At 64.9% G+C, this 223,344-nt stretch carries 231 protein-coding genes and 3 tRNA genes (2 of these 234 running past the window's edge); 98 read left to right on the top strand and 136 right to left on the bottom strand.

Annotated features, from left to right (window positions below):
• The 5 genes from M8312_RS01405 to radA all read right to left on the bottom strand — a co-directional run.
• A protein-coding gene (locus M8312_RS01405; RefSeq protein WP_250119811.1) for a cation:proton antiporter domain-containing protein crosses the window boundary here: on the bottom strand, positions 1–1,181 show its 5' portion. The gene continues 556 nt to the left of window position 1, outside the view; only the first 1,181 of its 1,737 coding nucleotides appear in the window; it begins with the start codon at positions 1,179–1,181; its stop codon lies beyond the left edge, outside the window.
• Between the two features lie 26 nt (positions 1,182–1,207).
• Positions 1,208–1,633, bottom strand: coding sequence for an iron-sulfur cluster assembly scaffold protein (locus tag M8312_RS01400; RefSeq protein WP_250118612.1), 426 nt, complete (start codon positions 1,631–1,633; stop codon positions 1,208–1,210).
• Positions 1,630–3,000, bottom strand: coding sequence for a cysteine--tRNA ligase (cysS, locus tag M8312_RS01395; RefSeq protein ID WP_250118611.1), 1,371 nt, complete (start codon positions 2,998–3,000; stop codon positions 1,630–1,632). Before cysS ends, M8312_RS01400 begins: the two co-directional genes overlap by 4 nt.
• On the bottom strand, positions 2,997–3,509 hold the full coding sequence (locus M8312_RS01390) for a CvpA family protein (protein ID WP_250118610.1): 513 nt from the start codon (positions 3,507–3,509) through the stop codon (positions 2,997–2,999). The genes cysS and M8312_RS01390 overlap by 4 nt, the downstream gene beginning before the upstream one ends.
• A gap of 67 nt (positions 3,510–3,576) precedes the next feature.
• On the bottom strand, positions 3,577–4,941 hold the full coding sequence (gene radA / locus M8312_RS01385) for a DNA repair protein RadA (RefSeq protein ID WP_250118609.1): 1,365 nt from the start codon (positions 4,939–4,941) through the stop codon (positions 3,577–3,579).
• An 88-nt stretch (positions 4,942–5,029) separates the two neighbouring features.
• On the opposite strand from radA, the gene M8312_RS01380 reads away from it, so the two are divergent.
• A complete protein-coding gene (locus tag M8312_RS01380; RefSeq protein ID WP_250118608.1) occupies positions 5,030–5,914 on the top strand; it encodes an alpha/beta fold hydrolase in 885 nt (294 codons plus the stop codon).
• Positions 5,915–5,957: 43 nt separating this feature from the next.
• Here M8312_RS01380 and M8312_RS01375 read toward each other — a convergent pair whose 3' ends face one another.
• The 3 genes from M8312_RS01375 to M8312_RS01365 all read right to left on the bottom strand — a co-directional run bounded on the left by M8312_RS01375 (position 5,958) and on the right by M8312_RS01365 (position 7,716).
• Positions 5,958–6,188, bottom strand: coding sequence for a hypothetical protein (locus tag M8312_RS01375; protein ID WP_250118607.1), 231 nt, complete (start codon positions 6,186–6,188; stop codon positions 5,958–5,960).
• Between the two features lie 56 nt (positions 6,189–6,244).
• Entirely contained in the window at positions 6,245–7,066 is an 822-nt protein-coding gene (locus M8312_RS01370) for a phytanoyl-CoA dioxygenase family protein (RefSeq protein ID WP_250118606.1), read from the bottom strand.
• Between the two features lie 128 nt (positions 7,067–7,194).
• Positions 7,195–7,716: a hypothetical protein gene (locus tag M8312_RS01365; protein WP_250118605.1), complete on the bottom strand. Its 522-nt coding sequence runs from the start codon at positions 7,714–7,716 to the stop codon at positions 7,195–7,197.
• Between the two features lie 456 nt (positions 7,717–8,172).
• Here M8312_RS01365 and M8312_RS01360 point away from each other — a divergent pair, with 456 nt between their 5' ends.
• The 3 genes from M8312_RS01360 to M8312_RS01350 all read left to right on the top strand — a co-directional run bounded on the left by M8312_RS01360 (position 8,173) and on the right by M8312_RS01350 (position 13,137).
• A complete protein-coding gene (locus M8312_RS01360; RefSeq protein WP_250118604.1) occupies positions 8,173–9,453 on the top strand; it encodes an MFS transporter in 1,281 nt (426 codons plus the stop codon).
• Entirely contained in the window at positions 9,450–10,373 is a 924-nt protein-coding gene (gene cysK / locus M8312_RS01355) for a cysteine synthase A (RefSeq protein ID WP_250118603.1), read from the top strand. The genes M8312_RS01360 and cysK overlap by 4 nt, the downstream gene beginning before the upstream one ends.
• Before the next feature lie 112 nt (positions 10,374–10,485).
• Positions 10,486–13,137, top strand: a complete 2,652-nt coding sequence (locus M8312_RS01350) for an EAL domain-containing protein (protein ID WP_250118602.1) — start codon at positions 10,486–10,488, stop codon at positions 13,135–13,137.
• A gap of 7 nt (positions 13,138–13,144) precedes the next feature.
• Here M8312_RS01350 and purF read toward each other — a convergent pair whose 3' ends face one another.
• Positions 13,145–14,596, bottom strand: coding sequence for an amidophosphoribosyltransferase (gene purF / locus M8312_RS01345; RefSeq protein ID WP_250118601.1), 1,452 nt, complete (start codon positions 14,594–14,596; stop codon positions 13,145–13,147).
• Positions 14,597–14,871: 275 nt separating this feature from the next.
• Here purF and M8312_RS01340 point away from each other — a divergent pair, with 275 nt between their 5' ends.
• The 3 genes from M8312_RS01340 to M8312_RS01330 all read left to right on the top strand — a co-directional run bounded on the left by M8312_RS01340 (position 14,872) and on the right by M8312_RS01330 (position 17,716).
• On the top strand, positions 14,872–15,135 hold the full coding sequence (locus M8312_RS01340; protein WP_250118600.1) for a hypothetical protein: 264 nt from the start codon (positions 14,872–14,874) through the stop codon (positions 15,133–15,135).
• A gap of 68 nt (positions 15,136–15,203) precedes the next feature.
• Positions 15,204–17,000, top strand: a complete 1,797-nt coding sequence (locus tag M8312_RS01335; protein ID WP_250118599.1) for an acyl-CoA dehydrogenase C-terminal domain-containing protein — start codon at positions 15,204–15,206, stop codon at positions 16,998–17,000.
• A gap of 11 nt (positions 17,001–17,011) precedes the next feature.
• Complete coding sequence (locus tag M8312_RS01330; protein ID WP_250118598.1) at positions 17,012–17,716, top strand: SDR family NAD(P)-dependent oxidoreductase; 705 nt, start codon at positions 17,012–17,014, stop codon at positions 17,714–17,716.
• On the opposite strand, the gene M8312_RS01325 is transcribed toward M8312_RS01330, so the two are convergent.
• From M8312_RS01325 to M8312_RS01300, 6 genes are all read right to left on the bottom strand, one after another.
• Positions 17,713–18,867, bottom strand: coding sequence for a serine hydrolase domain-containing protein (locus M8312_RS01325; RefSeq protein ID WP_250118597.1), 1,155 nt, complete (start codon positions 18,865–18,867; stop codon positions 17,713–17,715). The two genes, M8312_RS01330 and M8312_RS01325, sit on opposite strands and share 4 nt — an antisense overlap.
• 4 nt (positions 18,868–18,871) lie before the next feature.
• A complete protein-coding gene (locus tag M8312_RS01320) occupies positions 18,872–20,122 on the bottom strand; it encodes an SAM-dependent methyltransferase (RefSeq protein ID WP_250118596.1) in 1,251 nt (416 codons plus the stop codon).
• Positions 20,123–20,131: 9 nt separating this feature from the next.
• On the bottom strand, positions 20,132–21,493 hold the full coding sequence (locus M8312_RS01315; RefSeq protein WP_250118595.1) for a cryptochrome/photolyase family protein: 1,362 nt from the start codon (positions 21,491–21,493) through the stop codon (positions 20,132–20,134).
• 64 nt (positions 21,494–21,557) lie between these two features.
• On the bottom strand, positions 21,558–22,223 hold the full coding sequence (locus tag M8312_RS01310; protein ID WP_250118594.1) for a spermidine synthase family protein: 666 nt from the start codon (positions 22,221–22,223) through the stop codon (positions 21,558–21,560).
• A 24-nt stretch (positions 22,224–22,247) separates the two neighbouring features.
• Positions 22,248–23,267 carry a 2-oxoacid:ferredoxin oxidoreductase subunit beta gene (locus tag M8312_RS01305; RefSeq protein WP_250118593.1) on the bottom strand — a complete coding sequence of 340 codons (1,020 nt, stop codon included), beginning with the start codon at positions 23,265–23,267 and terminating at the stop codon, positions 22,248–22,250.
• Between the two features lie 72 nt (positions 23,268–23,339).
• Positions 23,340–25,325 carry a 2-oxoacid:acceptor oxidoreductase subunit alpha gene (locus M8312_RS01300; RefSeq protein WP_250119810.1) on the bottom strand — a complete coding sequence of 662 codons (1,986 nt, stop codon included), beginning with the start codon at positions 25,323–25,325 and terminating at the stop codon, positions 23,340–23,342.
• A gap of 85 nt (positions 25,326–25,410) precedes the next feature.
• Here M8312_RS01300 and M8312_RS01295 point away from each other — a divergent pair, with 85 nt between their 5' ends.
• Positions 25,411–26,334: an alpha/beta hydrolase gene (locus M8312_RS01295; protein WP_250118592.1), complete on the top strand. Its 924-nt coding sequence runs from the start codon at positions 25,411–25,413 to the stop codon at positions 26,332–26,334.
• Here M8312_RS01295 and M8312_RS01290 read toward each other — a convergent pair.
• The gene (locus tag M8312_RS01290; protein ID WP_250118591.1) at positions 26,331–27,065 is read right to left on the bottom strand and encodes a hypothetical protein; all 735 of its coding nucleotides are present in this window, start codon (positions 27,063–27,065) and stop codon (positions 26,331–26,333) included. The genes M8312_RS01295 and M8312_RS01290 overlap by 4 nt on opposite strands.
• Before the next feature lie 156 nt (positions 27,066–27,221).
• Here M8312_RS01290 and M8312_RS01285 point away from each other — a divergent pair, with 156 nt between their 5' ends.
• The 4 genes from M8312_RS01285 to M8312_RS01270 all read left to right on the top strand — a co-directional run bounded on the left by M8312_RS01285 (position 27,222) and on the right by M8312_RS01270 (position 31,295).
• On the top strand, positions 27,222–27,692 hold the full coding sequence (locus M8312_RS01285; protein WP_250118590.1) for an RNA pyrophosphohydrolase: 471 nt from the start codon (positions 27,222–27,224) through the stop codon (positions 27,690–27,692).
• A gap of 128 nt (positions 27,693–27,820) precedes the next feature.
• Positions 27,821–29,029, top strand: coding sequence for a hydrolase (locus tag M8312_RS01280; protein ID WP_250118589.1), 1,209 nt, complete (start codon positions 27,821–27,823; stop codon positions 29,027–29,029).
• Positions 29,026–30,042: an arginine N-succinyltransferase gene (locus M8312_RS01275; RefSeq protein WP_250118588.1), complete on the top strand. Its 1,017-nt coding sequence runs from the start codon at positions 29,026–29,028 to the stop codon at positions 30,040–30,042. Before M8312_RS01280 ends, M8312_RS01275 begins: the two co-directional genes overlap by 4 nt.
• The gene (locus M8312_RS01270; RefSeq protein WP_250118587.1) at positions 30,042–31,295 is read left to right on the top strand and encodes an N-succinylarginine dihydrolase; all 1,254 of its coding nucleotides are present in this window, start codon (positions 30,042–30,044) and stop codon (positions 31,293–31,295) included. Before M8312_RS01275 ends, M8312_RS01270 begins: the two co-directional genes overlap by 1 nt.
• A gap of 356 nt (positions 31,296–31,651) precedes the next feature.
• Here the strand turns inward: M8312_RS01270 and M8312_RS01260 are convergent, their stop codons facing one another.
• Both M8312_RS01260 and M8312_RS01255 read right to left on the bottom strand, forming a co-directional pair.
• Entirely contained in the window at positions 31,652–31,987 is a 336-nt protein-coding gene (locus M8312_RS01260; RefSeq protein ID WP_250118586.1) for a hypothetical protein, read from the bottom strand.
• 39 nt (positions 31,988–32,026) lie between these two features.
• A complete protein-coding gene (locus M8312_RS01255; RefSeq protein ID WP_250118585.1) occupies positions 32,027–32,269 on the bottom strand; it encodes a hypothetical protein in 243 nt (80 codons plus the stop codon).
• 231 nt (positions 32,270–32,500) lie between these two features.
• Between M8312_RS01255 and M8312_RS01250 the strand changes: the two genes are divergently transcribed.
• On the top strand, positions 32,501–32,656 hold the full coding sequence (locus M8312_RS01250) for a hypothetical protein (RefSeq protein ID WP_250118584.1): 156 nt from the start codon (positions 32,501–32,503) through the stop codon (positions 32,654–32,656).
• A 106-nt stretch (positions 32,657–32,762) separates the two neighbouring features.
• Entirely contained in the window at positions 32,763–33,173 is a 411-nt protein-coding gene (locus M8312_RS01245; RefSeq protein WP_250118583.1) for an OmpA family protein, read from the top strand.
• A gap of 19 nt (positions 33,174–33,192) precedes the next feature.
• On the opposite strand, the gene M8312_RS01240 is transcribed toward M8312_RS01245, so the two are convergent.
• Positions 33,193–33,269 (bottom strand) — tRNA-Arg (locus M8312_RS01240).
• 81 nt (positions 33,270–33,350) lie between these two features.
• Here M8312_RS01240 and M8312_RS01235 point away from each other — a divergent pair.
• A complete protein-coding gene (locus M8312_RS01235; RefSeq protein ID WP_250118582.1) occupies positions 33,351–33,839 on the top strand; it encodes a hypothetical protein in 489 nt (162 codons plus the stop codon).
• On the opposite strand, the gene M8312_RS01230 is transcribed toward M8312_RS01235, so the two are convergent.
• Positions 33,836–34,417, bottom strand: coding sequence for a GNAT family N-acetyltransferase (locus tag M8312_RS01230; protein ID WP_250118581.1), 582 nt, complete (start codon positions 34,415–34,417; stop codon positions 33,836–33,838). The two genes, M8312_RS01235 and M8312_RS01230, sit on opposite strands and share 4 nt — an antisense overlap.
• The gene (gene hemB / locus M8312_RS01225; protein WP_250118580.1) at positions 34,410–35,402 is read right to left on the bottom strand and encodes a porphobilinogen synthase; all 993 of its coding nucleotides are present in this window, start codon (positions 35,400–35,402) and stop codon (positions 34,410–34,412) included. The genes M8312_RS01230 and hemB overlap by 8 nt, the downstream gene beginning before the upstream one ends.
• Before the next feature lie 53 nt (positions 35,403–35,455).
• On the opposite strand from hemB, the gene M8312_RS01220 reads away from it, so the two are divergent.
• The gene (locus M8312_RS01220) at positions 35,456–36,349 is read left to right on the top strand and encodes a diacylglycerol/lipid kinase family protein (protein WP_250118579.1); all 894 of its coding nucleotides are present in this window, start codon (positions 35,456–35,458) and stop codon (positions 36,347–36,349) included.
• Here M8312_RS01220 and M8312_RS01215 read toward each other — a convergent pair.
• The 7 genes from M8312_RS01215 to M8312_RS01185 form a co-directional block, all read right to left on the bottom strand.
• The gene (locus tag M8312_RS01215; protein ID WP_250118578.1) at positions 36,346–37,818 is read right to left on the bottom strand and encodes an MATE family efflux transporter; all 1,473 of its coding nucleotides are present in this window, start codon (positions 37,816–37,818) and stop codon (positions 36,346–36,348) included. The genes M8312_RS01220 and M8312_RS01215 overlap by 4 nt on opposite strands.
• Positions 37,819–37,837: 19 nt before the next feature.
• Complete coding sequence (locus tag M8312_RS01210) at positions 37,838–40,459, bottom strand: valine--tRNA ligase (RefSeq protein ID WP_250118577.1); 2,622 nt, start codon at positions 40,457–40,459, stop codon at positions 37,838–37,840.
• A 63-nt stretch (positions 40,460–40,522) separates the two neighbouring features.
• Positions 40,523–42,589 carry an alpha/beta hydrolase family protein gene (locus M8312_RS01205; RefSeq protein ID WP_250118576.1) on the bottom strand — a complete coding sequence of 689 codons (2,067 nt, stop codon included), beginning with the start codon at positions 42,587–42,589 and terminating at the stop codon, positions 40,523–40,525.
• 43 nt (positions 42,590–42,632) lie between these two features.
• Complete coding sequence (locus M8312_RS01200; protein WP_250118575.1) at positions 42,633–43,160, bottom strand: DUF2497 domain-containing protein; 528 nt, start codon at positions 43,158–43,160, stop codon at positions 42,633–42,635.
• Between the two features lie 15 nt (positions 43,161–43,175).
• Entirely contained in the window at positions 43,176–44,654 is a 1,479-nt protein-coding gene (locus M8312_RS01195; protein ID WP_250118574.1) for a TolC family outer membrane protein, read from the bottom strand.
• 12 nt (positions 44,655–44,666) lie between these two features.
• Positions 44,667–45,245, bottom strand: a complete 579-nt coding sequence (locus M8312_RS01190; RefSeq protein ID WP_250118573.1) for a protein-L-isoaspartate O-methyltransferase family protein — start codon at positions 45,243–45,245, stop codon at positions 44,667–44,669.
• Between the two features lie 135 nt (positions 45,246–45,380).
• Positions 45,381–45,986, bottom strand: coding sequence for a TetR/AcrR family transcriptional regulator (locus tag M8312_RS01185; protein ID WP_250118572.1), 606 nt, complete (start codon positions 45,984–45,986; stop codon positions 45,381–45,383).
• A gap of 105 nt (positions 45,987–46,091) precedes the next feature.
• Between M8312_RS01185 and M8312_RS01180 the strand changes: the two genes are divergently transcribed.
• The 6 genes from M8312_RS01180 (at position 46,092) to M8312_RS01155 (ending at position 51,764) form a co-directional block, all read left to right on the top strand.
• On the top strand, positions 46,092–46,976 hold the full coding sequence (locus M8312_RS01180; RefSeq protein WP_502957434.1) for a cytochrome b/b6 domain-containing protein: 885 nt from the start codon (positions 46,092–46,094) through the stop codon (positions 46,974–46,976).
• Between the two features lie 5 nt (positions 46,977–46,981).
• Positions 46,982–47,740, top strand: coding sequence for a molybdopterin-dependent oxidoreductase (locus tag M8312_RS01175; protein ID WP_502957465.1), 759 nt, complete (start codon positions 46,982–46,984; stop codon positions 47,738–47,740).
• 1 nt (position 47,741) lies between these two features.
• On the top strand, positions 47,742–48,479 hold the full coding sequence (locus M8312_RS01170; RefSeq protein ID WP_250118570.1) for a DUF1223 domain-containing protein: 738 nt from the start codon (positions 47,742–47,744) through the stop codon (positions 48,477–48,479).
• 52 nt (positions 48,480–48,531) lie between these two features.
• Positions 48,532–48,605 (top strand) — tRNA-Cys (locus tag M8312_RS01165).
• Positions 48,606–48,664: 59 nt separating this feature from the next.
• Positions 48,665–49,990, top strand: a complete 1,326-nt coding sequence (locus tag M8312_RS01160) for an amidase (RefSeq protein WP_250118569.1) — start codon at positions 48,665–48,667, stop codon at positions 49,988–49,990.
• Positions 49,991–50,117: 127 nt separating this feature from the next.
• A complete protein-coding gene (locus tag M8312_RS01155) occupies positions 50,118–51,764 on the top strand; it encodes an MBL fold metallo-hydrolase (RefSeq protein WP_250118568.1) in 1,647 nt (548 codons plus the stop codon).
• Between the two features lie 63 nt (positions 51,765–51,827).
• On the opposite strand, the gene M8312_RS14405 is transcribed toward M8312_RS01155, so the two are convergent.
• From M8312_RS14405 to M8312_RS01145, 3 genes are all read right to left on the bottom strand, one after another.
• Entirely contained in the window at positions 51,828–51,956 is a 129-nt protein-coding gene (locus tag M8312_RS14405) for a hypothetical protein (protein ID WP_284070191.1), read from the bottom strand.
• 87 nt (positions 51,957–52,043) lie between these two features.
• On the bottom strand, positions 52,044–52,286 hold the full coding sequence (locus M8312_RS01150; RefSeq protein WP_250118567.1) for a MoaD/ThiS family protein: 243 nt from the start codon (positions 52,284–52,286) through the stop codon (positions 52,044–52,046).
• 117 nt (positions 52,287–52,403) lie between these two features.
• Positions 52,404–52,979: a hypothetical protein gene (locus M8312_RS01145; protein WP_250118566.1), complete on the bottom strand. Its 576-nt coding sequence runs from the start codon at positions 52,977–52,979 to the stop codon at positions 52,404–52,406.
• Between the two features lie 128 nt (positions 52,980–53,107).
• On the opposite strand from M8312_RS01145, the gene M8312_RS01140 reads away from it, so the two are divergent.
• The 9 genes from M8312_RS01140 (at position 53,108) to M8312_RS01095 (ending at position 60,765) form a co-directional block, all read left to right on the top strand.
• Positions 53,108–53,653: a TetR/AcrR family transcriptional regulator gene (locus M8312_RS01140; RefSeq protein WP_250118565.1), complete on the top strand. Its 546-nt coding sequence runs from the start codon at positions 53,108–53,110 to the stop codon at positions 53,651–53,653.
• A gap of 120 nt (positions 53,654–53,773) precedes the next feature.
• Positions 53,774–54,250, top strand: a complete 477-nt coding sequence (locus M8312_RS01135; protein WP_250118564.1) for a RidA family protein — start codon at positions 53,774–53,776, stop codon at positions 54,248–54,250.
• 12 nt (positions 54,251–54,262) lie between these two features.
• Complete coding sequence (locus M8312_RS01130; RefSeq protein WP_284070190.1) at positions 54,263–55,843, top strand: flavin monoamine oxidase family protein; 1,581 nt, start codon at positions 54,263–54,265, stop codon at positions 55,841–55,843.
• Positions 55,844–55,877: 34 nt separating this feature from the next.
• Positions 55,878–56,312, top strand: coding sequence for a phospholipase effector Tle1 domain-containing protein (locus M8312_RS14490; protein ID WP_502957433.1), 435 nt, complete (start codon positions 55,878–55,880; stop codon positions 56,310–56,312).
• A 755-nt stretch (positions 56,313–57,067) separates the two neighbouring features.
• Positions 57,068–58,042: a quinone oxidoreductase family protein gene (locus M8312_RS01115; protein WP_250118561.1), complete on the top strand. Its 975-nt coding sequence runs from the start codon at positions 57,068–57,070 to the stop codon at positions 58,040–58,042.
• A 77-nt stretch (positions 58,043–58,119) separates the two neighbouring features.
• On the top strand, positions 58,120–59,295 hold the full coding sequence (locus tag M8312_RS01110; protein ID WP_250118560.1) for an acetyl-CoA C-acetyltransferase: 1,176 nt from the start codon (positions 58,120–58,122) through the stop codon (positions 59,293–59,295).
• Between the two features lie 15 nt (positions 59,296–59,310).
• Positions 59,311–59,631: a 2Fe-2S iron-sulfur cluster-binding protein gene (locus tag M8312_RS01105; RefSeq protein WP_349773289.1), complete on the top strand. Its 321-nt coding sequence runs from the start codon at positions 59,311–59,313 to the stop codon at positions 59,629–59,631.
• 44 nt (positions 59,632–59,675) lie between these two features.
• The gene (locus M8312_RS01100; protein WP_250118559.1) at positions 59,676–60,125 is read left to right on the top strand and encodes a copper chaperone PCu(A)C; all 450 of its coding nucleotides are present in this window, start codon (positions 59,676–59,678) and stop codon (positions 60,123–60,125) included.
• Positions 60,103–60,765, top strand: coding sequence for an SCO family protein (locus tag M8312_RS01095; protein ID WP_250118558.1), 663 nt, complete (start codon positions 60,103–60,105; stop codon positions 60,763–60,765). The genes M8312_RS01100 and M8312_RS01095 overlap by 23 nt, the downstream gene beginning before the upstream one ends.
• Here M8312_RS01095 and M8312_RS01090 read toward each other — a convergent pair.
• On the bottom strand, positions 60,762–61,625 hold the full coding sequence (locus M8312_RS01090) for an alpha/beta fold hydrolase (protein ID WP_250118557.1): 864 nt from the start codon (positions 61,623–61,625) through the stop codon (positions 60,762–60,764). The two genes, M8312_RS01095 and M8312_RS01090, sit on opposite strands and share 4 nt — an antisense overlap.
• Before the next feature lie 41 nt (positions 61,626–61,666).
• On the opposite strand from M8312_RS01090, the gene M8312_RS01085 reads away from it, so the two are divergent.
• Positions 61,667–63,013, top strand: coding sequence for a protein adenylyltransferase SelO family protein (locus M8312_RS01085; protein ID WP_250118556.1), 1,347 nt, complete (start codon positions 61,667–61,669; stop codon positions 63,011–63,013).
• A gap of 33 nt (positions 63,014–63,046) precedes the next feature.
• Complete coding sequence (astD, locus tag M8312_RS01080; RefSeq protein WP_250118555.1) at positions 63,047–64,471, top strand: succinylglutamate-semialdehyde dehydrogenase; 1,425 nt, start codon at positions 63,047–63,049, stop codon at positions 64,469–64,471.
• Positions 64,472–64,527: 56 nt separating this feature from the next.
• Here astD and M8312_RS01075 read toward each other — a convergent pair whose 3' ends face one another.
• Complete coding sequence (locus M8312_RS01075) at positions 64,528–66,045, bottom strand: replicative DNA helicase (RefSeq protein WP_250118554.1); 1,518 nt, start codon at positions 66,043–66,045, stop codon at positions 64,528–64,530.
• Between the two features lie 145 nt (positions 66,046–66,190).
• Between M8312_RS01075 and dcd the strand changes: the two genes are divergently transcribed.
• Positions 66,191–66,745, top strand: a complete 555-nt coding sequence (gene dcd / locus M8312_RS01070) for a dCTP deaminase (RefSeq protein ID WP_250118553.1) — start codon at positions 66,191–66,193, stop codon at positions 66,743–66,745.
• On the opposite strand, the gene M8312_RS01065 is transcribed toward dcd, so the two are convergent.
• Positions 66,746–67,456, bottom strand: coding sequence for an NADPH-dependent FMN reductase (locus M8312_RS01065; RefSeq protein ID WP_250118552.1), 711 nt, complete (start codon positions 67,454–67,456; stop codon positions 66,746–66,748).
• 134 nt (positions 67,457–67,590) lie between these two features.
• Between M8312_RS01065 and M8312_RS01060 the strand changes: the two genes are divergently transcribed.
• Positions 67,591–67,917 carry a glycine zipper 2TM domain-containing protein gene (locus M8312_RS01060; RefSeq protein ID WP_250118551.1) on the top strand — a complete coding sequence of 109 codons (327 nt, stop codon included), beginning with the start codon at positions 67,591–67,593 and terminating at the stop codon, positions 67,915–67,917.
• A 113-nt stretch (positions 67,918–68,030) separates the two neighbouring features.
• Positions 68,031–69,137: a hypothetical protein gene (locus M8312_RS01055; protein ID WP_250118550.1), complete on the top strand. Its 1,107-nt coding sequence runs from the start codon at positions 68,031–68,033 to the stop codon at positions 69,135–69,137.
• Here M8312_RS01055 and M8312_RS01050 read toward each other — a convergent pair.
• Positions 69,118–69,462, bottom strand: coding sequence for a DUF2794 domain-containing protein (locus M8312_RS01050; RefSeq protein WP_250118549.1), 345 nt, complete (start codon positions 69,460–69,462; stop codon positions 69,118–69,120). The two genes, M8312_RS01055 and M8312_RS01050, sit on opposite strands and share 20 nt — an antisense overlap.
• Positions 69,459–70,145: a serine O-acetyltransferase EpsC gene (gene epsC / locus M8312_RS01045; protein ID WP_250118548.1), complete on the bottom strand. Its 687-nt coding sequence runs from the start codon at positions 70,143–70,145 to the stop codon at positions 69,459–69,461. The genes M8312_RS01050 and epsC overlap by 4 nt, the downstream gene beginning before the upstream one ends.
• Before the next feature lie 200 nt (positions 70,146–70,345).
• On the opposite strand from epsC, the gene M8312_RS01040 reads away from it, so the two are divergent.
• From M8312_RS01040 to M8312_RS01030, 3 genes are read left to right on the top strand one after another with little or no spacing between them, the layout of a single operon-like run.
• The gene (locus tag M8312_RS01040; RefSeq protein WP_250119806.1) at positions 70,346–71,107 is read left to right on the top strand and encodes a sulfite exporter TauE/SafE family protein; all 762 of its coding nucleotides are present in this window, start codon (positions 70,346–70,348) and stop codon (positions 71,105–71,107) included.
• A gap of 37 nt (positions 71,108–71,144) precedes the next feature.
• Positions 71,145–72,200 carry a GTPase ObgE gene (gene obgE, locus M8312_RS01035; protein ID WP_250118547.1) on the top strand — a complete coding sequence of 352 codons (1,056 nt, stop codon included), beginning with the start codon at positions 71,145–71,147 and terminating at the stop codon, positions 72,198–72,200.
• Positions 72,197–73,102, top strand: coding sequence for an NAD-dependent epimerase/dehydratase family protein (locus M8312_RS01030; RefSeq protein ID WP_250118546.1), 906 nt, complete (start codon positions 72,197–72,199; stop codon positions 73,100–73,102). Before obgE ends, M8312_RS01030 begins: the two co-directional genes overlap by 4 nt.
• On the opposite strand, the gene M8312_RS01025 is transcribed toward M8312_RS01030, so the two are convergent.
• Positions 73,099–73,650: a Pycsar system effector family protein gene (locus M8312_RS01025; RefSeq protein ID WP_250118545.1), complete on the bottom strand. Its 552-nt coding sequence runs from the start codon at positions 73,648–73,650 to the stop codon at positions 73,099–73,101. The genes M8312_RS01030 and M8312_RS01025 overlap by 4 nt on opposite strands.
• Positions 73,651–73,786: 136 nt before the next feature.
• Here M8312_RS01025 and purS point away from each other — a divergent pair, with 136 nt between their 5' ends.
• The 5 genes from purS (at position 73,787) to M8312_RS01000 (ending at position 76,731) form a co-directional block, all read left to right on the top strand.
• Positions 73,787–74,032 carry a phosphoribosylformylglycinamidine synthase subunit PurS gene (purS, locus tag M8312_RS01020; RefSeq protein WP_250118544.1) on the top strand — a complete coding sequence of 82 codons (246 nt, stop codon included), beginning with the start codon at positions 73,787–73,789 and terminating at the stop codon, positions 74,030–74,032.
• Positions 74,025–74,693 (top strand): phosphoribosylformylglycinamidine synthase subunit PurQ, encoded by a 669-nt coding sequence (gene purQ / locus M8312_RS01015; RefSeq protein ID WP_250118543.1) that lies wholly within the window; start codon positions 74,025–74,027, stop codon positions 74,691–74,693. The genes purS and purQ overlap by 8 nt, the downstream gene beginning before the upstream one ends.
• 35 nt (positions 74,694–74,728) lie before the next feature.
• Positions 74,729–74,805, top strand: a tRNA-Arg gene (locus M8312_RS01010).
• 331 nt (positions 74,806–75,136) lie between these two features.
• The gene (locus tag M8312_RS01005; protein WP_250118542.1) at positions 75,137–75,709 is read left to right on the top strand and encodes a DUF6088 family protein; all 573 of its coding nucleotides are present in this window, start codon (positions 75,137–75,139) and stop codon (positions 75,707–75,709) included.
• Positions 75,706–76,731 (top strand): nucleotidyl transferase AbiEii/AbiGii toxin family protein, encoded by a 1,026-nt coding sequence (locus M8312_RS01000; RefSeq protein ID WP_250118541.1) that lies wholly within the window; start codon positions 75,706–75,708, stop codon positions 76,729–76,731. The genes M8312_RS01005 and M8312_RS01000 overlap by 4 nt, the downstream gene beginning before the upstream one ends.
• A 371-nt stretch (positions 76,732–77,102) precedes the next feature.
• On the opposite strand, the gene M8312_RS00995 is transcribed toward M8312_RS01000, so the two are convergent.
• From M8312_RS00995 to M8312_RS00960, 8 genes are all read right to left on the bottom strand, one after another.
• Positions 77,103–77,660 carry a DUF305 domain-containing protein gene (locus tag M8312_RS00995; protein ID WP_250118540.1) on the bottom strand — a complete coding sequence of 186 codons (558 nt, stop codon included), beginning with the start codon at positions 77,658–77,660 and terminating at the stop codon, positions 77,103–77,105.
• A 127-nt stretch (positions 77,661–77,787) separates the two neighbouring features.
• The gene (locus M8312_RS00990; RefSeq protein ID WP_250118539.1) at positions 77,788–78,579 is read right to left on the bottom strand and encodes a DUF305 domain-containing protein; all 792 of its coding nucleotides are present in this window, start codon (positions 78,577–78,579) and stop codon (positions 77,788–77,790) included.
• A 45-nt stretch (positions 78,580–78,624) separates the two neighbouring features.
• Positions 78,625–79,329 (bottom strand): DUF2231 domain-containing protein, encoded by a 705-nt coding sequence (locus tag M8312_RS00985; protein ID WP_250118538.1) that lies wholly within the window; start codon positions 79,327–79,329, stop codon positions 78,625–78,627.
• The gene (locus tag M8312_RS00980; RefSeq protein ID WP_250118537.1) at positions 79,329–80,633 is read right to left on the bottom strand and encodes a copper resistance protein B; all 1,305 of its coding nucleotides are present in this window, start codon (positions 80,631–80,633) and stop codon (positions 79,329–79,331) included. The genes M8312_RS00985 and M8312_RS00980 overlap by 1 nt, the downstream gene beginning before the upstream one ends.
• 5 nt (positions 80,634–80,638) lie before the next feature.
• Positions 80,639–82,744, bottom strand: coding sequence for a copper resistance system multicopper oxidase (locus M8312_RS00975; RefSeq protein WP_250118536.1), 2,106 nt, complete (start codon positions 82,742–82,744; stop codon positions 80,639–80,641).
• 72 nt (positions 82,745–82,816) lie between these two features.
• A complete protein-coding gene (locus M8312_RS00970; RefSeq protein WP_250118535.1) occupies positions 82,817–83,101 on the bottom strand; it encodes a hypothetical protein in 285 nt (94 codons plus the stop codon).
• A gap of 491 nt (positions 83,102–83,592) precedes the next feature.
• Positions 83,593–84,009 carry a Cu(I)-responsive transcriptional regulator gene (cueR, locus tag M8312_RS00965; RefSeq protein ID WP_250118534.1) on the bottom strand — a complete coding sequence of 139 codons (417 nt, stop codon included), beginning with the start codon at positions 84,007–84,009 and terminating at the stop codon, positions 83,593–83,595.
• Between the two features lie 128 nt (positions 84,010–84,137).
• Positions 84,138–86,504: a heavy metal translocating P-type ATPase gene (locus tag M8312_RS00960; protein ID WP_502957432.1), complete on the bottom strand. Its 2,367-nt coding sequence runs from the start codon at positions 86,502–86,504 to the stop codon at positions 84,138–84,140.
• 305 nt (positions 86,505–86,809) lie between these two features.
• On the opposite strand from M8312_RS00960, the gene M8312_RS00955 reads away from it, so the two are divergent.
• Positions 86,810–87,442, top strand: a complete 633-nt coding sequence (locus M8312_RS00955; protein WP_250118533.1) for a tyrosine-type recombinase/integrase — start codon at positions 86,810–86,812, stop codon at positions 87,440–87,442.
• Positions 87,443–87,589: 147 nt separating this feature from the next.
• Here M8312_RS00955 and M8312_RS00950 read toward each other — a convergent pair whose 3' ends face one another.
• The 14 genes from M8312_RS00950 to M8312_RS00885 all read right to left on the bottom strand — a co-directional run bounded on the left by M8312_RS00950 (position 87,590) and on the right by M8312_RS00885 (position 99,198).
• The gene (locus tag M8312_RS00950) at positions 87,590–88,210 is read right to left on the bottom strand and encodes a class I SAM-dependent methyltransferase (RefSeq protein WP_250118532.1); all 621 of its coding nucleotides are present in this window, start codon (positions 88,208–88,210) and stop codon (positions 87,590–87,592) included.
• Positions 88,211–88,234: 24 nt separating this feature from the next.
• On the bottom strand, positions 88,235–88,357 hold the full coding sequence (locus M8312_RS00945) for a DUF2474 family protein (protein WP_250118531.1): 123 nt from the start codon (positions 88,355–88,357) through the stop codon (positions 88,235–88,237).
• Positions 88,357–89,364: a cytochrome d ubiquinol oxidase subunit II gene (gene cydB / locus M8312_RS00940; RefSeq protein ID WP_250118530.1), complete on the bottom strand. Its 1,008-nt coding sequence runs from the start codon at positions 89,362–89,364 to the stop codon at positions 88,357–88,359. The genes M8312_RS00945 and cydB overlap by 1 nt, the downstream gene beginning before the upstream one ends.
• 4 nt (positions 89,365–89,368) lie before the next feature.
• A complete protein-coding gene (locus M8312_RS00935) occupies positions 89,369–90,826 on the bottom strand; it encodes a cytochrome ubiquinol oxidase subunit I (RefSeq protein ID WP_284070188.1) in 1,458 nt (485 codons plus the stop codon).
• An 89-nt stretch (positions 90,827–90,915) separates the two neighbouring features.
• Positions 90,916–91,728, bottom strand: coding sequence for a TlpA disulfide reductase family protein (locus M8312_RS00930; RefSeq protein ID WP_250118529.1), 813 nt, complete (start codon positions 91,726–91,728; stop codon positions 90,916–90,918).
• Between the two features lie 3 nt (positions 91,729–91,731).
• The gene (locus tag M8312_RS00925; RefSeq protein WP_250118528.1) at positions 91,732–92,511 is read right to left on the bottom strand and encodes a sulfite exporter TauE/SafE family protein; all 780 of its coding nucleotides are present in this window, start codon (positions 92,509–92,511) and stop codon (positions 91,732–91,734) included.
• Positions 92,511–93,734 (bottom strand): NAD(P)/FAD-dependent oxidoreductase, encoded by a 1,224-nt coding sequence (locus M8312_RS00920; RefSeq protein ID WP_250118527.1) that lies wholly within the window; start codon positions 93,732–93,734, stop codon positions 92,511–92,513. The genes M8312_RS00925 and M8312_RS00920 overlap by 1 nt, the downstream gene beginning before the upstream one ends.
• Positions 93,721–94,155, bottom strand: coding sequence for a protein tyrosine phosphatase family protein (locus M8312_RS00915; protein ID WP_250118526.1), 435 nt, complete (start codon positions 94,153–94,155; stop codon positions 93,721–93,723). Before M8312_RS00915 ends, M8312_RS00920 begins: the two co-directional genes overlap by 14 nt.
• A gap of 12 nt (positions 94,156–94,167) precedes the next feature.
• Entirely contained in the window at positions 94,168–94,608 is a 441-nt protein-coding gene (locus M8312_RS00910) for a DUF6691 family protein (RefSeq protein WP_250118525.1), read from the bottom strand.
• The gene (locus M8312_RS00905; protein WP_114228599.1) at positions 94,608–95,045 is read right to left on the bottom strand and encodes a YeeE/YedE family protein; all 438 of its coding nucleotides are present in this window, start codon (positions 95,043–95,045) and stop codon (positions 94,608–94,610) included. The genes M8312_RS00910 and M8312_RS00905 overlap by 1 nt, the downstream gene beginning before the upstream one ends.
• Positions 95,042–95,983: an MBL fold metallo-hydrolase gene (locus tag M8312_RS00900; protein WP_250118524.1), complete on the bottom strand. Its 942-nt coding sequence runs from the start codon at positions 95,981–95,983 to the stop codon at positions 95,042–95,044. The genes M8312_RS00905 and M8312_RS00900 overlap by 4 nt, the downstream gene beginning before the upstream one ends.
• Before the next feature lie 4 nt (positions 95,984–95,987).
• Positions 95,988–96,323 (bottom strand): ArsR/SmtB family transcription factor, encoded by a 336-nt coding sequence (locus tag M8312_RS00895; RefSeq protein ID WP_250118523.1) that lies wholly within the window; start codon positions 96,321–96,323, stop codon positions 95,988–95,990.
• Between the two features lie 36 nt (positions 96,324–96,359).
• A complete protein-coding gene (locus M8312_RS00890; protein WP_250118522.1) occupies positions 96,360–98,489 on the bottom strand; it encodes a protein-disulfide reductase DsbD family protein in 2,130 nt (709 codons plus the stop codon).
• Between the two features lie 7 nt (positions 98,490–98,496).
• On the bottom strand, positions 98,497–99,198 hold the full coding sequence (locus M8312_RS00885) for a DsbA family protein (protein ID WP_250118521.1): 702 nt from the start codon (positions 99,196–99,198) through the stop codon (positions 98,497–98,499).
• 121 nt (positions 99,199–99,319) lie between these two features.
• Here M8312_RS00885 and M8312_RS00880 point away from each other — a divergent pair, with 121 nt between their 5' ends.
• The 7 genes from M8312_RS00880 (at position 99,320) to M8312_RS00850 (ending at position 105,550) form a co-directional block, all read left to right on the top strand.
• The gene (locus M8312_RS00880) at positions 99,320–99,979 is read left to right on the top strand and encodes a winged helix-turn-helix domain-containing protein (protein ID WP_250118520.1); all 660 of its coding nucleotides are present in this window, start codon (positions 99,320–99,322) and stop codon (positions 99,977–99,979) included.
• 5 nt (positions 99,980–99,984) lie between these two features.
• Positions 99,985–101,334, top strand: a complete 1,350-nt coding sequence (locus M8312_RS00875; RefSeq protein WP_250118519.1) for an ATP-binding protein — start codon at positions 99,985–99,987, stop codon at positions 101,332–101,334.
• 140 nt (positions 101,335–101,474) lie between these two features.
• Positions 101,475–102,665, top strand: a complete 1,191-nt coding sequence (locus M8312_RS00870; protein WP_250118518.1) for a L,D-transpeptidase family protein — start codon at positions 101,475–101,477, stop codon at positions 102,663–102,665.
• A 2-nt stretch (positions 102,666–102,667) separates the two neighbouring features.
• Positions 102,668–103,201 (top strand): DsrE family protein, encoded by a 534-nt coding sequence (locus tag M8312_RS00865; protein WP_250118517.1) that lies wholly within the window; start codon positions 102,668–102,670, stop codon positions 103,199–103,201.
• A 62-nt stretch (positions 103,202–103,263) separates the two neighbouring features.
• Positions 103,264–103,908, top strand: coding sequence for a DsbA family protein (locus M8312_RS00860; RefSeq protein ID WP_250118516.1), 645 nt, complete (start codon positions 103,264–103,266; stop codon positions 103,906–103,908).
• A gap of 442 nt (positions 103,909–104,350) precedes the next feature.
• Positions 104,351–104,767 (top strand): hypothetical protein, encoded by a 417-nt coding sequence (locus tag M8312_RS00855; protein ID WP_250118515.1) that lies wholly within the window; start codon positions 104,351–104,353, stop codon positions 104,765–104,767.
• A 186-nt stretch (positions 104,768–104,953) separates the two neighbouring features.
• Complete coding sequence (locus tag M8312_RS00850; RefSeq protein ID WP_250118514.1) at positions 104,954–105,550, top strand: hypothetical protein; 597 nt, start codon at positions 104,954–104,956, stop codon at positions 105,548–105,550.
• A gap of 658 nt (positions 105,551–106,208) precedes the next feature.
• Here the strand turns inward: M8312_RS00850 and M8312_RS00845 are convergent.
• The 11 genes from M8312_RS00845 to M8312_RS00795 form a co-directional block, all read right to left on the bottom strand.
• Positions 106,209–106,364, bottom strand: a complete 156-nt coding sequence (locus tag M8312_RS00845) for a hypothetical protein (RefSeq protein ID WP_250118513.1) — start codon at positions 106,362–106,364, stop codon at positions 106,209–106,211.
• A 323-nt stretch (positions 106,365–106,687) separates the two neighbouring features.
• Positions 106,688–107,536, bottom strand: coding sequence for a cation diffusion facilitator family transporter (locus tag M8312_RS00840; protein WP_250118512.1), 849 nt, complete (start codon positions 107,534–107,536; stop codon positions 106,688–106,690).
• Positions 107,537–107,622: 86 nt separating this feature from the next.
• Positions 107,623–108,006, bottom strand: a complete 384-nt coding sequence (gene copM, locus M8312_RS00835; protein ID WP_250118511.1) for a CopM family metallochaperone — start codon at positions 108,004–108,006, stop codon at positions 107,623–107,625.
• Between the two features lie 70 nt (positions 108,007–108,076).
• Positions 108,077–108,763: a ZIP family metal transporter gene (locus tag M8312_RS00830; RefSeq protein ID WP_250119803.1), complete on the bottom strand. Its 687-nt coding sequence runs from the start codon at positions 108,761–108,763 to the stop codon at positions 108,077–108,079.
• Positions 108,764–109,404: 641 nt separating this feature from the next.
• A complete protein-coding gene (locus tag M8312_RS00825; protein ID WP_250118510.1) occupies positions 109,405–109,728 on the bottom strand; it encodes a DUF190 domain-containing protein in 324 nt (107 codons plus the stop codon).
• A complete protein-coding gene (locus M8312_RS00820) occupies positions 109,725–112,967 on the bottom strand; it encodes an efflux RND transporter permease subunit (RefSeq protein ID WP_250118509.1) in 3,243 nt (1,080 codons plus the stop codon). Before M8312_RS00820 ends, M8312_RS00825 begins: the two co-directional genes overlap by 4 nt.
• A gap of 4 nt (positions 112,968–112,971) precedes the next feature.
• Positions 112,972–114,156 carry an efflux RND transporter periplasmic adaptor subunit gene (locus M8312_RS00815; RefSeq protein WP_250118508.1) on the bottom strand — a complete coding sequence of 395 codons (1,185 nt, stop codon included), beginning with the start codon at positions 114,154–114,156 and terminating at the stop codon, positions 112,972–112,974.
• A complete protein-coding gene (locus tag M8312_RS00810; protein WP_250118507.1) occupies positions 114,153–115,514 on the bottom strand; it encodes a TolC family protein in 1,362 nt (453 codons plus the stop codon). The genes M8312_RS00815 and M8312_RS00810 overlap by 4 nt, the downstream gene beginning before the upstream one ends.
• Before the next feature lie 64 nt (positions 115,515–115,578).
• Positions 115,579–115,929, bottom strand: coding sequence for a hypothetical protein (locus tag M8312_RS00805; protein ID WP_250118506.1), 351 nt, complete (start codon positions 115,927–115,929; stop codon positions 115,579–115,581).
• An 81-nt stretch (positions 115,930–116,010) separates the two neighbouring features.
• Positions 116,011–116,673, bottom strand: a complete 663-nt coding sequence (locus M8312_RS00800) for a hypothetical protein (RefSeq protein WP_250118505.1) — start codon at positions 116,671–116,673, stop codon at positions 116,011–116,013.
• Positions 116,673–117,377, bottom strand: a complete 705-nt coding sequence (locus M8312_RS00795) for a hypothetical protein (RefSeq protein WP_250118504.1) — start codon at positions 117,375–117,377, stop codon at positions 116,673–116,675. Before M8312_RS00795 ends, M8312_RS00800 begins: the two co-directional genes overlap by 1 nt.
• Before the next feature lie 181 nt (positions 117,378–117,558).
• On the opposite strand from M8312_RS00795, the gene M8312_RS00790 reads away from it, so the two are divergent.
• Both M8312_RS00790 and M8312_RS00785 read left to right on the top strand, forming a co-directional pair.
• On the top strand, positions 117,559–117,855 hold the full coding sequence (locus tag M8312_RS00790) for an ArsR/SmtB family transcription factor (RefSeq protein WP_250118503.1): 297 nt from the start codon (positions 117,559–117,561) through the stop codon (positions 117,853–117,855).
• An 82-nt stretch (positions 117,856–117,937) separates the two neighbouring features.
• Positions 117,938–118,798, top strand: coding sequence for a hypothetical protein (locus M8312_RS00785; RefSeq protein ID WP_250118502.1), 861 nt, complete (start codon positions 117,938–117,940; stop codon positions 118,796–118,798).
• On the opposite strand, the gene M8312_RS00780 is transcribed toward M8312_RS00785, so the two are convergent.
• Positions 118,795–119,970 (bottom strand): hypothetical protein, encoded by a 1,176-nt coding sequence (locus M8312_RS00780; protein WP_250118501.1) that lies wholly within the window; start codon positions 119,968–119,970, stop codon positions 118,795–118,797. The two genes, M8312_RS00785 and M8312_RS00780, sit on opposite strands and share 4 nt — an antisense overlap.
• Positions 119,971–120,106: 136 nt before the next feature.
• Here M8312_RS00780 and M8312_RS14400 point away from each other — a divergent pair, with 136 nt between their 5' ends.
• The 5 genes from M8312_RS14400 to M8312_RS00760 all read left to right on the top strand — a co-directional run bounded on the left by M8312_RS14400 (position 120,107) and on the right by M8312_RS00760 (position 126,301).
• A complete protein-coding gene (locus M8312_RS14400) occupies positions 120,107–120,235 on the top strand; it encodes a hypothetical protein (RefSeq protein WP_284070187.1) in 129 nt (42 codons plus the stop codon).
• Positions 120,232–121,107: a hypothetical protein gene (locus M8312_RS00775; protein WP_250118500.1), complete on the top strand. Its 876-nt coding sequence runs from the start codon at positions 120,232–120,234 to the stop codon at positions 121,105–121,107. The genes M8312_RS14400 and M8312_RS00775 overlap by 4 nt, the downstream gene beginning before the upstream one ends.
• 252 nt (positions 121,108–121,359) lie before the next feature.
• Positions 121,360–123,558, top strand: a complete 2,199-nt coding sequence (locus M8312_RS00770) for an integrase catalytic domain-containing protein (protein ID WP_250118499.1) — start codon at positions 121,360–121,362, stop codon at positions 123,556–123,558.
• Entirely contained in the window at positions 123,555–124,484 is a 930-nt protein-coding gene (locus M8312_RS00765; RefSeq protein ID WP_250118498.1) for an ATP-binding protein, read from the top strand. The genes M8312_RS00770 and M8312_RS00765 overlap by 4 nt, the downstream gene beginning before the upstream one ends.
• Positions 124,481–126,301, top strand: a complete 1,821-nt coding sequence (locus M8312_RS00760) for a TniQ family protein (protein WP_250118497.1) — start codon at positions 124,481–124,483, stop codon at positions 126,299–126,301. Before M8312_RS00765 ends, M8312_RS00760 begins: the two co-directional genes overlap by 4 nt.
• Positions 126,302–126,497: 196 nt before the next feature.
• Here the strand turns inward: M8312_RS00760 and M8312_RS00755 are convergent, their stop codons facing one another.
• Positions 126,498–129,674, bottom strand: a complete 3,177-nt coding sequence (locus M8312_RS00755; RefSeq protein WP_250118496.1) for a helicase-related protein — start codon at positions 129,672–129,674, stop codon at positions 126,498–126,500.
• Positions 129,675–129,772: 98 nt separating this feature from the next.
• On the opposite strand from M8312_RS00755, the gene M8312_RS00750 reads away from it, so the two are divergent.
• Together M8312_RS00750 and M8312_RS00745 are read left to right on the top strand one after the other, a co-directional pair.
• A complete protein-coding gene (locus M8312_RS00750) occupies positions 129,773–130,840 on the top strand; it encodes a metallophosphoesterase (RefSeq protein ID WP_250118495.1) in 1,068 nt (355 codons plus the stop codon).
• Positions 130,840–131,868 (top strand): hypothetical protein, encoded by a 1,029-nt coding sequence (locus M8312_RS00745; protein WP_250118494.1) that lies wholly within the window; start codon positions 130,840–130,842, stop codon positions 131,866–131,868. Before M8312_RS00750 ends, M8312_RS00745 begins: the two co-directional genes overlap by 1 nt.
• Here the strand turns inward: M8312_RS00745 and M8312_RS00740 are convergent.
• The 3 genes from M8312_RS00740 to M8312_RS00730 form a co-directional block, all read right to left on the bottom strand.
• The gene (locus M8312_RS00740) at positions 131,865–132,557 is read right to left on the bottom strand and encodes a DUF4956 domain-containing protein (RefSeq protein WP_250118493.1); all 693 of its coding nucleotides are present in this window, start codon (positions 132,555–132,557) and stop codon (positions 131,865–131,867) included. The genes M8312_RS00745 and M8312_RS00740 overlap by 4 nt on opposite strands.
• 66 nt (positions 132,558–132,623) lie before the next feature.
• Positions 132,624–133,430, bottom strand: a complete 807-nt coding sequence (gene ppk2 / locus M8312_RS00735; RefSeq protein WP_250118492.1) for a polyphosphate kinase 2 — start codon at positions 133,428–133,430, stop codon at positions 132,624–132,626.
• A gap of 39 nt (positions 133,431–133,469) precedes the next feature.
• The gene (locus M8312_RS00730; protein ID WP_250118491.1) at positions 133,470–134,882 is read right to left on the bottom strand and encodes an FAD-binding oxidoreductase; all 1,413 of its coding nucleotides are present in this window, start codon (positions 134,880–134,882) and stop codon (positions 133,470–133,472) included.
• Between the two features lie 53 nt (positions 134,883–134,935).
• On the opposite strand from M8312_RS00730, the gene M8312_RS00725 reads away from it, so the two are divergent.
• Positions 134,936–135,439: a dihydrofolate reductase gene (locus M8312_RS00725; RefSeq protein ID WP_250118490.1), complete on the top strand. Its 504-nt coding sequence runs from the start codon at positions 134,936–134,938 to the stop codon at positions 135,437–135,439.
• Here M8312_RS00725 and M8312_RS00720 read toward each other — a convergent pair.
• The 32 genes from M8312_RS00720 to M8312_RS00565 all read right to left on the bottom strand — a co-directional run bounded on the left by M8312_RS00720 (position 135,436) and on the right by M8312_RS00565 (position 157,006).
• The gene (locus tag M8312_RS00720; protein WP_250118489.1) at positions 135,436–136,089 is read right to left on the bottom strand and encodes an adenylate kinase; all 654 of its coding nucleotides are present in this window, start codon (positions 136,087–136,089) and stop codon (positions 135,436–135,438) included. The two genes, M8312_RS00725 and M8312_RS00720, sit on opposite strands and share 4 nt — an antisense overlap.
• Positions 136,090–136,150: 61 nt before the next feature.
• On the bottom strand, positions 136,151–137,521 hold the full coding sequence (secY, locus tag M8312_RS00715; RefSeq protein ID WP_250118488.1) for a preprotein translocase subunit SecY: 1,371 nt from the start codon (positions 137,519–137,521) through the stop codon (positions 136,151–136,153).
• Between the two features lie 101 nt (positions 137,522–137,622).
• Positions 137,623–138,168 carry a 50S ribosomal protein L15 gene (rplO, locus tag M8312_RS00710; protein WP_250118487.1) on the bottom strand — a complete coding sequence of 182 codons (546 nt, stop codon included), beginning with the start codon at positions 138,166–138,168 and terminating at the stop codon, positions 137,623–137,625.
• A gap of 60 nt (positions 138,169–138,228) precedes the next feature.
• Positions 138,229–138,405, bottom strand: a complete 177-nt coding sequence (gene rpmD / locus M8312_RS00705) for a 50S ribosomal protein L30 (protein WP_250118486.1) — start codon at positions 138,403–138,405, stop codon at positions 138,229–138,231.
• A 6-nt stretch (positions 138,406–138,411) separates the two neighbouring features.
• Entirely contained in the window at positions 138,412–139,164 is a 753-nt protein-coding gene (gene rpsE / locus M8312_RS00700; RefSeq protein ID WP_250118485.1) for a 30S ribosomal protein S5, read from the bottom strand.
• Between the two features lie 3 nt (positions 139,165–139,167).
• A complete protein-coding gene (gene rplR / locus M8312_RS00695) occupies positions 139,168–139,521 on the bottom strand; it encodes a 50S ribosomal protein L18 (protein ID WP_250118484.1) in 354 nt (117 codons plus the stop codon).
• Entirely contained in the window at positions 139,521–140,057 is a 537-nt protein-coding gene (rplF, locus tag M8312_RS00690; protein ID WP_250118483.1) for a 50S ribosomal protein L6, read from the bottom strand. Before rplF ends, rplR begins: the two co-directional genes overlap by 1 nt.
• Before the next feature lies 1 nt (position 140,058).
• Positions 140,059–140,454 (bottom strand): 30S ribosomal protein S8, encoded by a 396-nt coding sequence (gene rpsH, locus M8312_RS00685; RefSeq protein ID WP_250118482.1) that lies wholly within the window; start codon positions 140,452–140,454, stop codon positions 140,059–140,061.
• Positions 140,455–140,466: 12 nt separating this feature from the next.
• Positions 140,467–140,772, bottom strand: a complete 306-nt coding sequence (rpsN, locus tag M8312_RS00680; protein ID WP_250118481.1) for a 30S ribosomal protein S14 — start codon at positions 140,770–140,772, stop codon at positions 140,467–140,469.
• 25 nt (positions 140,773–140,797) lie between these two features.
• Positions 140,798–141,376: a 50S ribosomal protein L5 gene (gene rplE, locus M8312_RS00675; protein WP_250118480.1), complete on the bottom strand. Its 579-nt coding sequence runs from the start codon at positions 141,374–141,376 to the stop codon at positions 140,798–140,800.
• Positions 141,369–141,716 carry a 50S ribosomal protein L24 gene (gene rplX / locus M8312_RS00670; protein WP_502957431.1) on the bottom strand — a complete coding sequence of 116 codons (348 nt, stop codon included), beginning with the start codon at positions 141,714–141,716 and terminating at the stop codon, positions 141,369–141,371. The genes rplE and rplX overlap by 8 nt, the downstream gene beginning before the upstream one ends.
• Positions 141,716–142,084, bottom strand: coding sequence for a 50S ribosomal protein L14 (gene rplN, locus M8312_RS00665; RefSeq protein ID WP_250118479.1), 369 nt, complete (start codon positions 142,082–142,084; stop codon positions 141,716–141,718). Before rplN ends, rplX begins: the two co-directional genes overlap by 1 nt.
• A 31-nt stretch (positions 142,085–142,115) precedes the next feature.
• Positions 142,116–142,391 (bottom strand): 30S ribosomal protein S17, encoded by a 276-nt coding sequence (gene rpsQ, locus M8312_RS00660; protein WP_250118478.1) that lies wholly within the window; start codon positions 142,389–142,391, stop codon positions 142,116–142,118.
• A gap of 11 nt (positions 142,392–142,402) precedes the next feature.
• Positions 142,403–142,615 (bottom strand): 50S ribosomal protein L29, encoded by a 213-nt coding sequence (gene rpmC / locus M8312_RS00655; RefSeq protein WP_114226639.1) that lies wholly within the window; start codon positions 142,613–142,615, stop codon positions 142,403–142,405.
• Between the two features lie 2 nt (positions 142,616–142,617).
• On the bottom strand, positions 142,618–143,049 hold the full coding sequence (rplP, locus tag M8312_RS00650) for a 50S ribosomal protein L16 (protein WP_250118477.1): 432 nt from the start codon (positions 143,047–143,049) through the stop codon (positions 142,618–142,620).
• A gap of 12 nt (positions 143,050–143,061) precedes the next feature.
• A complete protein-coding gene (gene rpsC, locus M8312_RS00645; protein ID WP_250118476.1) occupies positions 143,062–143,775 on the bottom strand; it encodes a 30S ribosomal protein S3 in 714 nt (237 codons plus the stop codon).
• The gene (rplV, locus tag M8312_RS00640) at positions 143,775–144,152 is read right to left on the bottom strand and encodes a 50S ribosomal protein L22 (protein ID WP_114226642.1); all 378 of its coding nucleotides are present in this window, start codon (positions 144,150–144,152) and stop codon (positions 143,775–143,777) included. Before rplV ends, rpsC begins: the two co-directional genes overlap by 1 nt.
• Complete coding sequence (gene rpsS, locus M8312_RS00635) at positions 144,152–144,427, bottom strand: 30S ribosomal protein S19 (RefSeq protein ID WP_250118475.1); 276 nt, start codon at positions 144,425–144,427, stop codon at positions 144,152–144,154. The genes rplV and rpsS overlap by 1 nt, the downstream gene beginning before the upstream one ends.
• A 6-nt stretch (positions 144,428–144,433) precedes the next feature.
• Positions 144,434–145,270 carry a 50S ribosomal protein L2 gene (gene rplB, locus M8312_RS00630; RefSeq protein WP_250118474.1) on the bottom strand — a complete coding sequence of 279 codons (837 nt, stop codon included), beginning with the start codon at positions 145,268–145,270 and terminating at the stop codon, positions 144,434–144,436.
• A complete protein-coding gene (locus M8312_RS00625; protein ID WP_114226645.1) occupies positions 145,270–145,593 on the bottom strand; it encodes a 50S ribosomal protein L23 in 324 nt (107 codons plus the stop codon). The genes rplB and M8312_RS00625 overlap by 1 nt, the downstream gene beginning before the upstream one ends.
• The gene (rplD, locus tag M8312_RS00620) at positions 145,586–146,212 is read right to left on the bottom strand and encodes a 50S ribosomal protein L4 (RefSeq protein ID WP_250118473.1); all 627 of its coding nucleotides are present in this window, start codon (positions 146,210–146,212) and stop codon (positions 145,586–145,588) included. Before rplD ends, M8312_RS00625 begins: the two co-directional genes overlap by 8 nt.
• Before the next feature lie 3 nt (positions 146,213–146,215).
• A complete protein-coding gene (gene rplC, locus M8312_RS00615; RefSeq protein ID WP_250118472.1) occupies positions 146,216–146,962 on the bottom strand; it encodes a 50S ribosomal protein L3 in 747 nt (248 codons plus the stop codon).
• Between the two features lie 213 nt (positions 146,963–147,175).
• Entirely contained in the window at positions 147,176–147,487 is a 312-nt protein-coding gene (gene rpsJ / locus M8312_RS00610; RefSeq protein ID WP_028969184.1) for a 30S ribosomal protein S10, read from the bottom strand.
• Positions 147,488–148,015: 528 nt separating this feature from the next.
• Positions 148,016–149,206 (bottom strand): elongation factor Tu, encoded by a 1,191-nt coding sequence (tuf, locus tag M8312_RS00605; protein WP_250118471.1) that lies wholly within the window; start codon positions 149,204–149,206, stop codon positions 148,016–148,018.
• Positions 149,207–149,278: 72 nt separating this feature from the next.
• Entirely contained in the window at positions 149,279–151,372 is a 2,094-nt protein-coding gene (gene fusA, locus M8312_RS00600) for an elongation factor G (protein ID WP_250118470.1), read from the bottom strand.
• A 70-nt stretch (positions 151,373–151,442) separates the two neighbouring features.
• On the bottom strand, positions 151,443–151,913 hold the full coding sequence (rpsG, locus tag M8312_RS00595) for a 30S ribosomal protein S7 (RefSeq protein ID WP_250118469.1): 471 nt from the start codon (positions 151,911–151,913) through the stop codon (positions 151,443–151,445).
• A 60-nt stretch (positions 151,914–151,973) separates the two neighbouring features.
• Positions 151,974–152,345, bottom strand: a complete 372-nt coding sequence (gene rpsL, locus M8312_RS00590; protein ID WP_114227738.1) for a 30S ribosomal protein S12 — start codon at positions 152,343–152,345, stop codon at positions 151,974–151,976.
• A 249-nt stretch (positions 152,346–152,594) separates the two neighbouring features.
• Positions 152,595–153,365 carry a MerR family transcriptional regulator gene (locus tag M8312_RS00585; RefSeq protein WP_250118468.1) on the bottom strand — a complete coding sequence of 257 codons (771 nt, stop codon included), beginning with the start codon at positions 153,363–153,365 and terminating at the stop codon, positions 152,595–152,597.
• A gap of 56 nt (positions 153,366–153,421) precedes the next feature.
• Positions 153,422–153,826, bottom strand: a complete 405-nt coding sequence (locus M8312_RS00580) for a cupin domain-containing protein (protein ID WP_250118467.1) — start codon at positions 153,824–153,826, stop codon at positions 153,422–153,424.
• 59 nt (positions 153,827–153,885) lie between these two features.
• The gene (lpdA, locus tag M8312_RS00575) at positions 153,886–155,301 is read right to left on the bottom strand and encodes a dihydrolipoyl dehydrogenase (RefSeq protein ID WP_250118466.1); all 1,416 of its coding nucleotides are present in this window, start codon (positions 155,299–155,301) and stop codon (positions 153,886–153,888) included.
• The gene (locus M8312_RS00570) at positions 155,294–155,683 is read right to left on the bottom strand and encodes an acyl-CoA thioesterase (RefSeq protein WP_250118465.1); all 390 of its coding nucleotides are present in this window, start codon (positions 155,681–155,683) and stop codon (positions 155,294–155,296) included. The genes lpdA (M8312_RS00575) and M8312_RS00570 overlap by 8 nt, the downstream gene beginning before the upstream one ends.
• Positions 155,684–157,006, bottom strand: a complete 1,323-nt coding sequence (locus M8312_RS00565) for a pyruvate dehydrogenase complex dihydrolipoamide acetyltransferase (RefSeq protein WP_250119801.1) — start codon at positions 157,004–157,006, stop codon at positions 155,684–155,686. It lies immediately after the preceding gene.
• A 92-nt stretch (positions 157,007–157,098) separates the two neighbouring features.
• Between M8312_RS00565 and M8312_RS00560 the strand changes: the two genes are divergently transcribed.
• Positions 157,099–157,566, top strand: coding sequence for a universal stress protein (locus M8312_RS00560; RefSeq protein ID WP_250118464.1), 468 nt, complete (start codon positions 157,099–157,101; stop codon positions 157,564–157,566).
• Positions 157,567–157,584: 18 nt separating this feature from the next.
• Here the strand turns inward: M8312_RS00560 and M8312_RS00555 are convergent, their stop codons facing one another.
• The 5 genes from M8312_RS00555 to M8312_RS00535 all read right to left on the bottom strand — a co-directional run bounded on the left by M8312_RS00555 (position 157,585) and on the right by M8312_RS00535 (position 160,234).
• The gene (locus tag M8312_RS00555) at positions 157,585–158,142 is read right to left on the bottom strand and encodes a hypothetical protein (protein ID WP_250118463.1); all 558 of its coding nucleotides are present in this window, start codon (positions 158,140–158,142) and stop codon (positions 157,585–157,587) included.
• Positions 158,143–158,152: 10 nt separating this feature from the next.
• The gene (locus M8312_RS00550) at positions 158,153–158,587 is read right to left on the bottom strand and encodes a hypothetical protein (RefSeq protein WP_250118462.1); all 435 of its coding nucleotides are present in this window, start codon (positions 158,585–158,587) and stop codon (positions 158,153–158,155) included.
• 77 nt (positions 158,588–158,664) lie between these two features.
• Positions 158,665–159,144, bottom strand: a complete 480-nt coding sequence (gene msrC, locus M8312_RS00545; protein ID WP_250118461.1) for a free L-methionine (R)-S-oxide reductase MsrC — start codon at positions 159,142–159,144, stop codon at positions 158,665–158,667.
• Positions 159,144–159,554 carry an alternative ribosome rescue aminoacyl-tRNA hydrolase ArfB gene (arfB, locus tag M8312_RS00540; protein ID WP_250118460.1) on the bottom strand — a complete coding sequence of 137 codons (411 nt, stop codon included), beginning with the start codon at positions 159,552–159,554 and terminating at the stop codon, positions 159,144–159,146. Before arfB ends, msrC begins: the two co-directional genes overlap by 1 nt.
• Positions 159,554–160,234 (bottom strand): RluA family pseudouridine synthase, encoded by a 681-nt coding sequence (locus tag M8312_RS00535; RefSeq protein WP_250118459.1) that lies wholly within the window; start codon positions 160,232–160,234, stop codon positions 159,554–159,556. The genes arfB and M8312_RS00535 overlap by 1 nt, the downstream gene beginning before the upstream one ends.
• Positions 160,235–160,477: 243 nt before the next feature.
• Between M8312_RS00535 and ctrA the strand changes: the two genes are divergently transcribed.
• Positions 160,478–161,185 carry a response regulator transcription factor CtrA gene (ctrA, locus tag M8312_RS00530; protein ID WP_250118458.1) on the top strand — a complete coding sequence of 236 codons (708 nt, stop codon included), beginning with the start codon at positions 160,478–160,480 and terminating at the stop codon, positions 161,183–161,185.
• 3 nt (positions 161,186–161,188) lie between these two features.
• Here ctrA and M8312_RS00525 read toward each other — a convergent pair whose 3' ends face one another.
• The 3 genes from M8312_RS00525 to M8312_RS00515 form a co-directional block, all read right to left on the bottom strand.
• Positions 161,189–162,628: a hypothetical protein gene (locus tag M8312_RS00525; protein WP_250118457.1), complete on the bottom strand. Its 1,440-nt coding sequence runs from the start codon at positions 162,626–162,628 to the stop codon at positions 161,189–161,191.
• 167 nt (positions 162,629–162,795) lie between these two features.
• The gene (locus M8312_RS00520) at positions 162,796–163,590 is read right to left on the bottom strand and encodes an arginyltransferase (protein ID WP_250118456.1); all 795 of its coding nucleotides are present in this window, start codon (positions 163,588–163,590) and stop codon (positions 162,796–162,798) included.
• A gap of 225 nt (positions 163,591–163,815) precedes the next feature.
• Positions 163,816–165,030 carry a threonine ammonia-lyase gene (locus tag M8312_RS00515; RefSeq protein WP_250118455.1) on the bottom strand — a complete coding sequence of 405 codons (1,215 nt, stop codon included), beginning with the start codon at positions 165,028–165,030 and terminating at the stop codon, positions 163,816–163,818.
• A gap of 52 nt (positions 165,031–165,082) precedes the next feature.
• On the opposite strand from M8312_RS00515, the gene M8312_RS00510 reads away from it, so the two are divergent.
• Entirely contained in the window at positions 165,083–166,738 is a 1,656-nt protein-coding gene (locus tag M8312_RS00510) for an amidohydrolase (RefSeq protein ID WP_250118454.1), read from the top strand.
• Here the strand turns inward: M8312_RS00510 and M8312_RS00505 are convergent.
• The 5 genes from M8312_RS00505 to M8312_RS00485 are packed head-to-tail and all read right to left on the bottom strand — an operon-like array spanning position 166,713 to position 174,240.
• Positions 166,713–168,725: a protein-disulfide reductase DsbD family protein gene (locus tag M8312_RS00505; protein ID WP_502957464.1), complete on the bottom strand. Its 2,013-nt coding sequence runs from the start codon at positions 168,723–168,725 to the stop codon at positions 166,713–166,715. The genes M8312_RS00510 and M8312_RS00505 overlap by 26 nt on opposite strands.
• Entirely contained in the window at positions 168,725–171,343 is a 2,619-nt protein-coding gene (metH, locus tag M8312_RS00500) for a methionine synthase (protein ID WP_250118452.1), read from the bottom strand. The genes M8312_RS00505 and metH overlap by 1 nt, the downstream gene beginning before the upstream one ends.
• A gap of 1 nt (position 171,344) precedes the next feature.
• Positions 171,345–172,373 (bottom strand): homocysteine S-methyltransferase family protein, encoded by a 1,029-nt coding sequence (locus M8312_RS00495; protein ID WP_250118451.1) that lies wholly within the window; start codon positions 172,371–172,373, stop codon positions 171,345–171,347.
• Positions 172,370–173,296 (bottom strand): methylenetetrahydrofolate reductase [NAD(P)H], encoded by a 927-nt coding sequence (gene metF / locus M8312_RS00490; protein ID WP_250118450.1) that lies wholly within the window; start codon positions 173,294–173,296, stop codon positions 172,370–172,372. Before metF ends, M8312_RS00495 begins: the two co-directional genes overlap by 4 nt.
• Positions 173,293–174,240, bottom strand: coding sequence for an ArsR/SmtB family transcription factor (locus tag M8312_RS00485; RefSeq protein WP_250119800.1), 948 nt, complete (start codon positions 174,238–174,240; stop codon positions 173,293–173,295). The genes metF and M8312_RS00485 overlap by 4 nt, the downstream gene beginning before the upstream one ends.
• Before the next feature lie 203 nt (positions 174,241–174,443).
• Between M8312_RS00485 and M8312_RS00480 the strand changes: the two genes are divergently transcribed.
• On the top strand, positions 174,444–174,707 hold the full coding sequence (locus M8312_RS00480; RefSeq protein ID WP_250118449.1) for a circumsporozoite protein: 264 nt from the start codon (positions 174,444–174,446) through the stop codon (positions 174,705–174,707).
• A gap of 404 nt (positions 174,708–175,111) precedes the next feature.
• On the opposite strand, the gene groL is transcribed toward M8312_RS00480, so the two are convergent.
• The 3 genes from groL to M8312_RS00465 form a co-directional block, all read right to left on the bottom strand.
• On the bottom strand, positions 175,112–176,761 hold the full coding sequence (groL, locus tag M8312_RS00475; protein ID WP_250118448.1) for a chaperonin GroEL: 1,650 nt from the start codon (positions 176,759–176,761) through the stop codon (positions 175,112–175,114).
• Positions 176,762–176,832: 71 nt separating this feature from the next.
• Complete coding sequence (gene groES, locus M8312_RS00470; RefSeq protein WP_250118447.1) at positions 176,833–177,120, bottom strand: co-chaperone GroES; 288 nt, start codon at positions 177,118–177,120, stop codon at positions 176,833–176,835.
• Positions 177,121–177,249: 129 nt separating this feature from the next.
• On the bottom strand, positions 177,250–178,641 hold the full coding sequence (locus tag M8312_RS00465; protein WP_250118446.1) for an MATE family efflux transporter: 1,392 nt from the start codon (positions 178,639–178,641) through the stop codon (positions 177,250–177,252).
• A 93-nt stretch (positions 178,642–178,734) separates the two neighbouring features.
• On the opposite strand from M8312_RS00465, the gene sppA reads away from it, so the two are divergent.
• Positions 178,735–180,609: a signal peptide peptidase SppA gene (gene sppA / locus M8312_RS00460; RefSeq protein WP_250118445.1), complete on the top strand. Its 1,875-nt coding sequence runs from the start codon at positions 178,735–178,737 to the stop codon at positions 180,607–180,609.
• 15 nt (positions 180,610–180,624) lie between these two features.
• Here sppA and M8312_RS00455 read toward each other — a convergent pair whose 3' ends face one another.
• Positions 180,625–181,263, bottom strand: coding sequence for an energy transducer TonB (locus M8312_RS00455; protein WP_250118444.1), 639 nt, complete (start codon positions 181,261–181,263; stop codon positions 180,625–180,627).
• Here M8312_RS00455 and M8312_RS00450 point away from each other — a divergent pair.
• The gene (locus M8312_RS00450) at positions 181,250–181,456 is read left to right on the top strand and encodes a hypothetical protein (RefSeq protein WP_250118443.1); all 207 of its coding nucleotides are present in this window, start codon (positions 181,250–181,252) and stop codon (positions 181,454–181,456) included. The genes M8312_RS00455 and M8312_RS00450 overlap by 14 nt on opposite strands.
• A 33-nt stretch (positions 181,457–181,489) precedes the next feature.
• Here the strand turns inward: M8312_RS00450 and lpdA (M8312_RS00445) are convergent, their stop codons facing one another.
• The 6 genes from lpdA (M8312_RS00445) to mdh all read right to left on the bottom strand — a co-directional run bounded on the left by lpdA (M8312_RS00445) (position 181,490) and on the right by mdh (position 189,400).
• Positions 181,490–182,881: a dihydrolipoyl dehydrogenase gene (gene lpdA / locus M8312_RS00445; RefSeq protein ID WP_250118442.1), complete on the bottom strand. Its 1,392-nt coding sequence runs from the start codon at positions 182,879–182,881 to the stop codon at positions 181,490–181,492.
• Between the two features lie 71 nt (positions 182,882–182,952).
• The gene (gene odhB, locus M8312_RS00440; RefSeq protein ID WP_250118441.1) at positions 182,953–184,224 is read right to left on the bottom strand and encodes a 2-oxoglutarate dehydrogenase complex dihydrolipoyllysine-residue succinyltransferase; all 1,272 of its coding nucleotides are present in this window, start codon (positions 184,222–184,224) and stop codon (positions 182,953–182,955) included.
• Positions 184,225–184,233: 9 nt separating this feature from the next.
• Positions 184,234–187,053: a 2-oxoglutarate dehydrogenase E1 component gene (locus tag M8312_RS00435; RefSeq protein ID WP_250118440.1), complete on the bottom strand. Its 2,820-nt coding sequence runs from the start codon at positions 187,051–187,053 to the stop codon at positions 184,234–184,236.
• Between the two features lie 97 nt (positions 187,054–187,150).
• A complete protein-coding gene (sucD, locus tag M8312_RS00430) occupies positions 187,151–188,035 on the bottom strand; it encodes a succinate--CoA ligase subunit alpha (protein WP_250118439.1) in 885 nt (294 codons plus the stop codon).
• Between the two features lie 45 nt (positions 188,036–188,080).
• Positions 188,081–188,368 (bottom strand): GIY-YIG nuclease family protein, encoded by a 288-nt coding sequence (locus M8312_RS00425; RefSeq protein ID WP_284070186.1) that lies wholly within the window; start codon positions 188,366–188,368, stop codon positions 188,081–188,083.
• Between the two features lie 69 nt (positions 188,369–188,437).
• On the bottom strand, positions 188,438–189,400 hold the full coding sequence (mdh, locus tag M8312_RS00420) for a malate dehydrogenase (protein WP_250118438.1): 963 nt from the start codon (positions 189,398–189,400) through the stop codon (positions 188,438–188,440).
• 169 nt (positions 189,401–189,569) lie between these two features.
• Between mdh and M8312_RS00415 the strand changes: the two genes are divergently transcribed.
• Positions 189,570–190,004, top strand: coding sequence for a hypothetical protein (locus tag M8312_RS00415; protein ID WP_250118437.1), 435 nt, complete (start codon positions 189,570–189,572; stop codon positions 190,002–190,004).
• Here M8312_RS00415 and M8312_RS00410 read toward each other — a convergent pair.
• Positions 190,001–190,660: a TMEM175 family protein gene (locus tag M8312_RS00410; RefSeq protein WP_250118436.1), complete on the bottom strand. Its 660-nt coding sequence runs from the start codon at positions 190,658–190,660 to the stop codon at positions 190,001–190,003. The two genes, M8312_RS00415 and M8312_RS00410, sit on opposite strands and share 4 nt — an antisense overlap.
• A 28-nt stretch (positions 190,661–190,688) precedes the next feature.
• Positions 190,689–192,122 carry a M20/M25/M40 family metallo-hydrolase gene (locus M8312_RS00405; RefSeq protein ID WP_250118435.1) on the bottom strand — a complete coding sequence of 478 codons (1,434 nt, stop codon included), beginning with the start codon at positions 192,120–192,122 and terminating at the stop codon, positions 190,689–190,691.
• Between M8312_RS00405 and M8312_RS00400 the strand changes: the two genes are divergently transcribed.
• Complete coding sequence (locus M8312_RS00400; RefSeq protein WP_250118434.1) at positions 192,121–192,723, top strand: phosphatase PAP2 family protein; 603 nt, start codon at positions 192,121–192,123, stop codon at positions 192,721–192,723. The genes M8312_RS00405 and M8312_RS00400 overlap by 2 nt on opposite strands.
• Positions 192,724–192,778: 55 nt before the next feature.
• On the opposite strand, the gene M8312_RS00395 is transcribed toward M8312_RS00400, so the two are convergent.
• The 3 genes from M8312_RS00395 to M8312_RS00385 all read right to left on the bottom strand — a co-directional run bounded on the left by M8312_RS00395 (position 192,779) and on the right by M8312_RS00385 (position 196,223).
• Positions 192,779–194,332 carry a winged helix-turn-helix domain-containing protein gene (locus M8312_RS00395; RefSeq protein ID WP_250118433.1) on the bottom strand — a complete coding sequence of 518 codons (1,554 nt, stop codon included), beginning with the start codon at positions 194,330–194,332 and terminating at the stop codon, positions 192,779–192,781.
• Positions 194,333–194,391: 59 nt separating this feature from the next.
• Positions 194,392–194,685, bottom strand: coding sequence for a UrcA family protein (locus tag M8312_RS00390; RefSeq protein ID WP_250118432.1), 294 nt, complete (start codon positions 194,683–194,685; stop codon positions 194,392–194,394).
• Between the two features lie 122 nt (positions 194,686–194,807).
• Positions 194,808–196,223: a M28 family peptidase gene (locus M8312_RS00385; RefSeq protein WP_250118431.1), complete on the bottom strand. Its 1,416-nt coding sequence runs from the start codon at positions 196,221–196,223 to the stop codon at positions 194,808–194,810.
• A gap of 78 nt (positions 196,224–196,301) precedes the next feature.
• Between M8312_RS00385 and M8312_RS00380 the strand changes: the two genes are divergently transcribed.
• The 22 genes from M8312_RS00380 to M8312_RS00275 all read left to right on the top strand — a co-directional run bounded on the left by M8312_RS00380 (position 196,302) and on the right by M8312_RS00275 (position 214,950).
• Entirely contained in the window at positions 196,302–197,801 is a 1,500-nt protein-coding gene (locus tag M8312_RS00380) for a CoA-acylating methylmalonate-semialdehyde dehydrogenase (RefSeq protein WP_250118430.1), read from the top strand.
• Between the two features lie 62 nt (positions 197,802–197,863).
• Positions 197,864–198,319, top strand: coding sequence for a RidA family protein (locus M8312_RS00375; protein ID WP_250118429.1), 456 nt, complete (start codon positions 197,864–197,866; stop codon positions 198,317–198,319).
• A 101-nt stretch (positions 198,320–198,420) separates the two neighbouring features.
• A complete protein-coding gene (locus tag M8312_RS00370; protein WP_250118428.1) occupies positions 198,421–199,563 on the top strand; it encodes an acyl-CoA dehydrogenase family protein in 1,143 nt (380 codons plus the stop codon).
• The gene (locus M8312_RS00365; RefSeq protein WP_250118427.1) at positions 199,560–200,612 is read left to right on the top strand and encodes an enoyl-CoA hydratase/isomerase family protein; all 1,053 of its coding nucleotides are present in this window, start codon (positions 199,560–199,562) and stop codon (positions 200,610–200,612) included. Before M8312_RS00370 ends, M8312_RS00365 begins: the two co-directional genes overlap by 4 nt.
• Positions 200,613–200,619: 7 nt before the next feature.
• A complete protein-coding gene (locus M8312_RS00360; protein ID WP_250118426.1) occupies positions 200,620–201,396 on the top strand; it encodes an enoyl-CoA hydratase-related protein in 777 nt (258 codons plus the stop codon).
• An 11-nt stretch (positions 201,397–201,407) separates the two neighbouring features.
• Positions 201,408–202,316, top strand: a complete 909-nt coding sequence (gene mmsB / locus M8312_RS00355) for a 3-hydroxyisobutyrate dehydrogenase (RefSeq protein WP_250118425.1) — start codon at positions 201,408–201,410, stop codon at positions 202,314–202,316.
• 38 nt (positions 202,317–202,354) lie between these two features.
• Positions 202,355–202,801 (top strand): c-type cytochrome, encoded by a 447-nt coding sequence (locus tag M8312_RS00350; RefSeq protein ID WP_250118424.1) that lies wholly within the window; start codon positions 202,355–202,357, stop codon positions 202,799–202,801.
• Complete coding sequence (locus M8312_RS00345; protein ID WP_250118423.1) at positions 202,794–203,492, top strand: cytochrome b/b6 domain-containing protein; 699 nt, start codon at positions 202,794–202,796, stop codon at positions 203,490–203,492. Before M8312_RS00350 ends, M8312_RS00345 begins: the two co-directional genes overlap by 8 nt.
• Before the next feature lie 31 nt (positions 203,493–203,523).
• Complete coding sequence (locus M8312_RS00340) at positions 203,524–204,099, top strand: NifU family protein (protein ID WP_250118422.1); 576 nt, start codon at positions 203,524–203,526, stop codon at positions 204,097–204,099.
• 43 nt (positions 204,100–204,142) lie between these two features.
• Positions 204,143–204,754, top strand: a complete 612-nt coding sequence (tsaB, locus tag M8312_RS00335; protein ID WP_250118421.1) for a tRNA (adenosine(37)-N6)-threonylcarbamoyltransferase complex dimerization subunit type 1 TsaB — start codon at positions 204,143–204,145, stop codon at positions 204,752–204,754.
• Complete coding sequence (locus M8312_RS00330) at positions 204,751–205,227, top strand: GNAT family N-acetyltransferase (RefSeq protein ID WP_250118420.1); 477 nt, start codon at positions 204,751–204,753, stop codon at positions 205,225–205,227. The genes tsaB and M8312_RS00330 overlap by 4 nt, the downstream gene beginning before the upstream one ends.
• Before the next feature lie 120 nt (positions 205,228–205,347).
• Positions 205,348–205,773 carry a Ros/MucR family transcriptional regulator gene (locus M8312_RS00325; protein ID WP_250118419.1) on the top strand — a complete coding sequence of 142 codons (426 nt, stop codon included), beginning with the start codon at positions 205,348–205,350 and terminating at the stop codon, positions 205,771–205,773.
• A gap of 81 nt (positions 205,774–205,854) precedes the next feature.
• On the top strand, positions 205,855–206,277 hold the full coding sequence (locus M8312_RS00320; protein WP_250118418.1) for a Fur family transcriptional regulator: 423 nt from the start codon (positions 205,855–205,857) through the stop codon (positions 206,275–206,277).
• 40 nt (positions 206,278–206,317) lie between these two features.
• A complete protein-coding gene (locus M8312_RS00315; RefSeq protein ID WP_250119798.1) occupies positions 206,318–207,019 on the top strand; it encodes a lysophospholipid acyltransferase family protein in 702 nt (233 codons plus the stop codon).
• A 10-nt stretch (positions 207,020–207,029) separates the two neighbouring features.
• Positions 207,030–208,340 (top strand): tRNA (N6-isopentenyl adenosine(37)-C2)-methylthiotransferase MiaB, encoded by a 1,311-nt coding sequence (gene miaB / locus M8312_RS00310; protein WP_250118417.1) that lies wholly within the window; start codon positions 207,030–207,032, stop codon positions 208,338–208,340.
• The gene (locus M8312_RS00305; RefSeq protein WP_250118416.1) at positions 208,340–209,344 is read left to right on the top strand and encodes a PhoH family protein; all 1,005 of its coding nucleotides are present in this window, start codon (positions 208,340–208,342) and stop codon (positions 209,342–209,344) included. Before miaB ends, M8312_RS00305 begins: the two co-directional genes overlap by 1 nt.
• Positions 209,341–209,859: an rRNA maturation RNase YbeY gene (gene ybeY / locus M8312_RS00300; RefSeq protein ID WP_250118415.1), complete on the top strand. Its 519-nt coding sequence runs from the start codon at positions 209,341–209,343 to the stop codon at positions 209,857–209,859. The genes M8312_RS00305 and ybeY overlap by 4 nt, the downstream gene beginning before the upstream one ends.
• Complete coding sequence (locus M8312_RS00295) at positions 209,859–210,740, top strand: hemolysin family protein (RefSeq protein WP_250118414.1); 882 nt, start codon at positions 209,859–209,861, stop codon at positions 210,738–210,740. The genes ybeY and M8312_RS00295 overlap by 1 nt, the downstream gene beginning before the upstream one ends.
• 16 nt (positions 210,741–210,756) lie before the next feature.
• A complete protein-coding gene (gene lnt / locus M8312_RS00290) occupies positions 210,757–212,313 on the top strand; it encodes an apolipoprotein N-acyltransferase (RefSeq protein ID WP_250118413.1) in 1,557 nt (518 codons plus the stop codon).
• A gap of 48 nt (positions 212,314–212,361) precedes the next feature.
• The gene (gene metK, locus M8312_RS00285; RefSeq protein ID WP_250118412.1) at positions 212,362–213,573 is read left to right on the top strand and encodes a methionine adenosyltransferase; all 1,212 of its coding nucleotides are present in this window, start codon (positions 212,362–212,364) and stop codon (positions 213,571–213,573) included.
• Between the two features lie 19 nt (positions 213,574–213,592).
• Entirely contained in the window at positions 213,593–214,297 is a 705-nt protein-coding gene (gene trmB / locus M8312_RS00280) for a tRNA (guanine(46)-N(7))-methyltransferase TrmB (protein ID WP_250118411.1), read from the top strand.
• A 98-nt stretch (positions 214,298–214,395) separates the two neighbouring features.
• On the top strand, positions 214,396–214,950 hold the full coding sequence (locus tag M8312_RS00275) for a hypothetical protein (RefSeq protein ID WP_250118410.1): 555 nt from the start codon (positions 214,396–214,398) through the stop codon (positions 214,948–214,950).
• A 4-nt stretch (positions 214,951–214,954) separates the two neighbouring features.
• Here M8312_RS00275 and M8312_RS00270 read toward each other — a convergent pair whose 3' ends face one another.
• Complete coding sequence (locus M8312_RS00270; RefSeq protein WP_250118409.1) at positions 214,955–216,190, bottom strand: PQQ-dependent sugar dehydrogenase; 1,236 nt, start codon at positions 216,188–216,190, stop codon at positions 214,955–214,957.
• A gap of 85 nt (positions 216,191–216,275) precedes the next feature.
• On the opposite strand from M8312_RS00270, the gene M8312_RS00265 reads away from it, so the two are divergent.
• From M8312_RS00265 to infB, 6 genes are all read left to right on the top strand, one after another.
• Positions 216,276–217,307 carry a type III polyketide synthase gene (locus M8312_RS00265; RefSeq protein WP_250118408.1) on the top strand — a complete coding sequence of 344 codons (1,032 nt, stop codon included), beginning with the start codon at positions 216,276–216,278 and terminating at the stop codon, positions 217,305–217,307.
• On the top strand, positions 217,304–217,834 hold the full coding sequence (locus M8312_RS00260; RefSeq protein ID WP_250118407.1) for an isoprenylcysteine carboxyl methyltransferase family protein: 531 nt from the start codon (positions 217,304–217,306) through the stop codon (positions 217,832–217,834). Before M8312_RS00265 ends, M8312_RS00260 begins: the two co-directional genes overlap by 4 nt.
• 104 nt (positions 217,835–217,938) lie before the next feature.
• Complete coding sequence (gene rimP, locus M8312_RS00255) at positions 217,939–218,475, top strand: ribosome maturation protein RimP (protein WP_250118406.1); 537 nt, start codon at positions 217,939–217,941, stop codon at positions 218,473–218,475.
• A 7-nt stretch (positions 218,476–218,482) separates the two neighbouring features.
• Positions 218,483–220,117 carry a transcription termination factor NusA gene (gene nusA, locus M8312_RS00250; protein ID WP_250118405.1) on the top strand — a complete coding sequence of 545 codons (1,635 nt, stop codon included), beginning with the start codon at positions 218,483–218,485 and terminating at the stop codon, positions 220,115–220,117.
• Entirely contained in the window at positions 220,098–220,790 is a 693-nt protein-coding gene (locus tag M8312_RS00245; protein ID WP_250118404.1) for a DUF448 domain-containing protein, read from the top strand. The genes nusA and M8312_RS00245 overlap by 20 nt, the downstream gene beginning before the upstream one ends.
• A 13-nt stretch (positions 220,791–220,803) precedes the next feature.
• On the top strand, positions 220,804–223,344 hold the 5' portion of the coding sequence (gene infB / locus M8312_RS00240; protein WP_250118403.1) for a translation initiation factor IF-2. 3 nt of this gene lie beyond the right edge of the window; only the first 2,541 of its 2,544 coding nucleotides appear in the window; it begins with the start codon at positions 220,804–220,806; its stop codon lies off the right edge, out of view.

Here is a 223,344-nt window from a genome sequence, read left to right as displayed (position 1 = left end):
ACGATGGCGTTGGTCTCGGGCGAGAATTCGGGCCCCTCGAGGTCGGGCTCAGGGTCCTTCACGCGCTGCTGAAGCCAGCCGATCAGCCGCATCAGGAACGGTGTCGTGACCATCGACAGCGTGACCACCGCGCCGAACAGGCTGGCGGTTTCCGGCGCGATCAGCTGTGCGTTCTTGGCCTGCGCGAACAGCACAAAGCCGAACTCGCCCGCCTGGCTGAGCAGCAGCGCCAGGCTGATTGAGCGTCCCTTGCTCATCTTGAACCCGCGCGCGAGCGGATAAAGCACCGCCGCCTTGATCAGGATGATCGCCGCCGCCAGCCCCAGCACCATCAGCGGCCTGGTGGCGATGACGCCAAGGTCCAGCAGCATTCCGACCGACATGAAGAACAGGCCAAGCAGGATCGAACGGAATGGCTCGACGTCGCTCTCCAGCTCGTGGCGATAAGGGCTCTCCGCCAGCATCACGCCCGCGACGAACGCGCCCAGCGCCACCGACAGGTGCAGCTGGTGCATCAGCGCCGCGGCCGCGATCACCGTGAACAGCCCGGCGACCACGAACAGCTCGCGCTCGCTCAGCCGCCCGATCAACCGGAACGCCGGATTGAGCAGGAACCGCCCGATCAGCACCAGCCCGATCACCGCGCCGACCGTGTACAGGCCGAGCGTCAGACCCGACGGTGCACTCGGATCCGGCACCCGGCTCAACGCCGCCACCGCGGTGATCAGCGGGATGATCGCCAGGTCCTGCAGCAGCAGGATGGAAAAAGCGCGCTCGCCATAAGGCGTGTTCATGTCGCCGGTGGAGCGCAGCATCGGCAGCACCTGCGCGGTCGATGACAGCGCCAGCGGCATCCCCACCGCGAAGCTCGCCCCCCACGACAGGCCGACCGCGAAGCGCATCAGGAGCGACAGCGCGAGGCCCGCGAGCACCACCTGCGCCAGCCCAAGTCCAAAGATGTCCTTGCGCAGACGCCACAATCGGCTCGGCTGCAGTTCCAGCCCGACCAGGAACAGCAGGAAGGCGATGCCCACCTCGCTAACCTGCATGATGGCGTCGCCGCTGCCGACCAGCCCCAGTAGCTGCGGCCCGATCACCGCTCCGGCGACGATATAACCAAGGGTCGCGCCCAGCCCGAGCCGCCGGAAGATGCCGACGAACAGCAAGGCCACGCCCAGCATCACCGCGAGGCCGGTCAGCAACTCGGTCACGTCGCCCGCTCCTGCAGCGCGTCGTCGAGCGCCGCGATCAGGGCGTCGAACGGCAGCAGGATGGCTCCATGCCGCCCCGTCTTGGTCCTCGCCGGCTCCAGCACCTCATAGCCCGCCGGTGGTTGCCCCGATCCGGCCAGCCACCCACGCAGCGCCACCCGCGCCGCCGCCAGCTCCAGCGGGGTCCGCCCCACCGCGAACCGGTTGAGCAAGGCGGCGCTGGCCTGCCCGAAGGCGCACGCCTGCACTCCTTGGGCGACCTCGGCCACCCGCCCGTCGGTCAGGCGCACCTCGGTCGCGATCCGGCTCCCGCACGTCGCCGACCGCCGCTCAGCCCGTCCATCCGCCTGCTCCAGAGTTGGGGCCAGCGGCAAGGATGTCGCCAGCCGCAGGATGTCGAGCGTGTAGACCGGGTCGCTCACGCCCGCCGCCAGCTGGTCCCGCCCGCCCCGTCCTCGAGCAGGATGCCCTCGGCCTTCAGCTCATCGCGGATTCGGTCGGCGGTGGCGAAGTCACGCGCCTGCTTGGCGGCCGTGCGCTCGGCAACCCGCGCGTCGATCCCCGCGTCACCGGCACCGCGGAACCATTCGTCGGGAGATAGCGTCATCAACCCGAGGAGCTTAGCGCCATTTATGGCCTGCCAGATCTGGTCACCGAGGCGTATCCCGTCTTCATCGTCGGAAGAGATGACGGCAGAGATTTCGGCTACGGCTTGAGGAGTGTTCAGGTCGTCGGAGAGGGCATCGACGACAGCCTGAAGGGGCACGCCTCGGTCAGACCGCTTGAACTCCGGATTTCGGCTGAAGCGCTGCAGAAAGCCGTACCAACGATCAAGACGCGCCTTGCTCTGCGCCACCAGCGCCTCGGTCCACGGCAGCGGCGAGCGGTAATGCGCGCTCAAGAGCGCCAGCCGAAGCACCTCACCCTTGTGCCCGGCGTCCAGCAGCTCCCGCGGGGTCACCACATTGCCGAGGCTCTTCGACATCTTCTCGCTGCCGAAATCGACAAAGCCGTTGTGCACCCAGTAACGCGCCAGCGGCTTGCCGCCGTGGGCGCAGCGGCTCTGCGCCGCCTCATTCTCATGGTGCGGGAAGACAAGGTCGATCCCGCCGCCGTGAATGTCGATGGTTTCGCCCAGGTGCGCGCGGATCATGGCCGAGCATTCAATGTGCCAGCCCGGCCGCCCGCGACCCCACGGGCTGTCCCAGCCGATCACGTCCGGCGCGCTCGGCTTCCACAGCACGAAGTCGCCGGGCGAGCGCTTGTAGGGCGCCACCTCGACCCGAGCGCCCGCCAGCATCGCCTCGCGATCTCGCCGGCTGAGCGCGCCATAGTCGGGGTCCGACCCCACATCGAACAGCACATGGCCTTGTGCCGCATAAGCGTGACCGCGCTCGATCAGGTCGGCGATCATCGCCACCATCGGCCCGATCTCCTGCGTCGCATGCGGGGCGATGGTCGGGTCGCGTACGCCCAGTGCGCGCATGTCGTCCAGATAGGCCTGCTCGAACCGCTCCGTGATCACGCCCGGTTCAACGCCCTCGGCGGTCGCCGACGCGATGATCTTGTCGTCCACGTCGGTGATGTTCCGCGCGAAAACGACCTCGTGCTTCGGATACTCATGCTCCAGCAGCCGCCGGAGCACGTCGAACACCACCGGCGGCCGGGCATTGCCGATGTGCGCGCGGCCATAAACGGTCGGCCCGCAGACATAGAGGGTGATCCGGTCGGGCTCGCCGGGGGTGAAGTCGCGCTTCTCCCGCTCCTGGGTGTCGTACAGTCTGATCATCGCTTGGTCGGCGCCGAATGGCGGTAGCTGTCGACCATGTCCACGATCGCGTGGGCGCTGGCGTTCAGCAGGGGAAAGGTGCGGCTCCTGGTCATCCACTCGGGCCGCTCACTCGTCGGGCCATAGCGCATGTCGGTGGCGAAGTTGGCGAGCAGAAAGACCAGCGTCGCCCCGACCAGCCCCTTGAGCATCCCGAACCCGCCACCGAGGAAGCGGTCGACCGGCCCAAGCACCGACCGCCGGCTGGCATGGCCGGCCCGCGTCGCGATCACCCGCACGATGAAATAAGGCGCGAGGAACAGGATGGCGTAGGCGATGATCGCCGCCGATGCGGGCCCCCGCCCGAAGCCCATGACATATCCGGTGACCGGTGCATGGAACAGCTTCAGCGCGACGACCGCCGCCAGCCACGCGGCGAGGCTCAGCACCTCATGCACGAACCCGCGCACGAAGCCGACCAGGGCTCCGCCGCCGAGCAACACCAGCACGAAGATGTCGAGCGCCGTCATGGAAGAAGCGCTAGCCAAGAGCGGCGCGCCAAGCCAGCCCTTCGCTTATCCTTCGCCCAGAATGGCGCTACCGCCCCAGGATCCGCTCGACGAGCTGCCGAAGCTGTCCGAAATTGGCGGTGCGGATGCCGTTCGTGCCCTCGACCCCGCCCGGCACCCACGCCTGCTCGAACCCCAGCTTGGCCGCTTCCTTCATTCGGAGCGTGCCGTGCGCGACCGGCCGGATCTCGCCCGACAAGGCTACCTCGCCCAGCACCACCGCCTCCGCCGGAACCGGCCGCTCGCTCAGCGCGGACACCAGCGCCGCCGCCACCGCCAGGTCCGCCGCCGGGTCCTGCAGCCGGTACCCGCCCGCCACGTTGAGATAGACTTCGGACGTGGCGAAGCTCACCCCGGAGCGCGCTTCCAGCACCGCCAGCAGCATTGCCAGCCGCCCGCTGTCCCAGCCCACCGCCGAGCGCCGGGGCGTGGCGCCGCTGGCCAGCCGCACCACCAGCGCCTGAATTTCGACCAGCACCGGCCGCGTGCCCTCCAGCGCGGGAAAGATCGCCGTCCCGCTGACCGGATCGTCGCGCTTGGTCAGGAACAGCGAACTCGGATTCCCGACTTCGTTCAGCCCGGCGCCCTCCATCGCGAACACGCCAATCTCGTCCGTCCCGCCGAAGCGGTTCTTGACGGCCCGCAGGATGCGATACTGGTGGCTCCGCTCCCCTTCGAAGTTCAATACCGCGTCGACCATATGCTCGAGCACGCGCGGTCCCGCGATGCTGCCATCCTTGGTGACATGCCCGACCAGGATCAGCGCGGTGCCGCGGTCCTTGGCGAAGCGGATCAGCTCCTGTGCGCTGGCCCGCACCTGGCTGACGGTTCCCGGCGCACCCTCGATCAGGTCCGAGTGCATGGTCTGGATGGAATCGATCACCAGCAGCGCGGGCGCCGGCCCTTGCCCAAGTGTCGTCAGAATGTCGCGAACCGAGGTGACCGACGCCAGCTGCACTGGCGCTCCGGCGGCCCCCAGCCGGAGGGCGCGCAGCCGCACCTGGTCGACCGCTTCCTCGCCTGAGATATAGACCGCGCCGCGCCCGCTGCGCGCGATGGCCGCCGCCGCCTGCAGCAGCAGGGTCGACTTGCCGATGCCCGGATCACCCGCCAGCAGCATGGCCGAGCCCGGGACCAACCCGCCGCCGACCGCCCGGTCGAACTCCGCAATTCCGCTCGGCACCCGCTCGGGCAGCGCCACTGCTGCGTCCAGTCCGACCAGCTCGACCGCCCGTCCGCCGGTGTGAAGATCGTGCTTGGCGGAGAAGACCGTCACGTTGGCCGCCTCCTGCGCCAGCGTGTTCCACTCCGCGCAGTCCGGACATTGCCCCTGCCAGCGCGACTGCGCCGATCCGCAGGCCTGGCAGACGTATCGGGCCTTCAACTTCGCCATAAAAAAGACCTAGAACAAAGGACGAACGCATGCAACGGACCGGTAAGCGGTCCGTTGTCGAAGCTCCCCCCTGAAGGAGTTTCTTTCCATGCCCTATGCCAAGGCAAAAGACGGCACCATGCTCTATTACAAGGACTGGGGCCGCGGTGATCCCGTCGTCCTGATGCATGGCTGGCCGCTGACCGGCGACACGTTCGACGACCTTGGCATCAAGCTGGTCGAGGCCGGCAAGCGCTGCATCATCCCCGACCGGCGCGGGTTCGGCCGCTCGGACCAGCCGTGGGACGGCTACGACTATGACACCTTCGCCGACGACGTGATCGCCATCCTCGAGGATGCCGGGATCAACCAGCCGGTCGCGCTCGTCGGCTTCTCGATGGGCGGCGGCGAGGTCGCGCGGCTCGTCTCGAAGCAGGGCAAGGGCCGGATCAGCGCCGCCGTGCTGGCCAGCTCGGTCGTGCCGATGGTCCAGCAGACCGACGATTATCCCGACGGCGTCCCGCAGTCCCAGCTGCAGGAAATCACTCAGCAGATGACGACCGATCGCGCCGGCTTCCTCAAGACCTTCATCAAGCAATTCTACGGGGTCGGCTTCGTCTCGCAGCCGGTCAGCGATGGCGTGCTCGACCAGGCCTTCCTCCAGGCCAACATGGCCGGCGCGCGCTCCACCTATGCGGCCGCACAGGCGTGGGCGACCACCGACTTCCGCCCTGACCTCAAGGCGTTCGACGGCATTCCGACCCTCATCCTCCATGGCACCAGCGACAAGAACGTGCCGTTCGAAGGCACCGGCAAGAAGGTGGCGGAGGCCCTGCCCCACGCTCAGCTCATCACCTACGAAGGGAGCCCGCACGGCATCTTCGAGACCGACAAGAAGCGGTTCTGCCAGGACGTGGTGAATTTCCTGACCCAGGACAGCCGCGGCACCACCGCCGACCAGAGCGCCAGCGCCATCCCGTTGAGCGCGCGATAAGCTCAGGCGGCGCCTTCCGGGTCAGGAAGGCGCCGCCTCCGCTTCAGGCCGTCCGCGGTCGGCCATTCTCCGCCGGATCGTTCCCGGTCAGCGCCTGCCAGCCCTTGGCCACCCCATATTGCACGGCCCAGCCAAGCGCGTAGGTCGCCACCACCGGCGCGAGCAGCCGAATGGCGCTTTCCGCCACCGTGCCCATGATTGCGCCCTTGATCCCGCTGTCGCCATCGCCGCGGTCGATCGCCGCGCCGATCAGCGCGCCCAACATGTTCGCCATTGTTCGTCTCCTTGTGTGCGCGGCTAAGCGCCCACGAGCGGAGCCGGGTTCCGTTCTCAATAGGTCGGCTGCAGCAGGCCCTCGATGACATGGTGCTGCTCGATCATGGTCACGCGCTCGACCACCCGGCAGGTCAGGTGATCGCGGACCCGCGCCGGCAGTGTTTCCAGATACTCCGGCGTGACCTGCAGGTCGTGATGATGCGCGTTGATGCCGTCGGGCGCGTCCACTCCGACCACCACCACCGGTCGCGGCTCATCCGAGCGGTTGGCGGTCCCGCGGTGGATGGTCAGCGCCGAACGGGCCGAGATATCACCGCGCCTGGGCAGCTTCTGGACCGCCCGCGCCTCATACCTGCCCCACAGCGAGCGGTCGGGGAACATGTCGTCCTTCGCTCCGGCGATATCGTCCCACTGCGTCCCCGGCGCGATCTCGAACGGTCCATGCTCCGGCCGGGTGTCGACCGTGGTCAGATTGAACGCCAGGCTGTTCAGCCGCCGTCCTTCCAGCGTTTCGGGCGGAGACTTGAAGTCGCGGTGCCACGGCTGGTCCTCGGCGCCCGGGAACGGAATGTCGAACCCCACTTCGACGATCCGGTAATCCCGCCCCAGCACCGCCTCGCACACCGCCACGAACCAGGGGTGGGTGGCGATATCGACGAAGCCGCCGATGTCCTCGGGCGACACCTCGACATAGAAACGGTGCGGTCCCCGCGGCAGCGCGCCGCCGGGTTTGTCCTTGACCCGCTCCCACACCCGCCAGACATCCGCCGCCAGTCGGTCGGCCCACTCAGGACTGAAGGCGCCCTGGCAGCCGATGATCCCATCGCCATAGAGCCCGCCCATGATCGCGGCGGCGTCAATCTCTTGCTCGGCCATGACCTACGCGACTCCTTGCTGGTGCGGCAACTCTCGCCGCCTCCGGCAAGGCTGTCCAGCGCCGCGCGACCTCGGCTCGGCCCGCCGCCGGTCGTTGACCTTGGCGACGGGCCTTTACGGAAGCTTGCTCAACTCGTGGGTATCTTCGGCTGCCCGCCGGCGGAACTCCCGCCGCAGTCCCCGGAAAGGTTCGTGACGACCTGCGGCGGCTTGCCCGCGCCGCGTGAAGTCACCTCTGTCCGCCGGGTGCAGGTCTGGGTGCCATCACTGGTCGAGACCACGGTGACGCTGGTGGTTCCGGCCGGAGCATTGCCGTAGGCGGCGACATTCATCACCGGCGTGCCGGCCTGAGCCTGTCGGGCAAGCTGGGCAGTCTGGCGCATCAGCTCGCCCATTTGCCGGTCCATGTCGAACAGGCTCCGGTCGAAGAAGGCGCGATCGAACAAGCGCAGCGGGCCCATCAGCCCATCGGCGCTCGGCGGCGCAACCGTCACCTTGGGCGCCACGTCCCCGACATATTCGACCCGAGCGGTCGAACCATCGGGCAGCGGCACGGTAAGGGTGTGAGTGCCCGGGCTCGCAGCGGCGGCAGCTCCCGCGAGGGTCAGCGCGCCAAGACCGGCCAGGGCGAACGCATGTGCTTTACGCATCAGTGTCCTCCACAGTTGGTCATGTGAGAGCGTGCGATTTACCCCACTAATCTGAACGGCAGCTTTCAGTGTCCCAGGCTTGCGAAGAGTTAATCTGGCTTCCTTCGAAGGACCGGGACTCTCCGGGCATTTCTGAGCTCCGTCGTCCCCCCATTGCGGCCATTCACACGATCATTGCACTATAGGAATTCGGCTGCTTGGCTCTGCCTGCGGGCAACCGCATCTTTGACAATCGAACAGGCTGCACTGTAGTCGACAATGGCCTTTTTCGCGGCCGGGGTCACACCAGGGAAACTTCGCCACCTTCAGTCAGAGGCTCGCCAGTGGCGGATATCCGGCGAAGCTTCCCTCGCATGAGGATCCCGCAGGGGTGCCTGCCAGGGAAACTTCGTGACCCTTGCAGCGGGGCGGCCCAAGCCGATTGCCCCACCCTTTCACCCCCGCTAACGCCGCCTCGTGCCCACCTCTCCCTTCGCGATCCGCGACTTTCGGCTCTACTGGCTCGCCCGTTTCTGCGCGACGCTGGCGACCATGGGGATGGTCGTCATCCTCGGCTACCAGGTCTACGACGTCGCCCGCGCGGACTACGGCATGTCGATCCGCGAGGCCTCGTTCATGCTCGGCTTGCTGGGCGCGGTGCAGTTCGTCCCGCTGGCCATCCTCACTCCCGTCGCCGGCTGGGTCGCCGACCGTTATGAGCGGCGGACCGTCGCCCGCCTCGCCAACGGGATCGACGCCAGCATCGCGCTGATCCTGGCGCTCTCGACGCTCAACAGCTGGCTCAGCCTGCCGCTGCTGTTCACGCTGGCCGCCCTGCATGGCGTGGCCCGCGTGTTCACCGGCCCGTCCATGTCGGCGATCGCGCCCAACATCGTCCCGCCGGAGCTGCTGCCCAAGGCCATCGCCCTCTCCTCCATCGCCTGGCAGGCGGCTACCGTTGGCGGCCCCGCGGTCGGCGGCTTCCTTTATGCCGCCCATCCCAGCGCGCCTTACTGGACCGCCGCCGCGCTGATGGGCTTGGCCATCCTCCTGCTCACGCCGATCCGGCGGATCGTCCCGCCGAAGATCGAGGGACACCCCCACCCCATTCGCCAGATGGTGGACGGCCTGACCTATGTGCGCGGTCATCGCTTCCTGCTCGGCGCCATCACCCTCGACCTGTTCGCAGTCCTGCTGGGCGGCGCCACCGCCATGCTGCCGGTCTATGCTCGCGACATCCTGATGGTCGGCACGCAAGGCCTCGGCCTGCTCCGCGCGGCCCCGGCGGTGGGCGCCGCCCTCGTCGCCGCCGTCTTCGCGGTCCGGCCCTTGCACCGCAATGTCGGGGTCAAGATGCTGTGGGCCGTCGCCGCTTTCGGCCTCGCCACCGTGATCTTCGGCCTGTCCACGAATTTCGCCCTCAGCCTCGTCGTGCTCGCAGGCCTCGGAGCAGCCGACATGCTGAGCGTCTATGTCCGATCCAGCCTCGTGCAGCTGCACACGCCCGACACCATGCGCGGTCGCGTGTCGGCGGTGTCGGGGCTCGCCATCTCCGCCTCGAATGAACTGGGCGAGCTTCAGTCCGGGCTGTTCGCGGCCCTGCTTGGCCCGGTCGGCGCGGTTGTCTTCGGCGGCGGCGCGGCCATTGTCATTGCGGGGGCGTGGTCCCAACTGTTTCCTGAACTTCGGCGGGCGCGAACCTTCGACCCGCCGCCAGAGGTGCTCGCCAGGGCCGTAGCTGAGGAGAAACCCGCGTGAAGGCCAATAATATTCTCGAAACGATCGGACGCACACCGCACGTCCGTATCAACCGGCTGTTCGGCGACCAGGCCGAAGTCTGGATCAAGTCCGAACGCTCCAACCCCGGCGGCTCGATCAAGGACCGCATCGCACTCGCGATGGTCGAGGACGCCGAACGCAGCGGCAAGCTGAAGCCCGGCGGCACAATTGTCGAGCCGACCAGCGGCAACACCGGCATCGGCCTGGCGATGGTCGCCGCGGTGAAGGGCTACAGGATCATCCTGGTCATGCCCGAAAGCATGAGCGTGGAGCGCCGTCGCCTGATGCTGGCCTATGGCGCCACCTTCGACCTCACGCCCAAGGAGAAGGGCATGAAGGGCTCGATCGCCCGCGCCGAGGAGATCGTCGCCGCTACCGATGGCGCCTGGATGCCGCAGCAGTTCGACAACCCGGCCAATATCGAGATCCACCGCAAGGAAACGGTGAACGAGATTCTCGCCGACTTCCCGGATGGCTTCGACGCGTTGATCACCGGTGTCGGCACCGGTGGGCATATCACCGGCGTCGCCGAGGTGCTGAAGGCCAAGTTCCCGAACCTCAAGGTGTTCGCGGTGGAGCCGACGTTGTCCCCGGTCATCTCGGGCGGCCAACCCGGCCCGCACCCCATTCAGGGCATCGGCGCCGGTTTCATTCCATCGAACCTCCACACTGACCTGCTCGACGGCACCATCCAGGTCGATCCCGCCGATGCCAAGGAAATGGCCCGCCGAAGCGCCAGTGAGGAAGGGATGCTGGTCGGCATTTCGTCGGGCGCGACGCTGCAGGCCATTAAACAGAAGCTGCCCGAACTTGGTGAACGGCCGCGCGTGCTCGGCTTCAATTACGACACCGGGGAGCGATATCTATCCGTTCCGGACTTTCTTCCCGAACAGAGTTGAGGGTTCCTTAACCTCAACGGTTGCTAGGCTCGTTAACGCCTCGGCCGGTATCTGATCCCGCTCGAGAAAGTGGGGATCAATGCGTCGACAGCGGCTTGAAGGCGGAGTGGGCTTGAGCGGGTTACCCTCGCGCACGTCCGTTCGCGAAGCCCTGTTCTTCGACGTGGGTCCATCGGACTCGCCCGGAGATCGAATCCTCGCGGGCCGGCGGATCCGCACGTTCAGCAATGGCCCCCTGTTGCTGGCGGCAAGCCACGCCGTGGTGGGGATCACCGTGATCTGCTATGGGCTCTCAGGCTCGTCGTGGCGCGGCATCTTCACCGCGGTGCTGCCGCTGCTGCTCGCCATGCTGCTCGATGGCGTCATGGGCCTGTTCCTCAGCCAGTACCGCCGGTTTAACCTTGCTCCCCACAGCATCGGCCGGGTCACCATGGCCTATCTTGCTGGGTCAGGCGTGCTGTGGATGCTGTTCGCCGCTGCTGCCGCGCGGTTCGGCGGCATCGACCAGACGAGCTTCCTGCCCCTGGTGCTGGGCGCGGGTGTCACCATGCGCTCACTGGTCAGCTTCGGCTCCCCGCCGCTGGCGATCATTAACGCGCTGGTCGCCACTGTCGGAGCCTTCCTCTTCTCCGGCAGCACCGAGGTGACGGCGACTATCGGCGTGCTCAGCCTGCTGACCGTCGGCTACAGCGTCACAGTCACACGGCTAATGCTCGCCAACGCGCGCCGCCGCCTGCAGCTCGACCACCTGGCGCAAAAGGCGCTGCACTTCGTCGAGGAGTTTGAAGCGTCCGGACGCGGCTGGTTCTGGGAAACCAATTCGGCAGGCACCCTCTCCTACGTCTCGCAGCAGCTCGCCGACGACTTCAAGACCACCCCGTCAGCCCTGCTCGGCCGCCAGTTCACCGACCTCCTGTCAGTTGACATGGAAAAGGGCGAGGACCTGCGGGAAGAGCGGACGCTCGGCTTCCACCTGTCGGCCCGCTTTCCTTTCTCCGACGTGGTGGTCCGCCCGGCCAGCGACCAGGACGTCCACTGGTCGCTCACCGGCAATCCGATCTTCGACGATCATGGCCGCTTCCTCGGCTTCCGCGGTATCGGCACCGACCTCACCGAGCAGCGCCGCTCGGAGCAGGAGATCAGCAGGCTCGCGCGGTATGACAGCCTGACCGGGCTGCCGAACCGGCCCATGATGCGCCAGACGCTGGACGAAGCCTTGCGCAATGCCGCCAGTCGCCAGCGTGCCTGCTCGCTCTTCCTGATCGACCTCGACCGCTTCAAGAACGTCAACGATACGCTCGGCCATCCCGCCGGCGATGCCCTGCTGAAGCAGGTCGCACAGCGCCTGACCACCGTCCTTGGCGACCACGGCAAGGTCGGGCGTCTCGGCGGCGACGAGTTCAAGGCGGTGCTGCCCGGCGCTGCCGAAGTCGGCCTGATCGAGAGCCTCGCCCGGGCCCTGATCAGCGAAGTATCGCGCCCTTACGAGATCGACGGACACCGTGTGACCATCGGCGCCAGCGTGGGCATCGCGATCGGCGATCCCGGCCGGGCCTGCGCAGATTCCATGATCCGCAATGCGGACCTTGCGCTCTACGCGGCGAAAGCCGCTGGGCGCGGAAAGCACTGCTTCTACGAGCCGTCGATGCACTCGGAGGCGAGCGACCGCCAGATGCTCGAGAATGAGCTTCGGCTGGCGCTCGACCGCAACGAACTGAGTGTTGCCTACCAGCCGATCATCCGGGTCGCCGGTGAGGAAGTCGCCGGTTTCGAGGCGTTGGTCCGCTGGCATCACCCCATTCGCGGTCCGGTGTCGCCCGCCAAGTTCATCCCGCTCGCCGAGGAATGCGGGATGATCGGCAAGATCGGTGCCTGGGTATTGCGCACCGCGATCGAAGAAGCCTGCAAGTGGCCTGAGAAGATCCGGATTGCGATCAACCTTTCGCCGATCCAGTTCAACGACCCGCAGATCGTTGAGACGGTCGCGGAAGCTCTGCAGGAGACAGGGCTCACCCCTAACCGGGTCGAGCTGGAGATCACCGAAGGCGTGTTCCTCGCCGACAGCGATGCGACCGAAGACACCTTTGCCCGGCTGAAGAAGCTGGGCGTCCGCCTGGTCCTGGACGACTTCGGCACCGGCTACTCCTCTCTCGGCTATCTCCGCCACGCCCCGTTCGACAAGATCAAGATCGATCAAAGCTTCGTCCGCGGCGCGGCGAGCGTCTCGAGCCGTAATGCGGCCCTGATCCGCGCCATCGTCACGCTGGCGGAAAGCCTTCAGATGGATACGGTCGCAGAGGGCGTGGAGACCCACGACGACCTGGCGCTCATCCGTGAGCTCGGCGTTTCGCAGGTACAGGGCTTTATTTTCGGGCGCCCGACGGACGGGGAAGGCGCCGGCCGTCTGGCCATGGCCTCGGCCGTCGAAGCCGATGGACACCAATTCGTTCGCCAGCCCCGCCAACGACTCATGCGGCGGGCGATCACCGCCATTCACGGCCAGGTCCGCGAAGTACGCTTGCGCAACATCTCCTCGACCGGAGCACTTGTGGAATGCCCGATCCCGGTCACCCCCGGCGCTCAGGTCACACTCGACATCGTCGGCGTCGGACCGGTTGCCGGCATCGTCCGCTGGTCACAGAAGGACCGATTCGGGCTCCAATTCGACGGCGACTTCGACCTTGCCAGGCTTGCCCCCAAGCCCATCAAGCGCAACGAAGTCTCAATCCTCCGCCCGTGGTACGTCGAACAGGCGGCGAGCTAGAGGCAGCTCAGCGAGAGGCGACTACCCGCAGGTTGGCGGCGCCGGTTTCCTTCTCGGTCAGGTCGGTCAGCCGGGTCGGATAATCACCGGTGAAGCAGGCATCGCAGCGCTGCGGCTGCGCGGGATCCCGCCCTTCCCCCAGGGCCCGGTAAAGGCCGTCGATGCTGATGAACGCCAGGCTGTCGGCGTTAATGTACTTAGTCATCCCGGCGACATCCATCTGGGCGGCCAGCAGCTTGGCCCGCTCGGGCGTGTCGACGCCATAGAAGCAGCTGTGCCGGGTCGGGGGCGAGGCGATGCGCATGTGCACTTCGGCCGCGCCTGCATCGCGCATCATCTGCACGATCTTCACGCTGGTGGTCCCGCGCACGATGGAATCGTCGATCAGCACGATCCTCTTGCCCTTGATCAGAGCGCTATTGGCGTTGTGCTTGAGCTTGACGCCGAGGTGACGAACCTCCTGGCTCGGCTGAATGAACGTACGGCCGACATAGTGGGAGCGGATGATGCCGAGTTCGAATGGCACGCCCGACGCCTGGCTGTAGCCAATCGCCGCCGGCACACCGCTGTCCGGTACGGGAACGACGATGTCGGCTTCGACCGGCGCTTCCCTCGACAGCTCAGCGCCGATGTTCTTGCGCGCCTCGTAGACGGAGACCCCATCGGCGACGCTGTCGGGCCGGCTGAAATAGACATGCTCGAAGATGCACGGGCGCGGGTTCATCACCGGGAATGGGCGGAAGCTGCGTACGCCTTCCTCGTTCACCAGCACCATCTCGCCTGGCTGCACGTCACGCTCGTAATGCGCGCCGATGACGTCGAGTGCGACCGTCTCGCTGGCGAAGATCACCGAGTCGCCGATCCGCCCCATGACGAGCGGCCGAATGCCGAGCGGATCGCGAACGGCGATCAGACCCTGCTCGGTCAGCATCAGCAGCGAATAAGCGCCCTCGACCTGGTGCAGCGCGTCGACGATTCGATCGAGCGACTGCTCCTCCTTGGAGGTCGCCACGAGGTGGATGATGACTTCCGTGTCCGAGGTCGACTGGAAGATCGAACCGCGGCGGTTGAGCGTCCGACGCAGCTTCATGGCGTTCGAGATGTTGCCGTTGTGCGCGACTGCGAAGCCGCCCTCGGCCAATTCGGCGAACAATGGCTGCACATTGCGCATCGCCGAGCTGCCGGTGGTCGAGTAGCGCACGTGGCCGATTGCGGTGCGGCCCGGCAGGCTACGAATCACCTCGTCACGGTCGAAATTGCCAGCGACGTGCCCGGCCGCGCGATGCGAATGGAAGCCGACCCCGTCCATGCTGCTGATGCCGGCGGCTTCCTGCCCCCGGTGCTGCAGCGCATGGAGGCCCAGCGCGACGAAGCTCGCCGCCGCATCGGCATTCCAGATGCCGAAGATGCCGCACTCTTCCTTGAGCTTGTCGTCGTCAAAGGGATTGGTCGTCAGCATCTGCCCGCCCGTCGCCGTGAACCGCGCCTATAGGAGAAGGCGGCGCCTTTGTCGCCTGTTGCCTGAATGGGGGTTGAAGCGGGCGGCGGAAGCGTGATGAAGGACCCATGCGTGGCCGTTTCATCGCCCTCCCATGCCTCATGCTGTTGGCAAGCTGCAGCAAGTCGGTGCCGCAGGACAATGAGGTAGCAGCGGAGCCCGACGCCAAGAGCGCTGCGGTCAGCTTCGCCGGCCCCGCTCGCGATCGGCTTTGCTTCGACCCTCGGTCAAGGCGCATGAGCTTCATCACCTATGCGCCGGATGGGAAGAACTGCTTCTTGCGAGGAAGCCTTGATCAGGGGGGCAACCTGCGACCCGACGGCGATCAGAAGTGCTGGATTCCGGTGAACATCGCCGGTGAGAAGATCCTGCTCATCGACCGTGGCAACGATGCCTGTGCCTACTACTGCGCCGCACCCGCCACCTTCGCGGGCAAGACCTTCGTCCGGATGGCCAAGCCGCAGCCGGTCACCGATATCGCAGGTGATCCGCTTTGCTGACATTATTGTTGATTAGCCCCGTCCCAACCACTTAGAGCCCACGCCAGACCTTCATCGGAGACGCGAACATGCCCGTCTACACCGCCCCCGTCCGCGACACGCGCTACATCCTCGACCACATCGTCGAGATGCAGAACTACGGCAACCTGCCCGGCTTCGCCGACGCGACCCCCGACATGGTCGAAGCGATTCTCGGCGAGGGCGCCCGCTTCTGCGAGGAAGTGCTGACCCCGCTCAATCGCGTCGGCGACGAAGAAGGCTGCAAGCGCAACGACGACGGCAGCGTCACCACTCCGACCGGCTTCAAGGATGCCTACAAGCAGTTCTGCGAGCTTGGTTTCACCTCCCTGTCCGCCCCGGCGGAGTTCGGCGGCCAGGGCCTGCCACACGTGCTCGCCACGGCGATGAGCGAGTATATCCTCTCGGCCAACCAGAGCTTCGAGATGTACAACGGCCTGACCCAGGGCGCGATCGCCGCCCTGCTGGTCAAGGGCAGCCCGGAGCAGCAGCAGACCTACCTGCCCAAGATGGTGGCCGGTACCTGGACGGGCACCATGAACCTGACCGAGCCGCATTGCGGGACGGACCTCGGCCTCATCAAGACGAAGGCCGAGCCGCAGGCGGACGGCAGCTACAAGATCAGCGGCACGAAGATCTTCATTTCGTCCGGCGAGCACGACATGGCGGACAACATCATCCACCTGGTACTGGCCAAGATCACCGGCGCCCCGGACAATGTGAAGGGCATCTCGCTCTTCATCGTCCCAAAGCACCTGGTCAACGAGGATGGTTCGGTCGGCGAGCGCAATGCGCTCTCCTGCGGCTCGATCGAGCACAAGATGGGCATTCACGGCAATTCGACCTGCGTGATGAACTATGACGGGGCGACCGGCTGGCTTGTGGGTGAGCCAGAGAAGGGCCTCGCCGCCATGTTCATCATGATGAACGCCGCCCGCCTGGGCGTCGGCCTCCAGGGGCTCGCCCAAGGCGAAGTCGCCTACCAGAACGCCGTCGCCTACGCGAAGGACCGCCGCCAGGGTCGGGCCCTGCGCCCCGACCAGCGGGATCCCGATGCCAAGGCGGACACCCTGTTCGTCCACCCGGACGTCCGCCGCATGTTGCTCGAAGCCAAGGCCTTCAACGAGGCGGCGCGCGCGCTTGTCCTGTGGGGCAGCCTCCAAGTCGACCTCAGCCGCAAGGCCCCGACCGAAGAGGACCGGCAGACGGCCGATGACCTGATCAGCCTGCTCACCCCCGTCATCAAGGGCTATCTGACCGACAAGGGCTTCGAGGCCGCGGTCAACATGCAGCAGGTATTCGGCGGCCACGGCTATGTACGCGAATGGGGCATGGAGCAGTTCGTTCGCGATGCCCGCATCGCCCAGATCTACGAGGGTACCAACGGCGTCCAGGCGATGGACCTCGTCGGCCGCAAGCTGGCCAAGGACGGCGGCCGCGGCGTCCGCGCCTTCTTCGACGTGGTCAGCCGGGACATCGCCGACGCGCGCGCCAAGGGCGATCCGGCTGGCATCGCTGCCCCGCTGGAGCAGGCAATGGGACACCTTCAGGCCTCCACCATGTGGCTTGCGCAGAACGGCATGGCCGATCCCAACAACGCGGGCGCGGGCGCGGTGCCCTACATGCACTTGATGGGCCTGGTGACGCTCGGCTGGATGTGGCTCAAGATGGCGCAGGTCAGCGCCCGACTCGAGAATGAGCCGGGCGAGGACGCGACCTTCCACCAGACCAAGCTCGCCACCGCTCGCTTCTACGCGCAGCGCGAATTGCCTAAGGCGAGCGCCTATCGCGGTCAGATCGAGGCGGGTGCGGAAACCATCATGGCGTTGCCGGTCGAGGCGTTCTAAGCGCCTCGCCCATGATTGATCTGAAGGACAAGCTCGCGCTGGTGACCGGCGCGTCGCGGGGAATCGGCGCGGCGTCGGCCGAAGCGCTCGCCCGCGCCGGCGCCCACGTCATCCTCGTCGCCCGTAACGGCAAGGCGATGGAGGAAGTCGAGGAGCGGATTCACGCCGCCGGCGGTTCGGCCACCATCGCGCCACTCGACCTCACCGACGGCGAAGCAATCGTGAAGCTGTCGTCGGCAGTCGCCGAGCGCTGGGGCAAGCTCGATATCCTGATGCTCAACGCCGGCATGCTCGGCAGCCTGACGCCGGTTCAGGACATCGAGCTCAAGGAATATGGCCGCATCCTCAACCTCAACCTCGTCGCGAACCTTGCGCTGATCAGTGCGTTCGATCCGTTGCTGCGGCGGTCGGACAAGGCTGAGGTGATTGGCGTGACCAGCTCGGTCGGGGCCAAGCCCCGCGCGTTCTGGGGTGCCTACGCGTCGAGCAAGGCCGCGCTTGAGAGCCTACTCGGCAGCTACGCCGACGAGACCGCCTATGCGAACAAGCTGCGGGTCACGATACTCGACCCTGGCGCCACACGCACGCGTATGCGCTCCCTCGCCTTCCCGGGCGAGGAGCCGGAAGAGGTGAAGCCGCCCGAAGTGGTCGCGGAGCGTATTTTGGTTCTGCTCGGGGAAGAGCGGGAAACGGGCGCCAAGGTACGGGTGGACTAGCGCGCCGTGGCCTCGGCCAGGCGATGGAAGAACGCCTGCCGGTCCGCCGCCATCTTGTCGTCGACCGCCTTCGGCCACGCTGCCACGGTAGCGATCACTACGTGCCGGGCCGGATCCATCCAGATCTGCTGTCCGAAAATGCCGCTAGCGCGATAGCCGCCCGGCTGCACCCACCAGAAGTATCCGTACCCCCAGCCCGGCTGCTGCGGGAAAGGCACATGGATCGATGTTGCGTCCTTGACCCAGCCAGGTGTCAGCAACCCCCGCCCATTCTCCAGCGTCAGCTGCCCGATGCGCGCATAGTCGCGCAGCCGCATGGACACGCAACATCCAGCGATCTCGCGCCCATGCTCGTCGACCTGCCAGTAGGCGTCGGCCTCCATCCCATACGGCCGCCAGACCTTCAGCGAGGCATAACGACTGATCGGCATTCCGACCGCTCGCCGCAAGATCGTGCCCGCCAGGTTCGTCTCGCCGGTATTGTAGTTGAACTTGGTCCCCGGCGCCGCCGCCCGGCCAAGCGTTTTCATGTAGGCGACGATCACGTCCTCGTTCGCAGCGACCGGCCTTGAGAACATCTGCGCCACATCGCTCTTCGGGTCGGCATAATTCTCGTTCCAGGCGGCTCCCGAAGACATGGTGAGAACCTGCTGCACCGTGACTCCGTCATAGGCGCTGCCCTTCATCTCCGGGATGAAGCGGGTCACGGGGTCGGAGAGCTTGAGCTTGCCATCCTTCACCGCCGCGCCGAACAGGGTCGACGTCAGCGATTTTGCGACGGAGAAGCTGGTCCAGCGCCCCATGGGCCCGAAGCCGCGTGCATAGCGCTCCAGCCGCACCTTGCCGTCCTGCAGCACGATCAGCCCGGCGATGTTCTGGTCGGCGATATACTTGTCGACATCGGCCGCGGGCACCGAAAGCGGCGTTCCGGCGGGCAGCGGGCGCACCTTGCCGCCGGCCTTGATGGTGACGGTCGGAAACAGCTTTTCCATCCGCCGAAAACTCGCGTCCCGCTGCGCCTGGCTCCAGAACAGCACCTCGGCGCCGGCGCGCCTGATCTGCTCACGCGAGGCCTGGTCGACGGGCATGGAGTGCTGCGCGGCAGCAGGCGCCGCCAGCAGCACCGCGGCTGCGGTCAGGATCACGCGCATTACTTCACTCCCCCTTTGTCATGGTGACTTGCGCCACATCGATTCCGCGACCGCGAAAGCCGCCCTCGCAATACATCAGATAGTAGCGCCATAAGCGGTGAAAACGCTCGTCGAAGCCGACCAGCCGGCCGTCCTGCACCGCCGCGTTGTAACGCTCCCGCCACAGCCGCAACGTCTCGGCATAGTCGAGACCGAAGCCGTCGCGGTCGTCCCAGCTCAGCCCACGCTCCTTGGCGAGGATGGCGAAGCGAGGCTCGTTCAGAAGCATACCGCCCGGGAAGATGTAGGTCTGGATGAAATCCGCGCTTGCTGCATAGCGGTCGAACAACTCGCGACGGATGGCGATGAACTGCAAGGCTGCGCGTCCACCTGGCCGAAGCGCGCCTGCGATGGCGTCGAGATACGCCGGCCACCAGCGCTGGCCGACCGCCTCAACCATTTCGACCGAGGCGACGGCGTCATAGCTCGCGCGATGCTCGCGATAATCCTCAAGCCGGATCGTAATGCGGCCTAACAAGCCTTCTTCCGCGATCCGCCGCTCCGCCCAAGCCTTCTGCTCCGTCGACAGGGTAAGCCCCGTCACGACCGCCCCGCGCTTGGCGGCGGCGATGGCCAGCGCACCCCAGCCGCAGCCGATCTCCAGCAAGCGGTCGCCGGGCTTCAGCGCCAGCCGGTCGAGCAACAATTCGACTTTCCGGTGCTGAGCTTCCTCCAGCCCGTTCACGTCCGCCGAAAAGCGCCCCGAAGAGTAAGTCATGCTCGGGTCAAGCCAGGCGGCGTAGAAGTCGTTGCCCAGGTCGTAATGCGCGGCGATGTTCTCGCGCGCCTGGCCGAGCGCGTTATCCCGCCACTGGTGCGCCAGCCAGTTGAGCAGTCGAAACGGCCCCTTCGCCCGCGCCGCTCCGCCCAGGCTCTCGGCATTGAGCATGAACAGCTCGAACAGCGGCACCGGGTCGGGCGACGACCACTCGCCCCGCTCCCAGGCCTTGTACCAGCCGACGCTGCCGGAAGTCGCCAGCCGTACCATCGCCAGCCAGCTGTGCAGGCGCACCAGTGCTTCGGGCCCCGGCGCGTGGAAGCCGACCTTCCGCTCTTCCCCACTCGGCAGAACCCCGTGAATGCCGCCATGAGACAGGCGGGCGTGCAGCTGGTCGACCACCTTGCGGAACGCAGGCGCCGCCAGTCGTCCAATCAGTCCGCCGCCCGTTGCGAACGTCCGGTCCGCCTTCAGGAGATGCGCGCCACGCGAAGCCATCCAGCTCCCTTAGTCCGGTACTCGCCTCTCGCGAAAGGCCTGCAGCGCGCGTTCCCGCGCTTCCTTATGCCCAATCAGCGGCTCGGGATATCCCGCAGGCGCCGCTCCCCGCCCCCAGGGATCGTGGATGTCGGCGTCGGGCAGGTGCGCCAGCTCCGGTACCCACCGCCTGATATAATCCGCTGCGCCAAACTTCTCGGATTGCGTGAGCGGCGCCATGATTCGGTAGAAGGGCTGGCTGTCGAAGCCCGTTCCCGCAATCCACTGCCAGTTCTGGCCGTTATTGCCGTAATCGGCATCCACCAGCGTGTCCCAGAACCAGGCTTCGCCCCGCCACCAGGGGATGAGAAGATGCTTGACCAGGAAACTGGCGGTTACCAGCCGGGCCCGGTTGTGCATCCAGCCCGTTGCCCACAGCTGGCGCATGCCGGCGTCCACGAAAGGGTAGCCGGTGCGTCCCTTCTTCCACGCCCGGAAGTCCGCGTCCGCCGCCTTGCCCTCACGGTAACGAATGCCGATCGGCCGCTGCTCGCGTGAGCCGACTTGGGGGTCCGCCAGTTCGACCGAGCGGGAGAAGTCACGCCACGCCAGCTCGCGCCGAAACTTGTCGCCAGCGCCTTCATCTACACCGTGCCAAACCTCGCGTGGGCTGATTTCGCCCCAATGCAGATGATGCGACAGGCTTGAGGTTCCCTCCTCCGCCGGTCGGTCCCGCTCCGCTGCGTAGCGTGGTGCGCGTCGGGAAAAACTCTCAAGCTGCCTGGCCGCGCCCGCCTCGCCCGGGTTCCAGATGTTGAACCCGCCCGCCCAGTTCGGCTTGCTTGGAAGCAATTCCCAGCTGTCCAGCGTGTCGCTCTGAGGCAGCTTGGTCGGAGCAACGATCCGTCGAGGGGCTGGTCGCGGCTCGGCCGGGGGGCCCTTGGCCTCCAATGCGCGATAATAGGGTCCATATATCTTGAACGCGCCGCCCGAGCCGGAGCGGATCCGCGATGGTTCATGAAGGACGTCACCTTCGTGCAGCGTCAAGCGGTCACCAAGCTCAGCCTCCACCTTTCTCCACCACGGTTCGTAATGGCGCACCGCATGGATGGCTGCCGCACCAATCTCGTCGGCCACCCTGGACACCACCTCGGCCGCGCGCCCGCGTCGAAGGATCAGCGCCCCGCCCTTCTCCGCAAGCGCAGCACCCAAACGCGCAAGGCTATGATGCAACCACCAGCGCTGGGCTCCACCGATCGCCCATTGAGCGGGTGTCTCGTCGTCGAGGACGTAAAGGGCGACCGTCGGCCCCGCCTGCGCAGCGGCGGCAAAGGCCGGTTGATCCGCCAGCCGAAGATCCTGGCGCAGCCAGACGAGTTGAGGTTCGCTCATCGACGCGTTCAACGACGAAGAGCGCGCCGGGAGCCATTAGGCCGTTGGTCCGTGTTGCCGCCGCTCAGAGTGGCTTGGCGAACCAGATGTGGTGCCTCGGACCTTTGCCGTTGGACCGCGCCCGGACGACCTTCTCCTCGATGGAGAAGCCCGCAGCCGCCAGCGTCTTGCTGAAGCGGGCATCCGACGAAGCGGACCAGATCGCCAGCAGCCCCTTCGGGTTGAGCGCGCGGCGGGTCACGGACAGACCACCGGGCTCGTACAGCCATTGGTTCTGGGCGCGGACCAGCGCGTCGGGGCCGTTGTCGACGTCGAGCAGGATGGCGTCCCAGCCCCCTACCGCGATCTCGTCGGTGACATCGCGCAAGGCTACCCGCACCCGCGGGTCATCGAGCCCCCCGGCGGTCAGTGCCGCCATCGGCCCGCGAGCCCAGTCGATGATCTCAGGCACCAATTCGGCCACGGTGACCTCCGCATCTTGCGGCAGCTTCGACAGCGCGGCACGCAAGGTGAAGCCCATTCCATAGCCGCCGATCAGCCAGCGTTGTTTAGGCCGGGAACCGAGCCGATCAGCCGTCAGGGTGGCAAGCGCCACCTCTGACCCCGACTGCCTGCTGCTCATCAGCTCCTCGCGCTCGAGCAGGATCATGTGATCCTCACCGCGCCTATAAAGCCGCATTTCAGGGCCGTTCGGGATCTGCGCCGACGCGACGAGCGTGCGGGGGATCACAGCAACTGCCCCCGCCACTGGAGACTACTCAGCGCGCGGTTCCTTCTCCACCATCCAGCTCTGGCCCTTGCTGACCAGGCCTTGAAGGTCCGGCTTCTTTCCGGCGCTCACCGCGCGGTTCTGCTCGAGCACGGCTTCCGCGAAGGTCGGCGCGGGGTCCTCATAGATAACGCCAAGCGCCACCGGGAAGCCCTGCCCCGGCATCTCGACGAGCATGTGGGCGAGGGTCCGGTTCTTCGGATCGTGAACCAGCACCGCGGGATCGTCTTCAGCCACCACCTTGAGCGTCAGCGTGTCGTGATCCAGCGCGATACCCTTGCCGCCGCCTGCGAACAGCATCTTTTCGCCTGCCTTCAGCCAGAGCTGCATCTCGCTCGCGACCTCACGCGCGGTGAAGGGCGCGAACACGTCGTCGTTGTAGACCACGCAGTTCTGGAAGATTTCCACGAACGCCGCGCCGCGATGGGCGTGAGCGGCCTTGAGCACGTCCGGGAGGTTCTTGTTCACGTCGATCCCGCGGGCCACGAACCGCGCCCCGGCACCCAGCGCAAAGGCGCACGGCCTTGCCGGGCGATCAACTGAGCCGAACGGCGTCGAAGGAGAGCGCGTGCCGATCCGGCTGGTCGGCGAATATTGCCCCTTCGTGAGGCCGTAGATCTCATTGTTGAACAACAGGATCTGGCAGTCGAGATTGCGGCGCAGCACGTGCATCGTGTGATTGCCGCCGATGCTGAGCGCATCGCCGTCACCCGTGATGATCCACACGTCCAGCTCGGGATTGGCGAGCTTGATCCCCGTCGCCACCGCCGGCGCGCGGCCGTGGATCGTGTGGAAGCCGTACGTCTCCATGTAGTAGGGAAAGCGGCTCGAGCAGCCGATACCCGAGACGAACACCGTCTTCTCCCGGGCGACGCCGAGGTCCGGCATCGTCCGCTGCACGGCCTTCAACACCGCGTAGTCGCCGCAGCCGGGGCACCAACGGACCTCCTGGTCCGAGGCCCAGTCCTTGGCAGTGGTCTTCTCGATGGGGGAAAGGTCGTTCATGTCAAAGCAGCCAATAGAGGAGCGCCACGACCGCGATCAGCATCACGATCAGCGGAAAGGGGTTGATGGGCTTCACCGATCATTGTCCTCGCGGACGATGCGGCCGTCGTCGTGCCCGCTGTCCGCAGTTGGAAGCTGGCCAGCGTCGGGACGAAGGTTACCCGGCGTGGTGCCGCCAAGCGCTTCGGCGATAGCCGCCTCGATCTCGACGATCTGGAACGGCTGACCGGACACCTTGGTCAGCGAACGCGCATCGACCAAATACTGGTCCCGCAGCACGGTCTTGAGCTGCCCGGCGTTCATCTCGGGCACAATCACCCGGCCGAACCCGTGCAGCAGCTCGCCAAGATTGGTGGGCAGCGGCCATATGTGGCGGATATGGACATGAGCCACGTCGTGCCCGCGCGCGCGCATCCTCCGCACCGCCTGGTGGATCGGCCCGAAGGTCGAGCCCCAGCCGACAACCGCCAGCTTGGCCCCAGGCTGACCCAGGCAAACGTCCTGCGCCGGAATGTCGTCGGCGATGTTCAGCACCTTCTGGTGCCGCTGCCGGGTCATTTCGGCGTGAGCGCCCGGCGAGTAGTCGAGGTCGCCCGTTCCCGGGTTCTTCTCGATGCCGCCAATGCGGTGGGTCAGGCCCGGCGTGCCCGGCTTTATCCACGGCCGCGCCAGCTTCTCGTCACGGGCGTAGGGCAACAGCTTGCCGCTTCCGTCACGCGGCGTGTCTGATCCGGCGAACGTCACCGGAAAAGGCGCGAAGCCGCTCATGTCGGGCACCTTCCACGGCTCGGCCGCATTAGCGATATAGCCGTCCGTCAGCAGCATCACCGGCGTCATGTAGCGGACGGCGATCCGGCACGCCTCGATCGCGCATTCGAACGCATCGGCTGGGGAGCGGGCAGCAATCACGGGCAGCGGGGCATCGCCGTTGCGGCCATAAACCGCTTGATAAAGGTCCGACTGCTCCGTCTTGGTCGGCAGGCCGGTCGAAGGACCGCCACGCTGGGAATTGACGATGACCAACGGAAGCTCGGTCATGAACGCCAGCCCCATTGCCTCGGTCTTGAGCGCGATGCCCGGGCCCGACGACGAGGTCACCCCCAGGCTCCCGGCATAGGATGCGCCGATCGCCGCGCAGATTGCCGCGATCTCATCCTCCGCCTGGAAGGTGGTGATGTCATATTCCTTGAGCCGGCTGAGGTGATGCAGCAGCGGCGAGGCTGGCGTGATCGGATAGGAGCCGAAGAACATCGGCAGCTCGGCCAGCTGCGCTCCGGCGACCAGTCCAAGGCCCAGCGCCTCGGCGCCGGTCACCGTGCGGTAAAGGCCCGGCTCGGCGGGGGCGGCAGCGATGTGCCGCGGCTTGACCGCCGCGCCCATCTCGACCGTCTCGCCATAGGCGTGACCAGCATTGAGCGCGGCGATGTTGGCCTCGGCCAGCTGCGGCGCTTTGGCGAACTTGGTCTTGAGCCAGTCGATGATAGGGTCGCGGCTGCGGTCGAACATCCACAGCGCGAGGCCCAGCGTCCACATGTTCTTGCAGCGCAGCGCCTCCTTGTTGCCAAGGCCGAACGGCTTCACGGCATCCAAGGTCAGCTGGCTGATATTGAACTTGACCAGCTGCCACTTGGCGAGGCTGTCGTCGTCCAGCGGGTTCTGCTCGTAACCCGCCTTGGCGAGGTTTCGAGCGTTGAACTCGCCCTCGTCGGCGATGATCAGGCCGCCTTCGCGAAGCGCGCCGACGTTCACCTTGAGGGCCGCCGGGTTCATGGCCACCAGCACGTCCGGCTGGTCGCCGGCCGTGTCGATCTCCGTTGAGCCGAAGTTGATCTGGAAGGCGCTGACGCCGAAGGTCGTGCCCTGCGGAGCTCGGATCTCGGCCGGGAAGTCGGGGAAGGTCGCCAGGTCGTTGCCGGCCAGCGCGGTGGACAGCGTGAACTGCCCACCCGTCAGCTGCATGCCGTCACCGCTGTCGCCGGCAAAACGGACAACAACCGCTTCCTGCGGCACGTCGGCATGGGATTCGTCTGGGGTGAGCAAGTGGGTGGCCGTGGCCATCATCGGTCCTGATGCTTTGGAGTTGTTGCTCATCTAGCGCCTGCAACAGGCTTTTGCGAGCTTATCGTCATGCTAAGGTGACAAGATGACCCAGCCCTTCGTTCGCCCCGACGTTCGCGCCTTCCTCGACATGCTTAATGGCCTGAACGGCCCCAAAAGCCACGAGGTGGGTCCCGAACAGGCGCGCGGGATGATGCATGCATCACGCAAGCTGTTCGACCAAGAGGTGGGCGAACTTGCTGTCATTCGCGACCTTGCCGGTGGCCCTTGCCCGATGCGCTTGTTCGACGCCCGCTGCGAACGCGGACCTGGTCCTGTTCTGGTCTTCTATCATGGTGGCGGTTTTGTGCTGGGCGACCTGGACACGCATGCCTCCGCCTGCGCCGAGATCGCGCGGCTGATCGACTTTCCGGTGGTCAGCGTCGACTACCGCCTCGCCCCGGAACACCCTTTCCCCGCCGGCGTCGAGGACTCGATCGCGGCCACTCGGTGGGTCGCGGACAGCCCGGCCGAGCTCGGTCGCAAGGTGACCGGCCTCATCCCCTGCGGCGACAGCGCCGGCGGCAATTTCGCGATCGTCGCCACCCTGGCGCTACGCGACGAGCCGGCCGCCGTCCCGGTGGTCGCGCAATGGCCGATCTACCCCGCCGCCAACCCAACCGAGGGCTATCCGAGCTTCACCGATTTCGGTGAGGGCTATCTCCTCACCCGCGAGGGGATGGACTGGTTCGACCAATGCTACGCGCCCGATCGCAAGGATTGGCGTTATGACCCGCTCCACCAGGATCAGCGCGGAATGCCGCCGACGCTCGTCGTCACCGCCAGCCTCGACCCGATCCGGGATCAGGGCCGGGCCTATGCCGCCGCTTGCGCACAGGCCGGGGTGTCCGTGATCTACCTCGAGGCCGAGGGCACCATTCACGGCTTCCTCAACCTGCGTAAAGCCCTGCCGAGTGCCCAGGCTGACCTCGAACGCTGCATCGCGCACCTGAAGCTGCTGGTCGCCTAGGCCGCAGCCCGCTTCGGACCACAGTCCGCTCGACGCGCGCGCAGCCGGGCGAGCGCATAGTCGTAGAGTGCGAGGTCGAACGGGTTGATGGCGAGGATGGCATCGCTCATCCCGGCCGTGTCGCCCGAACTCTCCTGAGGCGGCGTGACGTTCTCACGCGGGATGTCGGCCAACCCGAACTGCTCGCCGAACCAGGCCAATGAGCGCTCCGGCTCCTCGCAGACGTAGAAGCATGGCATCCTGTCGATCAGCGCCACCGCCGCCGGCAAGTCGATCTCTGCCGGGAGTTGCCAGGGCGATTGGGTCAGCTGCCGTGCGTGGTGGTTCTCGGTGTACACCCGCACCCGTGGATCGTCAGTGAGCACAAACTCCTCGAAAGTGCGGTCGCGTGCAAAACGAACGGCGAAGAACCGCGGGTGAACCAGATCCTTTTCCGGGATCGGAACTGAGCGGAAGAACCGGTAGAGTGACCCGACGCGGGAGACCGGATGACGGAAGTTGGTGACCACCTGATGGCCGTCGTCCACGGCTCGGAAGATGTCCGCGCCGAAGTGGCCGGCATAGAAGCGAAAGCCTCGGGCGAATTGGTAATTTCCAGCATTGCGGATGTGGTCGACCGTGTCGTTCTCGATGACCGGAGCACATTCCTCGGGCGCAAAGCGTCGGTGTAGGGCGGTCCGGAGCGAAACGCCGCCCGCTTTGGCCAGGTGGAAAAAGAACAGGCCGTCCAACGCAAACCTCAAGCCAGTGCCGTGCCAAGCCATCTCGTGAAGACCGAAAAGGAATGGTTAAAGCCGCGTGGTGCCGGTCTGCCAAGCCGGAACGGGACTGCGGGCAAGCGACTTCCTCGCTTGCGTCCGAATGGACCGCCCTCCATCTCCTGCCGCATGGCCAAGGACGAGAATTACCGCCGCGGTGTCGGCATCATGCTGCTCAATGCGGACAAGCAGGTCTGGGTCGGCAAGCGGATCGATAACACGGACGAAGCCTGGCAGATGCCACAAGGCGGCATCGACCCGGGCGAGCAGCCATGGGAGACAGCGCTTCGGGAACTGGAAGAAGAAACCGGAATCCCGCAGTACCTCGTCGAGCGGATCGCCGATCATCCAGAGCGGTTGCGCTACGACCTGCCCGAGGAGCTTCGTCACAAGCTGTGGGGCGGCAAATGGAAGGGACAGGAGCAGGACTGGTTCCTGTGCCGCTTCCTTGGCCGGCAGTCGGACGTGAACATCGCCACCAAGCACCCGGAGTTCGACAGCTGGAAGTGGGTGCCGGCCCACACGCTCCCGGACCTCATCGTCCCGTTCAAGCGCGACCTTTACCGCCGCCTGATCGAGCATTGGGACGAGTATCTGTAGTTCTCCCGTTCGCGCGCGGCGTGCGAAGCAAGCCGCCCGTCAAAGATGGCCGCATTTCTCCGCCCGCTGCGCTGATTGAGCATCGGCCCGGTGTGGCCTTCCGGGCTCCGGCTCGCTAGGACGCACTCATGGGGGAATTGACCGCAGCTGAGCAGTTTCTGGTGGAGTACGCCGCCTCCGCGCCGATGCTCGACCAGGTACAGAACTGGGCCGCAATCAACAGCGGTTCCGGCAATCTTGACGGCCTGAACGCGATGGCCCGCCTGCTCGCCGATGCCTTCGCCGGCCTTCCCGGGCAACCGCAGCTGGTGGAGCCTGCGCCGGTAACGGCGATCGATCGCGAGGGCGCCGAGCGCGCCGTCGGTAATGGCCGGCATCTTCACCTCGCCGTTCGCCCGAGCGCACCGCTCCAGCTGCTTTTCACCGGCCACATGGATACGGTCTATCCGGCTGATCACCCGTTCCAGCAGCTTGCCTGGCGCGAGGACGACATCCTCAATGGCCCTGGAGTTGCGGACATGAAGGGGGGCATCGCGGTGATGCTCGCCGCCCTCCGCGCGCTGGAGGCGAGCCCGTTGTCCGCCCGCGTCGGCTATGAAGTCGTCATCAACAGCGACGAAGAGGTCGGCTCCCCCGCCTCGGCCGGATTGCTGGCGCAGGCTGCGCGGGGCAAGCGCGCCGCGCTTACCTACGAACCCTCGGCTCTGCCGGACGGCACACTTGCCGGCGCTCGCCCAGGAAGCGGGAACTTCAGCTTCATCGTCAGCGGCCGTTCGGCGCACGCCGGCCGGAACCCGCAGGACGGACGCAATGCGGTGGTGGCGGCCGCCGATCTCGCGCTTCGCCTGACCGCACTGATCGAGCCGGGCCTGACCGTGAACGTCGCGCGGATGGATGGGGGTGGCCCCAACAATGTCGTGCCGGACCACGCCGTTCTGCGCGTGAACCTGCGCCCAGCCACGCCGGAGCTTCAGGCAAAGGCAGACAGCGCCATCACCGATGCGGTCACCTCCGTCGCCACTTCACATGACGTTGCTATCCACCGGCACGGCGCGTTCGGCCGACCACCCAAGCCTATGACTCCGTCGCTGGAACAGCTGTTCGGCCTTGTCGCCCGTGCCGGTGCGGACCTCGGCCAGCCGATTAGCTGGCAACCGTCGGGAGGCGTGTGCGACGGCAATAACATCGCCGCCTGTGGCGTACCGGTGGTCGACACCATGGGCGTTCGCGGCGGCGCCATCCACTCCGCGGAGGAATATCTGATCGTCTCGTCTCTCGCCGAACGTGCCGCCCTGTCGGCGCTGACCATCGCTCGGCTGGCGCAGGAGGCGGCATGAGCTTCCGGGTCCGCCCCGCCACGCCCGACGACTTCGATGCCATTTACGAGATGGCGAAGCTGACGGGCGGCGGGTTCACCAACCTTCCGGCCGACAAGGGCACTCTTGTCCAGAAACTCGCCCGCTCGGAGGACGCCTTCGAACGCGTCGGCGATGAACAGGGCGACGACTGCTACATCTTCGTGCTGGAAGACCCCAAGGCCAAGCTGATCCGCGGCACTTGCCAGGTGTTCGGCAAGGTCGGCTCGACCGAAGCCTTCTACAGCTATCACCTGTCGACGCTCACCCAATGGTCGCCCGAGCTCGGCAAGACCTTCCGCAACCAGCTGCTGACCCTCACCACCGACCTCGAGGGGTCGAGCGAGGTGGGCGGCCTCTTCCTTCATCCCGGCATGCGCGCCGGCGGACTTGGCCTGCTGCTCGCCCGCAGCCGTTATCTGTTCATCAAGCAGCACCGGGCACGGTTCGGCGACCGCGTTCTGGCGGAACTTCGCGGGGTCATGGACGAGGGCGGCAATTCGCCCTTCTGGGATGCGCTCGCCGGCCGGTTCTTCGACATGAGCTTTCCCGAGGCCGACGCCTTCAACGCGGTCAACGGCACTCGCTTCATCGCCGAGCTGATGCCCAAGTCGCCCATCTACGTCTCACTCCTTCCTGACAGCGCCAAGGCCGTCATGGGGCAGCCGCACCCCACCGGCCGCGCTGCGCTTCGCATGCTCGAGGGCGAGGGTTTCGAGTTCGAGCGCTACATCGACATCTTCGACGGCGGTCCGACCGTCACCTGCCGCACGGACCAGATCCGTACCGTCCGGGAGTCGGTGGAGGAGAAAGTCGTGGCGATCGGCGAAGGGGGGACGATCAGGATGCTGCTCGCAACCGGTCACCTCAAGGGCTTCCGCTCTTGCCTGGGCCAGGTGCGCCGGACCGAGGACGGAGGCCTGCAACTCAGCACGGAAACCGCGAAACTGCTCGAAGTCTCCGAGGGCGACACCGTACTGTCGGTGAGCCGCTGATGTCGCTTACTGAGATCAACTTTGACGGGATCGTCGGCCCCAGCCACAATTACGCCGGGCTGAGCTTCGGCAACCTCGCAGCCATGCGCAACATGGGCGCATCCAGCCGGCCGCGAGCCGCCGCGCTGCAGGGTCTCGACAAGATGCGCGCCAATCTGGCGCTCGGCCTGACGCAAGGCCTGTTCGTGCCGCAGCCGCGACCTGCGCGCGGGTGGCTGGCGGAATTGGGCGTCGAGGCTGAGCAAGCGGATACCGCACTGCTCGCCAATGCCATGTCCGCCAGTTCGATGTGGGCTGCCAATGCCGCGACTGTGTCGCCGGGTCCGGACACGGCCGACGGTCGAACGCACCTCACCGTCGCCAACCTCAAGTCGATGCCGCACCGCAGCCATGAATGGCCCGCGACGCTGGCGCAGCTTCGTCTCGCTTTCGCGGACGACCGCTACTTCCGGATCCACGCGCCCGTCCCCTCTGCCTTCGGCGACGAGGGCGCGGCCAATCACATGCGGTTGACCGAACGGCACGGCGCACCTGGGCTCGAGCTGTTCGTTTACGGGGTAAGCGGGGGTGCCTTCCCTGCCCGGCAGCATCTCGAGGCCAGCCGCGCGGTCGCCCGGCTCCACGGCCTTGATCCGGAACGCACCTTGTTCGTGGAACAGTCGGAGGAAGCGATCGCCGCGGGTGCCTTCCACAATGACGTGGTCGCGGTCGCCAATGAACGCGTGCTGTTCGCGCACGAGCAGGCCTTTGCTGATCGGGACGGCCTGCTCGACCAGCTGAACACCCGCTTCCCTGCGTTCGAATATGTCGAGGTCGCAGCCGCGGACGTCGGCCTCGACGACGCGATCCGATCCTACCTGTTCAACGCCCAACTGGTGACCCCGCCGGACGGGCAACCGACGCTGATCATTCCCGAAGAAGCGCGTGAGACGACCAGCGTGTGGAACTGGCTCCAGCGCCACCTCGCCGGCAACGGAGCGATCCGACGTGTTGAAGTGGTCAACGTGCGAGAATCCATGGCCAACGGCGGCGGCCCCGCCTGCCTGCGCCTTCGGGTGGTCGCCGACCCGGCCGCCATCGACCCGCGCTTCCTGGTCGACGAGCCGAAGCTGGATCGCCTCTCTTCCGTCATCAGCCGCACCTGGCCCGAAGAGATTGCGCCAGCAGACCTCGGCTCGCCGCAGCTGCTTGCTCAGGTCGAGCAGGCGCGCGCGGCCCTGCTCGACACCCTCGACCTCTCCCAACTCCTCTAAGCTGCTCGCGCCTGTTCGACTGTCGGGATAACTGACAGTGTCTCAATATGGTTAATGCAAAAAGCCCGGAACTGCGCCAGTGGCACGGGGGTTGCTTAACCATATGTCGATGTTGAAGCGCCTTGGCCGCCTGTTCGTAATCCGCACCCGTTGGGAAGCGTGGGCTGTCACATGGGCCATCGCATTAGGCGCAGTGGAACGCGGGAAGCACTATCTGAACCTCTACCCCGGCTGGCTCGGATGGCTGTTCTTCGGTGTCTGCCTGCTGGTAGTCTTCATCGCCGGACCCAGGCTTCTCGACAGCGTGCGTCCTGCCTCAGCGGCGGCAGCCCGGGTCCGGGTGGCGCCGCGCCGCGTCAGTCGTAGTCGACCCAGAGTGTCCCATCGGCCCGCCGGTTCAGCGTCACCGAGCTGGTCTCGCAGAGGTTGACCCCACGCCAGGTGAGAGTGGCCCCGGCCGCCGTCGCCTTCACTTCGTAAGCGCAAAGGTCGGGATCGACAGAAACACCGGTCTTCGCACCCGGGCTCAGCCCAGGTGTCAGCGAATCCCAGCTGCCGCCTTTTTCCGGCTTTGCAGCCACATCGCGCAGCGGCGCGCCGGTCCCATTGATGATGGTGATGGAGTGCGGTGCACCCGCCGCCGATGAGCTCAGCGCAGCAAGCAGCGCCATTGCCGAAATCGCCCTGACCATCCCCGTTCCATAGCCGAAACGGGGCAGCCCGGGGAGTCGTCAGGCGGCGAGCTTGGTACCGCGCGGACCGTGGCTCTTGAACAATACAGTGCCGCTCCCCTGACTTTCGCTCAGTGGCAACGCCGTGCCGCAGAATCCGCATTCGGCCAGCATCCGGCCGATCAGCCAATGACTGCGGCCGCAGCCCGGACAGCGGTTCACTGCATTCTCGCGGTAGACAACGTGATAGCCACGCACGGCCGGATCGAACGCACGGCGCTGATTATCGGTCTGCTGGAGCATGGTAGGCACCCTCTCGCCCAAGAAATTCAGTTCGCTTGCTCAACGGTCGATGAACCGTTGGGTTTCGTCGGTAAGTCGAGAAGGTGAGGATGTCACCGCCAGAGCACAGTGCTGTCCCGGGGTGAGACGAGCCATGCGCGCGGCGACCGCCCTGTGGATATTTACCACTCGGTAGGACTCTTCACTCATGCTCTGCTAGCAAATTGACGTGGATTCAGCCGGGGACGGGCAGTGGAATCAAATCAGCGTTATTACTTCCGCCGTGCAGCGGAAGAACGGATGGCGGCGCAACGGGCGATGACCGATAATGCTCGCCAGTGGCATGCAAAGCTGGCGCAGCAGTTCGCCGCGCGCGCTGCCGAAGCCGAGGGGCTGTCGGCCGCCTGAAGGCAAGTGACGCCCGTGGCGTGAGCTGCCGGCTTGTCCCTTTACATCTTCGACTTCTGCGGCGCATGACGGGCGAGCTCGGGTCTCGCCTGCCAAAAGGCCGCTGATGCTTCTTTCCTTGCTTGTCATTGCCCTCCAGGGCGCCGCTCTTTCACCCTCTATAGAGTGCTCGAGGGCGAACGCGGCCCCGTGCGCGACATCAATCTTCTTCGACAGTGGTGAAGGATCGGCGATCCGGCCCGACTGGACCGGAAATCTCGACCTCGTCGCCGAGCGGCTGCGGGGCGGTGGCCACGCGCGCATCGACGCGTTCACCGATCGCTCGGGATCGTCCGCTGCCAATCGCCGAATTGCGGAGCGCCGTGCCGCCAGCGTTCGCTCGGCGCTGCTCCAGCGCGGCGTGCAACCGCAGGCGCTGGCAATCGTCGCGCACGGCGAGGCCGACCCGCTGGTCCCCACTGCAGATGGCGTGCGCGAGCCGCAGAACCGGCGCGTCGACCTGACGGTGATTCCTTAGTTCAACGCTGATCGGAAAATGGCGCGCCCGGAACGATTCGAACGTCCGACCCTCAGATTCGTAGTCTGATGCTCTATCCAGCTGAGCTACGGGCGCTTGCCGTGGGGGGCATCTAGGAGGATGATCGCAGGGGCGCAACCCCTTGTTGCGCAGGCTGCCGCTCCGTAAGGACCAGTCATGCGTCGCCGCGGTCTACTCCTGATCATCGTCGGTCTTGCCGCCTGCAGCACGCCCGGCGATGAACCGAGCCTTGCTCCTCGCGCCGCCGAGCGGATCGACCCGCGCGTACCCATCGCCGACACCAGCGGCAGCCTGCCCGCCAGCTCCGCGATCGCTGCCCAACTGGAGCGGCTGGTCGCCACCGCCCGCGGAGCGCAGGGCGATGCCGAGCGGGCGATCACCGCCGCCGAAGCCAGCGCTGCTCGCGCCGGCCCGCGCCAGAGTGAAAGCTGGATCGCCGCCGAACAGCTGGTGTCAGCTGCGATCGCCGCCCGCTATCCCGTCACCAAGGCGCTCGGCGACATCGATGCATTGACGTCTCGGTCGGTGAACCAGCTCGTCCCCGCCGACCTCGCCAACGTCACGCGGGCCGCGAACGAGGTCAGCGCCATCGACCGCCGCCACGCAGAGCGCCTCCACGCGGTCCAGCAGCGCCTCGGCGCCTAGGCCAGAGCCGCCTCACGGGCCGCAGGCCACTCGGCTGCATCGATCCGGTAGACGATCGCGGGATTGATATCGCTCGGGTTCGGAAAGCGACGATCGACAAAGTCGAGGTCTTCGCGGCGGTGCATGCCAAGCCGTTTCATCAACCCTTGGCTGGCGGCGTTTCCGGCTACGGTCATGGCGAGCACATGCGGCGCTCCATAGCGGCCGAACGCCAGGTCCAGCGATGCCATTGCCGCCTCCTTGGCATAGCCCTGCCCCCACGCATCCTCGCGCAGGCGCCAGCCGATCTCGAACTGCCCATGAAGCGGTTCACCGCCCGGCGCATTGACGCGCTTCAACCCGCAAAAGCCGAGCAGCGCGCCATCTTTCGTGCGCTCGACGATCCAGAAAGTGTGGCCGTAGTCACGCTGAAAGCCGTCAATGCGGTCGAACGCGGCGTCACGGGTCGCTTCGTTGGAAACCCCGCCCAGCCAGCGCATCACCGCGGGCGTGTTCGTCACCCGAGTGAACTCCTCCCGGTCATCTGGCCCCCAAGTCCGCAGCCGCAGTCGCTCGGTCTCGGCCAACACCTCAGCCATGGATCAGCCGCGCCGCGTCCACGGCATGATAGGTCAGGATGCCGGTCGCTCCGGCGCGCTTGAACGCCAGCAGCGTCTCCAAAATCAGTGCATCCCGCTCACCCGCACCGGCCGCCGCCGCATGCTCGATCATCGCATATTCGCCGCTCACCTGGTAAGCGAACACCGGGAGCAGGAACTCCCGCTTCACCGCCGCGACGATGTCCAGATACGGCAGCCCCGGCTTGACCATCACCATGTCGGCGCCCTCCGCGACGTCCAGCGCCACTTCCCGCAGCGCCTCGATGGAATTTGCGGGGTCCATCTGGTAACCGCGCTTGTCGCCCTTGAGCAGACCGCGCGAGCCGACTGCGTCGCGGAACGGCCCGTAGAAGGCCGAGGCATATTTAGCGGCATAGGCCATGATTGCCGTATCCTGCCGGCCTGCATCTTCCAGCGCGGAGCGGATGGCGCCGATCCGCCCGTCCATCATGTCGGATGGCGCGACGATGTCCGCACCCGCTTCGGCCTGCACCAGCGCCTGCTCGACCAGCACCTTGCTGGTCTCGTCGTTCATCACCCGACCCGCCGCGTCGATCAGGCCGTCGTGACCGTGCGCCGTGTAGGGGTCCAGTGCCACGTCGGTCAGCACGCCAACCCCGGGGCAGGCATCCTTTACCGCCTTGACCGCGCGGCAAATGAGATTGTCAGGGTTGAGCGCTTCTTCCGCCCGTTCCGATCGCAGACCTGCCGGCGTATTGGGGAACAGCGCGACGCATGGGATTCCCAGCGATGCGGCGAGCTTCGCCTGCTCACCGATCCGATCGACCGACCAGCGGCTCACTCCCGGAAGACTGGCGATCGGCTCTTCGCACCCGCTGCCGGCGCAGATGAACAAGGGCCAGATGAAGTCGCTTGGCGACAGTCGTTGCTCGGCGAGCATCGCGCGCATCCAGGGAGTGGAGCGGCCGCGCCGCATTCGCATGGCAGGGAAGGAAGCCGTCATGCCCCGCGTCCTAGCGGGAAAGAAGCGCGCTCCCAAGCATTCGAGAGCGAACAATGATCAAACCTCTCCCCAAACAAGCCGTGCTGATCGTCAATGCGATGAGCCGCAAGGGCGCTGATGCCTTCGAGCAGGCGCGCGACCTGCTGGTGGAGAGTGGAGTCGAACTACTCGCAACCCACGCCATCAAGGATCCGGACGCGCTTCGGCCAGCGGTCTGCCAAGCGCTGGCGGAGAAGGCACCGATGATCATCGTCGGCGGCGGCGACGGTTCGCTGTCATCAACGATCGACGATTTTCTGGGTACGGACACAGTTTTCGCCCTCCTCCCCCTCGGGACCGCCAACAGCTTCTCGCGAACGCTGGGTATCCCGCAGGACCTCGAAGGAGCAGTGCGGGTCATCGCCGAAGGCCGGAAACTCCGCATCGACCTTGGGTCGATCGACGGCGACTACTTCGCCAATGCGGCCGCCATGGGGCTGTCCCCAATGATCGCCGAAACGGTCCCGCACAAGCTGAAGCGCACCCTTGGAATGATCGGCTATCTGATCTGGGCGGCACGGGTCGCTATCCAGTTCAAACCCTTTCGGCTGACGATCGACGATGGCAGTACGATCCACCGCACCTGGGCGACCGAAGTTCGCATCTTCAACGGGCGCTTCCACGGCGGGATCGAACTAACGGACAATGCCTGCGTGCAGAGCGGACAGATCATGGTCCAGGCTGTCACTGGTCGAAGCCTGTTCGGCCTTGCCTGGAGTTGGTTCGCGACGCTCTTCAAACTGCGCTCGCGCGAGCAGACCGTCACCGAATACAAGGGCACCAGCCTGAAGCTTTCGGCCCGTCCGCAGCAGAAGATCTCAGTTGATGGCGAACTGTGCGCCTCGACCCCGTGCGAGGTCAGCGTGGCGCGCGCCGCGGTGTGGGTCGCAGCGCCCGTACCCGCCTAGCCGGTCGGGCTCATCCGGCCATCGGCCTCGCCGGCGGTCTCGGACAGCTCCACGCATTCGTCGGTAGCCGGTGGGACTTGCAGGCGGATCTTCCGCCAGTTGCCCTTAAGGTAATAGGCGGCCGCCAGCACCAGGTTGGACAAGGAACTGACCGGGAAGCTGAGCCACAGAGCGTCGGCACCAAGGTAGGGCCTGGCAAGGAAGATGAAGCCAAGTCGCACCGGGATCAGCCCGATGCAGAGGATGACCAGTGGCCCGACTACCGCGCCGTTGGCGCGGACCGTTCCGAACAGGACAAGGGTCACGCCGAACAGCAGGAAGCTCCAGGTCGCCATCCATTGGATGTGCCGGGCGATCGGCATGGCCGGGCTGTTCGGCCCCAGGAAGAGCGACAGTGCGGTTCGATCCGCGGCCGCAAGCAGGATCACGAGCACGCCTGTCAGGGCAAGGGTGGTGAACACGCCGGAGCGCGTGATCCGGCCAACCCGCTCCCACCGGCCCGCGCCGATATTCTGCGCCGCCATCGCGCTTACCGCCGCGCCTACCGCCATCGCGGGCATTTGCAGATAGGTCCACAGCTGCATCGCCACGCCGAACGCCGCTGTCGTATCGACGCCCTCGTGGTTCACCAGCCCGAGCAGTGCCAGCCCCGAAGCCGAAATGACGATCATCTGCAGGCCCATTGGCAGGCCCTTCTTCAGAATGATTTTGAGCAGCTCCGGGTCAGGCCGAAGATAGCGCAACTCCGCCCCGCGCAAACGCAGCGGCAGGTCGCGGGCGTAGATGTAGATGACCAGCCCGACCAGGGCGGCAGTGTTGGCGATGACCGTCGCGGTGGCCGATCCGGCGATCCCAAGCTTCGGAAATGGCCCGATCCCGGCAATGAAGAAGGGGTTGAGACCGCTGTCGAGGAGCACCGATAAGATCATGAACCAGAGTGGCGTCAGGCTGTCCCCGCCCCCGCGCAACGCCATCATCAGCAGGACCAGCATCAGCCCGCCGGGCATCGAAAGGAAAATGACCCGCAGATAGGCCAGCGCCAGCGGCCGCGCCGCCTCCGGCGTTGCGAGCAGGCTGAGCAGTTGCGGCGCGAAGATCCAGCCGAGCACCGCTACGGCGATCGCCACTAGGCTGAAGGCGCCGATGGCGGTCCCGATCACCCGCCGGGCCTGGTCGACCTCACGCCGCCCGAACGCCTGTCCGATCAGGATGGTCGAGGCCATGCCGAAGCCGAACACGAACGACATCAGCAGGAACATGGTCATGTTCGCATTGCTGGTCGCCGCCAGCGCGCCTTCTCCAAGAAAGCGGCCGACCCACACCGTGTTGATCGAGCCGTTCAGCGACTGCAGCACCGAGGAGCCGAGCGTCGGCAGCGCAAAGGCGATCAGCGTCCGGGTGATCGGCCCCTGCGTCAGGTCGCGGCGCCCACGCGGGGCGGATCGTGCTGCGGGGTCGCCGTCGGCCATCAGGTCCTCACTTGGACAATCAACCCAGCCGCGCCAACGCTGCCGCCAGCCGTTCGGCCTCGGCGCTGCGCGCCTCATGATCGGCCCGCGCCTTCTCAACCGCCTCGGGCTTGGCCCGCTCGGTAAAGCTCGGATTGCCGAGCCGCGCCGCAAGCCCGTCGCGATCCTTCTCGGCGACCGCAATGGCTTTGGCGAGGCGGGTGCGTTCAGCCGAGACGTCGATAGCTCCTTGGAGGGGCATGACCAACTCAGTTAGCCCGGCTGATATTCGCAACACGGCGCCTTCCCGCTTGCCGTAAACCGGCTGCCACGAGACCTTCGCCATACGAAGAAGTATGTCCTGATGCTTGTCGAGTAGCGTTTCTGAAGACGGCTCTGGTTGCTCGATGTAACCAATTAGACGCTCGCCCGGTGGAACATTCAGTTCGGTGCGAGCCGAGCGCACTTCGCTGACCAGGCTGATGAGCCATTCGATCTCGCCCTTTGCCGCCGCATCGACCGACGCCGCCGGCTGCGGCCACTTCGCGACGATCAGGTCGTACGGGCGCTCACCGACGCCATGCCACAGCTCTTCCGTGATGAACGGCATGAACGGGTGCAGCATGACCAGGATCTGGTCGAAGACCCAGGCCGCTACTGCCTTGGTCTCGTCGTCGAAGGCGCCCTTCACCAGCTCGACATACCAGTCGCAGAAGGTGCCCCAGGTGAAGTGGTAGATGGCGTCCGCCATGCCGTCGAAGCGCAGCTCGTCGAAGGCGCGGTTCAGCTTTGCGAGCGTCTCCACCACCTCTCCGATGATCCAGCGATTGACCGGCAGGATTGCGACCGGCGCCTCTACGGACTGCGACGGTCCGACCCCATTCATCTGCAGGAAGCGCGCGGCGTTCCACAACTTGGTCGCGAAATTGCGATAGCCCTCGACACGCTTCTCATCGAGCTTGATGTCCCGGCCCTGGCTTTCCATCGCGGTGAGCGTGAAACGCAGTGCGTCGGCGCCATAGCGGTCGATCAGCCCGAGCGGGTCGACCGTGTTGCCCTTGGACTTGGACATCTTCTGGCCCTGCGCATCGCGAACCAGCCCGTGCAGGTAGAGCGTCTTCCAAGGAACATCGCCCATGAACTCCAGCCCCTGCATCGCCATCCGCGCGTCCCAAAAGAACAGGATGTCGAAGCCGGAGATGAGCACGTCGTTGGGATAATGCCGGGTGAGGTCCGCGGTCTGCTCGGGCCAGCCGAGCGTCGCGAACGGCCACAGCGCCGAGCTGAACCAAGTGTCGAGGACGTCCTCGTCCTGCCGTAGCGGCCGGTTGCCAGCCTGAGTGCGCGCCTGATCCTCGCTCTCCGCGACATAGATGTTGCCGTCGTCGTCGAACCACGCCGGCACCCGATGTCCCCACCACAGCTGGCGGCTGACGCACCACGGCTGGATGTTCTCCAGCCAGTTGTACCAGGTCTTGGCCCAGCTCTCCGGCACGATCTTGATCGCGCCCGAGCGGGTCGCCTGCATCGCCCGCTCAGCCAGCGGCTTCACGTCGACATACCATTGGTCGGTCAGCCACGGCTCGATCACCACGCCGGAACGGTCGCCGAACGGAGTCGCGATGACCCGGTCCTCGACCTTCACCAGCGCACACTCGGCCTCCAGCCGCGCGACGACCGCTTTCCGCGCTTCGTCGCGGTTCAGGCCGAGCAGGTCACCGGGCACCAGCCCGTCCGCCGTCTGCACCACATGCGCCGAGGCATCGAACATGTTGAGCATATCGCGCGCCGCGAAGCCCGCGCGCTTGCCGACCTCAAAGTCGTTGAAGTCGTGGCCAGGGGTCACCTTCACGGCGCCGGAGCCGAGCTCCGGATCGGCATGCTCGTCGGCGACGATCGGGATCAGCCGCCCGGTGATCGGCAGCCGGATCTGCTTGCCAACCAGCGCCGTATAGCGCTCATCCATCGGGTGCACCGCGACCGCCATGTCGGCCAGCATCGTCTCGGGCCGCGTGGTGGCGACCTCGATGTGCCCGCTGCCATCGCCAAGCGGATAGCGCAGGGTCCAGAACTTGCCCTGCACGTCACGCGTCTCGACCTCTAGGTCGCTGATCGCGGTTTGGAAGCGCGGATCCCAGTTCACCAGCCGCTTGTCGCGGTACAGCAGCCCGCGCTTGTGCAGCTCCACGAACACCCGCGTCACCGCGGCCGAGAAGCCGGGGTCCATGGTAAAGCGCTCGTTCGACCAGTCGCAGGACGCGCCGAGCCGACGCAGCTGGCGGGTGATCGCGCCACCCGACTGCGCCTTCCACTCCCAGACATGCTCCAGGAATGCCTCGCGCCCGATCTCGGCCCGCTTCACGCCCTGGCTGTCGAGGTTGCGCTCCACGACCATCTGCGTGGCGATACCCGCATGGTCGGTCCCGACCACCCACAGGGCATCCTTCCCCTGCATCCGCGCACGACGGATCAGGATGTCCTGAAGCGTGTTGTCCAGCGCATGGCCGATGTGCAGGCTGCCGGTGACGTTCGGCGGCGGCATGACGATCGTGTAGGGCTCCGCCTCGCCCCGCTCCGGGCGGAACAGGCCGGTCGATTCCCAATGGTCATACCAGCGGGCCTCGATAGGGCCCGGCTCGAAGGTCTTCGGCAATTCGGTCATGACGGGCCCGTTAGCGAACCCTTCCGATCATTGCGAGCCGAGGCGAAGGAATCCGACGAGGAATTACTGCGCCGCCGCAGCTCCCGCCGCCGGCGCCCACTTGTTCATCCAGTTCTGCACCTCGCGGTACCACTGGATCGAGTTCTGCGGTTTGAGCACCCAGTGATTCTCATCCGGGAACACCACCAAACGTGACGGAATGTTGCGCCGCTGCAGGGCTGTGAAGGCCGCCAGCCCTTGCGTGTAAGGGATACGGAAGTCCTTCTCGCCGGTGATTACCAGCTGCGGCGTCTTCCAGGCGCTGACATGATTGACCGGGTTCCACCGCTCGAACGCGGCCGGGTCTTCATAATAGGCCTTGCCGCCATGTTCCCATTCGTCGAACCACAGCTCTTCGGTTTCGTACGCCATGGCGCGCGCATCGAACACGCCGTCGTGCTGGACGATGCACTTGAACCGGTCGGGCCAATTTCCCTCGATCCAGTTCATCATGTAACCGCCGTAGCTGGCGCCAAGCGCGCAGGCATTGTCCGCCTGCAGCTGCTTGTCCTGCGCCGTGGCGAAGGCGAGGCCCTTCTGCAGGTCCTCGAGCGGCCAGCCACCCCAGTTGTTGCGGATGCTGTCGGTGAAGGCTTGCCCGTAGCCGGTCGAGCCGTGGAAATCGACGCTGACCACGCCATAGCCCATGGAGGCGAAGACCCGCGGGTTCCAGCGGTAGGACCAGCCGTTGCCGAAGCTGCCCTGCGGTCCGCCGTGCACTACGAAGGCAATCGGCAGCGTCTGCCCGGCGGCGACCTTCGGCTTGACCTTGATGCCCCACACCTTTTCGCCGTTGGCGCCGGTAAAGCTGAACCGGTCCACCGTGATGGGGTCGAGCTGGCTCAGCAGCTCGCGATTTACATTGGTCAGCTGGGTGGGCTTCGCGCGCCCGCGCAGCAGGTAGAGATCGTCTGGCGCGGCGATGCTGTTGCTGGTGAACAGCACGGAACCGTTGCGGAGCGCGTGGACGTTTCCGGCGTGCCCCTCGCCGGTCAGCCGGGCTACGCGTCCGCTGGCCACGTCGACCCGGAAGATCGGCGCTTCCAGAGTGTCATCGGCGGTGACGTAGATGGAGCGGCCGTCCGGGGCCCAGCTGATCGACTGGACCGAGCGGTCCCAGCCCTGGGTCAGCGCCCGTACCTTCCCGCTGGCCAGGTCGCGAAGCATCAGCACCTGCCGGTCGGACTCATAGCCCGGCCGCGCCATCGCGACCCAGGCGAGCGTGCGTCCGTCCGGCGAGACGGTCGGCAGCGTGTCGGTAGCGTCATTGGCGTCCGTGAGGTTGGTCGGCGGCGCCGATCCGTCCGCCGGCGCGGAGAAGACATCGAGGTTGGTCGACAGCGGCTCGATCCGGCCCGCCTCGCGCAGAGCGAAGAACACCGTTCGGCCGTCCTTGGACCAGTCGATCTCCTCGCCGCCGCCGAACGGCTTGGACGGCGCATCGCCAGTCAGCCCGGCCGTGACTCGAACACCCTGTCCGGTCAGCTTTCCGCCGACGATCGGGAACGTGAAGATGCGGCTGCGCGTACCCGGCTCGGCCCACGTGTCCCAGTGCCGCACGAACAGCTGGTCAAAGGTGCGGCCCGAGCCGCCCTCCTTGCCGGCGAAGCGCACGGTCGAGCAGGCAAGGTCGGGACAGTCGCGCGTATCCGCCCATACCAGCACCCGGTCACCCGTCGGCGACAGCTTGAACCCGCTGACGTCCGCGCCGAAGTCGCTGATCCGCTTCGCGGTCCCACCCAGAGGCATCCGGAACAGCTGGTCGTGATCGCCATCCGCCTTGAGGAAATAAAGCGCGCCATCAGGACCGAACGCGGCGTCGTGGCCGCCATCGGCACCGGTGATTGGCTGCGGCGTCGCTCCGGCCCGGCCGATCTCCAGCGTGTAGAGCGCATTGCTGCGCTTGTTCTTGGCGAGGTCGGTGGTGGTCGACATGCTCAGCACCGCGGTGCGGCCATCCGCCGACACGTCGAGCAGCGACAGCCGATGCATCATGTGCATGTCGGTGGCGGTCATTGGCCGCGCGGTAGCGACCTGGGGAGAGGCGATGGCGGCAAGCGCCGCGGCGGCGAGCAGGCTGGTTCTGATCATGGCGACGAGGGGTAGCACCGCAGCGATGAACCGCAAGGGTTCCCTAGAAGCGCTGTCCGGTGATCCGCCCGATCTCGCGCTTCACCTGCTCCTCGATGACTCGGGGAAGATGCTCGTCGAGCCAGTCCTTGAGCATGGGGCGCATCATCTCGCGGACCATCTGCTCGAACGGGTTGGTATCGGTGGTGGGCGCCGCGATGGCCGCACTCGCCGCCGCCTGCTGCAGTTCGGCCAAACGTGCCCGGCTCGTCTCGGCCGCCACTTCGCTGACCAGCGGTTCACTGGCGACCGCGGCAGGCTCGACCCGTTCCTCGTAAGGAATGTCAATCATCCGGTCGTCGAGATCGACCATCGGCAGGCCATTGTCCTCGATCAACGGCTCGTCGAGCTCCAATATGGCCGGTTGCTCGTCGGCTGCTTCCTGGTCGACAGCTTCCTCGTCCGACTCCAGGTCGGATGAGCGCGGCGGCGCGGACCTGGCCCGCGCCGATCGCACATCCTTGTCCTCGGCCATCACGCGCTTGATGGCGGCGAGCGCCTGTTCCATCGACGGGTCGGTCTGATCCTTCATGACGCCACGCTAGCCTTAGCGCGGCGGCCCCGCCACCCCCGGCTGCATCGGCTGCGCCGGCGTGGTGATCGGAGTGGTCAACGGCGCGGCCTCGCTGGCGGTCACGGTGCGCGTCGACTGCGCAGTGTAGCGCGGGTCATGCGACCAGTCGTTCCAGTTGTTCGCCGTCCGGCGATAGCTTCCGGTCGGATCGTAGAGCGGGCCGCCATCCAGGCCGAGATCGTCCGCCTGGGCCTGGCCCATGGCGTTCAACAGCTGAAAGCCGGCCACGTATGCGTCACGGCGGGCCGTTACGAGCTGACTTTGCGCATTGAGCAGTTCCTGCTCCGCGTTGAGCACTTCGATGACCGTGCGGGTGCCGACCGAGCGCTCGGCTCGCGCGCCTTCCAGCGCCAGCTGGTTGGCGGACACGGCCACCTGGTTCGACTGAATCGCGCGCTGCGCCGCGGTGTAGGCAGCGAAGGCGGATTGGGCATTGGCGACCACCGCCCGCTCAGTCCCGATCACCTGTTCCAGCACCTGACCTTCGATCGCCTGCGCCTGGCGGATCTGGGCCGCGGGCAGTCCGCCCTGGTAAAGCGGGATGCGGGTGTTGACGCCGATCGTGGTCTGCGTGCCGGAGCGCGGAATACCGCTGACGCTGGTCCCGCCAAGGGCGTTCACATAATCGCCCGAAAGGGTCGTGGACACCGTCGGCAGCAGGCTGGCGCGCGCCGTGCGCACGTCATAACCAGCGGCGGTCGCTTGTCGATTGACGGCAATCAGGTCCGGATTGTTGACCAGCGCGATCCGCACTGCCTCATCGCCCGTGCTCGGCAGCGGCGGAAGCGGCGGCGGCGGCGCCAGCTGGTCAGGCCGGCGACCGATCACGCGGCGGTAATTCTCTTCGCTTGCGGCCAGGCGGGCGTTGACCGATTCCAGCTGCGCCCGCGCCAGGCTCAGCCGCGCTTCGGACTGCGCCACGTCAGTCCGGGTCACGTCGCCGATCTGGAAGCGGTCGCGAGTCGCCTCCAGGTCGGTCGAAAGCACCCGGATCTGGTTCTGGTTCAATTCCACGATCGCGCGGTCGCGGATCACATCCATGTAAGCGGCAACCGCGTCCGTGAAGGTGTCGCCCTCCACGGCCCGGAGGGTCGCCCGGCCCGCCTCGACCCGGGTCCGGGCCGCGGCGATCGAATTGCGCACCCGGCCACCCTGGAAGAGCGGCACGCTCAGGTCGAGCCCGCCCGAGATCTTCGGGCCCTTGCTCTGCTGCGAGACAAGCACACCCGAGCGGGTGAGGTCGCGATTGACGCCGACCGTCGCGGCCACCTGGGGCCGGCTGCCGGCGCGGGCAATCGCCACCGTCGCGTCGGTCGCCCGCAGCGCCTCGCGCTGGGCGTTGAGCGAGGGGTTGTTCTTGTAGGTCGACACCAGGGCGTCGCGCAGCGTGTCGGCGTAAGCCGGTGTCGCCAGGCTGGCGAGCGCGGCGGTGGCAAGTAGGATGCGCTTCAAAGCGGTGAACTCCTAGAAAACGAAAGCGCGGGGACGTTCGAACCCGGGGATCGGGCCGGCCGCGGCGTCGGCGATCGAGCGGGTTCCAAAACCCGCGCCCGATCGGCGACCGACAACCAGCCGTGGTACGCCATTCTCGATCAGGCAGGTGCCGAGCCGACCTCCATCGCGCAGCTGGGCAATGATGGCGTCAGGCACGAACTCGACCAGCCCGTCGAGGATGATGATGTCATAGGGTCCGCCACCTGCGAGGCCGTCGGCAAGATTGCCGTCGGCGAGAAGGTTGGTGCTCAATCCCATTTGTGCAAGCACCGCGGCGACATAGGCCGGCGCTGTTCCGATCACGAGCGCCCGCTCTCCCGGACGTGCTTCAATCTCGGTCAGCATCCGCCCCACCGTCGCTGGCGGAGCGAGCCACTTGCCGTCGCCGAGGTCGAGCGTCCGGTCGACGTAAGCGACCGGCTGCATCGCCGCGGGAACGAACTGCTCGCGCGGGACACTCGCCATGGCGGCGATCACCAGTGGGTCGGTCACCGCCTGCGGGCGAAGCTGATTGTCCACCATGGCGCGGCGGGCGTGTGCGTAGTCCATGAAGCCCCTCGGTCGGCAACTGTGTTATGCCGTTAAAACAGCAGTTGCAACCGTCCTTACACGCAGGCGGCCCGCATCCTCAAGCAAGCGAACGCACGTTTGTCGAGCCGGAGCGCCGCTCGCTCGACAAAGTGATCATCTCACCTCCGCCAGCAATGGCTTGTCGGAGGCTTCGAGCCATTCGTCGAGGCAGCGGCGCACCTCGGCGACAATCGATGGGTCGGCCGCGGCATGAGCAAGGACGAAGGCGCCCTGCAGCGCTGCAACAACGAATACGGCGTGGCGCTTGGCGGCCAGGTCCCCGGCTTTCGACAATTGCTTCTCCACCCACGACGTGAGCCGCTGCAACGGCCTGCCAGCACGCTCGGGATCGTCGTCGAGTTGCCGAAGATCACGCGCAATACCCGCCAGTGGACAACCCAGCGCCGCATAAGCTTCGCCGCGCCCGGCCGCACGATCGAGCAGGGTCCGCAAACGCTCGGATGGAGCGGCGGTGCGCCCCTCGATCTCGGTGAGCATGGCCTCGACGCGCTCAACCAGCTCGTCAACGACCGCCCTTGCCAGGGAGTCCTTGGTGCGGAAGTAATAGAACATGTTGCCAGGCGGCACGGCGGCCGCCCGCGCCACATCGGCCAGCGCCGTGGCGCTCACGCCATGACGATGGAACTGCTCGGTGGCCGCCCTGACCAGCCGCTCGCGCCGGACCTCCGCGCGTTTCTTCGTTGTCGCTTGTTGCTGCATAAGTAAGTTGACTGACTTAGTCGTAGCCCCTACCCAACGCAAGTAGGAGACGCCTCATGAACCAGCGTCCGATTGAACCCGTTCCCACTTGGGATTGCGCCTGACATGGCGACCATGCTCGACTCAGCCGGCCCGGCGCTGCCTGCTTCGCCGTCCGACGACGCTCCCGTCGCGGAGCCCCGCGGCGGTGATCTGGTCAAGCGCCATCGCCTGTCGACCCGCATCTGGCATTGGGTGAACGCCGTCACCCTGCTCGTCATGCTGATGAGTGGGCTGATGATCTTCAACGCCCATCCACGACTCTACTGGGGGCAATATGGAGCGAACTTCGACAAGGCCTGGTTCGAGATCGGCAGCGCCGGTGAGCGCGGCTTCGCCCGCCTTGGCCCGCTGAAGGTCGAGACGACCGGAGTGCTCGGGGTGTGGAAAGCGCCCAACGGCAGCGTTCAACACCGAGCTTTCCCGCACTGGGCGACCATTCCGTCGAGCTACAGCCTCGCCGACGCCCGCATCTGGCACCTTGCTTTCGCCTGGGTGCTATCGCTCGGCCTTGCCGCTTTCATGATCATCTCGCTGGTGAATCGGCACTTCCAGAAAGATCTCAGGATTCGAGAGGCCGAAATCCGTCCCGCTCACATCTGGCACGACATCACGGAGCATGCCCGACTGCGCTTTCCCACGGGCGCTGCGGCGCTGCGCTACAACATTCTCCAGAAGCTCTCCTACGCCGGCGTCATTTTCGTCTTACTTCCCCTCATCATCTTCACCGGCATGACGATGAGCCCCGCGCTGACCTCCGGCTGGTCCTTCCTCCTCGACCTGTTCGGCGGACGTCAGTCGGCGCGCTCGCTCCATTTTATCGCCGCCTTCCTGCTGGTCGCCTTCTTCCTGGTGCACATCGCCATGGTGCTGCTGGCGGTGCCCTTCAACGAAGTGCGCTCGATCATCACCGGTCGCTACCGCCTGCCCAAAGAGAAGGACGAGGGATGAGCAAGCTGCTGCTCGATCGCCGCGCGCTGGTCCGCGGCCTGGCCATGACGGCTGGCGGCCTGACGCTCGCCGGATGCGACAAGCTCTACGCCCAACCCAAGTTCAAGCATCTGCTCGAAGGTGCCGAGGGGCTGCACTATCGCGCGCAAAGGCTGCTTGCCGGCCGCGACGCCCTCGCCCGCGAATATGCCGCATCCGACATGTCGCCCATCTTCCGCGTGAACGGCAACAGCATGCCGTCCGCTTCCGCCTACCAGGCCCACGCGGCCGCCAACTTCGCCGATTGGCGGCTGGTGATCGATGGCCTCGTCGCCCGGCCGCTCCAGCTCTCCCTGACCCAGCTCGCCCAGGCTCCGCAGCGGGCGCAGATCACGCGGCATGATTGCGTCGAGGGCTGGAGCGCAATCGGCAAATGGCAGGGCGTGCAGCTCGGCGCGCTGCTCCGTGCCGCGGGTCTTTCCAGCCGCGCCAACTACATCGTCTTCCACTGCGCCGACGACAGCGGCGGGCACCCTTATTACGAGTCGATCGACCTCGTGGACGCCTTCCACCCGCAGACGATCCTCGCCACCCACATGAACGACCAGCGGCTCGCCATCCCGCACGGTGCCCCGATCCGTCTCCGGGTAGAGCGGCAGCTTGGCTACAAGCAGGCGAAGTACGTCATGCGGATCGAAGCTCGCGAGCGGCTCGACGACCTATTCGGCGGCAAGGGAGGCTTCTGGGAAGATAATGCGGGCTATGCCTGGTATGCGGGGATCTGACGTGCGCCAGTTGACGCTCCTGCTGCTTGGCCTGCTCGCCGCCTGCTCCCCAGGCCACGGTACGCCCATGACTGACAAGACCGCCAAGGACCCGGTTCAGCGCATTGCTGGCGATCCCCGCCATCCCAAGGTGATCGAGCTGTTCCAGAGCCAGGGCTGCTTATCCTGCCCGCCGGCCAACGCCAACCTCAACCGTATCGCCGGTCGCCCCGACGTGCTCGCGCTGAGCTTCGCGGTGACCTACTGGGACCAGCTTGGCTGGAAGGACCGCTTCGCCCAGCCCGCTTTCACGGCGCGCCAGTGGGACTATGCCCGCAGCGGCGGTCGGCAGCAGGTCGCGACACCGCAGATGATCTGGAACGGCCACCAGGCGATCGTTGGCGGCAATCCAGCGCAGGTTGACCAGATGCTGCGCGACACCGCGCCACTGACTGGCGGACCAGCGATCGAGGCATCCGGGAAGATGATTGTCGTTGGTCCCGGAAAGGCCGCTCAGCCGGCTACCGTCTGGCTGGTCCGCTACGATCCTCGCGTGCAGCAAGTCGCCATTTCCGCTGGAGAGAATGGCGGCCGCACCCTGCCCCACCGCAACATCGTCACCGAGCTGACCGACGAGGGCCGCTGGACCGGCCAGGAGCTCCGGCTGGCCCTGACCCCGCCGGCCGATCCCGCCTGGAAGACCGCTGTGCTGTTGCAGCAGGGAACCGGTGGCCCACTGATCGCCGCTCGCAAGTTCTGACCAGCGCGCGAGGTTGACACTCTCGCCCAAGCCCGACAAACGCACCCGCAGCGGCCCGATGGCGGAGTGGTTACGCAGAGGACTGCAAATCCTTGCACGCCGGTTCGATTCCGGCTCGGGCCTCCACTCCCTAGGATCAGGCAACACTGGCCACAAAGGCCGTGGCCTCGCCGCTCGCTGATCTCATGAGGCCAACTTCCATCGTCGATGCCGCTGCGATGATCGCGGAAGGGCGCTTGACCGCGGAGACTGTCGTCCAGGACTCCGTGGCTGCTGCCCAGAGGCATGCCAGCTTGAACGCGATCGCGGAGATGGACGCTGAGGGATCGATTCTGTTGGCCCGTGAGCGCGACAGGGAGACGGCAGCGGGCATTATTCGGGGGCCACTCCACGGCATTCCGGTCACCGTGAAAGACCTGTTCGAGGTACCGGGGTTCGGGACGAGAGCCGGCACACGCGCCAACCTTCCACCTCTTCAGCCATCCACCGCGGTTCGCCGCCTGCAGGAAGCCGGCGCGATCGTCATCGCCAAGACCAACATGCACGAGGTCGCGCTCGGCCTCACCGGCGAGAACGAGTGGACCGGCGACGTCTGCAACCCACACGATCCAGAGCGACAGGCGGGCGGCTCGTCGAGTGGATCCGCCGTGGCGGTCTCCGTCGGCATCGGCCTGGGCTCACTCGGGACCGACACTGGCGGCTCAATCCGTGTTCCGGCTGCCCAGTGCGGTGTGGTGGGCTTCAAACCGACCCACGGCCTCGTGCCACTTGATGGGGCCCTACCTTTGTCACTTACCTGCGACCATGCTGGGCCGATCACGACCTGCATGGCTGACGCCCGCCTGCTCACGTCCATCCTGGCGGGACGCGAGCTGCCAAGCAGCGAGGTCCACCGGCCGAGGCTCGGCATCCCAGAAACTTATCTCGCTGGACGCCTCAGCAAGTCCATGCGCCTCGCTTTCGAGCGCTTGATCGAACGTCTGAGGTTTGCTGGTGCCGACGTCATTGCGGTTGAGGTGCCCGACCTGGAGCTCACTGCCACCGCTTACACACCGCTCGTGAGAGCCGAAGCGGCGCATGTTCATCGCGCTGCCTTGGCCGCCGGCCCGGAAGGTTTCTCGAAGACCGTCAGGACGGCGCTTGAGGCCGGTTCGAGGATGCCGCTGGCCGCCTATCTCGACGCACGCGAGCTTCGGACCCGGGTGATCGAGGGGCTCCGGCGTGCTTTCGACGAGAGCATGGTCGATGCTCTCCTGCTGCCGACGACGCCATTTCCGCCGCTCCGCCGTGCGGAGACTGAAGTCCTGCTGGAAGGCGGGCTCGTGCCCTATCGTGACGCCCAGCTTGCGTTGACCGCGCCGTCTAGCCTGGCGGGTGTGCCCGTGGCCGCCATTCCATTCGGGCAGTTAGAGGGGCTGCCGGTCGGATGTCAGCTGGTGACGTCCTGGCACAAGGATGCGCGAGCACTGGACCTGGCGACGTGGGCGGAAGAAGCGCTTGCTTACCACTGACCGGCGGAAGTCCTGGTCGCCCGGAGCAACGGCAGCGTCGCAAGCCTCATCTGCGGACATTGCGTATGGCACGTGACCATGCGCACGCTAGCAACAAGCCTCATTCATCCTTTTATCGCACGAGAACATGGACGCTGGCCCGCAACCTCCGCCGACGCTCACCTTCCACGGAGCCGCACGAACGGTCACGGGCTCGTGCTACGAACTCGAACTGGGTGGCAAGCGACTGCTGATCGACTGCGGCCTGGTGCAGGGTCCGCGCGCGTTGGAAGCGCTCAACCGACAGCCATTCGCCTTCACCCCGGCAGAGCTTGGCGGCGTCATCCTCACTCACGCGCATGTCGACCACAGCGGCCTGCTCCCAAGATTGGTTCGTGAGGGGTTCACCGGGCCGATCTACTGCACGAGCGGAACAGCAGACCTCCTTGCGCAGATGCTTCCCGACGCAGGTCGCATCCAGGAATATGAAGCCGAGCAGCGCAATCGGCGGCCCGACCGCCGCGGCGAGCCGCCGGCGGTCCCCATCTATACCGAAGCCGATGCGCAAGCGGCCTGCGCGCAGGCGGTGGCGATTGAACTCGGCACGCCGTTCCACCCCATTGCTGGAGTTGAAGCTCGACTCTGGAACGCCGGCCACATCCTCGGCTCGGCATCCGTCGAAGTTCTGGCGGGCGCCACCCGACTGCTGTTCTCAGGGGACCTCGGGCCCGACAACAAGTCCTTCCACGCGAGCCCTGGCGGACCCGTCGAGGGGATCGACCACCTCCTGTGCGAAAGCACCTACGGCGACCGCGACCGCGAAGAAGTCTCCCCGGCGGAGCGCCGGCGGCTGCTCAAGGACGAGATCCAATCCGCGTTAGCGCGGGGCGGCAATCTCCTCATCCCAAGCTTCGCGCTGGAGCGGACACAGGAGCTCCTGCTCGACATCGCCATTCTGATGAACAGGGGCGAGTTGCCGCGCGTTCACGTCTTCATCGACTCGCCTCTGGCAAGCCGGGTCACCGGCGTCTTCGCCCGCCACGCGCGCGAGCTTGAAGACCTCGATGGAACAGAGGTGTTCCATCACCCGGCTTTCCACTTCGTTGAGACGCCTGAGCAATCCATCCGGCTGAATGACATCTCGGGCGCTATCATCTTGGCCGCCTCGGGAATGTGCGAAGCTGGCCGGGTGCGGCACCATCTCGTGCACAATCTGCCGCGGCACAATTCGACCGTCTTGTTTGTCGGATATCAGGCGGCAGGCACGCTTGGCCGACATATCGTGGAGGGCGCTCAGCGGGTCAGGATCTCCGGTCGTGAGGTGAATGTCCGCGCCCAGATCCGCCGGCTCGACTGCTACTCCGCGCACGCCGATCGCGGTGAACTCCTGCAGTGGGTGCGGGCGCGTGGACGAATTGCCGGCACCACCTTCCTCACCCATGGGGAAAGCGGCGCGCTGCAATCACTGGCGGACGAGCTTGGCGATGGCGGACAGGGTGGCAACGTCCGCATCCCCGAGATCGGCGAGTGTTACGAGCTACCACCCTCCTCCCCTGCACGGCGTCTGAAGACTGGCCGTGACGACGTGCGCGGCGTGCTCGCTTCGGACTGGCAGACCGACCTTTCGGAGTTCACGCTCAGCCTTCGTTCCGAGCTGCGCAAGCTGGAGAGCGAAACAGCCCGCCGCGAGGCAGTTCGGCGCATGCGCGAAGCGCTCAAGGACTACGAGAAACAGCGGCATCACCCAGCCGCTCCGCACACCCACCAAGGTGAAGTCAATAAACCGATACCGTGAATGCGCGCCTGTTCGCCCAGTCGCATGACTGGTCCGATCGTGAGGCGGAAGGCCCCGCCCCGATCAGAAGTTCAGCACGCCGACGGGGCCACCTTTGACGATCGGCTGGTCCCCCGAAGGACGCCGGACCAGAAGAGTGGCCTTCGCAAGCACCTGCTGGGCGCTCGAGTCCTGGTGATCAAACAAGCGCACGGCGTCGCCGTCGGCATAGCCACGCGAGAAGGTCTCGCGCTCGCCCGTCGGCCCAAGCTCATGCGCGAAGTTGTGTCGTCCACACGGTCAGCCGCCGGAAACCGGGGGGATGAACTCCACGGAATCGGCGGCCGATAGCTGCTTCGTCTCATCCACGATCGTGTCGCCAACCAGCGCACGCACGCGGCCGCTCATGATCTCTGCTCCGGCCTCGGGGTGCCGCTCGACAATGGCCAGCCGGAGGCTCTCGATCGAGCCTCCCTCGGGCAAGTCGAGCCGCATCTCCTCGCCAAGCAGGTCGGCCAAGCGGCCATAGAAACGCACGTTCATGAAACCTCGCGTTGAGTGGCGCTCGTCAGCCGCAGGCGGAGGAACGTCAACTCATTAACACGATTGACGACAATGCGCACACGCGGCCAACTCAAGCAGGCCTGCCGATGAAAGCTTTCAGTGGCCTGCCGGGTTGGACCCAGCAATTGCCGGCGCTTTCTCCATCACGATCTCGCCCGGCGGCTGCAGTTTCCAGCCATTGACCGTCCGCTCCATCATGCTGGTGATGACCTTTCCTCCAGCAGCCTTGCGGAAAGTCTGACGAAAGTGGTCGAGGTCGGCGTCGGCGGCGGTCAGCGCGATTTGTCGGACGACGCTTCCGTCCGGCTGCACCACGACGGCGCCCTTTTCCTGCGCCCCACTCCCCGGCTGCAGGACGAACAGGAAATCCAGCGCTTTCGACTGGCCGTTCCAGACCATCATCCCCGTGAAGTGCAGCTGCTCTGGCTGGCCGGGCACAACCAGATAGCTGGCATAGGTGATGTAGGACTTGGCCGGTCCCCATTTGAATTCCTGATGGATGGAGACGTTCTGGGTGGCGAGCCTGCTGTACCAGTCGCCGATCAGAAACTCGAAGGGTGCGTACGGCTTTGCCTTTTCGAGGAAATGCGTTTGCGTAACCGAATGTGCCTTGGCAATCGTCGGCACTGCAAGCAAAGCCGCGATCGCGATGAGGTTCAGTGGCTTGAACATGGCGCTGCGTTTTCCTTCTGATGGACTATGCAGCGGGAGCTACGGGTCCTTGCGAGAGCCGAAAACGGGTGTTTCGACCAAGCATCAAGAACGCGGACATTCGCCGCGCTTTGTCCGATAAGCGGTTCATGACGGCACCGATCGAGAACCGAAGTCTGCGCTCCCGCGCCGCAATCCTGAACGCGTTCGCCGGTCTGCTCTTTCGGGATGGTTTCGAGAACGTCTCGGTGCAGAGCATCGTCGCGGGCGCCGGCATCGCGCGCTCCACCTTCTACGAGCACTTCAGCAGCAAGGACGACGTGCTCCGCGCTTCAATGGCGCAATTTCTGGAAGTGTTCGCATCTTGCCTTGGTGGAGATGACCACGTTCCGGAGCTTGCGCGCGTGCTCGACCACTTCTGGGACAACAGGCGGCTGGTCGATCCGATCTTCACCGGAAGCGCGCGCCGGATTGTAGCGCTTTCGTTGAGCGAGATGATCGAGAGCCAGCTGCGCCGTTCCAGCGAGTCACTGCTCCTGCCGCCTCGCCTCGCCGCAATTCACCTGGCCGAGGCGCAACTCGCGCTGGTGGAGAACTGGCTGCGCGGTCGCGCGTTCGCGAGCGTCGACGACATGGCCACCGCCTTGTGTCAGACCAGCAGGGCCTCGGCACGAGCATTGCGCCGAGCGGACTGATCGAGCTTACCGCCCGGCGACCGTTCCTGGCTGTGACGTAGACCCGGCGAACCGCAGAAATCCGCTAGAGGACAGCCCGCTTCAACCATGCTACCTTGTCCCGCACGGGGGGACGTCACGATGCTTCGATCGATCTTGTTCGTGTGCGTGGCGGCTGGTTTCATGGTTCCGGCGGCGGGCTCGCCCGTCCGCATCGGGCCACCAGACGCGCCAATCTCAACCAGCGTGGCAGTGCTTGGGGACGCTCGGATCGTCTATGTCAGTGGCCAGGTTCCGGATATTGCGGACTCCGCTGCGCCGCCCGGCTCGCCAAAGCGCTACGGCGACACCGAAACGCAGACCCGCTCCGTGTTGGCAAAAGTTGAGAAGGCGCTCGCGGCGCAGGGTCTCGGCCTTGGCGATGTCGTGATGATGCGCGTCTTTCTCGTCGCCCCGTCCGGTCAGTCGCGAATGGACTTCGCCGGCATGATGAAGGCGTATCGGGAGCGTTTCGGCACTCCCCAGCAGCCGGCCAAGCCGGCCCGCACCACGGTGCAGATCGCGGGGCTCTACGACCCCGACTTCCTGGTCGAGATTGAGGTGACCGCAGCCAAGTAGGGAGACAGGGTAATGACCGTTTCACGTCGCGAAGCCCTGCTCCGTATCGGCCAGACTGCTGGCCTGGGCGCCACTTACGCCGCCATGCAGATGATGGGGCTGGCGGTGGGCACGCCAGCCAGCGCCGCGAACTTCGCCTTGCCGAAACTGCCCGGTGGCGGACCGCACGTGGTGATTCTTGGCGCCGGCATCGCCGGTCTGGTTTCGGCATTCGAGCTGGAGCAGGCCGGTTACCGCGTGACCTTGCTCGAGGCCCGCGATCGGGTCGGCGGGCGCAGCTGGACCATTCGTGGCAGGGACCGGATCGTGCTGAACGGTCGCGACGAGCAGCGGGCAAGCTTCTCGCCGGGCCTTTATTTCAATGCCGGTCCTGCCCGGCTGCCGTCCCACCATCATGCGATCCTCGGCTACGCACGCAAGTTCGGCGTGCCGCTCGAGCCCTTCGTCAACGCGAACCGCTCCGCGAGCTGGGACTTCGGCGGCAAGGCCGTGAGAGGCGGCCGGATGGTGTTCGATCTCCAGGGTCGCATCGGCGAGTTGCTCACGAAGGCGATCAATCGCCACGCCCTCAACGACACCATGCCAGCCGAGGAAATGAAGGAATTCGCCGAGTTCCTACGCTTCTACTCGGGCCTCGATGCGCAGGGCGTCCTGCGCCCGCACCCACGTTCCGGCTACAAGGTGCCGCCTGGCGGTTACGACCACCCGGCTGAGCTGCTGGACCCGCTGACCCTGCGCGAAACGCTTCCCAATCGGGGAGTCGGGCTGCCGCATGTGTTCGAGCAGCTGACCGAGATGCAGCCAACCATGATGCAGCCGGTGGGCGGCATGGACCACATCGCCCATGCGCTCCACGACGCACTCAGAAACAAGGCACGAGTGAATGAACCGGTCAGCGCCATTCGACGCGAAAATGCGGGTGTGAGGATCGAGCACCGAAGCGGCGTCACCCGCGCCGACTATTGCATCTGCGCCCTGCCGCCGCCCATCCTGTCGCGGATCCCGAGCGACTTCTCCCCAGCTAAAAGTGCGGCACTCAAGGAGGTGCCAATGCTCAAGAGCGCCAAGGTGGCGTTCGAGGCACCTCGCTTCTGGGAAACAGACGATCACGTCTACGGCGGAATGGCATGGACCGACCGCCTGAACGAGAATATTCTCTATCCCTCCAGCGGGTTCAACTCGGCCCGCGGCGTGCTGGTGGGAGCCTATTGCGCCGGATGGACGCACCCCGACACGCCCGAAGCCTTCGCCAAGCTGCCGATTGCCGAGCAGATCAGGATCAGTCGCGAGTCGGTCGAAGCGCTTCATCCGGGCCGCTCCAATCAGCTCAAAGGCGCAGTCGCGGTCGACTGGGGACTGGTGCCATGGTCCGAGGGAGTGGGGGCAATCGGCCCGGACTTCGATGACGCCGGCGCCGGCGTTCGGCGCGGCCCCCGCTATGCGGAGCTGCTGAAGCCCGAAGGCCCCATCATCTTCGCTGGCGAGCATCTGTCATACGTTGGGCTGTGGCAGGAAAGCGCGGCCACCAGTGCGCACGAGGCGGTGTCGCTCCTGGCCAAAATGGCAGCTGAGAAGGGCGTCACGGCAGCGTAGGAGCTATCAACTTGCGGAGGTGGCTTTCACGACGATGAAGCGCATCGCGATCCTCCTGGATGGCACCTGGGCCACGCTGGAAGACAACATGAAAGTCTGGCGCCTCACATGCCTCTGCGATCCACGTGCCCGGGACCAGCTCGTCTATTACAGCAAGGGAATTGGCACCCAACCCGGCGATGCCGTTCGCGGCGGTGTCGAGGGTTACGGCATCGATCAGGAAATCATCCACGCCTATGCCTGGCTGACGGAGTGCTTCGAACCCGGCGACGAGCTCTCCACCTTTGGCTTCAGTCGGGGCGCCTATACTGCGCGGAGCCCGTCAGACCTGGTCGCCAAATGCGGGATTCTAAAGCCAGGCGCGCCCTTGTCCGGTCACGGATCATGCCGGCCACGACGATCAGCTGAAGCACGAGGCCGACCACGGTGGGCATCGGCTCGGGCGGTGGCGGCAACACGCCTGGTCTAAGTCCCGGATGCCGCCCCATCGCAAGAAGGAACGCGACCCGGGCGCCCGCCGCGCTCACCAGCGCCACCGTCCCGGCGATCATCAGCCTTTTGTGCCACTCGGGCCGGTGCGTGCAGGCGATTGCCGCACCTGTGAACAAGGCGAAGAGCATCATTGCGGCGAACGGCGTCGCGAGAAACATTCGCGCCGCATCGCCTTCCCCGCGAGCCAGCCGCTCACGCAGACTGATCACTGCCGTTGCAAGGCCTACGACGACAACCAGCGTTGCAAGTGCGATGCCGGCGAGGCTCCAATCACGATGCCGCCGTAACCGTCCCCGAGCGACCAGATATGTCTGCATGACGAGGAAAAGCATCCAGCCGGTGCTTAGAGCGGCGTGCAGGTGGACGATCGGCGCCCCAACGAAGGTTCCTGCAGGGACTTGCAGCCAGTAAGTCGGTACAAACGCGACCACGGCCACCAGCGTGCAGGCGACTGCTAGCCATACAAAGATGAGGCTGCCCGCGCGACGAGACCGAGTCCCAGCGAAGTTCTTCGTTGCAGGCGCGACTGCTGCAGCCATGTCTGCACCCGTGCACGATGTGCACCTCGCGAAACATGGACCTTCGCAAGCCCGAGGGCGAGTCCCATTGCGGGTTGGGAAGTTCGGGATGTCCAGCCGTTGTGCACGGCCACGGCAGGAACGCGCCGCCTTCCTCGCTTCAGTATGTGGCACGTCGATTGTCGCGGGGGATGCGGCTTCCTAAGTCGGGTTCATGCAAGCCACCCGCGCCATCATACGCCGCACCGGCGGTCCCGAAGTGATCGAATGGGAGACTGTCGACCTGCCCCCACCGGGCCCTGGCGAAGTACTGGTAGAGCATGAGGCGGTTGGGCTGAACTTCATCGACGTCTACCATCGCAACGGGATCTATCCTGGCGAACTGCCCAGCCTGCTCGGGATGGAGGCGGTTGGCATTGTTCGTGCCGCTGGCACGAACGCCGACTTCAAGGAGGGCGACCGGGTTGCGACGTTCGGACCGAAGCGCGGCGCCTACGCCACCGCGCGGGTCATCGCCGCCGACATGCTGATGCCGGTTCCAGCGGACATCCCGGCAGAAACCGCCGCCGCATCCCTGCTCAAGGGCTGCACCGCCGAGTTCCTGGCCGAGCGCTGCGGCAAGGTGCAGGCTGGACAGGACGTCCTGATCCACGCCGCCGCGGGGGGAGTGGGGCAATTGCTGGTCCAGTGGGCGAAAGCGCTGGGTGCCCGCGTCATCGGCACCGTTTCGACCGAGGCCAAGGCCGCCATTGCCCGCCGCGCCGGTGCCTCCGATGTCATTCGCTACGATCATGATGTTGTCGCCGACCGGGTCCGGGAGTTGACAGTTGGAAAGGGTGTTCCCGTTGTATTCGACGGGGTCGGCCAGCAGACTTGGGAAGCCAGCCTCGGCTCCGCTGCGCCTCGCGGCCTCATCATCAGTTACGGCAACGCTTCAGGGCCGGTCACCGGCGTCAACCTTGGCGTGCTCGCCAACAAGGGTTCCCTGTTCGTCACCCGGCCGACCCTTTTCGACTATTATCGTGATCAAGGCGATCGCCGCGAAGGTGCCGAGCGGTTGTGGACCATGATCCGGGACGGCAAACTGAACGTCGATATCGGTGCGCGCTATCCGCTGATCGACGCGGGGCGCGCCCATAGCGATCTTGAAGCCCGCAAGACGACTGGATCGGTGCTCTTGCTGCCCTGATCAGACTTCCCGACCTTGCGCGCAAACCGCTGCTGACCGATGTGTCTGCTGCTCATCGTTCACGAGGACCTGACCACATGGCCGAAGCCTATATTGTCGCCGCTGCCCGCACCGCCGGAGGAAAGCGCGGCGGCGCGCTGAAGGACTGGCACCCGGCCGACCTGGGTGCAGCCGTGCTGAACTCGCTCGTCGAAAGGTCAGGCATCGACCCGGCTGTGGTCGAGGACGTCATCGCCGGCTGCGTCGGCCAGATCGGTGAGCAGAGCTTCCACATTGGCCGCAACATGGTGATGGCCAGCAAGCTGCCCGATAGCGTTCCGGCCGTCAGCATCGACCGGCAGTGCGGCAGTTCGCAGCAGTCGCTCCACTTCGCCGCGCAGGCGGTGATGAGCGGGACTCAGGACGTTGTCATTGCCTGCGGTGTCGAGAGCATGACACGCGTCCCGATGGGCCTGCCTGTCATCCTGCCGATGCAGGCAGGGATCGGTATAGGCCCGTGGCCGCAGTCGATCAAGGACCGCTACGGCGTTACTGAGTTCAGTCAGTTCACCGGGGCCGAGATGATCGCCGGTAATTACGGGATGACCCGCGAAGAGCTCGACGCTTTCGCACTCGAGAGTCATCGGCGCGGCGCGGCGGCGATCGACCGGGGCGACTTCGAGAAGGAGGTCGTGCCGCTTACGGTGCGCGGCGACGACGGCACTGAACGCCAGCATACTCGTGACGAAGGAGTCCGCGCAGATGCTTCGTCCGAGGGGCTGGCCTCGCTCAAGACGATCAAGCCGGACGGCGTGATTACCGCCGGCAATGCAAGCCAGATCTGCGACGGCGCAAGCGGCGTCATGGTGGTCAGCGAGCGGGCGCTCAAGGAACATGGCCTGACCCCGCTCGCCCGCGTCGATCACCTTACGGTTACCGCCGGCGATCCGGTCATCATGCTGATGGAGCCAATCCCCGCCACCCGCCGCGCATTGCAGCGGTCTGGCCGGCGGATCGAGGATATTGATCTTTACGAAGTGAATGAGGCGTTTGCGCCCGTACCTCTCGCCTGGTTGCGCGAGATTGGTGGCGATCCGGCCAGGCTCAACGTCAACGGCGGCGCCATCGCGCTCGGCCATCCCCTCGGCGCCTCTGGCACCAAGTTGATGACTACGCTGATCCATGCGCTGCGCAAGAACGGCAAGCGCTTCGGCCTGCAGACGATGTGCGAAGGCGGCGGGATTGCGAACGTCACCATCGTCGAAGCACTCTGACCGGTTCGACGGCGCATGATCATCACCGTTGAGGTCACTACCCGTGACGGCCGCCGCAAGGAGGTGAGCGCCACGACTGGCCGATCTCTGATGGAAAATCTCCGCGCCGCCGGCATCGAGGAGATACTGGCGCTGTGCGGCGGCTGCTGCAGCTGCGGCACTTGCCAGGTCTATGTCGACGAACCCTGGCTGGCTGCGCTGGAGCCGGTCAGTCCGCTTGAAGACGAGGTCCTCGACACGACAAACGTCCGCCGTTCGAACAGTCGACTGTCGTGCCAGATCATTGTGCGTCAATCACTTGATGGGCTGTCAGTGACCGTTGCACCGGAAGACTGAGCTGTGCTCTGGCGGTCCGACGTCGGCGCCCCTACATGCGCGCCATGATGAAGCCATGCCTGCTCGCACTTGCCGCCGTGGCCGCTACATCGGCCACGATGGCACCGACGGGCGTCCAGGTCAGCGGCTGGGCTCGTCCCACCGTTAATGGGCAAAGCAGCGCCGCTGCCTATCTCGTCATTCGCAATTACGGTCCGGGCGCCGACCGCCTGGTTAGCGTCTCCAGCCCGGCCGCAAACATGGCCGGAGTTCACCGCTCACAGATAAGTGGCGGAGTGGCTCGCATGCGTTCGGCCGGCTCGATTGTTGTGCCAGCGGGCAAGATGCTGGCCATGGCGCCGGGCGGCTTGCACGTCATGCTGATGGGGCTCAGGAATCCGCTGAGGACCGGAGCCACCCTCCCGCTGACCGTTCTTTTCGAGCATGGCGGTGAGCGGCAAATTCGACTGCCCATTCAGATGAACGCGCCATATGACCAACCCCATGGACACTGATCCGCCAGCGGGGCACAGCAATCTGCGGCGGGTACGGCTGATCGTCTGGGCGATCGTTCTGATCGCCCTTCTCGCGCTCGCATTCTTCTGGTTGAGGCCAGTGGTCTCGACCTCAGGCGAGGTGACCCAGCGCGCCGATCCGGGTTCTTCAAACTTCCAACTTGGTGGCCCGTTCACCCTGACAGGCGCTGACGGCAAGCCGTTCTCCTCCGCAAGTCTCGCGGGCACGCCGTACGTCATGTTCTTTGGCTTCACCCACTGTCCGGACGTCTGCCCGAACACCCTGGCCCGGCTGGTCCGCTTGCGCCAGCAGCTCGGCAAGGGGGAAACGCCGTTCCAGATCGTCTTCGTCACCGTCGATCCCGAACGCGACACGCCCGAGGCCGTCGGCAGTTATGCCAAGCTGTTCAACAGCCCGATCATCGGCCTGACCGGAACCCGCGCACAGATCGATCAGGTCGCGAAACAGCACGCGATCTATGAGGCGAAGGTTCCCGATGCGAGCGCACCTGACGGCTACACCATGGACCATGGCGCGGCCGCACTGCTGTTCGGCCGCGACGGCAAGTTCGTCGCCACAATCGCCCAGGAGGAAGGCGACGAGGCCGCCATTGCCAAGCTCAAGCGAATAACGGCCTAGCGGGGGACGCGCGCCAGCAAGCGCTCGACAGCGGCGATGGACGCTGGTTCATCGAAGCTCGGCGCATGGCCGACGCGCTCGATCGTCACCAGCTCGGCGCTTGGGCCGAGCACCTCGACCATTTTGGTAGCGGTTTCGGCACTGAATAGGTCAGAAAGCTCACCGCGCAGGATGACAACCGGCTTTCCCTTTAGATTGTCGATCAGCGGCCAGAGGTCGGGCTGCACCGCTTCGTTGGCTGCGGTAAACGGCTGGGCGATCGCCATGTCATAGTCGAGTACGACCTTGCCATTCTCTTCCCGGCAGCAGCGGCGAGCGAACCGCTCCCAATTCGCCGGCGCCCAATCCGGATAAACGTCGCCGGCGCGGTCGGCGAACGCAGCACCGGCGGCTGCAAAGTCCGGCCAACTGGTCGGCTTCCCGACATAGCCCTTGATCCGCTCGATCCCTGCTGGCGAGACCTCCGGACCGATGTCGTTGATCAACGCGCCGGCGATCCGTTCCTCTTCCATCGCCGAGATCAGCATCGTGGTGAGCCCGCCAAGCGAGGTTCCGACAAACACCGCGTCCGCAATGCCGAGCTGATCGAGCAGCTTCAACACGTCGCGGGCATAGGTGGGCGGAAGGTAGCGGCCCGGCTGCGGATCAGGGTCGCTCAGCCCACGCCCGCGAAAGTCCAGCGCGATCACCCGCCACTCTCCCGCGAAGCGGTCGGCCACGGGCTCGAAGTCGCGCGCATTGCGCGTCAGGCCTGGCAGGCAGATAATCGGCGGCTGTTCGGGCTCACCCCCCGCATAATCGCGATAATGGAGCCGCACGCCGTCCGCGCTGTTGTAGTAGCGGTCCTCGAAAGCGGCCACATGACCTCCCTTGCCTGTTCCCCTTCTCCTATCCGGACCATATGACCCGAACGCAAGCCTATCGGCCAGACCCTCGCATCCTGGAACTCGGAGAGGCCTTCTATGATCCTGTCGCTCCGGCAGTCTTTCCGGCAGCCATTCCGCGTTTCCTGAATAGCCGCGCGGCGGCAACGGTCGGTCTGGAAAAGGTGGACTGGGAAGCGCACTTCCACCGCTTCGAGCCGCTTGCCGACAACCTCCCGGAGCCACTGGCGCTCCGCTATCATGGACACCAGTTCCGCTCCTACAATCCCGACCTCGGCGATGGACGCGGCTTCCTCTTCGCCCAACTTCGTGACGACCGTGACCGGCTGCTCGACCTTGCCACCAAGGGCAGCGGCCAGACGCCGTACAGCCGCACTGCCGACGGACGCCTGACCCTCAAGGGGGCGGTGCGCGAGGTACTGGCGACCAAGATGCTTGCAGCTTTGGGAGTGAACACCAGTCGCACCTTCGCCGTCTTCGAAACTGGTGAGGACCTCGTCCGTGGCGATGAACCCTCGCCCACCCGCTCGGCCGTGCTGACCCGGCTTAGCCACGGGCACATCCGCATTGGCTCCTTTCAACGGCTCGCCTTCTTCGAGGAAGTCGAGAACATGGAAAGCCTCGTCCGCTACTGTCTCGAGCACCTGTTCGGCGACGATCCCGACGCCGGCGCCGTCCAGCTGCTCGAGCGGGTCAGTCAGGCCACCGCCGAACTTGCCGCCAGCTACATGGCCGCCGGCTTTGTCCACGGGGTCCTCAATACCGACAACATTAATGTGACCGGCGAAAGCTTCGACTACGGCCCATGGCGTTTTGCGCCGACCTGGGATCCGCAGTTCACGGCCGCCTACTTTGATCATTCGGGCCTCTACGCCTTTGGGCGGCAGCCCGAGGCGATCCAGTGGAACCTCGCCCAACTCGCGGGGTGCTTGGCGCTAATCGCCGATCCACCAGCCTTATCGGCGCTGCTGCAAGGTTGGGGCGAGCGCTTCCACCTGGCGCTCGTCGCGGCCTTGCTGAAGCGGCTGGGCGTTGCTCCCGGCGATGCCGACGAGGACCGCGCGCTTGCCCGGGCGATTGTCGCCGAATTGGGCAAGCAGGAGATCGGGATCGATCGCTTCTTCTTCGACTTGCGTGCCGGACGACGCCCGGCAGGCACCTCCGATGCACTCATTGACCTTCTACAACCTCGCCTCACACCGCAAACCCACCCCTACTGGCAGGACGACGCGCCATGTTCGATGCTGATCGACGAGGTCGAGGCGATCTGGGAGCCGATCGCGAAAGCCGATGACTGGTCCGAAATGAACCGCAAAGTCGCTGCCATCCGCCGAATGGGAGAAGCGATGGGGAGCGGCGCTTGACCGGCCTGTCCTCTTGCTCGACACGGGCCCGCAATGACTGACCTTCTCGTTTCCACCGAGCCCGCGACCGGAGCCGAACTCTGGTCGGGACCTGTCGGCAACCCGGGCCAGGAGGTGGCCATTGCTCGCGAGGCACTGGCCGAGTGGGCCGAACGATCCGTCGCCTACCGGAGCGAGACGCTGCGCCGCTTCGCCAATGTCGTGCGGAGCAATGCCGACGCCTTCGCGGACCTGATTGCGCGCGAAACCGGCAAGCCGTTGTGGGAAGCCGCGACGGAGGTTCAGTCGGTCGTCAACAAGGTCGACATCTCGATCAACGCCTATGCCGAGCGTACGCCCAACCTGAGGTCGGAAGGCGCCCTTGGAGCGAAGGTCGCGGTCCGCCACAAGCCGCACGGCGTGCTGGCGGTGCTCGGACCCTACAACTTCCCGGCCCACCTGCCCAACGGCCACATCGTGCCTGCACTGCTGGCGGGCAACGCCGTGGTATTCAAGCCGTCGGAAAAGACGCCGGCCGTCGGCGCCAGGCTGATCGATTATCTGCATGAAGCCGGTGTGCCGGAGGGTGTCGCCCGGCTGGTGATCGGCGGTCCCGAAGAAGGCCGCGCGCTGGCTGCCGAGGACGGCATCGACGGACTGCTATTTACCGGCTCCGCCCGGGCGGGTCAGGCGCTTCATCGCCAGTTCGCCGACATGCCGCACAAGATACTTGCGCTGGAACTGGGCGGCAACAATCCCCTGGTCGTGTGGAACGCCAAGGATGTCGAATCCGCCGCGGCCATGATCGTCCAATCGGCTTTCCTGTCGGCGGGACAGCGCTGCACCGCGGCCCGCCGCCTCATCGTGTCGGAGCAGGACAGCGACAAGCTGCTCGCCGCAACCCTCAAGCTGGTTGACCGGATCATCGTTGACCAGCCGCATGCCGAACCCGTGCCCTTCATGGGTCCGGTGATCGACAACGGCGCCGCCGATCATCTGCAGGAACAGTTCCTGGGCCTCATCATCAAGGGCGGCAAGGTCATCCGCCGGCTCGACCGGACGAACCCGGACCTGCCATTCCTCACCCCCGGGGTGATCGACGTCACGGCCGTACAGAACCGCCCGGACGAGGAGCTGTTCGGACCGGTGCTGCAGATCATCCGGGTCGCCGACTTTGAAACCGCGATCGCAGAGGCCAACAACACGCGCTTTGGCCTCGCCGCCAGCCTGATCGGTGGTTCACCCAAGCAATATGACCAGTTCTGGGCGCACGTCCGGGCGGGCGTCATCAACTGGAACAAGCCAACCAACGGTGCGCCCTCCACCGCCCCGTTCGGCGGCGTCGGGCTGTCCGGCAATCACCGCCCAAGTGCCTTTTACGCCGCGGATTACTGCGCCTATCCGGTCACCAGCAGCGAAGCAGAAATCGCCCGCGCCAGCATCGCGCAGGGTCTCCGTCCGCCGGTCGGCGACCGCTAAAGCCTGGGGCGGACCGGCGGCTCGCGCCCCGGTCCGCCCTGCCCCACCCCCGGGATCTAGTCGTCCATGTCCGGCAGATAATGATCTTCGGCGAGATCGCTGAAGCGGGTGACCCGGCTGTCGAACTTCATGCGCACCTTGCCGGTCGAACCATGGCGCTGCTTGGCGACGATGACTTCGGCCAGGCCGTAGACCCGCTCCATGTCGCGCTGCCACTGGTCGTGCTGCTCGAAAATCTTGGGATCATCGCCGTCGACCGGGATCTTCGGCTCCTTGGCGTTCAGATAATAATCCTCGCGGAACACGAACCAGACCATGTCCGCGTCCTGCTCGATCGAGCCGGACTCACGCAGGTCCGAGAGCTGCGGGCGCTTGTCCTCGCGCTGCTCGACCGCACGGCTCAGCTGCGACAGCGCAAGCACCGGCACGTCCAGTTCCTTGGCGAGTTGCTTGAGTCCGCGGCTGATCTCCGAAATCTCCTGCACGCGATTGTCGGTGCCGCCCCGTCCGGTGCCCGACAGCAGCTGCAGATAGTCGACGACCACGAAGCGGATGCCCTTCTGCCGCTTCAAGCGACGAGCCCGCGCCCGCAGCGCGGCAATGGTCAGGCCGGGCGTATCGTCGATGTAGAGCGGCAGCGACTGAAGCTCGGCGGCGGCACGGGCGAGCTTGTGGAACTCGGCAGTGCTGATCTTGCCCATGCGGAGGTTCTCGGAGCTGATCCCCGACTGCTCAGCCAGCACACGCGTGGCGAGCTGGTCGGCGCTCATTTCGAGGCTGAAGAAAGCGGTTGGCGCACCCACCGACTTCTCTGGCTCGATCCCGTCCTCCTGGTCGCGCAGCCAGCGCTGCGCGGCGGCGAAGGCGATGTTGGTGGCAAGCGAGGTCTTCCCCATGCCCGGTCGACCGGCGAGGATCATCAGATCGCTCGAGTGCATGCCGCCGATCTTGGCATTGAGACTGTCGAGGCCAGTGGTGATGCCCGACAGGTGCCCACCCGACTGCAGCGCCTTTTCGACCGTCCGCAGGGCAATCGTCGAGGCTTCGGCGAAGGCCTTGACCTTGCCCTCGCCCCCACCCTGCTCGGCGACCTTGTAGAGTTCGGTCTCGGCCCGCTCGATCTGCTCGAGGGGTACTACGTCCTCGCTGGTGTCGAGCGCGACCTCGACCATCCCTCGGCCAACCGAGATCAGGCTTCTGAGCAATGCAAGGTCATATATCTGCTGGGCGAAATCGCGCGCGCCGATGATCGCCGCGCCCGAGCCCGTAAGCTGGGCAAGGTAGCCGGGACCACCTACTTCCTTCATCGCTTCGTCCGCTTCGAACAGCGGGCGCAACGTGACAGGGTTGGCGACCATGTTGCGGTCGGTCAGCCGCAGAATACCGTCGTAGATGCGGCCATGCAGCGGCTCGAAGAAGTGGTCGGCCCGCAGCTTCAGCTGCACGTCCTCGACCAGCCGGTTATCGAGCATCATCGCGCCTAGCAGCGCGGCTTCAGCCTCGATGTTCTGCGGCAGCGCGGGCGGCGCGGGAGCTTCGGTGCCAGCACCGGGATGTCGGAGAATTTCGGCCATGGCGCGCTTCTATGCCTCCGCCCAAGGCACGTGAAGATGCCTGCTCCGAATAGCGGTGGACGCTTTGTGGACAAGTGCGTCTCCGCTGGGGAAATCCGCGCCTGGTGAATCGACGAACGGTTGGGCGCGCGTCTAAGACCACGCCATGAGCATTCTTCCCGACCGCTGGATCCGCGAGCAAGCGCTTGAACACGGCATGATTGAACCGTTCGTCGAGGCCCAGCGCCGCGATGGCTGTATCAGTTACGGCCTGTCGAGCTACGGCTATGACGCCCGCGTGGCCGACGAGTTCAAAATCTTCACCAATGTCGACAATGCGCTGGTCGATCCCAAGGATTTCGCCGGCAACAGCTTCGTCGATCGCCAGACCAAGGTCTGCATCATCCCACCCAACAGCTTCGCGCTAGCCAGGACGGTGGAATATTTCCGCGTTCCCCGCGACGTACTGGTGATCTGCCTGGGCAAATCGACCTACGCCCGCTGTGGCATCATCGTGAACGTCACCCCGCTGGAACCGGGCTGGGAAGGCCATGTCACGCTGGAGTTCAGCAATACGACGCCCCTCCCCGCCAAGATTTATGCGGACGAGGGCGCCTGCCAGTTTCTTTTTCTCCGTGGCGAAGGTCCGTGCGAAGTCAGCTACGCCGACCGGGCAGGCAAATATATGGGCCAGCGCGGGGTAACGCTGCCGAAGCTCTGATCAAGCACCGCTTCCGCTTGGATCGGGCTGCAGCGCGGCGCGGCCGGCGTGAATCAGCTGCACCCAGGCGGCGAAGGCCTCGCCGATGGTGCCGATGAGATTGGCGAGCGATTCGTCCGTGATCGCGCCGTCAGGGCCGAATTTCTCATCGGATATGCCGCCAATGTAGGCCTCCGGCTGCTGCATGACGGGCATGTCGAGAAAGACGCAACTCTGCCGCAGCTGGTGATTGCAGCCGAAGCCACCAATCGCACCCGGTGATGCCGTAATCACGGCAGCGGGCTTCTTCGCCCACGCGCTTCTTCCATACGGTCGCGATCCGACGTCGATCGCATTCTTGAGGGCGGACGGCACTCCGCGGTTGTACTCGGGCGTGACGAACAGCACGCCGTCACAGGCCGCAAGCTCTTGCCGGAAGCGGGTGTAAGGCGCGGGCGGATCTCGGTCGAGGTCGGGATCGTAAAGGGGCAGATCGTGGATCGTCAGCATTTGGCAATCCAGGCTGCGCGGCACGCTCCCGCAGATGGCTTGCGCAAGCTTGCGGTTCAGCGACCCCTCGCGAATCGATCCTACAATGATGGCGATGCGGTGCCGGGATTGCTGGTTGTTCATGGAAGCCTTCCTCAACGGTTGGGCCAAAATGCGTCGCCATGAGGGAAAACGCCCGCTCTCAGCACGACATGCAACGACAGCCGGGTGAATTCGCTCCACCCATCTGCCAAAACGGCTCGCTCGACCGATAACAAGGTAACCTCCGCTTAACCTGACAGACCTGTCGCGGGCTGTTCATGTTGTAGCCTCCACAAGGAGGGCAGACGCCCGCAACAACTCAGAGGAGAACACTCATGCGGACCATGATGATGGCGCTCAGCGCCGCTTCGCTCGCCCTTCCGGTCGCGGTTGCGACTCCGGCCGAAGCCCGCCCGCACTACAACAACCAGGGTTATTACCAGGGCCGCACCTGGTACGACGATCAGGGTCGCACCCGTTGCCGCCGTTCGGACGGCACCACTGGCCTGCTGCTCGGCGGCGTCGGCGGTGCACTGGTCGGCCGATCGATCGATACTCATGGTAGCCGCGCGACCGGGACCATCCTCGGCGCGGCCGCTGGCGCGCTCCTCGGCCGTTCGATCGACCGTAACCGCGAGGGTCACCGCTACGTCTGCCGTTAAAGCGGCATTGGCATGGACGCCGGCCTCCCTCACCGGAGGCCGGCGCTCAGCGTACTACTGTATTGACTTGGTAAGACACTGACCCTAGGCTTCGTGCCGACAGGGAGGTGTCCATGTATTCTCAAAACGATATCGACGAAGCCGTCGCGGCCGGCGCACTCAGCGCCGACTCGGCAGACTCGCTTCGCCGCTTCCTCGACCAGGCCCGCGCAATGCCGGCGGTCGATGATGAGCAGTTCCGGCTGATCACTGGCTTCAATGACATCTTCGTCTCGATCGCCGCCGCCATTCTGTTGTTTGCGGTCGGCTGGATCGGCCAGAGTATCGGCGAGAGTTTGGGCATCGTGGTGAAGGACGGTCCGTCCGCGCTCGCCCCCGCAGCCGTCGCGGCCACCGCCTGGGGATTGGCGACCTTCTTCACCGGCAAGCGTCGGATGGCGCTTCCCTCCATCCTGCTGCTGCTGGCGTTCGTCGGTGGCGTGGCGGCTACGATCGGCTTCCTGGAGGCGCTGGTCTACAACGGGGACAATTTGCAGGGCGAACGAGCAGTCATCGTCGGCGGCGTTGCGGGCTCTATTGCCGCGGCCGTCGGCGCTGCGGCTGCCTACGTTCACTGGCGCCGCTTCCATGTTCCGATCACCGTCGCTGCCGGCGCTGCGTCGGTGTCGGCGATCGTCGCAGGCCTGTTGCTCGCCGCCCTCGGAGAAGGGCCGAACACCACAAACGTGATGCTTGGCCTAGTGCTTCTGCTCGGTATCGGCGTATTCCTGTTCGCGATGCGCTGGGACTCGAGCGATCCGCAGCGGCTGACCCGTCGTTCGGACGTGGCTTTCTGGCTGCACCTTCTAGCGGCGCCGATGATTGTGCATCCCGTCTTCACCCTTCTTGGGCTGAACAACGGGACGTCAGGTGTCGGCGAAGGTCTGGTTGTGATCGCCCTCTATGTCGCCCTCGCAATCACGGCGCTTGCGATCGACCGGCGTGCACTGCTGGTGTCGGCGCTTGCCTACGTCCTGTTCGCCCTCAACCGGTTGTTCGAGACGGCCGGTGCGGTCGAGCTCAACGTCGCACTGACTGCTCTTGTGATTGGTTCGGCGCTGCTGTTGCTGTCGGCCTTCTGGCATCAGGCGCGGGCGGCGATCGTCACCCGGCTTCCCGGCGGGCTGCAGAGCCACCTGCCGGTACTCGGCCCGGCGGCGCTCAGTCCTCGACCAACCTGATCAAACGGCGCTCCAGCGGGGCAAGCACGGGCGGCAGCTCGTGCCCCCGCCGGAGCACTTGCCCATGTTCGCTGATCAATGCCCACGCCCCTTGCTTCGCCCGAAGCGAGGGGCGTTTTTCGATGCGTACTTCGGGTCGCTCGGCAGCTCGACGGAATGCGGCGAAACTCGCCAAGTCCGGCGCGAAGTCCATCGCATAGTCGCGCCAGTGCCCGGCGGCGACCATTCGGCCGTACAAGTCCATGATGCGCTGGAGTTCCAGCCTCTCGAAAGTGGCAACACCTTTCCGGGGGTACGCACCCGGAAAGGGAGTGACGACACTCACGAAGCCTTGACCTCCGGGGCATCCTGCTGCCGGGAGCGAAGCACCTGCACGTCACGGCGCAGGGCTGCCAGTTCCTCCTCCAGCTCGGCCAGGCGCGTTCGCATCGGGTCCAGATCCTCGCCACAAGGAGTGCCGTAAGGAACAAACCCAGGGCTGTAGTGGACCAGGTCAACCGGAACTGGCCGGGCGGGAATGCCGACCACGGTGGTATTGGGCAGCACATCCTTGGTCACCACTGCATTGGCGCCGACCCGCCCACCTTCGCCAACTTCGATCGGGCCAAGCACCTGCGCACCCGATCCGATGACGACGTTGTCGCACAGGGTCGGATGACGCTTGCCGCCGACGCCGGTCGAGGGGTTCGTGCCACCCAGCGTCACGTTTTGGTAGATGGTGACGTTGTCACCGATGTCGGCGGTCTCGCCGATGACGGTGAAGCCATGATCGATGAAGAAGTTGCGGCCGATGGTGGCGCCGGGGTGAATGTCGATACTGGTCAGAAAGCGGGCGAGATGGTTCACCAACCGCCCCAGCCAGAAGAGTTTGCCGACCCACAGCCAGTGCGCGACCCGGTGTAGCCCGAGCGCCCAGACGCCCGGGTAGAGGATCACGTCCCAGCGGCTGCGCGCGGCGGGGTCGCGGGTCTTCACCGAGTCCAGATATTCGATCAGTCCCAACGCCAAGTCGCCTGCGCCTCTTCCCTTTTGCGGCGGCAATTTAAGCACCGCGGAGCGCAAATGCCAGACGTGTACCCCTGCTCGCTCCCGGGCGCCTCCTTGTGCGCCGGTCCGGCTGTGCCGAGCGCCTTGCTTATTGCGGGCCACTTGCAGGCTTGGGCCGGTCGCGCCAAAGCCGCGAAAGCCATCACAGGAAAGGTCCGGCTATTCCGGAATTCTTCACGGATCCGTCGGCGCTGCTGCCCTTCATCCTGGTGGGGTTCGCCGCGCAATTGATTGATGGCGCCTTGGGCATGGCCTATGGCGTGATCAGTTCAACCTTGCTGATCGGCATGGGTGTGACGCCGGCCATGGCCTCGGCCGGCGTTCACACAGTGGAGACATTCACCACCGGCGTTTCGGCGGTAAGCCACGTCGCGCATCGCAACGTCGACTGGCGGCTGTTCCTGCGGATCGTTATCCCGGGCGTGATCGGCGGCATCTTCGGAGCCTATGCGGTGAGCAATATCGACGCGGCTACCGCGCGCCCGATTGTGCTCTTCTATCTCTCCGCAATCGGCCTTTATCTTCTCTGGCGTGGAGCCATGCACCGGCATGTCGAGAAGGAGCCCAGGGTCGTCGAGCCGCTTGGCCTCGTCGGCGGCTTCCTGGATGCGGCGGGTGGCGGCGGATGGGGTCCGATCGTCACGTCAAACCTGATGGTGCAGGGCGCCGCGCCGCGCACGACCATCGGCACCGTCAACACGGCCGAGTTCTTCGTGACCGTCACCGTATCCGCCACGTTCATCGCCGCACTCGGCTGGGAAGCCTTCACCTATGCGACCGTCGGCCTGCTGATTGGCGGCGTGGCCGCTGCCCCGTTGGGAGCCATGCTCGCCAAGCGCATCCCGGCCGACCGGCTGCTGGTCATGGTCGGCTGCGTCCTGACCCTGACCAGCGCCTGGGGGCTTTACCGCCTCCTTGCCTGAGGTGGCCTTTGCGGCCGCTCCGGAGTAGAGCGCGACCATGCATTTTCTTGATCAAGCAAAGATCTACGTCCGGGCGGGCGCGGGTGGACCCGGCGCCGTCAGCTTCCGGCGCGAAAAGTTTGTTGAATATGGCGGCCCTGATGGGGGCGACGGCGGCAAGGGGGGCGACATCGTCTTCGAAGCGGTCGCGGGCCTCAATACACTCATCGACTTCCGGTACACGCAGCACTTCCGGGCCCCGCGCGGCAAGGGTGGGTCGGGCTCCAACCGCACTGGCGCCGGCGGCGAGGACCTGGTCATCAAGGTGCCGGTTGGGACGCAGGTCCTCGCCGACGACGAAGACCGCAGCGTCATCGTTGACCTCACGGAGGTCGGTCAGCGTGTCGTCCTGCTTGAAGGCGGCATGGGGGGGCGCGGCAATGCCAGCTACAAAACTTCAACCAACCGTGCGCCGCGCCAGCACCAGCCGGGCATCCCCGGCGAGGAGTTGTGGGTCTGGCTTCGGCTGAAGCTGCTTGCCGACGTCGGGCTAGTCGGGCTGCCAAACGCCGGCAAGTCGACCTTCCTCAATCGCACCACCAACGCCTCCGCCAAGGTTGGCGACTATCCTTTCACTACCCTCCGCCCGCAGCTTGGCGTCGTCCGACACAAGGGCCGCGAATTCGTCATCGCTGACATCCCCGGCCTGATCGAGGGCGCTGCGGAAGGCGCCGGGATCGGCGACCGCTTCCTCGGCCATGTCGAGCGCACCCGCGTCCTGCTCCACCTGATCGACGCAGCCGGGGAGGATCCGGGCGAAGCTTATCGAGTCATCCGCGGCGAGCTGGAAGCTTACGCGGCCGAGCTCGAAGACAAGCCCGAGGTGCTAGTCCTGACCAAGGCTGACCTTGCCTCGCCCGAGCAGATCAAGGCAGCCCGCAAGGCACTGAAGAAGGCGGGCGCGCCAGAGCCCCTGCTCATCTCGGCCGCGACCGGCGACGGTATCGAAGGTGCCCTCGACCTCATCCTCGAACGGCTCGGCGGCGGCGACGAGCCAACCGAAGAAGCTGGCGAAGACGCGGTCGAAGACAGCAAGGCCTGGTCACCGCTGTGAAGCTGGCGCTGACGGGCGGCACCGGCTTCGTTGGCGGGCGGCTCCTCCGCCTCGCCGTTGCCGAGGGTCACCAGCTGCGCGCGCTCACCCGCCGTCCCCAGCAGGACGAGCGCGGTGTGGACTGGATCACGGGCGCGCTGGACCATCGCGAGACATTGCAGCGACTTGTTGAAGGCTGCGATGCTGTCATCCACGTCGCCGGCGTGCTGAAGGCGCGCACCCGCGCGGACTTCGACGCCGGCAACGTCACAGGGACCGTCAACATGCTGGCGGCGGCCACTGCCGGCGGGGTTCACCGCTTCGTTCATGTCTCCAGCCTCGCAGCGCGTGAGCCCGAGCTCTCGCTCTACGGGGCCTCCAAGGCGCGGGCCGAGCGCATCGTCATGGACAGCGGTCTCGACTGGGCAATCGTGCGTCCGCCTGCGGTCTATGGCCCGGGCGATGCCGAGATGCTCGACCTGTTCAAGGCCGCACGCGGCGGGTTCGTGCCCCTCCCCCCAAGGGGACGGCTATCAATCATCCATGCCGACGATCTTGCCCGGCTGTTGCTCGCGCTGGCGGCACCGGATGCGCCGCACCGTATCCTGCTAGAGCCCGACGACGGGCAACCGCGCGGTTACAGCCACAAGGAATTCGCCCGCGCGATCGGCGCGGCGGTCGAGCGCCGGCCGCTCAGCGTTTCGATTCCGGCGCCGCTGCTCAAACTTGGAGCCCGGTTCGATCAACTGCTCCGTCGGGGCGGCGCCAAGCTTACCCCCGATCGCGCCGCTTATTTCTGTCACGAGGATTGGGTCGCCGATCCTGCCAAGCGCCCGCCGGCCGACCTCTGGCAGCCGCGGATCGGCGCCTCCTCTGGCATGGCTGAGACAGCCGCCTGGTATACCGCTCAGGGCTGGCTCTAGCGCTTGAGCACCAGCTCCCAGACCACCGCCAGGCCGGTCACGATAAGGCCGGTCAGAAAGAAGGTGTAGCTCCAGTAGAGCCAGCGATACTTCTCCTTCCGCAGCACGAAACCATGATCGTAAACGCTGCGGGCGATGTGCCGGTAGACCGCCTCCTCAGACTGCATGATCTTGATCGCCTGCTCGACATAGGCCTCCCGGCTGATGTTTGTGAACGAGCCGAAATACAACAGGTTGGCGGTTTCAGGCGTGACCTTCCACTTGCGCATGGGGCCTGGCCGCACGGTAAGGATACCAAGTACAGTCGCCATGAACGAGAAAGCGGTCAGCAGGATCAGCGGCAGGCTCGCCTTGCCGGACGAGACATCGCTGATCGACAGGCTGAAGACGACAAAGCTGGCGCCCATCAGCATCGACGACTTGTTGTCGGCCATTTCGCTCAGCGCCATCTGGCCGCTGTCGGCGGCAAGCAGGAACTCGTGCACGTCCTTGGGGAAGACATGGTCTTCGCCCAGGCTCAGGCCGGCAGCAGGATCAGCCTCGCTCATCGCCGCGGATGCTGCATCCAGCACTGGGCTGACGTCAATGGCTCAGAGTCGCCTTTGCGCCTGCGGTAAGGCTTGCCTGTCACGAGCCCGAGCTTCATAGGCGCATCACCACTCAACAGCGGGCGAGAATAAACAAGTGAAGGCGCGCGTGTTCGTCACCTTGAAGTCCGGCGTGCTCGATCCGCAGGGCAAGGCCATCCACCACGCGCTCCAGGGGCTTGGCTTCGACGGCGTCAACGACGTTCGCGCTGGCAAGCTGATCGAACTAGATCTGGCGGACGGCACCTCCACTGCCCAGATCGAGGACATGTGCCGCAAGCTCCTTGCCAACACGGTGATCGAGAACTTCCGCATCGAGCAGACGGACGGCGCCGGTGCGTAGCGCGGTCATCATCTTCCCGGGCTCAAACTGCGACCGGGACTTGGCCGTGGCCTTTCGCGAGGTCGGCGGCCGCGAGCCGGCGATGGTCTGGCACGGCGATAGCCAGTTGCCCGACGGCCTGGACGTGATCGGCGTTCCGGGCGGCTTTTCTTATGGTGACTATCTACGCTCGGGCGCCATGGCTGCACGCTCGCCGGTCATGCGAGCCGTTGCCGAAGCGGCTGCCCGCGGCGTTCCGGTGATCGGCGTCTGCAACGGCTTCCAGATCCTCACCGAGGCAGGCCTCCTCCCAGGCGCACTGATGCGCAACGCCGAACTCGCCTACATCTGCCGGCCGGTGAAGCTTGAGGTGGGCAGCAGCCAGTCGCTCTTCACCAGCCGCTATTCGGCGGGCGAGGCGATCACCATCCCCATCGCCCATCACGATGGCAACTACCAGGCCGACCCAGAGACCCTCGACCGGCTTGAGGGCGAGGGCCGCGTGGCGTTCCGCTATGCCGAGCGTTGCAATGGCTCGGCCCGCAACATCGCCGGTATCCTCAACGAGGCGGGAAACGTCCTCGGCATGATGCCGCACCCGGAGCGCGCGCTCGAAGCAGCCCACGGCAACACGGACGGTCGTCGCCTGTTCGAAGGCCTATTCGAGACCGTCGGAGCCTAGCGCCGCCAGCCGCTAGGCGATAAGCCACGCCGCACGCGCCCGTAGCTCAGCTGGATAGAGCACGAGCCTTCTAAGCTTGAGGTCGTAGGTTCGAACCCTACCGGGCGCGCCACTCCTTTGTCTGGCAAACACAATAGTTGCGCCGGACGGTCAAATAGCTTGCTCCTGCTGAGATTGCTTAGCTCGAAATGTGACCGCTCTCTGTCTCACCGAACTCAGCGTGAAGCCGTCCAGCCCAATAGACGCAGCCGCTCAGTCAAGCGGCGCACTTTGAGCTCAGGCACGATCTTGACCGGTTTGGTGAGAAACCCAACGTTCGTGAGAGAGTTGAGCAGTCAACTGAGGGTTGAGTTTGTCAGAAAAAACGTGCATAACTTCTGACAGAGGGAATGAGAGAAATGGCCTGCCTAGCTGATCGCATCATGCGTCGTGCACGAGCGCAAGTGGCTCATGGCACCCGCTTGGTGTTCACGCCCAAGGACTTCTTGGACATGGCCGATCGAGCTGCCGTTGATCAGGCGCTATCGCGGCTAGCCAAGAGCCAGCGGCTTCGCCGCGTGCAGCGCGGCCTCTATGACATCCCAAGGGTCAATCCGATTCTCAAGCGCGTGGCTGCGCCCGACGTTTCCGCCGTCGTGTCTGCAATCGCTCGCCGTGACGATATCGTCGTCGTACCCACCGGCATGGCAGCCGCAAACCGGCTTGGCCTTACCAATGCCGTGTCAGCCCGGAATGAGTTTCTGACCGATGGCACCAGCCGTACTCTCCGAATCGGAGGGCGGGTCATTCGGCTGAAGCACGCCGGGCCAAAGCTGATGGCGCTCAAAGATAAGCCAGCAGGCGATGTCGTGCGCGCCCTTCACTGGCTGGGGGCCGATGCCGCCAGCGACGACAAAGTCGTGCGTACGCTTCGGCACAAGCTGCCAACGAAGGTGAAGTCTGACCTCGCGAAGGCCAAGCCATCCATGGCGGGTTGGACAGCCAAGGTGGCTGACCGGGTGCTCGCCGCCTCGTGAAGGCCGGCTATCTGGACTTTCTCGGGGCCAAGCCGGCCGATCGACGTGAGGTCTACGCTGAAGCCACCACCCAGTGGCCAACCAACGCCCAGTTCATCGAAAAAGACCTTTTTGTCTGCGCCGCTCTGAGCGTGCTCTTCAACGACGATCCGGCCGAAGCCGGGAAGCTCGTCTTCAAGGGTGGCACATCCCTTTCGAAGGCGCACGGCCTTATCCAGCGCTTCTCCGAGGACATCGACCTCGTCATTGTTCGCGAAGAACTCGGTTTCAAAGGCGACCGCGACCCATTCGATCCTGCTTGCGACCTCAGCCGCAACAAACGCGAGCAGCTAATCAAGGACCTTCAGGCTGCGGCCGCCGCTCACATCCAGGAAAAACTGAAGCCCCTGATTGAAGCAGCCTTCAAGCCGCTCGGCTGTGAGGTGACGACAGACCCAGGTTCAGGCGGCGAGACGCTACTCGTCGCCTATCCCTCAGCCTTTGATAAGCTAGATGTCTACGTGAGGCCGGTCATCAAGATCGAGGCTGGCGCAAGAAGCGCCACCTTGCCGGCCCGTAAGGCAACCATTCGCCCCTACGTGCAGGACATCGTCCCCGACACCGATCTCATTGCCGAGCACGTGCAGACAGTCGACGCTGAGCGGACCTTTCTCGACAAGGTGCTCATCCTCCACGGCCGGCACGCCAAGTTCCGTGATCTCGGCGTCATTCACAAAGACGCCAACAAGGAATCGCGTCACTACTACGATCTGGCGTTGATGGCGGATAACGTGGGCCCGGCGGCGATCGCGAACAAAGCCCTACTCGCAGACGTCATTCGCCACAGCTCGCTTGCATTCAGTAGCGCATGGATGAAGATGGACGAAGCGGCTGACGGCCGCCTGCTGATCTCGCCGCCCGAGGGCATGCGCCATGCGCTGAAGTCAGATTATACGGCGATGACGGGAATGATCATGGGCGAGCCGCCCGAGTTCGACGCCATCATTCGCAAGATCGATAAGATCGCAGAAACGCTTTCCTAATCCTCTACTCCTCTCGTGCGACGATCGTCGCCTCGAGCACGTGCGACCGGGACGCCATTCCAATTTTCAACCGGAGGAAGCGGTTGGCCGGGGCGCCCATCGCTAACCGGCAAGCCGAGCCGATGGGCTCGATCAGACGCCTCCTTGGCGCTACGACGAAAACGCAGCGTGAGCTCCTCAAGCGCCCGACCCTTATCTCGCGCGATAAGATCAACCAGCTCGAAGATGTTCATCTCTGAAGCGTGCTTCATATCGCTGCCCTTCGAATTACAACAACGCTATATCTGGCGGGTACGTCATCATTCCGTGCGAGAGGCACTCCGCTGATAGCATACCGGCCGGGAGCGCGCCACGCGGCGAACACGCTTAGCCTACTGGGTAGCCATGGTGTTGATGCCCGAAGAAGCGTCTGTTTCAGGCGCGGGCGGCGGGGCGTTCCGATCACGGTATGACAAGAGGTCGGGTGCATTAGCGGCGGGCGGACGAGCCTCGATCCGGGCAATCATCTTCTTCATCTCAGCTATCTCACGCACCTGCGCATCAATGATGCCATCGGCCAAGCGACGAACCTCCGGATCCTTGATGTGCGCGCGCTCGCTGGTCATGATGGCGATGGAGTGATGGGGGATCATCGCCTTCATCCAGGCAACGTCACCAACCGTCTCCTGGCTCCTGACCAGCCAGAGGGATAGGACAAACACCGCAAGGCTGCCGCCGAGAATACCGAGATTAACGGCCTTGTTCTTATACATGCCCCACATGAAGCCGAGCATGATCATCGCCATGACCGCGCCCATGAGCAACGCCATCCACATTCTGGTCTGACTGAACTCGACGTGATCGAGCAGGTAGGTGTTGAGATACATCAAACCGAACATCACGACTGTGGAAGTCGCGATCATTGCCGCGAAACGCTGGTAGCTCATCATCACTGGCTCCTTCAGAAGCGGAAAGGCTCTCGTCGGCAGCGAAACCTGACGTTCGATGATTACTCGAGAGGATCATCTTTGGCCCACGAGAGGGTGCGCGGAAGCAAGGCCACCGCGCACCGACATCTCACATGTTGTTCATGTCATGACCGGAATGCGGACCCGCTGACGGACCGATGGAGTTTCCATCCGATCCAGCCGATGTTGGCCTGGCCGTATCCTGCTCTGCGGCGGCAGAGGAGGATGCTGCCTTCGTTGCTGCGACTGGGCTGCCGGTTTTTGCCGACCCGCCACGAAGCATGCTCTCAACCATGGCGATCTCCCTAAGTTGCTCGGCCCTCGTCTTCTCGACCTGGCTGCGGATCGGGCCGCTCACGCCGTTCGCCAACGCCACGTCCGACATCGTCACCGCTCCCCGGTGATGCTCGAGCATCTTGCGAAGGTAGGTTTCCGACGCGTTCGAACCCGACGCCGCCATCATCTTCTGATGCATGTCCATCATGCTTGGCTTGTAGAGGTCGGCAGCACGCTGATCTGGCGCCCCCTCCCTCATCAGTTTGCGCAGAGCATCATTCTCTTCTCCCTGCTTCCCGATGGTATCCCGCGCCATTTTCGCGACGTCTGCGGTGGGGTTCAGGGTGAGGACGACCCGCGACATATCGATCGCCCCGTCATGATGTGCGATCATCTTCTTCAACCAGTTCTGCGCCACATCACTGCCGACAGCAGACATCATCTTCTGGTCCATCTTCATCTCGCCCTCGGCAAATGAGCCGCTCATTCGGGACATGGAGGCCGGCGCCTCCATGTTGCTCTCGCCAGCGACCTCATTGTTTGCTGCCTGAGAATCTTGCCGAGCGCTGCAGGCGGACACGGCAAACGCGGTCGTCGCCAATGCCAGACATGCGATTTTCTTCATTGAACTCTCCTCCATCAGCCGCCCCGCTCGAAGTGATTGGTCAAACTAGAACATCAGGTGATCCCACCCGTGTGTGATGGTCGCGCCGAGAAAGCCCTGAATGGCGATCGCTGCGGTGATGGCAGCAAGCCCAAGGATCATTCCTGCACCACGATCTTCGAATGGCCGCCGCCAAGCCCACACGCCCAGGGCAGCCCCGCCGACACCGACGGCAACGCCTAGCCAGCGGTGGTACGTCAAAATGGGATCGGGATCGGCGGTCATCCCTGCGAGCCAGCCCGCCATCGCTGCGATCGGCGCGAAGACACCGCCGGCGATGACCAGGAATTGCACTGGCGCGGCAAAAGCTGGCCGACGCCTGCCCACGACGGCGGTAAGCAAGGCCGCAGGGAAGAAGGCGATCGGGAAATGAACGATGACCGGATGGAGCCGTCCCAGCCATTCGTACAGACGCTCGAAAAACGGAAGCTTCGAGCGATCGGCTTCCATGTCCATATCGCCCATCATTCCATGATCGGCTTCATGGAGCTCGGATGCGCTGGCGCTCGGCGACGAAGACGAAGCTGAGCCCGAGGCCCCCTGACTGCCCGTTGAGGAAGTCTGCATTGGACTGGTCTGCTCGGCGTGATGCTCTTCCCCATGCTTTCCGTGCTTGTGAGCGAACGCCGCGCCCGTCAGGCCGACGCCAAGCATCAGCATCAACGCAAGCCATGCTCGTGCCGCGCGCTGAACGAGACGCTTAGAATTCATCAAAACCACAGCCGAACTCCCGTCAGGAGGCTCCAACCGCCGACATCCCTGCCCTCGGTCCGAAGATAATCGCGGGTTCGCCCGAACGCGCGTCGATACTGGATACCGACGTATGGGGCGAATTCGCGCCGGATGTCGTAGCGGAGCCTAAGACCGAGCTCGGCGTCACTGAGGCCCGCGCCAACGCCGATCGACCGCGAGTTCTGAGCCGCGAAGTTTAGCTCAGCTCGAGGTTGAAGGATCAGGCGTTGGGTAATGCGCTGATCGTAAGAGCCCTGTGCGCGCGCCAGCACTTCACCCTTGTTCGACAGGAAGAGCGCGCCCTCCAGATCGAAGAAGCTCGGCGCCAACCCTTCGATGCCGAGTGTCGCGTAGGCCCGGGAAGGATTGGGCTTAACATCGTAGCGGATGCCGCCCTGCAGGTTGAAGTAGGGGCCAATCGCGCGGCTATAGAGCGCTTGGACTTCGGCGCGTTCCAGAGGGCCGCCGAACTCCCCCTCGCCCTGGCTCTTGATCCACAGGCGATTGATGTCCCCGCCGTACCAACCCTCTCCGTCCCACTCGAAGGCCTCACGGCCCTTTCGGATCTGCACCTCGGCGACATTGAACAGGACCTGGCCGAGCTTCTGACCACCATGAAACTGCATCAGGTGATGCCGGCCCATCGCCATCGCTTGAGCGCCGTAAATGGCGTCGGCTGCGCTATCTGTCGGAGTTGCCGGTGCGGCCGCGTCGCCCGCCGGGAGATCCGTCCCGCTCGGAGCGGGACTCATCGACGACATATCGTGACCCTGCATCGTATCCGATGGCGTGCCGCCCATGTCCTGCCCACTCATCGTGCCAGTCGGCATTGTGCTCATATCGTGGCCAGCGTGAGGATCAGCGCCGACCGAAGGTGACATCGAGATCGAGCTCATGTCATGCCCGGGCATGGACGACATATCGTGGCCTTTCATGGTCGACATGTCTTGACCGGTACGAGTGCCAGTAGATTTCGCCTTAGCAACCTTGCCGGACCGCGCGCTCGACGTCTGTTTCTTCGGCTTCGACGCGCCGGCCTTGCCGCTGGCGCTGCTCGATGCCGCCCTGCCAGACGCCTTAACCGTCTTCTTCTTGGATGCTGTCGTTTTCGCGGTCGCCTTTTTGGCAGGCTTCTTCGCTGCGGGCATCGACATGCCGGGCATGTTCATTCCCGGCATATTCATGCCTTGCATATGCCCCGCGTGCTGGGCGTTCGCCGGCGAAGACAGGATGATGGCTGCCGTGCCGAAGAATACCGGCGTGACAAAGCGCATTCTGATCATGTCGCTTAACCCTTCCGGACCGTCACGACACGCATCATGCCAGCGGTCATGTGATAGAGGTTGTGGCAGTGGAACGCCCAATCCCCGACCGCGTCGGCAGTCAGGTCGAAGGTCATCTTGCCACCGGGCGGCACATTCACCGTGTGCTTGCGCGGTGCATTCGCGCCGTGGCCGGTCACCAGCTCGAAAAAGTGGCCATGCAGGTGGATGGGGTGCGGCATCATCGTGTCGTTGATGAGGGTCACGCGCACCCGTTCGTTCTCACGAAACGGGATGGGCTCGGCCGGATCGCTCAGCTTTACGCCGTCGAACGACCACATGTACCGCTCCATGTTGCCGGTCAGGTGAATGTCAAGCTTGCGTGAGGGTGCCCTGACATCAGGATTGGGCGAAAGCGCCATCAGGTCGCGATAGGTCAGCACCCTGTGGTCCATTCCCTCCAGGCCTTGGGGAGGTTCGCCCGTGCGATCGGTCGGCATGGGCGAGATGGTCTGGACGCCCGGGTTCTTCGCCACCTGAGGGGCATTGCGGAAATCCCGCATGCTCATCGACCCATGATCCATTCCGGCCATGGTGCCACCTTGCGGCGCCGACGCGGCAGACGACCCATGTCCCATCGCACCATGATCCATGCCCGCCATCGGGGCTGCGGGCTGACTTGCTGCAGCCGGCGGTGCCGCATGACCCATGGCGGCATGATCCATGCCCGTCATCGGCGAGGCCGCGCTCGAAGGTGAGCCATGGCCCATCGCCGCGTGATCCATGCCCGACATTCCAGCCATCGCCACCGCAGTTCCTGCGGCTGCCTTCACCGTTCCGTGATCGGTCGGCTCCTTCCAGCCTGTGAGTTTCCAGAGATTGCGGGAGGCATTTTGCTCAGCCGAAGGGTCAACCCCGCGAGTGACGGCAACATTCGGCGTTCCCGGCCCATCCATAGCTATAGCGCCATGATCCATCCCGGACATCTCTCCCGATCCGCCCATCGAGCCCATGTCCATGCCCATGTCTTTCATGGCCAGGAGCGGGCGCGGGCGCAGTGGCGGGACAGGAGCGGACATTCCCGTTCGCGGAGCAAGGGTGGCGCGGCCAAGTCCCGAGCGGTCGATCGACTCGCTCACAAAGCTGTAGGCGCGGTCACCAGGCGTTACGATGACGTCGAACGTCTCGGCGACACCGATCTGGAATTCGTCAACGGTCACGGGACGCACGTTCTGCCCGTCAGCCGCCACCACAGTCATCGGTAGATCCGGGATTCGGACGTTGAAGTTCGTTTGGGCGGCGGCGTTGATGATCCGCAGCCGAACCCGCTCACCCGTCTTGAAAAGGCCGGTCCAATTATCAAAGGGTCCGACGCCGTTGACCGTGTAGGTGTAAGTGGACCCGGTGACGTCTGCGATGTCGGCGGGATCCATCCGCATTTTCGCCCACTCGCGGCGCTCGCCAGCAGGCATATCGCGCCCGGCCAACGCTCCCGACAGGGTCAGCCGCTGCATGTTGAAATAACCGCCGCCCATCTGCTTGAGCTTCTTGAAGATGGTCGCGCCGCTGAGGGGCGTATGATCCGACAGGACAAGGACGTGCTCACGGTCGTAGGCAACGGGATCGGGTCCAGCAGGATCGATCACGATGGGACCGTATAGGCCGTCCTCTTCCTGGTACGCGCTGTGTGAGTGATACCAGTAGGTGCCCGACTGACCGACTTCGAACTCATAGTCGAAGGTGGAATGCGGCATGATACCCGGAAAGCTGACGCCCGGAACGCCGTCCATCTGGAAAGGCACCAGCAGGCCATGCCAGTGGATCGAGCTGTCCTCATCGAGCGTATTCTGCACCCGTAGGCGGACCCGCTGGCCTTCCTTCAGGCGAACGAGAGGAGCCGGGACAGTGCCGTTAATTCCGACCGCGCGGCTGACCTTGCCATCCACCTTCACGGCGACGCGGCCGATTGTCAGGGCAATGTCGTTCCCACTTACGGTAGGAAGCGGCCGGGCAAGGCCAGGCGAGACATTCTGCGCCCAAGCCGGAAAGGCAGCCGCAACGCTGGCTCCGGTTCCCCCTATGGCGGCGGCGCGCAGGAACTGGCGGCGCTCGAGAACGAGCTTTTCAAACATCTGAAATCCTCGCGGATGCATGACGCAGGACCGACGGCGACGCTCGGAAGCGCCGCCGCCAGTTCATGCAGCTTAGTGCTGGTGAGCGCTCGGCGCAGGCGCCGTGGGCATGCTGTGACCCGCGTGCGGGTCAGCGCCGGTCTGTGGCGCATTGCCCATGCTCGAGTGGTCCATCTTGGAATGATCCATCTTCGAGTGGTCCATACCCTGGCAGCAATCGGACTTCATGTCCTTGCAGCAGTCCTTCTGCATCGAAGCGCAGCAGCCAGCCTTCGGCGCGGCAGCAGGCGCGGTCTGCGCGTGAGCCACGGCAGGAACGGCGATCGACAGAACGATCGCGGAAAGAAGCGTCTTCATTGAAAATCTCCGTGAAATCGAGGTGAGGTTCGACTTCACGCCCCTCGCGGAGGAGGGGTTGAGAGTTCCAAATGCGATCCAATGCGGAATGAGGGGGCGGCGAACGACGCCGTCGTCCGAACAGCATCGGACCGTGTCGCCGTCCCTTGCGGAGCAACGGCGATCCCCATGCACATTGAAGCACAGCAGGATTTGCCATCACCCTGATCGTGCTTGGCGCTCTTCGCAGGCGCCTCGGCGCAATGCTCGGCGCCCTCAACCATTTGGTGATGAGAAGAAGCCGAAGCGGGTAGACGCTCCATAGCGTTCGCGCTCACGGGCGCCACCACGACCGCAAACGCTAGCAGCGCTTGCAGAAGCCTGCGGAGGCTCGTCGAGAGGCGTCTTGTGATCATTGAAGTGGCTTCTGGCTCAATCCATCATAGCTGGTCGGGTTCCGCCGCGACATTCCTCGGCGGAAAGACCATCTAGGGTTTGACACAGTGTCAGAGTCAAGCGCGTCGACTTGGGTGGCAAGAGCCCATGGCCTCAAGGTCCTCAAGGATGGGGCAATCTGGCCGGTCATCACCGTGGCAAGCATTCGCAAGACGCTCGAGCGTTCGCCGCATGGTCTCCAGCTGCTCGGCCTTCCTGCCAAGTTCATCGGCGCGGGCAAGCGCCAGGGCTTTCACATCAGCGCTTGATCGAGACCGATCGTGCCATAGGGCCAGGAGTTGGCGGATTTCCTCAATGGGGAACCCCAGGTCGCGCGCTCGGCCAATGAAGTGCAAGGTGTGCACATCGCGCTCGTCATAGTCGCGGTAACCAGAATCCCGACGTGCGGCCGGCGGGATAAGACCGATCTTCTCGTAATGGCGGATCATCCGCTGGCTGACGCCACTGGCCTTCGAGATTTGACCGATCTTCACCTACATCGTGCTCCTGAGCGCCAAGGCAAACCGAACGGCGCGGATCGACATGCGTCTTTCGTCACAGGCATCGCGACGCCTGCTTCGTCCATGGGCGCTGGGGACGCCATCAGAGCTACGTCCCACCATCAGAGCTTCAAACTCCTAAGCCGCAGCGCGTTTCCGATCACCGACACTGATGACAAGCTCATCGCAAGGGCGGCAATCATCGGAGAGAGGAGAACGCCGAAGACCGGATAAAGCACGCCAGCGGCAATCGGAATGCCAAGCGCATTGTAGCCAAAGGCGAACAGCAGGTTCTGCCTGATATTGCTTGTCACAGCCTGGCTCAGACGCCGAGCCTGCACGAGACCGGTGAGATCGCCTCTTACCAGCGTCACACCGGCGCTCTCGACCGCGACGTCTGCCCCCGTACCCATCGCAATTCCAATATCCGCCCGGGCCAAGGCTGGCGCATCATTCACACCGTCGCCAGCCATGGCCACCACGCGTCCCTGCTGATTCAAGCGCTCGATCGCTGCGTCCTTGTCGGTGGGGAGAACCTCGGCGACGACCTCATCAATGCCGAGCTTGCCTGCCACCGCTTCAGCTGTGCGGCGACTATCCCCCGTAAGCATGATGATCCGCAGGCCTTCTTTATGAAGCATCTCGATGGCTGTCTGGGAGGTCGCCTTGATTGGGTCAGCGACAGCGAGCAGCCCCGCCTCCTTACCATCCACCGCCACGAACATGACCGTCGCGCCTTGGTCCCGATATTTGCCGGCTGCGGCCTCGAAGGCGTCCACTGCCGCGCCTTGGTCGCCTATCAGGAGGCCATTTCCGACCGCCACCCGGCGGCCATTCACCGTCCCTGTCAGCCCCTTACCGTTGATCGACCGAAAGTCAGTCACGGGATGAAGATCGAGCTTACGATCTTCGGCTGCCTTCACGATCGCATGCGCGAGCGGGTGAGCGCTGCTCGCCTCGAGGGAAGCCGCGAGCTGAAGCAGATCGACTTCGCTGAAGCCCGAGGAGGGCTCGATGGCAACCAAGGCGGGTTTCCCCTCGGTCAGCGTGCCAGTCTTGTCGAGCACCAAGGTATCAACATTGGCAAAGCGCTCGAGCGCTGCAGCGTTCTTGATCAGGACGCCCGACTGAGCGCCCTTGCCGACGCCGACCATGATCGACATCGGCGTTGCAAGGCCAAGCGCACAGGGACAAGCGATGATGAGAACGCTGACCCCCGCCACCAGCGCAAACGCCAGCTTCGGCTCAGGCGCAGCAAAGGACCAGAAAATGAAGGCGGCGACGGCAGCTACGAGCACCAGCGGAACGAACCATGCGGAGACCTGATCGACCTTCCGCTGAATGGGCGCCTGGCTTCGCTGGGCCTCAGCGACCATCTGGACGATGCGCGACAGCATTGTCTCGGCGCCGACCCGATCGGCCCGCATCATGAAACTGCCGTCGCCATTGATCGAGCCACCTGTCACGGTGGCACCAGCCTCCTTGCTGACCGGCAAAGGTTCACCGGTCAGCATCGACTCGTCAACGCTTGAGGTGCCCTCGATGACCTCGCCATCGACCGGCACCGCTTCGCCCGGCTTCACGCGCAGCTGATCGCCGCTGCGCACCATGTCGAGCGGAACCTCACGCTCTTTACCCGCGTGGACCAGGTGAGCGGTCTTGGGCGCGAGGTTGAGCAACGCCTTGATGGCCGAGCCGGTCTGCTCGCGCGCCCTGAGCTCCAGCACCTGACCTAGCAGAACAAGCGTGACGATCACCGCCGCCGCTTCGAAGTAGAGACCAACACCTCCGTCATGTGAGCGGAAGGCAGGCGGAAAGACCTGTGGAGCAACCGCTCCCACGATTGAATAGGCCCACGCGATCCCCGTTCCGATCGCAATCAGCGTGAACATGTTGAGGTGCAAGGTCCTGAGGCTCTGCCAGCCTCGGACAAAGAATGGCCAGCCTCCCCAGAGGACGACCGGCGTAGCCAACACGAGCTCGACCCAATCGAGCGTTCGGCCGCCCACGAACTCGACCGTCGTTGGCGCGAGATGCCGAAGCATGACGAGCACGAACAACGGTGCGGACAGGATCGCCGACATGACGAATCGTCGGCGCATATCGAGGTATTCTTCGGACGGACCGCTGTTGGGATCGAAAGCCCTGGGTTCAAGCGCCATGCCACAGATGGGACAGGTCCCGGGGCCAATCTGCACGATCTGGGGATGCATCGGGCAGGTGTATTCGACGTCAGCAGATTGTGATGACGTTTGCTTGGGCCCCGCCTCTAGATAGATCTCGGGCCTGAGCTCGAACCGCTCGCGGCATTTGGCCGAGCAGAAGTGGAAAACTTGGCCGCCATGATGGGCGTGGTGCGGTGTGGTCGCCGGATCGACCGACATTCCGCAAACTGGATCTGTCACGCTTATAGCGTGCGAATGCTCGTGGAGATCTGATTGGTGCCCATTTCGCGGCGCCGGAGTCGGCTTCGTTTCATCTTCGTGCATGGCACACTGTTGAGGCCTGACATCGTGTGAAGGTCAACAGCGGACCGGGCCAATGAACCGGTTGATCAAATTGGATCACCCTCGCTCATGGAGAGCTTCAAAGGCGACCGAATAAAAGTCCGCTTCTCGCGGTGCGTAGATCATTCGATATGACTGCGATGGGCGCGTAACGGCCGCTTCGTACAGCCTGAACGAACGTCCGCTATTCCCCAATTCCGCCCTGAAAGCAGTCCGTCCGCTTACCACCATGCCACGTCTTTCCGTTCGTTTTCTCCTCGGCAGCTGTTGGCCTGAGGAGATGAAGCATGGGACATGCAATCTACGATCCCGGTCAGGAAGACCGACCCGCGTGGAATGTTGGCCGTAAGCTTGGCGCGAAGCGCCCACTCCTGCCCAAGCAGGTATGGGCCGTTCGCTTCTTCCTGGACCAAGAGCACCGCCTTCGCGATCGCGCGCTCTTCGACCTCGCCATCGACAGCAAGCTTCGTGGTTGCGACCTCGTGAAGATCAAGATCGATGAGGTGGTCAGTGGAGCTCGCATCCGTCAGCGAGCCATCATCATCCAGCAGAAAACCGGGCGCCCGGTGCAGTTCGAGCTTCTAGAGCCCGCTCGCACAAGCTTGCTCCAGTGGCTTGAACGACGCGGTGGGTCACTCGATGAGTATGTCTTTCCCAGTCGCAATGACCGGCTCACTCATATGAGTACCCGACAATATGCCCGCCTAGTCGACGAATGGGTGACTGCGATCGGTCTGCGTCGAGAGGACTATGGCACCCACTCGCTCAGGCGGACGAAGGCAGCCCTGATCTATAAGCAGACAGGTAATCTGCGCGCCGTACAGATCCTCCTCGGCCACACTAAGATCGAGACGACGGTTCGATATCTTGGCGTGGAAGTCGAAGACGCTTTGGCCTTGGCAGAAGCGACCGAGGTCTGATCAGGGGTGGTGGGCTGGTCAGCCGGCCCACCATTCTCCCGCTTCAAACGTCCGCTTTTGGCCGGTACCAGCCCGTCCGTTTCATCGCGCTAGATAGATAATTCGGTCGTTTGTTCACTCGAATGCGCGGGCACTTGAAAGGAAGGATCACCTCACCGTGCGGAAAGCTGTCCAGCAAAATGCCTGAGAACTGCTCCAAGGTGTCGAATGCTTTTCAGACCACGCCTCGACGAGTTCGAAATTAGATCCAAGTTCGGCCTGAAGAGCGGGAGCGTCGTAACGTTGGACAGGCAGACCGCTGCAGCGTTCTGGTCCATCTGGAGCGAATGTTGCCATGATGACAATTCCCGAAGGTGACAGGCCCTCAAGCAGCCTCTGCTTGTAGCGCTCGCGATCGTTCGCATTTACGAGGAAGTGGAATACAGCTCGGTCGTGCCAAACGCTCCAGCGTCGGTCCGGCAGCCAGTCGCGGATATCGTCGGCTATCCAGCGCACCTTTTGCGCCTGATTGCCAAGCCTTTTTCGAGATGCGTCGAGCGCCGCTTCAGAGATATCGAGCACTGCAAGATCATCCCAGCCGCGCTCGATGAGCGCATCCACTAGGGTCGATGCCCCACCGCCGACATCGATCAGGCTGTCTGCGGGCGTTGCGCCATTTCTATCGAGTGCATCGAGCGAGGCTGCTGGCTTCGGCTGATACCAACTCATCTCGGTCGAGCTTTTTGATAAATAGACGTGCTGCCAATGGTGTCGGTCGTCGGACATCATCAATCCTATCAACGATGACAGGTGTCAGTGGAGAAACCAGCGGATCACCAAGGCGACCAAGCCCAGCAACAGGACGCTCGCTGCCCAGATGAGCGCCATCCAGCCAAGCCTTCGCCACAGGCTCGCGGGCGGCTGCGGCGTCTGCATCAATGATAGCCTTCTTCCGCGACCTTGCCGCGGAATACCCAATAGGCCCAGGCAGTGTAGGCAAGAATGATCGGCATGATGATGGCGACGCCGACCAGCATGAAGACTTGGCTACGCTCCGGAGCCGCTGCGTCCCATATCGTCAGCGCGCCCGGCACGACATAGGGCCACATACTGATCCCGAGACCCGCCATGCCGAGCGCAAAAATACCCAGCGAGATGAGGAACGGGCGATAACGACGGCGCTTGGCGATACTACGAAACAGGGCGAAGAATAGAATGGCGGACAGCAGCGGCACCTGGGCCACGATCAGCACGCTTGGCCATTCGAACCAGCGATCCCAATATTGCCGGAAGAGAAACGGCGTAGCGAGGCTCACAGCTGCCATCAGAGCCAGTGTGCCTATCCCGGCCCTCCCTGCCAGGCGATAGGCATGCTCTTCGGCGCGGCCGGTCACCTTCATCGCCAGGAACGAGGCGCCGAGCAGCGTATAGCCGATCACCACGCCGATGCCGGTCAGCAGAGAATAGGGCGACAGCCAGTCCAACCAGCCGCCAGCATAGGATCGGCCCTCAACTGCGATGCCCTGAAGCAGGGCACCTAGGATCATGCCCTGAGTCATCGCCGCGACCAGCGACCCAAAGAAAAACGCGAAATCCCAAAATAGCTCATGCCGGTGATCGCGCCACCGGAACTCGAAGGCGACGCCACGGAAGATGAGCCCAAGCAGCATGGCGATGACGAGTGGGTAGGCCGCCGGCAGGATGACGGCGTAGGCGAGCGGAAAGGCTGCGAACAATCCACCGCCACCGAGCACCAGCCAGGTCTCGTTCCCGTCCCATACGGGCGCGATGGCATTCATCGCCTGGCTGCGCTCTTCCCCGCGTCGAAAGGTCGGGAAGAGGATCCCGATGCCGAGGTCAAAGCCGTCCATGACGACGTACATGAAGACGGCAAAGGCGATGATGAACGCCCAGACGGTGGTGAGGTCGACGTTGACAGCCATCGATTTACCCCGCCGCCCCAGGAAGCGGCTCGCGACCGACCTCCGGCCCCGGATTCTGGGTCGGCCCGGGGGTGATGCCGGCGGTGCGGATCGGCGCCCGCTCGGTGCTTGCCACGCCGCGCTCACCGACATGCGGAGGATGGCTCATCAACCGCAGGATGTACCAGGTGCCGATGCCGAACAGGGCGAAGTAGACGAGCACGAAGGCGGCTAGCGACGCCGCGACGGCCGGGGCCGCCAGTGGACTGGCGCTCTGCGCGGTGCGGAGAATGCCGTAGACCGTGAACGGTTGGCGTCCGACCTCGGTGGTGACCCAGCCAGCGATGACAGCGATGAAGCCCGACGGCCCCATCAGCAAGGCCGCCCGATGCAACATCGGCCAGTCGTAGAGCCTCTTGCGCCAGCGCGCGAGCAGGCTCCACAGGCCGAGGCCAAGCATCAAGAAGCCAAGCCCAACCATGATCCGGAACGACCAGAAAACGATCTCCACCGGGGGCTGCCGATCACGGGGAATGGTGTCGAGCCCGGCCAAGGGAGCGTTGGGATCATGCTTGAGGATCAGGCTCGATACCTTCGGGACGCCAACCGCATAATCAAGTTGCTGCTTGGCGTCGTCAGGAATGCCGAAAAGGTAAAGCGGGGCGCCGTCGGGATGGCTTTGGTAATGTCCTTCCATCGCCATGACCTTGGCGGGTTGGTGCTCGAGCGTGTTAAGCCCGTGCATGTCGCCGGCCACGATCTGCACCGGTGCGACAAGCGCCGCCATCCACATTGCCATAGAGAACATCTTGCGCGCATGCAGGTTCGCCCGGTCCTGAAGCAGGTGCCAGGCGCCGACCGCGCCGACCACGAAGGCGGTCGTCAGATAGGCGGCGATGACCGTGTGGACCAAGCGATATGGAAAGCTTGGATTGAAGATGATCGGCAACCAGCTTGGCCCCGGCAACAGCCGGCCATCGGGTGTGACGACATAGCCCTGCGGCGTCTGCATCCAGCTGTTGACGCTCAGAATCCAGAACGCTGAGATGAACGTGCCCAACGCAACCATCAGCGTTGCCGCGTAGTGCAGGCGCGGCCCGACTTTCTTCATCCCGAAGAGCATCACGCCGAGGAACCCTGCCTCGAGGAAAAAGGCGGTGAGGACCTCATAGGCCATCAGCGGCCCGATCACCCCACCCGCCTTGTCCGAAAAGACCGCCCAGTTGGTCCCGAACTGGTAGGACATCACGATCCCACTGACGACGCCCATGGCAAAGGCGATCGCGAAGATCTTGAGCCAATATTTGAAGAGGTCGAGGTAGAGCGACTTGCCGGTTTTCAGCCAGAGCCCTTCGAGCACCGCGAGGTAGCTCGCCACGCCGATCGAAAAGGCCGGGAAGATGAAGTGAAAGCTGACGGTGAACGCGAACTGGATCCGCGCGAGGGTCAGGGCCGTGACATCGGTCAGCACGAGGCTATCCATCCTTTCTTGCCCGGCAGCTTCGCAGCGGCGCGTGGGGCGACCCAATCGCCGAAGATTGGCATGGCTGATCCTAGCGGGTCCAACATAGCCTAGCGGGTCTGACGTTCCAGATCACGCAGCTCAGCTTCCAGCATTGCGCGCGAGATTTCGCCGAAGTGCATCGTCTCGATTTTGCCGGCCGAGTTTACGAACAGTGTGGCGGGGTAACCACTGACGCCGATAGCCGCCGCCAACGCGGCTCCAGGGTCAAGCAGAACGGACTGGCTTGGCAGGCGGCTACGCTCGAGAAACCCCGCAGCGACGTCGCGCGGCTCGCCGCTGTTCACCAGCAGGATTGCGACGGGAGAATGCGACGCTTTCGCCGCCAGCATTGGCATTTCCCGTCGACACGGCAGGCACCAACTCGCCCAGAGGTTGATCACAAACGGTCGACCGCGAAGCTCTGAAAGGACCACCGGCTCGCCGGAACGCGTGCGAAGGGCGATACTCGCCGGAAATGATATAGGCGCAGGATGGAGAGCTGCCGAGACACCAAGGAATGCGGCGCCCAGCACGGCGATCGAGGACGCCAGAATAATTGCTGATCGCAGGCGACGCATCGTAACAGTGATCGCCGCCAGCGCGCCCGCCAGACCGGCCGCCAGCGAAAAGCCGCCCTGCCAAATCAACATGATCGAGAGAGGGTCTGCCGCAAACGCGTCCCAATTCATCAGAACATAGCCAGCGCGTGCTGTCGCGACACCGATCACCAGCGCCCACCAACCTGCTCTCTCTGCTCGCACATCCACCCGCTTGGCGACCACACTCGTGATGGCGAGGAAGAAAGCAAATAGGACAAGCGCCAACACCCGGTCGGAGGAGAGGATCAGGGGGCCCAGCTGAAAGGTCTGCGGTAGGGTCATGGTTCAGAATGCAGCCCCGGCGCTCTTCCACAGCATGTAGCCGGCAACGACGAAGATCAGCACGGCGAAGATGGTGGACAGTTGACCCGAACTCGACAGCCGCTTCGCGGCGCGCGTGCCGGCAAAGCTGCCGATCACTCCGCCCACGATGAACACGCCTGCCAGCACCCAGTCGATCAAGCCTGAGAAGGCGTAATTGGCCGCCGTGGTCAGGCCGAAAGCGGTAACCGCGACGAGGCTTGTGCCGACGGCATTGATCATCGGCATGCCGGTCGAGGCGATCAGGCCGGGCACAATGAGGAAGCCGCCGCCGATCCCGAAGAAGCCGGAAAAGCCGCCGGTGCCGAGGCCAGCGCCAAGGACCTTCGCTGCGTTCTCACTGTTGCATTCGGCGCCATCGTGACCCTCTTGCTTGCGCCGGCGAAGCATCAGGACGCCGACCACCACCATCACGATCGCAAACAGGAAGAGCAGGCGCTGGCCGTCGAACGCCTTGCCAACGCTTGACCCGAAGAACGCCCCGATCACGCCGGCGCCGGCATACATCAATCCGCAGCGCCATTTCACCGTGCCGTGCCTGGCGTGGTTGGCAAGACCGGTGGCGGCATTCACGGCGACTGCGAGTGCGCTGGTCCCGATTGCCACGTGCGGGTTCTGCACGCCGACAAGATAGACCATCAGCGGGACCGCGAGGATCGAACCGCCACCGCCGACCAGGCCGAGGGTGAAACCCACAAGACTGCCGGACAGCAGGCCAAGGACGTATTGGAGGGTGTCAAGCATCAGGCGGCCTTCGTCATCTCGGCGGGCGAGGCGAGCCATTCGCGGCCCTTGAGCATCGCGTCCCAGTAGATGGCGGGAAGCAGGTCCTTTTTGAGGTGCCATGCAAGCCGAGAGGGCTTCGTGCCGTCGATTACGAACTTCGGGAAGCTCGGCAGAAGCACGCCGCCATACCCAAACTCCGCGAGCAGGATCTTGCCCTTTTCGACTGTCAGCGGGCAGCTGCCGTAGCCATCGTAGATCGCGTGAGGGCTTTCACCCGCGAACACTGCCTCGACATTCTCCGCGACCACCGGGGCTTGCTTGCGGACCGCAGCTGCCGTCTTTGCATTGGACATGCCGCCGATGTCACCGAGCGCAAATACGTTCGCGAAATGCTTGTGCTGGAGCGTCATCGGATCGACGTCGACATAGCCGGCCCGATCAGCGAGCAAGCTATTTGTCACAATCTCCACCGGCTTTTGGGGAGGCGAGACATGCAACATGTCGAACGAGCGCGTGATTTCGCCCCCGGCCGATCTAAATGTGGCCACCCGCGCCCGCCCATCGACAGCAACGAGATTGCTCTCAAAGTATGGATCGATCCCATAGCGCTCGATCGTCTCTTCGAGCGCGGGTACATAATCCGCGACGCCGAAAATCGTTGGAGCGGCGCTGTGGAACTCCACGCCAATGTTGCGGAGAACTAACGTGCGCTCCCAATGATTGGCCGAGAGATACATGGCCTTTTGCGGCGCCCCCGCGCATTTGATCGGCATCGGTGGCTGCGTGAAAAGGGCTCGACCTGTCCGCAGGCCCTGCGTGAGTTCCCATGTATACGGTGCCAAGTCCGACCGGTAATTGGACGTGACGCCATTCTTGCCAAGTGTCTCGGTGAGACCGGAGATGGCATCGAAGTCGAGGCGATTCCCAGTCGCGACGATGAGGATGCGGTAGCCAACGATCACCCCGGTCGCGAGAACTACTTCATTGGTGTTCGGCTTGAGACTCTTGGCCGACGTTCTCAGCCAGGTCACCCCGCGCGGCATGACTTTCGCCATGGGCCGACGGACATCGGACAGGCTGAATACGCCGGCACCGATCAAGGTGTAACCGGGCTGGTAATCGTGAAACTCGCGCGGCTCGATGACAGCGATGTCGAGTTCCGGGTCGCGCCGGAGCAGGGACGCGGCAGCGGCAAGGCCGCCTGCACCGCCGCCGATGATCACAACATCATGCTTCAGCATTGTTGGTCTCCCGCGACAGGCGCTGGCGGAAGGGCTCAAGATCGTAACCCTCCTTGGCTGCGATCCCGATCCGCTCATCGGCGGTCAGATTGGCCTGATTGGCCAGCGCCCACATTAGGGCCGCGCGGGTGCCGCTGCGGCAAAAGACCGCAATCGGCTTTGGCAGCGTGTCGAGCGCCTCGCGGAAATGGGCAATCTGATCGTCGGTAATCTGCCCCATCACGACGGGGATCTGCAGGGCACTCAAATCGGCCTTTGCCGCAGCCGCCTGCAGATCGGCCCATGCGGGTTGATCCTCGCTCTCGCCCTCCGGACGATTACCGATGATCGAGCGGTAGCCGCGCTGTCCAAGGCCAGCGATGTCATCCGGCGAGGGCTGCGCGAGAACTGAAACGTTGGGGGTTAGGACGGCAAGCTTCATGGATCAGATTCCTTATGCTTGGACGCGAGCGGCGCCCGTTTCCAGGAGGCGATGAAGGGCCATTCCGAGAATCATGGCCCCGACGAACGGGAAGACGGCGGCCGGAGCCAGAGCCAGCGAGGCGATGGCCGGACCGGGGCAGAGGCCCCCAAGGCCCCAGCCGATCCCGAACAGCGCAGAGCCGGTGATCAGCTTACCGTCGAAGTCGGTGCGGTCCGGCAAAGCGAAGCGTTCACCGAAGAGCGGACGCGCCATGCGCGCCTGCAAACTCCAAGCGATCGCCATGACGATCACCGCGCCTCCCATGACAAAGGCCAGCGTGGGGTCCCACGAGCCGAACAGGTCGAGGAAGCCGCGCACCCGTGCCGGGTCGGTCATCCCGCCGATAGTGAGCCCGCCGCCGAACAATGCGCCGGACAGCAACGGTGGCAGAAGGTGCCGTAAACGGTCCATCACCGAGCTCCCAGGATGGTCGTGATGGCGACAGTGGCAATGCCGGCGGCCATGAAGGTCGCCGTGGCAACCATCGAGCGAGCTGATAACCGGCTCACGCCACACACGCCGTGACCACTGGTGCACCCGCTGCCGACCCGCGTGCCGATACCTACCAGTAGCCCGGCAATTGCAAGCACTGGCCAAGGTGCGAACGATGCCTTCTGCGTACCCATGGCGGCTGCCGCGAGGATGGCACCCAGCGGCAGGCCCATGAGAAACAGCCACGCACTGCTGCGCGACATGCCGCTTTCAGCCAGCCCGGTGGCGCGCGCGGTGATGCCCGACACGCCGGCAATCCGGCCGGCTCCGAGCAGCATCAGCGCTGCGGCAAGGCCGATCAGGACGCCGCCGACTAGACCATGGAGCGGCTGCGCATTGGCGAAGATGCTGCTCATAGCAGATTGATCGGCTGCTTGAGGTAGCGGACGCCATTGTCGTCCGGCTCCGGCAGGTGACCGCCGCGCATGTTTACCTGCAGCGAGGGCAGGATGAGCTTGGGCATCGACAATGTCGCATCGCGCTGGGTGCGCATTGCGACGAAGTCGTCCTCGCTCACGCCCTCATGGATGTGAACGTTGCCCGTGCGCTCGGCGAGCATGGTGGTTTCCCACACGAACTCGTCACGATTGGGTGCCTTGTAGTCGTGGCACAGGAACACGCGCGTTTCGTCCGGCAGCTGCATCAGCCGGCGAACCGAGCGGTAAAGCTGCCGCGCGTCGCCACCTGGGAAATCGGCGCGCGCCGAACCATAGTCCGGCATGAACATGGTATCGCCCGTGAACAGGGCGTCGCCGACGACATAGGCCATGTCGGCCGGCGTGTGGCCGGGCACATGCAGCGCGATCAGCGGGATGCCGCCGATGTCGAGGACGTCGCCATCGTCGAGCAACCGATCGAACTGCGATCCGTCACGCGCGAACTGCGTGCCCTCGTTGAAGATCTTGCCGAAGACGCCCTGCACCGTGACGATCTCGCGCCCGATGGCCAGCTTTCCGCCGAGCTGTTCCTGCAGGTAGGGAGCGGCCGAGAGATGGTCGGCATGAGCGTGGGTCTCAAGGATCCAGTCGACCGTGAGCCCCTGCTCCCGCACGTAGGCGACGATCTTGTCAGCGCTATCGAAGCTGGTGCGGCCGGAAGCCTGGTCGAAGTTCCAGACGCTGTCGATGATCGCAGCGCGCCCGGTCGCAGCATCGCTGACGACGTAGCTGACGGTGAACGTCGGCTCGTCGAAGAAGGCCTTCACCTGCGGAGCGCGGAGTTCGCCATGCAGGACGTCGGCGACTTGGGAGGCGGCGTTATCGATATGTCGGTCGTTGACGGAAGCGGTGGTCATCAGACTAGCTCCTGCGTGAATTCGACGTCCCGAGATCGGGACAGAAAAGATCGTGAAGGAGGGCAAGGAGTTGCTGCGCCTTAGGGTCGCAAACGCGGTAGAAAACCGTTTGCGATTCCTTGCGGGTGGCGACGAGCCCCTCATCGCGCAGCTTGGCGAGATGCTGAGACAACGCCGATTGTCCTAGGCCCACCCGGTCCTGAAGCTCACTGACCGAAAGTTCGCCCTCGGCGGCAAGGTGGCAAAGCACCAGCAGCCGACATTCGTTGGCCATCGATTTGAGGAGACCCACCGCCTTCTCAGCCTGCGCGCCAAACCTAGCCAGCAATTCAACGTCCATGCGTCACTCCATAAGAGAACGCTTATTTAGCATGTTCTAATGGACCGTCAAGGGCCTGGCTTCGGCTCGCTCAATGAGCATCGTAGGCGTTAGCAGCTGGGGAAGCAGTTCAGGCCTCTGCCCCGGGCGTACGAAAAGGTAGAAAGGAATGCTGTTTCGGCCGTTTTTGGCAAGGAAACGGGTCAAGGCGGGGTCGCCATTCGTCCAATCGCCACGCAAAGTGATCACACCCGCGCGATCGAACGCCGCCCGGGTTTCTGAGCGGTCAATGGCCACCTTCTCGTTGACCTGGCAGGTGAGGCACCAATCGGCCGTGAAGTCCACGAAGACAGGCCTGCCCTGTCGCCGCAACTCGGCGAGGCGCGCTTCAGAGAATGGCTCGCTGCCCGCCGTGGCTGCCACGCTGACAAAGTCTGCGGATCTGATCGGTGAAGCCGAAATGAGCAGGGTCATGGCCAAGGCGGCGGGCAACAGCGGAAGCCAGGGTCGTGGCCGCCCTCCGGCCTGCCGAAGGCCCATCCACCACGTGGCTGTGCCCACGATGGCCGCCAGTCCGATAGCAAGGGTCATGGCCGTCGTGCCGCCCTGGCGCCCAATCAGCCACACCAAGGCCACAGACGTCGCGAGCATGGGGAGCGCCAGAATGCGTCGGAAAGTCGCCATCCATGGCCTCGGTCGCGGCAGCAGCCGACGAACAGGCGGCACAAAGGCGATGGCGAGAAACGGCAGTGAGAGACCAAGACCCAAAGCCAGGAAGACTAGCAGCGCGCCTCCGATCGGAAGAAGCATCGCTGAACCCAATGCCGCCGCCATGAACGGTCCGCTGCACGGCGTCGCTACGAAGGCCGCCAACGCCCCCGAGGCGAACGCGCCGGGCGCTCGTTTGCTTTCGATGGACACGGCGGGCAGCTCGAAAAGGCCGGCAAGATTGAGGGTTATCGCAACGGAGAGCAGAAACAGGCCTAGGATCGTCGCCGGATGCTGCAGCTGGAATGACCAGCCAATTTCCAAGCCTGTTCGCTGCAGAACAACCAGCAACAGGCCTAGGGCGCCCGTGCCGAAGAGCGCACCGGCCGTGTAGCCCATTGCCTCAATCCATGCTTCCCCGCTCGTTCCACCAGACCGCGCGAGCCCCAGCGCCTTGAGGCTGAGGATAGGGAACACGCAGGGCATCAGATTGAGCAACAGACCACCCAAGAGCGCCAGGAGCACGGCAACAGCGAGCGACCCGACCGGCGGCGCGATTAAGCTGCCCGAAGACGGGGGAAGCGCTCTCCGTCCGGCTTCATCGTGATCGTAGTATGAGACTTGAGGTTGGGCGCCTTGCTCTTGCGAAGCTTGGGGAGGCAGTGCCGATGTCGACGCGGGGACGGGCGCAGGTGCTTTCGCGTTGGAGCTCGCCTCGACGACCGGGGTGAGGCGAACGCGATAGGCCTGCCGACCGTCCGCCAGCACGCCCGTAATCGCCGCCGGCAACGAGCCTGAAAGGCTTGCGTGAAGAACGCCGTCCTCCACTCGTGTGGTCGACGCGTCAAAATAGCCATTCCGATCGGGGAAGAATTGCGTTCGATCGCCTTGCAAATGCAGCCTGGCCGGCAGGGGCATGCGCAGGGTGCGACCACGGCGTTCGAACGGGACAGGCGTGGGAACGACCCTCGGGAGATCAGCCTGTGCTTGACTGATCAATGTCGCGTCGGCGCCCGGCGTTCCTTTACCGACAGTAAGTACAGTCGTGAGTGTGGCATGCTCGGGCACACAAAGTGTCTCGGAACAGGCAAGCCAACTAATCGCCGCGCTCACCGGAACGCTCGACCCTGTCGTTAGCGACGCAGGCATATGCACTGACGTCAGCAGGACATGCGATCCCGCATGAACGAAGCTGGTGATTCCAGCGACCTGAAGGATCGTTGGCGCTGGATGCCGCAGGGGATCGAAACGCAGCCCTCCGGGTGCGCTCCATACGACCTGAGGTGCGAGACCGCTGTCTCCGGGGTTCGTCCAGTAGCCGTGCCAGCCCGGCTGCGGTTCGAAGCGTAATCCGAAGGTGACGCTGCCTCCCGCCCGGGGCTCGCCCGAACTTGTCAGCAGGGATACTGCGATATGCTGTTCGCGAGCCATCGCAGCGGCCGGCCAGAGGAGCAAAGTGATCGCGAGCAGCAGCCGCATGACGATCTCAGATGCCTTGCGGCGTGACAGGAACCAGACCCTTCTTGCCACCTGACTTACGCACTTGCGCCACGGCCTCCTTGAGCCCGGCTAGGTTCATGCCCCCCGAGTAAAGTCGATCACCGATGATGAAGCCGGGCGTACCTTCAAGACCGAGCTGCATCGCCTGATTGTCGTTGCGATCAAGGAGAGCCTCGATCTCAGGTTGGCGTCGTTTGAGGTCGGCCTCGAGCTTGGTCCAGTCCACGCCAGCTTTGGCCGCAGCGGCCCTGATCGACTCCTCCGTCAGCGGCCGCGGCGTTTTCATGAGAGCATCTTGGTAGGCTAGAAATTTCCCTTGCCATTGGCTGGCGATGGCCAAGCGAGCCGCCCGCTGAGATTGAGGGCCGAATATCGGCCAGTCGCGGAAGATTATCCGGACCTTTTTGTCGGTCGCAGCGAGCTTGACCAACGCATCGTGCGCTGTGCGACAGTAGGGGCATTGATAGTCGGCGTATTCAACGATCGTGACGTCGTAATTGGCCGGCTTCACCTGCGGAGCTACCGCGTCGTCGAGGAAAGCGCGTTTCGTCGCCTCGATATCTGCTTCGGCTGTCGGAGGCACGGCTGACTTGCTTGGCACGGCTGCCACGAAGCCTTCACCGGAGAGAGCCATTCCCGACATTGAACCTGCAAGGATCAGGGCGGCGCCCGCAAGAAGGGTCTTCATGATCTAGCTCCCGTCGAAGGTCGGCCTAATCGGCCGTTGGTGCTCGCGAAACGAGACCGTTGAGCTTAAGTCAGCCTTAAGCCGAGCCTTGCAGCGGCGAGACCAACATGAGCGAAGCCGAATGAAAGTCTTGGTCGTCGAGGATGACGAAGTGCTCCGCGAAGCCTTGGAGACGGGCCTGATGCTCGCCGGCTTCACGGTTGACCCCGTCGCAACGATTGCTGACGCACGGACGGCCGTCCTCGACTGGAATTACGATGCCGTCGTCCTCGATCTGACGCTCCCGGATGGCTCCGGGCTGGATCTTCTCTCCGACTGGCGAAAATCGGATCTCGCCGTCCCCGTGCTGCTGTTGACCGCGCGGAACGCGACCCGGGACCGCATCAACGGCCTTGATGGTGGGGCCGACGACTATCTCGGCAAACCTTTCGACCTCGACGAGCTTGCCGCTCGCCTGCGTGCTCTCTCTCGGCGACAGCAGGGACGAGTGTCGGCAATGCTCGAATGGCGCGACCTACAACTCGATCCCGCGACACGGGAGTTGATGAAGGCAGGCTCTCCCGTCTCCTTGTCCCGCCGAGAATTCACCATTTTGGAAACGCTCATGGAGCAGCAGGGACGAGTGCTGTCCCGAGCCCAGCTCGAGGAAAGACTCTACGGCTGGCAAGACGAGATTGAGAGCAACGCGATCGAGGTTCACATCCACAATCTGCGCGGCAAGCTTGGGCGTGAAACGATCGAGACGGTGCGCGGCGAGGGTTATCGGGTTCCTCGCAGATGAGATCCATGCGCTGGCGCCTCTTCGTTCTTCTCCTGGCGGGAACCGTGCTCGTCTGGTCGGCGGCGGCGGCGTGGATCAACATCAGCACGCGCAACGACGTGCAGAGGGTATTGGATAACCGTCTCATAGAGGCGGCAGGGATGGTGGCTTCGCTCGCTCGGAACAGTGCGTCCAATCTTCAAGCCGTTCCTGGCGGCGGCAAAGATGCAGCGCCGGTGCATGTCAGTCGTCAGCTCTCGTGCCAGATATGGACCCTCGACGGCCGCCTTGTCGGACGGTCGGGAAGTGCTCCTATGATCCCCCTGTCGATGACCAAAGACGGCTTTTCGGAGAAGGTAATCAAGGGCGAGCAATGGCGTGTCTATTCGCTCGTTGAACCGCAGGCAGGATTGCGGATCCTTGTAGGGGACAATCTCAAGGTCCGGCGAAATCTGATTGCCGACGTCCTCAAGGGCTTGCTGGTACCCGCCGTTGTGGGGATTTTGGCCCTGGCAGTCCTCTTGTGGTCCGCAATCGGTCAGGGTTTGTCGCCAATGCGCCGCGTGACAGACGAGTTGTCTAAGCGTGCGCCGGACGAAAGCAGGCCGCTTGAGGTCGAAGAGCCAGTTCGCGAACTCGCCCCGCTCGTGGGCGCGATCAACGGCCTGTTCGAACGGCTTGACGAACTGCGAGCAAGCGAGCGCCACTTCATCGCCAGCGCCGCTCACGAATTGCAGACGCCCTTGGCCGGGTTGAAGGCTCACGCGCAGATTGCCCTTGCTACGGACGACCCAACGCTGCGAGAACGATCGCTCCGCAGCATCGAGACCTCGGTCGACCGCACCTCGCGACTGGTCGAGCAGCTGCTCGATCTGGCGCGGGAAGAAGCGCGAACAAGTGAGATTGCGCCAGGCTGGATACCGCTTTCGAGCGTCTTCCAGTCGATTGCCGAAGAGGCACAGACCTTCCTGGAACGTCGCCAGGTGCAGCTAAGGCTGGATGCGGCCGCTGCGAACGCGGACATTCGCGCTGATGAAGCCGCGCTGACCCTCGCGCTACGTAATCTCATCCGCAACGCCGTCGAGCATTCCCCTCAAGGCTCGGACGTGAGGGTCAGCGTGACCCGGAACGAAGGCATGTTCGCTATTCAGGTCTTTGACGAGGGGGCCGGCATTCCGCCTGCCGAGCTTTCCCGAATTCGGGAGCGATTCGTCCGAGGCAGTGGCGCGAAGGGTTCGGGAAGTGGCTTGGGACTGTCCATTGTCGAGCTGGTCGCTGCAGGCTTCGGCGCGACGTTGAAGCTCGCCAATCGCACGAGTGGGGGGCTGGAAGCTTCCTTGCAGTTTCAACCCGACGCGGTCCGAGAGCAGGCCTAAGATTGCCTTAAGGCAGCCCTTACATCTGGCCCTGCTCTTACGGAGCTTGGCCTCACATGATTTCTACAGCCCTCTCTACGATCGCCGTGGCGCCTCTTATGCTGGGAGCGGGCTCCGCTCATGCTCAAGTCGCACCGACGATGTCGCAGATCGTGGCCGAAGCGCAGGCTTTCCATCGCTACCCGCGCAACCGTCCCTTCTGGACCCCCGCCGCAATCGGTACCCTTCTGACGCTGCTCGACAGCAGCGACCTCGATGGGCTTTCACCGCAGGCTTACCATGTCGCCGAGCTACGTCGGCTATCGCAAATTACCTTGGCGGACCCTCGTCAGGATCGCCGAGCGATGGACGTTGCGCTGTCCGTCGCGTTTGTTCGCTTCGCCGCCGATCTCGCCCGGGGTGCTGATACGGGAGTGACGTACGTCGACCCTGCAGCGCGCCCACGCCCCGTTCGTCCGACGATCTTGCTGCTTCGCGCAAGCGAGAGTGGGTCGGTGCAGCGTTACATCGAGACGCTGGCGTGGATGAACCCCATCTACGGGCAACTGCGCAAGGACTTGGCTCAGACAGTAGATCCTGCCCGCGCTCGCTTGCTGAAACTGAACCTCCGGCGCGCCCGCGTCCTGCCACGTGGACCGGCACGATACGTCCTGGTCAACATTCCGTCGGCCAGGCTCGAGGTTCGCGAAGGTGACCATGTGCTCACGAGTATGAAGGTGATCGTCGGCCTGACGCACACACAAACGCCGGTAATGGCCGGAATGATGCGCTACGCGATACGTAATCCCTCGTGGCACATCCCGACCGACATCACCCGCGAGAAGGTGGCACCCCGTGTGCTCAAGGAAGGCGCCGCCTACCTTCGCAACAAGAATTACGAGGTGCTTTCCGACTTCGCCGCCGATGCCAAGGTGCTCGATCCCGCTGCCATCGACTGGACGGCCGTCGTGCAGGGTAAACGAGAAGCCTATGTGCGCCAGAAGCCTGGCCCGACGAGCGGTTTGGGCAAGATCGTCTTCAAGTTCCCCAACGAGATGGGCATCTATCTTCACGACACGCCAGGTCGAGCCCTGTTCCAGCGGGACGACCGATTGGCCAGCGCCGGCTGCGTGCGTCTCGAGGATGCCGACGGTCTCGCCCGCCTCGTGCTCGGTCGTCCTTTGGATCCGAATGTGACCGAAACAGACAAGTACATGCCGCTGCCTCAACCCGTCCCGGTCTACCTTACCTATCTCACCGCCTTTCCGATAAGCGGGCAAATCGTCGCGCAGAAAGACATCTACGGTAAGGATGAGCTGGCGACACCTCGCATAGGAGCACTCGCGTCTTGATCATGCGCTCCCTCATCGTTCTGCTCACCGCCGCGCTTCCGCTGAAAGCCGAAGCGGCAGGCAGCAAACCCACTCCGGCCGTGCCCGACTTTGGAGCGATCACTCCGTTGCCGCAGGCAGCAATGCAGCCCGATCCGGCATTGATCTATCGAGTTGCCTTCAATGTCTCCAACGCAGCGAAGTCGCCGGACGATCTCAACCCCGGGCTTCTGAGGGCCGCGCGGTTTATGAACCTGATGCGTTCTGCCGGCGTGGCAAGGTCTCGCACGAAAATCATGGTGATCGTGTCGGGTACGGCGACCCCACTCGTTCTCAGGGAAGCCGCCTTTCGCCAAAAATCTGGCGTCGCGAACCCCAATCAGAAATTGATTGAGGAACTCGTTGCTGCCGGGGCCGAAATCCATGTTTGCGGGCAAGCGTTGGCGGCGCTGAAGCTACATCACGAAGACGTTTTGCCGATGGTTGCGGTCGACCTTTCGGCAATGGTGACGGTGACAACGCTACAATTGAAGGGATGGGCGGTCGTAGCCGACTGATCCCAATGAGCGCGTCACTCCTTCTCCCTGTGTCGTCGCTCGACTAATTTGCCTGAGGCTTGATGGCTCGTTCTCTAACTCGGCGTGAGGCCATCTCACTTTCCGGTCTGACGGTGGTCGGCGGTGCCGCAAGCGTGGCCTTGCAGCGATCGGCCCCGCTCGCGCGAGACGTGAGAGCCAGCGCAGCCGCCCGAACCATTTTGGAGGACGATAACTGGCCAGTGTACGGCCCCGATAACGCCGACCTGACGGTGGTCTGCTTTACAGATTACCAATGCCCCGCTTGCCGCTTTGCTGAGCCGAAGCTCGCTGAGGCAATCGAGAACGACGGCAAAACCCGGATCATTTACCGTGACTGGCCGATCTTCGGATCGCGCTCGATCGAAGCCGCCCGGGCGGCTCTCGCCGCGACGTACCAAGGACGATATCTGCCAATTCATCAGGCGTTGATGAAGTCGACAGCGGCGCTCACCTCCGAGGAGGTGATAGAAATAGCCCAAACTGCCGGCCTGAATGCGACAAACCTGAGGAAGGACTTGGTCACCCACGGTCCAGAGATTTCTCGCCGGATCGAGCAAACAAATCTCGACGCATCGTGGCTGCACTTACCTGGCACGCCTGGCTATCTGATCGGCGGTCTTTTGCTCGTCGGCGCTCACGCGACTGCAGAGTTCTCGCAGGTTTTCGCGAGCGCGAGGCATCTCTGAGCCTTTCTCTTGGTTCATGCGAGCCGGTGACGAATTCAAATCCGCTAGCAGAGGCGCAGTCCGCAAAGCCGCGCCGCTGTTTTCGGATTTGAACGAACGTCCGTTAATCGGAGCCGCAACCTGCAGTCGGAATGGCAGCAATGGGCGCATTGCTGTCGCGACCTTCTTTGTGAACGGATGTCCGCTTTCACCTGTCCGCCGCCCGAGAGCAGCCAGTCCGCTTCCCACCATTACCAGCCGCTTAGCTCGCAGTAGCATCGATGTCTGCGATGGGTGGAAAGCAGCCGCTATCCGCGCCATGGTCGTTTGGTCACTTAGCAGGCAAGATGGTGAATAAATGCGTTTTGTAGGGCGGGCTACAGTTGTGACAGCGGCGCTGGCTTCAGCCGGTGCTGCAACAAGCCCCGCCACTGTAGAGCAGATGGTTTGCTCGCCAGCCTCGATGTTCCTCGGCACGGTTTTATCAGCAAAAGCTGTGGAGTGCCGCAGGAAGGCAGGAGACGAGTGCGAGCCGACATATGTCGCCAAGCTAAAGATCAAAGTCGTGCGAGTCTTACAAGGAAGCAGCGACGGGTTGGCCGCCGAACAGATCATGGACGCGAATACGCATGTCTGCAGCGCAGCTCCTATACTCGTGGGCAAGGCCTGGTATGAAGTTTGCGGCCTTGGCGATCGGGACGTCACAATCCGGCGCGACAACGAGCCTGTCAGCGATGCGGACGTAGCAAAGGTCTTCGATGGCCGGAGCTTCTGGTTCTCTCGTTGGCAAAACGGAGACGTAATAACCTACATTCGACCGGGAGACGCGTTGGCCATGTGGAAGAACGTCTGTCCGACAAGTCGATACCGTATTCACTAAAGCGGCGCTTGGTGGATGACGTCGATGACGCATGATGAACAGCCTACCGTATCTTCACGGCTCGCATGCGCTGTGGTCGTGTTCGGCCTTGTATTTGCGATATCGGGAGTCTTACTCGTCAGTGCCTGTCATGCGGAGCCGTCAGAGACTGTTGCGCGCGGTCGAATTGGGCGGCTCATCGTCGCAGTGCCATCCGACCTGCTGCTCGGCGGCATGATGTACGAAGGCGAAGACATTTGGGATCCTTCGTCACGGGTCGAGCATCGTCCCGAAGGTCAGATCGCTTCATTCGATGTCGCGCTGGACCGCACGACTTGGCGGCTTGTGCATATGAAGCCGGAGTCGCGGTTTAAGGTACGCCGCGACCGGGACCGCTACATCACTGTCGAGGTCGATCGCCACCGCGTGCCAATCAACGATCGGGGCATCGAAGCTCGTCATCGTGATTTCGTCGTGGGCGTTATGCATCGGGACCTTCGGGACGAGCGCGTCGACGGCAATGGCCTGCGCGTCGTCGCGGTTCCGTCACCTACCGACCGCAACGAGATACAGGGCTTCAGCGCGAATTATTTCAGTGCGAAGCCGGCGGTGAACATCACCTGCAACAGGAGCGTGCAGGTCGTTGCGCCATTCGCCGACATTTCGACTTGCCTCGAGGATTTCGCGTTGGCGGGCGTCCCGAGCGGAGTTCGCGCCTATATCAACAAGACTGATCTGCCCAATTGGCGGAAGATCCATGACTCACTTGAACAGCAGCTCGGGCCTATGTTTGCGCGTCAGTGACGCCCCTTTCGGTAAAGAGCTAGGCCCCAGTGTCGGCCGCCGGGTGGGGATACTAACGACGGCGATGGGTCGAAGTAGACTATCGCGGAATGCTGAACCAACGGCTGCTTCCGCCCTGGTCTCGCTCGAAAGCAGCCGCTCCGGATTCCACCAGAAACGGGCGCTCGAGGCGCCGACCTGAGTGGCGGCAGCTGGCCGGAAAGAGACCTCGCGCGAGGTCCCGCCAGTGCTGCGGCTCACGAGCAGCAGCGCTGGCGGGCACAGCTTAGCAGCACCCGCTTTCTTCGCGGCGGCACGTCTTGAGCCCTCGTCTGAGCTGCTTGTCCAGAACGGCAAGATCGAAGTTCCCGGCCATTCGATTGTGAGAATTGCGCTCACACCGGTCGCGGGCCGCTATCCGCTGCGCTGCTCGCACACCTTGCACGGAGCATCTGGCATAAAAGGCGAAATCACAGTTCGCTGACAGGTATCGAGCATTATCTGCGTTCTGCGGAGGGTTCTCGACAGCCGACTGACGGCTTCGCCCTTAGCGAAGGGCGAGACTTGGCCCAAAAATCAGACAGTCCGGTCTTGAATTCGTGGCATCCTCCGTGCTGCTCCGTCAGCCGCGCGCTCGGTGATTTATCCGAATTCGAGATGGAATTGCGCCTTCTGTCGACTAGCGGTCCTGAGCCGCACGGGCGTCGAGAACCATGTCGTTCTGCTCAAGTCCGGAGCTGTCGAGCATTCGCCACGCGAAGAAGGCCGCCGCGCCAATCAGGAGGCCGACAACTAGGAAAAACACCAACTCCAGCAATGACCGGTTACGCTTCATGCGGGGGCTCTCCGATTTGTTGGCGAAGTCTCTTGATGGCTCGCTCCGTCAAGCTCACCGTGTCGCCAGCAAGCGTGATCTCGCCGCTATGGCGCATGTTGGAAAGCAACGCGGCCAATCGCGAGTCTTGCTGCACCCTCCCTTGCATCTGGGGATATGCGGCCAGAGCCTTGGAGAGGGTCGTTCGGCTACACGAACCGCCCTGCGCAGCGAGAGTCCGCCTCACACAATCATATTGCGAACCGAGAGGACTGAAGTAGAGCTGGCCTACGCGTCCATGCCTGATGGTTTGCTTTTTCGAGTGGCCTGACATCTTGGGGTGCCTACGGATGGAGCCGCCCAACGCAGCTGGCCTTAGAAACCTCAGTCTGAATGGTGCTGTGCTCGATCTGGTATCGCGCCTGCAGCATCTCCTGGACAGCTGAGCGCGTGCCGTCTGGATCAGCTCCCTCCTGAAGAACGACGTGCACCGTGCAGCTCACCTCGTCGTTGCTCATCGACCAAATGTGGAGATCGTGAAGCTCAGACACGCCGGGCGTAGCCGCAATCGACGAACGCACTTCCGCGAGCTTCAGGCCGGCCGGCACACCTTCGAGAAGGACGTTCACCGTGTCACGCAGCAAAACCCACGTGCGCGGAAGAACCCACAGCCCGATTCCCACCGCGACAACTGGGTCGACCCACGTCCAACCTGTGAAGCGGATGGTGAGCGCACCAGCGATCACCCCGACAGAGCCGATCATATCAGCCCATACCTCGAGATAGGCACCCTTCACGTTCAGGCTGGCATCCTTGCCTGCCATTAGCAGTCGCATTGAGATGAGATTCACGATGAGGCCAATCGCGGCAACGATCAGCATCCCCCAAGATTGAACTTCCTGAGGGGCGGTGAAGCGTTTGATCGCCTCCACGAAGACGTAGATGGCCACCCCGAAAAGGAGCACCGCGTTCAAGGAGGCTGCCAAGATCTCGAACCGGCGATACCCGAAGGTTCGCTTTTCATCGGGTGCCTTTTTGCCGAGGCGGATTGCCAAGAGCGCGATCACGAGCGCCATGACGTCGGTCATCATGTGCGCGGCGTCCGATAGCAGCGCCAGGCTGTTGAAGACGAAGCCGCCCACCACCTCTGCGACGAGGTATATCGTCGTCAGTCCGAGCGCCCAGCTCAGCATCTTCGCATTGGCGCCAGCGGCATGATTATGTCCGCCTGCGCCGTGATCGTGACTGTGAGCGTCTGTGGCGTGGCTATGGACGCTGCTCACTTGCCGCTGCCCTTCTTAGCGAGCCAAGCGCGCATGTCAGCAATCTCGCGCTTTTGGGCTGCGATGACCTCTCGTGCCAAGCGCCGCACGGCTGGATCGCGGCCGTATCTCAGCTCAATTTCCGCCATCGCGATCGCGCCTTCGTGATGGGGGATCATCGCTCGCATGAAATCAGCGTCGGCATCGCCGGTGAAGCGGACGTCCATCGCTTCATGCATTCGCGTATTCGCAGCGCGGTAGGCGGTTGTTGCTGCCGTATCCGTCTCAGCGGCTGGACGATTGTGCTGCCCGTGTTGCGACGGTTGAGCCGCCACCTCGTTGCTGCTCAGCACAGCCGCAAAAACGCCGATATAAGTCAAAATTCGACGTGGAATTAGCATCTATCTTTCCTTGAAGGTGGGGGCGAAAATCGCGTCGGGAACCGGTGAAGCATCGACTTAACTTCGCAGCTCACCCGGCCAGTTCTTCGATTGCGAGAAGGGCGAGGAAGCCGACGAAAAAGAAGGCGCTGATCAAAGGGCTGTCTGGCTTTCCGTGCGCCTCCACCAACAGCTCCTCAGTGACGAGGTAGAGCAGCGCCATCAGGCCGAAGCTTAGGAAGCCCGCGATCACGACGGGCGACAGGGTGGCGACCGGCAATGCGATCAAGGTCCCCACTGGCATGAGCAGGGCCAGACCAATGACGATCAGCATCACAAGCACGCGAGACCTAATTGTCTCTCCGAGCTCAGTCGTCAGCGTGACGCCGAGGAAGAGCACCTCAAGCGTAAGCGCGACCGTCAGCAGCACACCCGCCTTTGCGCCGGCGACGAAGGCCAGTCCCAGCACCAGCCCATCGATCAAGATGTCGATGCCGATCGCGCCAAGAAGGGCTGCAGGTCCCTTAAACCGCGATTCGAAGCTCTTGAGCGTAAGCATGACGGCCACGCCGGCAGCTCCTCCTAGGAGCGTCGCGGTGGGGCTGCCCTCATGCTTTACTTGTGGCAGGATTTCGGTTGCCGCCGCAGCGAACACGACGCCAGCGGCAAGATGCTGCATTGCGCTGGTAAAGCTTGGGCCCGGCTTGCGCAGGATTGAGACGATGGCGCCCAGCACCACGGCTAATGCTGGAATGATGGTGTAGGTCAGCGCGAGCATAGGATCGCTTCCGAGGTTGGACTGCAAGTAAAGGTCGGCTCGGTGGTTTGGTTCGAGCCGGTGCTCGGCCCATCCACCGTCAGCGTGCGACAGGGGGATCGCACACCACATCGCGGGGGAAGGCGATGCCGGGCCGTCCGGGGAGCAGTGAAGATCATCGGGACTGTCGATGGCAAATGCGGATATGACCGCCCGCAACCTGGAAGGCCGTGGTGCTGCCGACGATCGTGGCGCGCGTTCGCTTGCCAACGAACGTGCCTCCCGCGTTCAAGGCATTAAGCTGCTCGGTCGGTCCTCGGGGCAACCAAGTGACAGCCATTCGAAGGCCTTGATCAAGCAAGTCCACTTCGACTGAGGTACCGTCGTCGCAGCGCAACAGGGCTTGCCCGAAGGGGGCAGGCGTGGCCGCATTGGTGGGAGTTGATTTGGACAGGTCCGGTTGACCCTTGCATGCGGCAAGTCCGCTCAGGCCGACAAGCGTCGCCAGCGCTAACCCACGGCGATGCGGCCACTTACGCGGCCGCCCCTTGGGCACTACGGTCAGAACGACGCGCTGGAGGTTCACAATTTCCTCCAGCAATTCTGCCCACAGCGATGGTCGGCACTCGCCGTACGAAGCTCGAAGCTAAGCCTTGGAGGCATCACGCAGCCTCCGTCGGCAGAAAGATCAATTCGATTGCCTCGACTGTGATGAGGCCGATGCCGTGGAAACCGGCAAGGCTCGCCACGAACGACCTAAGCTTTGCCTCCTCATCAATGATCTCAATGACAACCGATCGCTCGTTCTCGAGGATGTGTCGTCGTCGAACATGCGCGGACCTGCCGAAGCCAAGCCGCGCATCGAGCACCGTTGCACCGGCAAGCCCGGCGTCGCGGGCACGTTCGGCGATGACCTCGAAGAGCCTTCGGTCACCGCTGAAGGCGCTCTCGTCGGTGTAGATGCGAAGCAGCTTATGGACGGTCATGCGAACGCCTCCTCAGTCTCGCTTGGTGCGGGATGCTCCGAGATGCTGCGCTCGGACTTGCCGAGCACCACCCGGGCGATGGCCGGCAGCACCAGCAGGGTCAGTATCGTCGCCGCGATCAGGCCGCCGATGACGGTGGTCGCAAGCGGCTTCTGGACCTCGGCACCCGTGCCATGGGCAAGCGCCATCGGTACGAAGCCGATTGCCGGCACAAACCCGGTCATGACCACAGCGCGCATCTTCTCGCGCATCCCTTCTCGGATTGCTTCTTCGAGAGGCGCTCCGTTCTCGCTTCGCTCCCGAATCGCCGACATGACGACCAGACCATTGAGCACCGCGACACCGGCAAGACAGATGAAGCCCACTGCGGCCGAGACCGAAAAGGCAATGCCTGTCAATGCAAGCGTGAAAACGCCACCGGCCAGCCCGAGCGGCACCGCGAGAAACACAGCTCCGGCACGTCCAAAGCTGCCGAGCGCGAGGTAGAGAAGGCCGAAGATCGCCGCGAAGCAGAGTGGCACGACGATCGACAGGCGTTTTGAAGCCGCCTGCAGGTTCTCAAACTGACCACCCCACTCGAGATAGTAGCCCGCCGGCAACTTGACCTTGGCGACCTTCGCCTGCGCTTCCTGGACAAACGAACCGGCGTCGCGGCCGGCAAGGTTGACCTGGACAACGACGCGCCGCTTGCCGTTCTCGCGGCTGATCTGGTTAAGTCCCTCGGTCAGCCGGATCTGTGCGACTTGCGCTAATGGCACTTGGCTGCGCGGGCGACCTTCCATTGCTGGAAGAAGCACTGGGAGTGCACGGATACTGTCAAGATTGGCACGCGTCGCATCTGGGACGCGTACGGTCACATCAAACCGGCGATCGCCTTCATAGACCAGTCCCGACTCGCGCCCTCCCAGCCCCGCCGCCACCGTATCGGCGACATCCCGCACGGTGAGGCCGAGCCGGGCGATTGCCACCCGGTCGAGCCTGACGTCGAGTGTCGGCGCACCGCCCACTTGGTCGGCTTTCACGCTGGCCGCCCCTGGAATGCCTTGAAGGACCCGAACCATCTCATTCGCGGCCTGCGACATCTTGTCGAGATCGTCGCCGTAGAGCTTGATCGCGACGTCGCCGCGAACACCAGCGATCAATTCGTTGAAGCGAAGCTGGATCGGTTGGCTAACCTCATACAGGTTGCCGAGCTGCCCACCCGCCGCCTTTTCGATTCTGGCTATCGCATCGGCTTTTGTCTCTACGTCCTTCGGCCACTCCTCCTGAGGCTTGAGGATGACAAAGCCGTCAGAGACGTTGGGCGGCATCGGATCGGTCGCGACCTCGGCCGTACCGGTCTTCGAGAACATGGTCTCGACCTCGGGCAGCTTCTTCACGGCCGCCTCGACCTGCCGCTGCATAGCGAGCGATTGTTCGAGGCTGACCGACGGCACGCGTGTTGAGGCGACCGCCAGGTTCTTCTCATCGAGTTGAGGAATGAATTCCGAGCCGAGCAGCCCGAAGGCGGGAAAGGCCAATAGGAAGAAGGCGAGCCCGGCAAGGATGAATGGCCATGGCCGTGCGATCGCCTTGTCGAGCAGCGGGACGTAGCGATCCTTGGCTTTGCGGATCAGCCACACGTCTTTTTCGGCAATCTTACCCCGGATCAGGATTGCTACCATCGCCGGCACCAAGGTGATCGCGAGGACGAACGCCGCCACCAGCGCGAGCATGATGGTGATCGCCATCGGTGAGAAGGTCTTGCCTTCGACCCCGGTGAAGGTGAGCAACGGAGCAAAGGCGAGCAGGATGATGGCCTGACCAAAGACGGTCGGCTTGATCATCTCCTGCGCCGCTCGCATCGTCTCCTCAAGACGTTCGCGAAGATTGAGCAGGCGGCCTTCATGCTCTTGCCGTTGCGCAAGCCGCGCCAGGCAATTCTCGATGATGATCACTGCGCCGTCGACGATCAGGCCGAAGTCGAGCGCGCCGAGGCTCATCAGGTTTCCGGGCACCCCAAACGCGTTCATGCCCATCGCCATCATCAGGAATGAGAAGGGGATGACGAGAACGGCGATCAGGGCTGCCCGCCAGTTTCCGAGCAACAGAAACAGGGAAGCCGCGACGAGGATTGCGCCTTCGGTGAGATTGCGTTCGACGGTGCCGACCGTGGCACCGACCAGCTTGGCGCGATCAAGCACAACCTTAACCTGAATGCCTGGCGGCAGCGTCTTGGCGATCTGATCGAGCTTCTTGGAGGCATCCTCCGCGACAATGCGGCTGTTCTGACCGATCAGCATCAACACCGTGCCAATCACGGCTTCCTGGCCGTTCATGCTGCCGGCACCGGTCCGCAGATCGCCACCGACTTTCACATTGGCGACTTGGCCGATCGTGATCGGCACCCCGCCGCGCGTGGCAGCGACGGCGTTCTGGATTTCGTCAACGGTGCGGACGCGAGAGTCGACGCGGACGAGATACGCCTCGCCGCCCTTGTTATAGTAGTTGGCGCCAACCGCCAGATTGGCGTTTTCGAGGGCCTGCCCGAGTTCACTGTAAGAGATACCGAAACTGGCGAGCTTTACCGGATCAGGTTCGACAACGAACGTCTTGGCATAGCCGCCGATTGAATCGACGCCGGCGATGCCGCTTACCGAACGAAGCTGCGGACTGATGATCCAGTCTTGAACTGTCCGCAGATAGCTGGCCTTGGCCGTCGCATCGATCAGCCGCTCACCTTCTGGCGTGAGATAGCTGCCGTCCGGCTGCCAGCCGGGCTGGCCCGCAACCTTCTTGGCGCCGCGACCGTCGGGATTGGCATAACCTACGGTGTACATCACGATCTCGCCGAGACCCGTCGTGACCGGCCCGATCTGTGGCTGCACGCCGTCCGGGAGGTTCTCTGTCGCCTGCCGAAGCCGTTCGCCGACCTGCTGTCGGGCGAAATAAAGGTCGGTGCTGTCGGTGAAGATCGCCGTGACTTGGCTGAAGCCGTTGCGCGAGATGGAGCGCGTCGTTTCGAGACCGGGGATGCCGGCCAGCGATATCTCGACGGGATAGGTGACGAGCTTCTCGATCTCCACCGGTGATAGGCGAGGATCCACGGTGTTGATCTGGACCTGTTTGTTCGTGATGTCGGGAACAGCGTCGATCGGCAGCTTGGTTAGCTGCCACAGGCCCAGCCCGGCGACGACGAGAAACAGGGCGACTACCGCCCAGCGTGCGCGCACGCTGAGCGCCATGAGGTTGGCGATCATCGGCTCACTCCTCCTCACCGGCGCCCTTGGCGAGCTCGGCCTTGAGCAGGAATGCATTTGTGGTCGCGATCACGCTTCCCGGCTCGAGACCTTTCAAGATTTCGATACGGCCGCTGCTGCGCTGCCCGAGCGTCACTGTTTGAGCCCTGAATCCCTGTCCTGTGCGGACAAAGACCACGTCTCGGCCCTCCAGCGATTGGACGGCATCCTCGGGCACGACGATGGCGTTCGAGACTGAAGCGCCGCTGGGAAGCAACCGCACTCGCACGGCCAGCCCCGGCTGCAGCGTTCCCGGCACATCTAGAACTGCAGTCGCCGAGCGGGTTTCTGCCGCGAGCGCCGGCGTTACAGCGCGGACTCGCCCCTCGATCGCCCGTCCGTCGGGCAGCTCGATGATCGCTCGATCGCCGCGAGCAAGGCGTTGCGCATCGGTTGGCCCGACGGCCGCCTCGATCTGAACCTTGGACGGATCAGAGACGCGCATCAACTCGGTTTCCGGCTGGACGAAAGCGCCCAGCGTGATGTTCTCGGATGTGACCCGCCCGGAAATTGGACTGGAAACGACTACGCCGCGCCCGTTCGCCGTTACCCGCGCAGCGATTGCGGCTACGCTCGCACGCCGAGCCTCTGCAGCGGCGGCGGCGGCCTCAGCTTGGGCCTGCTCCAGCTCGACCCGTGCCGATACTTTCTGTCGATAAAGGTAGGATTCACGCGCCAGTGCTTTCTGCGCCAGCACGGCCTTGGCTGCTGCCGCGCTGCGATCGGCGGCGATCTGCGCGGCATCTCGGCTCTCGACGATCGCCAAGGTCTCCCCGGCGCGGACTGGATCTCCCAATCGCTTGAACAACCGTGTGACTGCGCCCCCCGCGCGGGCGGTGACAATCGCCTCCCCTTGCGGCGAGGCATTCACGATTGCCTGCGCAATGATCTCGGACCCAAGGCCGCCCGCACGGACGGTCTCCGTCGCGATGCCCACCTGACTGATGGCCTGCTGCGTCATCGTTAGGCTGTCGGGCGTCTTATTTTCCGCTGCTGCCGGCGCGGAACCGTTGCCGCTCGCCATTTCGGTTGCGGGGGGGGTGTCGGTACTGAACTTTGCGAGTGCGAAGCCGCCAAGGGCGGCTAAGAGCGCGATCCCGGTCGCGCCGCCAAGCAGGCGCCGCTTCTGACTGGCATCCTGATCGATCATCGATTGTCTCCAGGAATATGGGGGGCCGGCGTCGTGAGCCGGTCGAGGCGCGCCTGCGCGTCGTGATAGGCGGCAAGCGCGTCGATGTAGGTTTGGCGTGTTTGCGAAAGGGTGCGCTCGGCATCGAGCAGCGCGATCTGATCGAATTTACCCGCCGAGTAGCCGACCCGCGCGATCCGCGCCGCTTCCTGCGCTGCAGAAAGGGCTGGACCGCCGGCGGCACGTGCAGTGGCCCCGGCGTTGGCGACCTCGGCCTGAGCATTGGCAATGGCCTGTCGCGCTTCCACTACTGCAAGGCTCCGCAGCGCGATGGCCTGCGTCTGCTCAGCCCGTGACTGCGCAATCAAGGCTCCACCGTTGTTAAACAGTGGAATTGGAATTGCGACGCCAAACACGGCAGCGGTGTCATTGGTGGCCGAAAGCCGCCTCGCTCCGGCGCTGACCGTCACGTCCGGAACTCGCAACGACCGTGCCACCCGAACCTGAGCGCCCGCTGTCCAAATGTCAGCCAGCGCTGCTGCAAGCGTCAGCGTCTCGTCCACCGAGAATGAGCGCAACGGCCCCACGTCATCAATACGGTCGAACCAAGCACGGTCGAGCGGCCCATCTACAGGCTGCCCAAGGATCGTAGACAAGCTCAGGCGAGCGGCCTGCTCTTGTCGGGCGGCATTGTCAGCTGCGATCTGCGCGTTGACCCGTAGCACTTCGGCCCGTTGCTGCTCGATTGGACCAACGTCGCCGACTTTGACCCGCTCGCTGGCGATGCGGAGCGCATTGCCCGCGATGGCAGCTTGCTCTCGCAGCACCTCCGAGCGACGTTCGGCAGCGGCTGCCGCCACGTAGAGTTGCGTGATACGGAGGCGTAGATCGGCTCGCGCAATCTCCGCCTGAATTCGTGCGCGCGTCAGACGGGCATCCGCCAAGGCGACCCGCGCCGACCGCTTGCCGCCAAGTTCAAGAGGAAGCGCGACGCCAACCGTCGTTTCTGAGCTGCGCAGACCGCGATAGGCACCGGTTCCAGCGACATTCTCGACCTGCGCCTGCACTTCAGGGTTTGGGCGAAGGCCGGCCACGCTCCGCGCGGCCGTCGCCGCCGCAACACCGGCGTTAGCGGCTCCGACCGATGGTAACTCGGTTGCTCCATCTGCCACCTCGGAGCCAAGGGCGGTGCCCGTCGCCACGCCGTCGGGCGATGAGGCTGGCGCGACGTTGCCAACCTGGAGTGCTCGGCTCAGCGAGAAGAGTGATGATGGTATCTGGGCGTCGATTGCCGGTACGCCCGGCAATGACGACACCTGTGCCCCTGCCATCGAGGCGAGGGACGCCGCAGCCGACACGGCCGCGATCGTGCGTAACATGAGATGAGGACTCCTGACGGATCATGATTTCCCCGCGCGGCAAGCCGGCGGGGTCAGCGGATCGTCAGGCTTGCGGAGGCCTCAAAGCTGGATCTGCCGCTGATCCCGGCAGAATTGATGCGACGTGATACGCCAGCGATTTAGGCAGCTTCGGCATCCACGATGATGCCGGAAGTTTGACCGGTTCGGCTAAGTGGTCGCTATGGCAACCGCCGTGGTGATGTGGGTAGCTCTTGTCACTGTCCGCTGGCACCTGGTCGGAATCACCCGGCGCATGACCCGCTGAAACCTGCTCACCAATGGGCGCTTGAGCAGAGATGCTGATGTCAGGAAGCTCTAGCGCATGCGCCATCGGAGCCGCTCCCAATGAGACGACGAGCGCGACGAAAGCAAAGATGTTCAGCAAGAGCCTCACTGGGAGGCTCCTAGCAGCGACCGGAGTGCCCTGCTAGTCGTTCATTCTGTACGGCTGTCATCTACGGTAGATGGGACATTATCACCATCCCACCGAGGAACGGAAATACCTTTCCATCTGATCGAGGATGATCGAGCCATCAGAGAGGACCGCCTCCAACGGCGATCGACCCCCTAGAAGGCTATCTCCGCGCCAAGGCCGACGCCACCATTCACCGTAATGTGGCTGACGGTAGTAAGCCAATCTGAGCGATGCATGAAACCGCGCTAGGCGCCGGACCAACACGAGATCATCATCGGTAGGCGATCGATAATGATGGCGCCACTGCCACATCCACTTCGAGGGAAGGCCGGCGACCTTCTCGAAAGTTTCATCGTCCATCGCCCAAGCGGCGGCGAGCAGGTCAAAGAGTTGTGCATCGTTCTCGATCGCGACCCGGCGCGCGAGGTTAGCGCTGGCTTCTTTGAGCCCCTTCAATTGACCAGATGGGCCAATGAGACGGTATCGCGTGTTCATGGTGGTGATCACGCCGTTAGTGCGGCGCGAACCTTTCAATACCGCTGAGGTGACAATTGCATAGCCGTCGGGCCAGCGCTTCTTGCTGTCCCGAAACACCCGCCCTATCGCCACAGTCGCATCATCGACCTTCATGAACGACCATTCGTGCAGCTCAGCATCGTGGCTTGAGGACGGCCGTGGAACGTCACCGCGTTCATCCCCGGCCCCATCGATCTTGCGGACCATCAATTCGCGAACCTTTGCTCGACGTGAAAATCGAGCCCTTCAGCGAAAGTCGATTCAGGATCGTGCTGAGCAACAGTTAGAACATGAGCCATCGCGCCTGACACGAGCGCAGCCGCGAGAGGCTCGCTCCAATCGAAACCACGCTGGATGCGCGCCTCGCCCTCAAGGACAGCTCCATATCGCATGCGCAGTCGACGCCGCACCTCTTCCTCAGCGTGAGCGATCATTCCGCTATAAATCTGGACGCAACCAGACCGGGTTTCGGCTGCGATTACTGCAGTGAAAAGAGCAAGCGGCGAATGATTCGCTCTCGGTCCGCCGGTCGATGCTTCTGCAACGTAGTTGAGGCGCTTTCTGGCCCCCTGGCTAAGAAAATCTGACGCCGGCAATCCTTCCAGGGCAGATGGATGCACGTCGGACCCAAGCGAGAGGCCGTGAAAGACAATGGCGCGGCGAAAGCCCTCCTCATGCCGACACGTCGCCACCGCACTGCGACCGTCAAACAGCGACTTAGCGCCGAAGAGCCAATCCAGCGGATCACCCTCAAGGCGGTCACGAACAAAACGCGCCCCTGTCTCTACGGCCACGCTAAGAACGCGAATGTCAGCCAATCCCAAACGGGTTGGATTGTCAGGCGTCGGAAAGCGCGGCCGCAAGCGTCCCATGGAATGCGCGCTGGTTGTACGTCGCTCAAATCTCGTCATCGTCCTGCCTTCGCGAGCCAGCAGCGGCCCTGAGACGCATTGATAATCGCCAAGCTCTTAAGTTTCGGTGTATCCCGAAACGACGATATTATTTCGTGTCGCTCTAGCGCATTGGCCTCGGCCCGCCTAGAAGAACGTCAGCCCGGTTCGATGTTGGGGAACATCTTGGGCGATGAGGACGATGGAAGAAAAGGATGCCGTTGCGGCATTGGGCGCGCTTGGCTTCGACACGAGGCTGGCAGTCGTTCGCCTGCTTTCCGCAGCAGGTAAGGAAGGTCTTGCGGCCGGCGAAATCGCTCGCAAACTTCAGGTGCAGCAAAATACATTGAGCGACCACCTCGGTTTGCTTGCCCGGTCTGGGCTTCTCAGCACGGAGCGTTGCGGCCGATCAATCATCTATCGTCTGGATACAGGTTCACTCCAGGCGCTCCTCGATTTTCTAAGGATAGAGTGCCTGGACGTTCGATCCGCGAATTAGACGATACAGGTTCACGCCGAGCCGAGCAGGTATACACCAAGTAAGTTCAAGTTTCGCCTCCGAACACTTCGGAGGTATGAAAATGACGCAAGATGGTCGCTTGACTTCTCTCGCGCCCAAACACTGGTCGCGGGCGCTCGACGTGGCGGCGGTGCTTGCCCACTATCGCTCCCTTCCATCGCCGACCGTCGCGGACGTCGACGAGGCAGCTTCCAAGCTCAACATCAAGCGGCGGGCGTTTTATTCGATGCTTCAGCGGTCGAACAATCCATCGCCTAAAGTCGTAAGAGCGCCGCGAAATCATCCTGACGGCACGGACTTTAGCAAACGAACTCTCGTCAAAAAGCGGCGAGAAAAGAATGCCCGAGTTCTGAGCGACCTGCCCGATGACGAACGGTTTGCGATCGATCACACCGGACTGGAACTGGCAATCAAGACTCCGATGGGAAAGGCTCCGGCCTACCTTTCCGTGGTGATCGACCGCGCCAATGGAGCAATCCTTGGTCATAGCCTTGGCCTTGAGCCGCCCTCACCGGCGTCGACCCTCGAGGCCTTACTCGACTGGGCGAAACAAACCTCATCTTCGCCATTTGCGAACGTGCCCGCGATCACCATGCACAGCGAGACGAAACGCCACTGGGGTCCGCTACGCAAGTCGTTGCGTGCTGCCGGCGTGAAGACGAGCGGCCGTCACATGCAACAGCTCTCGAAGGGCAACTTCCTTTTCGAACGCATGGCACAGATCGGTCGTGTCCCTATGCGTCCCCGCCTCAATCATGAGCGCCTTACCACCCTTATCGCGGAAGTGCCCCCCGTGCGACTTGAGGACGCGCGCAAGACTGTGGCCCACTCGATCGCGCTCTGGAACGCGGACCGCGAGGTCCTGTACCCGTTCCGATTGCCGGCAGCATTCAGTTGCGACCTCGGATCACGTCAAAGTTAGCGCTTGGTGGCGTGCAAAAGCGCGTGCCACTCGGCTGAATGCCGAAGCATTGTTTCCAGGCTACCAAACACCCAACCCAAGCCGTGATTGTTTGAATCTTGACGATGCAGGGGGCTCGCGGAGGCCAGTTTCTCGTTCCATGCTGTAGCAAGAGCCGCAATCGCTGCCTGCGCCTCATTTGCTTCAAGCCTCGGGAATTTGGCGGCCGCCTCCGAAGCCGGAACGAGGGCGTGCTCGGTGCGACGGGGCAGAAAATCTAGCCAACCAAGTTTTCGACCAAGAACAGCAGTCAGGCGACGGCCGTGCCGGCGTTCGCCCTTTGTCGTTGTTAGGGCCGTGATGTCACTGAGCGCTGCATTCCGGCTCCACTGTCTCGCCTCGTCTGCAAGCTCGTCAGGCACGATCCACTCAATGGTCTCGGGCCAAATAACGTTTTCGAAGCGATCCCAAGGCAGCGTGCTGCGGCGCGTCTCCCAATCCAGAAGAAGCCGCGCCAGGCCGGAATCTGTTTTTCCGCACTGACCCACGCCGACGGCAAGAATCAACCGTGTGCCGACATCGGCCACCACGTTGATCAGGCCAAGCCTCTCCTCCTCTCCGGTCAGCACAAATGCTGCCGCCGTTTGATCGATCAGGATCTCGCGTCCGAGCAAGGCATCACCAGCCAAAGGCGCGATATTCTTCGCCTGCAGCGCGGCAAGCCGCAGCCGAATGGTGCGATCACTTGGCGGCTTGATCTGATGCAAATCGCATTCTGATCTGACCGCTTCAATCACCCGTGTTGCCGAACTGCTGGGATCACCGCGCAATACGTTGCCGATGGTTTGCTCGACCAAGTCACCCAAACCTGGTTCCAAAGCCGATGGACGACGATAACCTGTCTTTGAAGGCGACAAAGCCTTGATCGGCCCGTCCAAGCGTAAGCGTGCGACCAGATTATAGAAGTTTCGCCGCTTCATACCCAGGCGAGCCGCCTCCGCGTCTGCGCTCGCGGTGCCCGGCTCCTTGTCGAACCGCGCGATCGCTTCGAGCCGAGCAATGATCGCCTCCCTCACAGAGGGGGGAAGCGCGAGGATGTCTCGAAGCTCGCCGGCAGGGCTCCGCTCGCTCCCCTCGGGAAGATAGTGCGACAGGAGCGGAAGGAGGCGCTCATTCAGTTCGTCGTCTGCCATGCATCTACCTTAGCGTGTCTTCCCGGTTTCATCAACGTAGAATCTATCTGTTGCACAAGCTCCCAAGCTTTATTATGTGCACTGTATTGGTTTTACGATTGAGGTTATCGCGCTTATGCCGTTGTTCGTTCTTCGCATGTTCGTCAAAGCGCTTCGGCTGCAAGATGCGTCCAATTACCTAGTCCGGGACGTGCCCGAGTGGTCACGGCGCGGTGCCGAACGGCGCGGGCGCTGGATCGGCCACCATGGCTCGGCTCGTTCGTGAGCAAGACCCGTCGCAAGACGGACGGCGGCACTTTCGCTGCTGATGGCCAAAATGATCGAGCGAAGGTGATCTCGATTCCGGTCTCGCAGGAAATCGTCAGAGATTTGCCGCTGCCGCTGCAAATGCGTGATCCGTCAATTCTCCCGTCCCGCGCTAACCTCATCGCCGCCAGCGCGCTCGAAGGAAAGGCTGACCCAAACTTCGTCCTTACCGCCGAGATGAAGGTCAGCTCCGACGGTGGATCGCTGCGATTGATGAGTGGCGCGTCCGGGCACGAAACCGGGTGGTTCCCGAGCTGGAAACGCAAGCGCCTTCAGCACTGGGAAGGAATGACCCAGCTCTACACTCTGCTCAAAGCCGAGTGCGACCACGACGTTCTATGGGCGCAGTCAGAAGCTCGCCGCTTTTGCTTCATGCTGGACGGCCGCTGGCGCGAATACACTTGCGACGTGGAAATCATGATGGCCGACGGGACCCGTCGGATCATCGAGAACAAGGCCGACGAACGTTCATTGCGCGACCCCGATTATCGCCTGACCCTCGCAGGCGTTCACGAAATTTGTCGCCGGGTTGGCTTCCAGTTCGAGGTCGTCATGGCGGACGAAGTGTTCGTTGATCGCCATCATCGCGATAACATCGAACTCTTTGCCGGGAGGGCGTTCACCACCGTCACGCCAAAGCACTTGCGGACAATCGATGCCTTCGCCGCCAAGGAGGGTGATGTCACGACCTATGGCGCAATGGCAGCGCTGCTCGAGCCTGATTTCCCGCCGCTTGGTAAAGCCGTCATGCAGGCGCTCTGTGTGCGCCGAAAGCTTGAGATCGATCTTACCGGTCACTTGAGCGACCGGACTCTCGTGAAGATCCATTGAGCATGGTCTCTTGCCTCATGGCTGCGGAGGCCCTCAAATCTCCGGTTCCGCTCGAGACCCCTTTGACGTGTCAATTGACCGTCAACGCTTGCCTCATTGGCATGCCGATCAGACCGGCGATCATCGACTCAAGCTAGTCTCGGCCGCGCTCGTAACTACAGCGAAGCACACCACCCACCCGCGACCACCTCACACCGAGACCGATACGGTCGGCGGAAGGCCGACCTGCGTCCATCAACATAGGAATTCCACATGAGCCAGCTGCCTCACTACAACTATCCGGCCAACACGCTTCTCGAGATCGATGGCGCCCAGTACCATCCCCAGCCGTCACCGGTCCCGGGACGGCTTCACCTCATCCACGTCATCACCGGGCAGCCCTTTCTTTGTCCTGACCACGACGGCACCATCAGCTATCCGACGCCCGAGGCGCTCGACGAGCTGAAGATCCAGGGGCGTCTCCGTGAAATCTATCCCGAGCCCTTGCTCAATGCACAGAAGATCGCTGCCAAGACTGAGTGGGACCATTCCGACTGCCTCGCACTCGATCCCGGCTCGGAGAAGATGCTCGTGCAATGCGAGTTGCTCGACGAGAACAATGTTCCGAACGGCATCAAGGCAATGCAGATCGCATTGCCTCACCTTTGGACCGACGAACTTCGGCAGAAATACGGCGAACACGACAACATTCACAACATCAGGCGTTGGCGCAGTGAGCGCGGGGTGAAGGGCCGCCGCACCTGCAAGGACATGGTGCGGATGAACGGCAAGGTGCCCCGTGCGCCTTGGCTCAACGACGTGGTCGAGCAGATCAAACAGAAGCATGCTATGCGCTGCGCGGCGACGGAAGGTTCATTCATCGACCACCTCGCACTCGCTTCCGCAGAGCTGACCCTGGTCAACAATGGGCATCATCCCTTCTATCCCGCACCGGATACGCCCTACCGGTGCTTCAGCTACGCAACCTTCCGGCGCGCCTGTCGGAAGATCATCGGGAGCGAAATCGACGAGGCGCGGCATGGCCCCGATTACGTCGAAGCCAAGCACAAGGGGGCGGGAAAGAAGCTCACCGCCAATCGCATCCTGCAGCGTGTGATCATCGATCACACCGAGCTCGACTGTTTCATCGTCTCGGATGAAGCCAAGCCATGGTGCGCCGAGCGCGCGTGGCTCACGCTGGCCATCGACGTGCATTCGCGCGCCTGCCTTGCCGCGCTCGTCACCCTCCTTCCGCCGAGCTACTGGACGGTCTTCGAGATCGTGCGGCGTATGTTGCTGCCCAAGCGGCCGCCGTCGCGCCTCGTTGAGCGTTTTCCGATCCTGCGCCGGCTTTGTGGTCGACCGACGGAAATCATCGTCGACAATGGCGTCGAGTTTCGTTGCAAGAGCATGCGCGATTTTGCCCGCAGCACCGGCATCAGCATTCGCCACGCTCCCATCAAGAAGCCGCGCTACAAGGCGATTGGCGAACGAGCTTTCGGCACCATTCCCGTCTGGCTCCTGGAAGGGCTGCCCGGTCACACAAAAAGCATTCAATACAACCGCATTGCCAAGAACGAACCGCAAGCCAAAGCCGAAGTAACTCTACTCGGACTGGAGGCTCGCGCGAACTGGACCACCGGCGAGTATAATGTTGCTCCTCACGAGGGCATCGACAATCGCCCTCCAGCCCTCATGTTTCAAAATTCGGCCAATGCGCACGGCATCGATGTCATGTGCGATATCCGCGCAGCCATGATTAACATCATGGAAGTCGAAGAAAACGTACGGATCACGAACTCTGGCGCCCGTATCTTCGGCTTGCGGTATCATTCCGTCCGGAACGTTCCCACTCTCCTCAACGACAATTTGCGCTTTGAGCCCCGGCGCAAGAAGGACGATGCCGTCGGCATCACCACCAAGGTCAAGTTCGACCCTTCCAACATCGCGACGGTCCACGCGTGGAACCGCCACACCCGCACCTACGTGACACTGGAATGTGAGGATGCGTCCTACAGTGACGGCATGCCGCTGGCGTTCCATCAAAGCCTGATGGAACGTGCCGCCGCCGAGGGCCGGGCATTCTGTTCTGAGGACGAGCGGCTCGAGTTCCGCGCTGTCCGCATTGCCGCCATCAAAGATGTCGCCCCGAAGGCAAAAGCCCGCGAAAAGGCCGAACTCGCCCGCCTCTACGAGCATCCGCGCATTCGCCAGCTTACCGGCAATATCGTGAGCGTGGACTTCGACGTTGCAGAGGCTGTCCCTACCGACGGGTTCATCACCCACGACCAGGCTTCGCAGACGGCGTTTGACGTCGAAGTGATGACCGGAGCGCCGCCCCGGCACCGCCGGACACCTGCAAAGGGTCGCTCAGATCGGCGCAGTCTTCCCGACACCGCCTCCAAGGGGGATGCAGCACCGATCAAGCGCAATAAGCGCTCGCGGGCCGCTGGTGGGGAGTACGCAGCATGAGCGCCATTCAAAACATGCGCGATCGTAACGATCGCGTGGCCCGTGCGCGCCTCGCTATTGGCGAAATCTCGCTACCCTATGCTCCACAGATCGAGTTGAAGGTCGCAATCGACGAACTGCGGCAAACCGCACAGCTGACCCGTGGCCGTCCACAGCGTGGCGTGCACCTGTTCGGTCCGTCGTTCGCGGGAAAGACCACAGCGGCCCGCGACCACGCCGAGAAAGTCTTCGCCGATGAGGGTAAGGCCTTGGGCACCCTGCCCATCGCGATCGCCACGGTCGATCCCGACGGCTCTCTCGCGAGTGTCGGCACGGACATCCTTCGCGCCTTGGGGGAGCCTCGACCAGATCGAGGCTCCGCCAGCTTACGCTGGGAGCGCGTCTGGAACTGCCTGCCCGATCGGGGCGTCCAGATCCTGGTGCTGGACGAATTCCAGCGAGCAGCCCGCCGTCCGACCATGAGCCCGGTCATCGCAGCCAAGGTGCAGGACATGATGGAGGCCGGCTTATGCGCGGTCGCCTTCCTTGGACATGAGTCAGCGCACGACGTGTTCAAATCTGCGAGTGATCTCTCCAATCGCCTCGACGTCCCGGTGACCATGGGCCAGCTCGATTGGAATGACAGCGACGATCGATCGCTCTTCTGTGATTTCGTTGATCGCTACGATCACGCGCTCGTTTCGTCCGGCGTTACCAAGGCCCTTTCGGGCTTGGTTGCGGACGAAGACCAGCTTCGCCTCCTCCACGAAAGCGCCAATGGTCTGATCGGCCAGTTCTGCCGCATCATCGAAACAGCGGCCATCGCCATCGTTCGTGCAGGCGAAGCCTCGATTTCGTGGAACGACGTGAGCGACGCGGTGGATGACTGGTCGATCGCCAATCGGCGCATTGACTACAACCCGTTCCACGACGGATTTCAGTCGTGAAATCGGTCGTTCCCATCGTCGGCGAGTCCCTCAACAGCCTCCTGCACCGGTGGGCTGCTGCAAACTTCATCGACAGCATGATCGATGTGACCGGCCACGGCGGTGTCGAATATCCCAACGCGCAAGATGCCGCTCTCAACGAGCGCCGTGATCTTGCTTCCATCGCTGAGCGCGTCGGTCTTTCGATATCTGAGCTGGAACGGCGCCGGCTCCCGCTCACCAGCGACGGACTTTCGCGAGAGATCAATGGGACGATCATCCGCAAAACAGACTTGGAGGTCTTCGAACGGCGCTTCGCGCCTGCGAGCCTCAGCATCTCGCCGCACCATCGAACGACGTGGATGGTGCGCACCATCTCGTTTTGTCCGGAGAGCTGGCAATATCTCCAGAACCGCTGTCACCGGTCTTCATGCGGCGCTCTGCAAGGATGGGTACGGACGTTTGGCATCGATCGCTGCGATCGCTGCCTCGCCGACCTTTCACAAGGCGCCGGCGGCTTCGTCCCCGAACCCGAGCGAGCGGCGCTGACCAATGTTGTGAACCTGTTCAGCCCCTGCCCAGAAGTTCGCAAAGCGGCTTTGGCCGGCCTCTCACCTGCCTTGGACACGATGACGACCGCCGCCGCCTATGAGCTCCTCATCCGAATCATGAAGGTGATCGACCCACAAATCACGCTGAGCCGGACCACTACCCACCTCGGGCAGCCCGAGGCGCTGTCCAGCTCGATGGCAAAGGCATGGGAAATCCTATCCCACTGGCCCCATGCCTTCCTCGATCTTGCCGCTGACCGGCTCGCGCCGAGGCACGGCCGTGATGACGGCAATGAAGGCGAAACCATGCGCTTTCTCAATCTATGGCGCAGTCGGTCCACGCCAGCCGATCCCATCGTCTGCACCGTCGCAGAGAAGCTGTGTCGTTCCGTCGATATCGCCGATCCTGCTAATGAAGGTCGATTCATCGGTCTCTCGCCAGCGGCGGCCCAGCTTGGTCTGAAACAATCCCGACTTTCGACCTTGCGACGTGACGGTGTGCTCAAAACCAAGTTTGCTATCCGCCGCGACAGACCACTCGCGTCCTTCTGCCCCATCGAAATCGCTTCGCTAAACGACGGTTGCAAGGATCGGATCTCGCTCGAGACCGCCCGGTCTCAGCTGGGCATCAGCGCCCATGGGGTCGAGCAGCTCTTGGCTCTCCGTCTGATTGACGAGGTCACTCATCCTTACTTCAAAGAGAGGTATCACTGGCGCCCCGTTAGTCGCCAGTCGGTCGAAGGTCTGTGCCGACGCCTCGAAGAGTTTTCTCAGATTCTGGGTGTCGAAACCGTCCGCTTGCCAATCGCAATGACCAGCATCGGTGGACGGCTCAAACCTTGGGGAGTTATCTTCGAACGGTTCTTGGACGGGGGTCTCGACTATGAGCTTGAGGCAGGGCCTGGTCCTCTAGTTCGGCGCATCAAGATCGCAGCGTCGGCAGTCCCCGTGTTGGCCGAAGTTCATTTCGATCCAACGCTGGTCACGTCTGATTTCGCCGTCACCATGTCAAAGCGAGATGCGGCCGAAACACTCAATCTTGGCCCGGTTCAGGCGACAGCACTGCTCTCGAGCCAATATACGCCGCGCGGGTCGCGCTCGCCCGTTGTGCCGCACGACGATGTCCAACGATTGGCCCAGCGATACATCAGCACCGCCGAATTAAGCTGGCGCCTCGGAAAGTCCAAGCAGGCCGCTTACTTCGCGGCAAAGGCTGCTGGCGTGAAACAGATTTATCCGGGTGGCTTCTGCCGATCTGACGCGATCGCGCTGCTCAATCTCAGCTAGACCGACGTCAACTGGAAGGAACGGGCCGCTGGAATTAGCGGCCCGTTTTTTTGTGCTTGGCTTCCTTAGGAGCAACCTTGTGAAAACCTGATCGAGTTAGGAGCATCTCTGAGCAAATGCTCTTTGATGAAAAAGTGATACCCATGGGGGAAGAAGAGCAGGTCTAAGGCCCTTGGACATCCTTTCCCAAAACCGGTCAGGTAAGTTCGGCGAGCATCTCTTCCGTGCGATGGAGGCGGGCGTCCACGTCGTCGAGCGCCTCTCGAAGCAGGAAGCGATCGCCTTTCTCCTCCAGGTCGGCCGGCAGCTTGTCGACGCTTCGACCCGGGCGGGGCGTGAAGGCGATCGCGGCCGGGCCCGCGTCCACCTTGGCGATGTTCGCACTCCGCGCCAGCACCCGCACCCTCGCGGCCGCAAGTATCAGTTGCACTTCGGCGGGCAATTCACCGAAGCGATCGGTCAGCTCCTGCTCGAACTGCTCGAGCGCGCCGATTTCTTTCAGGCGGGCAAACCGGACGTAAAGTCCGACCCTGATCTCCTCGTCGGGAATCCAGCTTTCGGGCAGGTGCCCGCCGGAGCCGAGATTGAGCTGCGGAGTCCAGTCGTCCACCGCCTCACCCCGCGCCTCGCGCAGCGCGCGTTCGAGCAGATGCTGATAGAGATCGACTCCGATCAGCTTGACGTGGCCCGACTGCTCGTCACTCAGCAGGTCGCCGGCGCCACGCTGGTCGAGGTCACGAGCGCTGATCTCGAAGCCCGCACCCAAACGGTCGAACGCCTGCAATGTCGCCAGCCTCGCGCGCGTCCTCGCCGCGATTTCCGCGCCCTCTTCCGTCAGCAGATAGATCTGGCCACGCCGAGCGCCACGCCCGACCCGGCCGCGCAACTGGTGCAGCTGCGACAGTCCAAAGCGGTCGGCGCGCCACACCAGCATGGTGTTGGCGCGAGGCACGTCCAGGCCAGCCTCAATGATGTTGGTCGCCAGGAGCACGTCACCCTCGCCCCCCGCGAAACGGACCATCACCTCGTCGATCTCGGTCGCCGGCAGCTTGCCGTGAGCCTGCAGCAACTCAAGCTCGGGCGCCGCCTTGCCGATGCGCGCAGCCATGTCGGCCATGTCTTCGATCCGGGGCACAACGACGAAGCTTTGCCCGCCGCGTTGCTGTTCGCGCAGCAAGGCCGTGCGGACGCTTGCCTCGTCATAACTCGCGATCGTGGTCCGGATCGGTTGCCGCCGCGCCGGAGGGGTGCCGAGCACCGACACCTGCTGCAGACCGATCAAGGCCATCTGAAGCGTGCGAGGAATGGGCGTGGCGCTGAGTGAAAGCACGTGGCCGGCACCGAGCCCGCGCAGCTTAGCCTTGTCGGCTGCACCGAAGCGCTGCTCCTCGTCGACGATAACCAGCGCAAGATCATGATATTCCACGGCCTTGCCGGCCACGGCTCCAGTCCCGACTACGACTTTGATCGTACCGTCCCTGATCCCGCCAAGAGCCTGCTTGCGCTCGGCCGGAGAGGTCAGCCGCGAGAGGCCAGTCACCTCGATGCCGAGAGGGCCGAAGCGCTCGCGCGCGGTCTCGAGGTGCTGGCGTGCAAGCACCGTGGTGGGTGCGGCGATCACCACCTGCCGGCCGGATAGCGCCGCAACAGCCGCCGCCCGTAGCGCCACCTCCGTCTTGCCATAGCCAACGTCGCCGATCAGCAGCCTGTCCATCGGCTTGCCGGAGGCGAGATCGTGTCGGATCGTCTCGATCGCACGGGCCTGGTCGGCGGTTTCGGTGAAGGGGAAACTGGCGGCGAACTGCTCATATTGGTCGCACTCGGGCTCCAGCGCCGGCGCTTCCGTTCGTTCCCGCTCGGCGGCCAGGGCCACCAATCCGCGCGCGGTTTCCGCAACGCCTTTCACGATATCGAGACGCCGCTTCTCCCAACTCGATCCGTCGAGCTTGTCGAGCGTGACGGCCTCCTCGTGGGCGCCATAGCGCCACAGCCGATCGGCTTCAGTGACCGGCACCAGCCGCCTTCCGTCAGCCGCGAAGCGCAGCACGATTGCTTCGCCTTCCCCCTCGCCCATTCCCTGCAATCCAGAGACGACAGAGATGCCATGATCCTCATGCACCACTACGTCGCCAATGCGCAGTTCGGGTGCCTGCAGTAGCGCTGAAGGGTCGCTAAGCGCACCCGCGTCGTCGCGCTGTGCCCTGCTTCCCAATAGGTCCGCGGCGCTGACGACCACCAGTCCCGGACGACAAAAACCCCGAGCGAACGGCGTGCACAAGGTCGCCACCTCTCCCGCCCCGAGCCTCTCCAGGTCAACCCAGGCGTCGAGTTGTCGGGGGTGGACCTCGAGCTTGCGCTCCATCCGCGGCGTCAGGAAGCGCAGGTCGCGGGCGGTTCCGGTGATCACCAGCCGGTCGCCTTTGCGGATCACCTCGCGCGCGAAACGCACAAAGGCGCGCTCAGGCGAACGATACTCAACGAAACGCGGCGGCAGATCTTCACCGCTCTCCGGAGGGGCCAAATTCCCGTGCTGCCGAACCGCGCCTCCCCACCGTTCATCCTCACAGATGTCGCGCAGGGCACGCTTGGGACGGCGCTTGCCCGCGTCGGCGGCGAGCGCGAGGAAGCGCAGCCGCCGCCCGTCGGCTTTGGCCGCCATTCCAAGTAGCGCATCGGGCAAATGGTCCAGCAAGGTCGCGCCATCGCCCAGCGCGGGCTCGCTCACCCTTCCGAGTTCAAGTCGCTCGCAGTCTGCGTCCGTCAATTGGCTGACGGGATCGAACGAGCGGATGGAGGTCACGACGCCTTCCGGTGCTTCGATCCGGAAAGGCCGGCCCGTATCGGCCGGGAAAACGTCTAACACCTGACCGCGCAAGCCCACCTCGCCGGGCTCGTCGATCCGGTCGTCGGCTACATAGCCGAGCCCAATCAGTTCAGCAGCGAGTTCCTCCAGGCTTCGTTCCTGCCCAACCTCGATGATCGGCGGCGCGGTCGCGAACGCTTCGGGTGGGGCGGTCAGCCTCGCGGCAGCTTCACCGCTGCTGATCAGCGCCACCCGCCGCCGCTCGGGACGGCTCAGCTCGACATTGATGTGCCGCAGCACTGCCGTTCGCTCACCCGCGTTGGCCGGTGTCGGAGGGGCCGACTCGCCGGGCAGCGCGTCGCTCGCCGGATAGAACAGGACCAGCGCATCCGGCGCCGCAGCTGCAATCATCCGCTGCAGGTCACGGCCAGCAAGCTCATCGTTTGCCAGATAGATGAGGTCGCCCTCCAGCAGGGCGTCCAACAGGGCCGCTGCGGTCTCTTCAATTGTCGGTGGGAAGTGGAATGCGGTGGCGGCAGCATTGGGACGCTCGGATGGTGATGTAGACACATGCAATCGAACCAGCGGCAGAGACGCTCGTTCCAGCCGCTCGCTCACGCTTGACAGCAAGCGACGAAAGGTGGCCTTTTCCGCACTTGGGGGGATCAATGATCCGACACCTTTGCGCCTGGCTTGCCGTCCTACTCGCACTCATTCCGGCGCCTGCCTCGGCGCAGGCGGGACCTGTTCGGCGCATCGTTGCAGTTGGCGATCTCCATGGCGACTTCGAAGCCTGGCAGGCAATTTCGCGAGCCGCCGGCCTGACCGACGGCCGAGGGCGCTGGGCCGGTAAATGCACCACCTTCGTGCAGACGGGCGACATCCTCGACCGGGGTCCTGGAAGCCGCAGGATCCTCGACCAGCTCATGCGGCTGCAGCGCGAAGCACCCCGGAGCGGCGGGCGAGTGGTCGTGCTCACCGGCAATCACGAGGCGATGAATGTCATCGGCGACCTGCGCTACGTCGACCCAGGCGAGTATGCGGCCTTTGTCACACCCGACAGCGCACGTTTGCGCGACCTTCTCTATGCGGACCAGGCCGCGTCCTTCGCGGCCCGCGTGGGCGCCGCCGAGCGTAAGCTCACGCCAGCCCAGGTCCGCGCGCTGTTTGACAGCGAGGCACCGCTCGGTTTGGTGGAGCACCAGCTCGCCTTCGACCCGGCTAAGGGGCCATATGGCCGCTGGATCGCCGGCAACCCTGTGGTGGTGAAAATCGGCGACTCCCTGTTTGTGCACGGGGGCATCTCCGTCGGATATGCGAAGCGCCCGCTCGACAACATCAATCAACAGGCGAATGCCGAATTGCTCGCCCGCCGGCAGGACGAGGCAGCCCTGATCAACGATCCGCTCGGTCCGCTCTGGTACCGCGGGCTCATCACGCGGGCGCCGCAGCCGGGTGAACAGCCGACCGCGGTTACCTCGCCCGCCGCCGCTCGGCCCAGCATAAGCGACGAGATCACCCAGGTGCTCGCTGCCACCGGAGCCAAGCGCATTGTCGTTGGCCACACGCCATCGCTCAAGGGCATTATCATCGATCAGGACGACCGGCTCGTTCGGATCGATAGCGGGATCAGCCGCTATTACGGCGGCCCCCTCACCTATCTCGAGATCCTCGGTGACCGGCTCGTACCTCATGTGGTGCCACGGCCCCCACCAACCCGAACGGAGGCACGCTGATGCGCTATTCCCTTGGAGTGATCCTGCTGGTGGGAGCGACAATCGCTGGCACGCCCGCGAAGGCAGGTCCCTCCACCCCCTTGTTCAGCAGCGAAGAGCCGATCGTCATCACGATCTCCGCCCCCATCGGCCAGCTCAGCAGCGACCGGGACAAACGCAACCAGCGCGTCGGCACCCTGACGGTGGGCACGGAAACGCTACCGGTTCGCCTGAGCCCGCGCGGGATCACCCGGCGTGCAGCCGACGTGTGTGACTTTCCGCCGCTCAAGGTCGATTTCCTCAGCAAACCGGCAACAGGGCTATTCGCCGGACAGAAGAGCCTCAAGCTAATCACCCATTGCCGAAACCTGCCGCAGCACCAGCAATATGTTCTTCTCGAGCAGGCTGCCTACCGCATGTACAATCTGCTGACACCGGTCAGCTTCCGTACCCGCCTTGCCAACATCACCTACACCAATCCGCAAGGCCGGCCCGTCGTCACTAGAGTGGGCTTCTTCCTGGAAGATCTGGATGACGTCGCTCGCCGCAATGACATGAAGAAGGTCCATGAGGCAGACCGCGTGCCGCTTGAGCGGATCTCGCCGGTCGATGGTGGCCGCTTCGGCCTGTTCGAATATGTCATTGCGAACCTCGATTGGTCGATGCGCGCCGGCCCGAAGGGCGAGCCCTGCTGTCACAACGGACGGCTGCTGCAGGCCAGTCCAGGCGGACCCTACGTGCCCGTGCCCTATGATTTCGACTTCTCGGGCCTGGTCAGCGCACCCTACGCCACGCCCCCTGCCGAACTGCCGGTGAGGAATGTTCGGGTGCGCTTATATCGTGGCTATTGCGCCCATAACCGGGGCGCACTCGCCGCGGCCGGCTCGATGCGGCAAAAACGGGAAGAGTTTCTCCAGCTGCTCGCATCGATGCCGGGCCTGACACCGGCCACGGTGCAGCGCGCGACGGCGTTCCTCCAGCCCATGTGGAACGAACTGGCCACCGACCAGTCGGTTCAGGCGAGCATCCTGTCCAAGTGCGTGAATTAGGAAGGCTTGCTTAGCTCGCTCATCGATTCCGGCAGCGGCGCGGCCGTACCGCGCACGCCCGGACTGAAGTCCGCCATGTAACGCTTCATTCCTTCGCGCTCGCCATATTCGGTCAGCCAGAGCATCACGAAGCTGAAGCAGAAGGTCAGGCTCATCACATAGGACAGTTCGGCCGCGCCAGTCCCCGCCGCTAGTCCGATGCCAACGCTCAGGAGGATGTAGAGCGCGTCGCCCGAACTCTTGAGGCTGTTCTTGAAGCGAACCGCACCGGCAATGCCACCCAGCGCGAAGGCCAGGCTGAGGCTGTTCTGTACGATGATGACGATCGACGTGACAGTGATCGGCAGAACTAGAATGGTGCTGATCAGCGACTGGTCGTAGGCATCTTCACTACGGGTGGCCATATAGACCCAGCTGACTGGCCATGAGGCAAGGAAGGCAGCCAGCACTGCCGCAAGCATCCAGCCAATGCTGCCGCCGATGGTCGCCACATGATCGAAGCTGCCCTTGGCCACCGGCTTGAACGCGTTGGCGCCTTCAGCGCCCGTCGGTTGAGTGATCAGGTGCTGCGCGCTGCCGATCGGAAGCATGTTCTGAAGTGCGGGATAGCGGGTCAGAAGGAACCAGGCGACGACGGCGAGAACGCTAAAATAGGCCAGCAAGATGGCCAGCAGCCGGACAGCGCGCATCTCGTCCCCCCGATCGAGCCAATTGGCTTGTCGCGAAGCTACGCTCCTACGGCCCGCTTTGCCAAGTTATTCCGGATCGATCAGCGTGACCTCGATTGGCTTGATTGGCTTCAGAACGGCGTAGCTCTCCTCGATCGGATCGTGAGGGAGCGGCGGCCAGTCCACCACGGGCAACGGAAGCTGCGTGTCCGGCAGCCGGTCGAGCAGGTCGCGGATGAGCGTCAGCCGGCCCAGCCCCTGATTGTTGAAATCGATCAGCGTCCAGGGCGCGTGCTTGCTGTGCGTCTTCTTGAGCATGCGCTCGCGCGCCTCGGTGTAATCGTCGTATCGCTGCCGCGCCTCAAGGTCGATCGGCGACAGCTTCCAGCGTTTGAGCGGATTCTCCAGCCGCTCCCGGAAGCGCTTTTCCTGCTTCTCCTGGTCGCAGCAGAGCCAATATTTGAACAGCAGGATGCCGTCGTCGATCAGCATCTTTTCAAATGCGGGCGCCTCCTCAAGGAAGCGTTCGACCTGCGCGTCCGTTGCAAAGCCCATCACCTTCTCAACGCCGGCTCGATTGTACCAGCTGCGATCGAAGAGAACGATCTCCCCCTCCGCGGGCAGATGCGGGACGTAGCGCTGGAAATACCATTCCGTCTTCTCGCGATCCGTCGGCGCGCTCAGCGCCACCACGCGGCATTGCCGCGGATTGAGCGGGCGCTGCACCGCCTGGATCGCACCACCCTTTCCCGCCGTGTCGCGCCCCTCGAACAGCACCAGCACGCGCTGCTTCGTTTCCGCCACCCAGCGCGCCATGTCGCCGAGCTCGGCCAGCAATGGCTCCAGGTTGCTCTCATATTCGTGGGCGCTCAGCTTGCGCAGTCGTTTCCCCATGGCGGGGATAGTGTCAGTCCAAACGAGCCGGGGCAACCGTCAGTCGATTAGCTTGCCCGGATTGAAGATGTTGTGCGGATCCATGGCGCGCTTGATGGCCCCAAGCGCGAACAGCCGCGCGGGCGAACTCAACCGCTGCAACTCCTCCCGCTTCATCTGGCCGATGCCGTGCTCCGCAGAGATGGAGCCGCCCGCTTCCGTGACCAGATCGTGCACCAGCCGGCTCGCCGCCGAACCTTCCTGCTCCATCCAGGCCGCGGCGCCGTGCGCCGGCGCGCGAACATGGAAATGGACGTTGCCGTCGCCGAGGTGCCCAAATCCGGACGCATCGGTGCCGGGGAAAGCTTTTTCAACGGCGGCGGCTGCCTCGATCATGAATCGCGGCATGGCACCGACTGGGACGGAGATGTCGTGCTGCAGTGCCGGGCCATCGCGCTTCTCAGCTTCCGAGATGCTGTGGCGAATGCGCCAGAAAGCCTCTGCCTGCGTATCGCTTGCGGCGATCGTCGCATCTGCCAGCAAGCCGGCGTCGAGTGCGGCGGCCAGCAAGTTCTGCAGAAGGGGTCCTGGTGCTTGTGCACGATCCGAGGTGGAGGTCGCTTCTATAAGGACATGCCACGGGTGCGTTCCCGTCAGCGGTGCGCGCGTGTCGGGAATGTATCGAAGCACCCGATCCAGGCTGTCCTGCGGCAGGATCTCGAAACCCTCGACCGCGTCGGTGTGGGCTTGGAGGAAGCGGAGGAGGTCGAGGCCCTGTTGCGGGCTCGCAAGACCGACCCAAGCCACCGCACGGTCGCGAACTGCTGGAACGAGGCGCACCGCGACCGCCGTAATAACTCCGAGCGTCCCCTCCGCCCCCACCAGCAACTGGTCCAGGGCATAGCCGCGATTATCCTTCTTGAGCCCAGCAAGCCCGTCATGCACCAGCCCGCCGCTCAGCACTGCCTCTACGCCGGTGACCAATTGCCGCATGGTCCCAAAGCGCAGCACCTGCGTTCCACCGGCATTGGTCGAGGCAAGGCCGCCGACCGTCGCGCTGCCGTGGGCACCCAGCGTCAAAGGAAAGCGCTGCCCCCGTTCCAAGGCGGTGGCCTGCAGGTCGGCAAGGATCACGCCAGCCTCGGCGACCGCAACGCCGTCGCCGATGGATCGGACCTTGTTGAGGCGCCGAAGTGATAAGAGCATGCAAGCGCCGCTCGCGTCCGGGGTCGCGCCGCCAACCATCGACGTGTTGCCGCCCTGAGGCACCAAGGGGACTCCATATTCCTCGGCAAGCCGCACGACGTCAGCGACCTCGTCCGTGCTGGCCGGCTGCAGCAGCGCCGCCGCCCGCCCGGTCCACTTCCCTCGCCAGTCGGTCAGCCAGGGGTGAATGTCGGAAGAATCAGTCAGCACGCCGCGCGCGCCGAGGCTCGGCCGCAATCGTTCGATCATCTGCGCGGCACTGCTCATGGTTCGTCACATAATAGCTTGCCTCGCCCAGCGCGAGCGGCGACGTGAAGCGCATGAGCGAGACACACCCCTTGCACGTCACCATGATCGTAGCCCGTGCCCGAAACGGCGTCATCGGTCGGGACGGTGCTCTGCCGTGGCACCTCCCCACGGATCTCAAGCGGTTCAAAGCGCTGACCATGGGCACCATCATGGTGATGGGCCGCAAGACGTTTGAAAGCCTGCCGGGAATTCTGCCGGGGCGGCGCCACCTCGTCATCACCCGGGCGATGGACTGGACCGCGCCCGGCGCTGAGGTCGTTCACTCTGCGGAGGAGGCACTGGCGCTCGCCGCTGGCGAACCAGTCAGCATCATCGGTGGTGCGGAGATCTTTGCACTAATGCTGCCTCGCGCCGACCGAATCGAAATGACCGAGGTACTGGCTGACCTGCCCGGCGACACCCGGATAGCCGACCCAAGGGAAAGCGGCGGGTGGCGCGAGACGGCCCGGGAAGAACATCCGGCCGAGGGTGATCGACCCGCCTTCGCCTTCATCACTTTGGAGAGAGCGTCCTAGGCGGAAGCCCCGTCGAGAATGGCATCGATCTGCGACGCGACGTCCTCGACGCTCGCCATACCATCGACCCGGCGCACCAGCCCCTTGTCTTCGTAGTAGGGAAGGATCGGCGCCGTCTTGGCGCGATACTCGGCCATGCGCGTGCGCACCGTCTGCTCATTGTCGTCGGGCCGCCGCTTGAATTCGTGGCTGCCACACACGTCGCAGGTGCCCTCGACCTGCGGCATCTTGAAGCGATCATGATAGCTCGCCCCGCAATTGGCGCAGGTGAAGCGGCCGGTGATGCGCTCGACCAGGGCCTCCTCGTCGACCTCAAGCTCGATCACGTAGTCGAGTTTCCGACCACGCTGGGCCAGCAGAATCTCGAGGGCTTCGGCCTGGTGGCCGGTGCGGGGAAAACCGTCGAAGATCGCGCCCTTGTCAGCAGTCTCGTCGAGCCGCTCGCCAATCAGCGCCGAGACGATCGCGTCGCTGACCAACTCGCCCGCCTCCATTACCGCCTTGGCCTTCAGGCCGACGGGGGTGCCGGCCTTGACCGCTGCGCGAAGCATGTCGCCCGTCGACATCTGGACCATGCCGCGCTCGCGCTCGAGCCGCTGCGCCTGGGTGCCCTTGCCGGCACCGGGCGGCCCGAGAAGTATGATGTTCACGCGAAACGCTCCCGCCTGTTCAGCGCCACTGTCATCAGACCGTCACTCAAGATGCAAGCGGTCAGCGCCGGGCCGACCGCGCACCCTTCAGCTTGGCCTTCTTGATGAGGTCGCCATATTGATGGGCGATCAAATGGCTCTGGATCTGGCTCACCGTGTCCATCGTCACGTTAACCACGATCAGCAGGCTGGTCCCGCCCAGATAGAACGGAATGCCGGCCTGCGTGAACATGATCTCCGGCACCAGGCAGATGATCACCAGATAGGCCGCGCCAAGCACCGTCAGACGATTGAGCAGGCGGTCGAAATATTCCTCGGTGGCCTTCCCCGGACGAACACCGGGGATGAATCCGCCGTTGCGCTTCAGATTCTCCGCGGTCTCTTCCGAATTGAACTGCACCGCAGTGTAGAAGAAGCAGAAGAACACGATACCCAGCCCGTAGAGGGTCATGAAGATCGGGCTGCCATGCTGCAGGTAGGTCGAAAGGGTGATCAGGAAGTCGCTCCCCCCCGCGTTCGGCGAACGCGCACCAGCCATCTGAATGACGGTCAGCGGCATTAGCAGCAGCGAGCTGGCGAAGATTGGTGGGATCACGCCAGCGGTGTTGATCTTGATCGGCAGGTGACTGCGCTCCTGGCTCATCATGCCCCGCGCGGTGGCCCGCTTCGGATACTGGATCAGGACCCGGCGCTGTGCTCGCTCCATGAAGCAGATGAACAGGATCAAGCCGACAACCAGGGCGATCACCAGAATGATGACGATCGGGTCCATGGTTCCTGCGCGCCCGCCTTCGAGCAGCTGCGCCAGGTGGCTGGGCAGAGACGCAACGATACCTGCCATGATGATCAGCGAGACGCCGTTACCGATCCCGCGGCTGGTGATCTGCTCGCCGATCCACATCAGGAACAGGGTACCGCCGATGAGGCTCACCGTTGCCGCGACACGGAAGGTCAGCCCCGGCTGCACCACTGCCGCGATGTTCTGGGTCGCTCCCAGGCCCTCTAGGCCGACCGCGATGAAATAGCCCTGCACCATCGTCAGAAGCACGGTCAGGTAACGCGTATACTGATTGAGCCGCTTGCGCCCGGTTTCGCCCTCCTTCTTGAGGGCCATCCAGGGCGGATACATGGTCGCAGCGAGCTGCACGACGATCGACGCCGTGATGTAGGGCATCACGCCGAGCGCGATGATGCTCATGCGCTGCAGACTGCCGCCCGAGAAGGTATTGAAGAAGTCGAGCACGCCGCCCTGCTGCGTCTTGAACAGCTCCGCCATAGCCCGTGGGTCGATGCCCGGCATGGGCACGTGACTGAGCAGACGGAACAGGATCAGTGCCCCGATCGTAAACCAGATGCGCTTCTTGAGCTCGGTCGCCCGGCTAAAGTTCGAGAACGTGATGCTGGAGGCCAGGCGTTCGGCTGCGGATGCCATGAATGGTCCTTGAAGGATAAAAGGCGGCGGACGGCTCCTAAGCCCCCCGCCGCCTCATATAGTCGCGTTCACCGGCTTGAGAAGCGCCGGAGCGAGGCGGCTTACTTGCCGGACTTCGCGGCCTTGTTGGCGATGCGCACCTCGCGGGCCTTGCCCTTCTTGGCAGCAGCCAGCTCGGCCGGGTCCTTGCGCTCGATCAGCTCGATCGAGCCACCAGCCTTCTCGACCGCCTCGCGGGCGCCCTTCGAGACACCGGCAACCCGGAATGCCAGCTTGGCGGTGAAGTCGCCCTTGCCGAGCAGACGAACGCCGTCCTTGCCGCCACGCGCCAGGCCGGCAGCCTTGAGCGCCGCATGGTCGATCGTGCCGTCGGTGCCGAGCGTCCCGGCATCCACCAGCTTCTGGATCGCGCCGAGATTCACTTCGGCATAATCCCGAGCGAAGATGTTGTTGAAGCCGCGCTTGGGGAGCCGCATGTGCAGCGGCATCTGGCCACCTTCGAAGCCGAAGATGCTGACGCCGCCACGGCTCTTCTGGCCCTTCTGACCGCGCCCGGCAGTCTTGCCGAGGCCCGAACCGATACCACGGCCGACACGGACGCGGCTCTTGCGGGCACCAGGATTATCGCGGAGTTCGTTGAGTTTCATGTTCTGCACTCGCTTTCGCTGTGATCGCGCAGCTGGCCGGAGCCAGCAAAGAGGTGGAGCCTAGCGCTCCACCGACACCAGATGCTGCACCTTGCGGAGCTGGCCGGCGACCTCGGGGGTCTCCTCCACCTCGACGGTGCGGTGCATCTTGTTGAGGCCGAGACCGACCAGCGTTGCACGCTGAGTCTTGTCCCGGCGAATCGGCGAACCCGTCTGGGTGATCTTGATGGTGGCCATCTGGGCTTACTCCGCAATCGCTTCGGCGGTCGCTTCCGCCTCGGCGCTGCCCATGCCGCCACGGCCGAGCAGGTCCGCGACCTTTTTGCCGCGACGCTGCGCCACCGAACGGGGGCTGGTCTGTTCCTTGAGCGCCTCGAAAGTTGCCCGGATCATGTTGTACGGGTTGGACGTGCCGACCGACTTGGTGACCACGTCAGCCACGCCCAGGCTTTCGAAGATGGCGCGCATCGGGCCACCCGCGATGATCCCGGTTCCCGCCGGAGCGGTACGGACCGTGACGCGACCAGCACCAAAGTGGCCAAGGCCGTCATGGTGCAGGGTGCGGCCATCACGCAGCGGAACCCGGATCATGGCCTTCTTGGCCGCCGCGGTCGCCTTGCTGATGGCTTCCGGCACTTCGCGAGCCTTGCCGTGACCGAAGCCGGCGCGGCCCTTGCCGTCACCAACCACGACCAGCGCGGCAAAGCCGAAGCGCTTGCCGCCCTTCACGGTCTTCGAGACGCGGTTGATGTGAACCAGCTTCTCAATCAGTTCCTCGCCGTCGTCATCCCCGCGCGGGGCACCACGACGGTCGTCGCGCCGACCGCGGTTGCCGCCGCCGCGATTGTCACGACCGCCGGGGCCACCGCCGCGACCACCACGGCCGCCACGCGGACCACGGCCCTCGGGCGCCGGAGCACCGGCGTCGGCTGCGACCGCCGCCGCCGGAGCGTCGGGATTGCCGGCCTGGGTCTGGGTTTCGATCTCGTCAGCCATCACTTAGAACTCCAGACCGCCCTCTCGGGCGGCGTCGGCCAGGGCCTTGACCCGGCCATGGAAGAGAAAACCGCCACGGTCGAACACGACGCGGTCGACGCCCGCCGCTTTGGCGCGCTCGGCAAGTGTCTTGCCGACCAGCTTCGCACCCTCGGTGGTGGCATTGGTCTTTCCGCGCAGATCCTTGTCGAGAGTCGACGCCGCCGCGACCGTGCGGCCAGCGGCATCGTCGATCACCTGTGCGTAGATGTGTCGGCCCGAGCGATGCACGGACAGCCGCGCCTTGCCCGACGCACGCGCCTTGAGCGCCGTGCGAACCCGGCGACGACGCCGGTCGAAGAGGGAGAGCTTGGCCATTACTTCTTCTTCCCTTCCTTGCGGAAGATGAACTCGCCGCGGTACTTGATGCCCTTGCCCTTGTACGGCTCGGGCTTGCGCCAGCGACGGATCTCGGCCGCGACCTGGCCGACCTTCTGCTTGTCGATACCAGTGATCTCAACCGTGTTGGGATCGGGCGTCTTGACCTCGATACCCTCCGGCACGGCGTAGTTCACGTCGTGGCTGTAGCCGAGTTGCAGGCGCAGGTTCTTGCCCTGGGCCGCAGCGCGGTAGCCGACGCCGGTGATCTCGAGGACCTTGGTGAAGCCCTCCGTCACGCCGGTGACGAGGTTCAGCACGTTGGTGCGCTGCATGCCCCACGCCGCCCGGGCGCGCTGGCTCTCACCGATCGGCTGAACGCTGATCTGGCCTTCTTCGACCGTGGTCGAGACGAGGTCATCCAACACGCTCATCGAAAGGGTGCCCTTGGGCCCCTTCACGGACAAGGTGCGGCCTTCGAGATTGGCGGTCACGCCGGTCGGAACCGGGACGGGCCTTTTGCCGATGCGGCTCATCTTAGAACACCTCCGCCAGCACCTCGCCGCCCACGTTCTGCTCGCGCGCTTCCGCGTCGGACAGAACGCCACGGGGCGTCGAGACGATGGTCATGCCGAGGCCGTTGCGGATCCGCGGCAGCTCGCTGGCGCCCGAATAGACCCGGCGACCGGGCTTCGAGACGCGGGCGAGATGCTGGATCGCCGGCTGGCCTTCGAAATACTTGAGTTCGATCCGCAGGCCCTTGTGGCCCGACAGCTCTTCCTCGGCGTAGCCGCGGATATAGCCTTCGCGCTGCAGCACGTCGAGCACGCGGGTGCGAAGCTTCGACGCCGGCGTCAGGATCGAGTCCTTGCGCGCCTGCTGGCCGTTGCGGATGCGGGTGAGCATATCACCCAGGGGATCGGTCATTGCCATCAGTTCTGGCCCTTACCAGCTCGACTTCGTGAGACCGGGAATGAGGCCCTTGTTGCCCATTTCCCGAAGCATCACGCGCGACAGACGGAACTTGCGGTAATAAGCGCGGGAACGACCCGTCAGCTCACACCGATTACGGATCCGCGTCTTGTTACCGTTGCGCGGAAGTTCGGCCATCTTGAGCCGTGCGATCAGACGCTCGGTCTCGTCGAGTGACTTGTCGTTCGCCTTCGCCTTCAGCTTTTCCAGCTTGGGCGCGGTCTTCTCGACCAGCTTGCGACGCCGCTCGTTCTTGTTGATGGAACTCAGTTTCGCCATGACTTAAGTTCTCTCCTACAGCCGCTCAGGCGGCCTGCTTCTGATCGTCGGCAACCGGGAACGGGAAGTTGAACAGGCGCAGCAGTTCGCGCGCCTCCTCGTCCGTCTTCGCAGTTGTCGTCACGATGATGTCCATTCCCCGGACCTTGTCGATCTGATCATAGTTGATCTCGGGGAACACGATCTGCTCCTTCAAGCCCATGGCATAGTTGCCACGACCATCGAAGGACTTCGGATTCAGGCCGCGGAAGTCGCGGACCCGCGGCAGTGCCACGGTCACCAGCCGGTCAAGGAACTCGTACATCCGCTCGCGGCGCAGAGTGACCTTGCAACCGATCGGCATGCCCTCACGCAGCTTGAACTGAGCGATCGACTTCTTGGCCTTGGTAATCACCGGTTTCTGACCGGAAATCGCTTGCATCTCTGCGGCGGCCTGCTCGACCTTCTTCTTGTCCTGGGTCGCCTCACCGACGCCCATGTTGATGACGATCTTCTCGAGCTTAGGCACTTCCATGCGGTTCTTGTAACCGAACCGCTCGGTCATCGCCGGCGCGATGCGCTCGTCATAGTCCTTCTTAAGGCGCGCGACATATGCGTCAGCCATTGATCAGCTCCCCGGACTTGACCGCCACCCGGACCTTCTTGCCGTCGCGCTCCTCGAAGCGGACTCGGGTCGGCCCGCCGGTCTTCGGGTCGGCAATCGCGACCTTGGACACGTGCAGCGGCGCTTCCTTGCGCTCCAGGCCACCCTGCGGGTTCTCCTGGCTCGCCTTGCGATGGCGGACAGCGACATTGACGCCGCTGACGACCACCTTCTGCTCCTTCGGAAGGGACTGGGTGACCTCACCGGTCTTGCCCTTGTCCTTGCCCGACAGAACGACGACCTTGTCGCCCTTCTTGATGCGCATCTTCGACCGTGCGGCCGTATTCTGGGCGGCAGCCATCACAGAACCTCCGGCGCCAGGCTGATGATCTTCATGTGCTTCTTGCCGCGCAGTTCGCGCACGACCGGGCCAAAGATACGGGTGCCGATCGGCTCCTCGTTCTTGTTGACCAGCACGGCGGCGTTCGAGTCGAAGCGGATCACCGAACCATCGGGACGGCGGATATCCTTGGCAGTGCGAACAATGACCGCGCGATGCACGTCACCCTTCTTCACACGGCCCTTCGGCTGCGCTTCCTTGATGGAGACGACGATGATGTCGCCAACACCGGCGGTACGACGCTTCGACCCGCCCAGCACCTTGATGCACTGGACGCGCTTGGCCCCGCTGTTGTCTGCGACGTCCAGGTTGGACTGCATCTGGATCATGGGTTCACCCTATCCTTGACTACTACGGGGCTCAGACGTTGGCCGCTTCGGCGAGGTCCGAAGCCTTGGCTTCGTTGACCCGCTCGACGACGGTCCAGGTCTTGAGCTTCGACACGGGCGCGCATTCCTGAATGCGAACCTGCTCACCCACCGAATAGGCATTGGCCTCGTCGTGGGCATGGTACTTCTTCGACAGCTTGATGATCTTGCCGTACAGCGGGTGCTTCACCCGCCGCTCGACGCGGACCACCACGGTCTTGTCACCCTTGTCGGACACCACGGTGCCGGTGAGGACGCGCTTGGGCATCTATTCTCTCCTCAGCCCTGCTGCGCCGGAGCGCTTTTGGAGCGCTGGCCCTGAAGGGTCTTGATGCGGGCGATGGTTCGACGAACCTCGCGCACGCGGCTCGGCTTCTCCAGCTGGCCAGTGGCCGCCTGAAAACGCAGGTTGAACTGCTCGCGCTTGAGGTCGCCCAGCTGGGTCGACAGCTGATCGTCGGTCTGGACCGACAGGTCTTCACGCTTGGCCATGGTCAGTCAGCCTCAACCAGGGTTTCGCCAAGGCGGGCGACCACCTTGACCTTGATGGGGAGCTTCTCGGCCGCACGCTCGAAAGCGGTCTTGGCGATCGGCCCCGGAACACCGTCGAGCTCGAACAGGATGCGGCCGGGCTTGACCCGAGCAACCCAATATTCGGGCGCGCCCTTGCCCGAGCCCATGCGGACTTCGGCAGGCTTCGAAGAGACCGGCAGATCCGGGAAGATCCGGATCCAAAGACGGCCCTGGCGCTTGATGTGGCGGGTGATCGCGCGGCGGGCCGCCTCGATCTGCCGCGCGGTGATCCGCTCGGGCTCCATCGCCTTCAGGCCGAAGGCGCCGAAGTTGAGCTCGGTCCCACCCTTGGCGTTGCCATGGATGCGGCCCTTGAAGGCCTTGCGGAACTTGGTGCGCTTTGGTTGCAGCATGGTTCTGTTTCCTTACCGGCGACGGTCGTCGTCGCGCGCCGGGCGCACGCCGGAAGTCTGGGCTTCCATCATCAGTCGGTCCTGAGCCATCGGGTCGTGGCCAAGGATCTCGCCCTTGAACACCCAGACCTTGACGCCGCACACGCCGTAAGCGGTGTGGGCCTGGGCCTCGGCATAATCGACGTTACCGCGCAGCGTGTGCAGCGGCACCCGACCCTCGCGATAACGCTCGGAACGGGCGATCTCGGCGCCGCCAAGACGGCCGCCACACTCGATCCGGATGCCTTCGGCGCCGAGGCGCATCGCCGACTGGACCGCACGCTTCATAGCGCGACGGAAGGCGATACGACGCTCGAGCTGGTCTGCGATGCCCTGCGCGACGAGGCGAGCATCGACTTCCGGCTTACGGATCTCGACGATGTTGAGGCTGACTTCGGACCCGGTCATCTTGCCCAAGGTCTTCTTCAGCTTCTCGATGTCGCTGCCCTTCTTGCCGATGATGACGCCGGGACGGGCGGCATAAACGGAGATGCGGCACAACTTAGCGGGACGCTCGATCACGACCTTCGAGATCGCGGCCTGCGGCAGTGTCTTGAAGATGTACTGGCGGATCTTCAGATCCTCCAGCAGCAGCCGGCCGTAATCCTGGCCTTCCGCGAACCAGCGGCTGTCCCAGGTACGGTTGATCTGCAGCCGAAGGCCGATCGCTGAGGACTTGTTACCCATTAGGCTTCTTCCTGCTCGCGCACGACGACGCGGATGCGGCTGAACGGCTTCACGATGCGGCTCGACCGGCCACGGGCACGAGTGGCGAACCGCTTCATGCTGATCGACTTGCCGACACTGGCCTCGGCGACGACCAGAGCGTCGACATCGAGGTTGTGGTTGTTCTCGGCGTTGGCAACGGCGGAGGCGAGCACCTTGTACACATCCTCGCTCATCCCCTTGGGGCTGAACTTCAGGATGTTGAGCGCTTCCTCGACCCGGCGGCCGCGGATCAACTGCGCCACCAGGTTCAGCTTGCGGGCCGAACCACGAATGGTGTTGCCGACGGCGAGCGCTTCCTTGTCGCCCACCTTGCGGGGGGATGCTGGCTTGCTCATTAGCGCTTGCCCTTCTTGTCGGCGGCGTGGCCGGGGAAGAAGCGCGTCGGCGCGAACTCACCCAGCTTCATGCCAACCATCTCCTCATTGACCGACACCGGCACGAACTTGCGGCCGTTGTAGACATTGAAGGTCAGGCCGACGAACTGCGGCAGGATGGTGGAACGACGCGACCAGGTCTTGATCGGCGCGCGGCCACCCGCGTCCTGTGCCTTCTCCGCCTTGCGGAGGAGCGACAGCTCGACGAACGGACCTTTCCAGACGGAACGAGCCATCTCAGCTTAGCCCTTCTTCTTCGCGTGACGCGACCGGATGATCATCCGATCAGTCGCCTTGTTGTGACGGGTGCGGGCACCCTTGGTCGGCTTGCCCCACGGGGTAACCGGATGACGACCGCCCGAGGTCCGGCCTTCACCACCGCCGTGCGGGTGGTCGACCGGGTTCTTGGCGACACCGCGGGTCAGCGGACGACGGCCCAGCCAGCGGCTGCGACCGGCCTTAGCCAGCGTCTGGTTGCCGTTGTCCGGGTTGGACACCGCACCCACGGTCGCCATGCAGTCCGAGCGGATGTAACGCTGCTCACCCGAATTCAGGCGAACGATGACCATCCCGCGGTCGCGGCCCACCACCTGCACATAAGTACCGGCAGCGCGGGCGATCTGGCCACCCTTGCCGGGCTTCAGCTCGACATTGTGGACGATGGTACCAACCGGCATCTGGCCAATTTCCATCGCGTTGCCGGGCTTCACGTCGACCTTCTTGCCGGCCATTACCTTGTCGCCGGGCGCAAGGCGCTGCGGTGCAAGGATGTAGGCCTGCTCGCCGCCGTCATAGGTGACGAGCGCGATGAACGCAGAACGGTTCGGGTCATACTCGAGCCGCTCGACAGTGGCCGAGACGTCCCACGTGCGACGCTTGAAGTCGACGATCCGGTACTTCTGCTTGTGGCCGCCCGCGATGCCGCGGCTGGTCACATGGCCCTTGTTGTTGCGGCCGCCGGTCTTGCGCTTGCCTTCGGTCAGCGCCTTGACGGGCTTGCCCTTCCACAGCGCCGACTTGTCGACGAGGATGAGGCCACGGCGGGCCGGGCTCGTCGGCTTATATTGCTTGAGTGCCATTAGCCCCGAGCCCCTTCGGTGACGTCGATCGACTGGCCCTCAGCGAGGGTAACGACCGCCTTCTTCACATCCGAGCGCTGATAGGGCTTTCCCTTCCAGCGCTTCGACTTGCCCTTCTGGACGATGGTGTTGACGCCCGTCACGGTGACCCCGAACAGCGCCTCGACCGCAGCCTTGATCTGCGGCTTGGAAGCCGTCGGCGCGACCTTGAAAACGACCGCGTTATGCTCGGAGAGCATGGTCGACTTCTCGGTAATGTGCGGCGTCAGCACGACGTCGTAATGGCGATTGTCGATCGCCTTGGTTTCCGGCTGCTTAGCCATTGAAGCGGGCCTCCAGCTTCTCGACCGCGGCCTTGGTCAGGACCAGGGTCTCGTGGCGCATGATGTCGTAGACGTTGGCACCGATCGCCGGGAGCAGGTTGATCATGCCCAGGTTCGACGAAGCGCGAGCGAAACTGACGTTGAGCGCGTCACCGTCGATCACCAGCGCGGTCTTACCGAAACCGAGCTTGCCCAGCCGCTCGTGCAACGCCCTGGTCTTGCCTTCCGGCACATCCAGGTTGTCGATGACGATCAGCTGACCGTCACGAGCCTTGCTCGACAGCGCCATGCGGAGGCCAAGCGCGCGAACCTTCTTGTTCAGCGAAGCGCTGAACACCCGGGCACGGGCGCCGTGGGCCTTACCACCGCCGATGAAGATCGGCGCGCGGCGATCGCCGTGACGAGCGGTACCGCCGCCCTTCTGGCGACCAAACTTCTTGCCTGTACGGGCCACGTCCGAGCGCTCGCGGGTGGCGCGGGCGGGGGCGCGGCGGTTGACCAGCTGCCAGGTGACCACGCGGTGCAGGATATCGGCGCGGGGCTCGACACCGAACACGGCATCGTTGAGCTCCAGGTCGCCGCTGCCTTGCGCGTCCAGGGTCTTGACTTCGACCTTCATCGCTTAGCCTTCCGTGCTCTCGTCAGCGGCGACCGAGTTGTCGGCGCTCACGTCGGCGTTGTTGTTCTGCTGGGCCGCCTGGCGGAGACCGGCCGGATACGGCGCGGTGTCGTTGCGCGGAAGCTTCACGGCGTCCTGAACGGTCAGCCAGCTGCCCTTATGACCGGGGACCGAACCCTTGACGAACAGCAGGCCACGGTCGGCGTCCGTGCGGACGATCTCGAGGTTCTGCTGGGTGCGGTTGCGAGCGCCCATGTGGCCGGCCATCTTCTTGTTCTTGAAGACGCGGCCCGGATCCTGGCGGTTACCGGTCGAACCGTGCGAACGGTGCGACACGGACACGCCGTGGGTAGCGCGCAGACCACCGAAGCCCCAGCGCTTCATGGCGCCGGCGAAGCCCTTGCCCTGAGTGACGCCCGAGATGTCGACCAGCTGCCCGGTGACGAAATGGTCGGCGGTGATCTCCGAACCGAGGTCGAGGAGCGCATCCTCGGCAACCCGGAATTCGGCGACCTTGGCCTTCAGCTCGACTTCGGCCTTGCCGAAGGCGCCACGCTGCGGCTTGGCGACATTCTTCGCCTTGGCCGTGCCGGCGCCGAGCTGAACGGCGGTATATCCATCACGATCGGCCTCGCGGCGGCCGACGACCTGCAACCCCTCCAACTGCAGAACGGTGACCGGCACGTGCCGACCGTCTGCCTGGAACAGGCGGGTCATTCCTACTTTCTTCGCGATCACGCCAGTGCGCATGATCAGTCACTCCCAAACAGAGGCCCGTTCCCCAGAAGAGAACGGGCGTGCAGCCCAAAATGTGATGCGTGCCCCGCTTGGGCTATTTCCACCTGAAGGCGGAAAGCGGGGGACGCAGACCGGATGGTCCTGGAACAGGACCGCCCGCGGTATCCCTTATAAGTTGCGCCGCAGGATCGCCTCAGAAGCGATTCAACCGCTGCACGCAGGCCCTTAGGCCAGTTTGATCTCCACGTCCACACCCGCGGCGAGATCGAGCTTCATTAGTGCATCGACCGTCTGCGGCGTCGGCTGAACGATGTCGAGCAGCCGCTTGTAGGTGCGGACCTCGAACTGCTCGCGCGACTTCTTGTCGACGTGCGGCGAGCGGTTCACGGTGAACTTCTCGATGCGCGTCGGCAGCGGAATGGGACCACGGATGAGCGCGCCGGTGCGACGCGCGGTGTCGGCGATGTCGCCAGTGGCCTGATCGAGCACGCGGTGATCGAAGGCTTTCAGACGAATCCGGATGTTCTGCGTTTCCATATCCACTACCGATGCGAAAGAGCCACCGGGCCGTTGCCAGCCCGAACAACAAGAGGCCGCACCCGCCTATTCCCGGTTTCCCGAGGCGGACGACCTCAACGCTAAGAATTTTTCGACGGTGACGAATCTCCGTCTGTGGAGGCGCCTCTACAGACGGTTGGCGGCAGGATCAAGCCCTGTGAAGCCCAGCGGCACCATAACCGTTCGCGTGATCACGAAGTTTCCCTCGTGAGGGTCGCTCGAGCGTGGGGGCACTTGCCCGCTCTTGGGGGATTTCCGCCGACCCGAAGCGCTGCACGACAAGTTTCCAAGTTTCCCTGGCGTGACCTGCCGTGACCCTTGAACGGGGCCTCTCCGAGGCGAGCGGCGATGGACCCTTCGCCTCAGGAGCCAAGCAGGAGAAGTCCTATTGTTCAAGGCCCCCGCGCCGCCCGCCAGATGCCCATTACTGCGGACCACAGCAAAAGGCCCGACACTCTTGCGAGTGCCGGGCCCTCTGTCGTTCCTCCGCTCAAAAGCGGCGAAAGTCTACTTGGTGATGTTGCCCACCACGCCGGCGCCGACGGTGCGGCCACCTTCGCGGATCGCGAAGCGCAGGCCGGTGTCCATGGCGATCGGGGCGATCAGCTTCACGCCCAGCGAGACGTTGTCGCCCGGCATGACCATCTCGGTGCCCTCGGGCAGCTGGACTTCGCCGGTGACGTCCGTGGTCCGGAAGTAGAACTGCGGACGGTAGTTGGCGAAGAACGGCGTGTGACGGCCACCCTCATCCTTGCTGAGGACGTAGACCTCGGCCTGGAAATCGGTGTGCGGAGTGATCGAGCCCGGCTTGCACAGGACCTGACCACGCTCGACGTCGTCACGAGCGATACCGCGGATCAGCGCGCCGATGTTGTCGCCGGCCTGGCCCTGATCGAGCAGCTTGCGGAACATCTCGACGCCGGTGACGACGGTCTTCTGAGTGTCCTTGATGCCGACGATCTCGACTTCCTCGCCAACCTTGACGACGCCGGTCTCGACGCGGCCGGTCACGACGGTGCCGCGGCCCGAGATCGAGAACACGTCCTCGATCGGCATCAGGAACGGCTTGTCCAGCGGACGCTCCGGCTGCGGGATCCAGTCGTCGACGGCCTGCATCAGCTTGAGGATCGCCTTCTCGCCGATCTCCTCGTTGCTGTCCTCGAGGACCGCAAGCGCCGAACCGGCAACGATCGGAATGTTGTCGCCGTCGAAGCCGCGCTTGGAGAGCTCCTCGCGGATTTCGAGCTCGACCAGCTCGAGCAGCTCGGGATCGTCAACCTGGTCGACCTTGTTGAGGAAGACCACCATGGTCGGAACGCCGACCTGCGCCGCGAGCAGGATGTGCTCCTTGGTCTGCGGCATCGGGCCGTCAGCGGCCGACACGACCAGGATCGCGCCGTCCATCTGGGCCGCACCGGTGATCATGTTCTTCACATAGTCGGCGTGACCCGGGCAATCGACGTGCGCGTAGTGGCGGTTGGCGGTTTCATACTCGACGTGCGCCGTCGAGATGGTGATGCCGCGCTCGCGCTCTTCCGGCGCCTTGTCGATGTTCGCGAAGTCAACCGCAACACCACCGCCGGTCTTGGCCAGCACCTTGGTGATCGCCGCCGTCAGCGAGGTCTTGCCATGGTCGACGTGACCGATGGTCCCGATGTTGCAGTGCGGCTTGTTCCGCTCGAATTTCGCCTTCGCCATGTTACGCCTCTTCTTGGGTTCAAAATGGGCGGCCCGCCCAGTGCGAGCGCGCCCTTAGCGTCAAAAAATCGGTTACGCCAGCTTCGCCTTGACCTCGTCCGCCACGTTCTGCGGAACCTCGTCATAATGCGAGAACTGCATGGTGTACTGCGCCCGGCCCTGCGTGAACGAGCGCAGCTGGTTCACGTATCCGAACATGTTCGCCAGCGGAACCTGAGCCTCGACCGCCTGGGCATTGCCCCGCGTGTCGGTGCCCTGGATCTGCCCACGCCGCGAGTTCAGATCGCCGATGACGTCGCCGAGATAATCCTCGGGAGTGACGACCTCGACCTTCATGATCGGCTCGAGCAGCTTGATCCCGGCCTTCTGCGCGGCTTCGCGCATCGCACCGCGGGCGCAGATCTCGAACGCAAGCGCCGAGGAGTCCACGTCGTGGTACTTGCCGTCGATCAGGTGCACCGCGAAGTCGATGATCGGGAAGCCGATCAGCGAACCGGTCTCCGCGGTCTCGCGCATGCCCTTCTCGACCGAGGGGATATATTCCTTGGGAATATTGCCGCCCTTGACCTCGTCGAAGAACTGGAAGCCCGAACCACGCTCGCCGGGAACGACCTTGACCTTCACTTCGCCGAACTGACCCGAACCACCCGACTGCTTCTTGTGGGTGTAGGTGAGCTCAACCGGCTTGCCGAGATATTCGCGATAAGCGACCTGCGGCGCGCCGACGTTGGCCTCGACCTTGAACTCACGCTTCATGCGGTCGACCAGGATCTCGAGGTGAAGCTCGCCCATCCCCTTGATGATGGTCTGGCCCGACTCATGGTCCGACGACACGCGGAAGGACGGGTCCTCGCGCGCCAGGCGATTGAGCGCCACGCCCATCTTCTCCTGGTCGGCCTTGGTCTTCGGTTCCACCGACAGCTCGATCACCGGCTCGGGGAACTCCATCCGCTCGAGGATGATCGGAGCATTGATGGCGCACAGCGTGTCACCAGTGGTGGTGTCCTTCAGGCCCGCCAGAGCGACGATATCGCCGGCGTAGGCAATCTGGATGTCCTCACGCTCGTTCGCATGCATCAGCAGCATGCGGCCGACCTTTTCCTTCTTGTCCTTGACGCTGTTGGTCACCTGGCTCGCGGTCTCGAGCGTGCCCGAGTAGATGCGAGCGAAGGTCAGCGTACCGACGAACGGATCGTTCATGATCTTGAACGCCAGCGCGGCGAACGGCGCCTTGTCGTCCGACGGACGCGTGTCCTCGCTGCCGTTGGGCAGGATACCCTTGATGGCCGGGACGTCGAGCGGGCTCGGCAGATAGTCGACCACCGCGTCGAGCAGGGGCTGAACGCCCTTGTTCTTGAACGCCGAACCGCAGACCACGGGCACGAACGACATGTTGAGCGTGCCCTTGCGGATCAGCGCCTTCAGCGTTGCCGTATCCGGCTCGGTGCCCTCAAGATACGCTTCCATGGCCGCATCGTCCTGCTCCACGGCAAGCTCGATGAGGTTCATGCGCGCTTCGGCGGCCTTGTCGGCGAGGTCCTCGGGGATCTCCTGATATTCGAACTTCGCGCCGAGGCTCTCCTCGAGCCAGATGATCGCGCGGTTCTCGACCAGGTCGACCAGGCCCTTGAACCCGCCCTCGATGCCGATCGGGAGATACAGAACGGCCGGACGCGCACCCAGGCGATCGATGATCGACTGGACGCAGAACTCGAAGTTCGCGCCGGTGCGGTCGAGCTTGTTGACGAAGCACATCCGCGGCACGCCGTACTTGTCAGCCTGGCGCCACACGGTTTCCGACTGCGGCTCGACGCCGGCTACGCCGTCGAAACAGGCTACCGCGCCGTCGAGCACGCGCAGCGACCGCTCGACCTCGATGGTGAAGTCGACGTGGCCCGGCGTGTCGATGATGTTGATGCGGTGCTCTTCGCCCTTGCCCTCTTCGGCGCGCCACACACAAGTGGTCGCCGCGGACGTGATCGTGATCCCGCGCTCCTGCTCCTGCTCCATCCAGTCCATGGTGGCGGTGCCCTCATGGACTTCGCCGATCTTGTAGGACTTGCCGGTGTAATAAAGGATGCGCTCGGTCGTCGTCGTCTTGCCGGCGTCGATGTGCGCCATGATGCCGATATTGCGGTAACGGTCGAGCGGATGGCTGCGGGCCATGATCGTGATCTTCCTTAGCGATGTGGGGGGCAGGCCAAGCGCCCGCTCCCCCACAATATAGGTATGGTTTTTACCAGCGGTAGTGGCTGAAGGCGCGGTTCGCTTCGGCCATGCGGTGCGTGTCTTCGCGCTTCTTGACGGCGTTGCCGCGGTTCTGCGCGGCGTCCATCAACTCACCCGAGAGGCGGCCGGCCATGGTCTTTTCCGAGCGCGAGCGCGCGGCGGTGATCAGCCAGCGGATCGCCAGCGCCTGCGCGCGGACGTCACGGACCTCGACCGGCACCTGGTAGGTCGCACCGCCGACACGGCGGCTGCGGACCTCGATGCCCGGACGGACATTGTTGAGCGCCTCGTGGAACACGTCCAGCGGCTGACGCTTCAAGCGAGCTTCGACATTGTCGAGCGCGCCATAAACGATGCTCTCGGCGACCGACTTCTTGCCGTCGAGCATGACGGAATTCATGAACTTGGACAGCGTGATGTCCCCGAACTTCGGATCGGGGAGGATCTCGCGCTTCTCTGGGCGACGACGACGGGACATAGGATTATTCCTTCTTGAGCGGCGCGCCTGCGTCTGATCGCGGCGCGGCCAACGATCAGCTTACTTGGGCCGCTTGGCGCCGTACTTGGAACGGCTCTGCTTGCGGTCCTTCACGCCCTGCGTGTCGAGCACGCCGCGAAGCACGTGATAGCGCACACCCGGAAGGTCGCGCACACGGCCGCCGCGGATCAGCACGACGCTGTGCTCCTGCAGGTTGTGGCCCTCACCCGGAATGTAGCTGATGACTTCGCGGCTGTTGGTCAGGCGGACCTTGGCCACCTTGCGCAGCGCCGAGTTCGGCTTCTTCGGGGTCGTGGTGTAGACACGGGTGCAGACGCCGCGCTTTTGCGGGTTCTGCTCCATCGCAGGGACCTTGGACTTGGCCTTCTGCGGCTCGCGACCCTTGCGGATCAGCTGGTTGATCGTTGGCATGAAGCCCTTCACCTTTACAGTGCCGGAAGACCCGGCGGTTACTTTGTACCCTTCAAGCGCGAAGGCCGGCTGACCCAAGGGTCGCCGGCCGTCTCGCGGATTGAAACAGCACAATGTTCAGCTCTGTCCGCCCCATCGGCAATGACTCGCCAGGCGGCGCGGACGAGCGGCCCAATACAGAGCGCCCGGGCTCAGGTCAACGGCGCAGGCAAGCGGGCGGCGCATGGCGGCCCCGCCCGCCGCCGCCACTCAGCCGCGCCGACTGCGTCCCACTTCCTGGATGAAGCGGAAGGTGTCGGCGTCGAAGCCGGGAAAAGGCGCGTTCGGCTCGGATTGCCACTCGTCCATCTTCTCGTACATGGTGGTGACGCCCGCCATCATTCCGGGCGTTGCCACGGCCTTGAAGGGTGCCAGCAGCTCCTGCCACTCGTCATAGATTGCCTGCGCCTCCGGGCTGTCGGCGCCGAACGGAATGGCGGCCTTGGCACGCTGGCCGAGGGCGGCCCACTTGGCGCTGTACGCGGCTTGGTCGAAGTCGGCCGGGACCTGTTGCTGACTGGCCGCGAAGTCCGCCTTCTGCTCGTCGGTGAGGTAGCGGTCGGACAGCTGATCCCATTGTTCCTTGCTCATGGTCAGTTCCTCATGTCGGATGAGCGAGCAGAAGGTCTCGGCGTCGACGGGCTCGCCGCGGTCGATGCGTGACTTGATGGAGAGCAGTAGCGCCCGCGCCCTGGCGAGCTCCACTGTGCGCTCGGCGATGACCGCCAGTTGCGCCTCGATGAGCGCGGCAAGCGGAAGGCTCTTGCCCCTGGTCAGCTTCTCGATCTGGGCCAGGGTGAGGCCGGCGCGCTTGAGCGCCAGCACCCGGTTGAGCTGCTCGAGCTCGGCGGTTCCGTAGAGCCGGCGGCCGCTGTGGGTGCGCAAGGGCGTCACCAGACCGCGCGACTCATAGAAGCGGAGCGCACGGCTGGTGAGCCCGGTGCGGCGGGCAACGTCGCGGATGTCGAGCGGTGCGGTCATGGCACCGCTGTAGCGCTTGACGTTAGGTCAACTTCAAGCGGGAAAATGCGCTGCCTTTATTCGGTGGTCTTGCCGTCCCACTCGTCATTGTCGTGGTCACGCTGCGCTTGCGCCTTGTCTTTGTGGACGGTCTTGTCCTTGTGATCGGGCGGACCGTAGAGCGTGTAGAATTGCAGCGGCTCGTCGGTGGTGTTCTTCACATTGTGGCGGGCGCCGGCGGGGACGATGACAGCCATGTCCTCCTTAACGGCATTTTCCTTGCCGTCGATGACGACCACGCCCTCGCCTTCCTCGAAGCGGAAGAACTGGTCGCGGTCCTCGTGCACTTCCTCGCCGATCTCCTCACCGACCGCGAGGCTCATGAGCACGAGCTGCAGGTGCTCGCCCGTGTAGAGCACGCGGCGGAAGTCGTTGTTGGCGATGGTCAGTTCTTCGAGGTCGTCGCAAAAGCCGCGCTTCATGGGTCGTCTCCGTCGTCAGTATCCCATCTACAAACCCGCCGTGCTGCGCGCTCGTTCCCCTAGATGTGCAGCACCCGGTGATAGGCGGCGAGGACGCTCTCGTGCATCATCTCGGACAGGGTCGGGTGCGGGTAGATGGTATTGATGAAATCCTCCTCCACCAGTTCCGCCGTCTTGCCGACCGTATAGCCCTGGATGAGCTCGGTCACTTCGGCGCCGATCATGTGCGCGCCGAGCAGCTCGCCCGTCTTGGCGTCGAACACGGTCTTGATGAACCCCTCGGTTTCTCCGAGCGCGATGGCCTTGCCGTTGCCGATCGCCGGGAACTTGCCGACGCGGACCTCATAGCCGGCCTCCTTGGCCTTGGCTTCGCTGAGGCCGACGGAGGCGACCTGCGGGTGGCAGTAGGTGCAACCCGGGATGTTCGTCGGGTCCATCACGTGCGGGTGCACGTCCTTGTTGCCGAGTTCCTTGGCAATGCTTTCGGCGGCGGTGATACCCTCGTGGCTGGCCTTGTGCGCGAGCCAGGGCGCGCCGGTGACGTCGCCGATCGCCCACACGCCGGGCACGGAGGTGCGGCCATAAGGGTCGATGGTGATCCGCCCGCGCTCGGTCGCGACGCCGAGCTGTTCGAGACCGATGCCTTCGATGTTGTGGACGATCCCGACCGCGACGATGCAGTGGCTGAAGCGCTGGGCGGCGACCTTCCCATCCTTGGTCTTGATCTCGGCCGCAACGCCGGTGTCATCGGCCTTGAGGCTCTGCACGCCGGCGCCGAGCACGAACGTCATTCCCTGCTTCTCGAGGCTCTTCTGCAGCGCGGCGGAGACGTCCGCGTCCTCGGCGGGAACGATCCGGTCGACCATCTCGACCACGGTCACCTTGGCGCCGAGGTCGTTGTAGAAGCAGGCGAACTCGATCCCGATCGCGCCCGAGCCGATCACCAGCAGCTCCGTCGGCATGGAGTCCGGGACCATGGCATGGCGGTAGGTCCAGAGGCGCTTGCCGTCGGACTGGGCAAAGGGCAGTTCGCGCGCCCGGGCGCCGGTGGCGACGATGATGTGCTTCGCCTCCAGATCCGCCGTGCCGCCGGCGTTCAGCGTCACCTGCAGTTTGCCTTTGCCCGTCAGCTTGCCGGTGCCCATGTGCACGGCAATCTTGTTCTTCTTCATCAGGTGGCCGACGCCTTGGTTGAGCTGCTTGGCCACCGCCCGGCTGCGCGCCACCACCTTGGCGAGGTCGAAGCCGACCTGCCCCGCCGACAGCCCGAAGCTCTCGGCATGCTTCATGTGGTGATAGACCTCGCCCGAGCGGAGCAGCGCCTTGGTCGGAATGCAGCCCCAGTTGAGGCAGATGCCGCCAAGGTTCTCGCGCTCGACGATGGCGGTCTTGAGCCCGAGCTGCGCCGCGCGGATCGCCGCGACATAGCCGCCCGGCCCGGAGCCGAGGACGATCAGGTCATATTGCTCAGCCATTGGTCACTTCCTCTGCCGCGATCGGTCGCGGCCTGTTGTGTTCATCAAGGGCGACAAAGGTGAACTCCCCCTCCGCCACCAAGGTCTCCGCGTCCCCGTCCCGCGCCCGCCCGACCGCCTCGGCCTTGAGCCGCAGCGAGGTTCGGCCCTGCTTCAGCAGCTCGACATAGACGCTGAGCTCATCCCCCACCGCCATCGCGCCGGGGAACCTGAGTCCATCCGCCGCGACCAGGATCGCCTTGCCCGCGCTGTGCCGCGAGGCGAAGGACCCGCAGGCCAGCCCCATCTGGCCCATCAGCCAGCCGCCGAAGACACCGCCATAGGGGTTGGTGTCGGTCGGCATCGCCGTGGTGCGGATGAGGGGGGTGCGCCCCTCGGGCATTTACGCCACCAGCCCCAGCGGGTTCTCCACCAGTTCCTTGAGCGTCTTCATCAGGCGCGCGCCGTCGGCGCCGTCGATCGCGCGGTGGTCGAAGCTGCCGGTGACGCTCATCACGGTGGCGACGGTGAGCTCGTCACCGACGACATAGGGCTGCTTCTCGCCTGCGCCGACCGCGAGGATCATCGCCTGGGGCGGGTTGATGACGGCGTCGAACTGCTTGATGCCGTACATGCCCATGTTGCTGATGGACGCGGTGCCGCCCTGATACTCTTCAGGTGCCAGCTTGCCTTCCTTGGCGCGGCCGGCGAGCTCGTGCATCTCGGTGCTGATCTTGCTCATCGACTTGGACGCGGCGTCCTTGATGATCGGGGTGATCAGGCCGCCCGGGATGCTCACCGCCACCGCGATGTCGGCCCGGCTGTACTTGATCAGCTCACCCGGCGTGAAGCTGACGTTGCACTCAGGCACGGCCTCAAGCGCGAGGGCCAAGGCCTTGATCAGCATGTCGTTAACGCTGAGCTTGACGCCGCGTCCCGCCAGGCTGGCGTTGAGTTCGCCGCGCAGCTTGAGCAGGGCGTCCAGGCGCACGTCCACCGTCAGGTAGATGTGCGGGATCTCGCGCTTGGCCTCGGTCAGGCGGCGCGCGATCGTCTTGCGCATGTTGGAGAGCTTGGCGACCTCGTGCGGGATGTCGGTCGTAAAGAGCTGCGCGGGCACGGCCGCTTCGGTCGCGGGAGCAGCGCTGGGCTGAGCGGCCGGCTGCGGCTGAGCCATGGCGCCGCCGGCAGCCTTGCCGAGGTCGGCGCGGACGATCCGGCCGCCCGGGCCGCTTCCGCTCAGGGTGGAAAGGTCGATGCCCTGCGCCTGCGCAAGGCGCCGGGCGAGCGGGCTGGCCTTGATCCGGTCACCGCCGTCGTGGCCTTCCGCTGGCCGTGCCGGCGCGGCGGGAGTTTCGACTGGGGCGGGAGCGGTTGCGGCGGGCGCTGGCGTTGGCTGCGGCGCGGGGGCCGGCGCCTCCGCCTTGGGTGCGGGAGCGGGTGCGGGTGCAGCTGGCGCGGGCGCCGAGGCGCTCACGTCCTCGCCTTCACCGGCGATCAGCGCGATGGCCGTGCCGACCTTCACGCCGTCCGTACCCTCGGGCACGAGGATCTTGGCGACCGTGCCCTCGTCGACCGCCTCGAACTCCATGGTCGCCTTGTCGGTCTCGATCTCGGCCAGGATGTCGCCACTCTTCACCGAGTCGCCTTCCTTCACCAGCCACTTGGCCAGCGTGCCCTCTTCCATGGTGGGAGACAGGGCGGGCATCTTGAGTTCGGTCGCCATGGAGAGCCTTGCGTGAGAGCGGTCGATGATCGGGCTGCTCAAAGACCAAGCCCCTTTGCCCGTCAAGCGCCCTTGCCCTAAGCTGCCCCGCCATGGACATCCCGAAGCGCACCTACCTGGTCGTGATCGACGACAGTGCCGAGGCCCGCCAGGCGTTGCGCTTCGCGGCGCGCCGCGCGGCGAAGACGGAGGGCGCGATCGAGGTGCTGGCGATCACCGAACCGCAGGACTTCGTCCAGTGGGGCGGTGTCCAGGCGGCGATCGAGGAAGAGCAGCGACTCCGGATCGAGGGCAGCGTGTCGAGCGCCGTCGGCGAGATCGTCGACGCTGCCGGGATCACGCCGCGGATCATGGTCCAGGCCGGCGATCCCGTGATGGTGGTGCGCGGCCTGATCGGCACCCGCGACGACATTGCCGCATTGGTGCTCGGCGCGGCTCCGAGCGGCTCGCCCGGTGTGATGGTCGCCGCCTTCACCGGCCCCGACGCCGGCAAGCTCCCCTGCCCCGTGATGATCATCCCCGGCGGCCTCAGCGATGAGCGGCTGGAGCAGCTCAGCTGAGGCCGCCGGATTGCTTACTTACTTCTGGGATCCTGGGGCGGCAGCCGCAGCAGGCACGGCCGCAGGCGCGACTGGCGCAGCCGGAGCAGATGCCAACGATTGCCGAACGAAGATTTCCTTGTTCAAGCGTTCGAAAGCATCCTGATAGATCCTTGCGTCCACGATCGGCTCTTCATCAGAAGAGTTCATACCATAGAGGCTGCTCTTCGATTTAGAGAGAACGAAGTTGAACCGAACTCGGGAACCGCTTCCACGCTCTTCGACGAACGCCGATACGACAGGAGTCTTCTTCGAACGCCCGAAACCGAAGAACAGATTATAGCTCATGTTCGACTTCGTGGACGCGGACCCGGTGACGAGACCGGTGTCCTTGTCCGCACTCGCTATACGATACCCTGCGTCCTGTAGAATTGTGATGACGGCCGGAAAGACGACGGACTTGGGTGCCTCGATGTCTTTGGCCTGCAATTGCTGCATTTCAAGTCCACTTAGTTCGGGCGCCTTCTTGGCCATCGTGACGGTTGGCACGGCAGAGAGCACTAGAGCAGCGGCAATCCCAACATACTTAATACGCATAACTTCCCCCTCAAAAAGAACTTGTACGTGAATTGAAGTCGACAACACGCTTGTCAGGCCCGAACTTGATGATCAATGTCATGGTTCTAGAACTGCTTTCCGAACGCGACTTAGACGATCCAAACCCAAGGCCTCCGCCCGCACCGACGTTCCCGCCGCCGGCACCAAGCAGCATGCCAATGGAGAAACCGGACGACTTGTCATAGGTCACGGTAGCGTGGCGGTCGTAGACCCACACTTCCCGACCTTCGCCATCAATTGTCGAGATGTTCGGACCACCAAAGGCTTGCACGACCTCGTACTGTGTCGTTTGTCCCACCTTAAGAGTGAGCTGAACCATACCCTGTGTAAGAGTATTTGTTGCCATTGGCTCTCTGTCGCGGGCATGGGATGCGGACGCGACGAGAAGAGACAGCAATGCTGCCGTCACCGAGAGTGCTTTCATGTTGATCCCCTGTTGTAACGATCAACATAACAGTTCAATTTAACAAAACTAGTAAAACTCGTCGTTAACAGGTCTTGTCAAAGCACGCGGGCCAGAAGCTCGCACAGCTGCTTGAAGCCCGCTTCGTCCTCGGCGTCGAAGCGGGCTTTTTGCGGACTGTCGAGGTCGAGCACGGCGATGAGGTGGCCGTCGCGAACAATGGGCACCACCAGTTCGCTTTGGCTGGCGCTGTCGCAGGCGATGTGGCCAGGGAACGCGTTCACGTCATCGACCCGCTGCACCGTCTGCTCGGCGGCGGCGGTGCCACAGACGCCCTTGCCGAACGGGATACGGATGCAGGCGGCACGGCCCTGGAATGGCCCGAGCACGAGCTCGCCGCCCACGTTGCGGTAGAAACCGGCCCAATTGAGGTCCGGCACGCTCTCCCAGATTACCGCGGCGGCGTTTGCCATGTTGGCGATCGGGTCCGGCTCGCCTGTCGTCAGCCCTTCGAGCGCGAGCAGCAGGTCGCGGTAGAGCGTGGCCTTGTCGGCGGCGGCGATCTTGAAGTCGTACATCAGTCCAGTCTCACCTTCCCACGTCCGGCCTTTACCTCGCCCCGGCCTTTCTTGGCGTCGACCCGCTTCGCCCTGGCGGCGCGGCTCGGCCTGGTCGGCCGGCGCTTGGCCTGCCGCACATGGGCAGCGGCGATAAGCTCGGCAAGACGCCGGCGGGCGTCCTCGCGATTGGCCTCCTGCGTGCGATAGTTGCGCGCGGTGATGATCAGTTCGCCGCCGGTGGTTAGCTTGCTCCCGGCCAGCGACTTCAGCTTCTCATAGGCGTGGAGCGGCAGCTGCAGGCGATACACGTCACAGCGCAGCTGGCAGGCGGTCGCGACCTTGTTGACGTTCTGACCGCCCGGCCCGGTCGCCGCGAGGAAGCGTTCGGACAGCGCCTCCTCCGGAATGACGACGTCCTCCGGCCGCATCAGAGAAAGTCGCGCCAGCGGCCGAAGCGCTCGGGAACCGATGCGGTGACGTCGATCTCCTCGCGCGGTTCGCGCGGGACGGCCAGCCGCCATGCGTGGAGCAGCATCCCGGCGCCGGGTTCGACCATCGCCCCGCCGCCCGCGCTCGCCCCGCCATAGACCGGATCGCCCACGATCGGCGCCATCAGCCCACGGGCGGCGTGGATCCGTAACTGGTGGGTCCGGCCGGTCTCGGGCCGCATTTCCACCAGAGACTGCCCCTCGGCCACAGCGATGCGACGCCAGCGGGTGCGCGAGGGCTTGCCGCCTTCGTCGACCGCCATTCGCCAGCCGTCCCGGGCGCTTGAGACCTTTGCCAGCGGCAGATCGATCAGCCCTTCCGCCTCCGCCAGTTCACCGGCGACCACCGCCAGATAGGACTTGCGGACCTCGCCGGCCTCGAAACTCGCCTGGATGCGCTTCACGGCCTTGGGATTGCGCGCCAGGAGCAGGCAGCCGCTGGTGTCCTGGTCCAGCCGGTGCATGGCGACAGGCGGGCGCTTGAAGCCGGCCTTCAGCTCATCGATTCGGCTTTCGACACTCGGCGCGCCGTTGCGCGGCCGGTCCACGGGAAGACCCGCCGGCTTGTCGATCACCATGGCCTCGGCGTCGATGAAGATGATCCGGTCGGACAGGGACATGGTGCGCCGGGTGGCATGGGCCGGAGCCGGAAACAAGCGCTGGTCGGGGGCGAAACGGGTTCAACGGTCCGTGCGGACTGATGCTCCCGCGCAACGATTCCACGGGAAACCAGCTATTTATACGATATTAACCTTTGTGGACGAAATCCCAAATGGTTAATGGACGCTTCAAGGCCGTTAAGCTCACGTAACGCTCTATGATGAGCGGAAGGTGAGCGAGGGCCTCTGAACGGGGGAATCAAGATGCGTGTGCTGTTGATCGAGGACGAGCCGACCACTGCCAAGAGCATCGAGCTGATGCTCGGCACCGAAGGGTTCAACGTCTACACCACCGATCTCGGGGAAGAGGGCCTCGATCTCGGCAAACTGTACGATTACGACATCATCCTCCTCGACCTGAACCTGCCCGACATGCACGGCTATGACGTGCTGAAGAAGCTGCGGACGGCCAAGGTCTCCACTCCGGTCCTGATCCTGTCGGGCATCGGCGAGATGGACTCCAAGGTCCGCGCGCTGGGCTTTGGCGCCGACGATTATGTCACCAAGCCATTCCACCGGGATGAGCTGGTCGCCCGCATCCACGCGATCGTCCGCCGCTCCAAGGGGCACAGCCAATCGGTCATCCGTACCGGCAAGCTTGCCGTCAACCTGGACGCCAAGACGGTCGAAGTGGATTCCAACCGCGTCCACCTGACCGGCAAGGAATATGCGATGCTGGAGCTGCTCTCGCTCCGCAAGGGCACGACGCTCACCAAGGAAATGTTCCTCAACCACCTGTATGGCGGAATGGACGAGCCTGAACTGAAGATCATCGACGTCTTCATCTGCAAGCTGCGCAAGAAGTTGAGCCTGGCCTGCGGCGGTGACAATTACATTGAGACCGTATGGGGCCGTGGCTATGTGCTGCGTGATCCCAACGAGGCGGAGCTGCCGGAAGCGGCAGTTGCCTGAGGCTTATCCTGTCCTCGCCCCCAGGCCGAGTGCGGCAGGGACGAGGACCAATAGAATCAGCGCAATCGGCAGCCAGCGTGGGAGACCGCGCTGGCTGTTTCGCCATTCGGCCCAGACGAACAGCGCTGCGATGATTGCGGCGAACCAGGTCCACAGCTGGTAGCGCATGCCCGTGGCCACCCCGACCAGGAGATAGCCGCTCCCGTAGAGGAAGGCCGAGGCGGCAAGGGCCAGCGCCGGTCCGCGGACGCGAAGTGCCAGGGCCCCCACCAGTGCCGCAAGGGCGAGCGCCAGCCAGATGATCGGCCAGCCAAGCGGCGTCTTCAGCACGAGTCTGTCCGCGGTACCGACCGCGTCCAGCACCGGGTTGGGTGTCACCTGATAATGCCAGGGATTGTCGACGGACGTGAGCCAGCCGGTGTTCCCGGGGCTGTGCCGGATGAGGAAGTAGGTGGCCTGATTGAAGTGCGCGAGGCGGTGCTCCGCATAGGCGAGCGGATGATGGCGGATCGCGTCGATCCAGAGCGCCTTCGGGTCAATGTCCTCATCGTCCACCAGCGGCTGGATGGCGTCATAGCCGAGCGGGCACGGCACCTTGGCCCAGTCTGAATAGGTATCCCACTGATAGGGATCGTAGCATCGGGCATTGACGGCGACCGGATCGCGAACGCCGAGATCGGGGAAAACGTTCTGCCCGCTGAAGGCGGTGATCCCGCCCAGGTCGAAGATGATCAGCGACTGCTGCACGCCTGTCTTCTCGGCGTGAAGCGCGGACGAGACTGCTGGGCCGACAGCCAGGAACGCCGCGGAGAACAGCAGGGCAGCACCGATGCGCCGCGGCCAGCTCGCCAGCGAGCTTGCTGGAACGGCGGCAAGAGCCAGTGGCAGGCAGGCGAGGAAGGCGTTGAAGCGGAGCGCCGCAGCGAACAGCAGCAATGCGAAGATCAGGGTCCGAAGCAGCCAACCCGCATGAGTAGTGCGAACGTCCTGAAGCCACAGCAGAAGACCCGTGGCGGCAAGCAGGGTGCCCGCCATCAGGCAGTCCTTGGTGACCGCCCCCATCAGCATTAGCGCACCCGGCAGAAAGCCAGCGGCGACCACACCAAGCGCCGCGCCCTTCCAGCCGCGACGCTTGGCCCAGCCGCCGATCAGCGCCATCCCGCCCCAGGCGAGCAGCAGCTGCAGCGCCAGCATGAGCCCCGGTCCAGGAAGGACCAGGCTCAACTGGCGCCACAGCCACGCCATGATCGGCGGGTGCCAATCCTCATAAGCATTGTCGACCGACTGCTGGTACTGCCAGCGCGCATCGTCGATCATGATCCCGGGCCAGAAGGCGCCGGCGGTCAGCAGCAGCCCGACGAGCGCCGCGAGCCACACGGGCCAGGGCCGCGAAGTTTCCAAGTTTCCCTGGTGCGGCCCCGCCACCGCCGTCGAAGTTTCCAAGTTTCCCTGGTGCGGCGCGTCAGCGGCCGGCGCATTTTCCCCTGCCCTGGGGGGTGCGCGGTCACCTTGCTCTTGTTCCTGCGCCACGATTCGTCCTGCTCCGCACCAGTTGGGTGACGGAAGCAGCCGCAGTCCTATTGTTCAAGGACGACCGGACTCAGGCGTAGTTAGAGTTTGAGGCCGCGCTGGCGGAGCACTCGGTCGAGGCGCGGGCTATGGTCCTGGGCGGGCGGTTCAAACCGGTGCCAGCCGTCGCGGCCGAGCTTTTCCATCGGCCGGAATTGCGCCTTGTAGGCCATGCGATCCGAGCCATCGACCCAATAGCCCAGATAGACATAGGGCAGGCCGGCGCGTGCAGCGCGAATGATATGGTCGAGGATGATGAAGGTGCCGAGACCCTTCCGCGCGTCGGGGCCGACGTCGTAGAAGCTGTAGATCATCGACAGGCCGTCATTCTGCTGGTCGCTGAGGCAAGCGCCGACCAGCTTGCCCGGAGTGCCATCAACCGACGGCTCGCGATATTCGACGACGTAGGTGCGGACCGGGGTCTGCTCCACCATGTCGGCGAAATCATTCTCGTCCATCTCCGCCATGCCGCCGCCCGGATGGCGCTGCGACAGGTAGCGGCGGAGGAGATCATATTGCTCTTCCGTGGTCCACGGCTTGCAGGCCGTGACTTCCAGGTCGGCATAGCGCTTCAGCAGCTTGCGCTGGGTGCGGGTGGGCGTGAATTCGTTGGCGTCGACCCGGACGGACACGCAAGCGTTGCAGTCGATGCAGCTGGGCCGATAGGCGACCGACTGCGAGCGGCGGAATCCGATCCGCCCAAGGGCCTCGTTCAGCTCCCCCGCCTGATGGCCCGACAGCTCCGTGAACACCTTCCGCTCGACCTTGCCCGGCAGGTACGGGCACGGGCTCGGCGAGGTGACGAAGAATTTCGGAAATCGAAAAGGGGCACTCACGAGTCCGGCGGCTCCGGGAAAAGTTACGAAAGTGTTTATGTGCCGGACCAACGCGCATGTGAAGGGGGCGCTCCCTCCAGAACGTGGTTAAGGACAAAGCCTGTGTCGTGATGGGGCAATCGGCCCGGCGGGCAAACGAGAATCAGGCCGCTCAGCAGCGGGATCTGGGCGGAAAAGCGCCGAGCGGTGCACGTGGGCTCCGGCCGCGACCGGAGTGCCGCGTGGTTAATCCAGGCGCTCGCGGTGGACCTGGAAGCCGTGCTCGTTCAACTTCGCTTCAAGCGCGTCGATGTCGCCGGCATCCCGTGCCTCCACCTCGACCTCGATCTCGGTGTCCTTGGCGGGGAGCGCGGTGAAGATGCGGTTGTGGTACACCTCGACCACGTTGACGCCCTGTTCCCAGATGATCCGGGTGATGTTGGCCAACGCACCCGGCCGGTCCTGCGCGAAGATCCGGAGCCGGGCGATGCGGCCGCAGCGGACCAGCTCGCGGATGAGGACGTTCGCCAGCAGGTGCGTGTCGATGTTGCCGCCGCACAGAATGGTGGCGACCCGCTTGCCCGCGAACTGCTCCTTGCGGGCGAGGATCAGCGCCAGGCCCGCGGCCCCGGCACCTTCGACCACCGTCTTCTCGATCCCGACCAGCAGCGCCACGGCATGTTCGATGTGGCGTTCCTCGACCAGCTCGATCCGGTCGACATACTTGCCGATCACCGCGCGGGTGAGCTGACCGGGTTCCTTGACCGCGATGCCCTCGGCCAGCGTGTCGCCGCCAATCGCGCCGTGCTGGTGATCGATGACATTCTTCATCGAGGGATAGAGCTGCGCTTCCACGCCGATCACCTCGACCGAAGGTTTGAGCGCCTTGATGGCGGTGGCGACGCCGCTGATGAGCCCGCCGCCGCCGATCGGCACGACCACGCAATCGAGGTCCTCGACCTGCTCCAGCAATTCCAGCCCGATGGTGCCCGCGCCCGCCATGATCTTGGGGTCGTCGAAGGGATGAACGAAGATCAGCCCGTCCGCTTCGGCGACCTCGAGCGCATGGGCGTAGGCATCGTCGAACCGTTCGCCATGGAGGATGACGCGGGCGCCGTGTTCACGGGTCTGGCTGATCTTCATCGTCGGCGTGTTGGTCGGCATGACGATGGTGACCGGAATGCCAAGGCGCCGGCCATGGTAGGCGACCGCTTGCGCGTGGTTGCCGGCACTGGCCGCGATGACGCCCTTGCCACGCTCTTCCTTGGTCAGCTGGAGCAGCTTGTTGAGTGCGCCGCGCTCCTTGTAGGCGGCGGTGAACTGCAGATTCTCGAACTTGAGCCAGACGTCGGCGCCGGTGATTTCGGACAAAGTCCGGCTGCGCTTGGTCTGGGTGCGCTGGACGGCGCCTTCGATACGGACTGCGGCGGCGCGGATGTCGTCGAGGGTGGGAAGCTCCATGGGCGTTCCGCTAGCCCTTCCGGCGGAGCGGAACAATGCTAGGCTGGCGGGCATGACACGCCCTGCCCTGCTGCTCGTCGCCCTACTCTCCTCCACCCCAGCCTTGGCGGACACGCTGGTGCGCAACGTCACCGGCGTTCAGGTCGGTGCGGACGGCAGGGTCGAGCATTTCACCGGCCTGCTGGTCGGGGACGATGGCAAGGTGAAGCGGGTGCTGCACGGCGAGCTGCTGAAGCTGCCGGGGAGCACGAAGGTGGTGGATGGCGGCGGCAGGACGATGCTGCCGGGGCTGATCGACGCCCATGGCCATGTGATGGAACTGGGCGCTGGCCTGCTGCAGCTGGACGTCACCGGCATTCGCTCGGTGGGAGAATTGCAGGCCCGGTTGAAGGCTTATGCGGCGGCACATCCGGAGCTGCCGTGGATCGTCGGGCGCGGCTGGAACCAGGAGATGTGGGCGGACAAGCGCTTTCCGACCGCCGCCGACCTTGATTCCGTGGTGAGCGACCGGACGGTCTGGCTCGGCCGCGTGGACGGGCACGCCGGCGTCGCCAATGGCGCGGCGATGCGGGCCGCGGGAGTGACCGCCGCGACGGCGGCTCCGTCGGGCGGGCGGATCGAGCGCGCCGCTGACGGACGGCCGACTGGGCTGTTCGTCGACGCTGCCAAGGACCTGATCGAGCGGTCGGTGCCCTCCGCCACTCCGGCGCAGCGGCGGACAGCGCTGCTGGCGGCACAGCGCGACCTGCTGGCCAAGGGCGTGACCGCCGCCGCGGACATGGGGACCAGCATCGATGACTGGCACGCCATGCGCGCGGCCTATGGCGAGGGGGCGCTCAAGTTCCGGATCATGAGCTATGCCGCCGGACCGGGCGGGCTGAAGGCGATCACGGCCGAACGGAACACGGGCTGGTCGTTCGGCGACCGGCTCAAGCTCAATGGCGTGAAGCTCTATGCCGATGGTGCGCTGGGCTCGCGGGGGGCGTATCTGAAGCAGCCTTATGCCGATGCGCCGACGCGCGGGCTGGCACTGCTGACCCCGGCGGAGCTCAAGGCGCAGGCCGGCGCGGCGGCGGCAGGCGGATGGCAGATCGCGGTGCATGCGATCGGCGACGCGGCCAATGCCATGGTGCTGAGCGCTTATGAGCAGTTGGGGTCGGCCAAGGGCGACCGGCGCTGGCGGATCGAGCACGCGCAGATCCTCGACCCCGCGGACCTTCAGCGGTTCGCCCGGGACAAGGTGGTCGCCTCCATGCAACCGACCCACGAGACCAGCGACCGGCTGATGGCACAGGCGCGTCTGGGGCCGAAGCGGCTGGCAGGCGCGTACGCTTGGCAGACGCTGGCGAAGAGCGGGGCACGGCTGGCGCTGGGCTCGGATTTTCCGGTGGAGGACCCGAACCCCTTCCCGGGACTTGCCGCGGCGGTGAGCCGGCAGGGGCTGGACGATCAGCCGCCGGGCGGATGGCGGCCGTGGGAGAAACTGACCTTCGCGCAGGCGCTGAAGGGCTTCACGCGGGATGCGGCCTGGGCCGGGTTCGCGGAAAGCCGCTACGGCAGCCTGGAGCCTGGCAAGTGGGCAGACTTCATCCTGGTCGATCGGCCGGTGGACCGGGTCAGCCCGCACGACCTTGCGCGGACTGCGGTCGAGGAGACGTGGATCGCGGGCGAGCGGGTGTGGTCTAGGAGCCCTGCGCCCGCTCGGTGAGCATGGCCGGGGTGAGGATTTGCGGGAGCTCTTCGGGTTCCTTGCCGGGCGCGTACCAGAGGTAGAGAGGCACCCCGGCGCGGGCGCGGCTTTCGAGGAAGCGGGTGATGGCGGGATCGCCATTGGTCCAGTCGCCCGCGAGCACCGCAACATGGGCGGCCTTGAACGCGTCCTGCACCGGCGCGCGATCAATCGCGTTGGCTTCGTTGACCTTGCAGGTGAGGCACCAGTCAGCGGTGAAGTAGACGAAAACGGGGCGGTTCTGCTGGCGATAGGCGGCGACCCTGGCCTCACTCCACGCTTCGGCATTGGCGGTCTTGGTGACGACGGCCTGCTCGCCGCGACCGATGCCGAGCAGGGGCACGATCGCGAGTGCGAGAGCAATGGCGACGGGGCGGCCGAGCGCCGGAAGCCCACGTGACTGGCGGCGCCCGGCGAGGACCAGCGCCGTGACCAGCAGGGCGGCGGCGAGGAGGCCAAGCAACAGCCCGCTGGTGCCGCCCTGACGATAGAGCAGCCACAGTGCGGCGAGCGTGCTCAGGCCCATGGGGATGGCCAGGATGCGCTGAAGGCGAAGCATCCACGCGCCTGGCTTTGGCAGGCGTTTGCGCAGAGTGGGGATGAAGGCGACGAGCAGGAAAGGCAGCGCGATGCCGAGCCCGAGGGCCGCGAAGACCAGGATGGCGCCGGCAGCGGGCAGCAGCAGTGCCGCGCCAAGCGCCGCGCCCATGAAGGGACCGGCGCAGGGAGTGGCGACGAAGGCCGCCAGTGCACCGGTCGCGAAACCGCCGCGAGGGCTTGCTTCCCCACCGAGCACCGGCAGCTTGAACGTGCCCAGCAGGTTGAGCGTGATTGCGGTGCCGAGGAGCAGCAGGACAAGGATGGTGCGCGGGTCCTGCAGCTGGAAGGCCCAGCCGGCCGCCGTGCCGCCGGCGCGGATCAGCAGCAGCGCGATGCCGAGCGCGCCAGTACCGACAATCGCCCCAGCCGTGTAGGCCAGTGCATCATGGCGGGCGTGGCGCTCGTCCCCGCCCGCCCGCGCAAGCGCGAGTGCCTTTAACGCGAGGATCGGGAAAACGCAGGGCATCAGGTTGAGCAGCAACCCGCCGGCCAGCGCGCCGAGCAGTGCCCAGCCAAGGGCGCTCCAGCCGGTGCTCGCCGCCTCGCCGATCGGCGTGCCGCCAGTTGGTACCGTGCCTGGTGTGGCCCCGATGGCGAGCCCGCCACTTGGTCCCATGCCGAGCACGCCGTCCACCAAAGTTGGCGGTCGCTTGAAGGTGAGCTCCGCGATCAGCAGGTCGCCATCGCGGGAAAAACGCTGCGGTGCGGCATGGTCCAGCGGCACTCCGTCCGCCGGGAAGAAGTGCGGGTGGTCCACCGCCACGCCGGCTGGAAACGGGATGCCAAGGCGGACGGCCGTACCGTTTGCCGCGAAATGCGCGGCGCTGCCCAATGGGCGCGGCAGTTGCCGCCGCCAGCCATCGAAGCGCGTCTGCTCGTCCGCGCCGCCCCCGATCGGGACGTCGAGGCTCAGCTCGCCCTGCTCCGGCACGCAAATCTCGTCGGTGCAGGCGAGCCAGAAGGCCTTGGCGCGGATCGGCAAGGTTCCGGTTACATCCGCAGGCACCTTGAGGCGGGTGAGGATCGCGTAGGGGCCGGTGAAGACGTAGTTCATCAGCCCGGCGATGGTGAGCGTCTTTGGCACCGGGTAGCGCAGCGGGCCGACGCTCGCGCCCTTCGGCAGCTGCCAGTTGAGCGTCATCGGCTGGCCCGCATCGCCGGGGTTCGACCAATAGCCGTGCCAGCCGGGCTCGGGCGTCATCAGGATGGCGAGGTCGGCCTCCTGCCCAGGGCGAACCGGTCCGTCGACCACGAGCTGCGCGGTGATGTGCGGGCGCGCCGAGCCAAGCTGCGCCATGGCCGGCGCGCTGGTCAGCAGGGCGAGGAGCAAGAGGAAGAAGCGAGCCACTTGCCGCCGCCCTAGCATCAATCGAGGTTGGGTCGCAGCCACCTTTCGGCCGTATCCACGTCGACGCCACGACGCTTGGCATAATCCTCCAGCTGGTCGCGGCCGATGGTGGCGACTCCGAAGTATGCGCTGTCCGGGTGGGCGAAGTAGAAGCCGCTGACCGCCGCCGTCGGCAGCATCGCGAAGCTCTCGGTCAGCGACAGGCCGGCCGGATCGCCGCCGAGCAGGTCGAACAGCACCGGCTTGAGGCTGTGGTCCGGACTGGCCGGGTAGCCGGGCGCGGGGCGGATGCCCTCATAGCGCTCGCGGATCAGTTCCTGGTTGGAGAGATGCTCCTCGGCATAGCCCCACAGATAGGTGCGGACGTGGTGGTGGAGCCGCTCGGCCAGCGCTTCGGCCAGTCGGTCGGCCAGCGCCTTGAGCATGATGTCGCTGTAATCGTCATGCGCCGCCTTGAAGCGGTCGAGGTGCGTCTCGGCGCCGTGGATGCCCAGCGCGAAGCCGCCGATCCAGTCCTCGCCTTCCTCCTGGATGAAGTCGGCCAGGCACATGTTGGCGCGGCCTTCACGCTTCTTCATCTGCTGGCGCAGGAAGGGCAGCCGGACGGGCTCGTTACCCGCCAGCACAAGGACGTCGTCGCCCTCGCGCCAGCAGCGCCACAAGCCGATCGAGGCACGGGCGGTGAGCCACTTCTCCGCGATGATCTTGTCGAGCATCGCCTCGGCGTCGCGGAACAGGCTCCGCGCGCTCTCCCCCACGACTGCGTCGTCGAGAATGGAGGGGAAAGTGCCGTGCAGCTCCCACGCGCGGAAGAAAGGCGTCCAGTCGATGTGGGCGCGAAGGTCACGGAGCGGCCAGTCGGCGAACTGGTGCATGCCGGGCTTGTAAGGCGCGGCCGGCTTCTTCGCCGGGTCGGCAATGAAGCGATTGGCGCGGGCTTCGGCGAGCGTGCAGCGGTCCTGGCCGCCACGGCCGGCGCGGGCCACGCGAAGTGCCTCATATTCGTTCGCGGTGCCGTCGATCAACTCGGCCCGCTGCGGTCCGTCGCTGACCAGCGCGGAGGCGACACCGACGGCGCGGCTGGCGTCGAGCACATGCAGCACTGGCCCTGAGTAAGCCGGGGCAATGCGCAGCGCGGTGTGGGCCTTGGATGTGGTCGCGCCGCCGATCAACAGCGGCAGCGTCATGCCGGCCCGCTCCATCTCGGTCGCCACTGTCACCATCTCGTCGAGGGAGGGGGTGATCAGGCCGGACAGGCCGATGATGTCGGCTTCGTTCTCGTTCGCGGCTTCGAGGATCCTGGTCCACGGCGTCATGACGCCGAGGTCGACGACCTCATAGCCGTTGCACTGGAGGACCACGCCGACGATGTTCTTGCCGATATCGTGGACGTCGCCCTTGACGGTGGCCATGACGATCCGGCCCTTGCCCTTGGCGCCCTCGTCCTTTTCGAGCTCGATAAAGGGCAGCAGGTGGGCGACCGCCTTCTTCATCACGCGGGCGGACTTCACCACCTGCGGCAGGAACATCTTGCCGGCGCCGAACAGGTCGCCGACGACGTTCATGCCGTCCATCAGCGGACCTTCGATGACAGCGATCGGGCGCGAGGCCTGCTGCCGCGCCTCTTCCGTGTCGTCGACGATATGTGCATCGATGCCCTTCACCAGCGCGTAAGACAGCCGCTCGGCGACCGGCAGGGAGCGCCACTCGGCGGCGGCTTTCTCCGCGACCTCGTCCGTACCCTTGAACCGCTCGGCAAGGGTGATGAGGCGCTCGGTCGCGTCGTCGCGCCGGTCGAGGATGACGTCCTCGCACGCATCGCGCAGTTCGGGGTCGATCGCGTCATAGACGTCGAGCTGGCCGGCGTTGACGATCGCCATGTCGAGCCCGGCCGGAATGGCGTGGTAGAGGAACACCGAGTGCATGGCCCGGCGCACGGGCTCGTTGCCGCGGAAGGAGAAGCTGAGGTTCGAGAGCCCGCCCGAAATGTGCGCGCCCGGGCAGCGTTGACGGATTTCCCGCGCGGCTTCGATGAAGTCGAGGGCGTAACGACGATGCTCGTCGATGCCGGTAGCAACCGCGAACACGTTGGGGTCGAAGATGATGTCATGGGGATCGAATCCGTCCGCGACCAGCGTGTTGTAGGCCCGTTCGCAGATCTCGACCTTGCGTTGAGCAGTGTCGGCCTGGCCGGTCTCGTCGAAGGCCATGACGACCACGGCGGCACCGTAGCGGCGAACGAGGCGGGCCTGCTCGAGGAATGGTCCCTCGCCTTCCTTGAGGCTGATCGAGTTGACGATCGGCTTGCCCGACACGCACTTCAATCCGGCCTCGATCACAGTCCATTTGGAGCTGTCGATCATCACCGGCACCCGGGCGATGTCCGGCTCGGCCGCGATGCGCTTCAGGAACGTCGTCATGGCGAGCTCACCGTCGAGCAGCGCCTCGTCCATGTTGACGTCGATGATCTGGGCGCCGTTCTCGACCTGCTGTCGGGCGACTTCGACGGCGGCGTCATAGTCGCCGTTCAGCACCAGCTTCTTGAAGCGGGCGGAGCCGGTGACATTGGTGCGCTCGCCGATGTTGACGAAGCTGGTGGCCGCGCTGGCGGCGTCGGACGCGATACTGCTGCTCATGTCAGGCGGCCAGGACCATCGGCTCGAGGCCCGCGAGGACGGTGCGACGCGGCGCCTGCGGGACGGCGCGGGGCTGACGCCCACGCACCGCCCCGGCGATCGCGGCGATGTGGGCAGGAGTCGTACCGCAACATCCACCGACGATGTTCACAAGGCCATCATCGACCCACTCGGCGACCTGCGCAGCCGTTTCCTCGGCTGCCTCGTCATATTGGCCAAGGTCATTGGGCAGGCCAGCGTTCGGATAGGCCATGATCAGCGTGTCAGCCTGCGTATTGAGCGCGGCCAGGTGCGGGCGCAGCTGCGCCGCGCCGAAGCTGCAGTTGAGGCCGATGCTGAGCGGCTTTGCATGGCGAACGCTGGCCCAGAAGGCCTCCACCGTGTGGCCGGACAGGTTGCGGCCCGAGAGGTCGGTCAGGGTCATCGAGATCATGATCGGGGCGAGGTCCAGCGCGGCCATCACCGCCGCCTTGCAGTTCAGCGTGTCGAACACCGTTTCGATCAGGATGAAGTCGGCGCCGCCCTCCAGCAACGCCTCGGCCTGCTCACGGTAGGCGGCCTTCACCGTGTCGAAATCGACTTCGCGAAAACCGGGATCGTTGACGTCGGGCGACAGTGACAATGTCTTGTTCGTCGGGCCGAGCGCGCCGGCGACATAGCGGCGCCGACCGTCCTTCTGGGCGTTGCGGTCCGCGACCTCGCGGATGATGCGCGCGGCGCAGGCATTCATCTCCGGCACCAGCTCCTCGGCGCCATAGTCGGCCTGGCTGATGCGGTTGGCGTTGAAGCTGTTGGTGCCGAGCACGTCGGCACCCGCGTCGACATAGGCCTGGCAGATGGTCGCGATGAGGTCCGGCCGGGTCAGGCAGAGCAAATCGTTGTTGCCCTTCTGGTCCTTCGACAGGCCGGTGTCGCCGCGATAGTCCGCGGCCGCCAGCCCCTCGCGCTGGATGGCGGTGCCATAGGCTCCGTCCTTGATCAGGATGCGCTTGGAAGCTGCCTCGCGCAGGGCAGTGGCGGCGTCGGTCATGCTTGGGCCTTTCGGTCCGCGCGCACCCCGAGGAGGTGGCAGATGGCGTAAGCCAACTCGGCGCGGTTCAATGTGTAGAAATGGAAATGGCGAACGCCGCTGGCGTAGAGTTGCCCGCACAGCTCGGCGGCGATGGTGGCGGCGATGAGCTGGCGCGCGGCGGGCTTGTCGTCGAGCCCTTCGAACAGCTCGTCCATCCATTCCGGGATGGCCGCCCCGCACTGGTCGGCGAACTTGCGGGTCTGGGCGACGCTGCTGACCGGCAGGATGCCGGGAACGATGTCGGCCTTGATGCCGCAGGCCGCCGCGCGGTCGCGGAAGCGCAGGAACGCCTCGGGCGAGAAGAAAAACTGGCTGATGGCGCGGTCGGCGCCGGCGTCCACCTTACGCTTGAGGTTGTCGAGGTCGGCCTCCGGACAAGTCGCCTGCGGGTGGACCTCCGGATAGCAGGCGACGCTGATCTCAAACGGCGCGACCTGCTTCAGCCCGGCAACCAGGGCGGCGGCGTCCGCATAACCGTCGGGATGCGGCTGGTAGGTGGCACCAGCCTCGGGAGGATCGCCGCGAAGCGCGACGATGTGGCGCACGCCCGCGTCCCAATATTGCCGCGCGATTTCGTCGATCTCGCCCTTGCTCGCATCGACGCAGGTCAGGTGGGCTGCGGCTGGCAGTCCGGTCTCGCGGACAAGTCGGGCAACGGTGGCGTGGGTCCGCTCACGGGTCGAGCCGCCAGCGCCGTATGTCACAGAGACGAACTGCGGGTGAAGGGGCGCGAGCGTCTCGATCGAAGACCACAAGGTCTCGGCCATCTTCTCGGTCTTGGGCGGGAAGAATTCGAAGCTGACCGCGATGTCGCCCTTGGCCGCGGCGAACAGGGGCGCAGGCTCGGAAGGCGGCACGGGAACGAGCGCGGGGCGGGTCATGCGGCTCTCCGGCGGGGAAGGCGAACCGGCTGCTTGGCGCCGGCCCAGAGGGTGACAGTCAGTTCACCGCCAGCGAGGTGCTCGACGACCTGGCCGGTGAGCCCGGCCTCCCCAAGCCAGCCGAGCACGGCCTCGTCGGCAAAGCCCAGCCGCGCATGCTCCGCCCGCTCGCGCAATTCCTCGCGTTCATGCGGGGCGAAATCGACGATCAGCAGCCGGCCGCCGGGCCCGAGCAGCCGCGCCGCTTCGGCGATTGCCTGACCGGGGACCTGCGCATAGTGCAGCACCTGGTGAAGCAGGACGACGTCGGCGCTGCCGTCGGGCAGGGGCAAGGCGTACATGTCGCCCTGGCGCAGGGAGGCGGGCACGGCCGCAGCCTCCAGCTTGGCGCGGGCGAAGCGCAGCATCTCGCTCGACTTGTCGATGCCGATGGCCTGCTCGGCGGTGGGTCCGAACAGCTCGATCATCCGGCCGGTGCCGGTACCGATGTCGACCAGGCGGCCGAGCGGTCCCGCTCCGAGCGCACGGACGATCGCCTGCTCGACTTCGCTTTCCGCGACATGGAGGGAGCGGATTTCATCCCAGACGTGGGCGTTGGCGGCGAAGTAGAGTTCGGCCGCGGCCGCGCGGTCGCGGCGGACGGCGGCGAGGCGCGTGCGGTCGGCCGCGAAGGCGGCGGCGGTCGCCTCGTCCGCCAGCGTGGACAGTGCCTCGGCCACGTCCGGCCGAGCGAGCGTCAGGAAGACCCAGCTGCCTTCCTTGCGCCGCTCGAGCGCGCCGGCATCAACCAGGATCTTTACATGCCTGGACACCCGCGGCTGGCTTTGGCCGAGCAACTGGGCCAGCTCACCGACCGAAAGTTCCAGCTCACGCAGGAGCGCCAGGATTCGCAGCCGGGTCGGATCGGCGAGCGCCTGAAACAGGTCGGCGAGGGGAAGGTTCAAGGACACGGGATAAGGATATAAAGAAGTCTTTATATGAGGTGCAAGGAGAAACCGTCGGAGCTGCCGAAAACGGCTCGTCGCAAAAGTTTATTGCGCCCGCCCCTCCCCTCACCTAAATCCGCGCGCTGGCCTGACCGCAAACATGTGGCTTGCCTGGCTTCTCGCTCCGAGGGCGGAGCGAGGCTGAAGATAGGGATGGATCCATGAAGAAGATTGCTATCGTCGCCGTTGCGGTTGCCGGCCTGACCCTCGTCGCCTGCAACAAGAAGACCGACACCAACACGGTCACCACCGAGAACACGGTCACCACCGAGACGACGACCGACACCAACGCGTCGCTCGACAACGCCGGCGTCGCCGCCGACAACGCGCTCGACGCGGCCGGCAATGCCGTCTCGAACGGTGCGGACGCGGTTGCCAATGGCGCCTCGAACGTCGCCAACGCGACCGAGAACGCGACCCGTTAATTCGGGCCAGCTTGGCAACAAGCTGCTAAGACTGAAGGGCCGTCCGGGTGACCGGGCGGCCCTTCTTCGTTGGAGTTCCGCCAATGCGACTGTGGCTGCTTATGGCTTCGCTGATGATGGCGGGATGCCAGCGCGATCAGCGTCCGCCCGCGCCTACCGCCCAGGAGGCGGCGCAGCTGGACAACGCAGAAGCGGATCTGAACAGCCTTGGAAACGACGAAGGGCCGCCGTCCGGAGACGCCGACCCTTCTGGGAACGTGAACTAAACTTCGGGCGTGGCCGTCACGGGAGTGACTCCCGTGACGTCGGTCTTGTCTGCTGCGCAGCAGGCCGTCCGGCCATCGCCGAGTCCGGGGCCAGTTCGGCAGTCTGCGACTGCCTTCGCTGGCCCCGGCCGGCTTGGCTTAGAAGTCCATGCCGCCCATGCCGCCCATGCCGCCCGGCATGCCGCCGGCGCCAGCCGACGACTTGTCTTCCGGCAGTTCGCTCACCGCCGCTTCGGTGGTGATGAGCAGACCGGCAACCGAGGCCGCGTCCTGCAGAGCCGTGCGAACGACCTTGGTCGGGTCGATCACGCCGGCCTGGACCAGGTTCTCATAGGTGTCGGTTTGGGCGTTGAAGCCGAGGTTCTGGTCAGCGCCGTCGAGCAGCTTGCCCGAGATCACCGCACCGTCGTGACCCGCGTTGGCCGCGATCTGGCGGACCGGCGCGTAGAGCGCCTTGCGGATGATATCGATGCCGCGGGTCTGGTCGTCGTTGGCGCCCTTCAGGCCCTCGATCGCACGCGTCGCATAGAGCAGCGCGGTACCGCCGCCCGGAACAATGCCTTCCTCGACCGCGGCGCGGGTCGCGTGAAGCGCGTCGTCGACGCGATCCTTGCGCTCCTTCACCTCGACTTCGGTCGAACCGCCGACCTTGATCACGGCCACGCCGCCGGCGAGCTTGGCGAGACGCTCCTGGAGCTTCTCACGGTCATAGTCGCTGGTGGTGACTTCGATCTGCTGACGGATCGCGGCAACGCGGCCCTCGATGCCGGACTTCTCACCAGCGCCGTCGACGATGGTGGTGTTGTCCTTGTCGATGGTGACGCGCTTGGCGGTGCCGAGCATGCCGACCGTGACGTTCTCGAGCTTGATACCGAGATCCTCCGAGATCATCTCGCCGCCGGTCAGGATCGCGATGTCCTCGAGCATCGCCTTGCGGCGATCACCAAAGCCCGGCGCCTTGACGGCCGCGACCTTGAGGCCGCCGCGCAGCTTGTTGACGACCAGGGTCGCCAGCGCTTCGCCCTCGATGTCCTCGGCGATGATCAGCAGCGGACGACCCGACTGCACGACCGCCTCAAGGATCGGAAGCATCGCCTGCAGATTGCTAAGCTTCTTCTCGTGGATGAGGATGTACGGATCGGAGAGTTCGACCGACATCTTCTCGGGGTTGGTGATGAAGTAAGGCGACAGGTAGCCACGGTCGAACTGCATGCCCTCGACCACGTCCAGCTCGAACTCGAGGCCCTTGGCCTCTTCGACGGTGATGACGCCTTCCTTGCCGACCTTGTCCATCGCCTCGGCGATCTTCTCGCCGACGACGGTGTCGCCGTTGGCCGAGATGATTCCGACCTGGGCGATTTCCTGGCTGTTGGCAACGGGCTTGGAACGGCCCTTGAGGTCCTCGACGACCTTGGACACGGCGAGATCGATGCCGCGCTTCAGGTCCATCGGGTTCATGCCGGCGGCGACCGACTTCATGCCCTCGCGGACAATGGCCTGGGCCAGCACGGTGGCGGTGGTGGTGCCGTCACCAGCGATGTCGTTGGTCTTCGAGGCCACTTCGCGCAGCATCTGCGCACCCATGTTCTCGAACTTGTCCTTGAGCTCGATCTCCTTGGCGACGGTGACGCCGTCCTTGGTGATGCGAGGCGCGCCGAAGCTCTTGTCAATGACGACGTTGCGGCCCTTGGGGCCCAGCGTCACCTTGACCGCGTCGGCGAGGATGTCGACGCCGCGCAGAATGCGCTCACGCGCGTCGCGGCTGAATTTCACGTCCTTGGCTGCCATGTGGCTACCCTTTCCGTTTGAGAGTTGAATTGATCAAATGACGGTCGCCCGGTGGGCGCCCGTCAGAGAAGTCAGCCGACGATCCCGAGGATGTCGCTTTCCTTCATGATAATGAGGTCTTCGCCGTCGACCTTGACCTCGGTGCCCGACCACTTGCCGAACAGGATGCGGTCGCCGCTCTTGACCTCGAGCGGGTGGACGGTGCCGTCATCGCTGCGCGCGCCGGTGCCGACGGAGACGACTTCGCCTTCCTGCGGCTTTTCCTTGGCGGTGTCGGGAATGATGATCCCGCCAGCGGTCTTCTCTTCCGCCTCGACTCGACGGACGAGGACTCGATCGTGAAGCGGCCTGAAAGCCATTGCTTACGCCCCTTTTCTGCTCTTCATGTTGAACCAGTTTCGCATTGGCACTCCCCCTGGGAGAGTGCCAGCGACAGGGGGCATTTGGGTGCGGCGCCCACCCCTGTCAACATGGGGTTCAGCAAAATTTTACGCGGTGGCGGGCACCAGGCCGAGGCGGGAACGGCGGCTCCACCGCCACCACATCATCGCTGACACCGCCGCAAGACCAAGTGCAAGGCCGATCCAGATGCCGACGCCCTTCAACGGCGTGAGGAAGGCCAGCGCCGCGCCGCAACCAAGGCCGATCACCCAATAGCCAAAGGCAGCGAACAGCATCGGCACCCGCGTATCATGCAGCCCGCGCAGCACGGCGGCGCCGATCACCTGCGCTCCGTCCGCCAGCTGGAAGACGGCGGCGACGAGCAGGAACTGGACGGCAAGCGCGAGGACCGCGGCGCTGGCGGGCGCGTCCATGTCGAGGAACAGCCCGGCGAGTTGGCGCGGGAACAGGCACATGGCGAGTGCGGAGACGAGCGCGAAGCCGAGCGCGCAGCCAAGCGCCACCCGCCCGGCGCGGCCCACCCACACGGGATCCCGCGCGCCATGGGCATAGCCGACCCGAACGGTTGCGGCCTGGCTGAGACCCAGCGGAACCATGAAGGCGAAGGCCGCGATCTGCAGCGCGATGACGTGGGCGGCAACGCTGGTCGTGTCGATCAGGCCCATGAGATAGACCGCGCACGAGAACACGCTCACCTCGAACGACCAGGTCAGGGCGATGGGTGTGCCGAGCTTCACCAGCTCGCGGAAACGTGGCCAGTCCGCCCGCCACCAGCGGCCGAACAGGTGCATGATCCGCAGCCGCTTCATCCGGGCGACGGCTGTCCCAAGCGCCAGCGCCATGGCGCTGTTGGTGATGACGGTGCTGAGCGCCGAACCCTCCATGCCCAGCGCGGGGAGGCCGAGGTGGCCAAAAATCAGCGCCCAATTGAGCAGCACGTTCAGGGCCACCCCACCCAGCGCTACCACCAGCGTCACCGGTGTGCGGTCGAAGGCGGTCAGGGCGGTGCGGAAAAGGAAGACCAGCAGCCCCGGGATCAACGCCCAGCGGAGCACGGCCATGAAGCGGCCGGCGGCGGCGCTCAGCTGAGGGTCCTGACCGAGCAGATGGCAGAGCGGCTCGACCAGGCTGAGCAGCGCCATTCCGAACAGGCCGTAGAAGGCCACCAGCCACAGGCCCATTCGGAAGCTTCGGCGGCTTTCACGCACCGCCTCGACCTTGCGCCCGAGCGCCGAGGCGATCATCGGCGCGATGGCATAGGTCAGGCCGACCCCGGTGAAGAGGATGAGGCTGAAGAAGTTCACCGCCAGGGCAGAAGCGGCGAGTGCCTGCGGACTGAGCCGTCCGAGCATGAGCACGTCGGTGGTCGTGATCGCATTGGCGGCGAGGTTGGACAGCACCAGCGGCCAAGCCAGCGCAAGGCTGGCGCGGAGCTCGTCGCGCCAGCTGGCGGGAGCGGCGGCGAGCGCACGCGGCATCGCGGCGCCCTAGCGTGGGACGTGGCCTTCGTCACCTATGGCGCAGCCTGTGCGGCTCGGCTAACCACCGCCACGCAAAAGGAGAGCGGGTCGATGAAGTTCGTGCGCGGTGTCTGGCAGCTGCTGGTCGGGATCAAGGACGCGCTGGTCCTCATCTTCATGCTGCTGTTCTTCGGAACGCTCTATGCCATCCTGTCGCACCGGGCGGCGCCGGTCGGCGACGGTGTGCTCGACGTGGCGCTCAAGGGGTCGATCGTCGAGCAGCCGGCCGAGAGCGATCCGGTGGCCGCGTTCGGCGGTTCAGCCGGGCCGCGCCAGTACAGCCTGCGCCAGCTGCGCGCCGCGCTGCTCGCCGCCAAGAATGACAATCGGGTCAAGGCCGTGGCGCTCGACCTCGACAACTTCATGGGCGGCGGACAGGCTGCCCTGCACGACGTCGGCGGCGCCCTCGATCAGCTTCGCCGGGCCGGCAAGCCGGTCGTGGCCTATGCCACTGCTTACACCGACAGCAGCTACCAGCTGGCGGCGCACGCCTCGGAAGTGTGGCTCAATCCGCTCGGCACGGTCGCGCTGGCCGGGCCCGGCGGCAACAACCTCTACTTCAAGGGTTTGATGGACAAGCTTGGCGTCACCGCCAACGTCTATCGCGTCGGCGCCTTCAAGAGCGCGGTGGAGCCCTACATCCGGTCAGACATGTCGCCCGAAGCGCGCGAGAATGCCCAGGCGCTCGCCGCCAACCTGCTGGAGGCATGGCGCGAGGACGTCCATACCGCGCGGCCGAAGGCGGCGATCGACCCGTACCTCCAGAACATGGCCGGCGCGGTGACCGCCGCCAACGGTGATTTCGCCCAGGCAGCGCTGCGCTCCGGGCTGGTCGACAAGGTCGGCGAGCGCCAGCAGTTCGAAGCCCGGCTGGCCGAGCTGGGCGGCGCGGCCGCCAAGGAACGCGGCGGCTACAAGCACATCTCGCTTGCCGCGTACGCGGCGGACAAGGTGCACGAGGACCGCAACGGTCCGATCGGCATTGTGACGGTCGCCGGCACCATCGTCGACGGCAAGGCGCCGCTTGGGACCGCCGGCGGCGACAGCATCGCCAACGTGATCGAAAAGGGCGTCCGCAGCGGCAAGCTCAAGGCGCTGGTCGTTCGTATCGACTCGCCGGGCGGGTCGGTAACCGGCTCCGAGCGCATCCGGCAGGCGCTGCTCCAGGCCAAGGCCAAGGGCATCCCGGTGGTCGCCTCCATGGGCAATGTCGCGGCCTCCGGCGGCTATTGGGTGTCGACCGCGGCCAGCCAGGTCTACGCCGAGCCCTCCACCATCACCGGCTCCATCGGCGTCTTCGCCGTCCTTCCGAGCTTCCAGGGCACCCTGCAGAAGCTCGGCGTCGGCGCAGATGGGGTGAAGACTACGCCTCAGTCGGGCGAGCCGGACCTGCTCAAGGGCCCCTCGCCGCAGGCCAGTCAGCTGCTGCAGATGGGCGTGAACAGCATCTATGCGCGCTTCATCGGAATCGTCGCCAAGGCGCGGGGCAAGACTCCGGAGCAGATCAACGCCATCGCCGGCGGTCGCGTTTGGCCGGGCGGTCCGGCCAAGCAGCTCGGCCTGGTCGACGGCTTCGGCAGCATGGACGAGGCGATCGCCAAGGCGGCCGAGCTGGCCAAACTGGGTGACGAGCGCGGCGTGACCTACCTCGACCGGCCCAAGAGCTGGAAGTCGGCCTTCTATTCGATGCTGCGTGACGACGATGACAGCAGCGCCAGTGATGCCAACGAAACCGACGGCTTCGCTACACTTGGCGGACGCGGCTCGGCGGAGCTGCTGGCCGGGCTGAGCCAGGCGCGCGAGGTGCTGAGCGGGCCGACCATCCAGGTGCGATGCCTGGAGTGCGCGGCTGCCGCGCCGGCGCCCGCGACGATCAAGGCTGAGAATCTGGGCTGGTTCGCGAAGCTGGTCAGCTGGCTCGGTTAGTCCTTCCCCTGAAGGTCAGAGAAGAACGGGCGCGAAGCCGATCCGCATGATCGTCGGAGCGGCGACCGCCGCGCCCTGAGCGTCCCGCGCCGGCGTGAACCGGGCGCGCTTCAACAGTGCCTTGCAGGCGGCATCCTTGAACTCGGTCGGCGCGTCGGGGTTGAGGATCGTGCAAGCGCTGGCTCGGCCCGCGACGTCCACATCGAGGCGGATGATAATAATCTGGGTGCGCAGGTAGATCTTCTGGCGATCGGGATAGTCGTCGTATGAGATCCAGCTATTGGGCGACGTCGAAGGCAGCGGCAGGCTCGCCAGTGCGCGCAGGGAGGCCGGGTCCATCCCCCAGGCGGTAAGATGCTTGTTCGCGCACCGCTGCAGCGCCGGGACGACTTGGTGCAGATCGCGAATGTTCAGCGGCACGTGGCCGAGCGCCTGGTGTGCCAGGGTGACCTGCTGCACCTGCGACAACGTCGTCATGGTGCCTTCGTCAAGCTCCACCGCGATTGTCCGGCGATCTCGCTCGTCCGGGTAGACGGCACCCTCTGCCGACGCCCACTGGCCGTTGGCGAAACCGACCTCCACCGCGTGCAGCGTCCGCTCGTCGCGTTGCCGAACGCCTGATTGCGTAACATGGAGGCTGGTGCTCGACGACATCGGCGAGCGGCTGAGTTCGACGCTCGCGGTCCCGTCCGCCAGCGTCTGCTTCAACACGCAGCCGCCGTCGCTCTCGTCAATGCTCCAGGCCGAAGGTCGTGGTGATGCAGCCGCCTGCATCGCGGCCAAACCGATCGTCAACAACGCCAACATCCACGCCTCCCCCTTCGGCGAAGGCATGGTGCCGAGCTAATCGCGCCGGCACAAGTGGGCCGCGTTCAGCCGCTTAGATGTGGATCGGCTTGCCGCGCACCGCCATGGCCGCTTCCTTGAAGGCTTCGGCGTGGGTCGGGTGGGCGTGGCAGGTGTAAGCGATGTCCTCGGACGTGGCGCCGAACTCCATCGCCTGGGCGGCCTGCGCAATCATGGTGCCGGCGAGATTGTTGATCATCCACACGCCCAGCACGCGGTCGGTCTTGGCGTCGGCGACCACCTTCACGAAGCCGTCCGGCTCCTTGTTAGTCTTGGCGCGGCTGTTGGCCAGCATCGGGAACTTGCCGACCTTCACCTCACCATGCGCCCTGGCCTGCTCCTCGGTGAGGCCGACGCCCGCGATCTCTGGCGTGGTGTAGACGACCGACGGGATGATGTTGTGGTTCACGATGCCGGTCAGGCCCGCGACGTTCTCCGACACGGCGATGCCCTCGTCCTCGGCCTTGTGGGCGAGCATCGGGCCGGGAACCACGTCGCCGATCGCCCAGATGCCGGGCACCGACGTGCGGAAGCTGTGGTCGACCTCGATCTGGCCCTTGGCGTTGAGCTGAAGGCCGGCGGCCTCAAGGTTCAGGCCGTCGGTGTTGGGCCGGCGGCCGATGGCGACCAGCACGTGGCTGGCCTCGATCGTCTCGGCCGCGCCGCCCTTGGACGGCTCGACGCTGACGCGGACGCCGTCACCGGTGCGCTCGACCCCGGTGACCTTGGTGCCGAGCTTGAACTCGAACCCCTGCTTCTTGAAGATCTTGTTCGATTCCTTGCGGACTTCCTCGTCCATGCCGGGAAGGATCTGGTCGAGGAATTCGACCACGGTGACCTTGGCGCCTAGCCGCCGCCACACGCTGCCGAGCTCGAGCCCGATCACGCCGCCGCCGATCACCACGAGATGGCTCGGGACCTGGGCGAGCTCAAGCGCGCCGGTGGAGTCGACGATCCGCTCCTGATCGATGGTGACGCCCGGCAGCGGAGTGACTGACGAGCCGGTGGCGACGACGATGTTCTTGGCGCGGACGGTGCGGTCACCGACGGTGACGCTGTCCTTGCCGGTGAAGCTGGCGCGGCCCTTCAGCCATTCGACCTTGTTCTTCTTGAACAGGAACTCGATGCCTTGGGTGAGTCCCTTAACGGCGTCCTTGCGTCCGCCGTGCATCTTGTCGAGGTCAAGCTTGAACTCACCCGTGATGCCCCACTGGGCGAAGTGACCGTGGGCGGCCTCCTCGAACAGCTCGGACGCGTGGAGCAGCGCCTTGGAGGGGATGCAGCCGACATTGAGGCAGGTGCCGCCGAGCGTCTCGCGGCTTTCGACGCAGGCGGTCTTGAGCCCGAGCTGCGCGGCGCGGATCGCCGCCACATAGCCGCCGGGGCCGGCGCCGATGATCAGAACGTCGAAGTCGTAGTCAGCCATGTTCATTCCTTCGTGTCCCGCGGAGGCCGGGACCCAGTACGAGGCTCCCACGTTCGCGGGAGCACATTGCCTTAGAGATCGATCAGCAGCCGTGTCGGATCCTCGATCGCTTCCTTGACGCGGACGAGGAAGGTGACCGCCTCGCGGCCGTCGATCAGACGGTGATCGTAGGAGAGGGCCAGATACATCATCGGGCGGGCGACGATCTGGCCATCCTTGACCACCGGCCGCTCCTCGATCCGGTGCATCCCGAGAACCGCCGACTGCGGCGGGTTGATGATCGGGGTCGACAGGAGCGAGCCGAACACGCCGCCGTTGGAAATGGTGAAGGTGCCGCCCTTCATGTCGTCGGCAGTGAGCGTGCCGTCCTTGGCCTTCTTGCCATAGCCGGCGATCGTCTTCTCGATCTCGGCGAAGCTCATCTGGTCGGCCGAGCGGATCACGGGAACGACGAGACCCTTGGGCGCCGACACGGCCACCGAGACGTCGAGGTAGTTGGCGTAGACGATCTCGTCGCCCTCGATGCGGGCATTGACGGAGGGCACGTCGCGGGCGGCAAGCGCCACCGCCTTCACGAAGAAGCCCATGAAGCCAAGGCGAATGCCGTGCTTCTTCTCGAACAGGTCCTTGTAGCGGGCGCGGGCTGCGATCACCTCGGTCATGTCGACGTCGTTGAACGTCGTCAGCAGCGCAGCGGTGTTCTGCGCGTCCTTGAGGCGGGTGGCGATCGTCTGGCGAAGGCGCGTCATGCGAACGCGTTCCTCGCTGCGGTTGCCGACAGGCGCAGCCTGCGGCGCGGCGGCAGGCGCCGGAGCCGCGGCGGGCGCGGCCGGCGCCTTGGCCGTCGGCTCACCGGCGGCCTTGGCTATGTCTTCCTTGGTCAGGCGGCCGTCCTTGCCAGTGCCGGTCAGCGCCGACGGGTCGACACCGCTTTCCTGCACGGCGCGGCGGACCGCTGGGCTCAAGCGAAGGGCCTGCGCTTGTTCGTCGGTGATTTCGTGGCTCGAAGCCGGGGACTGAACTCCCGCCGACGCGGGAGCACTAGTCTGAGCCGGAGCGCTGGCTTGCGTGGGAGCGCTGCTCGGGACCGGGGCACTGCCGCCCGCACCTTCGGCGATCGTGGCGATCACCGCGCCAACATTGACCGTATCACCCTCGCCCACCAGCGCTTCGCCGAAGGTGCCCGCCACCGGTGAAGGCACGTCGACCGAGACCTTGTCAGTTTCGAGGCTGGCGATCGGCTCGTCCACCGCGACCGCCTCGCCGGGCTTCTTGAGCCATTGGCCGAGCGTCGCTTCGGTGATGCTCTCGCCGAGCGTGGGGACTTTGACTTCGATGCCCATCGGGGTCCTCTAGCTGTTGGCCTTGGCGGGTTCGGGCTGTTTAGCCTCGACCGCGGCATTGGTCGATTGCGGGGTGCCGAGCGCGTCGCCGACGAGATCGGTCTGCTCGGCGGCGTGGCGCTTGGCGAGGCCAGTCGCCGGGGAAGCCGACGCGGCACGGCCGGCGTAGCGTGGGCGCAGGTTCTTGCCGGCGGCCTTCAGCGCTTCCTCGATGAACGGCTCCACGAAGAACCACGCACCGTTGTTGCGCGGCTCTTCCTGGCACCAGACCACTTCCTCGAGCGCCGGCATGGCCTGCAGCCGCTTGATCAAGGGCTCCGACGGGAAGGGATATAGCTGCTCGAGCCGGACGATTTCGATGTCGGTCGCGCTAGCCGCGTCCCGTGCCTCGATCAGCTCATAGGCGATCTTGCCCGAGCAAAGGACCAGTCGCCGCGTCTTGCCCGGCGCCGGCGGGTTCAGGTCGGACAGGATCCGCATGAAGTGGCTCTCACCGGTGAAGTCGGCCGCCGTCGACACGGCCAGCTTGTGGCGCAGCAGCGACTTGGGCGTCATCACCACCAGCGGCTTGCGGAAGTCGCGAAGCAGCTGGCGCCGAAGCATGTGGAAGTAGTTGGCCGGCGTGGTCGGGTAAGCGACCTGGATGTTGTCGTCGGCGCACAGCTGGAGGTAGCGCTCCAGCCGGGCCGAGCTGTGTTCCGGTCCTTGGCCCTCGAAGCCGTGGGGAAGCAACAGCACGAGCCCGCTGGCGCGCAGCCACTTGGCCTCGCCGCTGGCGATGAACTGGTCGATGATGACCTGCGCGCCGTTGGCGAAGTCGCCGAACTGAGCCTCCCACAGCACCAGGGTCCGGGGGTCGGCCAGGCTGTAGCCATATTCAAAGCCGAGCACGCCGAATTCTGACAGCGGGCTGTCGCGCACCTCGAACCGGCCGCTGTCGATGCGGGTCAGGGGCACGAACTTGGCGCCGGTGCGCTGGTCGGTCCACACCGCGTGGCGCTGCGAGAAGGTGCCGCGGCCGCTGTCCTGGCCCGACAGGCGGACGTTGTGCCCTTCGGCCAGCAGCGCGCCGAAGGCCAAGGCCTCGGCCGTCGCCCAGTCGAAGTTCGCACCCGCGCCGAACATCTGGCGCTTGGCCTCGATGATCCGCTGCAGTGTCTTGTGCATGGCGAAATCAGCCGGGACGGTCGTGATCGCCTCGCCGATCCGCTCCAACTCCTCCGCGTCGATCGCGGTGCCCGTATTGCGGCGGCCGCTGACCGGCTCGTCCGGCCGGCTGAGCCCCGCCCAGCGGCCTTCGAACCAGTCAGCCTTGTTTGGGCGATAGCTGGCGCCGGCCTGGAACTCACCCTCGAGGAGCTGAGTGAACTCGGCGGTCTTGGCATCAATCCAGGCCTGGTCGACGACGCCTTCGGCAATCAGCCGGTCGCCGTACAGCTTGCTGACCAGCGGGTGCTGACGAATCGCGTCATACATCAGCGGCTGGGTGAAGCTGGGCTCGTCGCCCTCATTGTGGCCGAAGCGGCGGTAGCACCACATGTCGATCACGATGTCACGATTGAACTTCTGCCGGAACTCGATGGCGAGCTTGCAGCAGAAGGTGACCGCTTCGGGATCATCGCCGTTGACGTGCAGGATCGGCGCCATGATCCCCTTGGCCACGTCCGACGGGTAAGGCGAAGACCGCGCGAACTGCGGCGAGGTGGTGAATCCCACCTGGTTGTTGATCACGAAATGCAGGCAGCCGCCGGTGCCGTAGCCGGGCAGTCCCGAGAAGCTGAGACATTCCCAGACGATGCCCTGGCCGGCAAAGGCCGCGTCGCCGTGGAGCAGGACGGGCAGCACCTTGTCGCCCTGCGCGTCGTCCTTGATCACCTGCACCGCGCGAGCCTTGCCCAGCACGACCGGATTCACGGCCTCCAGGTGCGAGGGATTGGCCTGAAGCGAGAGGTGGACCTTGACCCCGTCGAACTCGCGGTCGGAGCTGGTGCCGAGGTGATATTTGACGTCGCCGGAGCCGCCCACGTCCTGCGGGTTGGCGCTGCCGCCCGCGAACTCATTGAAAATGGCGCGGTAGGGCTTGCCCATGACGTTGGCGAGGACGTTCAGCCGGCCTCGGTGGGCCATGCCGATGGTGACTTCCTCGACGCCCATCTGGCCGCCATATTTGATGACGCTTTCGAGCGCGGGGATCATGCTCTCGCCGCCGTCGAGGCCGAACCGCTTGGTCCCGACATACTTCTTGGCGAGAAAGCGCTCCCACTGCTCGCCGTGGATCACCTTTTCCAGGATCGCCTGCTTGCCCTCGGGCGTGAAGCTGACGCCCTTGTCACGGCCTTCCATCCGGTCCTGGAGAAAGCGGCGCTCCCCAAGATCGTTGATGTGCATATATTCGAGACCGATCTTCGCGCAGTAATTCTTGCGCAGGATGGCGACGATTTCGTTGACAGTGGCCGTCTGCAGCCCGAGCGCACCCGCGATATAGACCGGGCGGTCGAGGTCGGCGCCGGTGAAGCCATGATATTCCGGCGTCAGGTCGGCCGGCAATTCCCGGTGCGAGAGGCCAAGCGGGTCGAGGTCGGCGGCAAGATGCCCGCGCACACGGTAGGTGCGGATCAGCATCATCGCTCGGACGCTGTCGTCGGCCGCCTTGTGCAGCGCGGCCTCGTCGGTCACTCCCGCCGCTTGCGCCTGCGCCTTCGCAGCCTTGGCGACCTGCTCGATGCTGGCTTCGGTCGGATCAAGCCCGAGATTGAGGTCGTCGAGGGTCGTCACCGGCCAGTTCGGCCGCGCCCAGCTCGGTCCCTGCTCAGTCTCGAATACGTCCATCACCGCCTCTTTGTGCTCCCACGAGAGGCGGGAACCCACACCTCTTGTAGCGCCTTCACCGGATATGTGGGCACCCGCCTTCGCAGGTGCAAAAGATTTATCCGTTAAGGAGCGCCTTCAGCGTCTTGCCAAGCTCAGATGGGCTCGGCGACACGGTAATGCCAGCCGCTTCCATCGCCGCGATCTTCGATTCCGCGTCGCCCTTGCCGCCCGAGACGATCGCGCCGGCGTGGCCCATGCGGCGGCCCGGAGGGGCGGTGCGGCCGGCGATGAAGCCGACCGTCGGCTTCTTGCGGCCGCGCTTCGCCTCGTCGGCGAGGAACTGAGCGGCGTCCTCTTCCGCGGAGCCGCCGATCTCACCGATCATGATGATCGACTTGGTCGCGTCGTCGGCAAGGAACATCTCGAGCATGTCGATGAACTCGGTGCCCTTGACCGGGTCGCCGCCGATGCCGACCGCGGTGGTCTGGCCGAGGCCCTCGTTGGTGGTCTGGAACACCGCCTCATAGGTCAGCGTGCCGGAGCGACTGACCACACCGACGCTGCCCTTCTTGAAGATGTTGCCCGGCATGATGCCGATCTTGCATTCCTCAGGCGTCAGCACGCCCGGGCAGTTCGGCCCGATCAGCCGGGACTTGGAGCCATCCAGCGCCCGCTTGACCTTGACCATGTCCAGCACGGGAATGCCCTCGGTGATGCAGACGATCAGCGGGACCTCTGCGTCGATCGCTTCCAGGATCGAGTCCGCGGCGAAGGGCGGCGGGACGTAGATGACGGACGCGTCGGCGCCAGTCCTGGCAACGGCTTCTTCGACGGTGTCGAACACCGGCAGGCCGATGTGCTCGGTGCCACCCTTCCCGGGGGTCACGCCGCCGACCATCTGGGTCCCGTAGGCGAGCGCCTGCTGCGTATGGAAGGTGCCGGTCTCCCCGGTCATGCCCTGGGTTATGACCTTGGTGTTCTTGTTGACGAGAATGCTCATTCGATAGCAGCTCCCATGTGCCCCCGCGCAGGCGGGGGCCCAGCCTTAAAACAATGACTCATAGAGGTCCTTCCATTGCGGATTGACCTCTTCGATCAGCCGAAGCTTCCAAAGCCGGTTCCACTTCTTGATCTGCAGTTCGCGCTGCCGCGCTTCCTGCAGATCGTCGTGTGCTTCGAACCAGACCAGCAAGCCGCAGCCATGTTCCTTCGTAAACCCATCGATCAGCTGGTTGCGATGCTGATAAGCGCGCTGAACCAGATTGCTCGTCGAGCCCGTGTAAATCGTTCCGTTGCGCTGGTTCGCCATGATGTAGACGAAGCCAGCCTTCATTCCTTTGTCCTCATGTCCTCGCAGACGCGAGGACGGTCTGGGCTCCCGCCTTCGCGGGAGCACTGCTGTTTACGCCAGCGAGCCGTCGATCTGCTTGCAGGCGTCGAGCAACTCCTTGACCGCGTCGACGCTGACCTGGAGGTTGGCCTTGGCTTCGTCGTCGAGCTCGATCTCGATGATCTTCTCCGCGCCGCCCGCGCCGATCATCACCGGCACTCCGACGTAAAGCCCGTCGACGCCATACTGGCCTTCGACATAGGCGGCGCAGGGCAGGATGCGCTTCTGGTCGTTAAGGTACGCCTCGGCCATGGCGATGCCGCTGGTCGCCGGGGCGTAGAAGGCCGAGCCGGTCTTGAGCAGGGCGACGATCTCGCCGCCGCCGCCCCGGGTGCGCTTGACGATGGCGTCGATGCGTTCCTGCGTGCTGAGGCCCATCTTGATGAGGTCGGGCACCGGGATGCCGTTGACGGTCGAATAGGCCGGGACCGGCACCATCGTGTCGCCATGGCCGCCCAGCACGAAGCTGTTCACGTCGCGGACCGAGACGCCGAACTCCTCGGCGAGGAAGTGGCTGAAGCGAGCCGAGTCCAGCACGCCGGCCATGCCGACCACCTTGTTGTGCGGGAGTCCCGAGAATTCGCGCAGCGCCCACACCATCGCGTCGAGCGGATTGGTGATGCAGATGACAAAGGCGTCTGGCGCGTTGGCCTTGATGCCCTCACCCACCGCCTTCATCACCTTGAGGTTGATGCCCAGAAGGTCGTCGCGGCTCATGCCCGGCTTGCGGGCGACGCCAGCGGTGACGATGATGACGTCCGCGCCAGCGATGTCGGCATAGTCGTTCGAGCCGGTGATCGTGGCGTCGAAGCCCTCGATCGGACCGCACTGCGACAGGTCGAGCGCCTTGCCCTGGGGCACGCCTTCGACCACGTCGAACAGGACGATGTCGCCAAGCTCCTTCTGGGCGGCGAGGTGAGCAAGGGTGCCGCCGATGTTGCCGGCGCCGATCAGGGCAATTTTCTTGCGAGCCATAGAGTGCTTCGGGCCTCTTCAGAACTAGCGTATGGAAGCCGGCCGAGGACCGGCGGCGGGTGCGAGGGGGCCTCTAGCCCTTGAGGCGCGACGGGGCAACCGCTCGGTAGTCTCGTGGGTTAACAGCTTCATCAGGCGCGGTTCACCGCGTCATCGTTAGGAAAAAGAGATGAAACACGCATTTCTCATCGCGGGCGCAGCGCTCGCCGTCATCGCGGCTCCGGCCGCGGCCAAGCCGGGCAACGGCCACGGTCATGGCAATGGTCATGGTGGAGATCGGGACCGCTGGGAGCAGCGCGACCAAGGCGATCGTGGCGACCGCTACGGCTACGGCTACAACGATCGCGGGTGTCCGCCGGGCCTCGCCAAGAAGCACAACGGCTGCATGCCGCCGGGCCAGGCTCGCCGCCTGAACCGTGGCGACCGTTATGCGCAGAGCTACGGCTATCGCTATTACAACTACAACAGCATCCCGTACGACGTGCGGGAGCGCTACGATCTCAACCGGAACTACCGTTATTATTCGGACAACAGCGGCTACCTGTACGGGGTCGACCCGCGCACGCAGGTCGTCCAGCAGATCATCCAGGCGTTGATCCGCTAGGCAGCGGCCCTTCGATGGAGCCGGCGGCGCAGCAACGCCGTCGGCACCACGATGAAGAGGAGCAGAGGCAAGGCCCAACGATCCTCCATCGTTACGCCAAGCCCGAGCGCGAGGGTCATTCCGGTCCCGACAATGGCTGGAATGGAGAGCCTCAGCAGTTCAAGCCGGGCGCCGTGTACCGTCAGGTCCGAGTGCGCCAGTCGTCCGACGAACACGGCATAGGACCACAGCAGGAGCTGCGTCACGCCGATGGCGGCGAACAAGGCGAAATAATAAGAGATGCCCTTGGCCGGCCCATGCGTCGCCAGCAGCTCGGCCACTGCCGGGGTCAGCGAGACCAGGCACAGCAGGAACAGGTTGATCACCGTCAGCGGCACGTCTGCAGCCGTAAGCTTGGCGAACATCCGGCGATGCGCAGCCCAGAACAGGCCGACCACGCCGAAGCCGAACAGGAAAGCGAAGATCGAGCGCCAGCTTTGTCGCAGCAGGTCGGCAAGCGTGCCATCCCACTGCTCGGGCACCTTCAGCTCCAGCGCAAGCAAGGTGATGGCGATGGCGAACACGCCGTCCGAGAGCATCAGCAGCCGGTCGTAATTGTGCCGCGCGATGTGGCGCACCAGCGGCTCGACCTCGTTCAGGCTCTCCGGTTCGCTCACCTGCCGCCTCCCCCTTTTTGCGCCGCGCTTACCTCCCGGCCAGTTGGCGGATCATGATCTCCCAGTGAAGCACGTCATCATAGGCCGCAGCCACCGGAATGCGCTCGTTCAACCCGTGCGCACGCTCGTCGTCCGGGCTGATGCCCCAACTGCCGTCGACGCCGTAGGTGGGAATGCCGCCGGAACGGAAGAAGCTGGCATCGCTGGTGCCCGTCGCCATGTTGGGGATGACCCGCATGGTCGGCCCGCGCAGCTGCCGGACGGCAGCGGTGTAGGCGGCGAGCACGTCGGGGCGGATCGCAGGCACCGGCGTCGGTTTGCCGATGAAGCTGGGATCCGGAGTGATTTCCACGCCCTTGCCGACCAGCGCCTGAAGCTCCGCCTGCACCGTGCGCGGCTCGACGCCGGGCATGATCCGGCAATTGACCGTGGCCTTGGCGGTCTGCGCCAGCGCGTTGTCGGCGTGTCCGCCGCTCAGCATGGTCGCGACACAGCGGGTGCGGGTCTTGCCTGCCTCAAGCTCGTTCGCCTCGACCGCGTCCGCCGCGGCGCCGTCGTTCGGATTGGCGAGCCAGCGGCGCATCGCATCACCCAGCGGCCCCTTTTCGTCCAGCTGCCGGGCCTGGAAGTAAGCGCGCGTGACATCGTTCAATTGCGGCTGGAAGCGATAGCCCTGCAGCTTCTTCAGCGCGTCGGCCAGTTCGTAGATGGCGTTGTCTGGCCGCGGGCGCGAGCTGTGGCCGCCACGGTTGTGAACGGTGAAGAAGTAGGTCTGGTAGGTCTTCTCGGCCGCGTCGAGCGCATAGCCCAGCGGCCAGCCGTTCTTGTCAAACGCGCCGCCGCCGCCATCGGCGTTGAGGGCGAAATCGCTGTCGAGCAGGCTCTTCCACTCGGTCGAGCCCTTGAGCGCGCCATTCTGCATCGTCTCTTCGTCGCCGGTGAAGAACAGCACGATGTCGCGGTTCGGCTTGAACCCGGCAGCCTTGAGCTTGGCCAGCGCCAGCGTGGTCGCGACGATGCCATTCTTCATGTCCGACGTGCCGCACCCGTAGAAGTACCCACCCTCCTCGACGAAGCCGAACGGATCGCGCGCCCAATCCTCGCGCCTGGCCTCGACCACGTCCATGTGGCCGATGATCATCATTGGCTTCTTGGTGGGACGTTCGGCCTTCCAGCGGAAAAGCAGGGCAGCGGTCTTGTCGCCGGGCAGTCCTTCATAGGGCAGGATGCGGATCGAGTCGGCGGGGAACCCGGCCTCCCGCAGGTGGCTGGCGACCAGCTCGGCCATGGCGGGGACCTGGTTGCGCTGCACCACGCTGGGGATCTCGATTGCCTGCTTCAGGAAGGATCGGGTGCGGGCCTGCCACGCGGGGTCGAGCTTCGTGGGCTGGGCAAGCGGTGAGGGCGAGGCCACCGCGGGAGCAGCGACGCAAGAAAGCAAGAGAGCGGCAAGGTGACGCATGGACAGGTTCCTTGAGAATGTGGCGGAGCCTAGGCTGGTCACCATGACTGACTCAAGAGCCTTGCGCAGCGCCGTCGCCCTGCCGCTCTCCGCCGTGCTGCTGGTCAGCGCATCGCCCGCCGCCGCCAGCCACCATGGTTGGAACACGGCCAGCACCATCTCGCGTGACCTGGTGGTCGGCGCCGGACTGGGGCTGCCGCTGCTCAAGGGCGACTGGCATGGGCTGGAACAATCGGCGCTGTCGATCGGCGTGGCAGGAGCTGCGACCCAGGGGCTGAAATACGCCTTCCCGGAAGAGCGGCCGGACGGCAGCAGCAACAAGAGCTTCCCTTCGGGCCACACCTCCATGAGCTTCGCCGCAGCGGCCAGCCTGCACAAGCGCTATGGCTGGCAAGTGGGGATTCCGGCCTATGTGCTGGCAAGCTTCACCGGTGTCGCGCGCGTGAAGGCCGACAAGCATTATGTCCACGACGTGCTGGCCGGCGCGGTGTTGGGGGAAGCGTCGGGCTGGCTGCTGACGAGACGTCACGACAGCAAGGTGCAGTGGCTGCCCTGGGCCGGCACCCGCGAGGCCGGAGTGGCCCTCAACGCTCGGTTCTAGCAAGAGCACGGGGCGCGCCGGGTCGCGCAGTGCACCGGCAAGCGTGCATCGCCCGTCAGCGCTTCAACCAATCCGCGACGTGTCGGCGCTTGCGCCAGAAGTCGACCAACCCGAGCCGCTCACACAGCCTCAGGAATTCGGGGGTGTGGTGGACGCTAGCCAGCATTGGACTTCCGATCCACGGGGTCAGGCGATCGGTGACGGGCGTGTAGGTCCCCTGCTCAACCGTGAAGCGCAACTCCGGCACCGCGAAGACCTCGCCAAAGAAGTAGGCGTTGAGAATTTGCATCGCGACCGCCGGCCGCCCGAGCAGCGCCAGGAACTGCGCCGCATTCTCTGCCAACCCCGCGCCGCGCTTGGCCCTCTCCAGCCATTCGGCCTGAACCGCGTCGATCGCTTCCGGAGTCGGGGAACGCGCCGCCTCTGCGACACGAACGACGGAGTTGATCTCCTCAGGGTCGATGTTGGTCGGGCGCGTCGACGTATCCGCCGCCATGGCGATGGACGCTTCCGGGCGGGCACTGGCCAGGTTGATGTAGAAGCGGGTGAACCAGATTGCGTAATGCGTCGGATAAATGCGCGCCGCCTCGGCCAGCAGCTGATCGGTGCGCTCCATCTGGCCAGAGTACCAGGCGCCCCTGATCCGGCTGTAGTGGAAACCCGGCGTCGGCGGCACGACGCCGGCGATCCGGTCGTCCACCGCAAGCGCCTCTGCGGCATAGCCGACCGCCTGCAGCAGCGCGCTCCAGGTCGACAGGATCCATTCGTCCGCAGGCATCTCTGTCACTGCCCGGCGCAGAACTGGCTCCAGCGCCGACCAATTGCCGGTCAGCGGCCGCGCTGACGCCAGCGCCACGCGGCTTGCGGGCGCGTCCGGGTCGAGCGCTGCCGCTCGCGCCGCCGCTTCACGAGACCGCGCTAGCAGCGCGACGCTCTCGCCCCGCTCTCGGTAGCGCGACACCAGCGAATAGGTCAGCGACAGGGCGGCCCACGCCGGAGCATAGTCCGGCGCGCGCTCGACCACCTGGCGGTACAGGCTGATCCCCTGGTTCTGCCCCTCGCGCGTATTCTGACGCACCTGGGAGCGGGCGTCGTCCATCAGGTCACGGATGGCTGCCGGAGCTTGGTTGCGCGGCCGGAGCAGCAAGGCAGCCCCTGCGACGCCCGCAAGAGCCACGGCACCCGTTCCCAGCAGCAAGGCCCGCCGGCTTGGAGCGCTCGCTGCGCCGTCCGGAGCGATGATCGGCGGCGGAGCCGGCGGATGCTCAGCATCAGACGCTCGATCGCCCGTCCTCAAACGATAACCGACGCGGTTGATCGTCTCGACGCTGAACAGCCCCGCGCCCATGCCTTCGGACAAGCGCCGCAGGCGCGACATGATGCGGTTCACCGCGTCGTCCCCGACGATCCGCCCATCCCAGCAACTGGCGATGAGATCGTCGCGGGCGACCACCGCGCCATTTGCCTGCAGTAGCGCCACGAGGACTTTCATGACGCGCGGCTCGACCACTTCTTCGCGGCCGTCCCGCACCAAGGTGCGGGTTGCGGGACGGACTTCCAGGTCACCGACCCAGATGGCCGACTGATGCGCGAGGGTGATGGCGTCCATGCTGCTCCCCAACTGGGAATCTAGCACGGGCCACCACTCCGGCCAATGATCTGCAGAATTCAGCGAATGGCGAGCCGGATGCTGGTCGCCTTGCTTGCGAGCTGGCGGCTGGCAGAGGCCATCGCGCGGTCGCGGCATTGGCCGACCCGGTCCTTGTCCGACCACTCCACGGCATTCGCGAAGGAGCCGCACACGTCTTCAAGGGCCCCGGCCAGCCGGCGGTTGTACAGCTGCATACCGCTGGCCGACGTCAGGTCGAGGTCGGCGACGGTGAAGGAGGCGGTTGGGCCCGCATCCACCACCACGTCGGCAGGGGCAGCGGCGAGGAAGAGCAGGGAAGCAAGAAAGATCATGGCAGAAACTCCGTCGTGCCGTGATTGGCAGGACGGAAGATCGCCGATTCATTTGCTCCCGGCGTGGACGATAACCTGATGTTTTGCCGATTTTGCCCTGACCAAGCGCCGATTTGCGACGTTCAGGGCTTCGCCGGAGGCGCGACATAGGGCTTGAACGCGCCGCCCGGCACCGCGCTGGCGACCGGGCTCTCCCAGCCGTCCTTGCTGACCGAGGAGACGCCGAACACCCAGTCGTCGACACGGATGTGGGGGAGAACGGCTTTCACCTTTTGAGCACGAAGTCCTTCGATGCATCCCTGCGAGTAAATTTCGCAATGAGTTATGATAACGGCCGGCCCCACGACGCGCCGAGCATACTCCCAGACGTTAGCGTCGGTTCTCCGCCAGCGAACCATGTAAGCAGCAGCACTCTCTATTGGTTGCCAAGTTATCGTCGTGTCAGTGCTCACCGCACCCTCAACTTTCGGTTCCGGCGGGGGCGGCGCGCTGGCGATCGCGGCGAGCGCGGCGGTGTTCAGCTTCACCACCTTGGTCAAGTAGGGGAAGTCCATCTTGTCGATGGTGTCGCCATAGACCTTGCCGTTCTCGGTCCTCAGATCCTGGTGCTGCTGGTCGTAATTCTCGACCGCGACCGAGAAGCGCACCGCCGGGAAGCCGTTATTGAGGAATTCCGTGTGGTCGCCGCCACGGCCGAAGCGGTCGTTGCGCCAGACCTGCATGACGTCGAGGCCGATGCCGGGGAGCCGCTCAGCGAGGCGGTCGAGGAAGCGGCTGAGGTTGCGGCTGGGTGCGTCATTCTCGCCGCCCAGGCTGCGGATCTGCCGGGCAAGTTCCTCATGCCCCTGCCAGCGCGGGCCTTCAGAGAAGACGCGGACGACCTTGTCGTTGCAGACCCCGTCCGAACCGCACGAATTACCGATGATGTCGTTGTTGAGGTTGGCGATGACGTTCCAGCCCTGCGCCTTGGCATAATCCGCCAGGATCTTGCCGCCGAGCAGCCCCTGCTCCTCCCCCGACAGCGCGGCGTAGACGATGGTGCCCGGGAACTTCTGCTTCGACAGCACGCGGGCGGACTCGAGGACCGCGGCGGTACCCGAGCCGTCGTCATTGGCGCCCGGCTCCTCGGCGTTGACGTTCATAACGTCGGTCACGCGGCTGTCGATGTGGCCGGTGATGATAACGACGTCGTTCGGCCGCTCGGTCCCGCGCTGGATCCCGACCGCGTTGCAGACCCGGGTCGGTGTCGGCACACGGGGTGGCTGGGTGACGGTGTCGCAGGTCTGCAGGGTCTGCAGACCGTTTTTCTTCAGCTCCGCCTCTGCCCAGCGCACGGCCGCGCCGATTCCGCGCTTCTTGTCGGTCTGGGACGACAGGGTGTGGCGCGTGCCGAACGCGACCAGCCGTGCCACCGTGTCGTGAATGCGCTGCTGGCTGACCTGGTCGGCCGCCGCCTGCATCCTCTGTTCGGGGGTGCCGGTCTGGGCGGCGGCGGGGCTGGCGAGCATGGTGGCGGCAAGCAGGGCGATCGAACGCATCGGCAATACTCCTCGGACGCGACTCACTGGCATCGCCGGTCGGGCTTGGCTAGGGGCTCATCCCAAGAGGAGACCCCCATGCGTAGCATCGATCATTTCATCGGCGGCGGCAGCCATTCGTCGGGCGAGCGCCAGGCCGAGGTGTTCAACCCGTGCGAGGGCCAGGTCCAGGCGACCGTCCGCCTGGGCACCGCCAGCGACCTGCAGAAAGCGATCGATGCCGCCAAGGCCGCGCAGCCGGCGTGGGCCGCGACCAACCCGCAGCGTCGCGCCCGCGTCATGTTCCGCTACAAGGAGCTGATCGAGCAGAACATGGACGAGCTCGCGCAGATCCTGTCCAGCGAGCATGGCAAGGTTCTCGCGGACTCGAAGGGCGACATCCAGCGCGGCCTGGAAGTCATCGAATACACCTGCGGCATTCCGCAGGCGCTCAAGGGTGAATACACCCAGGGCGCGGGTCCGGGCATTGACGTCTATTCGCTGCGCCAGCCGCTCGGCATTGGTGCCGGCATCACGCCGTTCAACTTCCCGGCGATGATCCCGATGTGGATGTTCGGCATGGCCATCGCCTGCGGCAACGCCTTCATCCTCAAGCCGTCGGAGCGTGACCCGACCGTGCCAGTGCGGCTGGCCGAGCTGATGAAGGAAGCGGGCCTTCCCGACGGCATCCTCAACGTCGTCCACGGCGACAAGGAGATGGTCGACGCGATCCTCGATCATCCGGACATCGCCGGGATCAGCTTCGTCGGCTCGTCCGACATCGCGCAGTACATTTACTCGCGCGGGACCGCGAACGGGAAGCGCGTGCAGGCGTTCGGCGGGGCCAAGAACCATGGGATCGTCATGCCGGACGCGGACTTGGACCAGGTCGTCACGGACCTGACCGGTGCGGCGTTCGGCTCGGCCGGTGAGCGCTGCATGGCGCTGCCAGTGGTAGTGCCCGTCGGCGAGGAGACGGCCGATCGCCTGCGCGAGAAGCTCATTCCCGCCATTCAGGCGCTTCGGGTCGGCGTTTCGACCGACCCTGACGCGCATTACGGCCCGGTCGTCACCCGCGCGCACAAGGAGAAGGTCGAGGGCTACATCCAGATGTGCATCGACGAGGGGGCCGAGCTGGTGGTCGACGGCCGCGGCTTCACGCTGCAGGGCAATGAGGACGGCTTTTTCGTCGGCCCGACCTTCTTCGACCATGTCACGACCGAGATGCGTTCCTACCAGGAAGAGATCTTCGGTCCGGTCCTGCAGATGGTCCGCGCCGCCGACTTCGAGGAAGCAGTGCGACTGCCGAGCGAGCATGATTATGGAAACGGCGTCGCCATCTTCACCCGCAACGGCCACGCCGCGCGCGAATTCGTCAGCCGGGTCAACGTCGGGATGGTCGGCGTCAACGTGCCGATCCCGGTGCCGGTGAGCTACCACAGCTTCGGTGGCTGGAAGCGCTCAGGCTTCGGCGACATCGGGCAATATGGCCAGGAGGGCCTGCGCTTCTGGACCAAGACCAAGGTCGTGACCCAGCGCTGGCCGGACGGCGGCGTCGGCGATGCGGCGAATGCGTTCGTCATCCCGACAATGGGTTGAGCCAGAGCGGCCGAGCAGAACGGGAGCGGAGCAAGACGAGCGATGCTCGGCGAGAGACCGCGATGGCCGGCCGACCTGCAGCCGAAGCGGCTGACAGGATCGAGGTCACGGATTTCACTTCCGTGACGGCCTGCTCTCACGTGAATGGCACCTCGCCGTTCGAAGCCGCCTACGGCTTCTCTCGTGCCCTGCGGGTGGGAGATCGCATCCTCGTCTCCGGCACTGCGCCCGTGGAGGCCGACGGATCATCCACGCCGGGCGACGCCGCCTCACAGGCGCGCCGCTGCTTCACCATCATCCTGCAAGCGATCGAGCAGCTTGGCGGCAGCGCGGACGACGTGATCCGCACCCGCATGTACATCACCAACCCGGCCGATGCGGACGCCGTCGGAGCGATCCACGGCGAGATCTTCGCGGACATTCGTCCGGCCGCCACCATGGTCGTGGTGGCGGCGCTGCTGCGCCAGGAGTGGCGGGTCGAAATCGAGGCCGAGGCGCTCGTGACCTCAAGAGAATAGTGGCGTTCCGGCCGGGCAAACGGCTGGCCGCTGGCGCCCACTTGGCCACTCAACGATAGCAGGTCTGGAAAGCTTGGCTGACGCGCGCTAACGCCGCCCTCATGCAGCAATTCGAACTGACCGAGGATCAGCGCCAGATCCAGGAGATGGCGCGCCAGTTCACGGCCGCCGAGATCACGCCCAACGCCGCCCATTGGGACGAGCACCACATCTTCCCGCGCGACACGATCAAACAGGCTGCCGAGCTCGGCTTTGGCGCCATCTATGTCTCGGAGGAGAGCGGCGGCATTGGCCTCGGGCGGCTCGAATCGGCCCTGATCTTCGAAGCCATGAGCTATGGTTGCCCGTCGACCAGCGCCTTCATCTCCATCCACAACATGGCATCGTGGATGATCGACCGCTTCGGCGGGCAAGAGGTCAAGGCCAAGTACCTGCCTTCGATGATCGCGATGGACCGGCTTGGCAGCTACTGCCTCACCGAACCCTCCTCTGGTTCCGACGCCGCCGCGCTCAAGACCCGCGCCGTCCGTGACGGCGACCATTATGTCGTGTCAGGCTCCAAGGCGTTCATCTCGGGCGGTGGCCAGAATGAGGTCTACGTCACCATGGTCCGCACCGGCGAGGATGGGCCCAAGGGCATTTCCTGCCTGGTGATCGAGAAAGACATGCCGGGCGTCAGCTTCGGCGCCAATGAAAAGAAGCTCGGCTGGCACAGCCAACCCACCGCACAGGTCAACTTCGACGAAGTGCGGGTTCCGGTCGAGAACCGCGTGGGCGGCGAAGGCGAGGGCTTCCGGATCGCGATGATGGGCTTGGACGGCGGTCGCCTCAACATTGGCGCCTGTTCGCTCGGCGGCGCGCAGCGCTGCCTTGATGAGGCGGTCGGCTATACCAAGGAGCGCAAGCAGTTCGGCCAGGCGTTGACCGACTTCCAGAACACCCAGTTCATGCTGGCCGACATGGAGACGGAGCTTCAGGCGGCCCGCTGGCTTCTTTATGTCGCCGCCGCCAAGGTCACTGCCAACGATCCCGACAAAACCAAGTTCGCGGCCATGGCCAAGCGGCTTGCGACGGACACCGGCTCCTCGGTCGTTGATCGCGCGCTTCAGCTGCACGGCGGCTATGGCTATCTGCAGGATTATCCGATCGAGCGCTTCTGGCGCGATTTGCGCGTCCACTCGATCCTCGAAGGCACCAACCAGATCATGCGCGTGATCACCGCGCGCGAGATGCTGCGCCAGTGACCGACGACATCCTCATCCAGGTTGAAGGGCCGCTTGGGCGAATCCGGCTCAACCGGCCCAAGGCCATCCATGCCCTGACCCGAGAGATGTGCGACGCCATGTCAGCGGCGCTGCTCAACTGGCGCGACGATGCCGCAATCCATGCCGTGGTCATCGACCATGCCGAGGGCCGCGGCTTCTGCGCGGGCGGCGACGTGGTCATGCTGGCCCGCAGCGGCGCGGTGGACGGCAGGGACGCGGCGGCCTTCTTTCACGCCGAATACCGCCTCAACCACCTGCTGTTCACATATCCCAAGCCGACCATCTCCATCATGGACGGCATCACCATGGGCGGCGGGGTCGGCATCGCCCTTCCCTGCACCCACCGAGTCGCCACGGAGAACACCCGGCTGGCGATGCCGGAGACGGGCATTGGCCTGTTCCCGGACGTGGGCGGCGGCTGGTACCTTTCGCGCCTGCCGGGCCGCGTCGGGCAGTTCATGGCACTGACCGGTGCCCGCCTGGATGGAGCGGAATGCCGGTACCTGGGCCTTGCCACGCACTATGTGGAGCAATCGAGCCTTCCGGATCTGCTCGAGCGGCTCGCCAAGACGCCCAGCCGAGCGGCGGGCGCGATCGGTGCCTTTGCCGCCACGCCGCCCGAGGCGCGGATCGAGAAGAACCTCCCCGCCATTGCCAGGCTGTTCGCCTCCGACCAGCTCGAAGAGGTGGTCGGGGCGCTCGAAGCGGACGGCACCGACTGGGCGACAACCGAGCGCAATACGCTTGGCACCAAGAGCCCGCTGTCCTGCAAGGTGTCGCTCAAACTGCTTGCGGATGGTGCGAACCGGACGGACTTCGCCGACGAAATGCGCGCGGAATATGCGCTTGCCTGTCACGTGGTGCGAACCCACGACTTCATCGAGGGTGTGCGTGCGCTGCTGATCGACAAGGATCAGGAGCCCAGATGGGAGCCGCTGCTACCTGAGGAGGTCACGGACGCGATGGTGAACGACTTGTTCGCACCGCTCCCAGCCGGACAGGAATGGACGCCCTTCCCTCAAGCGTGAGGACGCAATGACCGAATACACCACCATTCTCGTTGAGAATCACGGCGCGGTGACGCTCGTCACCCTGAACCGGCCGCAAGCCCTGAACGCGCTGAACAGCGACGTCCTGCGCGAACTGATCGACGTCTTCGCAGCCTACGACGCCGACGACGGCCAGCGCTGCCTTGTCCTGACCGGCAGCGAGAAGGCGTTCGCGGCCGGCGCCGACATCAAGGAGATGCAGGCACAGGGCTTTGCCGACATGTATGCGTCGAACTTCTTTGCCGGGTGGGAGCAGGTCACCGCCACCCGCAAGCCGTGGATCGCCGCCGTCAACGGCTTCGCGCTGGGCGGCGGGTGCGAGGTCGCGATGATGGCCGATTTCATCATCGCCGGAGACCGCGCCCGGTTCGGTCAGCCGGAGATCAAGTTGGGTGTAACCCCCGGCATGGGCGGTTCGCAGCGGCTGACCCTTGCGATCGGCAAGGCCAAGGCGATGGAGATGTGCCTGACCGGTCGGATGATGGACGCCGCCGAGGCCGAGAAGGCAGGTCTCGTCGCTCGAGTCGTGCCGGCCGCCGGTTTGGTCGACGAAGCGCTCAAGACGGCGGCCGAAATCGCCGCCATGCCCCCGCTCGCCGCCATCGCCGTCAAGGAGATGGTCAATGGCGCCATGGAGCAGCCGCTGACGCAGGGCATTCGCTTCGAGCGCCGCCTGTTCCACGGCTTGTTCGGGACGCAGGACCAGAAGGAAGGCATGGCCGCCTTCGTCGAGAAGCGTCCGGGAAACTGGACCGGTAAGTAGGAGCTTAAGACATGGCACGCGTCGCATTCATCGGACTGGGCAACATGGGCGGCGGGATGGCCGCCAACCTCGCCAAGGCTGGCCATGAGGTTCGCGCCTTCGACCTGTCGCAGGCCGCGCTGACCAAGGCCGAGGAGCGGGGCTGTAGCCGTGCGGCCGACGCTGCGTCGGCGGTCGAGGGCGCCGACGCCGTCATCACCATGCTGCCGGCCGGCAAGCATGTCGCCGAGGTCTTTCGCTCGGCGGTGTTCGGCAAGGCACCCACCGGCGCGATCCTGATCGACTGCTCGACCATCGACGTCGATACCGCTCGCACGGTCGAGGAGGAAGCCAAGGCCGCCGGCTACACCATGGTCGACGCGCCGGTCTCCGGCGGGATCGCCGCGGCCGAAGGCGGCACCCTGACCTTCATGGTCGGCGGCAGCGACGACGGGTTCGAGCGTTCCCGCCCCTATCTCGAGCAGATGGGCAAGGCCGTCATTCACGCCGGTGACGCCGGTGCAGGCCAGGCGGCCAAGATCTGCAACAACATGTTGCTGGGTGCCACCATGGTCGCTACCTGCGAGACCTTCGCGCTGGCACAGAAGCTCGGCCTTGATCTGCAGACCTTCTACGACATCTCGTCCAAGGCGTCGGGCCAGAGCTGGTCGATGACCTCCTACTGCCCCGTCCCCGGCGTCGGACCGGAAACCCCGGCGGACCGAGGCTACCAGGGCGGGTTTGCGACGGCGCTGATGCTCAAGGACCTGAAACTAGCCGCCGAGGCCGCGCGGGCAGCGGGTGCCTACACCCCGATGGGCGGCGAGGCCGAGGAGCTGTACCAGCGCTTTGCCGATCGCGGCGGAGCGGGCCTCGACTTCAGCGCCATCATCAAGTTGATCGACGACAGCTGGACGCCACCTTCCGGTGAGGGCAACTAATTGAGCTGTAGTTTGCGTCGATCGAGGAAGGATCACTCATGAAGATATTGCTTGGCCTGACTGCACTGGCGACCGTTGCCGCCGCCGCGCCGCTGACCAAGGATCGCGCGTTGGGAATCATGCACCAACGGCATGAGACCATGGAGCAGATCGGCCGGTCCATGCGCGCCGCCAAGCAGGGCATCGAAGCCAATAACGTGGCGCAGGTCCGGACCGCTGCCGCGACCATTAACAAGCTTGCGGCGCAGAGCGCTCCGCTGTTCCCGGCCGGCACTGGTCCCGAGGTCGGGAAGACCCACGCCAAGGCCGACATCTGGGCGCAGCCGCAGGCGTTCGGCGAGGCCATGCAGAACCTCCGGACGGCCGCTGCGGCGTTCGACCGCGCTGCCCGAGGCTCCGACGTCGCAGCGATGAAAGCCGCGCAGGGCAACTTGGGAAAGACCTGCAGCAGCTGCCACGACCGGTTCCGCGCCAAGGATGACTGAGCCGGCGGCCGCCGGGGCGACGGCGGATGCGACCCTTGCGGTGCCGGTGTGGGACCTGCCCGTGCGGCTGGTTCACTGGAGCCTGGTCACCCTGATCGCTTTTTCCTGGTGGTCCGCTGAATATCATCACCTCGAATGGCACCTGTGGAGCGGGTTCGGCGTGCTTTTCCTGCTGAGCTTCCGCCTGATGTGGGGGCTGATCGGCAGCTCCACCGCTCGCTTCTCAAGCTTCGTGCGCGGTCCTCGCGGCGTCATCGGCTATTTGCGCAAGGCGCATAGCTGGGACCGGATCGGGCACACGCCGCTCGGCGCGCTGAGCGTCGTGGCACTGCTCGGCCTTATTGGAGCTCAGCTCTATTTCGGGCTGATCACCACCGACGAGGACGGGATCGTCGCCGGACCCCTGAACCGGTCGGTCGACTTCGAGACGGGCGAACTCGCTCGCACGATCCACCACCAGTTGTTCAACGTGCTGCTCGGCTTCATCGTCCTGCACGTCGGGGCCATCCTGTTCTACCGCCTGGTGCGCGGCAAGGACCTGATCGGAGCCATGGTGCGCGGCAAGGGTCGAGCCCCGGGCGGTGCGGCCCAATTCGTCCCCGCTTCTCCCGCCCGTCTGGTCGTCGCCCTGGCATTCGCCGCCGGGGTGACGGCCTGGGTCATCATGGGTGCACCGCCGTTTCACTCTTGATCGAGACCGGACGGCGGACCACATCGCTGCCATGCTGATCGAAACCGAACCGACGCCCAATCCGGCAACCAAGAAGTTCCTTCCGGGCGTGCCGGTGATGGAAGCGGGCAGCCGGGACTTTCCCGACGCCGACAGCGCCACCGCCTCACCGCTCGCCGAGGCGTTGTTTCGCACGGGCGAGGTGGAAGGCGTGTTCTTTGGCCGCGACTTCGTCTCCGTGACTGCGGTCCCGGACGTCGACTGGGCTGGGCTCGAACTCGATGTGCTACAGGTAATGCTGGATCACTTTTCCAGCGGTGCTCCATTGTTCAAGCCTGGCAGCGCTGCCGGCATCCACATCGCCGCCGATGAGACGGTCGTGGAGGAGGATCCCGCTGACGCGGACATCGTAGCCCAAATCCATGAGCTGCTCGAGACACGTGTCCGTCCGGCCGTCGCGCAGGATGGCGGTGACATCGTCTATCGCGGTTATCGGGAGGGCAAGCTTTACCTCGCGATGCAGGGTGCCTGCGCCGGTTGCCCTTCGTCCGCGGTCACACTCAAGCGCGGAGTGGAGAACCTCATTCGCCACTACGTCCCAGAGGTCGAGACGGTCGAAGCCGTCTGACGGACTTGCCCCGACGGTCAATCGGTGGCCAAACTGATCACGAATGATCCTCGCGCTCGACACCTCTACCGCGGCCTGCACCGCGGCCTTGTTCAAGGCGGATGGTGCGCTTCTGGCGCGCGCGGACCAGGTGATCGGGCGCGGTCATGCCGAACGGCTTGTGCCGATGATCGGCGACCTGCTTGCTGGCCGCCAGCCTGACCGGGTTCTGGTTGGGTGCGGTCCCGGCAGCTTCACGGGGCTGCGCGTCGCCATTGCCGCGGCGCACGGAATGGCGATCGGCTGGGGCGCCCCCTTGCGCGGTTTCAACTCGCTGGCGCTGCTGGCGGCCGGAGCACCAGGCGACGGTCCGGTCGCGGTGGCGGTGACTGGCGGCCATGGCGAACTGTTCGTTCAGCAGTTTACCCGGGGCGGCCTGCTGGCCGCCGACGGGCCGTTGCTCAACCTCCGGCCCGAGCAAGCAGCGGCGGAGATCAGCGCTCCGTTGGTTGTCGGATCGGGCGCCGAAGCGCTGATTGCGGCGCGCGGCCGGGGCGACGCTCTCGATCTGCTGCCTGCCGCGGCCGACGCCCTGGAGCTTCCACCCGCGCTGACCAGTCTCGATCCTCGGCCAATCTATGCCCGCGCGCCCGATGCGCGCCCCAAGGCGGCATGAGCCGGACCAGCTCAACGGCGATCACCCTGCGGCCCGCCGGTGGTGGCGAGCTCGACCAGGTCATGCGCATCATGGGCGAGGCCTTCGATCCCTGCTTCGGCGAGGCATGGACCCGCGCGCAATGCGCCGGAATCCTGCCAATGCACGGAGTGGCCATGACGCTTGCGTTCAGCAGCGAAACGCCGGTCGGTTTCAGCCTTGTGCGGGCAGTCGCGGGCGAGTCGGAATTGCTTCTGCTCGCCGTGTCCCCTGAGTGGCGCGGACGCGGCGTCGGTACCGCCCTCGTCGACGGTTTCATCGCGCACGGCCGGGCAGTGGGAGCGCACCACCTTCATCTGGAGGTTCGCGACGGCAATAGTGCCGTGGGACTATACCGACGGGCTGGATTTCGGATCGTCGGCCGCAGAAGCAAATATTATCGCGGGCTCGATGGTCAACAGTTCGACGCCTTGACCATGGCGCTAGAATCCTAGTCTTTGCCTGCGAGCTTTCCTTGCTTGCGTCTTGCCCGCTTCAAGAAAAGAAACTAAGTCGCTTTGCACAACGGGATGTAACCGGATGCGTGACTTTAACCACGGTTAGGATTTTCGAAGATGAATGATAATGACGTCGGTCAGGACACACTGATCACATTGACCGCCGACATCGTCGCCGCGCACGTCAGCAACAATAGTGTCGCGGTCAACGACCTGCCCCAGCTCATTCAGAATGTTCACGGTGCATTGAGCGGTCTTGGCGGGCAACCCGCGGTACCTGAAGCGAAACCTGAACCCAAGGTTCCGATCCGTTCTTCGGTCAAGCCCGACTTCATCGTCTGCCTGGAAGACGGCAAGAAACTGAAGATGCTGAAGCGGCATCTGATGACCCACTACAACATGACTCCCGATCAATATCGGCAGAAGTGGGGTCTTGCGGGCGACTACCCGATGGTCGCACCGAATTACGCGGAGCAGCGCCGGACGCTTGCCAAGTCGATCGGGCTCGGCACCAAGCGCAAGCGCACCGCTCGGGCCAAGTAAGCTGGCGAGGTCGTCACCTTGGTCTCGCCGGGGTGACGATCTCTCCTAGACCTGCGGTTCCCCGCACCCTACCTTGCAGCCATGCACCGAATGATCGACATCGAGGCGCTCTGCGCGGAAAAGGGTCTGCGCATCACCGAGCAGCGCCGGACCATCGCGCGCGTGATCTCCGAGGCGGAGGACCACCCTGACGTCGAGACGCTGCACGGCCGTGCGTCCGCAGTCGACGCGAACATCTCGATCGCCACTGTCTACCGCACCGTGCGCCTGTTCGAGGAGGCCGGCATCCTCGAGCGGCATGAGTTCGGGGACGGCCGCTCACGCTATGAAGCCGTCACGGAAGAGCATCACGATCACCTGATCGACGTCGAGAGCGGCAAGGTGATCGAATTCCATGACGAGGAACTTGAGTTCCACAAACGACGGGTGGCCGAGAAGCTTGGCTTCCGCCTAGTCGACCACCGGATGGAGCTATACGGCGTCCCCCTCGACCGCGACCACTAGTCGAACTTCCCAATGGCGGGCCGTCACGCGGATCGTGGCGATGCTCGCCTTGCTTGGCATTTGCGTGATCGCCCATCTGATCGTCCGCGGGTGGAGAGTGTCCCCTTGGCCCCGGCGCCTGTTACGCGGAATCGCCTGGCTTGCCGGAGCGCGGGTGACCACTCTTGGCGCACCAGCCGAAGAGCACAGCCTGCTGATCGCCAATCATGTGAGCTGGCTCGATATCCCGATGCTCGCCGGCGCGACCGGCTGCGCGTTCGTTGCCAAGGATGATCTTCGCAATCATCCGCTGATGCACTGGCTTTGCGTGGAGAATGGCACGGTGTTCGTCGATCGTGGCGACCGCAACGGCATTCGGGACCAGGCGGCGACCATGCGCGAGGCGCTCGAGACCGGGCGACCGCTCACCTTGTTTCCAGAAGGCACGGTCGGCGACGGCGGCACGCTGCTGCCGTTTCGTCCTGCCCTGCTCAGCGCATTCGCTCCGACGCCCGAGCACATTCCGGTGCGGCCGGTCGCCATCGATTACGGTAGCGCCGCCCGCGATTATGGCTGGCCCGATGGCGAGAGCGGCGTCGCGAACTTCCTCCGCCTGCTCGGCAGGAAGGGGCACGTCCCCGTGACCCTGCACCTGCTTGATCCCCTGCCCCCAAGCAACGACCGCAAGCAGCTCGCCCGCGCCGCGCACGATGCGATTGCCGCCGCGCTGGCTCCTAGCGGCGTCGCTCCGGCTGCCGTATAGGCGAAGACCGATGACCTTTCCCAAGACCTATCGAATCAAATCGTTCGGCTGCCAGATGAACGTCTACGACGGCGAGCGCATGGCCGAATTGTTGAGCGCGCGCGGCATGGCACCGGCGCAAGGCGACGAGGCCGACCTCGTCGTTCTCAACACCTGCCACATCCGCGAGAAAGCCGCCGAGAAAGCCTATAGCGACGTCGGCCGCCTGACCCGCGAAGATGGCAGCAGGCCGCTCGTGGCACTCGCCGGCTGCGTTGCCCAGGCGGAAGGAGCCGAAGCCCAGCGCCGCTCGAAGCTGATCGACATGGTGGTCGGACCCCAGGCCTATCACCGCTTGCCAGAAATGATTGCGGAGGCGGCTGAAGGTCGCCGCACCGTCGACACCGACATGCCGGCAATCAGCAAATTCGACGCGCTGCCCCGCCGCAAGCGCTCGGGCCCCTCGGCGTTCCTTTCGGTGCAGGAAGGCTGCGACAAGTTCTGCACCTACTGCGTCGTGCCTTACACCCGTGGGGCAGAAATCAGTCGACCCTTCGTCGACATCGTCGCCGAAGCGGAGGAACTGGTCGCAGGTGGAGCGCGGGAGATCACGCTGCTCGGCCAGAACGTCAACGCCTGGGGGTCGGACAATCGGGACCTCGCCGGCCTGATCCGTCACTTGGCTGGGTTCAGCGAACTTGAACGCATCCGCTACACCACCAGCCATCCCGTCAACATGAGCGAAGGCCTGATCGCCGCCCACGCGGACCTGCCCAAGCTCATGCCTTACCTCCACCTGCCGGTGCAGTCGGGCAGCGACCGGATCCTGCGCGCGATGAACCGCAGCCACTCGGTCGACAGCTACCTGCGTACGATCGAGCAGGTGCGTGCCGCCCGCCCCGACATCGCCATCTCCGGCGACTTCATTGTCGGCTTTCCAGGCGAGACCGATGAAGACTTCGAGGCGACGCTACGGATTGTCGATGCCGTGCGTTACGCCGCGGCGTTCAGCTTTAAGTACAGCCCGCGGCCCGGGACACCGGCCGCAACAATGGAGAATCAGATCCCCCAGGCGATCATGGACGAGCGGCTTCAGCGGCTCCAGGCACGGTTGGCAGAGCACAGCACGGCGTTCAATCAAGCGTGCGTCGGTCGAACGGTACCGGTGCTGATCGACCGCGTGGGGCGCCGGCCGGGCCAGATGATCGGCAAGTCGCCTTGGCTCCAGTCGGTGTTCGTCACCACTGATGCGAAGATCGGCGAGATGGTCGAGGTTCGCCTGACGCACGCCCTTCCCAACAGCTTGGGCGGCGAACTGGTCGCGATGGCGGAGGCTGCCTGATGGCCCGCAAGCCCGACCTCGCCGCCATCCCCGAACGCTCGCGGCTGGAGCTGGAATTCGACCAGCCGTACCTGCTGGGACCACTGTTCGGCGAATATGACCGGCATCTGGTCGCCATCGAGGACCGGTTGCACGTCAACATCGCCGCCAGAGGCTCCCGGGTACAGATCGAGGGCGAACCCGACGATGCGGCCCGCGCTCGCGACGTGCTGGTCGGCCTCTACAATCGTCTCGACCAGGGCCATGAAGTCGACATGGCGGCCGTCGAAAGCGTGATTGGCATGGCTGCCCGCCAGCCGAGCCTGGACGGCATCGTCGACGATCGCAGCGAGGTCGCCGCCGCGCCGCGGGTAATGATCCGCACGCGCAAGAAGACAATCGTCCCGCGCTCGACCGTCCAGACCGCCTACATGGAGGCACTGGCCCGCGAAGACATGATTTTCGCACTTGGCCCGGCGGGCACCGGCAAGACCTACCTGGCAGTCGCGCAGGCCGTGGCCATGCTGATCGGCGGTCAGGTCGATCGGCTGATCCTTTCGCGGCCGGCGGTCGAGGCCGGCGAGCGCCTCGGCTTCCTGCCAGGGGACATGAAGGAGAAGGTCGATCCTTATCTCCGTCCCTTGTACGACGCGCTCTACGACATGCTCCCGACAGAGCAGGTGGAGCGGCGCATCGCCAGCGGCGAAATCGAGATTGCGCCCATCGCCTTCATGCGCGGCCGTACGCTGAACGACGCCTTCATCATCCTTGATGAAGCGCAGAACACCACGCCCCAGCAGATGAAGATGTTCCTGACCCGCTTCGGCATGCGCAGCCGGATGGTGATCTGCGGTGATCCCAACCAGACTGACTTGCCGCGCGGCGTGGAGAGTGGCCTCAACGATGCGGTCACCAAGCTCGAAGGCATCCCCAAGATCGCGATGGTTCGCTTCAGCGCCGCCGACGTGGTCCGCCATCCGCTGGTCGGCCGGATCGTGGAAGCCTATGAAGGGCCGGGACGATGAGCCTTGAGATTGCCCTTGATTCCGACGCGGAGTGGGACAGTAGCGAGGGTCCGGACTGGGCCGAGCTTGCCCAGGCCGCGGCCCGTGCCGCCATTGCCGAAAGTCGTTTCCCCGCGCTGGCCGAGGCAGCGCGGCCAGTCGAGCTGTCGGTCCAGCTGAGCGGCGACGAACAGGTTCGCGCGCTCAATGCCGAGTGGCGTGGCAAGGACAAGCCGACCAACGTCCTCTCCTTCCCGCTCGCCGAACCCGATGAACTTGGGGCGGTTGATGCGGACGGCCCCGAGTTGCTGCTCGGCGACATCGTGCTGGCCCGCGGCGTTTGTGCGAGCGAGGCCCGCGAAAAGGGCATTCCGTTGACCCATCACGCCGCCCACCTGATGGTCCACGGCACGCTGCACCTGCTCGGCTACGACCATCATGAGGATGGCGAGGCCGAAGACATGGAGGCGCGCGAGACACGGGCTCTGGCAAGGCTGGGCATTCCCAACCCCTATCCGGCGGAGGAGACCGCCTGATGGCCACCTCACCCGACAATGGCAGCCGCCTGTGGCGCGGCATGCGCCACCTCCTGTTCGGCAACGACGGCGAAGCGTCGCTCCGCGACCAGATCGAGGAAGTGATCGACGAAGCAGAGGAGCATCGCGGCGGCGAGAGCAGCGACCTCAGCCCGCTCGAGCGGCAGATGCTCCGCAACCTCTTGCACTTTGGCGATCGCACCGCGGGCGATATCTGCGTGACCCGAGGCGAGATCATCTCGGCGCGCGCCAGCAGCAACATGGCCGAACTCGCCGCCATCTTCGCCGACGCTGGCCACAGCCGCCTCCCGCTCACGGGGGAAAGCCTGGATGAGGTGGTGGGGATGGTTCACATCAAGGACGTGTTCAACGCGTACTTTGACGCGACGGAGCGCAAGAGCGTGTCCGAGATCATCCGCGAGCCGCTGTTCGTTCCGGAAAGCATGGGCGTCATCGACCTGCTCGCCCGCATGCGTGCTCAGCGGGTGCACCTGGCGATCGTGGTGGACGAGTTTGGCGGGACCGAGGGCCTGGTCACCATTGAGGACGTGGTCGAGGAAATCGTCGGTGACATCGCGGACGAGCATGACGAGGAGGTCCAGCCGATGCTGGCCAAGCTCGACGACGGCCTGTGGGAAGCGGACGCGCGGTGCGAGCTGGATGAGTTGGCCAAGGCGGTCGACAAACGGCTGGTGGCCGAGGACGACGAGGTCGACACGCTGGGCGGGCTGGCCTTCATGCTGGCAGGACGAATCCTGCCGCCGGGCGAAAGCGTCGCTCACCCGAGCGGCTGGCGGCTGGAAAGCGTCGCCGCCGACGACCGCAAGATGCATCGGCTGAGACTCTACGCGCCAGAGCCGGCGGAAGTCGCCGAGGCCTGATTTGAAGATTTCCAGAGTGTCCGCTCAGGCCGAGCGGCGTTGGCACCTGCCGTTCATTGCCCTGGCCTTGGGCTTGGCGTCGGCCTTCGCCTTCCAGCCGGTCGGCTGGTGGCCGCTGATGCCGCTGGCCTTTGCCGGGCTGGCCGAAGTGCTGAGGCGCACGCCGGGCCTGTGGCGCGCGCTGCTGACCGGCTGGCTGTTCGGGGTTGGCCAGTTCGTGATCGGGCTCAATTGGATCGCCACCGCCTTCACCTTCCAGGCGGCGATGCCGGCCTGGTACGGCTGGATCGCGGTGGTGCTGCTGAGCTTCTACCTTGCCGTCTATCCGGCGCTTGCCGCCGGCCTTGGTTGGCGGTTCGGGCAACGCAGCCCGGTCGCGCTGGTGCTTGCGCTGGCGGGCGCCTGGGCCTTGGCTGAGTGGTTGCGCGCAACCATGTTCACGGGCTTTGCCTGGAACCCGGTTGGCGTGACGCTGGTGGATACACCGCTGCGAGGCGCCGCCGCACTCGTCGGCACTTACGGCCTGTCGGCGATCATCATCGGTATCGGCGGCTCAGTATGGCTGCTGCTTCATCGCCGCCGGATTGCCATTGCCTCGCTTGGCGCGTGGGCAGCCATCCTGCTGCTCGCGTCGATTCCCACCGTTCAGGTCGGCCCGTCGCCCTCCGGAGGATATCCGGTCCGCATCATCCAGCCGAACATCGGGCAGGAGCAGAAGTGGCGGCCGGGCCTCGACCAGGAGGCGTTCGCACGGCTTGGCCGCCTGTCGTGGGGCGGCGGCGGTGCCCCTCGCCTCCTCCTGTGGCCCGAGGTGGCGGTTCCGGTGCCCTTCCAGGCCATCGAGCCGGGCACCAAGTCGCCGCCTGTTACCCTGCCCGCCGCCGCGCAGGCGGCCGCTTACCTCCGGCCCGGCGATATCCTGGTGACGGGTGCCGTCGGGCTGGTCGCCAATCCCCGCGGGGAAGTCGTTGGCGAGACCAACAGCGTGATGCCGATCACCGCTGGCGGCCAGATTCTTGGCCGCTACGACAAGGCGCATCTGGTGCCGTATGGCGAATACCTGCCGATGCGGCCGTTGCTGTCGTCGATAGGCCTGTCGCAACTTGCGCCCGGGATCGGCGACACGCAGCCTGGCCCCGGACCGCGCACGCTGACCGTGCCGGGCTTCGGCAAGATGGCGGTGCAGGTCTGCTACGAGATCATCTTCTCCGGCCAGGTGGTGGATCGCCACGACCGGCCCGACTTCATCTTCAATCCCTCGAACGATGCGTGGTTCGGCCGATGGGGTCCGCCGCAGCACCTCGCCCAGGCGCGGTTGCGGGCGACGGAAGAGGGATTGCCGGTCATCCGGTCGACCCCGACGGGGATCAGCGCCCTTGTCGACGCGCGCGGCAACCTCATCGCGTCGCTGCCGTGGCGAACGGCTGGCAAGATCGATGCGACCATGCCGTCGCGAATGGGCGAGACCACATTCGCCCACTTCGGCAACGCCATCCCGCTGACGCTTGCCTTCCTCCTGCTCATCATCGCCATTGGCATCGACGGTTCGCGCCGCTACAGGCGCGGCATATAAAGCTTTCCTTATATCCCGAAATCAGCTCCGCCAGAGCTACGGAGACATATGCGCCAGTCCTACCTCTTCACTTCCGAATCCGTGTCCGAGGGCCATCCCGACAAGGTCGCCGACCAGATCAGCGACGCCATCGTCGACCTGTTCCTGTCGAAGGACCCGGAGGCGCGCATCGCCTGCGAAACCATGACCACCACCCAGCTTGTGGTGCTGGCGGGTGAAATCCGCTGCAAGGGCGTGTTCGAAAACGATCAGTGGGCGCCGGGTGCACTCGAGGAGATCGAGCGAACGGTTCGCGAGACGGTGAAGAAGATCGGCTACGAGCAGTCGGGCTTTCACTGGGATCAGTTCCGCTTCGAGAACAACCTCCACGGCCAGTCAGCGCACATCGCGCAGGGCGTCGATGCCAGCGGCAACAAGGACGAGGGCGCAGGCGACCAGGGTATCATGTTCGGCTTCGCCTGCGACGAAACCCCGGACCTGATGCCGGCGACGCTCTACTACAGCCACAAGATCCTGGAGCGGATGGCCGCCGACCGCCATTCGGGCGCGGCGCCGTTCCTGGAGCCGGACGCGAAGAGCCAGGTCACGCTGCGCTTCGAGAATGGCAAGCCGGTCGCCGCGACCGCGATCGTCGTGTCGACCCAGCACGCCAAAGGCTATGACGAGGGCGCGCAGGAAGCCGAGCTTCACGACTATGTGAAGAAGGTCGTCGCCGACGTGCTGCCCGCCGGGCTGCTCAGCGACGAGACCGTTTATCACATCAACCCGACCGGCAGCTTCGAGATCGGCGGACCGGACGGCGACGCGGGCCTGACCGGCCGCAAGATCATCGTCGACACCTATGGCGGCGCGGCCCCGCACGGCGGCGGCGCGTTCAGCGGCAAGGACCCGACCAAGGTCGATCGCTCGGCGGCCTATGCCGCGCGCTACCTCGCCAAGAACATCGTGGCGGCCGGCTTTGCCAGCCGCTGCACCATCCAGCTGGCCTATGCCATCGGCGTCTCCGCGCCCCTGTCGCTGTATGTCGACACGCACGGCACCGGGACGGTCGGTGACGACCAGCTGGAGCAGGCGATCGGCCGGATCGAGCGGCTGGGTGGCCTCACTCCGCGCGGCATCCGCACGCACCTCAAGCTCAACAAGCCGATCTATGCGCCGACCGCCGCTTATGGCCACTTCGGCCGCAAGCCGGAGGGCGACCTGTTCCCGTGGGAGCGGACCGACCTCGCCGACGAGCTCAAGGCCGCCGTCGCCGCCTGACGGGCGCCGGCATGCGCTCATGACAGCGTACAAGACGGGTGATCCGACCACGCTGAACCGGCTTTACGGCCGGTCGAGCGGGCACAAGCTGCGCGCCGGGCAGGCGGCGCTGGTCAACACGCTGCTGCCGCAGATCGCGGTTCCGGTCGAGGGTGAGCTGACGTCGCGCGCCCTGTTCGGTGACGATCGGCCGCTACATTTCGAGATCGGGTTCGGTTCGGGCGAGCATCTCGCCCACCGGGCCGACCTGCTGCCCGATCATGGGTTCATCGGAGCCGAGCCGTTCCTGAACGGCGTCGCCACCGCGCTTGGCCATGTCCGCGACGGCCCGTTGCGCAACGTCCGGCTGCACATGGGCGACGCGCTGGAGGTTCTGGCGCGGGTGCCCGATGGCGCGCTGACGATGCTCTACCTGCTGCACCCCGATCCCTGGCCCAAGGCGCGTCATGCCAAGCGGCGGATGGCCAATGACGGGCCGATCGATCTGATCGCCGCCAAGCTGAAGCCGGGCGGCGAATTTCGCATCGCCACCGACCACCCCGTCTATCTGGAATGGACCCTGATGGTGATGCAGCGCGAGCGGCATCTGGCGCAGTTCGAGTGGCTGGCGGAGAAGCCCGCCGACTTCCTTGAACCGGTCGGCGGCTGGATCGAGACCCGCTACGGCGCAAAGAGCCGCCGGGAGGGCCGTCGCCCTTATTACCTGCGCTACCAGCGCCGCTGACTTCCCTCCGCGGCGGTTCGTCGCAACCACGGAACGAAGCACCCCTGCCCTCGCTGTAGACGTCTGCGGCATTTTCGCCGCGCGTAGGAGCATATTCGATGCAGGGTCACATCATTTCCGCCGTCTTTGACAGCCGCAGCGATGCCGAGCGCGCCATCGCCGACCTCCGTTCTGCTGGTGTCGACGACAGCGCCATCTCCATCGTCGGCCGTCATGGCGACGAAGAGACGACGGGCGACTCCACCACGACAAGCACCACGGGTGACAGCGACGAGCCGACCAGCTTCATCGCCAAGGCCGCCGCCGGTTCGGGCATCGGCGCGCTGCTCGGCGTTGCCGCGCTCGCCATTCCGGGCGTGGGTCCGCTGGCCGCCGCGGGCGCCATCGCCGCGTCCGCCATTCCGGGCGCAGCGATTGCCGGAACCGCCGTCGGCGCCGCCGCGGGTGGTCTGAGCGACCTGCTCACCAGCCATGGCGTCAGCCACGACGATGCGGCCTATTACAGCGACCGCATCCATCAGGGCGGCATCTTCGTCTCGGTCGATCCCGAGCGGGCGAGCGTTCCGGCCGGACAGATCCAGCAGGTCTTGAACCAGGCCGGCGGTCAAAGCGCAGCCACCAGCCGCGCCGACACCAGCACGACCAGCTACTAAGCGGTCAGCGGGCGGGCGTCAGTCGAAGCAGGCGCCCGCCTGCGCCATCCTCCACCAGATAGACGTCGCCGCCGGGTCCCTGCTCGACCTCGCGGATGCGGGCGCCCATGTCCCACTGGTCGGCCTTGGCCGCCCGGTCGCCCTGGAGGTGGATGCGGATCAGCGCCTTGCCCGACAGCGCCCCGATCAGCAGGTCGCCCTTCCACTGCGGGAACTTGTCGCCGGTGTAGACGATCAGCCCGGCGGGCGAGACGGAGGGATTCCAGAAGACTTTCGGCGACTCGAACCCGTCGTTGGCGCGGTGATCGGGGATGTCCACGCCATTGTAGTTGCTGCCGTTTGACGCGCGCGGCCAGCCATAGTTGCGGCCGGGCAGGATGAGGTTGACCTCGTCCCCGCCACGCGGACCCATCTCATGCTCCCACAAGCGGCCGTCCGGCGAGAAGGCGAGGCCGAGGGGATTGCGGTGGCCGGTCGACCAGGTCTCGGCCGGGGTGCGGTTGGGGCCAGGCCATCGGACGGTTCGCGCCGGGGCTGAGACCGCGGCCTGCGTATCCTCCGGCGGATCGGTGACGGTGACAGTGGCCGCGCCGGTGCGCCCGGCCAGCGGATTGCCGGCCGCGGGTTGGCCGTCGAGGGTGAGGTGGAGGATCTTGCCGAGTGGCTGGCTGGGGTCCTGCGCCGGGGTGAAGCGCTGCCGCTCGCCCGAGGAAAGGAACAGGGAACGGCCGTCGGGGGCGAAGGCGATGCGGCCGCCGAACTGGCCACCCTTGCCGCCCGCGGGATCGCGCCACAGCACCTTGAGGCCGTCGAGCCGGTTGCCGCCTTGGCTGGCCAGCGTGGCGCGGGCGAGCGCGAGGCCGCTGCCGCCGCTGGCCGAGGGCTCGGCATAAGTAAGGTAGACGGCGTTGCTACGCGCGAAATCGGGGGCGGCGACCACGTCGAGCAGCCCGCCCTGGCCGGAAGCGACAATCCGGGGGGCGCCGGAGACGGAAGTCTTGGCGCCGGTGCCGGTGTCGACCAGCCAGATCGCGCCGGCTTTCTCGGTTACCAGCGCCTGGTTGCCGCGTCCGGGCAGGAAGGTCATCGCCCACGGACCCGAGAAGCTGGCGACGGGGGTGACGGTGAATGGGCGGCCGCTGTCCGAGCTCGTCGGCGTCCGCCCCGGACTTTGTGCCGTATCTGCTGGAGCGGGGCCGGAACAGGCACCGATGGCCAGCAGGAGAGTTGCAACTTGCAATGAGCTTTTCCGCATTCCATCCCCATATCGTTGCCGATGAGCCGGCACTTGCCGGTAGAAAGGCCAGCCTTTGACGTCTGTTCCCTTGCTGAGCCTTGCGACCGCGGTTCCGCCCTTCTCGATTACCCAGGACGCGGCCAAGGCGCTGGGGCGCGAGTTGTTCGCTGGGCGCAAGGCACTGTACGACCGGCTGCAGGGCGTGTTCGACAATGCCGGGATAGACCAGCGCAACATCGTCGCGCCAATCGAGTGGTACGGCCACAACCACGGGTGGGAAGAGCGCAACCGGGTGTATCTCGAGGCGGCCGAAGCGCTGTTCGTCGAGGCCGCGACCAAGGCGATCGCGGCAGCGGGGCTGAGTCCGGGCGACATCGACGGAGTGGTGACGGTTTCGACCACGGGTATTGCGACGCCAAGCCTGGAAGCGCGGGTCGGGCCTGCGATGGGTTTTCGTCCCGATGTGCGGCGGGTGCCGGTGTTCGGGCTGGGCTGCGCGGGCGGGGTGTCGGGCCTGAGCACCGCGGCCCGGCTGGCGAGCGCGGAACCCGGCAGCCGCTGGCTGTTCGTGACCGTGGAGACCTGCTCCATTTCCATCCGCCTCGACACCGACGATCCAGCGGCGCTAGTGGCGACGGCGCTGTTCGGTGACGGCGCGGCGGCCTGCGTCGTCGGCGGCGACGCGCCGGGCATCGCGACCATTCGCGACAGCGCCGAGCAGCAGTGGCCGGACACGCTCAAGATCATGGGCTGGCGGGTGGAGGACCCCGGGCTGGCAGTGGTGTTCGACCGCGCCATCCCGCCGTTCGTGAACGACAACCTGGCCTCCGCTATTGATGCCATGCTCGCCAAGTTCGGGCTGGCGCGAAGCGATGTCGGTCGGCTCTGCTCCCACCCCGGGGGCGCCAAGGTGGTTGACGCGATCGAGCAGGCGCTGGAGCTTGGGGCCGGAAGTCTCGACCTCGAGCGTGAGGTGCTTCGGGACCATGGCAACATGAGCGCGCCGACCGTGCTGTTCGTGCTCGAGCGGCTGCTGAAGCGGGGCCTGCCGGACAATACGCTACTGACCGCCTTCGGGCCCGGCTTCAGCTGCGCCGGTCTGTGGCTGGAGCGCCCATGAGCGCGTGGCAGGAGATGTGGTCGAGCGGCGTGCCGCTGTGGCCCGCCATCGCCATCCTCGCCTTCGTCACCCTGCAGCGGCTGGCCGAACTGGTGCTGGCCCGCCAGAACACGGCGCAGCTGCTGGCGCACGGAGCCAGGGAATATTCGCCGGGCCATTATCCGCTGATCGTCGCCGTTCATACGGCCTGGCTGGCGGTCCTGTGGTGGCTTGGCCCCGGCCGGACGATCCACTGGCCGCTGCTGGCGCTGTTCGTGATGCTGCAGCTTGGACGCGTATGGGTGCTGCGGACGCTTGGGCCGCGTTGGACCACTCGGATCATCGTCCTTCCCGGGGCACCGCTCGTCACCGGCGGCCCGTTCCGCTTCGTCAGTCACCCCAATTATCTGGTGGTGATCGGCGAGATTGCCGTGCTCCCATTGGTGTTCGGACTGCCGCTGGTCGCGATCATCTTCACCGCGCTGAACGGGCTGGTGCTGGCGATCCGCATCCGGGCCGAGAACCGCGCACTTTCGCAGGTTGCCTGACTGGCGACCCGCGTCTATATGCATGGCTCCTCCTCACATCGTTGATGCTGGCGAGGCCGCCCGGGTCCCCGAGCGGTCCCGAGGAGGCTTGAACGTGAGGACCGATGGACCTGAACGCGCTGCATGACCTGATCGAGCCCGAGGCAAAGAGCCTTGGCTTCGACTTGGTGCGCGTGGCGATGATCGGCGGCCAATCGGACCCGACCCTGCAGATCATGGCCGAGCGGCCGGACACCCGCCAGCTCGACCTTGGCGACTGCGAAGCGCTCTCGCGCCGCATCTCCGAGAAATTCGACGCGCTCGAAGAGGCGGGCGAAGACCCGATCGACGGTGCTTACCGGCTTGAGGTCAGCTCACCGGGCATCGACCGCCCGCTGACCCGGCCCAAGGACTACACCGACTGGGCTGGCCATGAGGCGCGCCTGAAGCTCGCCCGGGAGGTCGACGGCGCCAAGCAGGTGTCGGGCACCATCGAGGAGATGGAGGGCGGCGAGGTCCGCATCGCGAGCCCCAAAGGCATCCGCGTCATTCCGTTCGACGCCATCCAGTCGGCCAAGCTGCTGCTGACCGACAGGCTGATCAAGGCAACCGCGCCCCTCTCCGCCGAGGGCGCCGACTCCATTCTGACCCAAGAGGACTGAGACGACCATGGCCACTGCCGCGCCGAATGCGCCCACCGCCAACAAGGCCGAGCTGCTCGCCATCGCCGACAGCGTCGCGCGCGAGAAGCTCATCGATCGCGGCATCGTCATCGAGGCCATGGAAGACGCGATCCAGCGCGCGGCCCGCGCCCGTTATGGTGCCGAGAACGATATCCGCGCCAAGCTTGACCCCACCACCGGCGAACTTCGCCTGTGGCGCGTTGTCGAAGTAGTCGAGGAGGTCGAGGATTATTTCAAGCAGGTCGATCTGAAGGGCGCGCAGAAGCTTCAGGCCGATGCGTCGGTCGGCGACTTCATCGTCGATCCCTTGCCCCCGATCGAATTCGGGCGGATCGCCGCCCAGGCCGCCAAGCAGGTCATCTTCCAGAAGGTCCGCGACGCCGAGCGCGACCGCCAGTTTGACGAGTTCAAGGACCGCGTCGGCGAGATCATCACCGGCGTCGTCAAGCGGGTCGAGTTCGGCCACGTAGTCGTCGACCTCGGCCGCGCCGAGGGCGTCATCCGCCGCGATGCGCAGATCCCGCGCGAAATGGTCCGGGTCGGCGACCGCGTGCGGTCGCTGATCCTGCGTGTCGCCCGCGAGACCCGCGGACCGCAGATCTTCCTGTCCCGCGCGCACCCCGACTTCATGAAGAAGCTGTTCGCGCAGGAAGTGCCGGAAATCTACGACGGCATCATCGAGATCAAGGCCGCCGCGCGTGACCCGGGCAGCCGCGCCAAGATCGGCGTCATCAGCTATGACGGCTCGATCGACCCAGTCGGTGCCTGCGTCGGCATGAAGGGCAGCCGCGTGCAGGCCGTCGTGCAGGAAATGCAGGGCGAGAAGATCGACATCATCCCCTGGTCGGAAGACACGGCGACGTTCGTCGTCAACGCGCTCCAGCCGGCGACCGTCAGCCGCGTGCTGATCGACGAGGAAGAGAGCCGGATCGAGGTGGTCGTGCCCGACGACCAGCTCAGCCTGGCGATCGGTCGCCGCGGGCAGAACGTCCGCCTGGCCAGCCAGCTGACCAACAGCCAGATCGACATCCTGACCGAGGCGGACGCCAGCGAGAAGCGCCAGAAGGAATTCGTCGAGCGTTCCGAACTGTTCCAGAAGGACTTGGATGTCGACGAGACGCTGGCCCAGCTGCTGGTCGCCGAAGGCTTCACCAGCCTGGAGGAAGTGGCCTACGTCGAGGCCGACGAGATCGCCTCCATCGAGGGTCTCGACGACGAGATCGCCGGCGAACTTCAGAGCCGCGCCGCCGAAGCGCTGGAGCGGCGCGAGGCCGCTGCCCGTGAGGAGCGCCGCGGCCTCGGGGTCGAGGACGCGCTGGCCGAGCTGCCGCACCTGACCGAGGCGATGCTGGTCACGCTGGGCAAGGCGGGCATCAGGACGCTCGACGATCTGGCCGACCTCGCCACCGACGAGCTCATCCAGAAGAAGCGCCAGGAACCCCGCCGCCGCGCCGAGAATGCGCCGCAGCGGACCGAGGACAAGGGCGGCATCCTCTCCGAATATGGCCTGAACGAAGAGCAGGGCAACGAGATCATCATGGCTGCCCGCGCGCACTGGTTCGAGGACGATGCGTCCGAGCCGCAGGTCCAGGAGGACGCGGTTGCGGACAGCGAGCAATGATCCGCTAGAGGCGCATTCGCCCGAACGCACCTGCATCCTCTCGCGCCGCACGGCGTCGCGGGAGGAGCTCATCCGGCTCGTGCTCGGCCCGGATGGCCAGGTTCATCCCGACGTGCGCGCCAAGGCGCCGGGCCGGGGTGCGTGGATCGGCGTGTCGCGCGCGGAGCTGGAAACCGCGCTGGCGAAGGGCAAGCTTAGGGCGGCGCTCGCCCGCGCGTTCAAGTCCGGCGAGGTAGCGATCGGCGCCGACCTGCCGGAGCGCATCGAACGCGAACTGGAACGCGCCGCGCTCGACCGGCTGGGCATGGAGGCGCGCTCGGGCACGCTGATCAACGGGTCCGACCGGGTGGCGGAGGCGGCGCGGGCCGGCAAGGTCCACCTTCTGCTCCACGCCGCCGATGCGGGCGAGGACGGCAACCGCAAGCTGGACCAGGCCTGGCGGGTGGGTGGCGCCGAGGAGATCGGCCATGCCCGGGGACTCGTAATTCCCGCCTCGCGCACCATCTTGAGCATGGCGCTGGGGCGCGAGAATGTGGTACATGTCGCCCTGACCGATCCCGCCGCCGCCAAGCGCGTGGGGCTCGCGCTCACCCGGTGGCGCGCTTTCATTGTAGGAGAGGCTGGGCTAGGCCGCGGCAACATTGCCGCCGGTGACGGCTCGGCTGACGATTGAGACGAAGGAATTTATGAGCGACCAGACCGACAAGCCGAAGCTGGGCACCCGGCCGCCGCTGGGAATCAAGCGCACGGTCGAGACCGGCAAGGTCAAGCAGAGCTTCAGCCACGGCCGCTCCAACACGGTGGTGGTCGAGGTAAAGAAGCGCCGCATCCTGGGCCGCCCGGGTGAGGCTCCGGCCGCCGAGGCTCCGGAGCCGGTCGCCGCTGCGCCTTCGCCCGCCCCTGCCGCCCCCGCCCGTGCGGCGGCTCCGGCGCCCGTGCAGCGCCGCTCGCCGGTGGACGACATCACCGCCCGCAAGGAAATGCAGGCGAGGCTGCTGCGCGAGGCCGAAGAGGCCCGCATGGCCGCGCTCGAGGATGCGCGCCGCCGCGAGGAGCAGGCCAAGCAAAGCCAGACGGAGGGCGAGCGCCGCCGCCAGGAAGATAATCGCAAGGCCGAGGAAGAGGCCGCGCGCCAGGCCGCCGAGGAAGCCAAGCGCGCCGCCGAGCAGCCGCCGGAGCCCGCCTCGGAACCCGAGGTGCCCGCTCCGGCCGCTGCTGCACCGGCAGCGCCAGCCCGCCCGGCCGGTCAGCAGTTCACGCCCGTCCGCCGTCCGGAATCCAGCGCCCCCGCGCGCCGGCCCGAGCCCGCTCGCCCCGCCTCGCGCGGCCGCGGCGACGATCGCCGTCCGGCTGGCAAGCTCACCGTCACTCGCGCGCTTTCGGGCGGCGATGACAGCCGCGCCCGCAGCCTGGCCGCGCTGCGCCGTGCACGCGAGAAGGAAAAGCGCGCTCACATGGGCTCCGGCCCGCGTGAGAAGCAGGTCCGCGACGTGGTCGTGCCCGACAGCATCACCGTTGGCGAGCTCGCCAACCGGATGAGCGAAAAGGCGGCGGATTTGGTGAAGTCGCTGTTCAAGATGGGCATGATGGTCACCGTCAACCAGGCCATCGACCAGGACACGGCCGAGCTGCTGGTCACCGAGTTCGGCCACAACATCAAGCGTGTCAGCGAGAGCGATGCCGACATCGATACCGCGGCCGACGTCGACGCGGAGGAAACCCTGCAGCCGCGTCCGCCGGTGGTGACCATCATGGGTCACGTCGACCACGGCAAGACGTCGCTGCTGGACGCGATCCGCGGCGCCAAGGTCCAGGCCGGCGAGGCCGGTGGCATTACTCAGCACATCGGCGCCTACCAGGTGCAGGTGCCGTCGGGCGAGAAGATCACCTTCCTCGACACGCCCGGTCACGAGGCGTTCAGCGAAATGCGCGCCCGCGGCGCCAACGTCACGGATATCGTGGTGCTGGTGGTGGCGGCCGATGATGGCCTGAAGCCCCAGTCGATCGAGGCGATCAACCACACCAAGGCGGCCGGCGTGCCGCTGATCGTGGCGATCAACAAGATCGACAAGCCCGACGCTCGCCCGCAGCGGGTCCGCGAGGAACTGCTGCAGCATGAGCTGGTCGTCGAGGAGCTGGGCGGCGACGTCCAGGACGTCGAGGTTTCGGCGCTCCAGAAGACCAACCTCGACGGACTGCTCGAGGCGATTGCGCTGCAGGCCGAGATCCTGGAGCTCAAGGCCAATCCGGCGCGCGATGCCGAGGCAACGGTGATCGAGGCCAAGCTCGACAAGGGCCGCGGTCCGCTCGCCACCGTGCTGGTGGAGCGCGGAACGCTCAAGGTCGGCGACATCTTCGTGGTGGGCGCGGCGTCCGGCCGGGTTCGCGCGATGATCGACGATCATGGCCGCCAAGTGAAGGAAGCCGGGCCGTCGATGCCGGTCGAGGTGCTCGGCCTCGCCGCGGTGCCGTCGGCGGGCGACAAGCTCACCGTGGTCGAGAATGAGGCGCGTGCCCGTGAGGTCGCGGCCTATCGCCAGGGCGTGCTGGACCGCAAGCGCACGACATCGGCGCCGGTCAGCCTCGAGAACATGTTTGCTTCGCGCGCATCGACCACGATCGAGTTCCCGCTGATCATCAAGGCCGACGTCGGCGGGTCCACCGAAGCGATCGTCAACGCGCTCAACCGCCTGTCGACGGACGAGATCAAGGTCCGCATCCTGCAGTCGGGTGTCGGCGCGATCACCGAAAGCGACGTGACGCTGGCGGCGTCGACGGGGGCGCCGATCATCGGCTTCAACGTCCGTCCCAACGCCAACGCGCGCCAGACGGCCGAACGCAACAAGGTCGAGTTCCGCTATTATGACGTCATCTATCACCTGACCGATTGGGTCCGGGAGGCAATGGGCGGCCAGCTCGGTCCGGAGATCATCGAGACGGTGGTCGGCCGCGCCAAGGTCCAGGAAGTGTTCCCGGCCGGCAAGCGCGACAAGGCCGCGGGTCTGCTGGTGCTGGAAGGCCAAATCCGCAAGGGTCTCAACGCCCGCCTCACCCGCGACGACGTCATCGTGTCCAAGACCACCATCAGCTCGCTGCGCCGGTTCAAGGACGACGTGGCCTCGGTGGTCGCGGGCCTCGAGTGCGGCGTGCTGCTGGCGGACACGAACGACATCAAGGCTGGCGACAACCTTGAAGTGTTCGAGGTCGAGGAACGGGCACGGACACTG

Origin of the sequence: Sphingomonas sp. KRR8, from assembly GCF_023559245.1 — a bacterium.
Lineage (GTDB): Bacteria > Pseudomonadota > Alphaproteobacteria > Sphingomonadales > Sphingomonadaceae > Sphingomicrobium.
Note: the sequence above shows the minus strand (reverse complement) of the source record. Positions and strands in the feature narration are given on the sequence as shown.

Bases quoted from the DNA above. Each gene is read 5' to 3' on its own strand.
- cysS (WP_250118611.1), bottom strand. From the start codon at position 3,000: ATGATCAGACTGTACGACACCCAGGAGCGGGAGAAGCGCGACTTCACC.
- M8312_RS01390 (WP_250118610.1), bottom strand. From the start codon at position 3,509: ATGACGGCGCTCGACATCTTCGTGCTGGTGTTGCTCGGCGGCGGAGCC.
- radA (WP_250118609.1), bottom strand. From the start codon at position 4,941: ATGGCGAAGTTGAAGGCCCGATACGTCTGCCAGGCCTGCGGATCGGCG.
- M8312_RS01380 (WP_250118608.1), top strand. From the start codon at position 5,030: ATGCCCTATGCCAAGGCAAAAGACGGCACCATGCTCTATTACAAGGAC.
- M8312_RS01375 (WP_250118607.1), bottom strand. From the start codon at position 6,188: ATGGCGAACATGTTGGGCGCGCTGATCGGCGCGGCGATCGACCGCGGC.
- M8312_RS01370 (WP_250118606.1), bottom strand. From the start codon at position 7,066: ATGGCCGAGCAAGAGATTGACGCCGCCGCGATCATGGGCGGGCTCTAT.
- M8312_RS01365 (WP_250118605.1), bottom strand. From the start codon at position 7,716: ATGCGTAAAGCACATGCGTTCGCCCTGGCCGGTCTTGGCGCGCTGACC.
- purF (WP_250118601.1), bottom strand. From the start codon at position 14,596: ATGCTGACGACCAATCCCTTTGACGACGACAAGCTCAAGGAAGAGTGC.
- M8312_RS01340 (WP_250118600.1), top strand. From the start codon at position 14,872: ATGAGCTTCATCACCTATGCGCCGGATGGGAAGAACTGCTTCTTGCGA.
- M8312_RS01335 (WP_250118599.1), top strand. From the start codon at position 15,204: ATGCCCGTCTACACCGCCCCCGTCCGCGACACGCGCTACATCCTCGAC.
- M8312_RS01330 (WP_250118598.1), top strand. From the start codon at position 17,012: ATGATTGATCTGAAGGACAAGCTCGCGCTGGTGACCGGCGCGTCGCGG.
- M8312_RS01325 (WP_250118597.1), bottom strand. From the start codon at position 18,867: ATGCGCGTGATCCTGACCGCAGCCGCGGTGCTGCTGGCGGCGCCTGCT.
- M8312_RS01320 (WP_250118596.1), bottom strand. From the start codon at position 20,122: ATGGCTTCGCGTGGCGCGCATCTCCTGAAGGCGGACCGGACGTTCGCA.
- M8312_RS01315 (WP_250118595.1), bottom strand. From the start codon at position 21,493: ATGAGCGAACCTCAACTCGTCTGGCTGCGCCAGGATCTTCGGCTGGCG.
- M8312_RS01305 (WP_250118593.1), bottom strand. From the start codon at position 23,267: ATGAACGACCTTTCCCCCATCGAGAAGACCACTGCCAAGGACTGGGCC.
- M8312_RS01300 (WP_250119810.1), bottom strand. From the start codon at position 25,325: ATGGCCACGGCCACCCACTTGCTCACCCCAGACGAATCCCATGCCGAC.
- M8312_RS01295 (WP_250118592.1), top strand. From the start codon at position 25,411: ATGACCCAGCCCTTCGTTCGCCCCGACGTTCGCGCCTTCCTCGACATG.
- M8312_RS01285 (WP_250118590.1), top strand. From the start codon at position 27,222: ATGGCCAAGGACGAGAATTACCGCCGCGGTGTCGGCATCATGCTGCTC.
- M8312_RS01280 (WP_250118589.1), top strand. From the start codon at position 27,821: ATGGGGGAATTGACCGCAGCTGAGCAGTTTCTGGTGGAGTACGCCGCC.
- M8312_RS01275 (WP_250118588.1), top strand. From the start codon at position 29,026: ATGAGCTTCCGGGTCCGCCCCGCCACGCCCGACGACTTCGATGCCATT.
- M8312_RS01270 (WP_250118587.1), top strand. From the start codon at position 30,042: ATGTCGCTTACTGAGATCAACTTTGACGGGATCGTCGGCCCCAGCCAC.
- M8312_RS01260 (WP_250118586.1), bottom strand. From the start codon at position 31,987: ATGGTCAGGGCGATTTCGGCAATGGCGCTGCTTGCTGCGCTGAGCTCA.
- M8312_RS01255 (WP_250118585.1), bottom strand. From the start codon at position 32,269: ATGCTCCAGCAGACCGATAATCAGCGCCGTGCGTTCGATCCGGCCGTG.
- M8312_RS01245 (WP_250118583.1), top strand. From the start codon at position 32,763: ATGCTTCTTTCCTTGCTTGTCATTGCCCTCCAGGGCGCCGCTCTTTCA.
- M8312_RS01235 (WP_250118582.1), top strand. From the start codon at position 33,351: ATGCGTCGCCGCGGTCTACTCCTGATCATCGTCGGTCTTGCCGCCTGC.
- M8312_RS01230 (WP_250118581.1), bottom strand. From the start codon at position 34,417: ATGGCTGAGGTGTTGGCCGAGACCGAGCGACTGCGGCTGCGGACTTGG.
- hemB (WP_250118580.1), bottom strand. From the start codon at position 35,402: ATGACGGCTTCCTTCCCTGCCATGCGAATGCGGCGCGGCCGCTCCACT.
- M8312_RS01220 (WP_250118579.1), top strand. From the start codon at position 35,456: ATGATCAAACCTCTCCCCAAACAAGCCGTGCTGATCGTCAATGCGATG.
- M8312_RS01215 (WP_250118578.1), bottom strand. From the start codon at position 37,818: ATGGCCGACGGCGACCCCGCAGCACGATCCGCCCCGCGTGGGCGCCGC.
- M8312_RS01210 (WP_250118577.1), bottom strand. From the start codon at position 40,459: ATGACCGAATTGCCGAAGACCTTCGAGCCGGGCCCTATCGAGGCCCGC.
- M8312_RS01205 (WP_250118576.1), bottom strand. From the start codon at position 42,589: ATGATCAGAACCAGCCTGCTCGCCGCCGCGGCGCTTGCCGCCATCGCC.
- M8312_RS01200 (WP_250118575.1), bottom strand. From the start codon at position 43,160: ATGAAGGATCAGACCGACCCGTCGATGGAACAGGCGCTCGCCGCCATC.
- M8312_RS01190 (WP_250118573.1), bottom strand. From the start codon at position 45,245: ATGGACTACGCACACGCCCGCCGCGCCATGGTGGACAATCAGCTTCGC.
- M8312_RS01185 (WP_250118572.1), bottom strand. From the start codon at position 45,986: ATGCAGCAACAAGCGACAACGAAGAAACGCGCGGAGGTCCGGCGCGAG.
- M8312_RS01180 (WP_502957434.1), top strand. From the start codon at position 46,092: ATGGCGACCATGCTCGACTCAGCCGGCCCGGCGCTGCCTGCTTCGCCG.
- M8312_RS01160 (WP_250118569.1), top strand. From the start codon at position 48,665: ATGAGGCCAACTTCCATCGTCGATGCCGCTGCGATGATCGCGGAAGGG.
- M8312_RS01155 (WP_250118568.1), top strand. From the start codon at position 50,118: ATGGACGCTGGCCCGCAACCTCCGCCGACGCTCACCTTCCACGGAGCC.
- M8312_RS01150 (WP_250118567.1), bottom strand. From the start codon at position 52,286: ATGAACGTGCGTTTCTATGGCCGCTTGGCCGACCTGCTTGGCGAGGAG.
- M8312_RS01145 (WP_250118566.1), bottom strand. From the start codon at position 52,979: ATGTTCAAGCCACTGAACCTCATCGCGATCGCGGCTTTGCTTGCAGTG.
- M8312_RS01140 (WP_250118565.1), top strand. From the start codon at position 53,108: ATGACGGCACCGATCGAGAACCGAAGTCTGCGCTCCCGCGCCGCAATC.
- M8312_RS01135 (WP_250118564.1), top strand. From the start codon at position 53,774: ATGCTTCGATCGATCTTGTTCGTGTGCGTGGCGGCTGGTTTCATGGTT.
- M8312_RS01130 (WP_284070190.1), top strand. From the start codon at position 54,263: ATGACCGTTTCACGTCGCGAAGCCCTGCTCCGTATCGGCCAGACTGCT.
- M8312_RS14490 (WP_502957433.1), top strand. From the start codon at position 55,878: ATGAAGCGCATCGCGATCCTCCTGGATGGCACCTGGGCCACGCTGGAA.
- M8312_RS01115 (WP_250118561.1), top strand. From the start codon at position 57,068: ATGCAAGCCACCCGCGCCATCATACGCCGCACCGGCGGTCCCGAAGTG.
- M8312_RS01110 (WP_250118560.1), top strand. From the start codon at position 58,120: ATGGCCGAAGCCTATATTGTCGCCGCTGCCCGCACCGCCGGAGGAAAG.
- M8312_RS01105 (WP_349773289.1), top strand. From the start codon at position 59,311: ATGATCATCACCGTTGAGGTCACTACCCGTGACGGCCGCCGCAAGGAG.
- M8312_RS01100 (WP_250118559.1), top strand. From the start codon at position 59,676: ATGATGAAGCCATGCCTGCTCGCACTTGCCGCCGTGGCCGCTACATCG.
- M8312_RS01095 (WP_250118558.1), top strand. From the start codon at position 60,103: ATGACCAACCCCATGGACACTGATCCGCCAGCGGGGCACAGCAATCTG.
- M8312_RS01085 (WP_250118556.1), top strand. From the start codon at position 61,667: ATGACCCGAACGCAAGCCTATCGGCCAGACCCTCGCATCCTGGAACTC.
- astD (WP_250118555.1), top strand. From the start codon at position 63,047: ATGACTGACCTTCTCGTTTCCACCGAGCCCGCGACCGGAGCCGAACTC.
- M8312_RS01075 (WP_250118554.1), bottom strand. From the start codon at position 66,045: ATGGCCGAAATTCTCCGACATCCCGGTGCTGGCACCGAAGCTCCCGCG.
- dcd (WP_250118553.1), top strand. From the start codon at position 66,191: ATGAGCATTCTTCCCGACCGCTGGATCCGCGAGCAAGCGCTTGAACAC.
- M8312_RS01060 (WP_250118551.1), top strand. From the start codon at position 67,591: ATGCGGACCATGATGATGGCGCTCAGCGCCGCTTCGCTCGCCCTTCCG.
- M8312_RS01055 (WP_250118550.1), top strand. From the start codon at position 68,031: ATGTATTCTCAAAACGATATCGACGAAGCCGTCGCGGCCGGCGCACTC.
- obgE (WP_250118547.1), top strand. From the start codon at position 71,145: ATGCATTTTCTTGATCAAGCAAAGATCTACGTCCGGGCGGGCGCGGGT.
- M8312_RS01025 (WP_250118545.1), bottom strand. From the start codon at position 73,650: ATGAGCGAGGCTGATCCTGCTGCCGGCCTGAGCCTGGGCGAAGACCAT.
- M8312_RS00995 (WP_250118540.1), bottom strand. From the start codon at position 77,660: ATGATGAGCTACCAGCGTTTCGCGGCAATGATCGCGACTTCCACAGTC.
- M8312_RS00990 (WP_250118539.1), bottom strand. From the start codon at position 78,579: ATGAAGAAAATCGCATGTCTGGCATTGGCGACGACCGCGTTTGCCGTG.
- M8312_RS00985 (WP_250118538.1), bottom strand. From the start codon at position 79,329: ATGAATTCTAAGCGTCTCGTTCAGCGCGCGGCACGAGCATGGCTTGCG.
- M8312_RS00980 (WP_250118537.1), bottom strand. From the start codon at position 80,633: ATGATCAGAATGCGCTTTGTCACGCCGGTATTCTTCGGCACGGCAGCC.
- M8312_RS00975 (WP_250118536.1), bottom strand. From the start codon at position 82,744: ATGTTTGAAAAGCTCGTTCTCGAGCGCCGCCAGTTCCTGCGCGCCGCC.
- M8312_RS00970 (WP_250118535.1), bottom strand. From the start codon at position 83,101: ATGAAGACGCTTCTTTCCGCGATCGTTCTGTCGATCGCCGTTCCTGCC.
- M8312_RS00960 (WP_502957432.1), bottom strand. From the start codon at position 86,504: ATGCACGAAGATGAAACGAAGCCGACTCCGGCGCCGCGAAATGGGCAC.
- M8312_RS00955 (WP_250118533.1), top strand. From the start codon at position 86,810: ATGGGACATGCAATCTACGATCCCGGTCAGGAAGACCGACCCGCGTGG.
- M8312_RS00950 (WP_250118532.1), bottom strand. From the start codon at position 88,210: ATGATGTCCGACGACCGACACCATTGGCAGCACGTCTATTTATCAAAA.
- M8312_RS00945 (WP_250118531.1), bottom strand. From the start codon at position 88,357: ATGCAGACGCCGCAGCCGCCCGCGAGCCTGTGGCGAAGGCTTGGCTGG.
- cydB (WP_250118530.1), bottom strand. From the start codon at position 89,364: ATGGCTGTCAACGTCGACCTCACCACCGTCTGGGCGTTCATCATCGCC.
- M8312_RS00935 (WP_284070188.1), bottom strand. From the start codon at position 90,826: ATGGATAGCCTCGTGCTGACCGATGTCACGGCCCTGACCCTCGCGCGG.
- M8312_RS00930 (WP_250118529.1), bottom strand. From the start codon at position 91,728: ATGACCCTACCGCAGACCTTTCAGCTGGGCCCCCTGATCCTCTCCTCC.
- M8312_RS00925 (WP_250118528.1), bottom strand. From the start codon at position 92,511: ATGCTTGACACCCTCCAATACGTCCTTGGCCTGCTGTCCGGCAGTCTT.
- M8312_RS00920 (WP_250118527.1), bottom strand. From the start codon at position 93,734: ATGCTGAAGCATGATGTTGTGATCATCGGCGGCGGTGCAGGCGGCCTT.
- M8312_RS00915 (WP_250118526.1), bottom strand. From the start codon at position 94,155: ATGAAGCTTGCCGTCCTAACCCCCAACGTTTCAGTTCTCGCGCAGCCC.
- M8312_RS00910 (WP_250118525.1), bottom strand. From the start codon at position 94,608: ATGGACCGTTTACGGCACCTTCTGCCACCGTTGCTGTCCGGCGCATTG.
- M8312_RS00905 (WP_114228599.1), bottom strand. From the start codon at position 95,045: ATGAGCAGCATCTTCGCCAATGCGCAGCCGCTCCATGGTCTAGTCGGC.
- M8312_RS00900 (WP_250118524.1), bottom strand. From the start codon at position 95,983: ATGACCACCGCTTCCGTCAACGACCGACATATCGATAACGCCGCCTCC.
- M8312_RS00895 (WP_250118523.1), bottom strand. From the start codon at position 96,323: ATGGACGTTGAATTGCTGGCTAGGTTTGGCGCGCAGGCTGAGAAGGCG.
- M8312_RS00890 (WP_250118522.1), bottom strand. From the start codon at position 98,489: ATGCGGCTGCTGCTCGCGATCACTTTGCTCCTCTGGCCGGCCGCTGCG.
- M8312_RS00885 (WP_250118521.1), bottom strand. From the start codon at position 99,198: ATGAAGACCCTTCTTGCGGGCGCCGCCCTGATCCTTGCAGGTTCAATG.
- M8312_RS00880 (WP_250118520.1), top strand. From the start codon at position 99,320: ATGAAAGTCTTGGTCGTCGAGGATGACGAAGTGCTCCGCGAAGCCTTG.
- M8312_RS00875 (WP_250118519.1), top strand. From the start codon at position 99,985: ATGCGCTGGCGCCTCTTCGTTCTTCTCCTGGCGGGAACCGTGCTCGTC.
- M8312_RS00870 (WP_250118518.1), top strand. From the start codon at position 101,475: ATGTCGCAGATCGTGGCCGAAGCGCAGGCTTTCCATCGCTACCCGCGC.
- M8312_RS00865 (WP_250118517.1), top strand. From the start codon at position 102,668: ATGCGCTCCCTCATCGTTCTGCTCACCGCCGCGCTTCCGCTGAAAGCC.
- M8312_RS00860 (WP_250118516.1), top strand. From the start codon at position 103,264: ATGGCTCGTTCTCTAACTCGGCGTGAGGCCATCTCACTTTCCGGTCTG.
- M8312_RS00855 (WP_250118515.1), top strand. From the start codon at position 104,351: ATGTTCCTCGGCACGGTTTTATCAGCAAAAGCTGTGGAGTGCCGCAGG.
- M8312_RS00845 (WP_250118513.1), bottom strand. From the start codon at position 106,364: ATGAAGCGTAACCGGTCATTGCTGGAGTTGGTGTTTTTCCTAGTTGTC.
- M8312_RS00840 (WP_250118512.1), bottom strand. From the start codon at position 107,536: ATGCTGAGCTGGGCGCTCGGACTGACGACGATATACCTCGTCGCAGAG.
- copM (WP_250118511.1), bottom strand. From the start codon at position 108,006: ATGCTAATTCCACGTCGAATTTTGACTTATATCGGCGTTTTTGCGGCT.
- M8312_RS00830 (WP_250119803.1), bottom strand. From the start codon at position 108,763: ATGCTCGCGCTGACCTACACCATCATTCCAGCATTAGCCGTGGTGCTG.
- M8312_RS00825 (WP_250118510.1), bottom strand. From the start codon at position 109,728: ATGACCGTCCATAAGCTGCTTCGCATCTACACCGACGAGAGCGCCTTC.
- M8312_RS00820 (WP_250118509.1), bottom strand. From the start codon at position 112,967: ATGATCGCCAACCTCATGGCGCTCAGCGTGCGCGCACGCTGGGCGGTA.
- M8312_RS00815 (WP_250118508.1), bottom strand. From the start codon at position 114,156: ATGATCGATCAGGATGCCAGTCAGAAGCGGCGCCTGCTTGGCGGCGCG.
- M8312_RS00810 (WP_250118507.1), bottom strand. From the start codon at position 115,514: ATGTTACGCACGATCGCGGCCGTGTCGGCTGCGGCGTCCCTCGCCTCG.
- M8312_RS00800 (WP_250118505.1), bottom strand. From the start codon at position 116,673: ATGGTCCGCAAGATCGATGGGGCCGGGGATGAACGCGGTGACGTTCCA.
- M8312_RS00795 (WP_250118504.1), bottom strand. From the start codon at position 117,377: ATGACGAGATTTGAGCGACGTACAACCAGCGCGCATTCCATGGGACGC.
- M8312_RS00790 (WP_250118503.1), top strand. From the start codon at position 117,559: ATGGAAGAAAAGGATGCCGTTGCGGCATTGGGCGCGCTTGGCTTCGAC.
- M8312_RS00785 (WP_250118502.1), top strand. From the start codon at position 117,938: ATGACGCAAGATGGTCGCTTGACTTCTCTCGCGCCCAAACACTGGTCG.
- M8312_RS00780 (WP_250118501.1), bottom strand. From the start codon at position 119,970: ATGGCAGACGACGAACTGAATGAGCGCCTCCTTCCGCTCCTGTCGCAC.
- M8312_RS14400 (WP_284070187.1), top strand. From the start codon at position 120,107: ATGTTCGTCAAAGCGCTTCGGCTGCAAGATGCGTCCAATTACCTAGTC.
- M8312_RS00770 (WP_250118499.1), top strand. From the start codon at position 121,360: ATGAGCCAGCTGCCTCACTACAACTATCCGGCCAACACGCTTCTCGAG.
- M8312_RS00765 (WP_250118498.1), top strand. From the start codon at position 123,555: ATGAGCGCCATTCAAAACATGCGCGATCGTAACGATCGCGTGGCCCGT.
- M8312_RS00750 (WP_250118495.1), top strand. From the start codon at position 129,773: ATGATCCGACACCTTTGCGCCTGGCTTGCCGTCCTACTCGCACTCATT.
- M8312_RS00745 (WP_250118494.1), top strand. From the start codon at position 130,840: ATGCGCTATTCCCTTGGAGTGATCCTGCTGGTGGGAGCGACAATCGCT.
- M8312_RS00740 (WP_250118493.1), bottom strand. From the start codon at position 132,557: ATGCGCGCTGTCCGGCTGCTGGCCATCTTGCTGGCCTATTTTAGCGTT.
- ppk2 (WP_250118492.1), bottom strand. From the start codon at position 133,430: ATGGGGAAACGACTGCGCAAGCTGAGCGCCCACGAATATGAGAGCAAC.
- M8312_RS00730 (WP_250118491.1), bottom strand. From the start codon at position 134,882: ATGAGCAGTGCCGCGCAGATGATCGAACGATTGCGGCCGAGCCTCGGC.
- M8312_RS00725 (WP_250118490.1), top strand. From the start codon at position 134,936: ATGAGCGAGACACACCCCTTGCACGTCACCATGATCGTAGCCCGTGCC.
- secY (WP_250118488.1), bottom strand. From the start codon at position 137,521: ATGGCATCCGCAGCCGAACGCCTGGCCTCCAGCATCACGTTCTCGAAC.
- rplO (WP_250118487.1), bottom strand. From the start codon at position 138,168: ATGAAACTCAACGAACTCCGCGATAATCCTGGTGCCCGCAAGAGCCGC.
- rpmD (WP_250118486.1), bottom strand. From the start codon at position 138,405: ATGGCCACCATCAAGATCACCCAGACGGGTTCGCCGATTCGCCGGGAC.
- rpsE (WP_250118485.1), bottom strand. From the start codon at position 139,164: ATGGCTGACGAGATCGAAACCCAGACCCAGGCCGGCAATCCCGACGCT.
- rplR (WP_250118484.1), bottom strand. From the start codon at position 139,521: ATGGCCAAGCTCTCCCTCTTCGACCGGCGTCGTCGCCGGGTTCGCACG.
- rplF (WP_250118483.1), bottom strand. From the start codon at position 140,057: ATGAGCCGCATCGGCAAAAGGCCCGTCCCGGTTCCGACCGGCGTGACC.
- rpsH (WP_250118482.1), bottom strand. From the start codon at position 140,454: ATGGCAATGACCGATCCCCTGGGTGATATGCTCACCCGCATCCGCAAC.
- rpsN (WP_250118481.1), bottom strand. From the start codon at position 140,772: ATGGCGAAACTGAGTTCCATCAACAAGAACGAGCGGCGTCGCAAGCTG.
- rplE (WP_250118480.1), bottom strand. From the start codon at position 141,376: ATGGCTGACGCATATGTCGCGCGCCTTAAGAAGGACTATGACGAGCGC.
- rplX (WP_502957431.1), bottom strand. From the start codon at position 141,716: ATGGCTGCCGCCCAGAATACGGCCGCACGGTCGAAGATGCGCATCAAG.
- rplN (WP_250118479.1), bottom strand. From the start codon at position 142,084: ATGATCCAGATGCAGTCCAACCTGGACGTCGCAGACAACAGCGGGGCC.
- rpsQ (WP_250118478.1), bottom strand. From the start codon at position 142,391: ATGCCCAAGCGCGTCCTCACCGGCACCGTGGTGTCCGACAAGGGTGAC.
- rpmC (WP_114226639.1), bottom strand. From the start codon at position 142,615: ATGGCCAAGCGTGAAGACCTGTCGGTCCAGACCGACGATCAGCTGTCG.
- rplP (WP_250118477.1), bottom strand. From the start codon at position 143,049: ATGCTGCAACCAAAGCGCACCAAGTTCCGCAAGGCCTTCAAGGGCCGC.
- rpsC (WP_250118476.1), bottom strand. From the start codon at position 143,775: ATGGGTAACAAGTCCTCAGCGATCGGCCTTCGGCTGCAGATCAACCGT.
- rplV (WP_114226642.1), bottom strand. From the start codon at position 144,152: ATGAGCAAGCCAGCATCCCCCCGCAAGGTGGGCGACAAGGAAGCGCTC.
- rpsS (WP_250118475.1), bottom strand. From the start codon at position 144,427: ATGGCTCGTTCCGTCTGGAAAGGTCCGTTCGTCGAGCTGTCGCTCCTC.
- rplB (WP_250118474.1), bottom strand. From the start codon at position 145,270: ATGGCACTCAAGCAATATAAGCCGACGAGCCCGGCCCGCCGTGGCCTC.
- M8312_RS00625 (WP_114226645.1), bottom strand. From the start codon at position 145,593: ATGGCTAAGCAGCCGGAAACCAAGGCGATCGACAATCGCCATTACGAC.
- rplD (WP_250118473.1), bottom strand. From the start codon at position 146,212: ATGAAGGTCGAAGTCAAGACCCTGGACGCGCAAGGCAGCGGCGACCTG.
- rplC (WP_250118472.1), bottom strand. From the start codon at position 146,962: ATGCGCACTGGCGTGATCGCGAAGAAAGTAGGAATGACCCGCCTGTTC.
- rpsJ (WP_028969184.1), bottom strand. From the start codon at position 147,487: ATGGAAACGCAGAACATCCGGATTCGTCTGAAAGCCTTCGATCACCGC.
- tuf (WP_250118471.1), bottom strand. From the start codon at position 149,206: ATGGCGAAGGCGAAATTCGAGCGGAACAAGCCGCACTGCAACATCGGG.
- fusA (WP_250118470.1), bottom strand. From the start codon at position 151,372: ATGGCCCGCAGCCATCCGCTCGACCGTTACCGCAATATCGGCATCATG.
- rpsG (WP_250118469.1), bottom strand. From the start codon at position 151,913: ATGTCCCGTCGTCGTCGCCCAGAGAAGCGCGAGATCCTCCCCGATCCG.
- rpsL (WP_114227738.1), bottom strand. From the start codon at position 152,345: ATGCCAACGATCAACCAGCTGATCCGCAAGGGTCGCGAGCCGCAGAAG.
- M8312_RS00585 (WP_250118468.1), bottom strand. From the start codon at position 153,365: ATGACCGCACCGCTCGACATCCGCGACGTTGCCCGCCGCACCGGGCTC.
- M8312_RS00580 (WP_250118467.1), bottom strand. From the start codon at position 153,826: ATGAAGCGCGGCTTTTGCGACGACCTCGAAGAACTGACCATCGCCAAC.
- lpdA (WP_250118466.1), bottom strand. From the start codon at position 155,301: ATGGCTGAGCAATATGACCTGATCGTCCTCGGCTCCGGGCCGGGCGGC.
- M8312_RS00570 (WP_250118465.1), bottom strand. From the start codon at position 155,683: ATGCCCGAGGGGCGCACCCCCCTCATCCGCACCACGGCGATGCCGACC.
- M8312_RS00565 (WP_250119801.1), bottom strand. From the start codon at position 157,006: ATGGCGACCGAACTCAAGATGCCCGCCCTGTCTCCCACCATGGAAGAG.
- M8312_RS00560 (WP_250118464.1), top strand. From the start codon at position 157,099: ATGGACATCCCGAAGCGCACCTACCTGGTCGTGATCGACGACAGTGCC.
- M8312_RS00555 (WP_250118463.1), bottom strand. From the start codon at position 158,142: ATGCGTATTAAGTATGTTGGGATTGCCGCTGCTCTAGTGCTCTCTGCC.
- M8312_RS00550 (WP_250118462.1), bottom strand. From the start codon at position 158,587: ATGAAAGCACTCTCGGTGACGGCAGCATTGCTGTCTCTTCTCGTCGCG.
- msrC (WP_250118461.1), bottom strand. From the start codon at position 159,144: ATGTACGACTTCAAGATCGCCGCCGCCGACAAGGCCACGCTCTACCGC.
- arfB (WP_250118460.1), bottom strand. From the start codon at position 159,554: ATGCGGCCGGAGGACGTCGTCATTCCGGAGGAGGCGCTGTCCGAACGC.
- M8312_RS00535 (WP_250118459.1), bottom strand. From the start codon at position 160,234: ATGTCCCTGTCCGACCGGATCATCTTCATCGACGCCGAGGCCATGGTG.
- ctrA (WP_250118458.1), top strand. From the start codon at position 160,478: ATGCGTGTGCTGTTGATCGAGGACGAGCCGACCACTGCCAAGAGCATC.
- M8312_RS00515 (WP_250118455.1), bottom strand. From the start codon at position 165,030: ATGGAGCTTCCCACCCTCGACGACATCCGCGCCGCCGCAGTCCGTATC.
- M8312_RS00510 (WP_250118454.1), top strand. From the start codon at position 165,083: ATGACACGCCCTGCCCTGCTGCTCGTCGCCCTACTCTCCTCCACCCCA.
- M8312_RS00505 (WP_502957464.1), bottom strand. From the start codon at position 168,725: ATGCTAGGGCGGCGGCAAGTGGCTCGCTTCTTCCTCTTGCTCCTCGCC.
- metH (WP_250118452.1), bottom strand. From the start codon at position 171,343: ATGAGCAGCAGTATCGCGTCCGACGCCGCCAGCGCGGCCACCAGCTTC.
- M8312_RS00495 (WP_250118451.1), bottom strand. From the start codon at position 172,373: ATGACCGACGCCGCCACTGCCCTGCGCGAGGCAGCTTCCAAGCGCATC.
- metF (WP_250118450.1), bottom strand. From the start codon at position 173,296: ATGACCCGCCCCGCGCTCGTTCCCGTGCCGCCTTCCGAGCCTGCGCCC.
- M8312_RS00480 (WP_250118449.1), top strand. From the start codon at position 174,444: ATGAAGAAGATTGCTATCGTCGCCGTTGCGGTTGCCGGCCTGACCCTC.
- groL (WP_250118448.1), bottom strand. From the start codon at position 176,761: ATGGCAGCCAAGGACGTGAAATTCAGCCGCGACGCGCGTGAGCGCATT.
- groES (WP_250118447.1), bottom strand. From the start codon at position 177,120: ATGGCTTTCAGGCCGCTTCACGATCGAGTCCTCGTCCGTCGAGTCGAG.
- M8312_RS00465 (WP_250118446.1), bottom strand. From the start codon at position 178,641: ATGCCGCGTGCGCTCGCCGCCGCTCCCGCCAGCTGGCGCGACGAGCTC.
- sppA (WP_250118445.1), top strand. From the start codon at position 178,735: ATGAAGTTCGTGCGCGGTGTCTGGCAGCTGCTGGTCGGGATCAAGGAC.
- M8312_RS00455 (WP_250118444.1), bottom strand. From the start codon at position 181,263: ATGTCGTCGAGCACCAGCCTCCATGTTACGCAATCAGGCGTTCGGCAA.
- lpdA (WP_250118442.1), bottom strand. From the start codon at position 182,881: ATGGCTGACTACGACTTCGACGTTCTGATCATCGGCGCCGGCCCCGGC.
- odhB (WP_250118441.1), bottom strand. From the start codon at position 184,224: ATGGGCATCGAAGTCAAAGTCCCCACGCTCGGCGAGAGCATCACCGAA.
- M8312_RS00435 (WP_250118440.1), bottom strand. From the start codon at position 187,053: ATGGACGTATTCGAGACTGAGCAGGGACCGAGCTGGGCGCGGCCGAAC.
- sucD (WP_250118439.1), bottom strand. From the start codon at position 188,035: ATGAGCATTCTCGTCAACAAGAACACCAAGGTCATAACCCAGGGCATG.
- M8312_RS00425 (WP_284070186.1), bottom strand. From the start codon at position 188,368: ATGAAGGCTGGCTTCGTCTACATCATGGCGAACCAGCGCAACGGAACG.
- mdh (WP_250118438.1), bottom strand. From the start codon at position 189,400: ATGGCTCGCAAGAAAATTGCCCTGATCGGCGCCGGCAACATCGGCGGC.
- M8312_RS00415 (WP_250118437.1), top strand. From the start codon at position 189,570: ATGAAACACGCATTTCTCATCGCGGGCGCAGCGCTCGCCGTCATCGCG.
- M8312_RS00400 (WP_250118434.1), top strand. From the start codon at position 192,121: ATGGACAGGTTCCTTGAGAATGTGGCGGAGCCTAGGCTGGTCACCATG.
- M8312_RS00405 (WP_250118435.1), bottom strand. From the start codon at position 192,122: ATGCGTCACCTTGCCGCTCTCTTGCTTTCTTGCGTCGCTGCTCCCGCG.
- M8312_RS00395 (WP_250118433.1), bottom strand. From the start codon at position 194,332: ATGGACGCCATCACCCTCGCGCATCAGTCGGCCATCTGGGTCGGTGAC.
- M8312_RS00390 (WP_250118432.1), bottom strand. From the start codon at position 194,685: ATGATCTTTCTTGCTTCCCTGCTCTTCCTCGCCGCTGCCCCTGCCGAC.
- M8312_RS00385 (WP_250118431.1), bottom strand. From the start codon at position 196,223: ATGCGTTCGATCGCCCTGCTTGCCGCCACCATGCTCGCCAGCCCCGCC.
- M8312_RS00380 (WP_250118430.1), top strand. From the start codon at position 196,302: ATGCGTAGCATCGATCATTTCATCGGCGGCGGCAGCCATTCGTCGGGC.
- M8312_RS00375 (WP_250118429.1), top strand. From the start codon at position 197,864: ATGGCCGGCCGACCTGCAGCCGAAGCGGCTGACAGGATCGAGGTCACG.
- M8312_RS00370 (WP_250118428.1), top strand. From the start codon at position 198,421: ATGCAGCAATTCGAACTGACCGAGGATCAGCGCCAGATCCAGGAGATG.
- M8312_RS00360 (WP_250118426.1), top strand. From the start codon at position 200,620: ATGACCGAATACACCACCATTCTCGTTGAGAATCACGGCGCGGTGACG.
- mmsB (WP_250118425.1), top strand. From the start codon at position 201,408: ATGGCACGCGTCGCATTCATCGGACTGGGCAACATGGGCGGCGGGATG.
- M8312_RS00350 (WP_250118424.1), top strand. From the start codon at position 202,355: ATGAAGATATTGCTTGGCCTGACTGCACTGGCGACCGTTGCCGCCGCC.
- M8312_RS00345 (WP_250118423.1), top strand. From the start codon at position 202,794: ATGACTGAGCCGGCGGCCGCCGGGGCGACGGCGGATGCGACCCTTGCG.
- M8312_RS00340 (WP_250118422.1), top strand. From the start codon at position 203,524: ATGCTGATCGAAACCGAACCGACGCCCAATCCGGCAACCAAGAAGTTC.
- tsaB (WP_250118421.1), top strand. From the start codon at position 204,143: ATGATCCTCGCGCTCGACACCTCTACCGCGGCCTGCACCGCGGCCTTG.
- M8312_RS00330 (WP_250118420.1), top strand. From the start codon at position 204,751: ATGAGCCGGACCAGCTCAACGGCGATCACCCTGCGGCCCGCCGGTGGT.
- M8312_RS00325 (WP_250118419.1), top strand. From the start codon at position 205,348: ATGAATGATAATGACGTCGGTCAGGACACACTGATCACATTGACCGCC.
- M8312_RS00320 (WP_250118418.1), top strand. From the start codon at position 205,855: ATGCACCGAATGATCGACATCGAGGCGCTCTGCGCGGAAAAGGGTCTG.
- M8312_RS00315 (WP_250119798.1), top strand. From the start codon at position 206,318: ATGCTCGCCTTGCTTGGCATTTGCGTGATCGCCCATCTGATCGTCCGC.
- miaB (WP_250118417.1), top strand. From the start codon at position 207,030: ATGACCTTTCCCAAGACCTATCGAATCAAATCGTTCGGCTGCCAGATG.
- M8312_RS00305 (WP_250118416.1), top strand. From the start codon at position 208,340: ATGGCCCGCAAGCCCGACCTCGCCGCCATCCCCGAACGCTCGCGGCTG.
- ybeY (WP_250118415.1), top strand. From the start codon at position 209,341: ATGAGCCTTGAGATTGCCCTTGATTCCGACGCGGAGTGGGACAGTAGC.
- M8312_RS00295 (WP_250118414.1), top strand. From the start codon at position 209,859: ATGGCCACCTCACCCGACAATGGCAGCCGCCTGTGGCGCGGCATGCGC.
- metK (WP_250118412.1), top strand. From the start codon at position 212,362: ATGCGCCAGTCCTACCTCTTCACTTCCGAATCCGTGTCCGAGGGCCAT.
- trmB (WP_250118411.1), top strand. From the start codon at position 213,593: ATGACAGCGTACAAGACGGGTGATCCGACCACGCTGAACCGGCTTTAC.
- M8312_RS00275 (WP_250118410.1), top strand. From the start codon at position 214,396: ATGCAGGGTCACATCATTTCCGCCGTCTTTGACAGCCGCAGCGATGCC.
- M8312_RS00260 (WP_250118407.1), top strand. From the start codon at position 217,304: ATGAGCGCGTGGCAGGAGATGTGGTCGAGCGGCGTGCCGCTGTGGCCC.
- rimP (WP_250118406.1), top strand. From the start codon at position 217,939: ATGGACCTGAACGCGCTGCATGACCTGATCGAGCCCGAGGCAAAGAGC.
- nusA (WP_250118405.1), top strand. From the start codon at position 218,483: ATGGCCACTGCCGCGCCGAATGCGCCCACCGCCAACAAGGCCGAGCTG.